197 protein-coding genes, 3 tRNA genes and 39 pseudogenes (1 of these 239 only partly in view) are annotated in these 228,778 nt (G+C 56.6%); 145 read left to right on the top strand and 94 right to left on the bottom strand.

What is annotated here, in order from left to right:
* The 7 genes and pseudogenes from cyoB to AC0L7U_RS13285 all read left to right on the top strand — a co-directional run.
* Positions 1-621 (top strand): annotated as a pseudogene (gene cyoB, locus AC0L7U_RS13255) (cytochrome o ubiquinol oxidase subunit I); it begins 1,390 nt to the left of the window's first position.
* 3 nt (positions 622-624) lie between these two features.
* Positions 625-1,257: a cytochrome o ubiquinol oxidase subunit III gene (gene cyoC / locus AC0L7U_RS13260; RefSeq protein ID WP_473691321.1), complete on the top strand. Its 633-nt coding sequence runs from the start codon at positions 625-627 to the stop codon at positions 1,255-1,257.
* A pseudogene (cyoD, locus tag AC0L7U_RS13265) lies at positions 1,254-1,639 on the top strand (cytochrome o ubiquinol oxidase subunit IV). The gene cyoC and the pseudogene cyoD overlap by 4 nt, the downstream one beginning before the upstream one ends.
* Positions 1,639-2,463: an SURF1 family protein gene (locus AC0L7U_RS13270; protein ID WP_473691323.1), complete on the top strand. Its 825-nt coding sequence runs from the start codon at positions 1,639-1,641 to the stop codon at positions 2,461-2,463. Before cyoD ends, AC0L7U_RS13270 begins: the two are co-directional and overlap by 1 nt.
* Before the next feature lie 295 nt (positions 2,464-2,758).
* Positions 2,759-3,949 carry a sensor histidine kinase gene (locus AC0L7U_RS13275; protein ID WP_473691325.1) on the top strand — a complete coding sequence of 397 codons (1,191 nt, stop codon included), beginning with the start codon at positions 2,759-2,761 and terminating at the stop codon, positions 3,947-3,949.
* Positions 3,939-4,472, top strand: a complete 534-nt coding sequence (locus AC0L7U_RS13280; protein ID WP_473691326.1) for a response regulator transcription factor — start codon at positions 3,939-3,941, stop codon at positions 4,470-4,472. The genes AC0L7U_RS13275 and AC0L7U_RS13280 overlap by 11 nt, the downstream gene beginning before the upstream one ends.
* 84 nt (positions 4,473-4,556) lie before the next feature.
* Positions 4,557-5,513, top strand: a complete 957-nt coding sequence (locus AC0L7U_RS13285; RefSeq protein WP_473691328.1) for a nucleoside hydrolase — start codon at positions 4,557-4,559, stop codon at positions 5,511-5,513.
* 80 nt (positions 5,514-5,593) lie between these two features.
* Here AC0L7U_RS13285 and AC0L7U_RS13290 read toward each other — a convergent pair.
* From AC0L7U_RS13290 to AC0L7U_RS13300, 3 genes and pseudogenes are all read right to left on the bottom strand, one after another.
* Positions 5,594-6,524, bottom strand: a pseudogene (locus AC0L7U_RS13290) (ROK family protein).
* A pseudogene (gene nagA, locus AC0L7U_RS13295) lies at positions 6,521-7,719 on the bottom strand (N-acetylglucosamine-6-phosphate deacetylase). The pseudogenes AC0L7U_RS13290 and nagA overlap by 4 nt, the downstream one beginning before the upstream one ends.
* A 42-nt stretch (positions 7,720-7,761) precedes the next feature.
* Positions 7,762-8,514: a GntR family transcriptional regulator gene (locus tag AC0L7U_RS13300; protein WP_473691330.1), complete on the bottom strand. Its 753-nt coding sequence runs from the start codon at positions 8,512-8,514 to the stop codon at positions 7,762-7,764.
* Positions 8,515-8,941: 427 nt separating this feature from the next.
* Here AC0L7U_RS13300 and AC0L7U_RS13305 point away from each other — a divergent pair, with 427 nt between their 5' ends.
* From AC0L7U_RS13305 to AC0L7U_RS13325, 5 genes and pseudogenes are all read left to right on the top strand, one after another.
* Complete coding sequence (locus AC0L7U_RS13305; RefSeq protein ID WP_473691332.1) at positions 8,942-10,126, top strand: Gfo/Idh/MocA family protein; 1,185 nt, start codon at positions 8,942-8,944, stop codon at positions 10,124-10,126.
* Positions 10,127-10,137: 11 nt separating this feature from the next.
* A pseudogene (locus AC0L7U_RS13310) lies at positions 10,138-11,021 on the top strand (carbohydrate ABC transporter permease).
* A pseudogene (locus AC0L7U_RS13315) lies at positions 11,018-11,876 on the top strand (carbohydrate ABC transporter permease). The pseudogenes AC0L7U_RS13310 and AC0L7U_RS13315 overlap by 4 nt, the downstream one beginning before the upstream one ends.
* 108 nt (positions 11,877-11,984) lie before the next feature.
* Positions 11,985-13,199, top strand: a pseudogene (locus tag AC0L7U_RS13320) (ABC transporter substrate-binding protein).
* Between the two features lie 162 nt (positions 13,200-13,361).
* Positions 13,362-14,499 (top strand): annotated as a pseudogene (locus AC0L7U_RS13325) (ABC transporter ATP-binding protein).
* A 92-nt stretch (positions 14,500-14,591) separates the two neighbouring features.
* On the opposite strand, the gene AC0L7U_RS13330 reads toward AC0L7U_RS13325, so the two are convergent.
* Positions 14,592-15,680, bottom strand: a complete 1,089-nt coding sequence (locus AC0L7U_RS13330) for a D-TA family PLP-dependent enzyme (RefSeq protein WP_473691334.1) — start codon at positions 15,678-15,680, stop codon at positions 14,592-14,594.
* A 1-nt stretch (position 15,681) separates the two neighbouring features.
* Complete coding sequence (locus AC0L7U_RS13335) at positions 15,682-17,154, bottom strand: M81 family metallopeptidase (RefSeq protein WP_473691336.1); 1,473 nt, start codon at positions 17,152-17,154, stop codon at positions 15,682-15,684.
* A gap of 189 nt (positions 17,155-17,343) precedes the next feature.
* Here AC0L7U_RS13335 and AC0L7U_RS13340 point away from each other — a divergent pair, with 189 nt between their 5' ends.
* The 7 genes and pseudogenes from AC0L7U_RS13340 to AC0L7U_RS13370 all read left to right on the top strand — a co-directional run bounded on the left by AC0L7U_RS13340 (position 17,344) and on the right by AC0L7U_RS13370 (position 24,947).
* The gene (locus AC0L7U_RS13340) at positions 17,344-17,730 is read left to right on the top strand and encodes a RidA family protein (protein ID WP_473691338.1); all 387 of its coding nucleotides are present in this window, start codon (positions 17,344-17,346) and stop codon (positions 17,728-17,730) included.
* A gap of 18 nt (positions 17,731-17,748) precedes the next feature.
* The gene (locus AC0L7U_RS13345; protein ID WP_473691340.1) at positions 17,749-18,612 is read left to right on the top strand and encodes a MurR/RpiR family transcriptional regulator; all 864 of its coding nucleotides are present in this window, start codon (positions 17,749-17,751) and stop codon (positions 18,610-18,612) included.
* Positions 18,613-18,684: 72 nt separating this feature from the next.
* The gene (locus tag AC0L7U_RS13350) at positions 18,685-19,464 is read left to right on the top strand and encodes an SDR family oxidoreductase (RefSeq protein ID WP_473691342.1); all 780 of its coding nucleotides are present in this window, start codon (positions 18,685-18,687) and stop codon (positions 19,462-19,464) included.
* A 59-nt stretch (positions 19,465-19,523) separates the two neighbouring features.
* Positions 19,524-21,448: pseudogene (locus AC0L7U_RS13355) on the top strand (beta-N-acetylhexosaminidase).
* An 11-nt stretch (positions 21,449-21,459) separates the two neighbouring features.
* Positions 21,460-22,899, top strand: a complete 1,440-nt coding sequence (locus tag AC0L7U_RS13360; protein WP_473691344.1) for a M81 family metallopeptidase — start codon at positions 21,460-21,462, stop codon at positions 22,897-22,899.
* 43 nt (positions 22,900-22,942) lie between these two features.
* Entirely contained in the window at positions 22,943-24,199 is a 1,257-nt protein-coding gene (locus tag AC0L7U_RS13365) for an MFS transporter (protein WP_473691347.1), read from the top strand.
* A pseudogene (locus AC0L7U_RS13370) lies at positions 24,196-24,947 on the top strand (copper homeostasis protein CutC). The gene AC0L7U_RS13365 and the pseudogene AC0L7U_RS13370 overlap by 4 nt, the downstream one beginning before the upstream one ends.
* A gap of 4 nt (positions 24,948-24,951) precedes the next feature.
* Here AC0L7U_RS13370 and AC0L7U_RS13375 read toward each other — a convergent pair.
* Positions 24,952-25,785 (bottom strand): LysR substrate-binding domain-containing protein, encoded by an 834-nt coding sequence (locus AC0L7U_RS13375; protein WP_473691349.1) that lies wholly within the window; start codon positions 25,783-25,785, stop codon positions 24,952-24,954.
* Positions 25,786-25,940: 155 nt separating this feature from the next.
* Between AC0L7U_RS13375 and AC0L7U_RS13380 the strand changes: the two genes are divergently transcribed.
* Complete coding sequence (locus tag AC0L7U_RS13380; protein WP_473691351.1) at positions 25,941-27,185, top strand: YbfB/YjiJ family MFS transporter; 1,245 nt, start codon at positions 25,941-25,943, stop codon at positions 27,183-27,185.
* A 260-nt stretch (positions 27,186-27,445) separates the two neighbouring features.
* Here the strand turns inward: AC0L7U_RS13380 and AC0L7U_RS13385 are convergent, their stop codons facing one another.
* The 7 genes and pseudogenes from AC0L7U_RS13385 to kdgD all read right to left on the bottom strand — a co-directional run bounded on the left by AC0L7U_RS13385 (position 27,446) and on the right by kdgD (position 35,902).
* The gene (locus AC0L7U_RS13385) at positions 27,446-28,057 is read right to left on the bottom strand and encodes an NAD-dependent epimerase/dehydratase family protein (protein ID WP_473691353.1); all 612 of its coding nucleotides are present in this window, start codon (positions 28,055-28,057) and stop codon (positions 27,446-27,448) included.
* Positions 28,054-28,959, bottom strand: coding sequence for an SMP-30/gluconolactonase/LRE family protein (locus AC0L7U_RS13390; protein WP_473691354.1), 906 nt, complete (start codon positions 28,957-28,959; stop codon positions 28,054-28,056). The genes AC0L7U_RS13385 and AC0L7U_RS13390 overlap by 4 nt, the downstream gene beginning before the upstream one ends.
* Positions 28,956-30,653: an ABC transporter ATP-binding protein gene (locus AC0L7U_RS13395; RefSeq protein ID WP_473691356.1), complete on the bottom strand. Its 1,698-nt coding sequence runs from the start codon at positions 30,651-30,653 to the stop codon at positions 28,956-28,958. Before AC0L7U_RS13395 ends, AC0L7U_RS13390 begins: the two co-directional genes overlap by 4 nt.
* A 9-nt stretch (positions 30,654-30,662) precedes the next feature.
* A pseudogene (locus AC0L7U_RS13400) lies at positions 30,663-31,732 on the bottom strand (ABC transporter permease).
* A 77-nt stretch (positions 31,733-31,809) separates the two neighbouring features.
* Positions 31,810-32,796: an ABC transporter permease gene (locus tag AC0L7U_RS13405; RefSeq protein WP_473691357.1), complete on the bottom strand. Its 987-nt coding sequence runs from the start codon at positions 32,794-32,796 to the stop codon at positions 31,810-31,812.
* Between the two features lie 190 nt (positions 32,797-32,986).
* Positions 32,987-34,900, bottom strand: coding sequence for an ABC transporter substrate-binding protein (locus AC0L7U_RS13410; RefSeq protein WP_473691359.1), 1,914 nt, complete (start codon positions 34,898-34,900; stop codon positions 32,987-32,989).
* A 96-nt stretch (positions 34,901-34,996) separates the two neighbouring features.
* Complete coding sequence (kdgD, locus tag AC0L7U_RS13415; RefSeq protein WP_473691361.1) at positions 34,997-35,902, bottom strand: 5-dehydro-4-deoxyglucarate dehydratase; 906 nt, start codon at positions 35,900-35,902, stop codon at positions 34,997-34,999.
* 189 nt (positions 35,903-36,091) lie between these two features.
* Between kdgD and AC0L7U_RS13420 the strand changes: the two genes are divergently transcribed.
* Together AC0L7U_RS13420 and AC0L7U_RS13425 are read left to right on the top strand one after the other, a co-directional pair.
* Positions 36,092-36,847 carry a FadR/GntR family transcriptional regulator gene (locus AC0L7U_RS13420; RefSeq protein ID WP_473691363.1) on the top strand — a complete coding sequence of 252 codons (756 nt, stop codon included), beginning with the start codon at positions 36,092-36,094 and terminating at the stop codon, positions 36,845-36,847.
* A 60-nt stretch (positions 36,848-36,907) separates the two neighbouring features.
* A pseudogene (locus AC0L7U_RS13425) lies at positions 36,908-37,877 on the top strand (mannonate dehydratase).
* A gap of 125 nt (positions 37,878-38,002) precedes the next feature.
* On the opposite strand, the pseudogene AC0L7U_RS13430 reads toward AC0L7U_RS13425, so the two are convergent.
* The 3 genes and pseudogenes from AC0L7U_RS13430 to AC0L7U_RS13440 form a co-directional block, all read right to left on the bottom strand.
* Positions 38,003-39,161, bottom strand: a pseudogene (locus AC0L7U_RS13430) (Gfo/Idh/MocA family protein).
* Between the two features lie 15 nt (positions 39,162-39,176).
* Complete coding sequence (locus AC0L7U_RS13435; RefSeq protein WP_473695822.1) at positions 39,177-40,223, bottom strand: sugar phosphate isomerase/epimerase family protein; 1,047 nt, start codon at positions 40,221-40,223, stop codon at positions 39,177-39,179.
* Positions 40,224-40,370: 147 nt separating this feature from the next.
* Positions 40,371-41,405 carry a LacI family transcriptional regulator gene (locus AC0L7U_RS13440; protein ID WP_473691365.1) on the bottom strand — a complete coding sequence of 345 codons (1,035 nt, stop codon included), beginning with the start codon at positions 41,403-41,405 and terminating at the stop codon, positions 40,371-40,373.
* Between the two features lie 376 nt (positions 41,406-41,781).
* Here AC0L7U_RS13440 and AC0L7U_RS13445 point away from each other — a divergent pair.
* The 6 genes and pseudogenes from AC0L7U_RS13445 to AC0L7U_RS13470 all read left to right on the top strand — a co-directional run bounded on the left by AC0L7U_RS13445 (position 41,782) and on the right by AC0L7U_RS13470 (position 48,138).
* Positions 41,782-43,019, top strand: a pseudogene (locus AC0L7U_RS13445) (ABC transporter substrate-binding protein).
* Between the two features lie 183 nt (positions 43,020-43,202).
* The gene (locus tag AC0L7U_RS13450; protein ID WP_473695824.1) at positions 43,203-44,048 is read left to right on the top strand and encodes a carbohydrate ABC transporter permease; all 846 of its coding nucleotides are present in this window, start codon (positions 43,203-43,205) and stop codon (positions 44,046-44,048) included.
* Positions 44,041-44,980 (top strand): annotated as a pseudogene (locus AC0L7U_RS13455) (carbohydrate ABC transporter permease). The gene AC0L7U_RS13450 and the pseudogene AC0L7U_RS13455 overlap by 8 nt, the downstream one beginning before the upstream one ends.
* A gap of 6 nt (positions 44,981-44,986) precedes the next feature.
* Positions 44,987-46,078, top strand: coding sequence for an ABC transporter ATP-binding protein (locus AC0L7U_RS13460; RefSeq protein ID WP_473691367.1), 1,092 nt, complete (start codon positions 44,987-44,989; stop codon positions 46,076-46,078).
* A gap of 81 nt (positions 46,079-46,159) precedes the next feature.
* Complete coding sequence (locus AC0L7U_RS13465) at positions 46,160-46,906, top strand: sugar phosphate isomerase/epimerase family protein (RefSeq protein WP_473691368.1); 747 nt, start codon at positions 46,160-46,162, stop codon at positions 46,904-46,906.
* A gap of 98 nt (positions 46,907-47,004) precedes the next feature.
* Entirely contained in the window at positions 47,005-48,138 is a 1,134-nt protein-coding gene (locus tag AC0L7U_RS13470) for a Gfo/Idh/MocA family protein (protein WP_473691370.1), read from the top strand.
* Between the two features lie 92 nt (positions 48,139-48,230).
* Here the strand turns inward: AC0L7U_RS13470 and yicI are convergent, their stop codons facing one another.
* The gene (gene yicI / locus AC0L7U_RS13475; protein ID WP_473691372.1) at positions 48,231-50,063 is read right to left on the bottom strand and encodes an alpha-xylosidase; all 1,833 of its coding nucleotides are present in this window, start codon (positions 50,061-50,063) and stop codon (positions 48,231-48,233) included.
* Here yicI and AC0L7U_RS13480 point away from each other — a divergent pair.
* Entirely contained in the window at positions 50,029-50,379 is a 351-nt protein-coding gene (locus AC0L7U_RS13480; RefSeq protein ID WP_473691374.1) for a hypothetical protein, read from the top strand. The genes yicI and AC0L7U_RS13480 overlap by 35 nt on opposite strands.
* 50 nt (positions 50,380-50,429) lie before the next feature.
* On the opposite strand, the gene AC0L7U_RS13485 is transcribed toward AC0L7U_RS13480, so the two are convergent.
* The 5 genes and pseudogenes from AC0L7U_RS13485 to AC0L7U_RS13505 all read right to left on the bottom strand — a co-directional run bounded on the left by AC0L7U_RS13485 (position 50,430) and on the right by AC0L7U_RS13505 (position 54,858).
* On the bottom strand, positions 50,430-50,555 hold the full coding sequence (locus AC0L7U_RS13485; RefSeq protein ID WP_473691376.1) for a hypothetical protein: 126 nt from the start codon (positions 50,553-50,555) through the stop codon (positions 50,430-50,432).
* Positions 50,556-50,659: 104 nt separating this feature from the next.
* Complete coding sequence (locus AC0L7U_RS13490) at positions 50,660-51,730, bottom strand: ABC transporter ATP-binding protein (RefSeq protein WP_473691378.1); 1,071 nt, start codon at positions 51,728-51,730, stop codon at positions 50,660-50,662.
* Complete coding sequence (locus tag AC0L7U_RS13495) at positions 51,727-52,557, bottom strand: carbohydrate ABC transporter permease (RefSeq protein ID WP_473691380.1); 831 nt, start codon at positions 52,555-52,557, stop codon at positions 51,727-51,729. The genes AC0L7U_RS13490 and AC0L7U_RS13495 overlap by 4 nt, the downstream gene beginning before the upstream one ends.
* Positions 52,554-53,456, bottom strand: a complete 903-nt coding sequence (locus AC0L7U_RS13500) for a carbohydrate ABC transporter permease (RefSeq protein WP_473691382.1) — start codon at positions 53,454-53,456, stop codon at positions 52,554-52,556. The genes AC0L7U_RS13495 and AC0L7U_RS13500 overlap by 4 nt, the downstream gene beginning before the upstream one ends.
* Positions 53,457-53,623: 167 nt before the next feature.
* Positions 53,624-54,858: pseudogene (locus tag AC0L7U_RS13505) on the bottom strand (ABC transporter substrate-binding protein).
* A gap of 434 nt (positions 54,859-55,292) precedes the next feature.
* On the opposite strand from AC0L7U_RS13505, the gene AC0L7U_RS13510 reads away from it, so the two are divergent.
* On the top strand, positions 55,293-56,336 hold the full coding sequence (locus tag AC0L7U_RS13510) for a LacI family DNA-binding transcriptional regulator (RefSeq protein WP_473691383.1): 1,044 nt from the start codon (positions 55,293-55,295) through the stop codon (positions 56,334-56,336).
* Between the two features lie 14 nt (positions 56,337-56,350).
* On the opposite strand, the gene AC0L7U_RS13515 is transcribed toward AC0L7U_RS13510, so the two are convergent.
* The 3 genes from AC0L7U_RS13515 to AC0L7U_RS13525 form a co-directional block, all read right to left on the bottom strand.
* Positions 56,351-57,526: a methyl-accepting chemotaxis protein gene (locus AC0L7U_RS13515; protein WP_473691385.1), complete on the bottom strand. Its 1,176-nt coding sequence runs from the start codon at positions 57,524-57,526 to the stop codon at positions 56,351-56,353.
* A 96-nt stretch (positions 57,527-57,622) separates the two neighbouring features.
* Entirely contained in the window at positions 57,623-57,829 is a 207-nt protein-coding gene (locus AC0L7U_RS13520; protein WP_473691387.1) for a PAS domain S-box protein, read from the bottom strand.
* A 257-nt stretch (positions 57,830-58,086) separates the two neighbouring features.
* On the bottom strand, positions 58,087-59,007 hold the full coding sequence (locus AC0L7U_RS13525) for an AraC family transcriptional regulator (RefSeq protein ID WP_473691389.1): 921 nt from the start codon (positions 59,005-59,007) through the stop codon (positions 58,087-58,089).
* 146 nt (positions 59,008-59,153) lie between these two features.
* Here AC0L7U_RS13525 and AC0L7U_RS13530 point away from each other — a divergent pair, with 146 nt between their 5' ends.
* Positions 59,154-59,933, top strand: coding sequence for an SDR family NAD(P)-dependent oxidoreductase (locus AC0L7U_RS13530; RefSeq protein ID WP_473691391.1), 780 nt, complete (start codon positions 59,154-59,156; stop codon positions 59,931-59,933).
* Between the two features lie 124 nt (positions 59,934-60,057).
* Here AC0L7U_RS13530 and AC0L7U_RS13535 read toward each other — a convergent pair whose 3' ends face one another.
* Positions 60,058-60,519, bottom strand: coding sequence for a CHRD domain-containing protein (locus AC0L7U_RS13535; protein ID WP_473691393.1), 462 nt, complete (start codon positions 60,517-60,519; stop codon positions 60,058-60,060).
* Between the two features lie 224 nt (positions 60,520-60,743).
* A complete protein-coding gene (locus tag AC0L7U_RS13540; RefSeq protein WP_473691395.1) occupies positions 60,744-61,643 on the bottom strand; it encodes an SDR family oxidoreductase in 900 nt (299 codons plus the stop codon).
* Between the two features lie 90 nt (positions 61,644-61,733).
* On the opposite strand from AC0L7U_RS13540, the pseudogene AC0L7U_RS13545 reads away from it, so the two are divergent.
* A pseudogene (locus AC0L7U_RS13545) lies at positions 61,734-62,561 on the top strand (helix-turn-helix transcriptional regulator).
* A 170-nt stretch (positions 62,562-62,731) separates the two neighbouring features.
* On the opposite strand, the gene AC0L7U_RS13550 reads toward AC0L7U_RS13545, so the two are convergent.
* Positions 62,732-62,821: transfer RNA gene (locus AC0L7U_RS13550), tRNA-Ser, on the bottom strand.
* A gap of 749 nt (positions 62,822-63,570) precedes the next feature.
* On the opposite strand from AC0L7U_RS13550, the gene rplU reads away from it, so the two are divergent.
* The 17 genes and pseudogenes from rplU to AC0L7U_RS13635 all read left to right on the top strand — a co-directional run.
* On the top strand, positions 63,571-64,152 hold the full coding sequence (rplU, locus tag AC0L7U_RS13555) for a 50S ribosomal protein L21 (protein WP_473691397.1): 582 nt from the start codon (positions 63,571-63,573) through the stop codon (positions 64,150-64,152).
* Between the two features lie 54 nt (positions 64,153-64,206).
* Complete coding sequence (rpmA, locus tag AC0L7U_RS13560) at positions 64,207-64,476, top strand: 50S ribosomal protein L27 (protein ID WP_473691398.1); 270 nt, start codon at positions 64,207-64,209, stop codon at positions 64,474-64,476.
* Positions 64,477-64,599: 123 nt separating this feature from the next.
* Positions 64,600-65,205, top strand: a complete 606-nt coding sequence (locus tag AC0L7U_RS13565) for a GNAT family N-acetyltransferase (RefSeq protein ID WP_473691400.1) — start codon at positions 64,600-64,602, stop codon at positions 65,203-65,205.
* Positions 65,202-65,333 (top strand): hypothetical protein, encoded by a 132-nt coding sequence (locus AC0L7U_RS13570; RefSeq protein WP_473691402.1) that lies wholly within the window; start codon positions 65,202-65,204, stop codon positions 65,331-65,333. Before AC0L7U_RS13565 ends, AC0L7U_RS13570 begins: the two co-directional genes overlap by 4 nt.
* 21 nt (positions 65,334-65,354) lie before the next feature.
* Positions 65,355-65,735: pseudogene (locus tag AC0L7U_RS13575) on the top strand (GNAT family N-acetyltransferase); the annotation flags it as partial.
* 35 nt (positions 65,736-65,770) lie between these two features.
* Complete coding sequence (locus AC0L7U_RS13580; protein WP_473691404.1) at positions 65,771-66,304, top strand: GNAT family N-acetyltransferase; 534 nt, start codon at positions 65,771-65,773, stop codon at positions 66,302-66,304.
* A gap of 40 nt (positions 66,305-66,344) precedes the next feature.
* Positions 66,345-67,395: pseudogene (gene obgE / locus AC0L7U_RS13585) on the top strand (GTPase ObgE).
* Positions 67,383-68,561 carry a glutamate 5-kinase gene (gene proB / locus AC0L7U_RS13590; protein WP_473691406.1) on the top strand — a complete coding sequence of 393 codons (1,179 nt, stop codon included), beginning with the start codon at positions 67,383-67,385 and terminating at the stop codon, positions 68,559-68,561. The pseudogene obgE and the gene proB overlap by 13 nt, the downstream one beginning before the upstream one ends.
* 45 nt (positions 68,562-68,606) lie before the next feature.
* Positions 68,607-69,890, top strand: a complete 1,284-nt coding sequence (locus AC0L7U_RS13595) for a glutamate-5-semialdehyde dehydrogenase (RefSeq protein ID WP_473691408.1) — start codon at positions 68,607-68,609, stop codon at positions 69,888-69,890.
* Positions 69,887-70,523: pseudogene (locus AC0L7U_RS13600) on the top strand (nicotinate-nucleotide adenylyltransferase). Before AC0L7U_RS13595 ends, AC0L7U_RS13600 begins: the two are co-directional and overlap by 4 nt.
* A gap of 177 nt (positions 70,524-70,700) precedes the next feature.
* Positions 70,701-71,111, top strand: a complete 411-nt coding sequence (gene rsfS / locus AC0L7U_RS13605) for a ribosome silencing factor (RefSeq protein ID WP_473691410.1) — start codon at positions 70,701-70,703, stop codon at positions 71,109-71,111.
* An 83-nt stretch (positions 71,112-71,194) separates the two neighbouring features.
* The gene (locus AC0L7U_RS13610; protein ID WP_473691412.1) at positions 71,195-71,623 is read left to right on the top strand and encodes a 23S rRNA (pseudouridine(1915)-N(3))-methyltransferase RlmH; all 429 of its coding nucleotides are present in this window, start codon (positions 71,195-71,197) and stop codon (positions 71,621-71,623) included.
* Positions 71,613-71,678, top strand: coding sequence for a 23S rRNA (pseudouridine(1915)-N(3))-methyltransferase RlmH (locus tag AC0L7U_RS13615; protein ID WP_473695826.1), 66 nt, complete (start codon positions 71,613-71,615; stop codon positions 71,676-71,678). The genes AC0L7U_RS13610 and AC0L7U_RS13615 overlap by 11 nt, the downstream gene beginning before the upstream one ends.
* Positions 71,679-71,863: 185 nt before the next feature.
* Positions 71,864-73,387, top strand: a complete 1,524-nt coding sequence (locus AC0L7U_RS13620) for a murein hydrolase activator EnvC family protein (protein WP_473691414.1) — start codon at positions 71,864-71,866, stop codon at positions 73,385-73,387.
* Positions 73,384-74,745, top strand: a complete 1,362-nt coding sequence (locus AC0L7U_RS13625) for a S41 family peptidase (protein ID WP_473691416.1) — start codon at positions 73,384-73,386, stop codon at positions 74,743-74,745. The genes AC0L7U_RS13620 and AC0L7U_RS13625 overlap by 4 nt, the downstream gene beginning before the upstream one ends.
* Positions 74,746-74,878: 133 nt before the next feature.
* Positions 74,879-76,027: a divergent polysaccharide deacetylase family protein gene (locus tag AC0L7U_RS13630; RefSeq protein ID WP_473691418.1), complete on the top strand. Its 1,149-nt coding sequence runs from the start codon at positions 74,879-74,881 to the stop codon at positions 76,025-76,027.
* An 82-nt stretch (positions 76,028-76,109) separates the two neighbouring features.
* Positions 76,110-76,548 (top strand): annotated as a pseudogene (locus tag AC0L7U_RS13635) (RNA pyrophosphohydrolase); the annotation flags it as partial.
* A gap of 61 nt (positions 76,549-76,609) precedes the next feature.
* Here AC0L7U_RS13635 and queG read toward each other — a convergent pair.
* From queG to AC0L7U_RS13650, 3 pseudogenes are all read right to left on the bottom strand, one after another.
* Positions 76,610-77,758: pseudogene (gene queG, locus AC0L7U_RS13640) on the bottom strand (tRNA epoxyqueuosine(34) reductase QueG).
* Positions 77,759-77,776: 18 nt separating this feature from the next.
* Positions 77,777-78,470 (bottom strand): annotated as a pseudogene (locus AC0L7U_RS13645) (glutathione S-transferase family protein).
* A gap of 392 nt (positions 78,471-78,862) precedes the next feature.
* Positions 78,863-79,838: pseudogene (locus tag AC0L7U_RS13650) on the bottom strand (complex I NDUFA9 subunit family protein).
* A 185-nt stretch (positions 79,839-80,023) separates the two neighbouring features.
* Here AC0L7U_RS13650 and AC0L7U_RS13655 point away from each other — a divergent pair.
* The 14 genes and pseudogenes from AC0L7U_RS13655 (at position 80,024) to ptsN (ending at position 90,239) form a co-directional block, all read left to right on the top strand.
* Positions 80,024-80,113: transfer RNA gene (locus AC0L7U_RS13655), tRNA-Leu, on the top strand.
* Positions 80,114-80,299: 186 nt separating this feature from the next.
* Complete coding sequence (locus AC0L7U_RS13660; protein ID WP_473691420.1) at positions 80,300-80,698, top strand: O-fucosyltransferase family protein; 399 nt, start codon at positions 80,300-80,302, stop codon at positions 80,696-80,698.
* Between the two features lie 17 nt (positions 80,699-80,715).
* Positions 80,716-81,159 carry an alpha-1,2-fucosyltransferase gene (locus AC0L7U_RS13665; RefSeq protein WP_473691422.1) on the top strand — a complete coding sequence of 148 codons (444 nt, stop codon included), beginning with the start codon at positions 80,716-80,718 and terminating at the stop codon, positions 81,157-81,159.
* A 65-nt stretch (positions 81,160-81,224) separates the two neighbouring features.
* Positions 81,225-82,139, top strand: a complete 915-nt coding sequence (locus AC0L7U_RS13670) for a LysR substrate-binding domain-containing protein (protein WP_473691424.1) — start codon at positions 81,225-81,227, stop codon at positions 82,137-82,139.
* A gap of 316 nt (positions 82,140-82,455) precedes the next feature.
* A complete protein-coding gene (locus tag AC0L7U_RS13675) occupies positions 82,456-83,403 on the top strand; it encodes a TIGR03364 family FAD-dependent oxidoreductase (RefSeq protein ID WP_473691426.1) in 948 nt (315 codons plus the stop codon).
* A gap of 10 nt (positions 83,404-83,413) precedes the next feature.
* Positions 83,414-83,539 (top strand): hypothetical protein, encoded by a 126-nt coding sequence (locus AC0L7U_RS13680; protein WP_473691428.1) that lies wholly within the window; start codon positions 83,414-83,416, stop codon positions 83,537-83,539.
* Between the two features lie 12 nt (positions 83,540-83,551).
* The gene (locus tag AC0L7U_RS13685) at positions 83,552-84,097 is read left to right on the top strand and encodes an HAD family hydrolase (RefSeq protein ID WP_473691430.1); all 546 of its coding nucleotides are present in this window, start codon (positions 83,552-83,554) and stop codon (positions 84,095-84,097) included.
* A gap of 363 nt (positions 84,098-84,460) precedes the next feature.
* Positions 84,461-85,081, top strand: a complete 621-nt coding sequence (locus tag AC0L7U_RS13690) for a ribonuclease D (protein ID WP_473691432.1) — start codon at positions 84,461-84,463, stop codon at positions 85,079-85,081.
* A gap of 42 nt (positions 85,082-85,123) precedes the next feature.
* Entirely contained in the window at positions 85,124-85,777 is a 654-nt protein-coding gene (lptC, locus tag AC0L7U_RS13695) for an LPS export ABC transporter periplasmic protein LptC (RefSeq protein ID WP_473691434.1), read from the top strand.
* Between the two features lie 2 nt (positions 85,778-85,779).
* On the top strand, positions 85,780-86,331 hold the full coding sequence (locus tag AC0L7U_RS13700; protein ID WP_473691436.1) for an LptA/OstA family protein: 552 nt from the start codon (positions 85,780-85,782) through the stop codon (positions 86,329-86,331).
* Between the two features lie 170 nt (positions 86,332-86,501).
* Positions 86,502-87,248 carry an LPS export ABC transporter ATP-binding protein gene (gene lptB, locus AC0L7U_RS13705; RefSeq protein WP_473695828.1) on the top strand — a complete coding sequence of 249 codons (747 nt, stop codon included), beginning with the start codon at positions 86,502-86,504 and terminating at the stop codon, positions 87,246-87,248.
* Between the two features lie 71 nt (positions 87,249-87,319).
* Positions 87,320-88,851 (top strand): annotated as a pseudogene (gene rpoN, locus AC0L7U_RS13710) (RNA polymerase factor sigma-54).
* A gap of 274 nt (positions 88,852-89,125) precedes the next feature.
* Positions 89,126-89,713 carry a ribosome hibernation-promoting factor, HPF/YfiA family gene (gene hpf, locus AC0L7U_RS13715; RefSeq protein ID WP_473691438.1) on the top strand — a complete coding sequence of 196 codons (588 nt, stop codon included), beginning with the start codon at positions 89,126-89,128 and terminating at the stop codon, positions 89,711-89,713.
* Between the two features lie 58 nt (positions 89,714-89,771).
* Positions 89,772-90,239: a PTS IIA-like nitrogen regulatory protein PtsN gene (gene ptsN / locus AC0L7U_RS13720; RefSeq protein ID WP_473691440.1), complete on the top strand. Its 468-nt coding sequence runs from the start codon at positions 89,772-89,774 to the stop codon at positions 90,237-90,239.
* 4 nt (positions 90,240-90,243) lie between these two features.
* Here the strand turns inward: ptsN and AC0L7U_RS13725 are convergent, their stop codons facing one another.
* Positions 90,244-91,047: a cobalt-precorrin-6A reductase gene (locus AC0L7U_RS13725; protein WP_473691442.1), complete on the bottom strand. Its 804-nt coding sequence runs from the start codon at positions 91,045-91,047 to the stop codon at positions 90,244-90,246.
* Positions 91,020-92,111 carry a cobalt-precorrin-5B (C(1))-methyltransferase gene (locus tag AC0L7U_RS13730; RefSeq protein WP_473691444.1) on the bottom strand — a complete coding sequence of 364 codons (1,092 nt, stop codon included), beginning with the start codon at positions 92,109-92,111 and terminating at the stop codon, positions 91,020-91,022. Before AC0L7U_RS13730 ends, AC0L7U_RS13725 begins: the two co-directional genes overlap by 28 nt.
* Positions 92,112-92,314: 203 nt before the next feature.
* On the opposite strand from AC0L7U_RS13730, the gene cobA reads away from it, so the two are divergent.
* Together cobA and AC0L7U_RS13740 are read left to right on the top strand one after the other, a co-directional pair.
* Positions 92,315-93,148: a uroporphyrinogen-III C-methyltransferase gene (gene cobA / locus AC0L7U_RS13735; protein WP_473691446.1), complete on the top strand. Its 834-nt coding sequence runs from the start codon at positions 92,315-92,317 to the stop codon at positions 93,146-93,148.
* Positions 93,145-94,458: a cobyrinate a,c-diamide synthase gene (locus AC0L7U_RS13740; protein WP_473691448.1), complete on the top strand. Its 1,314-nt coding sequence runs from the start codon at positions 93,145-93,147 to the stop codon at positions 94,456-94,458. Before cobA ends, AC0L7U_RS13740 begins: the two co-directional genes overlap by 4 nt.
* Before the next feature lie 37 nt (positions 94,459-94,495).
* Here AC0L7U_RS13740 and cobM read toward each other — a convergent pair whose 3' ends face one another.
* The 9 genes from cobM to AC0L7U_RS13785 form a co-directional block, all read right to left on the bottom strand.
* Complete coding sequence (gene cobM / locus AC0L7U_RS13745; protein WP_473691450.1) at positions 94,496-95,272, bottom strand: precorrin-4 C(11)-methyltransferase; 777 nt, start codon at positions 95,270-95,272, stop codon at positions 94,496-94,498.
* Positions 95,269-96,138, bottom strand: coding sequence for a precorrin-3B C(17)-methyltransferase (gene cobJ / locus AC0L7U_RS13750; RefSeq protein WP_473691452.1), 870 nt, complete (start codon positions 96,136-96,138; stop codon positions 95,269-95,271). Before cobJ ends, cobM begins: the two co-directional genes overlap by 4 nt.
* On the bottom strand, positions 96,131-97,126 hold the full coding sequence (locus AC0L7U_RS13755) for a cobalt-precorrin 5A hydrolase (RefSeq protein WP_473691454.1): 996 nt from the start codon (positions 97,124-97,126) through the stop codon (positions 96,131-96,133). The genes cobJ and AC0L7U_RS13755 overlap by 8 nt, the downstream gene beginning before the upstream one ends.
* Positions 97,096-97,821, bottom strand: coding sequence for a precorrin-2 C(20)-methyltransferase (gene cobI, locus AC0L7U_RS13760; RefSeq protein WP_473695830.1), 726 nt, complete (start codon positions 97,819-97,821; stop codon positions 97,096-97,098). Before cobI ends, AC0L7U_RS13755 begins: the two co-directional genes overlap by 31 nt.
* Positions 97,818-97,982, bottom strand: a complete 165-nt coding sequence (locus tag AC0L7U_RS13765) for a hypothetical protein (RefSeq protein WP_473691456.1) — start codon at positions 97,980-97,982, stop codon at positions 97,818-97,820. The genes cobI and AC0L7U_RS13765 overlap by 4 nt, the downstream gene beginning before the upstream one ends.
* 10 nt (positions 97,983-97,992) lie before the next feature.
* Positions 97,993-99,072, bottom strand: coding sequence for a precorrin-6y C5,15-methyltransferase (decarboxylating) subunit CbiE (cbiE, locus tag AC0L7U_RS13770; protein WP_473691458.1), 1,080 nt, complete (start codon positions 99,070-99,072; stop codon positions 97,993-97,995).
* A 256-nt stretch (positions 99,073-99,328) separates the two neighbouring features.
* Positions 99,329-100,012 carry a precorrin-8X methylmutase gene (locus AC0L7U_RS13775; RefSeq protein WP_473691460.1) on the bottom strand — a complete coding sequence of 228 codons (684 nt, stop codon included), beginning with the start codon at positions 100,010-100,012 and terminating at the stop codon, positions 99,329-99,331.
* A complete protein-coding gene (locus AC0L7U_RS13780) occupies positions 100,012-101,142 on the bottom strand; it encodes a sirohydrochlorin chelatase (RefSeq protein ID WP_473691461.1) in 1,131 nt (376 codons plus the stop codon). Before AC0L7U_RS13780 ends, AC0L7U_RS13775 begins: the two co-directional genes overlap by 1 nt.
* Positions 101,143-102,903: 1,761 nt before the next feature.
* The gene (locus AC0L7U_RS13785) at positions 102,904-104,193 is read right to left on the bottom strand and encodes an Hsp70 family protein (protein WP_473691463.1); all 1,290 of its coding nucleotides are present in this window, start codon (positions 104,191-104,193) and stop codon (positions 102,904-102,906) included.
* 374 nt (positions 104,194-104,567) lie between these two features.
* Here AC0L7U_RS13785 and AC0L7U_RS13790 point away from each other — a divergent pair, with 374 nt between their 5' ends.
* The 9 genes from AC0L7U_RS13790 (at position 104,568) to nrdF (ending at position 112,391) form a co-directional block, all read left to right on the top strand.
* On the top strand, positions 104,568-104,990 hold the full coding sequence (locus AC0L7U_RS13790) for a glycine cleavage system transcriptional repressor (protein ID WP_473691464.1): 423 nt from the start codon (positions 104,568-104,570) through the stop codon (positions 104,988-104,990).
* Between the two features lie 484 nt (positions 104,991-105,474).
* Entirely contained in the window at positions 105,475-106,200 is a 726-nt protein-coding gene (locus AC0L7U_RS13795) for a MotA/TolQ/ExbB proton channel family protein (RefSeq protein ID WP_473691466.1), read from the top strand.
* Complete coding sequence (locus tag AC0L7U_RS13800; protein ID WP_473691468.1) at positions 106,190-106,570, top strand: ExbD/TolR family protein; 381 nt, start codon at positions 106,190-106,192, stop codon at positions 106,568-106,570. The genes AC0L7U_RS13795 and AC0L7U_RS13800 overlap by 11 nt, the downstream gene beginning before the upstream one ends.
* A 23-nt stretch (positions 106,571-106,593) precedes the next feature.
* Positions 106,594-106,992, top strand: coding sequence for an ExbD/TolR family protein (locus AC0L7U_RS13805; RefSeq protein ID WP_473691470.1), 399 nt, complete (start codon positions 106,594-106,596; stop codon positions 106,990-106,992).
* Positions 106,989-108,008 carry an energy transducer TonB family protein gene (locus AC0L7U_RS13810; RefSeq protein ID WP_473691473.1) on the top strand — a complete coding sequence of 340 codons (1,020 nt, stop codon included), beginning with the start codon at positions 106,989-106,991 and terminating at the stop codon, positions 108,006-108,008. The genes AC0L7U_RS13805 and AC0L7U_RS13810 overlap by 4 nt, the downstream gene beginning before the upstream one ends.
* 620 nt (positions 108,009-108,628) lie before the next feature.
* A complete protein-coding gene (gene nrdH, locus AC0L7U_RS13815) occupies positions 108,629-108,850 on the top strand; it encodes a glutaredoxin-like protein NrdH (RefSeq protein WP_473691475.1) in 222 nt (73 codons plus the stop codon).
* 5 nt (positions 108,851-108,855) lie between these two features.
* Entirely contained in the window at positions 108,856-109,260 is a 405-nt protein-coding gene (gene nrdI / locus AC0L7U_RS13820; RefSeq protein WP_473691477.1) for a class Ib ribonucleoside-diphosphate reductase assembly flavoprotein NrdI, read from the top strand.
* Positions 109,242-111,395 carry a class 1b ribonucleoside-diphosphate reductase subunit alpha gene (gene nrdE, locus AC0L7U_RS13825; protein ID WP_473691479.1) on the top strand — a complete coding sequence of 718 codons (2,154 nt, stop codon included), beginning with the start codon at positions 109,242-109,244 and terminating at the stop codon, positions 111,393-111,395. Before nrdI ends, nrdE begins: the two co-directional genes overlap by 19 nt.
* An 18-nt stretch (positions 111,396-111,413) precedes the next feature.
* Entirely contained in the window at positions 111,414-112,391 is a 978-nt protein-coding gene (nrdF, locus tag AC0L7U_RS13830) for a class 1b ribonucleoside-diphosphate reductase subunit beta (protein ID WP_473691481.1), read from the top strand.
* A gap of 107 nt (positions 112,392-112,498) precedes the next feature.
* On the opposite strand, the pseudogene AC0L7U_RS13835 reads toward nrdF, so the two are convergent.
* Positions 112,499-115,895 (bottom strand): annotated as a pseudogene (locus tag AC0L7U_RS13835) (acyl-[ACP]--phospholipid O-acyltransferase).
* Positions 115,896-115,939: 44 nt separating this feature from the next.
* Entirely contained in the window at positions 115,940-116,215 is a 276-nt protein-coding gene (locus AC0L7U_RS13840; protein WP_473691482.1) for a YiaA/YiaB family inner membrane protein, read from the bottom strand.
* A gap of 114 nt (positions 116,216-116,329) precedes the next feature.
* Here AC0L7U_RS13840 and AC0L7U_RS13845 point away from each other — a divergent pair, with 114 nt between their 5' ends.
* On the top strand, positions 116,330-116,935 hold the full coding sequence (locus tag AC0L7U_RS13845) for a TetR/AcrR family transcriptional regulator (protein WP_473691483.1): 606 nt from the start codon (positions 116,330-116,332) through the stop codon (positions 116,933-116,935).
* Between the two features lie 38 nt (positions 116,936-116,973).
* On the opposite strand, the gene AC0L7U_RS13850 is transcribed toward AC0L7U_RS13845, so the two are convergent.
* Both AC0L7U_RS13850 and AC0L7U_RS13855 read right to left on the bottom strand, forming a co-directional pair.
* A complete protein-coding gene (locus AC0L7U_RS13850) occupies positions 116,974-117,372 on the bottom strand; it encodes a hypothetical protein (protein WP_473691486.1) in 399 nt (132 codons plus the stop codon).
* Positions 117,332-117,949 carry a helix-turn-helix domain-containing protein gene (locus AC0L7U_RS13855; protein ID WP_473691488.1) on the bottom strand — a complete coding sequence of 206 codons (618 nt, stop codon included), beginning with the start codon at positions 117,947-117,949 and terminating at the stop codon, positions 117,332-117,334. Before AC0L7U_RS13855 ends, AC0L7U_RS13850 begins: the two co-directional genes overlap by 41 nt.
* A gap of 100 nt (positions 117,950-118,049) precedes the next feature.
* Here AC0L7U_RS13855 and AC0L7U_RS13860 point away from each other — a divergent pair, with 100 nt between their 5' ends.
* From AC0L7U_RS13860 to AC0L7U_RS13920, 13 genes are all read left to right on the top strand, one after another.
* Positions 118,050-118,682, top strand: a complete 633-nt coding sequence (locus AC0L7U_RS13860; protein WP_473691490.1) for a TRAP transporter substrate-binding protein — start codon at positions 118,050-118,052, stop codon at positions 118,680-118,682.
* Complete coding sequence (locus tag AC0L7U_RS13865) at positions 118,630-119,076, top strand: TRAP transporter substrate-binding protein (RefSeq protein WP_473695832.1); 447 nt, start codon at positions 118,630-118,632, stop codon at positions 119,074-119,076. The genes AC0L7U_RS13860 and AC0L7U_RS13865 overlap by 53 nt, the downstream gene beginning before the upstream one ends.
* 100 nt (positions 119,077-119,176) lie before the next feature.
* The gene (locus tag AC0L7U_RS13870; protein WP_473691492.1) at positions 119,177-119,677 is read left to right on the top strand and encodes a TRAP transporter small permease; all 501 of its coding nucleotides are present in this window, start codon (positions 119,177-119,179) and stop codon (positions 119,675-119,677) included.
* The gene (locus AC0L7U_RS13875) at positions 119,677-120,960 is read left to right on the top strand and encodes a TRAP transporter large permease (RefSeq protein WP_473691494.1); all 1,284 of its coding nucleotides are present in this window, start codon (positions 119,677-119,679) and stop codon (positions 120,958-120,960) included. The genes AC0L7U_RS13870 and AC0L7U_RS13875 overlap by 1 nt, the downstream gene beginning before the upstream one ends.
* A gap of 5 nt (positions 120,961-120,965) precedes the next feature.
* A complete protein-coding gene (locus tag AC0L7U_RS13880; protein WP_473691496.1) occupies positions 120,966-121,802 on the top strand; it encodes a dihydroorotate dehydrogenase electron transfer subunit in 837 nt (278 codons plus the stop codon).
* The gene (locus AC0L7U_RS13885; RefSeq protein ID WP_473691498.1) at positions 121,799-122,743 is read left to right on the top strand and encodes a dihydroorotate dehydrogenase; all 945 of its coding nucleotides are present in this window, start codon (positions 121,799-121,801) and stop codon (positions 122,741-122,743) included. The genes AC0L7U_RS13880 and AC0L7U_RS13885 overlap by 4 nt, the downstream gene beginning before the upstream one ends.
* Entirely contained in the window at positions 122,740-123,840 is a 1,101-nt protein-coding gene (locus AC0L7U_RS13890) for a M20/M25/M40 family metallo-hydrolase (protein ID WP_473691500.1), read from the top strand. Before AC0L7U_RS13885 ends, AC0L7U_RS13890 begins: the two co-directional genes overlap by 4 nt.
* Before the next feature lie 10 nt (positions 123,841-123,850).
* Entirely contained in the window at positions 123,851-124,024 is a 174-nt protein-coding gene (locus tag AC0L7U_RS13895) for a M20/M25/M40 family metallo-hydrolase (RefSeq protein WP_473691502.1), read from the top strand.
* Entirely contained in the window at positions 124,021-125,061 is a 1,041-nt protein-coding gene (pyrC, locus tag AC0L7U_RS13900; RefSeq protein WP_473691504.1) for a dihydroorotase, read from the top strand. Before AC0L7U_RS13895 ends, pyrC begins: the two co-directional genes overlap by 4 nt.
* A gap of 64 nt (positions 125,062-125,125) precedes the next feature.
* Positions 125,126-125,821 carry an orotate phosphoribosyltransferase gene (locus AC0L7U_RS13905; protein WP_473691505.1) on the top strand — a complete coding sequence of 232 codons (696 nt, stop codon included), beginning with the start codon at positions 125,126-125,128 and terminating at the stop codon, positions 125,819-125,821.
* Positions 125,822-126,049: 228 nt separating this feature from the next.
* Positions 126,050-126,391, top strand: a complete 342-nt coding sequence (locus tag AC0L7U_RS13910) for a hypothetical protein (RefSeq protein WP_473691507.1) — start codon at positions 126,050-126,052, stop codon at positions 126,389-126,391.
* A 52-nt stretch (positions 126,392-126,443) separates the two neighbouring features.
* Entirely contained in the window at positions 126,444-126,641 is a 198-nt protein-coding gene (locus tag AC0L7U_RS13915; protein WP_473691508.1) for a hypothetical protein, read from the top strand.
* Positions 126,632-127,444, top strand: a complete 813-nt coding sequence (locus tag AC0L7U_RS13920; RefSeq protein ID WP_473691509.1) for a hypothetical protein — start codon at positions 126,632-126,634, stop codon at positions 127,442-127,444. Before AC0L7U_RS13915 ends, AC0L7U_RS13920 begins: the two co-directional genes overlap by 10 nt.
* A gap of 134 nt (positions 127,445-127,578) precedes the next feature.
* Here AC0L7U_RS13920 and AC0L7U_RS13925 read toward each other — a convergent pair.
* Together AC0L7U_RS13925 and AC0L7U_RS13930 are read right to left on the bottom strand one after the other, a co-directional pair.
* A pseudogene (locus AC0L7U_RS13925) lies at positions 127,579-129,032 on the bottom strand (NAD-dependent succinate-semialdehyde dehydrogenase).
* 487 nt (positions 129,033-129,519) lie between these two features.
* On the bottom strand, positions 129,520-130,224 hold the full coding sequence (locus tag AC0L7U_RS13930) for a LysR family transcriptional regulator (RefSeq protein ID WP_473691511.1): 705 nt from the start codon (positions 130,222-130,224) through the stop codon (positions 129,520-129,522).
* A 98-nt stretch (positions 130,225-130,322) separates the two neighbouring features.
* On the opposite strand from AC0L7U_RS13930, the gene AC0L7U_RS13935 reads away from it, so the two are divergent.
* Positions 130,323-130,919, top strand: coding sequence for a LysE family translocator (locus AC0L7U_RS13935; protein WP_473691513.1), 597 nt, complete (start codon positions 130,323-130,325; stop codon positions 130,917-130,919).
* A gap of 23 nt (positions 130,920-130,942) precedes the next feature.
* Here the strand turns inward: AC0L7U_RS13935 and AC0L7U_RS13940 are convergent, their stop codons facing one another.
* Both AC0L7U_RS13940 and AC0L7U_RS13945 read right to left on the bottom strand, forming a co-directional pair.
* Positions 130,943-131,569 carry a glycosyltransferase family 10 domain-containing protein gene (locus AC0L7U_RS13940; protein ID WP_473691515.1) on the bottom strand — a complete coding sequence of 209 codons (627 nt, stop codon included), beginning with the start codon at positions 131,567-131,569 and terminating at the stop codon, positions 130,943-130,945.
* Positions 131,538-131,942, bottom strand: coding sequence for a hypothetical protein (locus AC0L7U_RS13945; RefSeq protein WP_473691516.1), 405 nt, complete (start codon positions 131,940-131,942; stop codon positions 131,538-131,540). The genes AC0L7U_RS13940 and AC0L7U_RS13945 overlap by 32 nt, the downstream gene beginning before the upstream one ends.
* A 359-nt stretch (positions 131,943-132,301) precedes the next feature.
* On the opposite strand from AC0L7U_RS13945, the gene AC0L7U_RS13950 reads away from it, so the two are divergent.
* The 8 genes from AC0L7U_RS13950 (at position 132,302) to AC0L7U_RS13985 (ending at position 138,827) form a co-directional block, all read left to right on the top strand.
* On the top strand, positions 132,302-132,547 hold the full coding sequence (locus tag AC0L7U_RS13950) for an acyl carrier protein (protein ID WP_473691518.1): 246 nt from the start codon (positions 132,302-132,304) through the stop codon (positions 132,545-132,547).
* Positions 132,548-132,551: 4 nt separating this feature from the next.
* The gene (locus tag AC0L7U_RS13955; protein ID WP_473691519.1) at positions 132,552-133,757 is read left to right on the top strand and encodes an acyl-CoA dehydrogenase family protein; all 1,206 of its coding nucleotides are present in this window, start codon (positions 132,552-132,554) and stop codon (positions 133,755-133,757) included.
* Position 133,758: 1 nt separating this feature from the next.
* Positions 133,759-134,679 (top strand): amino acid--[acyl-carrier-protein] ligase, encoded by a 921-nt coding sequence (locus tag AC0L7U_RS13960; protein ID WP_473691521.1) that lies wholly within the window; start codon positions 133,759-133,761, stop codon positions 134,677-134,679.
* Between the two features lie 3 nt (positions 134,680-134,682).
* Entirely contained in the window at positions 134,683-135,690 is a 1,008-nt protein-coding gene (locus tag AC0L7U_RS13965; protein ID WP_473691523.1) for a DUF1839 family protein, read from the top strand.
* Positions 135,691-135,713: 23 nt separating this feature from the next.
* Positions 135,714-135,872, top strand: coding sequence for a hypothetical protein (locus tag AC0L7U_RS13970; protein WP_473691526.1), 159 nt, complete (start codon positions 135,714-135,716; stop codon positions 135,870-135,872).
* Positions 135,856-136,356 (top strand): glycosyl hydrolase 2 galactose-binding domain-containing protein, encoded by a 501-nt coding sequence (locus AC0L7U_RS13975; protein ID WP_473691527.1) that lies wholly within the window; start codon positions 135,856-135,858, stop codon positions 136,354-136,356. Before AC0L7U_RS13970 ends, AC0L7U_RS13975 begins: the two co-directional genes overlap by 17 nt.
* Positions 136,308-138,215, top strand: a complete 1,908-nt coding sequence (locus AC0L7U_RS13980) for a glycoside hydrolase family 2 protein (RefSeq protein WP_473691529.1) — start codon at positions 136,308-136,310, stop codon at positions 138,213-138,215. The genes AC0L7U_RS13975 and AC0L7U_RS13980 overlap by 49 nt, the downstream gene beginning before the upstream one ends.
* A 126-nt stretch (positions 138,216-138,341) precedes the next feature.
* The gene (locus tag AC0L7U_RS13985; RefSeq protein WP_473691530.1) at positions 138,342-138,827 is read left to right on the top strand and encodes a Rid family hydrolase; all 486 of its coding nucleotides are present in this window, start codon (positions 138,342-138,344) and stop codon (positions 138,825-138,827) included.
* Between the two features lie 258 nt (positions 138,828-139,085).
* Here the strand turns inward: AC0L7U_RS13985 and AC0L7U_RS13990 are convergent.
* A tRNA-Ser gene (locus tag AC0L7U_RS13990) sits at positions 139,086-139,175 on the bottom strand.
* Positions 139,176-139,561: 386 nt separating this feature from the next.
* On the opposite strand from AC0L7U_RS13990, the gene AC0L7U_RS13995 reads away from it, so the two are divergent.
* Together AC0L7U_RS13995 and msrA are read left to right on the top strand one after the other, a co-directional pair.
* Positions 139,562-139,825: a hypothetical protein gene (locus AC0L7U_RS13995; protein WP_473691532.1), complete on the top strand. Its 264-nt coding sequence runs from the start codon at positions 139,562-139,564 to the stop codon at positions 139,823-139,825.
* Between the two features lie 259 nt (positions 139,826-140,084).
* Positions 140,085-140,759: a peptide-methionine (S)-S-oxide reductase MsrA gene (gene msrA / locus AC0L7U_RS14000; RefSeq protein WP_473695834.1), complete on the top strand. Its 675-nt coding sequence runs from the start codon at positions 140,085-140,087 to the stop codon at positions 140,757-140,759.
* Between the two features lie 80 nt (positions 140,760-140,839).
* Here msrA and AC0L7U_RS14005 read toward each other — a convergent pair whose 3' ends face one another.
* Positions 140,840-141,343, bottom strand: a complete 504-nt coding sequence (locus AC0L7U_RS14005) for a DUF6622 family protein (RefSeq protein WP_473691534.1) — start codon at positions 141,341-141,343, stop codon at positions 140,840-140,842.
* A gap of 110 nt (positions 141,344-141,453) precedes the next feature.
* Here AC0L7U_RS14005 and AC0L7U_RS14010 point away from each other — a divergent pair, with 110 nt between their 5' ends.
* The 5 genes from AC0L7U_RS14010 (at position 141,454) to AC0L7U_RS14030 (ending at position 146,033) form a co-directional block, all read left to right on the top strand.
* Positions 141,454-142,305, top strand: a complete 852-nt coding sequence (locus tag AC0L7U_RS14010) for a LytTR family DNA-binding domain-containing protein (protein ID WP_473691536.1) — start codon at positions 141,454-141,456, stop codon at positions 142,303-142,305.
* 178 nt (positions 142,306-142,483) lie between these two features.
* On the top strand, positions 142,484-142,732 hold the full coding sequence (locus AC0L7U_RS14015; protein ID WP_473691538.1) for a hypothetical protein: 249 nt from the start codon (positions 142,484-142,486) through the stop codon (positions 142,730-142,732).
* Positions 142,669-144,042, top strand: a complete 1,374-nt coding sequence (locus tag AC0L7U_RS14020; RefSeq protein WP_473691540.1) for a methyl-accepting chemotaxis protein — start codon at positions 142,669-142,671, stop codon at positions 144,040-144,042. Before AC0L7U_RS14015 ends, AC0L7U_RS14020 begins: the two co-directional genes overlap by 64 nt.
* 85 nt (positions 144,043-144,127) lie before the next feature.
* Positions 144,128-144,922, top strand: coding sequence for a chorismate-binding protein (locus tag AC0L7U_RS14025; RefSeq protein ID WP_473691542.1), 795 nt, complete (start codon positions 144,128-144,130; stop codon positions 144,920-144,922).
* Positions 144,923-144,947: 25 nt separating this feature from the next.
* Positions 144,948-146,033, top strand: coding sequence for a chorismate-binding protein (locus AC0L7U_RS14030; protein WP_473691544.1), 1,086 nt, complete (start codon positions 144,948-144,950; stop codon positions 146,031-146,033).
* Between the two features lie 74 nt (positions 146,034-146,107).
* On the opposite strand, the gene AC0L7U_RS14035 is transcribed toward AC0L7U_RS14030, so the two are convergent.
* From AC0L7U_RS14035 to AC0L7U_RS14080, 10 genes and pseudogenes are all read right to left on the bottom strand, one after another.
* The gene (locus AC0L7U_RS14035) at positions 146,108-146,707 is read right to left on the bottom strand and encodes a nucleotidyltransferase family protein (protein ID WP_473691546.1); all 600 of its coding nucleotides are present in this window, start codon (positions 146,705-146,707) and stop codon (positions 146,108-146,110) included.
* Between the two features lie 179 nt (positions 146,708-146,886).
* A pseudogene (pheT, locus tag AC0L7U_RS14040) lies at positions 146,887-149,308 on the bottom strand (phenylalanine--tRNA ligase subunit beta).
* Positions 149,309-149,395: 87 nt separating this feature from the next.
* A pseudogene (pheS, locus tag AC0L7U_RS14045) lies at positions 149,396-150,479 on the bottom strand (phenylalanine--tRNA ligase subunit alpha).
* Positions 150,480-150,969: 490 nt separating this feature from the next.
* A complete protein-coding gene (locus tag AC0L7U_RS14050; protein ID WP_473695836.1) occupies positions 150,970-151,473 on the bottom strand; it encodes a LysR substrate-binding domain-containing protein in 504 nt (167 codons plus the stop codon).
* Entirely contained in the window at positions 151,373-151,777 is a 405-nt protein-coding gene (locus tag AC0L7U_RS14055) for a LysR family transcriptional regulator (RefSeq protein WP_473691548.1), read from the bottom strand. The genes AC0L7U_RS14050 and AC0L7U_RS14055 overlap by 101 nt, the downstream gene beginning before the upstream one ends.
* 310 nt (positions 151,778-152,087) lie before the next feature.
* Entirely contained in the window at positions 152,088-153,164 is a 1,077-nt protein-coding gene (locus AC0L7U_RS14060; RefSeq protein ID WP_473691550.1) for a peptidoglycan-binding domain-containing protein, read from the bottom strand.
* A 179-nt stretch (positions 153,165-153,343) separates the two neighbouring features.
* Positions 153,344-153,922, bottom strand: a complete 579-nt coding sequence (locus tag AC0L7U_RS14065; RefSeq protein WP_473691552.1) for a PhnA domain-containing protein — start codon at positions 153,920-153,922, stop codon at positions 153,344-153,346.
* Between the two features lie 94 nt (positions 153,923-154,016).
* A pseudogene (gene lepA, locus AC0L7U_RS14070) lies at positions 154,017-155,823 on the bottom strand (translation elongation factor 4).
* A gap of 282 nt (positions 155,824-156,105) precedes the next feature.
* Positions 156,106-157,050 (bottom strand): penicillin-insensitive murein endopeptidase, encoded by a 945-nt coding sequence (gene mepA, locus AC0L7U_RS14075; RefSeq protein ID WP_473691554.1) that lies wholly within the window; start codon positions 157,048-157,050, stop codon positions 156,106-156,108.
* Positions 157,051-157,161: 111 nt separating this feature from the next.
* Positions 157,162-158,232, bottom strand: coding sequence for a patatin-like phospholipase family protein (locus AC0L7U_RS14080; protein ID WP_473691556.1), 1,071 nt, complete (start codon positions 158,230-158,232; stop codon positions 157,162-157,164).
* A 286-nt stretch (positions 158,233-158,518) separates the two neighbouring features.
* Between AC0L7U_RS14080 and AC0L7U_RS14085 the strand changes: the two are divergent.
* Positions 158,519-159,566 (top strand): annotated as a pseudogene (locus AC0L7U_RS14085) (M42 family metallopeptidase).
* A gap of 23 nt (positions 159,567-159,589) precedes the next feature.
* Here AC0L7U_RS14085 and AC0L7U_RS14090 read toward each other — a convergent pair.
* The 8 genes and pseudogenes from AC0L7U_RS14090 to AC0L7U_RS14125 form a co-directional block, all read right to left on the bottom strand.
* Positions 159,590-160,183 carry a hypothetical protein gene (locus AC0L7U_RS14090; protein ID WP_473691558.1) on the bottom strand — a complete coding sequence of 198 codons (594 nt, stop codon included), beginning with the start codon at positions 160,181-160,183 and terminating at the stop codon, positions 159,590-159,592.
* A gap of 250 nt (positions 160,184-160,433) precedes the next feature.
* The gene (locus AC0L7U_RS14095; protein WP_473691559.1) at positions 160,434-160,634 is read right to left on the bottom strand and encodes a cold-shock protein; all 201 of its coding nucleotides are present in this window, start codon (positions 160,632-160,634) and stop codon (positions 160,434-160,436) included.
* A gap of 192 nt (positions 160,635-160,826) precedes the next feature.
* Positions 160,827-162,518, bottom strand: a complete 1,692-nt coding sequence (locus tag AC0L7U_RS14100) for a methyl-accepting chemotaxis protein (protein WP_473691561.1) — start codon at positions 162,516-162,518, stop codon at positions 160,827-160,829.
* A 26-nt stretch (positions 162,519-162,544) separates the two neighbouring features.
* Entirely contained in the window at positions 162,545-163,168 is a 624-nt protein-coding gene (locus AC0L7U_RS14105; RefSeq protein WP_473691562.1) for a hypothetical protein, read from the bottom strand.
* A gap of 134 nt (positions 163,169-163,302) precedes the next feature.
* A pseudogene (locus AC0L7U_RS14110) lies at positions 163,303-164,164 on the bottom strand (SDR family oxidoreductase).
* Positions 164,165-164,174: 10 nt separating this feature from the next.
* A complete protein-coding gene (locus AC0L7U_RS14115; protein WP_473691564.1) occupies positions 164,175-165,011 on the bottom strand; it encodes a TrmH family RNA methyltransferase in 837 nt (278 codons plus the stop codon).
* Complete coding sequence (locus tag AC0L7U_RS14120; RefSeq protein ID WP_473691566.1) at positions 165,008-165,397, bottom strand: hypothetical protein; 390 nt, start codon at positions 165,395-165,397, stop codon at positions 165,008-165,010. Before AC0L7U_RS14120 ends, AC0L7U_RS14115 begins: the two co-directional genes overlap by 4 nt.
* Positions 165,384-165,980, bottom strand: a complete 597-nt coding sequence (locus AC0L7U_RS14125; RefSeq protein WP_473691568.1) for a hypothetical protein — start codon at positions 165,978-165,980, stop codon at positions 165,384-165,386. Before AC0L7U_RS14125 ends, AC0L7U_RS14120 begins: the two co-directional genes overlap by 14 nt.
* 182 nt (positions 165,981-166,162) lie before the next feature.
* Between AC0L7U_RS14125 and AC0L7U_RS14130 the strand changes: the two genes are divergently transcribed.
* Positions 166,163-166,297 (top strand): hypothetical protein, encoded by a 135-nt coding sequence (locus AC0L7U_RS14130; RefSeq protein ID WP_473691569.1) that lies wholly within the window; start codon positions 166,163-166,165, stop codon positions 166,295-166,297.
* An 86-nt stretch (positions 166,298-166,383) separates the two neighbouring features.
* Here the strand turns inward: AC0L7U_RS14130 and AC0L7U_RS14135 are convergent, their stop codons facing one another.
* Together AC0L7U_RS14135 and AC0L7U_RS14140 are read right to left on the bottom strand one after the other, a co-directional pair.
* Positions 166,384-168,825, bottom strand: coding sequence for a methyl-accepting chemotaxis protein (locus tag AC0L7U_RS14135; protein ID WP_473691571.1), 2,442 nt, complete (start codon positions 168,823-168,825; stop codon positions 166,384-166,386).
* Positions 168,826-169,139: 314 nt separating this feature from the next.
* Positions 169,140-169,900, bottom strand: a pseudogene (locus AC0L7U_RS14140) (SDR family NAD(P)-dependent oxidoreductase).
* Positions 169,901-170,028: 128 nt separating this feature from the next.
* On the opposite strand from AC0L7U_RS14140, the gene AC0L7U_RS14145 reads away from it, so the two are divergent.
* Both AC0L7U_RS14145 and bfr read left to right on the top strand, forming a co-directional pair.
* Positions 170,029-170,280: a (2Fe-2S)-binding protein gene (locus AC0L7U_RS14145; RefSeq protein WP_473691573.1), complete on the top strand. Its 252-nt coding sequence runs from the start codon at positions 170,029-170,031 to the stop codon at positions 170,278-170,280.
* A 172-nt stretch (positions 170,281-170,452) separates the two neighbouring features.
* Positions 170,453-170,940: pseudogene (gene bfr / locus AC0L7U_RS14150) on the top strand (bacterioferritin).
* A gap of 117 nt (positions 170,941-171,057) precedes the next feature.
* On the opposite strand, the gene AC0L7U_RS14155 reads toward bfr, so the two are convergent.
* The 6 genes from AC0L7U_RS14155 to AC0L7U_RS14180 form a co-directional block, all read right to left on the bottom strand.
* Complete coding sequence (locus AC0L7U_RS14155) at positions 171,058-171,936, bottom strand: hypothetical protein (protein ID WP_473691574.1); 879 nt, start codon at positions 171,934-171,936, stop codon at positions 171,058-171,060.
* Positions 171,937-172,146: 210 nt separating this feature from the next.
* A complete protein-coding gene (gene hrpB, locus AC0L7U_RS14160) occupies positions 172,147-174,627 on the bottom strand; it encodes an ATP-dependent helicase HrpB (protein ID WP_473691576.1) in 2,481 nt (826 codons plus the stop codon).
* Between the two features lie 7 nt (positions 174,628-174,634).
* On the bottom strand, positions 174,635-175,672 hold the full coding sequence (glk, locus tag AC0L7U_RS14165; protein WP_473691578.1) for a glucokinase: 1,038 nt from the start codon (positions 175,670-175,672) through the stop codon (positions 174,635-174,637).
* Positions 175,669-176,100 (bottom strand): methylglyoxal synthase, encoded by a 432-nt coding sequence (locus tag AC0L7U_RS14170; RefSeq protein WP_473691579.1) that lies wholly within the window; start codon positions 176,098-176,100, stop codon positions 175,669-175,671. The genes glk and AC0L7U_RS14170 overlap by 4 nt, the downstream gene beginning before the upstream one ends.
* Positions 176,101-176,449: 349 nt before the next feature.
* Positions 176,450-176,722 (bottom strand): DUF1194 domain-containing protein, encoded by a 273-nt coding sequence (locus AC0L7U_RS14175; protein WP_473691580.1) that lies wholly within the window; start codon positions 176,720-176,722, stop codon positions 176,450-176,452.
* Positions 176,686-177,300 carry a DUF1194 domain-containing protein gene (locus AC0L7U_RS14180; RefSeq protein WP_473691582.1) on the bottom strand — a complete coding sequence of 205 codons (615 nt, stop codon included), beginning with the start codon at positions 177,298-177,300 and terminating at the stop codon, positions 176,686-176,688. The genes AC0L7U_RS14175 and AC0L7U_RS14180 overlap by 37 nt, the downstream gene beginning before the upstream one ends.
* Positions 177,301-177,982: 682 nt before the next feature.
* Between AC0L7U_RS14180 and AC0L7U_RS14185 the strand changes: the two genes are divergently transcribed.
* The 11 genes from AC0L7U_RS14185 (at position 177,983) to AC0L7U_RS14235 (ending at position 189,596) form a co-directional block, all read left to right on the top strand.
* The gene (locus tag AC0L7U_RS14185; protein WP_473691584.1) at positions 177,983-178,966 is read left to right on the top strand and encodes a sugar-binding transcriptional regulator; all 984 of its coding nucleotides are present in this window, start codon (positions 177,983-177,985) and stop codon (positions 178,964-178,966) included.
* A gap of 72 nt (positions 178,967-179,038) precedes the next feature.
* The gene (locus AC0L7U_RS14190) at positions 179,039-180,037 is read left to right on the top strand and encodes a BMP family lipoprotein (protein WP_473691586.1); all 999 of its coding nucleotides are present in this window, start codon (positions 179,039-179,041) and stop codon (positions 180,035-180,037) included.
* Positions 180,038-180,112: 75 nt separating this feature from the next.
* Entirely contained in the window at positions 180,113-181,645 is a 1,533-nt protein-coding gene (locus AC0L7U_RS14195) for an ABC transporter ATP-binding protein (RefSeq protein ID WP_473691588.1), read from the top strand.
* On the top strand, positions 181,642-182,757 hold the full coding sequence (locus AC0L7U_RS14200; RefSeq protein WP_473691589.1) for an ABC transporter permease: 1,116 nt from the start codon (positions 181,642-181,644) through the stop codon (positions 182,755-182,757). Before AC0L7U_RS14195 ends, AC0L7U_RS14200 begins: the two co-directional genes overlap by 4 nt.
* A gap of 9 nt (positions 182,758-182,766) precedes the next feature.
* Positions 182,767-183,735 carry an ABC transporter permease gene (locus tag AC0L7U_RS14205; RefSeq protein WP_473691591.1) on the top strand — a complete coding sequence of 323 codons (969 nt, stop codon included), beginning with the start codon at positions 182,767-182,769 and terminating at the stop codon, positions 183,733-183,735.
* Positions 183,732-184,127 carry a cytidine deaminase gene (gene cdd / locus AC0L7U_RS14210; protein ID WP_473691593.1) on the top strand — a complete coding sequence of 132 codons (396 nt, stop codon included), beginning with the start codon at positions 183,732-183,734 and terminating at the stop codon, positions 184,125-184,127. Before AC0L7U_RS14205 ends, cdd begins: the two co-directional genes overlap by 4 nt.
* Positions 184,128-184,133: 6 nt before the next feature.
* Positions 184,134-184,943 carry a purine-nucleoside phosphorylase gene (locus tag AC0L7U_RS14215; RefSeq protein WP_473691595.1) on the top strand — a complete coding sequence of 270 codons (810 nt, stop codon included), beginning with the start codon at positions 184,134-184,136 and terminating at the stop codon, positions 184,941-184,943.
* A complete protein-coding gene (gene deoC / locus AC0L7U_RS14220; protein ID WP_473691597.1) occupies positions 184,940-185,719 on the top strand; it encodes a deoxyribose-phosphate aldolase in 780 nt (259 codons plus the stop codon). Before AC0L7U_RS14215 ends, deoC begins: the two co-directional genes overlap by 4 nt.
* A gap of 3 nt (positions 185,720-185,722) precedes the next feature.
* Complete coding sequence (deoA, locus tag AC0L7U_RS14225; protein WP_473691599.1) at positions 185,723-187,042, top strand: thymidine phosphorylase; 1,320 nt, start codon at positions 185,723-185,725, stop codon at positions 187,040-187,042.
* A 173-nt stretch (positions 187,043-187,215) separates the two neighbouring features.
* Positions 187,216-188,436, top strand: a complete 1,221-nt coding sequence (locus AC0L7U_RS14230; RefSeq protein WP_473691601.1) for a phosphopentomutase — start codon at positions 187,216-187,218, stop codon at positions 188,434-188,436.
* Positions 188,437-188,600: 164 nt separating this feature from the next.
* Complete coding sequence (locus tag AC0L7U_RS14235; RefSeq protein WP_473691603.1) at positions 188,601-189,596, top strand: adenosine deaminase; 996 nt, start codon at positions 188,601-188,603, stop codon at positions 189,594-189,596.
* Positions 189,597-189,686: 90 nt separating this feature from the next.
* Here the strand turns inward: AC0L7U_RS14235 and AC0L7U_RS14240 are convergent, their stop codons facing one another.
* Positions 189,687-191,117 (bottom strand): MFS transporter, encoded by a 1,431-nt coding sequence (locus tag AC0L7U_RS14240; RefSeq protein WP_473691605.1) that lies wholly within the window; start codon positions 191,115-191,117, stop codon positions 189,687-189,689.
* A gap of 287 nt (positions 191,118-191,404) precedes the next feature.
* On the opposite strand from AC0L7U_RS14240, the gene AC0L7U_RS14245 reads away from it, so the two are divergent.
* The 5 genes and pseudogenes from AC0L7U_RS14245 (at position 191,405) to AC0L7U_RS14265 (ending at position 194,409) form a co-directional block, all read left to right on the top strand.
* Complete coding sequence (locus AC0L7U_RS14245; protein WP_473691607.1) at positions 191,405-191,629, top strand: hypothetical protein; 225 nt, start codon at positions 191,405-191,407, stop codon at positions 191,627-191,629.
* Positions 191,592-192,068, top strand: a pseudogene (locus tag AC0L7U_RS14250) (DUF1688 family protein); the annotation flags it as partial. The gene AC0L7U_RS14245 and the pseudogene AC0L7U_RS14250, both read left to right, overlap by 38 nt.
* Positions 192,069-192,138: 70 nt before the next feature.
* On the top strand, positions 192,139-192,723 hold the full coding sequence (locus AC0L7U_RS14255; RefSeq protein ID WP_473691609.1) for a DUF1688 family protein: 585 nt from the start codon (positions 192,139-192,141) through the stop codon (positions 192,721-192,723).
* Positions 192,724-192,787: 64 nt separating this feature from the next.
* Entirely contained in the window at positions 192,788-193,417 is a 630-nt protein-coding gene (gene upp / locus AC0L7U_RS14260; protein WP_473691610.1) for a uracil phosphoribosyltransferase, read from the top strand.
* Between the two features lie 95 nt (positions 193,418-193,512).
* Positions 193,513-194,409 carry a ribokinase gene (locus AC0L7U_RS14265; protein WP_473695838.1) on the top strand — a complete coding sequence of 299 codons (897 nt, stop codon included), beginning with the start codon at positions 193,513-193,515 and terminating at the stop codon, positions 194,407-194,409.
* A 90-nt stretch (positions 194,410-194,499) separates the two neighbouring features.
* On the opposite strand, the gene efeO (AC0L7U_RS14270) is transcribed toward AC0L7U_RS14265, so the two are convergent.
* From efeO (AC0L7U_RS14270) to efeU, 4 genes are read right to left on the bottom strand one after another with little or no spacing between them, the layout of a single operon-like run.
* Positions 194,500-195,339 (bottom strand): iron uptake system protein EfeO, encoded by an 840-nt coding sequence (gene efeO, locus AC0L7U_RS14270; RefSeq protein WP_473691612.1) that lies wholly within the window; start codon positions 195,337-195,339, stop codon positions 194,500-194,502.
* A gap of 23 nt (positions 195,340-195,362) precedes the next feature.
* Positions 195,363-196,688 (bottom strand): iron uptake transporter deferrochelatase/peroxidase subunit, encoded by a 1,326-nt coding sequence (gene efeB / locus AC0L7U_RS14275; protein WP_473691614.1) that lies wholly within the window; start codon positions 196,686-196,688, stop codon positions 195,363-195,365.
* Positions 196,678-197,880, bottom strand: coding sequence for an iron uptake system protein EfeO (efeO, locus tag AC0L7U_RS14280; RefSeq protein ID WP_473691615.1), 1,203 nt, complete (start codon positions 197,878-197,880; stop codon positions 196,678-196,680). Before efeO (AC0L7U_RS14280) ends, efeB begins: the two co-directional genes overlap by 11 nt.
* Before the next feature lie 4 nt (positions 197,881-197,884).
* The gene (gene efeU, locus AC0L7U_RS14285; protein WP_473691617.1) at positions 197,885-198,733 is read right to left on the bottom strand and encodes an iron uptake transporter permease EfeU; all 849 of its coding nucleotides are present in this window, start codon (positions 198,731-198,733) and stop codon (positions 197,885-197,887) included.
* A 637-nt stretch (positions 198,734-199,370) separates the two neighbouring features.
* On the opposite strand from efeU, the gene AC0L7U_RS14290 reads away from it, so the two are divergent.
* Entirely contained in the window at positions 199,371-200,870 is a 1,500-nt protein-coding gene (locus AC0L7U_RS14290; RefSeq protein ID WP_473691618.1) for a phosphomannomutase/phosphoglucomutase, read from the top strand.
* Positions 200,871-200,968: 98 nt separating this feature from the next.
* Positions 200,969-201,970 carry an aldose epimerase family protein gene (locus tag AC0L7U_RS14295; protein ID WP_473691620.1) on the top strand — a complete coding sequence of 334 codons (1,002 nt, stop codon included), beginning with the start codon at positions 200,969-200,971 and terminating at the stop codon, positions 201,968-201,970.
* Between the two features lie 34 nt (positions 201,971-202,004).
* Here AC0L7U_RS14295 and AC0L7U_RS14300 read toward each other — a convergent pair whose 3' ends face one another.
* The 4 genes from AC0L7U_RS14300 to AC0L7U_RS14315 form a co-directional block, all read right to left on the bottom strand.
* Positions 202,005-202,607 carry a TadE/TadG family type IV pilus assembly protein gene (locus AC0L7U_RS14300; protein ID WP_473691622.1) on the bottom strand — a complete coding sequence of 201 codons (603 nt, stop codon included), beginning with the start codon at positions 202,605-202,607 and terminating at the stop codon, positions 202,005-202,007.
* Positions 202,604-202,858, bottom strand: coding sequence for a hypothetical protein (locus tag AC0L7U_RS14305; RefSeq protein ID WP_473691623.1), 255 nt, complete (start codon positions 202,856-202,858; stop codon positions 202,604-202,606). Before AC0L7U_RS14305 ends, AC0L7U_RS14300 begins: the two co-directional genes overlap by 4 nt.
* An 85-nt stretch (positions 202,859-202,943) precedes the next feature.
* Positions 202,944-203,186 carry a TadE/TadG family type IV pilus assembly protein gene (locus AC0L7U_RS14310; protein WP_473691625.1) on the bottom strand — a complete coding sequence of 81 codons (243 nt, stop codon included), beginning with the start codon at positions 203,184-203,186 and terminating at the stop codon, positions 202,944-202,946.
* 11 nt (positions 203,187-203,197) lie between these two features.
* Positions 203,198-203,701 (bottom strand): pilus assembly protein N-terminal domain-containing protein, encoded by a 504-nt coding sequence (locus AC0L7U_RS14315; protein ID WP_473691626.1) that lies wholly within the window; start codon positions 203,699-203,701, stop codon positions 203,198-203,200.
* Between the two features lie 453 nt (positions 203,702-204,154).
* On the opposite strand from AC0L7U_RS14315, the gene AC0L7U_RS14320 reads away from it, so the two are divergent.
* The 9 genes and pseudogenes from AC0L7U_RS14320 (at position 204,155) to AC0L7U_RS14360 (ending at position 213,068) form a co-directional block, all read left to right on the top strand.
* Positions 204,155-204,331, top strand: coding sequence for a Flp family type IVb pilin (locus tag AC0L7U_RS14320; RefSeq protein ID WP_473691628.1), 177 nt, complete (start codon positions 204,155-204,157; stop codon positions 204,329-204,331).
* Positions 204,332-204,433: 102 nt separating this feature from the next.
* Entirely contained in the window at positions 204,434-204,952 is a 519-nt protein-coding gene (locus AC0L7U_RS14325; protein WP_473691630.1) for an A24 family peptidase, read from the top strand.
* 294 nt (positions 204,953-205,246) lie between these two features.
* Positions 205,247-206,026: a Flp pilus assembly protein CpaB gene (gene cpaB / locus AC0L7U_RS14330; RefSeq protein ID WP_473691632.1), complete on the top strand. Its 780-nt coding sequence runs from the start codon at positions 205,247-205,249 to the stop codon at positions 206,024-206,026.
* A 53-nt stretch (positions 206,027-206,079) separates the two neighbouring features.
* Entirely contained in the window at positions 206,080-207,474 is a 1,395-nt protein-coding gene (locus AC0L7U_RS14335) for a type II and III secretion system protein family protein (RefSeq protein WP_473691634.1), read from the top strand.
* Positions 207,475-207,484: 10 nt separating this feature from the next.
* On the top strand, positions 207,485-208,210 hold the full coding sequence (locus AC0L7U_RS14340; protein WP_473691636.1) for a CpaD family pilus assembly protein: 726 nt from the start codon (positions 207,485-207,487) through the stop codon (positions 208,208-208,210).
* Between the two features lie 10 nt (positions 208,211-208,220).
* Positions 208,221-209,523 (top strand): annotated as a pseudogene (locus tag AC0L7U_RS14345) (CpaE/TadZ family protein).
* A 30-nt stretch (positions 209,524-209,553) separates the two neighbouring features.
* A complete protein-coding gene (locus AC0L7U_RS14350) occupies positions 209,554-211,041 on the top strand; it encodes a CpaF family protein (protein WP_473691637.1) in 1,488 nt (495 codons plus the stop codon).
* Positions 211,042-211,056: 15 nt separating this feature from the next.
* Positions 211,057-212,076 (top strand): type II secretion system F family protein, encoded by a 1,020-nt coding sequence (locus tag AC0L7U_RS14355; RefSeq protein WP_473691639.1) that lies wholly within the window; start codon positions 211,057-211,059, stop codon positions 212,074-212,076.
* Positions 212,077-212,089: 13 nt separating this feature from the next.
* A pseudogene (locus AC0L7U_RS14360) lies at positions 212,090-213,068 on the top strand (type II secretion system F family protein).
* 96 nt (positions 213,069-213,164) lie between these two features.
* Here the strand turns inward: AC0L7U_RS14360 and AC0L7U_RS14365 are convergent.
* Entirely contained in the window at positions 213,165-213,956 is a 792-nt protein-coding gene (locus tag AC0L7U_RS14365) for a tetratricopeptide repeat protein (RefSeq protein ID WP_473691640.1), read from the bottom strand.
* A gap of 236 nt (positions 213,957-214,192) precedes the next feature.
* Between AC0L7U_RS14365 and AC0L7U_RS14370 the strand changes: the two genes are divergently transcribed.
* The 3 genes from AC0L7U_RS14370 (at position 214,193) to AC0L7U_RS14380 (ending at position 216,934) form a co-directional block, all read left to right on the top strand.
* Positions 214,193-215,581: a leucyl aminopeptidase family protein gene (locus AC0L7U_RS14370; protein WP_473691642.1), complete on the top strand. Its 1,389-nt coding sequence runs from the start codon at positions 214,193-214,195 to the stop codon at positions 215,579-215,581.
* Positions 215,582-215,642: 61 nt separating this feature from the next.
* Complete coding sequence (locus AC0L7U_RS14375) at positions 215,643-215,993, top strand: MarR family transcriptional regulator (RefSeq protein WP_473691644.1); 351 nt, start codon at positions 215,643-215,645, stop codon at positions 215,991-215,993.
* Positions 215,994-216,058: 65 nt separating this feature from the next.
* Positions 216,059-216,934: a C40 family peptidase gene (locus AC0L7U_RS14380; RefSeq protein WP_473691646.1), complete on the top strand. Its 876-nt coding sequence runs from the start codon at positions 216,059-216,061 to the stop codon at positions 216,932-216,934.
* A gap of 47 nt (positions 216,935-216,981) precedes the next feature.
* Here the strand turns inward: AC0L7U_RS14380 and AC0L7U_RS14385 are convergent, their stop codons facing one another.
* Positions 216,982-218,160 (bottom strand): DNA recombination protein RmuC, encoded by a 1,179-nt coding sequence (locus AC0L7U_RS14385; protein WP_473691648.1) that lies wholly within the window; start codon positions 218,158-218,160, stop codon positions 216,982-216,984.
* 213 nt (positions 218,161-218,373) lie between these two features.
* Between AC0L7U_RS14385 and def the strand changes: the two genes are divergently transcribed.
* The 6 genes and pseudogenes from def (at position 218,374) to AC0L7U_RS14415 (ending at position 223,171) form a co-directional block, all read left to right on the top strand.
* Positions 218,374-218,886, top strand: a complete 513-nt coding sequence (gene def, locus AC0L7U_RS14390; protein ID WP_473691649.1) for a peptide deformylase — start codon at positions 218,374-218,376, stop codon at positions 218,884-218,886.
* Positions 218,887-218,972: 86 nt separating this feature from the next.
* Entirely contained in the window at positions 218,973-219,914 is a 942-nt protein-coding gene (gene fmt / locus AC0L7U_RS14395; RefSeq protein ID WP_473691651.1) for a methionyl-tRNA formyltransferase, read from the top strand.
* Between the two features lie 54 nt (positions 219,915-219,968).
* On the top strand, positions 219,969-220,775 hold the full coding sequence (gene truA, locus AC0L7U_RS14400) for a tRNA pseudouridine(38-40) synthase TruA (RefSeq protein ID WP_473691652.1): 807 nt from the start codon (positions 219,969-219,971) through the stop codon (positions 220,773-220,775).
* A 118-nt stretch (positions 220,776-220,893) separates the two neighbouring features.
* Positions 220,894-221,328: a DUF805 domain-containing protein gene (locus tag AC0L7U_RS14405; protein ID WP_473691654.1), complete on the top strand. Its 435-nt coding sequence runs from the start codon at positions 220,894-220,896 to the stop codon at positions 221,326-221,328.
* A gap of 60 nt (positions 221,329-221,388) precedes the next feature.
* Positions 221,389-222,568, top strand: a pseudogene (gene dapE, locus AC0L7U_RS14410) (succinyl-diaminopimelate desuccinylase).
* 6 nt (positions 222,569-222,574) lie between these two features.
* Positions 222,575-223,171 (top strand): hypothetical protein, encoded by a 597-nt coding sequence (locus AC0L7U_RS14415; RefSeq protein ID WP_473691656.1) that lies wholly within the window; start codon positions 222,575-222,577, stop codon positions 223,169-223,171.
* 95 nt (positions 223,172-223,266) lie between these two features.
* Here AC0L7U_RS14415 and dapD read toward each other — a convergent pair.
* Positions 223,267-224,116, bottom strand: a pseudogene (dapD, locus tag AC0L7U_RS14420) (2,3,4,5-tetrahydropyridine-2,6-dicarboxylate N-succinyltransferase).
* 292 nt (positions 224,117-224,408) lie between these two features.
* Between dapD and AC0L7U_RS14425 the strand changes: the two are divergent.
* Positions 224,409-225,311, top strand: coding sequence for an EamA family transporter (locus AC0L7U_RS14425; protein ID WP_473691658.1), 903 nt, complete (start codon positions 224,409-224,411; stop codon positions 225,309-225,311).
* On the opposite strand, the gene AC0L7U_RS14430 is transcribed toward AC0L7U_RS14425, so the two are convergent.
* From AC0L7U_RS14430 to yihA, 4 genes are all read right to left on the bottom strand, one after another.
* Positions 225,292-226,212: a LysR substrate-binding domain-containing protein gene (locus AC0L7U_RS14430; protein ID WP_473691660.1), complete on the bottom strand. Its 921-nt coding sequence runs from the start codon at positions 226,210-226,212 to the stop codon at positions 225,292-225,294. The genes AC0L7U_RS14425 and AC0L7U_RS14430 overlap by 20 nt on opposite strands.
* A gap of 128 nt (positions 226,213-226,340) precedes the next feature.
* On the bottom strand, positions 226,341-227,090 hold the full coding sequence (locus AC0L7U_RS14435) for a pyrimidine 5'-nucleotidase (RefSeq protein ID WP_473691662.1): 750 nt from the start codon (positions 227,088-227,090) through the stop codon (positions 226,341-226,343).
* 13 nt (positions 227,091-227,103) lie between these two features.
* Positions 227,104-227,988 (bottom strand): acetylglutamate kinase, encoded by an 885-nt coding sequence (argB, locus tag AC0L7U_RS14440; RefSeq protein WP_473691664.1) that lies wholly within the window; start codon positions 227,986-227,988, stop codon positions 227,104-227,106.
* Between the two features lie 82 nt (positions 227,989-228,070).
* Positions 228,071-228,718: a ribosome biogenesis GTP-binding protein YihA/YsxC gene (gene yihA, locus AC0L7U_RS14445; protein ID WP_473691666.1), complete on the bottom strand. Its 648-nt coding sequence runs from the start codon at positions 228,716-228,718 to the stop codon at positions 228,071-228,073.
* Positions 228,719-228,778: the final 60 nt, after the last annotated feature.

The following is a 228,778-nucleotide window of genomic DNA, read 5'->3' on the forward strand; positions in this document are numbered from 1 at the left end:
ATGCGCTCCTTCTGGTTCTGGCTGATCGGGTTCTACGTGGCTTTCATGCCGCTGTATGTGCTGGGCTTGATGGGTGTGACCCGCCGCGTGCGTGTCTTCCATGACCCGTCGCTGCAGATCTGGTTCCAGATCGCAGCCTTCGGTGCCCTGTTGATTGCTCTCGGAATTGCCTGCTTCCTGATCCAGATCTATGTCTCGATCAAGAATCGCGAAGAGCTGCGCGATCTCACAGGCGATCCCTGGGATGGCCGTACGCTGGAATGGTCGACGTCGTCGCCTGCTCCTGCCTACAACTTCGCCTTCACACCTGTGGTCCATGATACGGATCCTTGGTGGGACATGAAGAAGCGCGGGTACAAGCGTCCGCTTGAAGGTTTCAAGCCGATCCATATGCCCAAGAGCACCGGGACCGGTATCATTCTTGCTGGTTTCTGCCTGATCTTCGGTTTTGCGATGATCTGGTACATCTGGTGGCTTGCCGCCGTCAGCTTTGTGGCAACGATCGGCTACGGTATCTGGCATACCTTCAACTACAATCGCGACTTCCATCTTTCGGCGGAATACGTCGCGACGACGGAAGAAGCTCGAACCCGCGATCTTGCTTCTGCTGCTCAGGAATAAGACATGACAACAACAGTAAACGAAGCCCAGGAGACCGCAGAACCGGTCTTCTACGTGGCAGACGAACACGACCATGGATCCGGTGGCAACACGTTCTTCGGGTTCTGGATCTATCTGATGAGCGATTGCCTCATCTTTGCGATCCTGTTCGGCACATACGCGGTTCTCAGCACCCAATACGCTGCCGGACCGTCGCCGCGTGACATTTTCGAGTTGCCGCTTGTTGCGCTCAACACGACGATGCTGCTGCTGTCATCCATTACCTACGGGTTTGGTATGCTGGCGATGCAAAAGGGGCAGGTCAGCCGGGTTCAACTCTGGCTGATCGTGACGGCTCTCTTTGGGATGGCTTTCGTGGGGATCGAACTTTTCGAATTCTCCGAGTTGTTCCATGACGGGGCGACCCCGCAGCGCAGTGCCTTCCTGTCGGCCTTCTTCACGCTGGTCGGCACCCACGGAACGCACGTTTCCTTCGGGATCATCTGGATCATCACCACGATCATTCAGGTGGCGCGTCACGGCTTGATCGAAGAAAACAAGCGGCGCCTGACATGCCTCAGCATGTTCTGGCACTTCCTGGACGTCGTGTGGATTGGCGTCTTCACCATTGTCTACCTGTTGGGAGTGTTGCGATGAGCGGCTCACACGAACACGGTCACGACGATGACCTCAGCCACGGCTCGTTCTCGAGCTACATGACCGGCTTCATTGCCTCGGTCATCCTGACGGCTATCCCGTTCTGGCTGGTCATGTCCGACTTCTCAAACTCCAAGCAGATGCTGGCGTTCATCGTTGTCGGCTTTGCGGTGGTTCAGATCGTGGTGCACATGGTCTTCTTCCTTCACATGACGCCGAGCGTCGAAGGGGGTGGTCTCTGATGGCCTTGATCTTCACCTTGATCCTGGTGGCCATTGCCATCAGCGGCACCATCTGGGTCATGTACAACATGAACACCAACATGATGCCGATGTCGCATGAGATGACACCGGCCATGTCTCACGACATGAGCAATATGTGATGACCATGAACTCAGCGCGCGAGGGGACTTCTCGCGCGCTTTCTTCTGACGAAGACGATGATTACCATGCCCCTTCATTGCTGCGGCTGGTGATCGTTGGCCTTTTCGGGGTCGTGCTGATCTGCGTTTTCATCGCGCTCGGCAACTGGCAGGTGCATCGCCTCGCCTGGAAAGTCGATCTGATTTCCCGCGTCGATACACGGCTCAAGGCCGATCCCATTCCGGCTCCCGGTCCCGCGACGTGGCCGGATCTGACCGTCAAAGGCATTGAGTATCTCAAAGTCAAAGTGTCCGGCCATTTTGAAAATGACAAGGAAACGCTGGTTCAGGCTGTCACCAAAAAAGGCGCGGGTTATTGGTTGCTGACGCCACTGGCCACGGATCGCGGCTTTACGGTGTTGGTGAACCGTGGTTTTGTCCCGCAGGACAAGAGCAAGCCGACTGAACGACCTGCTAGCGAATATGTATCCAAGGTGAATGTGGTTGGTCTGGTGCGTCTCAGTGAGCCAGACGGGGCCTTTCTGCACTCCAACGATCCTGTCGACGACCGTTGGTATTCTCGTGATGTCGCAGCCATTGCAGACAAGCGCGATTTGACCAACACAGCCCCTTATTTCATTGATGCGAACGGCCAGCCCAATCCGGGAGGCTATCCCATCGGTGGTTTGACGGTGACGAAATTCCGCAACGCCCATCTCATGTATGCAGTAACGTGGTTCGGCATGGCGTTGATGTCGCTGCTCTGGATCAGCTATGTCATCTGGCAGGATGTCAAATGGCGTCGTAAGCAGAAACGCCTCGCTGCGGATGCTGACCAAGGCTAGTCATCAGACAGCAAGGCCCCTTGAGACAAGAGTGCGGGCGGTTTGGCCCTGTTGTCAGACATCGCTGATCAGAACAATCTCAACATGCGTACAGAGCCATGGGGCGGGCTGGGATTTTGTTTATCTTCCGCGAACCCGCTTAGTCGCTCTTTGTCGTGGTTTTCTTGTAAGGACCTTCAAGACCGTGTTGCCGGTGCCCGCGCTCCTTCCAGCAGATGATACCAATCGTCAAAATCTGCATTTGCTGATTACGCTCAGGTGGACGGCAATTGTTGGGCAGCTTTTGACCATTATCATGGTCGAGAGCGTTTTTGGCATCCACCTGCCTGTTCTGGAAATGGGACTGGTCCTGTTCTTCCTGTTCGCGCTCAACCTGTTTGGGCTCGCCCGTTACTACAGCGTCGAGGGGGTAACCCACACCGAGTTGTATTTCGAGTTGGTGCTTGACGTGGGCGCGCTTGCTTATCAGCTTTATCTCAGCGGCGGCGTTACCAATCCTTTCGTCTTTCTGTTCCTGTTACAGGTGTCGCTTGGCGCGATCCTTCTGGAAACCTGGGCTGCGTGGTTTCTTGTCTGCGGGGTTTGCGTCTGTGTCACTGTGCTGACGCAAGTCTACCTGCCGCTTCAGTTTCCGGTCTCGGATGCGGGCGATCTTTTCGATTTGCAGATTCAAGGATTGCTGGTCAGCTTTGTGCTGACGGCCTGCCTTCTTGTCTGGTTCATTTGCCGGATAACAGCCAATTTGCGCGCTCGCGACGCTTATCTTGCCGAGCTTGACCAGCAGCGGGCGGAGGCACACCATATCGTCAGAATGGGCTTGCTTGCGTCCGGCGCGGCCCATGAACTCGGATCACCTCTGGCAACCCTGTCGGTCATCCTGAATGACTGGAGTCGGATGGCATTTCTAAAGGAAACGCCAGACCTGGCAGAAGACTATGCCGAGATGCAACTGCAACTGGACCGCTGCAAGAAGATCGTTTCCGGCATTCTGCTTTCGTCAGGAGCCGTGCGCGGCGAGGGCGCATTACGCACTACGGTTCAGGATTTCATGGGCGATCTGGTCGAGGAGTGGCGAATGCTGAAAGCGCCGCAGCATCTGGAGTATACCGACGACTTCGCGCCTGACTGTGCTATCGTGTCGGATGCTGCGTTGAAGCAGATGATCTTCAACGTTTTTGATAACGCGCTGGAAGCTTCCCCTGCCTGGGTGGGGGTTACTGTACGGCGCCAGGATGATCACCTCGTCATTGAGGTACGCGATGCCGGCCCGGGATTTGACGCAGACATTCTCAATGATTTCGGCCAGCCCTATCGCAGCACAAAGGGGCGTGCAGGCAGCGGCTTGGGGCTGTATCTTGTCGTCAATGTCATGCGGCAGTTGGGCGGTGCAGTTGAGGCCGCCAATCCACCGGGTGGGGGCGCGCGTGTCTGCCTGACCTTGCCATTGAGCGCCATCGATACCGGAGAAACCCGCAATGGAGGCTGAGTGCCAACTGTTGATCGTTGAAGACGATCAATCCTTTGCCAAGGCCCTGAGTCGCTCTTTTGCCCGGCGCGGTTATGATGTGCATCTGGCCGAGAGTCTGGATGGGGTCAAGGCGCTGCTGGAGGTTCTGGACCCAACTCATGCCGTCGTGGATTTGAAGTTGGCGGGCGAATCCGGGCTGGAGTGCGTCAAGCTTCTACACGGCCATGATGACGACATGCGCATTGTCGTTCTGACCGGCTTTGCCAGCATTGTTACCGCTGTTGAGGCCGTGAAACTGGGGGCGTGTCATTATCTCGCCAAGCCTTCAAACACCGATGACATCGAAGAAGCGTTTTCGCGCAACGTTGGCGATACGTCCGTGCCTCTTAGTAATCAGCCGACATCGCTCAAGAACCTGGAGTGGGAGCGCATTCACGAGACGCTGGTCGAGACGGATTTCAACATCTCAGAGACCGCGCGTCGGCTCGGCATGCATCGCCGCACTCTCGCGCGCAAACTGGAAAAGCGGCGCATTCGTTAGGCGGCAACCTTTGGAGGGCAAGCCCTTGGGCTTTTATTGGCTTCCGGTCCATTTTGCCAACTTGAACCTGGAGGTTTTCAGACCGTGACACGTTCCATCATCATAGACACAGACCCCTCTCCGGATGACGCGGTCGCCTTTCTCATGGCGCTTGGCTCCCCGGAATTGGAGGTTCTTGCAATCACCACTGTGGGCGGAAATGTGCCGCTGCATTATACGACACGCAACGCGCTGATGGCGTTGGAACTCGTTAACCGGACGCAGGATGTGCCGGTTTATGCAGGGGCCGTGCGACCTTTGTTGATGCCGCTGGAAACCGCGGAATATGTCCACGGCCAGACGGGGTTTGACGGCTACGATCTGCCGGATCCTGTCGCGATGGCCGCAGATGGCTTTGCGCCGGATCGGATCGTTGAGTTGATCATGCAGCGGCCGGAAAAGTCGGTCACCCTGTGCTGTCTCGCACCGCTGACGAACATCGCTCTTGCTCTGGCGCGTGAACCGAGAATTGCCGAGCGCATTCGAGAGATCGTGCTGATGGGCGGAGCCCGTTCAGAAGGTGGCAATGTCACGCCGACGGCAGAATATAACATCTATGTTGATCCGGAAGCCGCGCACCGGGTGATCACCTGCGGGGCTCCCATCATCATGATCCCGCTGGATTGCACGCATAAGGCTCTGACCTCTGAGGCACGGTTGACCGCGATGCGGCAGATCGACAAGCCGCACATGGAAGCCTTTTATCACCTGCTCGCCTTCAACAAGATCTTCGATATGGAGCAGGATGGCACCGATGGCGGTCCCCTTCACGATCCCACAGTGACGTCCTATTTGTTGCAGCCTGAGTTGTTCTCGGGACGCAAGGTCAATGTTGAGATCAGCCGCGAGGGACTGACACGAGGCATGACAATCGTCGATTGGCGCAGCGTAACCGGACGTCCTGCCAATGTGTTGTACTTGCCGGACATTGATGCAGATGGATATTTTGCCCTGGTCTGGGAGAGGTTGGCTGCGGCCTACCGTTCACCAAGGACCTCATAATGGACGGCCATAGGCGGCACAACAGTCGCTGTTAGATCTTTGGCTCGACTTTTATTATGGGTTCTCAGCCTAAACACTACTCAGAAAGTTGCGGTTGCTTCCAGGGTATCCTGTGTCTTGAGGCCCAGAATAGCTGCACCGATGAGGCCGGGTTCAACACGGCACTCTGCTGGAACAACCAGGGCGCTGCTGAATTTGCGCAGGGTCTTGCCGCGCACCGCGGCGTCCAGGGCAGTGATCAGGGCGGTCACATTCGACAAGCCCCCGCCGACCGGGGCAATGGTCGCGCCGGTGAAGTTGATCAGCAAGGCAAGTGGACTTGATAGAATGTCGATGAAGACGTTCATTGTTCTGGTGGCATGCGGGCGTCCTGTTTGCCACTCGGCAAGGATTTCTTCCGCCGTCTGGGTTTCTCCGTGCAGATGCAAGTGCAGACGCTCAAGGCCGCGGGCGCTACAGGTGGCGTCAAGACAGCCCTTTTGGCCGCAGCCACACTGAAAGCTGGGTATTTCCGCGGGCGGTGTGCCGGCGCGCGTTGCAGAGATTGGTCCATGGCCCCATTCGCCTGCGTAGCCACCATCGGTGTTGATCAACTGGCCGTCGATGACAAGTCCGCCACCAACACCCGTTCCGAGGATAATGCCAAACATGACGCGGTGCCCCTGGCCTGCGCCAATTGCGGCTTCTGCAAGCGCCATGCAATCGGCATCATTGCCGATGAGGACCGGTAGGCCGAGGGCTGTTTCCAGATCTGCTTGCATGTGACGACCATCCAAGCATTTGATGTTGGCGACGGTGGCAGCAGCGGTCACTGGGTCAATTACCCCGGCAATCGAGATCGAGACGCAGGAGGGGGATGTCTGCCTGCGCGATGACGCTTTTGAGCGCTGCGACAAACGCATCGAAATCCTGCGTTGGCGTGGGAATGTTCGGCACACGTGCAATATCGGTGGCTGAGCGCGCGATGGCCCCCTTGATAGAGGTGCCGCCGATGTCGAAGCAGACGATCATGCTGAAAGCTCGTTTTGTGGAGTGGTTTGCGGCAATTCCGCATGGAAGACGCAATCGCCTGCGATCCAGGTACGAGTGCAGATCGAGTTCATTGGACAGAAGCACCAGATCGGCGTCACTGCCAAGGTGTCAGTTTACCCTTATGGGAGAGGCCGAGCGTCTGTGCAGGATAAAGACTGGCCATGCGCAAGGCTTCGCTTTTCGGCAGGCCGATCTTTTGAATGAGATTGCGCAGGCTTGACAGCATGTCGATGTCGGCCCCCGCCAATGTGCCGTCTGCCAGCGTCAAGCGACCGTCCCGGCGCAGAATCGTGCGGCCGTTCAGTTCGAAACTATCCTGATCCGTTCCGGTGCAGGACATTGCATCGGACACCAGAAAGATGTGTCCGGGGCCAGCCTTGGCGCGCAGGGCGAGCGTCATTGTGGTGAAATCGACATGATAGCCATCGCAGATCAGGCCGCAGGACAGTGCGCCAGTGGCCAGCGCAGCGCCCACCAATCCGGGTTCGCGACTCCCCAGCGCGCTCATGGCGTTGAACAGATGCGTCACCTGCGACGCACCGGCCTCAACGTAGGCTGGAACCTCGGCGGCCGAACAATTGCTGTGCCCTAGGCTGACATGATACCCGGCGCCCACCAGCGTTTTTACCTGTTCGGCAGTGGTGCTTTCTGGCGCGACGGTCGTCATGGCAACGCCAAACGAGCCGGACGCAACAACAAGCGCTTGCAGATCCTCCTCAGTCATGGCCCGGATCAGCGCCGGATCGTGTGTGCCTTTCTTGGCTAGCGACAGATGGGGGCCTTCCAGATGCAGCCCCAGATAGCCGGGGACCTCGGCCTCCTGAGCCTGATGTCCGGCAAGCAGTGCTGCATCGCGCGCCGCCGGAGTGTCCGTGATGAGGGTTGCCATCAGTCCGGTTGTACCGAAGCGCGCGTGGGCTGCACAAATTTTGCGCAAGGCATCCATGCTCAGATCATTGTTGAACAGGACGCCACCACCGCCATTGACTTGCAGATCGACAAATCCGGGGGCGATCAGGTCGGCGATGTGGTCGTGCACGCGGGCGCTGCTGGGAATGTCGGACAGGCCGACATGGCCTTCGATCTGGCCATCGCGGATCAAGAGGGCCGTGTCCGGGTGAAATGTCTCTCCATCGAAGAGGGAGCGTGTCCGGATCGCAAGAGATTGGGGCATGGGGTCTCAGTGATTGGTCATGAAGGAACGGGCCCGTGAGGCTCAGTCGGTCTCGATTGTCAGTTCGGCAACGAGATCATAGGCGTCGCTGCGATATAATGCATGCGACATTTCCATTACCCGGCCGCTGGCAAGATAGGAAATACGCTGCACCGACAGGGCAGGTGAGCCGGATGGCACGCCCAGCAGGCGGCATTCGCTTTCCTTCAACAAAACGGCGGAAATGCGCTGATTGGCCCGGACCGGGCGGAAGCCATGCTTGCGCAGGCAGTCATAGAGGGAATCGGCCACTTCCGCGGGCGCGGGTAGAATATCTTCGGGCAGACTGGTGCGCTCCAGAGCGATGATCGCATCATCGGCGGTGCGTAATCTGACAAGACGCGCAGCGCGTGCATCCGCCGTGAGGCCCAGGGTCATGGTTTCTTCCGGCTTTGGAAAATAGAGGCCGCGTTCCAGCCATTCCGAGCCAGCGGTGATGCCGCGGCGTTGCATGTCTTCACTAAAGGAGGTGAGCTGTTCCAGTGGTTGGATCATGCGCGGGACTGCGCGCTGCACGTAGGTGCCAGAGCCGCGCCGGCGCACGAGAAGGCCCTTTGAGACCAGTTCATCAACGGCCTTGCGAACGGTTACACGGCTGATCCCCGCGCGATCAGCGATCTCGCGTTCCGCCGGTAATGCGTCGCCATCCTGCAACTGGCCCTGAGACATTGCGGTCTCGATCACCTTTTGCAGTTGCACATAAAGTGGACCACTATCGTCGAGTTGCAGCTTGTCAAAGGGAAGACTCTCGTTCATTGCCGGATCAATCTGCCTCCTGTTGAATACCTTTTCGCTTGCAACTTATTACAGAAAAAATACCAAATAAGACTTTGAGAAAATTAGAGTATATTTCTGCATTTGATTGGTCTCTTATTTTTGCATGTTATAGTTTATTATCAGTTCTTTTCACAACCGAATATAATAAATTTTATGCATTCGTAGGCCAAATTGGCTTTGTTTTGGTCTTTTGATTATTTATATGCCGTAATATATGTTAAACAAAGACGTTGGTGCTGTTGTTTGAGGCATCTGCCACGGTCTTGTGCTAATGTTGATTATATACGGATCACTCTGCTGTGAAAATAAATTTCATGATTAAATTTGCAACAGTGTTTGTTTATTGACGTCTTAAAAAAAATGAAGCAGCCTACGAAAAATAATTACCAACAGGGGAACGTTTTTCATGAAGGTCGCTATGATCGGGCTGGGATTTCGCCTCGGCTATCTTGCGCGAGTCTTTCATCAGATCGATCCGGATTTCGAGATTGTCGGCTATGTCGATCCCGAGCCGGCCGGGCTGCCGTCCTTGCAGGAAAAGGGCATTTCCCCCGGTAGGGCTTACGAAACTCCGAAGGAACTGATCAGCAACGAGCAGTTCGACCTTCTGATGATTGGTTCGCCCAACCACATGCACCTCGATCATATTCGGGAGGGGCTTGAGGCTGGTCTGACGGTCTTTACCGAAAAGCCGATCGTTATTTCACTTGAAGAATCCTATGCGCTGGCTGCCTTGCTGAACACTTATGGTCAGGAGCGCCTGCTCGTTGGTCTGGTGTTGCGCTATTCGCCACTTTATCGCGACTTGCGGGCGGCGCAGAAGGCCGGACGTCTGGGCGATATCGTTTCCATTGAGGCGTCCGAGCATATTCAGCCCTACCATGGCGCGTTTTTCATGCGCGACTGGCGGCGCTATGGCCACTACACCGGTGGTTTCATGTTGGAAAAATGTTGTCATGATCTGGATCTTTACAACGGCGTGGTCGGTGCCCGCCCGCGTTATGTATCCAGCTTTGGTGGGCGAAAGAGTTTCATTCCCGCCAATGCGCCGGAAGGCGCGGGTGCCAATGACTTGGAAGTCTACCACCGCAAGCCAAGTGGCTGGAAAGGGTCTGACAAGGTCTTTGATAGCGATGCGGATATTGTCGATTATCAGACCGCAAACATTGAGTATGAGAACGGCGTCGCCATGACGTTTCATACCAATTTGAACGTGCCTGATGAATTCCGCCGGTTTTGCGTCATCGGTGCCAAGGGGATGGCGGAAGGCGACTTCGTTCGCGGCTTCCTGACTGTTCACGATGCCCGGACCACCTACAAGGTGGTTGAGAATGTCTATAAGGCACCCTCGGAAGAATCCCAGCATTATGGCGCGGATGAGCAGATGGCCGAAGACGTTTTGGCCTTTGTCCAGAAAGGGGTGCCGCAGCCGGTGTCTGCCATAAACGCTCTGGAAGCCGGAATTCTGGCGCTGGCGCTGGATGAAGCTCGCGCGGACCGCAAGGTGATCGACCTTGCGCCCGTCTGGCAGCGATTTGATGCCTGCTTGAGTGGGGCCGAGACGGTCATGCTCGATGCAAAGTCAGCGTGAAGGGGGCGAAGATGGATTCCAGAAAAGGCGCGATGATCTTTGTTTGGGCGCTGCTGTTGCCTGCCTTGATCTACCTTTGCGCGATTGTCGCCTATCCGTTGATCGACACGATCAAACTGTCTTTCACCAACGCCTCCTTGATGCGGACATATCGCTATATCGGCTTCGACAATTACATCAAGATCTTCCACCGCGGCTTTGGCGATGTGATCATCCGCACCTTCGTGTGGACGTTCTTTTCAGTCACCACCAAGATGGTGATCGGCACCTGCGGCGCAGTGTTGCTCAATGCCGCCGTTCCGGGGCGCACTCTGTTTCGCATTCTTGCCATGCCACCCTGGATTGTTCCCATGGCCATCGGCATCTTCATGTGGGGCTGGATGTACAATGGCGAGTTCGGCATGATTTCCGGGCTTTTGCAGCGCTTTGGCATCATCAGCGAGCCGTATCCCATCCTTGCGCAGGGCACATCTGCCTTCTGGGCTACGATCGTCACGGATGTCTGGATTGGTGTTCCTATGGTGACGATCTACATGCTGGCGGCCATTCAATCGGTGCCAAGCGACCTGTACGAGGCCGCATGGACCGACGGCGCTGGCCGTCTGTATCGCTTTCGCCGCATCACCTTGCCGCTGATTGTCCCCGCTCTTGTCACCATGTCGATGTTGTCGCTGATCTCCACGTTCAACTCGTTTGATATCATCTGGATTCTGACACAGGGGGGCCGAGTGGCTCAACCACCACGATGATCATTGACACCTACAAGACAGCGATCGGGGCCTTCAAATTCGGGGAAGGGTCAGCGCGAACCGTGATGATCGCTATCTTCCTGTCCTTGTTTTGCTGGCTCTATTTCCGCATGGTCAGCCGCTTTTCCGGGGAGATGGCACGATGAAAAGCAGTGCTCTTGTCAACCGCTATCGCTGGTACGAAGTCATCGGCATCTACTTGGGAATCCTGCTGTTTCTATCGTTCGTGCTCGCACCGTTCATCGAAGGTTTCTTTGTTTCGTTGAAGCCCTTGTCGCACCTGTTTTCCTCCCCTTATCGCTTCTGGCCGGATGATGGGTCGTGGAAGGCGTATCACACGATGTGGACGCATGTTCCGCTGTTAGGGCGCTACATCTTCAACTCAATCCTCATTTCAGGGGTGGGGACATGTCTGGCGCTACTGATGATCGTTCCGGCCTCCTATGCCTTTGCCCGGTTTGACTTCTGGGCACGCGGGCCGCTGATGGGGGCGTTCCTGGCCGTGAATATGTTCTCAGGTGCAGTTCTGCTCATTCCGTTGTTCCGGCTGATGCGCTCGTTTGGCATCCTGAACACCTATTGGGCGATGATCATTCACAGGCACGGCATTTGTCATTCCCACCGGGATCTGGTTGTTGCGGACGTATATGCTGCGCATTCCGCGTGAACTGGAAGAGGCTGCTCTCGTTGATGGGGCCAGCCGGCTCTACACCATGCGTCGGGTCATTATCCCGCTGGCAATGCCAGGCATCGCAGTGGCCGCATTGGCCTCGTTCCTGACGATCTATGCCCAACAATTTATTTTTGCACTGACGTTCAACTCGAAGTCGGAATTTATGCCCTTGTCGGTTGGTCTTTATGCGTTTTTCGGACGTCAGTCCGTGGCATGGAACGAGCTGATGGCGGCAAGCTTCGTCGGCATTCTGCCAGTGTTCGTCGTGTTCATCTTCCTCCAGCGGTTCTTTATCGCTGGCATGACCGCGGGAGCGGTCAAAACCTGAGGAAATTCTGCGCGGCCGACGGCTGCGCAGATCCCGCGCATCGGTTCCCGTAAGCTATGGAAGGTGGCCCTGGAACCAGCTTTGCGACACAAAAAGAGGGGAATAAAGATGAAAAAGCTTAGAAATTTCGTCGGGGCAGCGTCTCTTGCGCTAATCGCCTCAACCCAATTGGCGTCTGCCGCCGACACCACCGTGTCGATGATCCAGTGCGGCGACAAGCTGGCTGAAGGCTATGACAAGTTCATCAAGCAGTGGGAAGACAATAATCCCGGCTATAAGGTGCATGTGGAAGTTGTCGGCTGGACCCAGTGTCAGGACAAGATCACGACACTGGCGGCTGCCGGCACGCCGGTTGGCCTTGCCTATGTTGGATCGCGCACCCTGAAGCAGTTTGCTGGTGCCGACCTGATCGTGCCGATCCCGATGACGGACGATGAAAAGTCCGCCTATTATCCGCATATCGTGTCCACGGTTACCTTTGATGGCAAGCAGTGGGGCGTTCCGGTCGCATTCTCGACCAAGGCTCTCTACTACAACAAGGACCTGTTCAAGAAGGCCGGTCTTGATCCCAACAAGCCGCCGAAGACCTAGCAGGAACTGTATGACATGGCCAAGACCATCAAGGACAAGACCGGTGTTCCCGGTTACGGCCTGACGGCAAAGACCATGGACAATACAATGCACCAGTACCTGCATTGGGTTTATACCAACAATGGTCAGGTCATTGATGACAGCGGCAAGATCGTTCTCGACAGCCCGCAGAACCTTGCTGCTCTCAAGTGGTACGGCAAGATGGTCGATGTTTCCGAAAACGGTCCGACGGCCTATGAACAGGAAGACATGACGGCTCTGTTCAACGATACCAAAGTTGCCATGCTGGAAAACGGCCCTTGGGTCCGCGTCCGCATCAACGATGGAATCAACTGGGGTGTTGCACCGCTGCCGTTGGGGCCGGATGCAAAGGGCCCGGGCACGCTGCTGATCACCGACAGTCTGGCGGTGTTCAAGGGGACAGGCTACGAGGATAAGGCCATCTCGTTGGCCAAGGACCTGACCAGTCCGGAGCATCAGATCTTCTATGAGAAGACCCATGGTTTGACACCGTTGCGTCCGCTGCCAGAAGTTCAGGAAATGGTCAAGAAGGATCCGACCTGGAAGCCGTTCCTCGATGGCATCAAGTTTGGTGGTCCTGAGCCGCTCTTCACCGATTACAAGGCATTCCAGAATGCCATGATCGACATGGTGCAGTCGGTGGTGACCAAGCAGGCCAAGCCTGCCGATGCCCTGAAGAAGGCCGCTTCGGAAATCGAAGACTACAAATAAGGCGATCTGAATTGTCCGGGGTGCTGGTCGTCCGCTGCCCCGGGCAATTCTTCAAACAAGCCGGAGACAGGGCAAGAATGCCGTGCCGTGCATCCTGTCTCTCCGGCTTTCAGAAGGGAAGTGACCGTTTCCGAGGCGAGTGAAGCGGCAGGAGTGAATGTCTTGGGACAGTTGAACCTTACCAACATCAAAAAGAACTATGGCACCTTCGACGTCATCAAGGGGATCAACCTTGATGTGCATGATGGCGAGTTCATTGTCTTTGTCGGACCGTCCGGATGCGGCAAGTCGACGCTTTTGCGCATGATTGCTGGCCTGGAGGAAATCACTGCGGGCGATATTGTTATTGACGGAACGCGGGTCAACAACCTGCCACCGGTCAAGCGCGGCATTTCCATGGTGTTCCAGTCTTATGCGCTCTATCCGCATATGTCGGTTTTCGAAAACATCGCCTTTCCGTTGCGTGTTGAAGGATTGCCGCAGGCTCAGATCACGGAAAAGGTCGAGGCCGTCGCTCGTATTCTTCAACTCGAACATCGTTTGAAGGAAAAGCCGGGCATGCTGTCTGGCGGACAGCGCCAGCGTGTCGCTATTGGCCGGTCTATCGTGCGAGCACCAGAGATTTTCCTGTTCGATGAGCCTTTGTCCAACCTCGATGCAGCCTTGCGTTCGGAAATGCGTATCGAGTTGACCAAGCTGCATCATGATCTCAAGGCGACGATGATCTATGTGACGCATGATCAGGTGGAAGCCATGACCATGGCCGACCGCATTGTCGTTCTGAATGCCGGAGACATTGCCCAGAGTCGGTGCACCGCTTGAGCTTTATCACAAGCCGCAGAATCTGTTTGTTGCTGGCTTCATCGGCAACCCGAAAATGAATTTCCTGACTGTGACGTGTACAGCCGTCTCCGAGACCGGAGTGACGGTGCAGTATGGCGATCAGACACTGACTGTCGATGTGACGGGGTCGCAGTCGAACGTCGGTGAAACGCTGACACTGGGTATTCGCCCTGAACACGCGCGTCTTGGCGGCGGTGAATTATCCCTCAGCATCACACCAACAGTTATTGAGCGACTTGGCATCAACACGGTTGCCTATGCCGACATTGATATTGCCAAAGAAAGCGCCTTCTGCGCCTTGCTGCCAGGCTCCGCGCCTGTTGAAGCAGATGTGCCGGTGAACATCAGTTTCCGGGCACAGGATTGCCACTTGTTCACAGCAGATGGCAATGCGCTTGAGAGGCGGCTTGACTGGTCCCAGATGGACCTGCCGGAGACGATGGCAGCCATTGGTTGAGTGAATTATCATCTGTCAGGAGGCGCTGACTTTTCGCCTCCTGACAGATAATGCCGCGTGACCTGCCATGGCTGCACGGTATCTGCGGGCGGTTACCAGACCAGCCCGCGGGCTGCGACCTCTTCCAAACGCGTGATAACGCCATCGCGATGAAACACCATCGTGTCGTACATATTGCTGATGACGCAAGTGTGGTTTGGCACGATGCGAACGCGCTCACCAATTTCGGGACCGTTTCCCGCGTTCTTTGACAGGTCTATCGTACCGTGCTCTTCGGACAGACTGGCAATGATTGCCTCTGGATAGTCGAGCAGCAAGCCGAAGTCCGAAAAGCCAAAGAGGTCAGACGTCAGCGCCTTGGAGCCGGCATCAATGATCGCCCGGTTTTTGGTCGGCCGCGAAACCACGGTTGCCAGTAGATACATGGCACAATCGTCCAGCGTGGCATGGCCAGAGCGGACCATGGCCCGATCGTTGTAAACGTAGGTGCCTGCCCGATATTCCGTGGCTGAGGGGACGAGATGCGCGTTGAAGAAGCTCGGAGTGCCGGCATTGCTGACGATCGCGCAATCGAGACCGGCCTCAGCCAGCAACGCCTGTGTAGTGACAAAGAAGGCTTCAACGTCGGGTTCGCTGAAAGGCTTTGGATAGGTCATGATTCCGGCAAATGTCAGGCCGGGGCTGTTGGTGATGATCCGGGCCAGTGCCAGTGCACTGTCCGGCGACTGAACTCCGCATCGCCCGCCGCCCGTGTCACATTCCACCAGAACTCGCAGTGGCTTGCGGTTGGCAAACTGCGTGGATAATCCGCTGACCGTAACAGCGTTGTCTGCGGTAACTTTCAGATCGACGATCTCATCGTTGAGGCTGGCCAGCCGATCTAGTTTCGCCTGTCCCAGAATATTGTAGGTGATTAGAATATCCTGGAATCCTGCGGCGGCGAACACCTCCGCTTCCGTGATTTTCTGGCAATTGATGCCGGTTGCTCCCGCGTCGCGCTGTGCGTGGGCAATAGTTGGTATCTTATGCGTCTTGATGTGTGGTCGAAAGGCAAGCCCATGCTGGCTCAGGTAGGCTTGAGCCCGCGTGATGTTGGCGGCCATGCGATCTTCGTCGACAACCGGAACCGGTGTCGACAGAGCATCAATCGTCATACCGATCTGGGCGTTGGGGTGAGACATGTCAGGCTTTCGGTTCGGCAAAGGGGTTGTCGATGATCGGCCAGATATTCTTGCGCACCCGGCGATAGGGATTGGTCGCAGGTGTGTTGGGGTAGGGGGATCCGGCTGAACAATAGAGGATCTCGGAAGCTATTTTCGAGAAGGCCGCGTAAAAATGGTTCGTCGATTTGATGACCAGAATATCCTTGCTCAACGGGTCGACGCCCAAGGCTGTAAACAAAGAGGGATCATAGCTCTGCACCCGTACGGAACTCAAGATGACGTCGATGCCGTTGAGGTGAATGAGCGCTGCGTCCCCAAAGGGCGCGATGCTCTCGCCGAAGCGCATTTCCGCATCCCGCACGGTCTTTACCACTTTAACGATGCCATCGACGGGAGCGCCGGTGCCGGGGGCCGATTTGGCACCGAAACGCAGCGGAATCTCAGCACCCTCTCCGGCTGCATGGCAAAGTTGCACAGCAATCGGATCCCAGATCATGCCGATAGCAACATTCTGGATGCCGCGCGTCAGGAGTTCTTCCAGAATGACGGTTGAATCGCCCGCAGTGCCGCCGCCTGGATTGTCCCAGATGTCAGTGACGACCACGGGGCGCGGGCCGCCAAAGGCAACCGCTTGAGACAGGGCATCGTCGACGCCCATTTGCTCCATCATGAAAGTGCCGCGTTTTTCGAACAGCTCCATGCCGAGCTTTTCGGCAAGAGCGTCACCTTTTTCCTGCGCATTGTTGGTCATTGCCAGAACCTTGGTTCCCATCTCCGGCACGTCCCCTGCCATGAAGCCATGGATTGCGGATAAAGAAAGAATGTCCGGATCTTGTCTTTCGAGCGCCATCATCTTGTCGACGAAGGAGCGCATCGGTTCGCGCGAGGTCGGATAGACGTCAATCATGCGACAGTCGAAGATCGACATGACCGGCTTGACCCGGCCTTCAAGCGTATCGACGACGATCTGCCATAGATCTTCGGCTCGGTCGACAAAGTCGGTATGGGGAAATTCCTTGAAGTAGACGAAAACGTCGGCCGCTTCGGCACGTTTTTCCGTCAGATGGCTATGGGGATCCAGCTCGCAGGCCAGCAGGACATCTGGACCTATGATGGCGCGGATACGGGTGAGAAGATCCCCTTCCGGATCCAGATAGCCGCTGGCGACCATGGCTCCATGCAGCCCCATGACAACGGCATCCACCGGCATGGCGGCCTCAAGTTGCCCCAGAATTTCATCTCGCAACTCCTCATAGGTTTCACGGTTGACCAGCCCGGCAGGGTCTGCCCAGGTCGCAGTTCCCTCGATCAGCGTCCACGCTTTCTGCGCACAGACCTTGCGGCCGACCGTTAGAGGTGCGGTGCACAACGTTGGCGTCTCCGGATGCTGACCATGGGCGGCATAGAGTGATTCCTCGAAAGCGCGGCGGTCAACGCACATGGGGGAAAAGGTGTTGGTCTCGGTGGCGAGAGCTGCGGTAAAAATGCGCAAGGTCTTTGCTTTCTGTGCAAACGGGGCGAGGGACAAGCGGAGTCAATCGAGATTGAAAAGATCAATCGACGGACTGTGAGCGTCACTCGATTTAAATTCTTTTCATAAACGGCGATTTTTACTGGTCAAAATCCGGTTTTTATGGTCGCCTGTCAATGAGAGACGAAAATAATTTGCACGAGGGCAACAATGACGATCAAACGCTATGGAGTAACAAAAGCCGGGGCTGGTGGTCAGACTTTGCCTTTCGCGCGCGCTGTTGAGGCGGACGGCTGGCTGCATGTCTCCGGACAGGTGGCAATGGAAAACGGCGAGATCATCAATGGTGGCATCGTTGAGCAGACCCACAAGGCGATCAGCCATGTGCTTGCGATCCTTGAAGAGGCCGGGTACGGGGTAGAAGATGTTGTGCGCTGCGGCGTGTGGTTGGATGATCCGCGTGATTTCTGGAGCTTCAACAGGGTTTACCAGAGCTATTTCGGCGAGCATCCTCCTGCACGCGCATGTGTTCAGTCTTCCATGATGGTGGATTGCAAGGTCGAGGTCGACTGCATCGCCTGGAAGGCAAAGAGCTAGATCAGGGAAAGGTTGAGCATGGATATTTTCGCGCGCCTTCAAGAAGCGCAGGACCAGTTTTCTGCGTCTGAACAGCGTATCGCCGATATCCTGCTCAATGACTTCGACTTTGCCGTCAACGCCACGATCATTGAACTGGCGGAGAGGGCGGAGGTGTCTCCGCCCACGGTCACGCGGTTCTGTCGGCGTCTTGGCTGCAATGGCTTTGCTGATTTCAAGGTTGGGTTGGCACGAACCTCTTATGCCGGGGTGCGCTATCTGAACCCGGAGCCAAAAAGCTCGGCGCCTGCCGATGTGGCGGGCGATATCATCACCAAAGCCCAGAACGCACTTTATCTGGTGCACAAGGACTTGGATCTCGTGGCCATCGACAAGGCTTCTGATCTGTTGGCCCGTGCCGAAATGATCTACGCCTTCGGTTCGGGGGGCAATTCAGCGATGATCGCGATGGAGCTGCAAAACAGGTTTTTCCGGTTGGGCAACCGCATCACGGTCAGCCACGATCAGGGCATGCAACTCATGCTGTCTTCCGCAGTGCGTCCGGGAGATGTTGTGATCGGGTCGTCCTTCTCCGGGCGCAACGCCGATTTGGCGAAAGCTTTTCGTCTGGCGCGCGAACAGGGAGCTGAGACGATTGCCCTGACGCAAAGCGACACGCCGGTGGCTCGCACGGCCTCCGTGTCGATCACCCTTGATCTGCAAGAGGGCCAGAATATCTTTCGGCCAACATCCTCACGCTTCGCCTATCTCGCGGTTGTCGACATTCTGGCCAATCTCGTGGCCTATCGAAACACCAAACAGGCGCAGGTTTCTCTGCGCCAGATCAAGCAAAATCTCGTTGAGCATAGAGACGGAAACGACAAGCAGGTGCTCGGGGACTGAGCTGCCGGAGGACCCTTCTGGCAATCTCCTTGTCCTGTATTTGTCTCGGCGCATCGTTACAGGGAGAGAAGGATGCAGAACGCAGACCTTGCAGTCGTGACCGGGGCCGCCGGAGATATTGGGCGCGCCATTGCGGTGAAGCTGGCCGAGACGCATAGCGTTGTGGCCTTGCTGGATATTGACGCTGAAGCGCTGATCGCAGTGGCAGGAACGCTTGGTGATGAAGCCCGGTTCTTGCCGATTGCCTGTGATGTTACCAGCGAAACAGAGCTGGCGGATGCCGCAAGCCGTCTTGCGGGTCTCGGGCGTGTGCGCACTCTCGTCAACAATGCCGGTGCTGCCCGTGCATTGAGCTTGCAATCGACAACTGGTGCGGTCTGGCGTCAGGACAATGCCCTCAATCTGGAAGCGGCTTTCCTGTGCTTCAAGGCGTTTGAAGATCCTTTGAAAGCCGCTCATGGCGCCGTGGTGAATATTGCTTCAGTCAATGGCATGGGTGTGTTCGGCCATCCCGCCTACAGTGCAGCCAAGGCCGGACTGATCCAACTGACAAAACTCATCGCGGTTGAATACGGCAAGTTTGGCATTCGCGCCAATGCCGTTGCGCCGGGAACCGTGCGCACACAGGCATGGGAAGCGAGAGCGCAAGCCAATCCAAATGTCTTTGAGGATGCCAGCCGATGCTATCCACTCGGACGTATCGTTCTGCCGGACGATGTTGCGGCCGCGGTGTCGTTTCTGGCCGGTGACCAGGCCGCCGCGATTTCCGGGATTTGTCTGCCGGTTGATTGTGGCCTGACCGCAGGGTCGGCCGAGCTTGCGGGCACCTTTTCACAGTCGGCTGACTACTGAGTTTACGCGCATTCGCAAATCAAAAAGATGGCAGCAAAAGCTGCAAGGGGAACAAGATCATGACAGCACTATCCTTGCGTCTGGAAAACGCGTGGCATCCGGTTGAAGGTGATGCCGCCGGCGGCTTGACGTTCGCGCTCATCAACCTGTCGGACGTGTCCTTGTCCGGCTTCAAGCTGGTCTTCACGTCTTTGACACGGGTTTTGGAGGATCCACGCTGCGATAACGCAGTGTTTCTGCGTCGCAATGCCAATTTTCATGAAGTTGCTCCATTGGATGGCTTTACGCTTGAACCGGGAGCAAGCTGGACTTTCGGGCTTGAAAAATTGTGGCGATCTGCAAAGCACCGTACGGACGGTGCGAAGTCTGCCTATGTCACGCTGTCTGACGGCACTCATCATGATGTGACTGTCGCTGACCTGATGCTGCAAGGGGCGACGCCGGAGGTGCCTGCGCCTCTTTTGCCCGACGTGGACCCGCCGCAGCCCTTTGCAATTTTGCCTTGGCCCAACGATGTGGAATTGGAAGCCGGGGAATTTTGCCCGGTCGCCTTGTTTCCCGCAGATAATGTTGCCGCACATGAAAAACAGGCGATGGATTGTGTGTCGAACCTGGCGCGTCGTCTGTTTTCCTGCGCACAAGCTCCTTTTGTTCTGACCCCTGTCGAAAGCGGATGGCCAGTTCATTTCACGCAAGACAAGGCGCTGGGCAAGTCCGCATACGCCGTGTCGTTTGGCGATGAGGTAGTGCATCTGGCCTATGGCGATACAGCGGCACTGCAATACGGGCTGACCGTGCTTGCGCAGCTCTTGCAAGGGGCACAGGACCAGCCGCAGCATCTGCGGTTTCCCGCCTCGGGAACGATCAACGACAGTCCGCGCTATGGTTGGCGCGGTTGCCATCTGGACGTGTCACGGCAATTTTCAGAGCCGGAGGATGTTGCCCGGCTGATTGACATTCTCATGCCTGGCACAGGATGAATATTTTTCATTGGCACCTGAGTGACGATGAGGCGTGGCGTCTTGAGATCAAGGCCTACCCGGAGTTGACGGATGTTGGGGCCCTGCGCGGTCCGGACGGGCCGTTGTTGCCTCAGTTGGGCAATGGTGCGGAGCCGGTTGGCGGCTATTACACACAGGACGAGGTTCGTGAGATCGTCGCGCATGCCAGTGCATTGCATGTCGACATCATGCCGGAGATCGATATTCCCGGTCATAGCACCGCAATGCTTGTTGCCTTGCCGGATCTGATTGACGGGCAGGAAGCTCCGGACAGCTATCACTCGGTGCAGGGGTTCCCCAACAATGCCTTGAACCCGGCCGTGGACCTGACCTACGAAGTGCTCGGCAAAGTGTTTGACGAGATGGTGGAGTTGTTTCCATTTTCGCTCATTCATGTCGGCGGTGACGAAGTGGCGGATACCACCTGGATGGCGTCGCCAATGGCCAAGAAACTGATGGACGAAGAGGGGCTTGAGGGCACCTTCGCGCTTCAGAGCTATTTCATGAAGCGGATGCAAACCATGCTGGCACAGCGGGGCCGCAAGCTTGCCGGTTGGGACGAGGTATCCCACGGTGGCGGTGTCGATCCGGACGGCACGTTGCTGGTGGCGTGGCAGAAGCCCGAGGTCGGTTTGGAGCTTGCGCGCCAGGGGTATGATGTCGTGATGGCACCGGGACAGGCCTATTATCTTGATATGGTGCAGGATGAGGCCTGGCTGGAGCCGGGTGCAAGTTGGGCAGGCACTGTGCCGCCTCATCATAGTTACACTTATGAGGCTGTGGGGGAATTCCCGGAAGATCTGAAGGTGCGGATGCGAGGCGTGCAGGCCTGTATCTGGACAGAGCATTTCCTGAACCGGGATTATTACAATCACCTGATGTTTCCGCGTTTGCGGGCAGTGGCAGAGGCTGCGTGGACGGCCAGTGAACATAAAGACTGGAACCGCTTCGCGTCTCTCACCGGTCTCGGGCCGGTGCTGTAAAGGGGGATCACATGACTTATCGTATTGCAATTGGTGGCATTCATACGGAATGCAGCACCTATTCGCCCGTTTTGATGCAGCCAGAAGACTTTCGCGTTTTGCGTGGTGAAGAGCTGCTGGCCGCAGATTATTTCAGCTTCGTGAAGCTTGATGATGTCGAGCACAAGCCGTTGTTTCATGCCCGTGCGGTGCCGGGCGGGGCACTGGCGCGCGACACATACGAGGCCTTCAAGGCTGAATTTCTGGAACGTCTCTCAACTGAACTGCCCCTGGACGGGCTTTATCTGGCGATGCATGGTGCCATGAAGGTTGACGGGATGGACGATGCCGAGGGCGACTGGATTGCGGCCGCCCGCCAGGTGGTTGGAGATGAGTGCATCATTGCGACAAGTTATGATCTTCATGGCAATGTGACGCAAAAGATCGTCGACCAGATCGACATTTTTGCAGCCTATCGCACCGCCCCGCATATTGATGTGCGTGAAACGATGACACGCGCCTGGACCATGCTTCTCAAGGCGCTGCAAAGTGGGGCAAAACCGGGAGTGGCATGGGTGCCTGTGCCCGTGCTTTTGCCGGGCGAGCGAACCTCGACGGAAGATGCGCCCGCAAACGCGCTTTATCAGGTGCTGGCCGAGTATGATCATCGCCCCGGTGTGTGGGATGCCAATCTGATGGTGGGGTACGTCTGGGCCGATGAACCTCGGGCGACGGCCTGCGCCGTGGTGACGGGTAGCGACAAGGAGAGCGCCCAGGAGGTTGCGACCGCCATTGCACAATCCTGGTGGGAGGCGCGACGGGACTTCGCCTTCGGCCCGGTGACCGGGCCTTTGGACGATATGCTGGATCTGGCAGAGGCGACAGACACCCGCCCGGTCATTTTGGCGGATTCCGGAGATAATCCGACGGGCGGTGGGGTCGGGGATCGGGCTGATGTGCTCAAAGCCCTGTTGGAACGCAATTTTCACGGCGCTGTTATTGGGGGGCTGACCGATCGTTCCGCCGTCGAGGCCTGCTTTGAGGCAGGTGCCGAAGCGCAGATTTTCCTGAAAATCGGGGCGTCGCTGGATCCTGCGGGGGCTTGTATTGAAGGGATGGCCCACGTGGTGATGCTCAAGGATGCCGGGGAGGTCGCCGACCGTCAGGCCGTGGTGCGCATCCATGATGTGACGATTGTGCTCGCAGCCCGACGGCGCCCCTATCACACTATTGCCGATTTCACGCAGTTGGGGATTGATCCGAAGACACTGCGTCTCCTGGTGGTAAAATCGGGGTATCTTTCTCCGGAACTTGCGCCGATTGCCAATCCCAATCTGATGGCATTGACGGATGGATCGATCAATCAGGACATTGAAGCGTTAAGCAGTGAACGCCGTGTCCAGCCGATCTATCCCTTTGTGAAAGACTTCGACTATTCACCTCAGGTGTGTTTTTCCGCACGCTGGGCCTGATGCGACGGCCCTGCCTTGGCAGGGCCGCAACCCGGACAGTCCAATGTCATCGTCCTTATCGTTGATTATCGAAAACCGGCGGTTTCGCGTGGCCGCCGTCGGCGTGTTCTTGTTCGGTTTTTGCAGTGCCGCCATTGCCCCCTACAAGTCTTTGATCGGCATCGACGAACTGGGGATGTCGGATACTGCTTTTTCTGTTTTGATCTTCCTGTCTTCGCTGGTCAATGTGCTCGCGGCGATTACAGCGGGCACGATCGCCGATCAGTTGGGTCAATTTCGCTTGCCCATGACGATCCTGTCGGTGTTCGGTGTCATCGGTTACGGGATGGTTTATCTCTTTCCCTCGGCGATGAGTTTCAGTCTGGCAATGCTGATCTTCATCCCGGTGTTCAATGCGCTGAATGCGCTGCTGTTTGCCAGCGTTCGGGCGGAAGCAGGCCATTTGACACCACGGGAACTTCTGTCGGTCAATTCGACTGTTCGCTCGCTGTTATCGTTTGCCTGGATCCTGGTGCCCGGACTGATTGGTGTGCTGCTGGCCGGGCGTGGCAGCATGGTCCCGGCCTTTGTTTTTTCTGCCGGTGCAGCGGGGTGCTGTCTTGCCCTCTTCTGGGTCGGGCTGCCTGGGCAACGCAGACGATTGCGCACCAGCGGATTTACCTCACACAGCTTTTGGGTGTCTTTGCGCCAGATCTGCGATATTGCCGTTTGGCCAAAGGTTGTCGCGATCGCCTTGATCACGGCAATGCTGCAAATCAACACGGTGGTTCTGCCCTTGTTGCTCACGGGGAAGGCGCATGGGTCATCGGGGGATGTCGGGGTCATCGTGGCGATCGTGGCAGCTCTTGAGATCGTGTTCATCATCGCTTGGGGGCGGATTGAGGCCATGCGCTCGGCCTTGTTCTCAATTGTCGCTAGCGCGCTGATTTATTGCGTTTACATGCTGCTTTTGTCAGGTATCACGTCAACGACACAAGCCTATGCTCTGACGCTGATCTCAGGATTGGGCGCGGCGGGTATCATTTCCATTCCCATTACCTACTTGCAAAACCTGATTGCGCGACAGGCCGGTCTTGGAAGCTCGCTCATCTCGGTCAATATGTTTCTGAGTGGTGGGTTTGGATCCTTGTTCTTTGCGCTGGGCACATGGGTCAGCGATTACGCCGGGGTGGCGCTGCCTGGGCGCACTTGCCGGGTTGGTGGGCGTGGTGCTGCTTGTGTGGCTGGAAACGGTAGGCTCTCGCTCCAATGCGGAGGCGTGAAACAGATGATCTTGCGCAGAAAGGCAAGTTTGAAATGACATCAGAACCGTTGCTGGAAGTCTGCGTCGACAGACCAGAAGGACTTGCAGCCGCAATCGCGGGTGGTGCGGATCGCATTGAGTTATGCGCGGCGCTGGAACTTGGGGGGCTGACACCAACGGTTGGTTTCATGCAGCTTGCAGCGCAAAGCCCGATCCCCGTGCACGCTCTGATCCGACCTCATGCCGGCGATTTTTGCTATGACGAGGCGACGATCGCCTGCATGGAGGAAGATATCCGCACAGCCCGGCGCATCGGTCTGGCTGGGGTTGTTTTGGGGGCGAGCCAGAAAAACGGTAAGCTTGACCACATCGCGCTGGCGCGTCTTGTGGCGGCGGCGGATGGCCTGTCTCTGACCTTGCACCGGGCGTTTGATCTGGTGCCGGATCTGGCCGCAGCGCTCGAAGGCGCCATTGAACTCGGATTTAGCCGCATTCTGACCTCCGGCGGCAAGCGAACGGCCCTCGAAGGTGTGGACGTCTTGCGCTCTCTCGCACTTCAGGCGGGGGGCGGATCCGGATTTTGCCTGGAAGTGGCGTTCATGTTGACGCGGTGAGCTGCCTTTTGTCCTTGCCTGAAATTGACGAGCTGCATGCCTCATGCCGCTCGCACCGCCCGCTTGCGGACAGCCGTGCGGTGGAGTTCGGTTTCGCCGATGCCACCGTGCAGGTCAATGATGCTGAAAAGGTGCGGGCGTTGAAAGCGGCCATGCGCGAGGCTGTCCGGCAATCGCTTGTGAATGGGTGACTGCTCAACCGGTCAGGAGTGCCTTGGGACCATTGCCGAGAAGGTCTTGAAAGGCGGCGATACCTGGTGTTTCGGCACCGTCTTTCCAGACCATGAAGGTGATGGCTTTGGTGGTTTCCAGCGGTGTTATGGAGATATTGTCTGCCATCAGCATGGCAAGCACCGAGCGTGGTAACAGTGAGACACCAACTCCGCTGGACACGCAAGCCAGAATGGCGTGATACGAGCCAACCTCAATCACGTCAGGCACTTGTACGTCTTGTGTGCGATACCAGATTTCCAACCTGTGGCGATAAGCACATCCCTTGGTGAAGCCGACAATTGGCAAGCGCTGCAAGTCCTCTGGCGAGGGTGTTGGCCCGAGAGAAGCCGGGCTGATGACCATCAACTCTTCCTGAAAGGCTTCGACGCCGCGCAGTCCATTCTGAGGTGCGTCAAGGTCGATGGCATAAGCGTCAATGAAAACGGCATCCAGTTCATCGTGCTTGAGCCGCTCAATCAATGTGGTGCTGGGAGCTGTGACAAAGGACCGGAGCCGTCCCGGCCAGCGCCGGTGAAAACTGGCAAGATACGGTGGCAATCGGCTGGCGGCGCAGGCTTCCATAGCCCCGATCCGCAAAGTGCAATCTGGCTGACGGTTGGTCACGACGCCCGACGCCTCGTCTGTCAGCTTGAGGATCTGGCGGGCATAAGGCAGCAGCCGCAGTCCTGCCTCGGAGATATGCAGACGCCGCTTGTGGCGCAAAAAGAGCTGTTCTCCCAGCGCTTCTTCCAGATTTTTCAACCGTGTTGAGACGTTGGAGGGCACACGACCCATCCGTTCAGCGGCGGCGGTCACGCTGCCTTCCTGTACGATTGCGCAGAATGTCTTGAGGTCGTTCAGGTCCATTGTTCTCTATTTTATACAAAATATTCTTATATATTCATTTTTATTGAAAACAAATCTGTGTCAAGCCCTCCCTTGAATGAACACCAATCAAACGGGAATACGAGATGGGCAAGGCATTCGCGCCTGAAGATAAAATCGCACGCGGCAGGGTCACGGGTCTCGGTATGGCCGCAGTTGGTATGCTGTCGCTAGCCATTGCCATGGGCATCGGGCGATTTGCCTATACGCCGATCCTGCCTTTGATGCTGAAAGAGGATCACCTCAGTTTCTCAACCGGGTCTCTGATCGCCAGCCTCAACCTGGCCGGGTATCTGATTGGCGCTCTTTTGGCGATCTGGCTGCGGCACCGTTATCGATTGATGATGCTGTTGGGGCTGGGTTTGATTGCAGCCAGCTTGCTTGCCATGGCTTTTACCAAGAGCATTCTGATCTGGGGCATCGTGCGGACAATTGCCGGGATTGCCAGTGCATTCGGACTTGTCGGGTCGTCCAACTGGTGCATGCAGCACCTCATTGCGATCCGCTCTGAAGGCATGCGAGGGGTGCTTTTCTCCGGCCCCGGTGTGGGCATTGTGATCTCGGGTGTCATGGTCACCTGGTTGAACAGTGCTGCGGTCGGCGTCGATGGCATCTGGATCACATTGGGTGTGGTAAGTGCCGCCCTCACGGTGTTGATTGCGTTTTACGTGCAAGCGCATAGCCGGAAGCAGGCTGACCAACGTCCTGCGACAAAGACCCCAGAGGCTGTCGTGACCTCTAAGAGCGTGTCACACAGTGACTCGAGCCTTGGAAAATGGCTTCTGGTAATAGCCTACGGCTTTGCCGGATATGGCTATATCACCACGGCCACCTTTCTTCCGTTGATCGCGCAATCCGCGGGTTTGCCGCAGTGGGAGCAGACATTGATCTGGCCGTTGTTTGGTTTGGCGGGGGCTCTGGCGGTCGTTGTCCTTGGCCTCGTGCCAACCCACCATAACATTCGCCTGCTGGTGGGCGTCTATGCGGCCCAGATGGTGGGGGTTCTGCTGCCTGCCGTGCTGCCAGCTCTTATCGCTTTGGTTCTGAGCAGCGTGCTGGTCGGCTCAACCTTCATTGCCATTGTCATGTTTACGATGCATGAGGCCAAGGTTCGTTACAACGACCCGAGCCTTGTCGCATCGCTGACCGCCTCTTACGCGCTGGGGCAGATGGTCGGGCCTTATACGTCTGGTCTGCTCTACGATGTGACGCAGTCCTTTGCCCCGGGGCTGCTGATTTCTGCGGCGGGGTTGGCTGCCGCCATCGTCCTGACGGTGCTGGAATATCGTATCTGGCACAGGAAGCAGCTATCGGTCGCGGCTGCCGCCTGACTTCAGATCAAGAGTCCGGATCACAGGCGTGCTTGAGAAACGCCTGTGATCCGGACATTTTCTCGCCGTCTCAATCAGGGCTGCGGTCAGACGGACGAGAATTCGGGGTGTGCTCTGGCAACGGGTTTTCCGCAAAGGGCCCGCCGAGCAACGGGCCGATGATTTCATTGGGATCTTCAGGGTCGCGCGGACCGTCTTCGGAATGGTCCAGTGCTTTCCAGTCGATTGCGGCGCCTGCTGTTCCGGAAAGGCACCCCGCCTTATTGTCCGAGACGCCATGGATGACCAAGGCAACCCAGAGTGTCAGCCTTGTAAGCCCGGTCAATCATGCGTGCGAGGTCCGCCGCACTGAGCCATGTGGTTAACATGCGGCGGCTGCGGACGGTCTCGAAACACGAGCCGATGCGGATCGACAATGATTCCAACCCGCATTTGGCGTGGTAGGTTTTGGCCAGCAGTTCGCCGTAGCATTTCGATAAGCCATAGAAACTGTCGGGCTGCATTTCGGCTGTTTCGTCTAGGTGCGCTCCGAAGGGGTGCATGCCCAGTACGTGATAGGAACTCGCCAGAACAACGCGTTGAACGTTGGCTTGGCGGGCGGCTTCCAAAATGTGGTATGTGCCGCGAATGTTGCTGTCCAGGATATCCTCGAAACTTGCCTCCATGGACCGGCCACCCAGATGCACCACACCATCGACAGTTTGCATCAACGCGTAGATCTCGTCGAACTTGCCAAGATCGGCGGCGACAACACCAGCATCCGGGTCAGCGCGGCGGTTGGTCAGCACCAAGTCATAGTTCATCTTGCGCAACAAGGGCACGAGCAGCTTGGCAACATTGCCGGTCGCTCCGGTCACAAGAAGGCGTGTCATTCGATCAGGCTCCCGCTGGTCAACTGTTGATCTGGCTGCGCACGATAGCTGTGTGCGGCCACACCCTTGATGGGCAATTCTGCGGCAAAGAGGCATCCGGCCTGCGCGTCACCGGCGCCGCCGGGACGAAGGCTGGTGACAAAGGCGGTCTTCATGTCCGCTCCGCCAAAGGTGATATTGGTTGGATTGCTGGTCGGCACATGCAGGACACTGTCGAGGCGTGCCGTCTGCGGATGCAGGCGCAGCACCCGCCCGGCATCGGAGGCGGCAATCCAGTAGAAACCGTCCTCGTCGAGAGCTGCCCCATCCGGGCGTCCGTCCATTGCGGAAAAATCGGCGAAGACGCTGAGCGGGCTGGCCAGCGTGCCATCCGGAAACAACGTCGCCGTCCAGACCGTTTGAACGCTCGGATGGCTGTCTGACACGTAGAGCCGTGCCCCATCAGCGGATATGGCCAGCCCGTTGGGAACAAGAAATCCTTCCGCAATCTCGCGTACCGTGCCTTGCTCCAGGCAGAAAAGCCGCCCTTTGCCCGGGCGCTCAGGCTCGATGCTCGCACACCAGAACCGGCCCTGCGCATCGGTGACGCCATCGTTCATTCGGTGGCCATTTCCCTCACTCAAGGGTGTGGCAATCAACTTTCTTTCCAGCGTGTCACCATTGATTTTCAACTGCTCGAAACCATAGGAGGTGCCTGCCAGAAAATGGCTCCCGAAGGGCACGATACAGCCCAGGGACCCCTCGAGATCATAACGCCGGGTTGAGCCTGTCTGGGGATCAAAGCGGAGAAGCCCGCCCGCCATGATGTCGCAATACCACAAGGCCCCGTTCAGCCATTGCGGGCTCTCGGCCAGATCAACTCGCGGCACACTTATAGGCGTGGCGTGGAAAACGGCGGTCATGCCAACTCCGTGTGCGAGAGTGGCTTGCGGCGGCGGGACATGTCCGGCACGGGCACGGATTCGATCAGCTTTTGCGTATAAGGATGCTGAGGGTTGGTGCAAATCTGTTCGGCATCGCCAATCTCGACGATCTTGCCTTTTTGCATCACGGCCACCCGGTCGCAGAAATAGCGTACCACGGTCATGTCGTGGCTGATGAACACAAAGGAGATGCCGAGTTCCTCGCGCAGATCGGCCAGAAGATCCAGCACCTGATGGCGCAGGGATACATCAAGCGCCGAGGTTGGCTCATCGGCGATAATGAGGCGCGGGTTGGGAGCCAGGGCCCGGGCAACGGCGATACGCTGGCGCTGTCCGCCCGAAAAGGCGTGCGGATAGCGGTTGGCGGTGTTGGCGGGCAGTCCGACACGATCCAAAAGATAGGCGACCCTGTCGTGCATTTCCTTGCGGCTCATGTTCATCATGCGCAGGGGTTCGGCGATGGTTTCGAACACGGTCATGCGCGGGTTCAACGATGAATGCGGATCCTGAAAAACCATGCGCATTTCGGTGTAAAGCTCCCGCATCTTCGCGCCACTTGCGTCGGCAATGTCAATGACGTCGCCGGTCCGTGGCGTGTATTGAATCGTACCGCCATGGGGGCGATAGATTTGCAGCATTGCCCGCCCCAGGGTCGTCTTGCCGGAGCCACTTTCGCCGACAATTCCAAGGGTTTCACCAATGTTGACGTGCAGACTGACGTCATCAATGGCCTTGAAACCATAGGCAACCTTGCCGCGCTTGCGCTTTGAGCCGAAGTACAGCTCCAGATTTTTGACAGCCATCAGAGGTTTGGCTTGCGTTGAGCCAATGCTGCGGGGAAGGGGAGTTTCGAGCTTCAAAACGGAGCCAAGCAAAGCGGCGGTATAGGGGGCTGTCGGCCGCTTGAGCACTTGCTCTGCCAGACCTTCCTCAACCTTTTCGCCGCGGTACATGACCATGACGCGGTCAGCGATTTCAGCAACCACACCAATGTCGTGGGTGATGAACAGCACCGCCATGTTGCGTTCTTTCTGCAAGGCCACGATCAGGTCGAGGATTTCGGCCTGAGTGGTCACGTCGAGCGCAGTCGTTGGTTCATCGGCAATCAGCAGGCGCGGGTTGCAGGACAGGGCCATGGCGATCATGGCGCGCTGACGCATGCCGCCGGAATACTCGAAGGCATAGCGGTCAACGGCGGTTTCCGGATCCGGGATCTTGACCTGTCGCAACAACTCAATCGCTTTGGCTCGGGCGGCTTTGCGGTCAATTTTTTCATGCAGTCGAATGGCTTCAATGATCTGGTCGCCGATGCGATGAACCGGCGACAACGATGTCATCGGCTCCTGAAAGATCATGGAGATCTGACTGCCGCGGATGCGGAGCATGTCCGGGCTGCTGGTGCCAGCCTTGGCAATGTCGACATCCGGACGACCCTTGGCACCCGACAGAACGATTTCACCACCGGTAAGGCGCCCCGGTTCGGCCAGAAGTTTCAGGATGGCGCGGGCCGTCACACTTTTGCCGGAACCACTTTCGCCCAGAACACAGAGTGTCTCGCCCTCATAAACATCAAAGGAAACGTCGCGTACGGCTTGAACAACCTGCTTGTGAACCGGAAACTCGATGCTGAGATTGCGCACTTGCAGCAGGGGAGTAAGAGCTGGTGTCGTCATATCGAAACCTCACGCATAAGGGTCGGCTGCATCGCGCAGACCATCACCAAGAAAATTGAGCGCCAGAACGGCAATGATCACGGCTGCACCGGGGGCCAGAAGCCAGGGGCCTGTGTCAGAGCGCGCAGGTTTTGCGCATCCTGAAGCAGCACACCCCAACTGACGATGGGGGGCTGAAGCCCGAGACCCAGGAACGACAGCGAGGTTTCGGCGAGGATCATATTGGGAATGGCCAGCGTGACGGCGGCAATGATGTGGCTGGTGAAGGAGGGCAGCATGTGGCGACTGATGACGCGCATCTGACTGGCGCCATCCAACCTTGCGGCGATGACGAAGTCTTCTGTGCGAAGCGAAAGGAAGCGGCCGCGAACCACGCGGGCAATCTCTGTCCAGCCGATCAGGGACAGAATGATCAGGATGACGAAATACACCGTCAGTGAGGACCAGTCCTTGGGCATGGCAGCTGCCAGCCCCAACCACAGCGGAATGGTGGGGATTGAGCGGATGAACTCGATCGTGCGCTGGATCGCACTGTCGACAATGCCGCCGACATAGCCGGAAATACCGCCCAGAATGACACCGATGATCAGACTCAGTCCAACGCCGACCAGTCCGATGGACATGGAAATGCGGGTTCCGTAAATCAGTCGGGTCAGCAAGTCACGTCCCAGTCGGTCCGCGCCCAGCAGATAAAAGGGCTGAGAGGGATCGGCAGGACCAAACACATGAATGTCGGTGTTGAAGAGTCCCCAGAAACTGTAGGTTTCGCCATGGGCAAAGAACGTGATCGGAATGATTTTGTCCGGATCGACCTTGAAGACGCGGGTGTAGGTCGCCGGGTCGACGACACTCTTGTAACCTTCGACATGCGGCAGGAACGACCCGTCATAAAACAGACTGATCGGCTGTGGCGGCGCAAAAGTATATTGCGGCTTGAAGGTGCCGGGCAGCGAGGGCGACAGGATCTCAGCGAACAATGCGATCAAATAGATCAGGCTGGTCGCGATCAGGCCAATCATCGCCAGTTTGTGACGACGGAATTTGTACCAGATCAGCGCCCATTGCGAGGCGACGACCATCCGGTCGGTCGTGGTCTGATTGTCGAGCAGCTCTTCGCCGCCGGTCGTCTGTGGTTGGGTCGAATTGGATGCAGAACTCATGACAGACGAATCCTCGGGTCGATAATGGCCAGGAGAATGTCGGACAGCAATGTCCCGACAAGAACGAGCGCACCGGTCATCAGCAGGAAGGCACCGGCCAGATACATGTCCTGCGATTTGAGAGCTTGCAGCAGTAGGGGCCCGGCGGTCGGCAGGTTCATCACGGTGGAAACGATCAGTTCGCCAGAAATCAGTGTCGGCAGAACCCAGCCTACTGTCGAGATGAACGGGTTAATGGCCACACGCACCGGATACCGCAAGATGGCGCGGCGTGGCGGCAGGCCTTTGGCCAGCGCGGATTCCACATAAGGCTTGCGCAGCTCGTCCAGAAGATTGGCGCGCATGATGCGAATGAGGGAGGCGGTCCCGGCTGTTCCCAGAATGATTACCGGTATCCATGCGTGCTTGAGAAAGTCCCATGCTCGGCCAAATGACCAGGGAGCGTTTGCAAACTCGGGAGAGAACAGTCCGCCGACGCTCTGGCCAAAGTGAATGGTGGCCACATACATCAGCAGGATCGCGAGCAGGAAGTTTGGCGTCGCCATGCCGATGAAGCCGAGAAAGGTAAAACTGTAGTCGCCAAAGGAGTATTTGCGCACCGCCGAGTAAATACCGATGGGCAGAGCGGTGATCCAGACGAACGCAAGCGTCATTAGTGCCATCAGGCAGGTCATGCCCATCCGGTCGACGACAAGTGTGCTGACCGGCTGGTTCCATTCAAAGGAATAGCCGAAGTCGCCATGCAGTACGATGCCCCCGATCCAATGGACATATTGTTCCGGCAAGGGTTCGCCGATGCCATATCGGTCACGCAGGGTTTCAAGCTGTTCGGGGGTCATCGTGTTGCCGTTTTCGGATGCCTGAGCGGCCAGCGTCGACACGAAGTCACCGGGCGGAAGCTGGATCACCACGAAGGTCAGCAGCGAGATTGCGAACATGGCCGGGATCATCCCGAGAACGCGAAGAGTGATAAAGCGCAACATCTGCCGAGCCTTTCCTGAACCTTGCAAAGCGCTTTGCGCCCTGATGCCCTGTCGGCGTAAGGACAAAAGCCGTGTCTGTGTTCCTGTCAGACGCGTTGCGCGCGCAGACAGTTCGGCAGGCAAGGTTTGATCGAATGCATTGGGAAGGACAGTCGGCACTGGGCCGACCGTCTGGTGTTTTAAAGCTGCATCACTTCTGGATGAACCACTGCTCGGTGTTTTCCGGAGCCGGGCTTGGATAGATCCAGGAGTCAGGCGAGTTTTTCATCACGTTATGCAAGTCATTTGCCTTGACGGCGAAGCTTGTAGGGGGCGAGGAAATGCCCATCACGTAGAACTGGTCGGCCGCAATATCGAGGATCTGGTTGAACAGTTTGGTCTGCTTCTGCTCGTCGCTCGTCTGCTTGATCTCGTTGTAAAGCGACCATTGCTTCTTGACATAAGCTGGCGGCTGCTCACCGCCGGGCAGACCCTGGTATTCCTTACCCCAGGCGACAGCGAAGTTGGATTCCGTCGAAAACGGCATATAGAGACGCGGGTCAAGCAGCGCATCGACGCCGAAGCCTTCGCCTGCCCAAACGGCGACATCGTGATCATTGTTGGTCTTGACCTGATAGTAGCGGGTGCGGTCCATTGACTGGAACCGTGCATCCACCCCGACCGCTTGCCAGTAGCGCACCACGAGTTCAGCAATATCACCAAAGTTCACCAACGCTGCCGGAGCAATGACGGTGAAGGTCAGGCGTTTGCCATCCGGGCGCAAACGGAACCCCTTGGAATCGCGCTTGTCGAGACCGATGGAGTCCAACATCTTGTTGGCCGCCTTGGGATCATACTTGAGGTACTGATGTGCCAGCTTGTCATTGGCATAGTCGGTGTTCTTGTTTGGCGACACTTGCTTGGGCTTGGTCAGTCCCAGATAAGCGGCATCAATGATGGCGTGGCGGTCGATTGCCTCGCTCATGGCGATACGGAATGTCTTGTTGTCGAAAATCTTGCGGATGGCCGGATCTTTATGCGTCAGATTGAACGAGAAGGATGTATCGGATGCATGCGTGTCTGTTTTCGCAACAAAGCCAAATCCGCCTTTTTCCTGTCCCTGTGCGAGCACTGGCCGATACTTGTTCTGACCGATATGACGTTCCTGATAGTTGATCTTGCCAGCAATGGCCGACAGAAGCACCGTCTGCACGTCGGAGTTGACGGTAAAGCGTGCGCCATCAAGGTACGGCAACTGATTGCCGTCTGGATCGACCTTGAAGTAATAGGGATTGCGAACCATCGTCACCTGGGTCGCGCCTGACACATAGGGGTGCTGGATCATCCAGGGGCTGAGAGTCGGCATGTCCGGATTGCGCCAGCGCTGTACGTTCTCGATTTCCAGACCGCACATGTTGGTCAAATGCTCAACCCAGTCGCTGTCACCGGCTGCCTTTGCCAGTTTGTCTGCATTCGGGTTGAATTTCGGCATGAACTGGCTGCAATACTGCTTTGACATCAGCGTGAGTTGTGTGCCGAAAACCCCGGCAACGTTCTTGATGAAAAGCCCGTTTGGTCCGGCGAACTTGATGGTGATGCTCGTCGGGCTGTTGACAGTTGCTGTCGGCAGCTTGTCATTGACCAGAAGCCAGCTTGGTTTGGCTGGGAACAGTTTGTTGTTCGGCAGCACATCGTTGATCATGAAAGCAATATCGTCTGCAGTGAACGGCGTACCGTTCGACCATTTCATGCCTTTGCGCAATTCGAACGTGAAGGTGGTGGCGTCCTCACTGGCTTTGTAGGACTTGGCGACGTTGGGAACGATCTTGCCGGTGAAGGACCTGTCCCAGGCCATCAGGGGTTCATAACCTGCGAACTTCAGCAGCATGTTGCGGTCGTTGCCGCCAACCAGCCCACCGGTTCGGTCGCCGCCATAAACTCCAACGCGGTCGACCATTTTTTCGACGCGTGGATCGGCTGGCAAACGCTTCGCCACGGGCGGCAGCTTGCCGTTTTTTACCAGTTTGTCCAGTTGTGGCGCTTCGTGATAGGTCATCGCCGCCATGGCGGTGTTTGCAAGCAGGGCGCTCGCGGCGACACCACCTGCCAATACGAGATACTTCATTCCCAAATCCTCCCAGATTCCTCCCCCGCATGACGCGGGACGTTCCTGTGCTGCCAGGCTCACCACGAGCCAGAGCCTTCCCTTTCACTTCCCTTGTTATCGTTTCCAGGGTTTGATGAGCTGTGCCAGCATGTCGATCTCTTCCTCCTCGAGATCGGTCAGTGGCGCGCGGACGGGGCCCGCATCGAAACCTTGCAGCCGCACACCGGCTTTGATGGCCGACACGGCATAGCCCTTCTGGCGACTGCGAATATCAAGGAAGGGAAAGAAGAAGGACTTCAGGATCCCTTCGCAGGTTGTCCGGTCGCCGCTGCGCAAAGCCTTGTAAAAAGAGCAGGCGAGTTCCGGTACAAAGTTGAAAACGGCCGAGGAGTAGGTTGAAAACCCGGCACCCAGATAGGCTTCGGCGAACAATTCGGCCGTCGGCATACCACCGACATAGGTCAGACGGTCACCCAACAGCGCTGTGATGCGCCGGACAAGGCCCAGTTCGCCTGTGCCATCCTTGAAACCGATCAGGTTGGGACAGTCTTCAGCAAGGCGGCTCAGAGTATCGTCCTGGATAATGCAATTGTCGCGATTGTAGACTGTCACGCCGAATGAGACGGCATCGCAGACCGCTTTGACGTGAGCATACAGACCTGCCTGCGGTGCATCGACCAGATAGGGCGGCAGCAACAGAATGCCGTCGCCTCCTGCTGCCTCGATAGCCTTGGCCAGTTCAATGGCCTGCACCGTGCCACCTCCGCAGCCAGATACAATGGGAATGCCGTTGGAGGCGGCTTTTGCGGCCTTGACGATTACCGGAATCTCGCGTGGTAACAGCGAGAACATTTCGCCTGTCCCGCCGGCTGCAAACAGCACCGAGGCGTCATACTGCGACAACCAGTCAATATGGTCGCGATACGCAGTGGCGTTAAAAGATCCATCCGGTCCGAAAGGAGTGACTGGAAACGATAGCAAGCCTGCCCCGAGGGCGTGTTTCAACTCGTCGGTTTGCATCAGGATTTATACTCCTCCCTGAAAAATCTCGGATGCCCGTGTCGAAAGCGTGTCAATGCTTCCAGTCTCCCTTGCACGGTCATTGTGCATCCTATTATTATTGTCATAGGAACATAGTATGTCTCTTGTCAATGTCATATTATCACTTTAATGACGACGTCGATCTTTATGAAAGGGACCCGGAGAGAGATGGCCAGTGGACTGAAGCAGGAAATGGTGAAACCCAAGAGGCGGTTGGCGGAACGCATCATCGAGCAGTTGCGCTCTGAAATCGTGTCTGGGCAACTGTCTCTGGGGTCCCAGTTGCCCACCGAGCCGGGCCTCATCGAACAGTTCTCGGTCAGCCGAACTGTTATTCGCGAGGCGATTGCCGAACTGCGGGCGGAGGGCTTGGTGGAGGCGCGTCACGGACGGGGTGTTTTCGTGGTCGATACGCTGCCGACCAATGAACTGTCTTTAAGCACTGAGGAGCAGCGGATTGTTCCTAAAGCTTTGGAGATGCTTGAGTTTAGAATAGCTGTAGAGGCGGAGGCAGCGGCCTTGGCGGCTGTTCGGAGGACCTCGGTACAGGATTTTGAGATCCGCGCCGCCAATGATGAAATGGCTGGGCTGGTTGCCCTCCAGACCCCAACAGCGGTGGCGGATTTCAATTTTCATCTGCTGATCGCGCAGGCCACTAACAATGGCTATTATCTCAGTGCTTTGCAGGCATTCGGGCAGGGTGTGATTCCGCGCTCCAATTTGCCCAGTTTGGCCTCTTCCCGGTCCGAGAGTTATCTGTTGCAGGTGCTGGATGAACATGCGGTGATTGCAGATGCGATTTCGGATCAGAATCCTGAGGCCGCCCGTGCGGCGATGCGGTCGCATCTCGAAAATTCTCAGAAACGCTACCGTGCGTTGGCGCGGACGCTGCGATCCCAAGGTGTGCTGACCGACGACAAATGATGCCTTGCATAAGTCATCATATGACAGTATCAATTCCTCATAAGAATTGGGAGGAACCACATGTATATCGGGACCCAGTTGCGGGCGCGCGACGACGATGATTTCCGGGTGATGAAGCAGCTTGGCGTGGACAATGTCTGTGCTGATCCCTCAGGACTTTGGACCGAGTGGACGCTCGATCATCTGATTGCACACCGTAAGCGCATAGAGAGTTTCGGTCTAACGCTTGATATGATCGAGCTTCCCTTGCCCTCGGTTCCTGCCGACAAGGCTTTGTGCTTAGGATATTCTCAGTGCCGGACCTTTGCGTGATGAACAGATCGCGGGCATTTGCGAGTTGATCCGCAATTGCGCCAAGGCTGGTATCCCTGCGGTGAAGTACAACTTCAACTACATCGGTATTCCACGCAGCGAAGACGAGCCGGGCCGCGGTGGTTCGCGCAATGCATCGTTCTTTTGGGACAAGGTGGATCAGGCCAAGCCGGGCCCGCTTGGAGTCGTCGCCGAGAGCGATATGTGGGAGCGGGTCGACTATTTCCTCACCCGTGTTGTCCCTGTTGCCGAAGAGGTTCAGGTGCGTCTCGCCTGCCATCCGCATGATCCCTATACACCGGACGGATATATGGGCGTTAGCCGGATCCTCGGAACGGTTGAAGGTTTGAAACGCTTCGTGCAGATCAGTGAAAGCCCCTTCCATGGGCTTAATTTCTGCATCGGTACTGTTGCCGAGATGCTGGATGATCCCGATGCGGAAATCGACGAGGTTGTGCGCTGGTTTGGTGAGCGTAACAAGATCTTCAACATCCATTTCCGCAATATCCGGGGGCATAAACTTGCCTTTTCGGAGGTGTTTCCTGACGAGGGGAGCGTTGACATGCTGCGTGTGATCAGGGTGCTGAACGAAGTCGACTACAAGTATATGGTTATGCCGGATCATGTGCCGACGATTGACGGGCGTGATCCCGAAGGTGTGGCCTTTGCCTTCTGCTATGGCTATATCGCTGCTGCGTTGCAGGCTTTCGCCGGATGACCGTGTGGGTCTGACCATGGTCCAGAAGTGACCAAAATCGAAAAAGCCCCGCCGAACTGTTCGGCGGGGCTTTTTGATGTTTGAGCAGGAGGCTCTCGGCCTTTTGCTGGATGACGCTGCTCAGATCAGATTTTCGGTGCCGTCCAACTGCCACCTTCCTTGGAGGAGCGCAGGCAAGCCTCAATGAAAGCCATGCCAGTCAGGCCATCGTGAATGTCCGGATAGGTGGCAAGGGGGCGGCCGCCGGTCTGGTCAAAGGCCCGGATGGCCGCGGCCGCCTCCAGATAGATATTGGCAAAGCCCTCAAGATAGCCTTCGGGGTGTCCGCCCGGAACGCGGGACAGTCGGGCGGCCGCCTCTGTTGCTCCCGCGCCGCCGCGTGTCAGCAGGCGCTTGGGTTCACCAAAGGGGGTGAACCAGAGTTCGTTCGGCTGTTCCTGATGCCACTCAAGCCCTCCCTTGTCGCCATATACGCGCAGGGTGAGGGCGTTTTCGTTGCTAAGGGCTACCTGACTGGCCCATAGCATTCCCTTGGCCCCTTGCGAAAATCGCAGGAGTACCGAAACATTGTCATCGACGCGCCGGCCCTCGACGAAATGCGTCAGGTCCGCCAGGATACTTTCCGTTTGAAGGCCGGACACGAACAGGCCCAACTGATAGGCGTGGGTACCAATATCGCCGATGCAACCGCCTGCGCCGGATTTGGCTGGATCGGTGCGCGCAGGCGGCTTGCTTGTTGCCATCTGCTTCGGTGGGCAGGGTCAGCCAGTCCTGAGCATATTCCATCTGCACCAGACGCAATGTTCCCAGATCTCCTGCTTGCACCATTTCGCGGGCCTGTCGGATCATCGGATAGGCCGAGTAATTATGCGTCAGAATGAAGAGTTTGCCAGTGGATTTGACCAAGTGAGCCAGCTCGATTGCATCTTCAAGATTTGACGTCATCGGCTTGTCGCAGATCACGTGAAACCCGGCCTCCAGAAAGGTTTTTGCAATCGGGTAGTGCAGATGATTGGGTGTCACGATGGCGACCGCGTCGATCTTGTCGTCACGTTGTGCTTCGCCTGCGGCCATGTCTTCATAGCTGGTGTAATTTCGGTCGGTCCTGATCCCAAGTTCTTCGCCGGAAGCGCGCGCTTTTTCAGGATCTGCCGAGAAAGCGCCCGCCACAAGGTCGAACGCATTATCCAGCCGGGCCGCCATGCGGTGAACGCCGCCGATGAAGGCGCCTTGTCCGCCGCCAACCATGCCCAGACGCAAGTTCCTTTTGTGCTGGTGTGTCATGGAGTTGCTTCCCCTCTAGTCGAGTCCCAGAATGCGTCTGTTGACGCTCTCGTCGGCCCCCGTACCGGCGAAGTCGTCGAAGGCATGTTCAGTAACGCGAATGATATGGTCGCGGATGAAAGGTGCGCCCTCCGCAGCCCCGTCTTCCGGGTGCTTGAGAGCACATTCCCATTCCAGAACGGCCCAACTGTCGTAGTCGTAGGCGGCGAGCTTGGAGAAGATACCGGCGAAATCGACTTGCCCGTCGCCCAGAGACCGGAACCGGCCTGCACGGTCGACCCACGACTGATAGCCGGAATACACACCCTGCCGTCCATCCGGGTTGAACTCCGCGTCCTTGACGTGAAAGGCCTTGATCCGCTCGTGATAGATGTCGATGAACGCCAGATAATCGAGCTGTTGCAGCACGAAATGCGAGGGGTCGTAATTGATGTTGCAGCGCGGATGGCCGTCGAGCGCGTCAAGAAACATCTCAAATGTCGCGCCATCGAAAACGTCTTCACCGGGATGGATTTCGTAGCACATGTCCACGCCAACACTATCGTAGGCATCAAGAATGGGCTTCCAGCGGGTGGCAAGTTCCGTGAAAGCTTGCTCGATCAGACCGGCAGGACGCTGCGGCCAAGGGTAGACATAAGGCCACGCCAGCGCACCGGGAAATCCGACGCAGGCGTCGAGGCCGAGGTTGCGACTGGCTTGTCCGGTCTTCTTGACCTGATCCACAGCCCACTCTGTGCGAGCTGCCGGATTGCCGCGCACCGGTTCCGGGGCGAAGGCATCAAACATCAAATCGAAGGCTGGATTAACGGCAACGAGCTGGCCTTGCAGATGGGCCGAAAGTTCGGTCACCTCCAGTCCCTTGTCTGCCAACATACCTTTCAGGTCGTCGCAATACCCTTTGGAGGATGCTGCTTTTTCGAGATCGATCAGGCGCGCGTCGATGGTCGGGATCTGCAATCCCTTGTAGCCGAGATCCGCCGCCCAATCGGCGATGGTTTCCAGCGAGTTGAACGGCGCTGTGTCGCTTGCAAATTGAGCCAGAAACAGGCCTGGTCCCTTCATGGTCTTCATTCTGTCCTCCCTTTGAACATTGTCTGAAACCGGGTGTATGCAGGGTCGGTCGTGGCGCTTTTTTAGCGGAGATTTTATCCGCCCAGGTTCCGTTGGCCCGGGGGGCATTCTGACCGCCGCCTGCGGGGTGTGTCGGTGTTAGTCGTCCTCTTCGGCATAGACGATGCTTTGCAGATCTTTCGGTGCAACTCCGTTGATCAGACCGAGAACCTGTTCGGTCAACTTGCGGCCGGCACGACTGAAATCTTCGTCAATGACGGTGATGGCCGGTCGAAACCACGGCAGCACAGCGCCTTTCCCTTGCTTGGCGACCATGTCGACATCCTGTCCGATCACCAGCCCGCACCGCTCCAATCCGATAGCTGCGCCAAGCGCTGATCCTGCGCTGGAGCAGATCAGGCCGTCGGGGCGTGGGCCTCTGCGAAACAGCTCTTCGACGCTTTGGGCGATCTGCTGCACTGGCTGATCGACATCAATGTTGCCGATGGGGATTTGCTGAAGGTTCTTCGCGCTCATCGTCTCCAGAAACCCGGTCATTAGGTGCTGGGCGTAGGTCATGTGGCCGGGTGGTCCGATCATGGCGAGATGCCTGCGGCCCTTGTCTGCCAGCGTTGTCACAGCCTCACGGGCAAAGCGGGTGTTGTCGAAATCGTAATAGGAATGTTCCACCGTCAGGCGGCTGCGGCCATGGGTGGAAAACGGCATGCGGTTATCCTGAAGATAGCGAATGCGCGGATCTTCAGGCTCGATTCGTGAGATCAGGACGCCGTCGGCTGACCCGGTTTCAACGACATACCGCACCGGCGTCAAAGGGTCATCGAGTGATGAATAAGGCGTTACGACCAGATGATAGCTGGTGTCGCGTAGCGCAATGGTGATGCCGTGGATGAGCTGATTCGTCATCGGCGACACTTCATCCTCCGTGTTCAAGATCAGGCTGATGACGTTGGTCTTGCCCGTCCGCAGACGCACACCGGCTCGGTTGGGTCGATAACCGATCTGGTCTGCAATCAGCCGCACACGCTCTTTGGTAGCCTTGCCAATGTCGGGTGCGTCCTTGAGCGCGCGCGACACGGTGGTCACGCCCAAACCGGTCATGAAAGCGATTGTCTTCAGTGTCGGGCGTTCGCTTGTCGGCAGCGGATTTTTAGGTGTCTGGTGGGGCGCCTTCACGCGAGAAGTCCTGAAAATGCAGAGATACTGGAACGGCAAGTGAGAACAAAATCATCACTTTTGCGATGCCTATAACGTTTCAGTAAAATTGCAATTCAGCAAGTGGAAACTTGATAATTTTTTTGGACTGGTAATTTCAGCCTTAAGTTGTGCGCTGCATGAAAACTCACGCTGCCTTGCGAAAACTAACTGAAATATATCATTAAATGCGTAAATTCTGCACTGTGAATTCACGCTTTTGTGTTTAATTCACAGTGGCTTTAGCGAGGTTGGATTTGCAACCTCAACGGGATTTTGTTGAACGGGTCGCTTGATTTGAGACAAATTATCTTCTACCGTTTTGAACTGTAACGTTTCAGTTCTTTGGGAGGAGAACATGAGTTTTAAAGTAAGTGGGATTGCCCTGGCGCTGCTCGCAAGCGTGTCGGTGCCGATGGCAGCACATGCAACGGATCTTGAGGTCACCCATTGGTGGACCTCAGGTGGTGAAGCGGCTGCCGTGAAAGTTTTTGCCCAGGCATTTGATGCTACGGGCAACCATTGGATTGATGGCGCGATCGCCGGATCTGGCGGCACTGCCCGTCCTGTCATGATCAGCCGCATCATGGGGGAGATCCCATGGGTGCGACACAATTCAACCATGGTCTTCAGGCCCAGGAACTTGTCGAATCCGGTTTGATGCGCAACCTCGACGATGTTGCCAAGGCCGAAGGGTGGGCCAAGGTCATTCGACCGAAGTCCTTGTTGGAAGGCTGCACCTACAAGGGGCACATCTATTGTGTGCCGGTGAACATTCACTCCAACCAGTGGATCTGGCTGCACAATGATGCCTTCAAGAAGGCTGGTGTCGATGTGCCGACAAGCTGGACCGATTTCGTCAAGACAGCACCGGCGCTTCGCAAGGCCGGTATTGTGCCGCTTGCGGTGGGCCAGCAGCCTTGGCAGACTGCCATTTTCCTTGCCAATTTCACGCTGGACCTTGGTGGTAAGCAGCTCTATCTCGACGTCTATCGTGACAAGAAGGCGGATGCGGTGAAGAGCAAGGCCTTCGATCCGATCCTCCAGGCCATGGTCGATGCGCGCAAGATGTCCAAGGGCATCAACGTGCAGAACTGGAATGATGCCACCAACGCCGTGATTACCGGCAAGGCTGCCGGTCAGATGATGGGTGACTGGGCGCAGGCAGAGTTCCATGTGGCAGGTCAGACCGCTGGCACGGACTATTCCTGTCTGGCCGGGATTGGCGAAAAGCAGATCCTGACCACAGGCGGGGATTCCTTCTACTTTCCCAAGTTGAAGGACGCGGCAAAGTCAAAGGCTCAGGAGGTGTTGGCCAAGGTCATGCTGAGCCCGAAAACTCAGGTTGCCTTCAATCTCAAGAAGGGGTCTCTGCCGGTGCGCTCTGACGTGGACATCAATGCCACCAACGACTGCATGAAAAAGGGTCTCGCCATCCTCGACAAGGGCAACTTGCAGCCCAGCACCGATGAGTTGCTGACGCCTGATCTGCAAAACCAGATCAACGATCTGACGGTGCAGTTCTTCTCCAACTCATCAATGTCGGCAGAAGACCTGCGTGACAGCCTGGTTCAGCTTCTGCAAAGCGCAGGCTGATCCACGTTTCATCAAACAAGGCGCAGACAATCGTCAAGCCGATCCGATGCTCTGTTGTATCGGGTCGGTTGTCTGCCCCGCCAAGTTTTCCTTTGCCGTTGTTGATCGAGTGAGGTGAGCCATGGATTTGGCACCAGTCGCCAAACCCCCTGCTAGAGGTGGCACCGTAATGCCAGTGCAAAGATCGCGGCCTTGCCGATGATCGCCACGGCATTGGTCGTTTTCCTTGGAGGAACAATCTGGAGTATCGTGTATTCCTTCACGAACTCCCGCTTGCTGCCCCGAGCCCATTTTGTCGGGTTGTATCAGTATGAACGCCTTTGGCGCACGCCAAAATGGATCATTTCCGTCGAGAACATCGCCATTTACGGCGTGTTTGCACTGGTGTTTACGCTGGTTGTCGGCTTCTTTCTGGCAGCGCTGTTGGATCGCAAAATTCGCTTTGAAGATACCTTCCGAACGATCTTTCTATATCCGTTCGCTCTCAGCTTCATCGTCACCGGTCTGGCCTGGCAGTGGATCTTGAATCCTGATTTCGGTGTTCAACACATCCTGCGTGAAATCGGTTTCACCGGCCTTTCCTTTGACCCGCTCTACAACAGCCACATCGTTATCGTCGGCGTGTTGATTGCCGGTCTTTGGCATGAGACCGGGTTGATCATGTGCCTCATGCTTGCAGGATTGCGCGGCATCGACGAAGAGATCTGGAAGGCCGCGCGCGTTGACGGCATCCCGGTTTGGAAAACCTATATTTTCGTCATCATTCCGATGATGCGCGGGATCTTCATCACCGCGCTGGTGTTGATCGCCTCCGGCATCATCAAGCTCTACGATCTGATCGTTGCGCTGACGGGCGGTGGCCCCGGGATTTCGTCCGAAGTGCCCGCCAAATACGTTTATGACGCCATGTTTGCCTCGCAGAATCTGGGGCAGGGACTGGCAGCATCCGCGATGATGCTGCTGTCGGTGGTCATTGTTCTCATCCCTTGGGCGTACCTGCAATTCGGAGGCAAGAAGCGCAATGGCTGATACTGACAGTCTTTCCAGAAGCTTTTCCGCATCCGCTGCCGGTCCGGAAATCGTTGATGCGCGGGGGCGTCGTCCCCGCAAGGTGATGACACGTCGTAACATCATGCTCTACGGCACGCTGATCATTGTGGCACTCTACTACTTGTTGCCGCTGTATGTGATGGTGGTCACAAGCCTCAAGGGGATGCCCGAAGTACGGCTGGGGAATATTTTCTCCCCGCCGGTCAGCATCACCTTCGAGCCCTGGGTCAAGGCGTGGGCGCATGCCTGTACGGGTCTGAACTGTGATGGCCTGTCGCGCGGGTTCTTCAACTCCGTGCGCATCCTCATTCCCTCGGTGATCCTGTCGATCCTGATTGCCTCGGTCAACGGCTATGCCCTGGCAAACTGGCGCTTCAAGGGAGCGGAGATTTTCTTCACCATCCTCATTATAGGAGCTTTCATCCCCTACTAAGGTGATGCTCTATCCGATGGTGATCATCCTGCGCGACATCGGTCTTTATGGCTCTTTGAGCGGATTGGTTCTTGTACATACCATCTTCGGGATGCCGATCCTGACCTTGTTGTTCCGCAACTACTTTTCGTCGATGCCGGAAGAGCTGTTCAAGGCGGCGCGGGTCGATGGCGCAGGGTTCTGGACGATCTATCTGCGCATCATGTTGCCGATGAGCCTGCCAATCTTTGTCGTCGCCATCATCTTGCAGGTGACGGGCATCTGGAATGACTTCCTCTTTGGGGTCGTCTTCACCAGACCGGACACCTATCCGATGACGGTTCAGCTCAACAACATCGTCAATTCCACGCAAGGGGTGAAGGAATACAACGTCAACATGGCGGCTACTATCCTCACGGCTCTTGTTCCTCTTTGCATCTATTTCATATCCGGCAAGCTCTTCGTCCGCGGCATCGCGGCCGGGGCCGTGAAAGGGTAAGTGACCATGACCAGCGTTTCTGTCCGTGATCTGTCGCTGCGGTTCGGCGCGATGACCGTTCTGAAATCCATGAATCTGGAAATCGAGGACGGCGAGTTCCTCGTACTGCTCGGCCCATCTGGCTGTGGCAAGTCCACACTATTGAACTGCATTGCCGGCCTGCTGGATATTTCCGATGGTCAGGTGTTCATCTCCGGGCGCAATGTCACATGGGATGAGCCTAAGGATCGGGGCATCGGCATGGTGTTTCAGTCTTATGCGCTCTATCCGCAGATGAGTGTCGAGAAGAACCTGTCATTCGGCCTGAAGATTGCCGGATTGCCGAAGGAGGAGATCGCTGCTCGTATCGAGCGGACTTCGGAGATGCTGCAGATCCAGCCGCTTCTGCATCGTAAGCCGGGACAGCTCTCGGGTGGTCAACGTCAGCGCGTCGCCATTGGCCGTGCGCTTGTGCGCGATGTCGATGTGTTCCTGTTCGATGAACCTTTGTCCAATCTGGATGCCAAGCTGCGCTCGGAGCTGCGCGTTGAAATCAAGCGTCTGCACCAGACCCTGCGCAACACCATGGTCTATGTGACCCATGACCAGATTGAAGCCCTGACATTGGCGGACCGGATTGCCGTCATGAAGGACGGTATCATCCAGCAGCTTGATACGCCGCTTGAGATCTACAATCGACCGGCCAGTCTGTTTGTGGCTGGGTTCATTGGTTCTCCGTCGATGAATTTCCTGCCAAGCAAAGTGGAGTTTCAAGGCGCCAAGCCGACCTTGCGCCTGGGCGACAAGACCCGGCTTTCGGTTGGCGACTACGAGCATGCCGACGAGTTACGCGACGGTCAGGATGTGATCCTTGGCCTGCGCCCTGAACATTCCGGCCTTGTTGACGGGCCAGAGGCGGAAGCCTGCTCGTTGCAGGCGACCATCGAACTGATTGAACCAATGGGAGCGGACAGTCTCGTCTGGCTCGCCATGGATGGTCATAGCCTCTCGGTCCGGGTTGAATCGGGCAGGAACTATCATCTCGGTCAGGCCGTGGGCATCACCTACGACCGGCAGTATCTGTCGATCTTCGACAGCAGTACAGAACAACGCATCTGACATTTGTGGCCCGAACAAAAGCCTCTCCGTCCTGGAGAGGTTTGCCGGGGCACGCGCAAAATCCAGTAAGGAGGAGTTCCCATGACTGATTTTTCCTATCAGCTTTATTCATCGCGCAATTTTCAGTCTTTCGAAGACACTTGCCGCATGTTGGCGGATGCCGGTTACGCGCAGGTCGAGGGTTTTGGCCCCGTCTATGAAGATCCGGAAGGTACGCGCAAGGTTCTGGACAGTAATGGCCTGACCATGCCGACGGGCCATTTTTCTCTCGATATGCTGGAAAACGAGCATGATCGTGTCGTGACGATTGCCAAGACGCTTGGCCTCAAAATTCTGTTCTGTCCGCATCTGAAGCCAGATGAACGACCGGCAGACGTTGCGGGTTGGACCGCGATTGCCAAGCGCTTGCAGACTCTTAGCGAGACCTACAAGGCGGATGGCTTCGGCTTTGGGTGGCACAACCATGATTTCGAGTTCAAGACGCTCGAAGATGGCTCCACACCGATGCAGGTGTTGCTGGACGCAGCGCCGGGCATTTCCTGGGAAGCTGACATCGCATGGATTGTGCGCGGTGGCGGCGATCCGAAGGCGTGGATCACCAAATATGGCGACCGCATTTCATCCGTTCACGTCAAGGATATTGCTGCGGATGGCGAATGCGCCGACGAAGATGGATGGGCTGACGTTGGTCACGGCGTTATGGACTGGAAGGGCCTGATGACCTTGATCAAGAAAACCAATGTCCAGGTTTATGTGATGGAACATGACAATCCGTCTGATCACAGCCGGTTCGCCAATCGCTCCATTGAAACGGTCAAGACGCTTTGAGGCGTTGGGCTTCTGAAGTCGTGCCGATTTAGCAGAAAACCGGATGACAACAGGGCCGCAAACAGCGGCCTTGTTCATGCTCGAAAAGGATCATTCAAATGAGCAAAGAATTGGGTGTCGGCATCATCGGATGCGGCAACATTTCGACGTCCTATCTGTCGTTAGCCCCGTTGTTCAAGGGGATCAAGATCAAGGCCGTTGCCGATATCAATGCAGAGGCGTCAAAGGCACGGGCGCAGGAATATGGCGTTCGTGCGGAAACTGTTGAAGGGCTGCTGGCGGCGGACGATATTGGTCTTGTGGTCAATCTCACGGTGCCTGCGGCGCATCTGGCGGTCTCGACGCAGGTGCTTCAAGCAGGCAAACACGTGTATTCTGAAAAGCCTGCGGTTCTGTCATTGGCCGAAGGGCTGGAACTGAAAAAACTTGCAGATGCCAAGGGCCTGAAGATTGGCTCAGCCCCGGACACGTTCCTGGGTGGGGCTCATCAGCTTGCCCGCAGTGTGCTGGATGAAGGCACCGTCGGGCAGATCATGTCCGGGACCTGTCACGTCATGAGCCATGGCATGGAAGCTTGGCATCCGAACCCGGATTTCTTCTTTCAGCCGGGTGGTGGACCGATCTTTGATCTGGGGCCTTATTATATCACCAATCTGGTCAATCTGATCGGCCCGGTCAAGCGCGTGGCCGCGTTGGGCGGCAAGGCCACCCCGACCCGTACCATTGGCAATGGTGCGCGTAAGGGGGAAGAGGTGCCCGTGGATGTGGACACAACGGTTCATGCGCTGCTGGAATTTGAAACCGGCGCTTTGATCACCTTGTCTGCAAGTTGGGATGTGTGGGCGCACCGCCATGCCAACATGGAACTTTACGGCACAAACGGCTCACTTTACGTACCGGATCCGAACTTTTTCGGCGGTGATGTAACGCTGATTTCGGGAGGGGGAGATCCTGAGAAGGTTGCCGAGCGGCATCATCCGTTTGGCATTCCCAATCAGGAGCACAAGCAGGGCATGATGGCCAACTACCGGACCGCAGGTCTGGCAGATATGGCGGTCGGCCTGATTGAGGGGCGTGATTATCGGTGTTCCTTCGACCGTGCTCTCCATGTCGTCGAGGTGATGGATAGCATTCTCAAGTCCGGCGAAACCGGTCAGTTCATCGACATCACGACGCCATGTACCCGCCCTGAGGCCTTGAGCCCAGAGGAAGCCAAAAACTTGCTGCTTTAAGGCTCGGCGACTTTATTGGCTCTGAAGGAACAAAAAAGGCCCGCGACCATGAAAGTCGCGGGCCTTTTGCATGTTACCTGACGGGCCTTTGCTCAGAGAGACACGCTGACTGGGCCACGCCCTGACAGGATGACACCTTCATCCGTTGTCTTGATGGCGAGATCGCTTCCAGCGAGTTCAACCGAGGTGATGTTCTGCAATCGCACCTGCCAGGGGCGAGCGGTGTCCGTCACGTCGATCTTGAAGGTGCCGCCTTGCCGTTCAATGGTCATGCACTGCTGTGGCACACCTTTTTCGGCAAAAATGGTGGCTGTGGCACTCTTGCCATCTTCCAGCTCATAGAGGGCAAACAGGGCGCCGTCTGCGTAGTCGTAGTCTGGCTTGTCGTCGACCGCGCCCCAGACGATGAGGCTGTTGGGTCGTACATAAAGCGGCAGGCTCATGAAATCGTGGGTTTCCTGACGCCAGGTTCCACCACTGACGATGTCGTTGGACAGAAGGTGCGTCCAGCGTCCTTGCGGCAGATAGAAGTCGACCGCGTTAGAGGAATCCAGAACCGGAGCCACCAGCAGCTTTTCCCCAAGCATGTACTGCATTTCCAACGTGTCACAGGCGCGGTCCTCGGGGAATTCCAGCATCATGGCGCGCATGACCGGCAGGCCCGTTTTCGGTGCCTCACAAGAGGCTTCGTAAATCGTTGGCATCAGCTGGCACTTCAATTTGACGAAATGGCGCAAGACATCGACCGCTTCATCGTCATAAAGCCACGGCACACGGTAGGACTTGGAGCCATGCAGGCGACTGTGACTGGACAGCAGGCCGAAGGCGCACCAGCGCTTGTAGACATCCGCATCAGCGGTCGCCTCGAAGCCACCGATGTCGTGTGACCAGAAACCGAAGCCGCAAAGCCCAAGCGATAGTCCGCTGCGCAGCGTTTCGGCCATAGCCCCAAAGTCAGAGAAGCAATCCCCACCCCAATGAACCGGGAACTGCTGCCCGCCGGTGGTGGCAGAGCGCGCAAAGAGAACAGCTTCACCCTTGCCCTTCACCTCTTCAAGCGCTTCGTAGACGACCTTATTGTAGAGGAAGGTGTAATAGTTGTGCATGGCATCCGGGTCGGCGCCATTGTGATAGGCCACCTCGGTAGGGATGCGTTCGCCGAAGTCGGTTTTGAAGGCATCAACTCCCTGACGGGCAAGGTCTTTCAGATAGCCTGCATACCAGGCGCAGGCGTCCGGATTGGTGAAGTCAACCACACCTTGCCCCGGTTGCCATTTATCCCATTGCCAGGTCGAGCCATCGGGTCGTTTCAGCAGATAGCCGTTTTTCATGCCTTCATCGAAAAGGCGCGACTCCTGCGCAATGTAAGGATTGATCCAAAGACAGATGTTCAGCCCACGGGCCTTATAGCGCTTGAGCATGTCTTCCGGGTCAGGGAAGGTCTCCGGATCCCATTCGAAATCACACCAATGCAGACCACGCATCCAGAAGCAGTCAAAATGGAAGACATGCAGCGGAATATCGCGCTCGGCCATGCCATCAAGAAAGCCTGTGACCGTCTTCTCATCATATTCGGTGGTGAAGGAGGTGGTCAGCCATAGACCGAAGGACCATGTCGCAGGCAGGGCAGGGCGCCCTGTCAGTTGGGTGTAGCGATCAATGACGCCTTTCGGGTCGGGACCGTCGATGACGTAATATTCAAGAGCTTCGCCGGGCACGGAAAACTGAGCCTTGGAGACCTTTTCCGAGCCGATCTCAAATTCGACTTTCCCCGGATTGTTGACGAAAACGCCCCAGCCGCGGTTGGTCAGGAAAAAGGGAATATTCTTGTAGGCCTGATCTGTGTTGGCACCGCCATCGCGGTTCCAGATCTCAACACTCTGGCCGTTCTTGACCAGGCTTGGTGAAGCGCTCACCAAGACCATAGACAAGCCCGCCGACACCAAGGTCAAGCCGCTCGAACATATGTTTGCGATCATTGGCGTCCCGGTCATTGGCGTATCCCGCAGACTTGTAGCCGCTGGCGGTGATCATCTTGCCGTCTCGCAGGAATTCCATGCCCCACGGGCCAGTCAGCGGCACGCGCGCGGTCAGATTGCCACTTGTGATCTCGGCGTACTCCGTGCCGATCTGGATGTCTGGCGTTGCTGTGTCATCGGTGAAGAGTTCGAAGTGGGGCCCTGTATCAAGGACGCCACGGAAATGCTCGATGCGTACACCGATGATGCCGGTGCGTGGTGAAAACAGGCGAACGGTAAACAGTCTGGCGTTGATCTGATCGGCGCGATCGTTCAGTTCGCTAAGGCCGACACCTTGACCACAAGCGTGTCTCCGTCGGCTCGGGCCGTGTGAGGCTCTACGGGGTGCATCAGGTCAAGATTGTCCGGGACCTGCCAGTTGCCATCGGAAAATTTCATGTCTCTGTCCTCGAAAATGAAGGCCGACCTGCGAAAATGTTCAGGCAGGCGCTGATGGGTCAAAAAGGCACTGTCGAGAGGCCGACAGTGCCGAAGGGCGCGTTCTAGAGACGCAGCCCCGTGTCCTTGTCGAAGAGGTGGATGTGAGCCGGGTCTATCCGCAGATTGAGCATGTCGCCCCGGCGCAGCGTCGCCCGGTCGTTGATGATGACCGTGATCTCGGGATCGCCATTCGCAAACAGGTAGGTGCTGGCGCCGGTCGCCTCGGTAATCCGCAAGGGAACGCGAAGCTGGGCGTCAGCCTCATTGACCACCAGCAGATGCTCTGGCCGAAGCCCCACAGTGACCTCCCGGCCCGCCTCAAGACGACCGGGATAGGATAGCGCCTGAGTGTCTTTGCCGAGTTGCAGGTTCAGGGTCTGGCCATCCGGGCCGACGACCGCTGGAATGAAATTCATCGCTGGTGACCCAATGAACCCGGCCACGAACTTGTTGACCGGCCTGTCATAAAGCTCAAGCGGCGCGCCTTGTTGCTCAATACAGCCTGCCCGCATCAGTACCACGCGATCGGCCATGGTCATGGCTTCGATCTGGTCATGCGTTACATAGACGGAGGTGGCACCAAGGCGATCATGCAACGTGCGGATTTCCTTGCGCATGTGAACGCGCAAGGCGGCATCCAGATTGGACAGGGGTTCGTCAAACAGGAAGGCCTTGGGGTTGCGGATAATCGCCCGGCTCATGGCGACACGCTGTCGTTGACCGCCGGAAAGCTCACGCGGGTAGCGCTTCAGGAGAGGGGTCAGGCCGGTCGTCTCGGCAACTTCTTCAGCCTTACGGTTGGCTTCTGGCTTTTTCATGCCATGGACGCGCAGGCTGTAGGTCAGGTTCTGTTGCACGGTCATATGTGGGTAAAGCGCATAGGACTGGAACACCATGGCGATGTCACGCTTGCGTGGTGGCATCTCGTTCACGCGCTCGCCGGTGATCCGAAGTTCGCCATGTGAGATCTTCTCCAATCCGGCAAGGGATCGCAGCAGTGTGGACTTGCCGCAGCCCGAAGGGCCGACAAGGGCGACGAACTCGCCGTTCTGGATTTCCAGATTGATGTTCTTCAGCGCGTGAAAGTGGCCGTAGTATTTGTCGACCGCATCGCATTCGATCTGGGCTGTCATTTCAGGGCTCCCGATGTCAGGCCGGAGACAATTCTGCGTTGAAGCAGGACGAAGGCACCCAGGATCGGCGTCACATAGATCGAGGCATAGGCCATGATCATGTTCCACTCGACAGTATTGGGGCCCATGAAGGTGTTCAGGCCGACACTGGCGGGCTGAAACTCGGCATCATTGATGAAGGTCTTGGAGTAGACGAATTCGCCAAAGGCCTGCATGTAGATTAGGATGGCGCTGACCAGAATGCCGTTGCGGGCAAGGGGCAGCACGATGTTGAAGAAGGCACCGATGCGCGAGTTGCCATCGACCAGGGCGGCTTCTTCGAGTTCCATTGGCACGCTCATGAAGGTTGCGCGCACCAACACCACGAAGAAGGGCATGCTCTTGGCCGTGATGCCAAGAATGGTGGCAAACCGCGGATAATCCAGAATGCCAAGCTGTGAGAAGCCAACAAAGATAGGTGTGACCATCAATGAGGGCGGTAGCACCTGCAACATGAGGATCAGGAACAGGCCAATATCGATCCACACGTTGCGGTAGCGCGCCAGAACATAGGCACAGCCCGACCCGAGCCCGGCAATCAGGATCACTGACCAGGTTGCAATGTAGAACGAGTTCCACAGGTAGGTGCCCATGTGGCGCTGGGTCCAGACATGGGAAAAATTGGCCCATTGCGCATCTGAGGGCACGAACACCGGCGGCACTGCAAAGGCTTCGCTCGATGTCTTGATGGAGGTGACATACATCCAGTACAGCGGAAACAGATAGGCGGCGGCCAGGGCAAGAGCGGCCACGATCAACACGGTATTGCGAAGCGATTGATTGGTCATCCGCGGACCTCCTGTCGCGTCGAGCGGACGTAGAAGACGGCTGCGACGATCACGACAATGATCATCATCACCGACACGGTCGCGCCGCGGGCAAAATCAAACTGCTTGAAGGAGAGTTGCCAGGCCCAGTATTGCGCCACGTTTGACGCATTGTTCGGCCCGCCATCGGTGATCGAGGCGAAGAGGTCGAATTGTTGCAGCGTGAAGATCAGACCCAGCGACAACAGGGCGCCAATGGTCGCCCGCATCATCGGCAAGGTGATGGTGAAGAAGCGGCGGAAGGGGCCAGCTCCATCCAGATCGGCAGCCTCGTAGAGATCCTTCGGGATGGCGGCAAGACCGACCGACAGCAAGATCATGTTGAAAGAGGTGCCGAACCAGACGTTGGCAATGATCACGCTCCACAGGGCATAATTTGCATTTGATCGCCAGAAGATCGGGTCCTGAATGATGCCAAGGCTTTCCAGAAAATAATTGATGACGCCGTAGTCGCCGGACAGAAGCCAGTTCCAGATGGCCCCCGTGACCAGTCCCGGCATGACCCAGGACACCAGAAACAGCCCGCGGATGTAGCTTGCACCGGGAAAGCGCTGCTGAAAGAACACAGCCAGCAGAAAACCGATGATGAACTGACCCAGAATGGACCCGACCACGAAGATCAGCGTGTTACCGAAGATTGGCCAGCTTTGCGGGTCGGTGAGAATGTCTGTGTAATTCTTGAAGCCGACAAAGGGTCGAACCAGAGTGCCGAGCGAGAACATGTCGACGCTCTGGAAGCTCATCAGCACGTTGTAAAGGATGGCGGACCCGGAGATCGCGATCAGAAAGAGCAGCGGAATGCCGATCAGAATGATGTCGAACCCGTGTCCGTCCCAGAGTGTGGAGATGCGGTTTCGCATGAGATTTGTTCCTGTGCCATTGCCCGGAGGGTCGTGGATCAAGCAACTTGCGCGGTCAGTTCGTTAAACCGTGCGTCTTGAAGGTGCGTGAGGGCAGACAAGAGGCCTCCGAACCCGCCCTCCACATTGGAAGGGCGGGCGATGGTCTTTGAAAGACGCGAAGACAATCAGATCAGTTGACGACCCGGTCGATCTTGGCCTGCGCTCTGGTCAAGCGCTTGCTGCGGCGTTTTCGATCCGGTCAGAGCTGCCTGCATGGCATCCTGAATGGCCTGCGAGATCTTCGGCCATTCAGCTGAGGGACCACGCGGCTTGGCATATTTGAGCTGCTCCTGAAATGTCTTCAGAGCCTCATCCTTGTTGGCATTACCGGTGGAAGGGATCTTGACGTCTTCCTCTGGTGGCAGTTGTCCGAACTTCTGGAACATCGTCTTGTCCTGGCTGGCAAAATATTCCAGCACCTTGAAGGCGGCTTTCGGATGCTTTGTCGACTTGAAGACCACCCAGTTGTAATCGCCCATGGCGGAAGAGCGGGGCCCACCTTCCTTGACGGTTGGTAACAACGCGACTTTCCAGTCGAACTTGGCTTCTTTGGCCATGCGGTCCAGTTCCCACGGTCCCGAGATCGCCATGGCCGTGTTGCCCGCGATGAAGGTTGAGGTGGAATCCCACTGGCTGCGGCTGATCGTATCCGGCGAGGCCAGCTTGTCATCAAGAATGGTTTTGAACAATGTCAATGCCTTGACGCCGCCCGGTCCATTGACCTTCTTCCAGCTTCCTCCAGCCATTTGTAGCCACGGCAGGAACTGGAAGGTCCCTTCTTCTGTGGCGATAGCGGAGAACGCTAAGTGCCATAAACGTCTTTTTTCTTGTCCGTCAGCTTTTTGGCGTCGCTCAGAAGTTCATCCCAGGTTTTGGGCGGTCCCTGAATGCCTGCTTTCTTGAACATGTCGGCATTGTAGTAGAGCGCAATCGTGTTGGTGGCCTTTGGAACACCATACAGCTTGCCCTTCCAGGTGGCTGATTCCACCGGACCCGGATAGTAATCCTTGAGATTGATCGTGTCGGACGCTTTGACCATGGAGGTCAGGTCCAGAAGCGTATTATGCGAAGCGAGCATTGCATTGAAAGGCACGTCGACAGCATAGATGTCGGGGGCCTTGCCAATGGAATAGGCGCGCATGACCGCGCTCATCAGATCCGCAAATTGGATCTGACGGTACTGGATCTGAATGTCCTTGTGCGACTTGTTAAAGTCGTCAACGAGGGCCGGAGCGGGCTGTCCCGGCTTGTCCACCGCCCAGACCTTGATGGTCACAGGGTCTGCTGTTGCAGCGCTCGCGGCAAATCCGGCTCCCAGCAATGCCGCAGAGGCGCACGCCAGCTTAAAGACTTTTCTCATGAAATTCCTCCCAGTTTGAGGCCCTGCGTCGTGACACGCCGCAGGACTGGTCCGCGCAGTTTCCATTCAGACTTTCCGCTTTATCCGAAAAACTCCCATTTTCGGGTTCAAGCGTTATGAAAGCCTTGGAAACTGTCTCCGTAAACGTTTACGATAATAGACGCAAAATTTTAAGATCGTCAACATCAATGGTTGCGTGGACGGGGAGGTAAGCGTCAAGCGGGCGGCAAGGAAAAAGCATAATGGATGCTGCCGGAGCGTTGAAAATTTGCGAATTTTCAAATGCTTGCAACGCTGGTTACAGGTGAGTTTTACACTACCAAAATAAGGTTGAAATCTTGGTATTCCGCGCAACCAAGGAGCACGTCTCGGTTTTCTTGACAGGATTTCGAATTCGGTTTTGTGGCCATACTTCGTTGGCCAAGGGGGAATGAATGAAGGGCATTCGTCAGCTTGCCAAGCATCTGCAAATTTCGATAGGTACCGTATCGCGGGCCTTGAACGGCAAGGCGGATGTCAGTGCCGAAACCCGGCGTCGGGTGCTGGAGGCAGCGGAAGAACTGGGGTATGTGCCGAACCAGGCTGGACGCAGTTTGCGGCAAGGCACGACGCGCACCGTTGGACTGCTCCTGGAACAAGGATTTTCCGTTGGTAGTGTTGGCGAGAATTTCTTTCCTAGCGTGATTGACGGGTTGCAGGGTGTGCTTTCACGCCATCATCTTGATCTGGTGTTGCTTCTCTGTCCGAGAGGAGAGGATCCGGATGAGTTCCTCAAAGGCATGGTGGCACGACGCATCGTCGATGGGCTTATCATTACGAATACCCGTGTCACAGATCCCCGGTTTGCCTTTCTGTCGCGAGCGAAGATGCCGTTCGTGGCGTTGGGGCGCAGCGATGCGGCCAGTCCGACCTGTCGCTGGATTGATCTCGACTTCGAGGGGATTGCGGAAAAGGCTGTCCAGCGCTTGTTCAGTCGTGGCCATCGGCGCATTGCGGTGGCTGCGCCAAACACGGCCGTCAATCTCGGCAAGCTTTTCCTGAATGGCTATCGCAAGGGTCTCGCTGCGTGCGGTCTCAATTTCGATCCGGATCTGGTGTTCCGGGCGGATACCCATGAGCAGGGTGGCTATGAAGTCGCGAGCGAACTGTTGACGCGGAAAGACCGACCGACGGCAATCCTGCTGAATGCGGAAATGATGTCTGTCGGGCTGTACAGACGACTGGGAGAGGCGGGGCTTCAGCCGGGCAAGGATCTTGCGATCATCGCCGAGCGGGAGAGTGCCGTTGGTCGCTTCCTGTTGCCGCGGCTGACTTGTTTTGGACTGGACCCGTCAGCCCTTGGCGAGATGTTGGGCCAAATGCTGCTGGCAGAATTCCCGGGGTTTGCCCTCAAATACAAGGACATTCCTCACCAGCAAGTCTGGCCGTTGGATCTCGTTGAAGGCGAGAGCGATCTGCCACTTCATTCCGGAGGCTGATCGCTCGTGCTGCCTCACACGATGGAGCGAGAGGCTTCCTTCACCTTCATCGTCGCGTGTTCGACTTTGTCGGTCAGCTCCGCCAGTTGTTTCATATTGTACGTGATGGAGGTTACGCCGGTGGAGGCCTGGTGCATGTTGTTGGAAATATCGCGCGTCACGGCGGACTGTTGCTCGACCGCAGACGAAATACTCGTCGAAATTTCACTGACATTGCCAATGATTTCCATGATCGAAGTGATCGCATTTTCTGCCAGAGATGTCGAACTTTGCACCGACACAATCTGGTTGCGGATGTCTTCGGTGGCACTGGATGTTTGTGCTGCAAGACTTTTCACTTCCGATGCCACAACTGCAAAGCCCTTGCCGGCTTCTCCGGCGCGTGCAGCTTCAATGGTGGCATTCAAGGCCAACAGATTGGTCTGATTGGCGATGTTTTCGATCAACTCGATGACTTCACCGATTTTCTGCGCGTCATGCGACAGACCACTCATGACAGAGGCCGACTGATCAGCTTCCGAGACGGCCTGCTTGGAAATTTCCAGAGAGCGACTGACCTGCCGGGTGATTTCTTCGATGGAGGCGACCAACTCTTCTGCTGCGGCTGCAACTGCCTGCACACTGCTGGCCGTCTCCTGAGAGGACGCACTGGCACCGCTTGCCTGCTGATTGGCCATGGCAATGGAATCTGCCACATCGGTCAGATCAGCATCAATCTGCAATTGAACCCTTTCGCGGTGCATCCGTCGGGACACCTGCGTCGTCCGGTTGGTTGCGAACTTGACCACCTTGAATGGCTTGCCGTCTGCATCAAGGATCGGGTTATAGGTCGCCTGAATCCAGACCTCCTTGCCGCCTTTTCCGACACGACGAAACTCTCCTTCTTTAAAGATCCCCTTACGCAAGTCATCCCAAAATGCCTTGTATTCGGCGCTCTCAGCCTGTTCCTTTTCGACAAAAACCTTGTGCTCTTTGCCTTTGACCTCTTCGAGAGAATAGCCCATCGTTTTCAGGAAGTTTTCGTTGGCATCCAGGATCTTTGCATCCAGATCAAACTGGATGATGGCCTGTGATCGGGAAATTGCGGCCAGTTCACCTGCATATTCGAGAGCCTTGCGTTTTTGCTCGGTGACTGCTGATGCGACCTTGACGATCTTCTCAACACGACCCGACCTGCTGCGCACCGGCATGTAGCTCGCCTGGAGCCAGATATCCGTGCCATCCTTGTGGACGCGGCGGAACTCTCCAGATTGAGCGACGCCATTCGCAAGCTTTGTCCAGAAGTCCTAGTAATGTGGGTCGTCATGGTCACTTTTGCGTAGCAGCAGACTGTGATGCTTTCCCTCGAGCTCAGGCAGACTGTATCCCACGGCGGCGCAAAAATTCTCGTTCGCGGTCAGAATGGTACCATCGACCGTGAACTCGATCATGGCAAAGGAATCGCTGATCGCAGCAAGGGTAGGGTTCTTCTTTGAACCAAAAAACAACGCCATCGCAGGAACGCCTCTCTCATTAACTGGCGAGCATTGTCCGGTTAAAACACTTCTCAATCATTAAATTCATCAAGTATAACGGGCATTACGTATGAATTAAAAATAATTTATCTGGCCGGGAAAGGCGCCTTCCGCAATCGAACGGGGTTATATTTATGTTTCTTTCTGTAGTCATTTTTCATATGAGGCTTGAAGGTAAGTATTGTTTCCTGTGTAGGTATTGTAAATGTCGCAGTTGTCGAAATTGATTATGTTTGTCATGCGTCTGAAGTGACTTTCATTTCCATCTGTCGTCTGGAAATTCTGGATGCTTCTCTATCTCTCTTGGGCGGAATGCCAAACAGTCTGGAATATTCTCGACTGAACTGTGAGGCACTTTCATAGCCGACCTCGAAGGCGGCCGCTTCAACAGACTGGATCTGAGACAGCATCAAGTGGCGTGCTTCCAGAAGCCGCAACTGCTTTTGATACTGTAACGGCGTCATGCAGGTAAGGGCTTTGAAGTGGCGATGAAAGGCTGATGGACTCATTTGAGCAATTTTGGCCAGATCCTCGATGCGGATCACCTGTCTGAAATGCTGTCGCAGGTGATGAATTGTTTTGACGATCCGATGCGCCCGCGTACCGGGCAAGGCAAGACGTGCAATTTCTTTGCCCTGTGGCCCGCTCAACAACCAGTAACAGATTTCCCGCATGATGATCGGGGACAGGGTCGAAATGGCCTTCGGTGTCTCCAGCAATCGGACCATTCGCAGGGCGCAGTCGCTGATAGGGCCATCGAAATTGCGAACGAAAACACCGCGTGTAACGTGCTCGCTCGCCACAGCCGATGCGTCCAACTCCTCCAGTACATCCTGCATGATAGCCATGTCGAATTCGATAATCAGACAGAGAAAAGGCACATCGGCACTGGCTTCAATCACACGCCCTGCCGAGGGAACATCTACGCTGACCACGAGCGCCTGACCGCTGGCATATTCGTAGTGATTGCCACCGACAGTGGTGCGTTTTGTGCCCTGGGCAACAATGCAAAGAGCAGGACGATGGATCATGAACGAGGCCGGCTTCTCGTGATTGGACCGCAGGATCGTCAGACCGTCGATTGATGTGAAGTAAGGACTCTCGTCGTCTTGCCCGTCTGTGTATCGAAGAAGAGCGGTGAGCAGTGGTTCAATCATGCTGCATGTCCATCGTCGGTGCTGGTCTTTCCTGAATATGGGAGTGTGACAGGAATAGGCAAGAAACAGGAGGGTTCCGGCATTCAGTTTGCCGTCTGACACACCTCATAATGCGGCCTTGCAATGACCCTGAACTGGAGAATGAAATGTCAACTGAGCCTCATGATACATCTTCGCGCAAGATCGCACTCGTCACGGGCGGCAGCCGCGGGCTGGGTCGAAACACCGTGCTGAATTTGGCAAAGCGGGGAGTTTCCTCAATCCTGACCTACAACAACAGCCGGGAAGATGCGGACGAGGTAGTCAAGCTGGTGACGGAAGCCGGCGCGCATGCGATCGCCCTCAAGCTGAACACTGGTGTTGTGTCTGGTTTTCCGGGCTTTATCGCTCAGCTGTCGCAAGCGTTGACGTCACTAGGCGCAGAGCGGATAGACTATCTGGTCAACAATGCGGGCACCTCGCACCACAATGCCATTGCACAGACCACTGAAGACGAGCTGGACGCCCTTTACAATGTTCATTTCAAAGGTGTTTTCTTTCTGACGCAAGCGCTTTTGCCGCTGATCAATGAGGGAGGCCGGATCATCAATATATCCTCCGGGCTGACGCGGTTTGCTGTGCCGGGCAGTGCGGCCTACGCATCTATGAAAGGCGCTGTCGAAGTGCTGACACGCTATCTTGCCAAGGAATTGGGAGAGCGTGAAATTACGGCCAATGTGGTGGCCCCTGGCGCCATTCAGACAGATTTCAGTGGAGGTATGGTGCGAGACAATCCGCAGGTCAACAAGCAGGTGGCGAGCATGACAGCACTCGGCCGTGCAGGGCTGCCGGATGACATCGGGCCAATGATTGCAGCGCTTCTTTCGGATGACAATCGTTGGGTCAATGCGCAGCGTATCGAAGTGTCTGGTGGCATGGTGGTCTAGGCCAGCCGACCGGCTCTCGCGCATCGCGCGTTGCGTCAACCTGTAAGCTGTCGACCAAGGGCCCGGATTACGAAAACACATGCGGCGCTTGATGTGCGCCGCATGGTTGTTGTTCAAGCAGAGATCAGTTGCTCTTCATCGTGGAGCTATGGTCCATCTTCTTGACCATGACCTGCGCCCGGATTTCGCCTTTCGGGTATTTTTTCGTGTGCAGGTTCACGTAGGTCATGCCGCCGAGCAGGGCCTTTTTGGTCTTGTCGTTGGCTTTCAGTGTGCCGTGCATGCCAGACTTGTAAGGTCCGGGAATGGGCAACATGACGCCCGCATTCTCCCCTTTTTTGGCAGGGCCGTGGAAATGCGCCGCTGTCAGAGGGCCCGTCATGCCGGAATAGGTGATCTTGTAAGTGACCTTGTCGGTCTTCGTGTCAAGCGTGCCCAGAACCTTGCCATGGCCTTTCGACATTGATTGCCCTTCGGGGGCAAATGTGCCCCAGAACTTGACGGTTTCGGCGTGTGCCAGCGTGGATGCCGAGAGCATGGCAGCCGCTGCTGCAAAAGGAATGAGACTGCGAATGGACGTTTTCATAAGAAAGCCTTTCGGTGTGTATTACCCGAGGTCAACGCATCAGCAATTCATCCTTTCCATCACGTTTTGTGTAAATAAAGGCAAGCGCGATAAAATCATCGACCTTTCGAGAAAAACCAGAATATGCGGCTCTCTCCTCCTGCTTTGTCGGCGGAAGAGGCCATGTTGATGAAACCTTATTGGCCGATGGGGGAGGACAAGTCGTCATGCTCCTGCGAAAACGATCAGACCGTTTCAAGCTCCAGGTTTTGCAGGTCGCTGATCAGATCTGGATGGCCTGCGGGAGACCAGTTCAGTTGCTTGCGAGTTTGCTCGCTTGAGGCGGGCGCATCGAAGCTGGCAAACATTGCCATCCAGCCAAAATGGGTCTCGGCCTGCTCTGGCGAGATCGTTTCAACCGGTAGATCCAGGCGCTTGCCGATCGTGCTTGCAATGTCCAGCAGACGGACGCCGTCTTCCTCGACGGCATGATAGACCGCCCCGGGTTTCGCGTGTTCAATGGCGCGCTTGTAGAGTTCGGCGACATCAAGAACATGTGCTGCCGGCCAGCGGTTGGCACCGTCTCCGACATAGGCCGAGACGCCCTTTTCCTGCGCGAGTTGGATCAGGATGCTGACGAACCCCTGTCGATGCGTATCATGGACTTGCGGCAAGCGCATGATCGAGACATTTACGCCGTCTGCAACCAAGGCTTTTGCCGCCTCCTCGGAGGCACCGCGTGGAATAATATCGGCGGAGATCGCTGGATCGGTTTCCACGGCGTGTGTGCTCGGGGTGGTCTGGGCCATTCCCGTGCCCGAGGTCACAAGCAGCGGTCGATTTGTGCCCGCAAGGGCCGATCCCAGCGTCTTGATCACCTTGCGGTCGTCTTCACAATTGGCGGCAAAGGTCGAGAAATCGTGGTTGAAGGCAAGGTGAATGACGCCATCGGCCTGGATCGCGCCTGCCTTCAAGCTGTCGAGGTCCCTGAGGTCGCCATGGTGTGGCGTGGCTCCCGCCGCGACAAGACGTTCGGCACCCTCATCCGAGCGGGTCAGGCCGATGACGTGGTGTCCTGATGCAATCAGGGTTTTAACGAGTGGTGTGCCGATAAAGCCCGTAGCGCCGGTAACGAACAGTTTCATGTCGATGCTCCTTGTTTGCTGGAGACAGACATAGGTGGATCAATTATCCTGTTAAAGTAGTGACTTTATACAGGTATAATGGCTAACCGAATGACAGACGACAGGACTGGCGAAAGCCGCCTTGGGACATATTTGAAGGATCGCCGTGCCAAGCTTGATCCGGCAGTTCTTGGTTTTTCGACGGGGCGACGCCGAACACCCGGGTTGCGACGTGAGGAAGTGGCGCAGCGCGCCAACATCAGTGCTACCTGCAGTACACCTGGCTTGAGCAGGGGCGGGGCGGAGCGCCGTCAGCAGACGTCCTGAGTCGTATTGCATCGGCTCTGATGCTGACTGATATCGAGCGTGAGCACTTGTTCCTGATCGGCCTGGGTCGACCACCTGAAGCACATTATCAAACTGTGGAGGGTGTGACACCGCGGCTGCAACGAGTGCTTGATGCTCTGCATCCCAGTCCCGCCTTCATCCGGACCGCAACCTGGGATGTGCTTGCCTGGAACAGGGCTGCTACGGTTATGTTGACGGACTATGGCCTGTTGGCTCCCGATCAGCGGAACATTCTGCGGTCGTTTTTTCTCGATAAGCGTCTCCAGACGTTTCATGATGAATGGAAGACGATGGCCCGCTTTGTGCTTGGTGCATTCAAGCTTGATACCGCGCGGGCTGGCGCAGAAACCGAAGCGAAACCGCTTGTCGAAGATCTCCTCGCGCGCAGTCCTGAGTTCGCGGCCCTATGGCAGGAGAACGACGTTTACAGGCCTCGGCGACGGCATCAAACACATAGACCATCCCGAGTTGGGACCCTTGGCGTTTGAAAACTCTGTTTTTTCCGTCGACGGCCGGCTGGACGTCAGCATGGTTGTCTACAATCCGATTACCGAAGAAGTGCGGGAAAAGATAAGAGCTAAGAGTGTGTAACAGGATGCCCACAGGTGGAAATTAGGGCTGGCGACCGTTATCAGGGGAAGTATTTGAAGAGAGGAATTGCAGAAAGTTAGGAACCCATTTTATTTTCGGGTCACATTCCGGGTCACACGAAAAATAAAACTCTTTAAAATCAGTAACTTAAAGAAGTCAAAAAGAAAATCTGGCGGAGAGGGAGGGATTCGAACCCTCGGAACCCGTGAAGGCTCAACGGTTTTCGAGACCGCCCCGTTCGACCACTCCGGCACCTCTCCGCGGTACTTGTGCAAACGGGCTCAAGTGGCGCGGAACATAGCCAAGGGGCTGGAGGGCCGCAAGGGGCATTCGGTGTTTTATTCGGTTTTTTTCCAGCGGGGATGAAAAGCCGCAGAAATGCACCATTACCTGTATGTCTTGAAGGGGATGGCTCAGTGCAGGCGCGTCTGAGACTGATCAACCTGCGGCAGGCGTTGGGTGGGCAAGGCCGATATGTGTCGTCGTTGTATCTGGCATCGCGATCTCGCTCACTCAAGTCTTGTCAGGACAGAAAAAGACTGGGCTGGAATGTGCAACGACTGATCCTCTGTGCTGTGCTCGGACAAAAGCAAGCGATAAGAGAAGCCAAATCACTGGCTTTCGTTGCGTTCTGGGTGAAAGACGCCACGTTCAGCCGCAGAAAAGGCAGCTTGAGGCGGTTTTACAATTGACAGAAGGTGGAGGCTGCCTATAGTGCGCGGGCTTGAAGGACCTCGTCACTGGTGTGACAGGGGCTTTCTGCCGTGTTCCAGTACCAGACGTGCTGTCCGTCATGAGCGTTGATCTTCAGATCAGCATTTTCCATGCCTCAGCGACTGTCTTCAGATGTCAATTCGAATTGATGTCGAAGTGCAAACGTCCCAAAGTTCCGGATGGTCGAAACTCTGATGACCAGAGTTTGACGTCACTCGGGCGCCGATGAACCATCGAACGGCTTGATCCCAAAATGGGCAGGTCAGGTAAAAATGAAAAGAAGGACGTGCGAGACATGTTCGCAGTAATCAAGACAGGCGGCAAGCAGTACACTGTCGCTCAGGATGACCTTTTGAAGGTCGAAAAGCTGGACGCCGAGGCAGGCAGCACCGTAACCTTTGATGAGGTTCTGGTCGTTGGTAATGGCGCTGACACCACTATTGGTGCGCCGCTCGTTGAAGGTGCCAGCGTTGTAGCGGAAGTGGTCGATCAGGGCCGTCACCGCAAAATCATCATTTTCAAGAAGCGTCGTCGCCAGAACTCGCGTCGCCGCAACGGCCATCGTCAGACCTACACGCTGATCAAGGTCACGGACATCCTGACTGCTGGCGCAAAGCCTGCTGCCAAGAAGGCTGCTCCGAAGAAGGAAGACGCACCGGCTGCTGAAAAGGCTGCTGAAGGCGACGACCTGAAGAAGCTTGACGGCCTCGGCCCTGCAATCGAAAAGAAGCTGAACGCTGCTGGCGTTACGAGCTTCGCACAGATTGCGGCTTTCACGGCTGACGACATCGCTCGCGTTGAAGAAGAAACGGCCCTCAAGGGTCGCTTTGAGCGCGGTAACTGGGTTGAGCAGGCCAAGGAACTGGCTGGCGCGTAAGCGGCCGCAGTTCTTTAGTCCTCACATTAATTACGAGAGACGAGGAGTTACCTCATGGCACATAAAAAGGCAGGCGGTTCATCCCGTAACGGTCGCGATACAGCTGGTCGCCGTCTCGGTATCAAGAAGTTTGGTGGCGAAGCCGTCATTCCGGGCAACATCATTGCACGCCAGCGTGGCACGCAGTGGCATCCGGGGACCGGCGTAGGTATTGGCAAGGATCACACCATCTTCGCAGTTGTCGAAGGCAAGGTGACATTCCAAGCTAAAGCCAACGGCCGAACCTTTATTAACGTGCTTCCGGTAGCGGAAGCAGCGGAGTAAAGCCGACGTGTCATTCAAAACCGCCGGCGCCTCATAGCCCCGGCGGTTGGACACAACAGTCAAAGAACAAAGGGGAGATGGGTCGCCATCTCCCCCTTTTTTCAACTTTGACTGGAGTGACCCATGGTAATCGAGCACGAGAGATATTTAGACGAGAGTTGTCGTGGTGCGGCCCCTTTGCCGCTGGAAGCCCGGGATGTGCGGCTCGACCTGCCGCGAACCGATGATCTGGCGGATATCGTCTATCTTGCCAATAATCCGCGCATCGCTGTCAATCTTGCCTCAATGCCCCATCCTTTTGGACTGGACGATGCCAAGGCAATCGTGCGGCGCGCGGAAGTGGAACAGGAAAATAGCGGGCTCTTCGCTGTGCGCCTGCGGCTGACGGGACGTTTCGTTGGCATTGCCCGGTATCACCAGATGGAAGCGAACGGGTCGGCAACCGTTGGCTACTGGATCGGTGAGCCATTCTGGGGGCAGGGCTATGCGACCCAGGCGCTGCATGTTCTGGTTGATCATGCTTTCATGCATGGGTCGATGATGGATCTGCACGGATCGTGTCGGGTCACCAACCCCGGGTCGCGTCGGGTGTTGGTGAAATCCGGGTTTCAGTATTGTGATCAGTCGATGATCCGGTCGCTTGGTGCTGGTGGTGCCGTTCCGGTTGAGCGCTTCATTCTTGAGCGGACCGTCTGGGATTCGTTGAAGGCCTGGAGACTGGACCAATGATGACGCTGCCCGATTTGATGACGCGCCGTCTTGTCCTGCGCCCCTTGCGCGCCTCTGACGCGGATGTCATCGAGACGATCGGCAACCGGGATTACGAGATCGTGCGGTGGCTGACCAGTTGCTCCTGACCTTATCAGAACGGCGAGGCGCAACAGTATGTGTTTCATGTGATGAGTGTCGACCCTATGATCGACGAGGCGGCATTTGGGATTACTCTGGGCGGGGTTCTGATTGGCGTTGTGGCTGTTGCCGCGCTAGGAGACCTGACAGAATTGTCGGAGTGTCCGACGCTCGGGTACTGGATCGGGCGGCCGTTTCAAGGCTTCGGTTATGCCAGAGAGGCGGCAATCGCTGCGCTGCAATGGGCTTTTGCCGAACATGCTGGAGACCGCATTGCAGCGCGTGCTTTTGAAACGAACACGGCCTCGCTGGCTCTCTTGAAAAAGCTGGGGTTTCAGGCCGTTGGTACCACAGTGCGGCGGTCCAGTGCCTTTGGCAGCGGATGTCACATGCGTGTTGCATGTTCTTGAGCGTGATCAGTTTGAAGTGCTCTTGGAAGGCCGCGATGCGACAGGTCATTGAGACATACAGACTGCGGTTGCGAGGAGCGGTGGACGCAGATCTGGAACCAATCGCCTGCTGGCTGAGTAATTTCAATGTCGCTAGTGCTCTTGCACGGGTTCCGCATCCATACGATATGGATGCGGGTCGTGTCTGGATTACGTCGACACAGGCGGCTTGGGCCGTCTGGCCAGAGTGTGAAGAGGTAAGCTTCGTTATTGACCATGATGATGGTCTGATCGGGGCTTTGTCATTTAAGAAATTGCAGACCACCCCTGAGATCGGGTATTGGCTTGCAGAACCCTATTGGGGCCGGGGACTCATGAGCGAGGCTGTGACTGGCGCTCTGGGCTGGCTGTGGCGGGAAACAAACCACCAGGATGTTTTTGGAAGAGCTTTCAAGAATAATCCGGCCTCTATCAATGTGATGCAGAAGCAGGGCTTTCGCCTGATTGGCGAAGGGCGTTCCATGTCTGCGGCCACGGGCATGGACTATGACGACTGTATCTTGAGATTGTCACGCCCAAAGGTGGCTTAAGCGCCTGCGTGACCGCAAACGAAAAGAAAGCAAGTAAGAGATGAAATTCCTCGATCAGGCGAAGATCTATGTACGGTCCGGCAACGGCGGTGCCGGCTGTGTGTCGTTTCGCCGTGAGAAATACATCGAATACGGTGGCCCTGATGGGGGCGACGGTGGTCGCGGTGGCGACGTGATCGTCGAGTGCGTTGATGGTCTGAACACGCTGATTGATTATCGCTATCAGCAGCATTTCAAGGCCGGTACGGGTATCCACGGCATGGGTAAGAACCGGACTGGCGCAGACGGCGAGCACACCTATCTGAAGGTGCCGGTAGGCACGCAGATTTTTGAAGAAGACAACGAGACGCCGATTGCGGATTTGACGGAAGTGGGCCAGTGCGTCCATTTGCTCAAAGGTGGTAACGGTGGCTTCGGCAACGCGCATTTCAAGTCGTCGGTCAATCAGGCGCCGCGGCGTGCCAACCCGGGTCTCGTGGGCGAGGAAAAATGGATCTGGCTGCGATTGAAGCTGATTGCGGACGCGGGTCTCGTCGGGTTGCCCAATGCGGGCAAATCGACGTTCCTGTCCACCGTCTCGGCTGCCAAACCGAAGATCGCCGACTATCCTTTCACGACGTTGCACCCCAATCTCGGCATTGCCCAGATTGATGGCAACAGTTTTGCTCTCGCCGATATTCCGGGTCTGATCGAAGGCGCGCATGAAGGCACTGGTCTTGGTGACCGCTTTCTGGGTCATGTCGAGCGGACAAGGGTTCTGCTGCATCTGGTGGATGGATCGTCTATTGATACGGAACCAGGCTGAAGCGTACCGCATCATTCGTGGTGAACTCGCGGCATATGGCCACGGGCTGGATACGAAACCGGAAATCGTTGCGTTGTCCAAGTGCGATGCTTTGACCGAAGAGCTGATTCAGGAGCAGGCCGCCAATCTGGAAGCGGTTTGCGGGCAAAAGCCACTTATCCTGTCGTCGGCCAGTGGTCATAACGTTGACCGTGCATTGCGCATGATCATGCGCGCAATCGATAAGGACAAGGAAGACGCGGCCAATCAGGTCCCGTCCGAGGAAGAAGAAGGGTGGCATCCTTGACAGGTGAAGCTAATCGCAAACTGACGGACTATGAACGCATTGTGGTCAAGGTGGGATCGGCGCTGCTCGTCAAAGACGGCGCGCTCAACCACGAGTGGCTGCAAGCCCTCATCGACGATGTGGTCTTTCTGACAAAGAGCGGCTGCGACGTGTTGCTGGTGTCCTCTGGATCGGTTGCCCTTGGCCGCAGCTTGCTGCAATTGCCCAAAGGCTCGCTCAAGCTTGAGGAAAGTCAGGCGGCGGCGGCTGTGGGGCAGGTGCATCTGGCGCAAGCTTATGTCAAGGCGCTGGAAAAGCACGGAATGCGTCCGGGTCAAATCCTGCTGACGATCGGCGATACGGAGTTGCGCCGCCGGTATCTCAATGCGCGCGCAACGATTTCCACGCTGCTCAAGTTGGGTGCAGTGCCGATCATCAACGAAAATGATTCCGTTGCTGCAAGCGAAATTCGTTATGGCGACAACGACCGTCTGGCTGCCCGTGTGGCAACCATGGCGAGTGCGGATTGTCTGGTGCTGTTGTCGGACATCGACGGGCTGTATACTGCCCCGCCAGCGAAAGATCCGACAGCCAAGCTCATTCCGGTCGTTGATCACATTACGCCGGATATTGAAGCGATGGCGGGCGATCCGGCTTCAGAACTGTCACGCGGCGGCATGAAGACCAAGATCGACGCTGCCAAGATTGCGACGGCGGCTGGAACGTCAATGGCGATTACCAGTGGCAAGCATCTGCATCCCTTGCAGCGTCTTGAAGATGGCGCCCGCGCCACCTGGTTTCCGGCGGCATCTTCGCCAGCCAGCGCACGAAAGGCTTGGATCGGTGGCCATCTGGTGCCGATGGGCGACATCTGGATTGACGCAGGGGCCTTGAAGGCGCTGTTGCAGGGCAAGAGCCTGCTGCCGGCAGGTATCACCAAGGTGGAAGGGTCCTTCAGCCGCGGCGATGCCGTGCGGGTTCTTGGGCCGGACGGGCGTGATATTGCCCGTGGCATCGTGGCTTACGACTTCGAGGAAGCCGTAAAAATCCAGGGCCACAACAGCAATGACATTGAATCTTTGGTTGGTCATCGCGGACGCGATGAGATGGTTCATCGTGACCATCTCGTGCTTGATGACGGACTTGTATTTGAGGCCGGACAAAAAGAAGAAACTTCCGCGTCGTGAGACGCTTGTTCGGGTTCCGAAAACGAATGACATAAGGATGGCGTGATGCTGGATCAGATCCAGAAGAGTGATGTGCATGAAATGATGCTCGAAATCGGGCGGCAGGCCCGTGAGGTCAGTCGGCTGCTCTCGGTCACTCCAGAAAAAGACAAGAACCTGGCGCTTCAGGAAATGGCCAATGCCATGCGGGCTGCGACGCCCGTTATTCTGGCGGCCAATGCGCGTGATGTGGAAACCATGCGCACCAATGGTCAGGCTGCATCTTTTCTGGATCGCGGGACGCTGACGGAAGAGCGCATCGAAGCCATTGCAGTGGCTCTGGAAGACATCATGAAGCTGGCCGATCCGGTTGGCGCCGTTCTAGCCTCCTGGACGCGCCCGAATGGCCTGACCATCGAGCGCGTGCGCACCCCGCTGGGGGTCGTCGGTGTCATCTATGAAAGCCGTCCGAATGTCACTGCCGATGCTGGCGCGCTCTGCCTCAAGGCCGGCAATGCGGTGGTGTTGCGGGGCGGCTCCGATACGATCCACTCCAACATCGCAATCCATGAAGCGTTGAAGCAGGGACTTCTGGCGGCTGGACTGCCTGCGACTGCCATTCAGATGGTGCCTGTGACGGATCGCGCAGCCGTCGGCGAAATGCTGACCGGCCTCAATGGCAATCTGGATGTTATCGTGCCGCGCGGTGGCAAGAGCCTTGTTGCGCGTGTTCAGTCTGATGCACGCGTTCCGGTATTCGCGCATCTCGAAGGTCTGGTGCATGTCTACCTTGATGAAAAAGCGGATGCGGATAAGGCGCGCGAGATCGTGGTCAACTCCAAGCTGCGCCGCACCGGTATTTGCGGTGCGCTCGAAACCTTGCTCGTCCATGAAAGCGTAGCAGCCAGTTTCTTGCCGGTTATCGTCACCGAACTGCAGTCGCAGGGCTGCGAAGTGCGCGGCGATGAGGACGTGCGGATGTTGTGTGGAGAGACGGTGCGCCCGGCCAATGACGAAGACTGGACGACCGAGTATCTCGACAAGATCCTTGCGGTGAAGATCGTGCATGATCTCGACGATGCCATCGACCATATCGAGACCTATGGTTCGCATCACACGGATTGCATTGTCACGGAAGATCAGGCAACGGCAGAACGCTTCTTCCAATGTGTTGATTCCGCCATTGTGCTGCACAATGCGTCAACCCAGTTTGCTGATGGCGGTGAGTTTGGCATGGGCGCTGAAATCGGCATTGCCACGGGCCGGATGCATGCGCGTGGGCCGGTCGGCGTCGAGCAGCTCACGAGCTTCAAATATCGCGTGCGTGGAACGGGGCAGACGCGCGGATGAAAAGTGACAAGCGTCTGAATCGGGGGATGCCCGATTGGCTGAGGGTTCCACATGCGGAACCCGGAAACCGGATCGGACTGTTCGGCGGATCTTTCAATCCGCCGCATTCGGGTCACCGCATGGTGGCCGAAACGGCGCTCAAGCGGCTTGGACTGGATCAAGTGTGGTGGCTGGTAACGCCTGACAACCCGCTCAAGAGCAACCATGAATTGCCGTCTCTGGAAGATCGCATCCTGGTGACCTGATGCCTTGTCGAATCATCCACGCATGAAAGTTTGTGGCTTCGAAGAGGTTTGGGGCACGCCCTACACCGCAAAGACGCTGTCGCATTTGCAGGAAATCATGCCCAAAGTGAACTTCGTCTGGATTATGGGCGCAGACAATTTGGCAAATTTCCACCGCTGGCAGGACTGGAAGTCGATCGTATCGCGGGTCCCGATCGCGGTGATTAACCGACCGGGAGCTTCCCTGTCGGCACTCTCGTCTCATTTTGCACAAACCTTTGCCCGGCAAAGGCTTTCGGAAAATGAGGCGAAACTTTTAAAAACTGCAAGCGCGCCAATCTGGACGTTCTTGCATTCTCCACTCGACGGCACATCGTCGACGGCTATTCGGGAGCGGCGCAAAGCGTAACGCAAAGTGAGCGCGGCACTGCCGCTCCTGTCTTGAAACTGCAAGCTATAGCGGGTTACTCTCCATCTGATCGCTACATATGCGATCTGGGAAGGGTCACCCGTTCGTTTGGCAACGTCCGGAAGCGGGCGTGCCAGCGTAATGAAACACATTAGGCGAAAGGCTATAAATCTGACCATGACCATTGAACGTGAGGGGATTGTTTCGTCCACTCCGCCCAGCTCTCTCCAGAACAAAGAGTTCTCGGGAGAACCCATCTCGTCCGTCTTGAGTTCGCTTGAGGACTCCATGGCCGAGGAAGTTGTCACTCTGGAAATTTCAGGGAAGAGTTCGCTTGCCGATCAGATGGTGATCGTGTCGGGCCGTTCGCATCGCCATGTCGGCGCAATCGCGGACAACCTTCTTCGGGATCTTAAAAATGCAGGCACCGCCACGTCTCACGTGGAAGGCATGCCGACCTGTGATTGGGTGCTTGTCGATTTCGGTGATGTTATTGTTCACATCTTCCGCCCGGAAGTTCGGGTCTTCTACAACTTGGAAAAGATGTGGTCTGCCGATGTGGACGATGAGCCGCATATCGTAAGCTGATGTCCGATCCCTGCGTCTGATTGCGCAGGGAGACGTCAGGATGAGACAAGTGGCGGCCGGTCTTTGACCGGCCGGAAGAATTTATGCGTTTTATCATTGCGTGCGTCGGGCGGATGAAAGCCGGGGCCGATAAGGAACTGGTCGACCGATATGTCGAGCGGTCTCGCAAGGCAGGGCGCCCATTGGGCGTCACATCCGTCGAGTTTCACGAATTGCCGGAAAGCCGTGCGCAACGTCCCGCTGATCGCAAGTCAGAGGAAGCGCGTGCCTTGCTGGCTGTGTGTCCCGATAATGCCCACCTGATTGTGCTGGACGAGCATGGCAAGTCTCTGACCAGTGTTCAGTTCAGCGCTCTGCTCGAAAGGTGGAAAGACGATAGCGTGTCTGCTGTCGTTTTCGTCATTGGAGGGGCCGACGGGTTGGGCGACGCCGTTCTTGAAAAAGCGGATCGCAAGATCGCCTTTGGGGCGATGACCTGTACCACACCAGATTGTACGTATCTTGCTCGCTGAACAGATCTACCGCGCTCTGACGATCCAGTCGGGCCATCCCTACCACCGTGAATAGTGCCGTCGGCTGGCGATTTTGTTACACGGCAAAACTGCCAATACAGCCGCGGTGTGTTTTCTTGTACGCAGAGATCGAAAATTCGAGCGGTGTGGAGAGGTGATCGCGGGAAAGATGCATCTTGGTAAACGCGTCTTTAACACGATGTCGGGTAGTTGAACCTGATGGACAGTGTGGCGGGTGATATGAGGCAGGCGCAGCGCGACGGCGCTGTCAAACAGCGGGCAGGCGGTAGCGCGCACCTTGTCATGCGTCCTCATCTGCGTGTTGCTGTTGTCAAGAGTGTGGCCTCGACGCTTATTTTATGCGTGGGACTGACCGCGTTTCCGGTGGTCCATCCGGCCGTGGCTGCGCCGCAAAAGGGGGCGCCTGCGCAGACACCGTCCTCTGGCAAATCAGGTGGAGTTTCCAGCAAGGCTGCCTCCGTCAAAGCGCCCGCAGCCAAGGCGGATCCGGATGACAAGCCAAAATCCCCACAGGATGACGTGATCGCCGAGGCCTTGAAACGCAAGGAAGAGCGGGAACAACAGCTCAATCAGATCACTGAAAACATCAAGCTTTCTGCCGATCGGCAAAAACAGATCCAGCGCGAGATCGACGCCATTGACCGCGACCGAAAAGCCCTGAATGAACAACTCATTTCGACAGGTGAGCGGATCAAGTCGCTTGAGGGACAGGTGTCGACAACGGAAGACAAGCTGCGCGACCTTGGCGACAAGGAGGATGCAGTACGTTTGTCGTTGAAGAAGCGACGGGGAACGCTGTCTCAGGTTCTGGCGTCGTTGCAGCGACTGGGGCGCCGCCCGCCGCCTGCTCTCGTGGTGACGCCTGATGATGCGCTCAAGGCAGTGCGCAGTGCCATTCTGTTGAATGCGGTTATGCCGGAGCTGCGTCAGGAAACCAAGAAACTGGCGGATGATCTGCATGAGCTGAACCGCCTCAACAAGGCGACAACCGTACAGAAAACGGCGCTGACTGGAGATGCTACGCGACTGGCGGAAGAAAAATCCAAACTACAGAAGTTGCTGGTTGCAAAGCGCCAGGAACGCCAACAGAATGAAGCCACTTTGGCGGACGAAAAACAGAAGTCGGAGGAGCTTGCGAGCAAGGCGACCTCGTTGCACGAGTTGATCGGTCAACTGGAAAGCAACATCAAGTCGGCCCGCGAAGCTGCCGTTAAGTCCAGACAGGCAGAGGCCAAAGCGGAAGCCACACGAAAGCGGGAACATCCGTTTTCAGATCCAAGCCGCCTTGCTCCTGCCATTCCTTTCGTGCAAGCAAAAGGAAAGCTGCCTCTTCCGGTTGCCGGCAAGATGGTGCGAGACTTCGGTCAGGAAGATGATTTCGGGAGTACCTCGAAGGGGCAATCGTTTGAGACCCGTGCGGGTTCTCCCGTGGTTTCCCCAGCTGATGGCTGGGTTGTCTATGCAGGACGGTTCCGTTCGTTCGGTCAGCTCTTGATCCTGAACGTGGGGGACGGTTACCATGTCGTTCTTGCCGGCATGGATCGAATCGACGTCGAACTCGGGCAATTTGTGCTCGCTGGCGAACCTGTCGGAGCGATGGGGGCCACCAAATGGGCAAGTGCATCGACGGTTGGTCTGGGTGCAAACCAACCGGTTCTGTACGTTGAATTTAGAAATGACGAAAGTGCAATAGACCCGACACCTTGGTGGTCGCACGATGAAGAGGAAAAGGCTCGCGGATGATTCGGAAAGCTTCACTGCTGCTCATAGGTGCCTTGATGGGGGCGACAGCCGTCTCCAGTTGGTCCCATCTGCCGGAACTGTTCAGCGATCCGGCCTACGCTGATACGTCTGATACCTATCGCCAGCTTAACCTGTTTGGCGATGTTTTTGAACGTATTCGGTCGGACTACGTGGAAGTGCCGGATGACAAGAAGCTGGTCGAGGCTGCCATCAATGGCATGCTGAGTTCGCTTGATCCGCATTCCAGCTATATGTCGCCCAAGTCCTTCAAGGACATGCAGGTCCAGACACGCGGTGAGTTCGGCGGTCTCGGGATCGAAGTGACGATGGAAGACGGCCTGATCAAGGTTGTTTCTCCGATCGACGATACGCCCGCTGCCAAGGCAGGTGTGCTTGCAGGCGATCTGATCACTGCCATTGACGGCGACCCGGTGCAGGGGCTGACCTTGGCGCAGGCCGTTGAAAAGATGCGCGGGCCGGTCAAGAGCGCGATCAAAGTGACGATCCGGCGTAAGGGTGTCGACAAGCCGATCCAGATGTCAATCACGCGCGACATCATCCGCATTCGGTCCGTTCGCTGGAAAGAAGACAAGGATGTCGGATATATCCGCATCACCCAGTTCAACGAACAGACGTTCGATGGTCTCAAAGAAGCTATCAGCACCATCAAGAAGGACATCGGCGAGAAAAAGCTGAAGGGCTATATTCTTGATCTGCGGAACAATCCGGGCGGTTTGCTGGATCAGGCAATTGCGGTGTCGGATTCCTTCCTGAACCAGGGCGAAATCGTTTCGACACGTGGCCGCAAGGCAGAAGAAAGTCGTCGTTATAATGCTCGCAAGGGCGATCTGACCGATGGCAAGCCACTGATTGTGCTGGTCAATGGTGGCTCGGCTTCGGCATCAGAAATTGTATCTGGCGCCTTGCAGGATCACCGCCGTGCGACGTTGCTCGGGACACGGACGTTCGGCAAGGGCTCGGTCCAGACGATCATTCCGCTGGGAGCCAACGGTGCCATCCGTCTGACAACCGCTCGCTACTACACGCCGTCAGGTACGTCGATCCAGGCCAAGGGCATTACACCGGATATTCTGGAATTGCAGAAATTGCCGGATGATCTCAAGGGCAAGGCTTCCACCAAGGGTGAGGCCGGTTTGCGCGGTCACCTTGCACCGGAAGGTCAGGGCCCGGAAGGCAAGAAAGAAGAGTTCGGCAGTCAGGCTTATGTGCCACCGGAAGCCAAGGACGATCTGCAGTTGAATATGGCTCTTGACCTCCTGCGTGGAGACAAGACAAACGCTGCCTTCCCGCCACACGGCGAGGACAAGACTGATGCCAACAAGAAGGCGTCGAAGTAAGACGTGAACGGTTGGCCCTGCGCGCATTGTGTGCAGGGCCAATATATGATCGGCTCGGGCACGGCCTTCGTGCCCTGCGCCGGCAGACCTTGAGTGATTGCGTAGACTGCCGCGAACTGCCCAAAGGGTGAAAATGGCGAATGATGATCTGACGGCTCCCCTGAGGCTAGGCAAACGGCGGTTGTTTCGACTGCCTTTCGGTCTGATCGGTGTTGGCCTTCTGACGGTTGTCGGCGCCACCATCGCCATTTGGGTAAACGTGGTCGACGATCCTCTGGGCGGTGAACCTGTGGCTGTTATCCCATTGGAACGCAACGTCGAGGGTGTTTCCAATCACGACGTCAAGGTCGTCGAGATTAAGCCGGAAAACGCAGACAGCGATCTCGGTCCGGGTCTTCGCAAGCCTGGTCAGGCGATGGCCGATCTGGGACCTCAGTACAAGGCACAGCAGGGCGCCGTGTCGGTTTCAGGCAAGCCTTTGCAGCCGTGGCAACCCGACCCGCGTGTGAGCGAGAAGACCGCGGATGGTATCTTGCCCAAGATCAGTCCTGATGGTGTTCGTCCGCTGGATGTGTATTCCCGACCGTTTACATCTGCCTATAACTCCATTCCCAAGATTGCCATTGTCCTGAAAGGACTCGGCTTAAGTGATATTGGCACGCAGAACGCCATTCAGTCTCTGCCGCCTGACGTCACGATGGCGTTTTCGCCGTATGGCTCTGCGCTGGGCACATGGGTGCAGAAGGCCCGAACGCGCGGCCATGAGCTCTTGCTCGAGCTGCCGATGGAACCCTTCGACTATCCGGACAATGATCCATGTCCGAAAGCCCTCCTGATGAATCTGCCATCTCAAACCACGACGGCACGGCTGTATTGGTTGCTCGGCCGCATGACCAACTATGTTGGGGTCATCAATGAAATGGGCGAACGCTATTCGACTTCCTCTCCGGAAATGCAGAGCCTGCTGCAACGACTGAACAAGCGCGGGATCATGTATGTCGATGGCGGCACGGCATCCGGCAGTGTTGCCAAGAAGGTGGCGTCCAGTGACAAGATGCCATTCAGCGCCGTCGATGTGGTTCTGGATTCCGTCCCCAAAAAACAAGCGATTGAAAGCCGGTTGCTGCAACTTGAAAGCCTTGCTCGTGATCGTGGCTATGCCGTAGCCTCTGCGACGGCCTTGCCGATCACTGTGCGCGAGTTGAAGGCATGGTCGGCGGATCTGGCAAAACGGGGTCTGCAACTGGTCCCTGTCAGTGCGACAATCAACGATCAGAAGTGAGGGTAGTGTGCCTAAGAGTACCGGGCTGCAAGGGTTTCCTGAGGTCGCGGAAGGTTTGCCCTTTCGACCTTGCGTTGGCGTTATGCTGGTAAATGCACAAGGGCGTGTCTGGGTCGGCAAACGCGATGATGGCAGTGGGGCCTCTTATTATAAATTTGCCTTAGCAGATGCCTCAGGGCGGTATTGATGACGGTGAGGACGCCGCGACAGCTGCCAGACGCGAGCTCTATGAAGAGACCTCTGTAAAAAGGGCAAGTTTGCTGGCTGAAACGGAGAGTTGGCTTTCCTACGAATTTCCCGCTGGTGTGCTCGCAAGTTCCCGCATGAATACCTATCGCGGTCAGGCGCAGAAATGGTTTCTGTTCCGCTTTGACGGCGACGATGACGAGGTCAATATTCTGACGCCCCCTGATGGTCATCCAGCTGAATTTTCACAGTGGAAGTGGGAGGATCCGGCGCGACTTGCCGAACTGGTGGTGCCATTCAAGCGGCCTGTCTATGAAGCTGTCGTCGGCGAGTTTCTCCCCTATTTCCGTCTCCGGCTTGATCCAGCGTCAAACAGTCACAGAGTGCGGTGTGTCGTCAGGGTGTTTCGGCATTCCATTCGGCTCGAACATCGGCGTCGTGCTCTGCGGGGAGCAGGGCGTTTCGTGTCTCGCGTAGGTCGTCACCAAATGCCAGTTGACGAAACGCCCAGACGGCGGTTGCCCGTACAAGCGGGCTTTCGTCTTTCAACAGCGGCCGAATCTCGCGCAGGAGTGCAGGATCGCCCGCGTTGCCGGTGGCAATCAGTACGTTGCGCAGGAATTTATTGCGGCCAATGCGCTTGATAGGCGAGCCGGAGAACAATTTGCGGAAGGCCATATCATCCAGGTGCAGCAGGGTCGTCAGCGGCGGACCTTTGAGGTCTTCGCGGGCCATCAGCTTGGCCTCATGTGCAGCCACGGCAAATTTGTTCCGAGGCAGGCCGCCAGGCAATCATCACAGCCATAGATGCGGTTGCCCATGGCTTTGCGAAACTCATGCGGGATCAGGCCGCTATGCTCGATTGTCAGATAGGAAATGCACCGTCGTGCATCCAGTTGATAGGGGGCGGGAAAAGCCTTTGTCGGGCAACTGTCAAGACAGGCGCGGCATTTACCGCAATGATCCGCTTCAGGCGTCCCCAGCGGCAGCTCCAGCGTTGTGAAAATGGAGCCGAGAAAAAACCACGATCCGAGATCGCGAGACACCAGATTGGTGTGCTTGCCCTGCCAGCCAAGACCGGCGGCCTCGGCAAGAGGCTTTTCCATCACCGGAGCTGTGTCGACAAAAACCTTGACGTCGCCCTTGCCCGCCCGCGAGACAAGAAATGCGGCGAGTTCCTTCAGCCGCCCTTTGATAACGTCGTGATAGTCGCGATTGCGGGCGTAGACGGAAATGGAGCCATGGTCGGTTTTTTTGAGCCAAGGCAAGTGGGTGGTCCTGCTCGCTATTGGACGGACCGTAGTTCATCGCCAGCATGATGACGGATTTGACCTCAGACCAAAGGGCGCGCGGATCAGATCTGCGGTCCGCTGTTTCTTCCATCCACGCCATTTCCCCGTGAAAACCGGCCTGAAGGAAGGCCCCAAGCCGTTCTGGCGCTTGCGGTATCGAATCGGCAGAGGTGATCTCTAACCCGTCAAAGCTCAGGTCACGCGCCTTTTGACGCAATCCATTGAGAAGACGTTCGGTTTTCTTGTCCGTCAAAGGGGCCGTAGCTCGCCGTTAGAAGTCCAGATCGGCATAGGTCTTGGAAGGTGGCATGCCCAATAGTTTTTCGCCCAGGAGCGGACGCATGCAGGGGCGCGATTTCACCTTGGAATACCATGCCTTGATGTTGGTATCGTCCCGCCAGGGAGATCTCTCCGAGATAATCGGCGCAGGACAATTCAGCCGCAAGTGCGAAATCGGCGAAACTGAGTTTGTCGCCCGCCAGCCAGCGCCGGGAGGCGACCAGATATTCAAAATACTTCAGGTGATGTTGAATATTGGCACGTGCCACGCGCAGCGCACCAGAATCCGGTTCGCCGCCACCATAGGCACGCGGCATCGTCTGCTTGTAGATGCGCTCGCGGACAAAATGACCGATGGACTCTGTGTCGAGTTTGCCCAGCGACCATTCGACCAGACGGCGAACTTCGGCGCGCGCGTAAGGGTGCTCAGGCATCAATCGTCGTTCGCTCATGGCATAGCCACGCGTTTCGTCAAGATATTCCATAATCGGCAGTGGGCCGCAAATCGGCGGGCCATCATTTTCCACCAGTACGGGAACCGTTCCCGCAGGGTTCAGGACAAGAAGTTCTTCAGGCCGTTCCCACGGATTGACGATCTGCTCGGAAAATTCCGTTCCATACTCATTCAATATCAATCGAATGAAGCGGGAGGAGGGGGAAAACGGATGATGATAAAGCGTGAACATGAACGACCGCGCGTGACAAGTCTTTGAACAAGACCAGTGGAAATTCAGGGAAGACCTGCGATAGCGTCCAATTATGTCTTAAGGGTGGTAACCAGAAGCTTGATAACAAAAGCTTGGAACGTGTTTAATTTCAACACTCCACATCAAAACATGGATGCTGTGATAAAAAACTCGGTGGCTTTCGTGTTTATGTATCGCTCTTTCAAAGCTACATGCGTAGCCGCACTATAGTCCTCGATTTGCTCTTTAGCTGCTCGCCGTTGCTGTTGGCTTGAAGAGACGTGCCGACACAATGTCGCGCGCAAAATTTGGGACAGGCACATGCTTGAAAGATGCAAAAAAGGCGACCTGTTGGTCGCCCTTTGCATTCTTGTTGTGAACCTCGGCAGATGTCAGGCGTAGCGGTGTGCGTCGTATTGGCCTGCCTTGCGAAAGCGGAACAGATACGTTGGCAACACGGCCTCCATCGTCCGGCCCTCAATGCCGATGCCGCTGAGCGTTCGACCCTGTTCGGTCGCCGTACCGGAAACCACATTGTCCTGCTTGAGCAGCTTGACCTGGTCTGGTGTGAGTGGCGCGCCCTGGCATGAGCTGCATGACCGATGCGAGTGCACCTGCAACCGGAAAGGGCAATGGCAGGAAAGACCGGCGCCGTTTGGTGATTTCGAGAACCAGTTCGAGGCAGCCACGGAAGCTGACAACTTCAGGCCCGCCAAGTTCATAAATCGCACCGGCTGTCAGGTCGCCCTCGACTGCGCGCGCCGCTGCTTCGGCCACGTCGCATACGTAAATCGGCTGGAACAGGGTCTTGCCGCCGCCAATCAGCGGAAGCAGTGGCGAGAAGCGCGCCATGTCTGCGAACTGGTTGAAGAAAGCATCTTCTGGCCCGAAAACGATGGACGGACGCAGGATTACGCTGTCCGGCAAGGCTTGAAGGACACCTGCTTCACCTTTGGCTTTTGACGAGGCATAAGCGGAATTGGAATTTGCATCTGCACCGATGGCCGAGATGTGGGTAATCGCTGAAAGGCCACACGCCTTGGCCGCTTCTGCAATAATGCGTGCGCCATCAGCCTGAACGGCTTCGAAAGATTGCTTACCGCTTGGCGCCAGAATGCCAACGGCATTGAGGACAGCATCCGCCCCCGCGATGGCGCGTTCAACAGAATCGCGATAGCGCAGGTTTGCCTGAATTGGCATGATCTGCCCCGGCAAGCCCAGCGGAAGAAGATGTGTCGCCAGATCAGGACGGCGTACGGCCACACGCACACGATATCCGCGCTGGGCGAGAGCCTGTACAACATGACGACCAATAAAACCGGATCCGCCGAAAACGGTGACCAGCTTCTGAGTGAGAGCCTTGGACATCTGTATGCCCCCTATCGTGTCCATTGGAATGCGTATGCCCATGACAGGCTACACGCTTTGATATTTTATTAGACCTTTGCACACTCGCTGTGAAGTGTCGAAACAGTGTGGCTGTGAATGAATAAAAAAATCTTTGCGAATGATGATTGACAGGCCCACTCGTGACCCGTAAAAGCCCCTTCACAGCCCATAGGTGGCGGAACTGGTAGACGCGCTAGCTTCAGGTGCTAGTGCCCTTATGGGCGTGGAGGTTCGAGTCCTCTCCCTGGGCACCAGATTCCTTTCTGGATCTTACTCAAGATCTTGAAAACACTTTAAAAAAGGTCCGGATTTTCCGGGCCTTTTTTGTTTTCTCCCTGTGCATTTGGACGCTCAGCAGCCTTTGCATGTGTGCAAAGGCTTGAATGCAGCGCTGGTCGGCTTTACTGAGAAGGCCTAGGCAGCGCAGGGAGAGTTTTCCGTTGATCATTACGCATATTGTCGGTGGCTTGGGCAATCAGATGTTTCAATATGCGGTCGGTCGCGCTCTTGCGCTCGAAACGCAGCAGGATCTCAAGCTCGATCTGACGGGAATGGCCTCATACGATCGCCGCACATTTGCATTGGATCAGTTCTGTATCACGCATAGTATTGCCACGGCGGAGGATCTTCCGCCGAAGCGCCGTCGGGGTCTTCTGGGCAAATTTCTTGGTCAACCGCGCTCCCACATTCGGCAGCTCACTGAAGATGCGATGACATTCAATCCTGATCTTCTGGATCTGAAGGGACCAGTCTTCTTGCGTGGATATTGGCAGTGCGAGAAATACTTCGCTGCACATGAGGCGGTGATCCGGGGGACTTTCGACTGCGTGCGCCTCTAACACCCATTCGTCAGGATATGTTGACCCGGATCCGGGCCGTCGATGTGCCCGTCTCGGTTCATGTCCGGCGGGGCGACTATGTCTCCAATGCGTCTGCAAATGCCTTTCACGGAACCTGCGAGCCGGACTGGTATCAGCGGGCTTGCGCTTTGTTGGAAGCCTCTCATCCGGCGGCCGATTTCTTCGTGTTTTCCGATGATCCCCAGTGGGCGCGTGACAATCTGCCCTGGCTCTCGAATGCGACCTTTGTTGAGCCGCAAGACGATGGGCAAGACAGTCAGGACATGCATCTGATGGCAGCCTGCAGGCACCATATCATTGCCAACAGCTCATTCAGTTGGTGGGGCGCGTGGCTGAACCCGGATAACGACAAGCAGGTGATTGCCCCGGCCCAGTGGTTCAAGGCGAAGGACGTTGACTTCAGCGATATTGTTCCTGAGCGCTGGACGCGTCTCGATTAGCCACGCAGACTGTAGCCGGTGTTGACGCTGATCTTGGTATTGGCTGGTGTAAGAAGGAGAGCAGCATGGTGCAGAAGTCGATCAGCAAACTCTCCCTGAGCCAATTGCGAGCGCTTGAAGCTGTCGCGCGGACGGGCAGCTTTTCAGCTGCTGCGAAAGAATTGGGGATCACGCAGCCTTCGGTCTCGAATCATGTGCAGGCGGTGGAAGCCCGGTTCGCGGTGCGCCTGTTGACCCGGTCGGGCTATACGGTTTCCTCAGCGCCTGTTCTCACAAGCCTTTTGCCGCGCGTGCGGGCCTTGCTGGCCCTGCATGATGATATTGAGGCTGGTCTCGACCAACAGAAAACGCTGGGCTCGGGGCGGCTGCGTGTTGGCTATTCGACCTCACAACTGGCTGTGCCCTATCTGTCTCGCTACATGATGCGGCATCCGTCCGTGTCGGTGGAGGCGCGAACTGCTGCGTCGCTGGATCTTCTGACGCAGATGGAGACAGGGCAGATTGACGTGTGTTTCATCACGGCGCGCGAAATTCCGGCCCATCTTGAGGGACTGCTGTTGTCTCAGGCGCGTATTGTCCTTGTCGCGCCGGAAGGGCACCCACTCGCATCCGGGGAGAATTTGTCCTGGGCGGATGTGGCTCATTTGCCCCTCATCCAGCGCGAAGCAAGTTCCGGCACACGACGTATCTTCGAAGGTGCTGCAACTGTTGCGGGGGTCGAATTGAACACGTTGCTGTCCTTGGGAGCCTGGGATTCGATTGCTTCCCTTGTGCGGGCGGGTACAGGTTTTGGCGTTTGCATGGACGCTGAAGTCTCGGAGCGAGACGGAGTGGATCTGATTGGCGTGGACGACCCAGCGCTGGTGGCGTCACATTTTATCGTCTATCAACCCGAAATGGCCAAGGTGGCGGCCCTTCAGGCATTTCTGAAGATGGTGCAACAAAGTGACCACCTCTGCGCACCGCTGGATATTTCATAGCCTTAAGCTATTAAAGTGCACATTCAATTTTATTTACCTTGAGATGCTTGTAGGCTCGGCGAAACAGTGAGGTCACCTGGGCGGTGTGCGCCTGTGCTGATCGGTAATGGCTTGGAACTTCTGAGGTCTCTCTGACATGCAAGACAAACCCTATGACGTGGCTGTGGTCGGTGCTGGCATCGTCGGCTTGGCGCATGCGCTGGCGGCACTGGCGACGTGGCAAACGCGTAGTGGTCATTGACCGGGATGCCGCTGCCAACGGCGCATCGATCCGCAATTTCGGCTTCCTGACCGTTACTGGGCAGGAAGCGGGGGATTGCTGGGAAAAAGCGTCACGCAGCCGTGTCGTCTGGGGGAGGTCGCTGCTGCCGCAGGCATTCCAGTCGTACACGAAGGTCTTCTGGTGACGGCGCGACTACCGGAATCTGAAGCGGTGATTGATGCCTTTCTGCAAACGGAAATGGGGCGCGGATGCCAGAAGTTGACGCCGGACGAGGCGACTCGGCACGCACCCGCAGTGCGCAAGGACGTGATCTTGTCGGCTCTCTATTCCCCCGTGGAAGCGCGGGTGGAATCGAAGGACGCGCTGTCGCAGATCGCGACCTGGCTGCAAGATGCACAAGGTGTCGATTTTCTGTGGCAGACCAGTGTGCTTGAGGTGAGCGCGCCGCATGTTGAGACGTCGCGGGGACGGCTTCAGGCCGAGACAGTGATTGTCTGTCCGGGGGATGATGGAACGGGGCTCTTCGCGGACCGCTTGGCGGCCTATGGCATTACCCGGTGCAAGTTGCAGATGATGCGCGTGCGCCCAGAGGTAAGGATGTCTCTTGGCCCCGCCATAATGTCCGACCTGGGCTTGGCGCGCTATCTTGGGTATGCGCGTCTGCCAGAAGCAATGCCGTTGAAGCAGCGTTTGGATCGTGAGATGCGGGGGCATCGTGAAAACGGCATTCATCTCATCGTTGTACAATCCGCAGATGGCAGCCTGGTTGTCGGCGACAGTCATCATTATGGCTCAACGCCAGACCCATTTCTGTCCAAGTCCGTGAACGATCTCATTTTGCAGGAAATGGAGACGGTTCTTGATCTGGGACCCTATCAGATTTCTGAAACCTGGATGGGCACTTATGCGTCGGCTCCAGATCGCTGGCGTTTGTGCGACGAACCAGACGATGCGACCCGTATCGTCGTTGTGACCGCAGGGTGCGGGGCCTCCACCGCCTTTGCTATTGGCGAAGAAACCATCGCCTCGCTTTTCGATTGAGGACATCATCATGAGCAAGTTCAAGGCAGTCGTCTTCGACTGGGCTGGTACGACCATCGATTTCGGTTCATTTGCGCCGATGGGGGTTTTCGTCAAGGCCTTCGAGACATTCGGTATCAAAGTCAGTATCGACTAGGCCCGCGCCCCGATGGGTAAGCCGAAATGGGATCATATCGACACCATGATGCGGGATCCCGATATTGCGGCACAGTGGCAGGCGAAACATGGACGTCTTCCACAAAGCGCCGACGTCGACCGGGTTTATGAGGTCTTCGTGCCGATGAATGAAGAAGTCGTTGCGGATTTCGCGGATCTGGTTCCGGGCACGGCAGAGGTCATCGCAGCACTGCGTGCACAAGGCATGAAGATTGGCTCGACCACAGGCTACACACGGTCGATCATGGAACGCGTCCTGCCGAAAGCCGCAGCACAGGGCTATGCACCGGACAATCTGGTGTGCGCGGATGATCTTCCGGAGGGGCGTCCGGGACCATTGGGAATGTACAAGTGCTTCATTGATCTGGTGGCCTATCCGCCTCAGACAGTCATCAAGGTCGATGATACCGAGCTACAGGTATTGCCGAAGGCGTTGCCGCAGGCTGTGTCACCGTGGGTGTTGCGCTGTCGGGCAACTATGCGGGCAAGTCTTTCGCCGAAATGGAAGCATTGTCCGATGCGGAAAAAGATGGATTGAGGCAAACGGCGACAGCCGCGCTCAAAGCGGCTGGAGCAGATCATGTCATTGATACGGTGGCTGATTTGCCTGCTTTGATCGCAACCCTGCGCTGAGTTGATCTGGACGGACCACAAGGCTTGCGCGCACTGTCCCGCAAGCTGGTTTTGCTGGCGCACGGCAACTTGATTGCCGCTTCAGGCGCTCTGCGGTGGCGCATGCCTGCCATTCGGACGTGATTTGTACCTGCTTTCAGAAAAGGTCTTTTGCGCACTGCCGCATCTTGCAGGAACTCTTTCCATGCTCTACGTGATCACCTAACGGAGTTGCCTGGGATAAGGTGACTTCCTTTGCTGGCGCTCACCGGAAGGAGTTTCTCCGCCCATGACAATTCGTTCCCACAAGCACGATCTGCCCGATCTCACGGCCTATGAGTATGCCGATGCCATTGCTGTGGACACGGAAACGCTGGGGCTTAATCCTCATCGTGATCGGCTGTGTGTCGTGCAATTGTCGAGCGGTGACGGAACTGCAGATGTTGTTCAAATCGCCCGGGGACAGACAAGCGCCCCCAATCTTGAGAAACTTTTTACCGATCCGTCAAAACCGAAGATTTTTCACTTCGCCCGGTTTGATGTTGCGGTGCTGAAGCACTATCTCGGGATAACCGTCAATCCGGTGTGGTGCACGAAAATCGCCTCGAAATTGGTGCGCACCTATACGGATCGGCATGGCTTGAAAGATATAACACGTGAGTTGGTTGGTGTTGAACTGTCCAAGCAGCAGCAGAGTTCTGATTGGGCCGCAGACCACTTGTCGGATGCGCAGTTGGCTTATGCTGCATCCGATGTTCTGCATCTTCACAAGTTGAAGACGCGTCTTGAGGTCATGTTGCAGCGCGAAGAGCGAGTGCATCTGGCGCAGGCGTGTTTTGACTTTTTGCCCGTGCGTGCCGAGCTTGATCTCAAGGGCTGGGAAGACTCGGATATTTTTGCCCATTCCTGAGGCTTCGCCGGAAGCCTGATCGGGATTTGAACGGACGGACGCATGGAACAACAAGGTGTGCTGCAAGGATCTGGACGAAGCGCCAAGCGACCTTTGTCGCGCGTGCAAAAGGCCGCACGCCGACATAGCATTCTGGTCAAATGTCTCAAGGTTCTTTTGCCGCTTGCTGGAGTGTTGATCTGTGCAGGCATGGTGGTGACCATCGTGCTGTATGACTATCTCAACAATCTCGGTATCGGTACGGTCAAATTGACCAGCGACGGCATTGTGATGGAACATCCGCAGTTGTCGGGGAATGATGGCGATCGATCCTATCAGGTCACGGCCACCCGCGCGATCCAGCGGATCAGCAACCCGAACATTATTGATCTCGAAGGAATTTCTGCCGATATCCATGTCAGCGCATCGCAGAAACTTGAACTGACTGCCAACAACGGTACGTTCAACAATAAGGCGCAGACGCTAAAGCTTTACAAGGGCCTGAAAGTCGAATCGAGCGATGGTTACACGGTCGATTTGGTCGAAGCCCTTATTGATCTCAGCACCGGCGAAATGAAGAGTGATGATCCGATCACCCTGTCCTCCCAGAAGGGAACTCTTCGATCCGGGAAAATGACATATGATCAGGATCATGACTCAATTGTCTTCAGTGATGGGGTCAAGATGATTATCAATCCTAGGGCAAAAGGAATTTGAGCATGAAAAAACTCCTTGGGCGGACTGGCGTTCTTGTACTGGGCTTGATGATGGCCGCAGGTACGGCACAGGCACAGCAGGCCTTCTCCGACGCCTTCGCGGGCTTCGGCTCCAATGACAAGCAACCGATCCAGATCGAAGCCAGCAAGCTGGAAGTTCATGACAAGGCCAACAGCGCCACGTTCACGGGCGATGTGGTCGTGTCTCAGGGCGGGTCTCGCCTCAAGTCGCAGAACCTCGAAGTGTTTTATGCAGGCAGCGGTGGCAAAGCCTCCGTGCCGACAACGCAGCAAAAGATCTCTCGACTGCATGCGTCCGGACATGTCTTCGTGTCGTCCAAGGGACAGACGGCGACTGGCGACGACGCCACCTTTGACATGGACAAGCAGCTCATGGTCATGACCGGCAAGCAGGTCGTGCTGTCGCAGGGCAAGAATGTGGTCGTCGGCAACCGTCTTGTGGTGAACCTGAACACCGGCAAGGCCGATTTGCAGGCCAAGCAGTCCGGGCGCGTCAAGGTTCTCATTCAGCCGAGTACGGTGAAGGGGAAATAATTTCCCCAGTTATCCTGGTCTTTCGGCCGATCACTGAGAGGCCGGAAGGAAATATCAAGATTTTGCAGAGAAGTTCCGCGTTTCTCTGACCAACCGACCACGGAATGGACCGCCCGGTGAGATTGTTTTCGTTTTCGTCCAATACTGATGCCGAGCTCGGCAAGGGAAGCCTGCAGGCAGAAGCGTATGATGAACCGGGGGCGTTGGTTGTCGATGGTATCGGCAAGACCTATGGACGTCGGCAGGTGGTCAAATCCGTCAGCCTGACAGTGAGGCCGGGCGAATCGGTTGGTCTGCTGGGGCCGAATGGGGCGGGTAAAACCACCACCTTTTACATGATCACGGGCTTGATCCGTCCGGACCATGGCAAGATCCTGCTCGATAATTTCGACATGACGAAAATGCCGATGTATCGTCGTGCGCGCCTTGGCATTGGGTATCTGCCACAGGAAGCGTCTATTTTTCGCGGGTTGAGCGTTGAAGCCAACATTCGTGCTGTCCTGGAAGTCATCGAGCCGAACCGCAAGAAGCGTTCGCAGGAACTGGACGAACTGCTGGAAGAGTTTGGCCTGACACATTTGCGTAAGTCTCCGGCCATCGCCCTGTCGGGTGGTGAAAGGCGGCGTGTGGAAATCGCCCGCGCATTGGCCAGCCGTCCGACTTTCATGCTGCTCGATGAACCTTTCGCCGGGATTGACCCGATTGCCGTTGGGGACATTCAACAACTTGTGCGTCACTTGACGCAGCGTGGAATTGGTGTGCTGATCACCGACCACAACGTCCGCGAAACCCTTGGTCTGATTGACCGCGCCTATATCATTGCCTCCGGAGATGTGCTGACTGAGGGCCTTCCGCACGAGATTGTTGCGGATCCCGATGTGCGCCGTCTTTACCTCGGAGAACAATTTACGCTTTGAAGAAGCATGCCGAATTGGGTTAAAAGCAAAAAGCGGACCAAATGAAACCCTAGAGGCACGTTCAAGGCGAAATGGCAATTTCACCCAAGCTGGAGATGCGACAAAGCCAGTCGCTGATCATGACGCCGCAGTTGATGCAGGCGATCAAGCTGTTGCAATTGTCCAACATGGATCTCGTCGCCTACGTCGAGGGTGAACTCGAACGCAATCCCTTGTTGGAAAAAAGCGAACAGTCCTCCGACGATGGTGCGGGAGACGGTGGCAACGATGACGCAGACGTTCGAGCGAGCAGCTCTGATGCTGTTGACGGAGACTGGGCTGCCAGCAGTTTTTCCGGCACAGAGACGGACGTTGGCGACCACCTCGATACAGACGTTTCTAATGTTTATCCGGATGAGCAGCAGGTCAGCCGAACGCAGGACAGTGGATCGACATCAGGTGGTCTGGACCCTTTTGGTGGCACATCCTACTCAGGCGGTGATGATTACAATCTGGAAGCCTTCGTGTCAGAGCAGAAAACTCTGACCCAGCTTCTGGAGGATCAGGTTCATCTGGCGTTGACCGATGCAGCGGATAAGCTGATTGCCGGCTATCTGGTCAACTCACTTGACGAGAATGGCTATCTCTTCGCAGATTTGGGTCTGGCAGCCGACACGCTTGGTGTCGATCTGGCACGGGTTGAGGCGGTTCTTTCTGTTGTGCAGACGTTTGAGCCAGCGGGAGTTTTTGCCCGTAATCTTGCAGAATGCCTCAAATTACAGTTGGAAGACCGTAATCATTACGATCCGGCTATGGCTGCGTTGATCGAAAATATCCACCTTCTTGCCCGACACGATTATGTCAGCCTCAGGAAGCTTTGCGGCGTCGACGATGCGGACTTGAGGGATATGGTGGCCGAACTGAAGGCACTTGATCCCAAGCACTGGCAGTGCGTTCAGTTCATCGCCGGTGCAGACCCTGGTGCCTGATGTGTTTGTGCGCTCGGCGTCTGACGGTGGGTGGCAGATCGAGTTGAATTCCGACACGCTGCCGCGTTTGCTGGTCAATCAGTCGTATTACGCCACGGTCAACAAATCGGTTCGCGATGAAAAAGAAAAGGAATATCTGACCGAGTGTCTCCAGACCGCCAACTGGCTGGTCAAGAGCGCTGGATCAGCGGGCCAAGACCATTTTGAAGGTGTCCAGTGAGATCGTACGTCAGCAGGATGCATTCCTGACCTACGGCGTCGAGCATCTGCGCCCTCTCAATCTCAAAACGATTGCCGAAGCCATCGGCATGCATGAATCCACTGTCAGCCGGGTGACCTCCAACAAGTTTATGGCAACGGACCGGGGAATTTTCGAACTCAAGTATTTCTTCTCCTCAGCAATTTCCGCGACAGTCAGCGGCGAGGATGCACATTCCGCAGAGGCAGTGCGCCACAGAATCCGCCAAATGATTGATGCAGAAAGCGTTGAGGCGATCCTGTCCGATGATACGATCGTCAAGAACCTGAAAATGGATGGCATCGATATCGCGCGCCGCACGGTGGCAAAATACCGTGAGGCGATGAATATTGAATCGTCCGTTCAGCGCCGCAGAGAAAAACGCGCGAAGGGTTAATCAATTGAAATAATTAACTTTTATGGTTTTGTGTGACCGTATTCGCTGGAATGTCAAACAGTTGTCGCGTGGGCAAATGTGAACTCGAAATCGCACCGGCGATCATTGACAAGGGCCAGAGGGGTCCGTATAGCACCGCTCGCAAGATAACTTTACCGAAGGGGATGGCGTCTCGACGCCGACTGGTTCATTCTATTGGATTGAAACCTGCTGGTTTCAAACGTCGGCCTTTCAGGTCGGCGACCTTTGGTCCAAAAGAGAATAAGAGGTCCCCATGACTTTGCGGATTTCGGGAAAAAACGTTGACGTTGGTGATGCGCTGCGCACACACGTGAATGACCGGATTGAGGAAGCGCTGTCGAAATACTTCACCGGAGGTTATACGGGTCGTGTGACCCTCAGTCGTGAAGGGTCGGGTTTCAAGTCAGAGTGCATGCTGCATCTCGATACAGGTATCGTCTTGCAGGTTTCGGCACAGGATCAGGAACCGCGACAAAGTTTTGATCAATCTGCGGACAAGATCGAAAAGAGATTGCGTCGTTACAAGCGCAAGCTCAAGGATCATTACGCAGGCGCGGGGGCCGATAAGGAAGATATCGAAGCGTCCTCTTATGTTCTGGCGTCGACCGACGAGGAAGAAGAATTGCCAGAGGATTACAAGCCTCTGGTCATCGCGGAAACCGCATCGAAGATCAAGACGCTGACGGTCGGTATGGCCGTCATGCAGCTTGATTTTGCCGAAGCGCCCGTGATCATGTTCAAGAACGCGGCCAACGGCGAAATGAACGTTGTGTACCGTCGTTCTGATGGAAACGTGGGCTGGATTGATCCGGCCTTGATGGCCCAGCAGGCGGCCGAGTAGAGCGAGAAGATTGGCGTCGGTTCATATGGGCCGACGCCGAGCATTTGTAGGCGGTAAAATGGATCTTGATGATCTTTTGACGAAAAAGGCGGTAATCGCCGGGCTGAAGGCCAAGAGCAAGAAGCAGGTGATTCAGGAAATGTCGGCCAAGGCTGCCGATCTTACAGGGCTCTCCGAACGCGAAATTTTCGATACTCTTCTGCAGCGTGAAAAACTGGGATCCACCGGTGTTGGCAATGGTGTTGCCATTCCGCACGGCAAGCTGACGCGTCTCGACCATCTCGTTGGCCTGTTTGCCCGCCTGGATACTCCCATTGATTTTGATTCACTTGATGATCAGCCGGTTGATCTGGTGTTCTTGTTGCTGGCGCCAGAAGGGGCTGGAGCGGATCATCTGAAGGCGCTTGCCCGTATTGCGCGACAGTTGCGTGATTCGTCCGTCGTGAAGGGCCTGCGCTCGACCAGCGACAGTGAGCGTGCCTATGAACTTCTGACAGAAGCGAGCCCTTCGTCCAGCGCAGCCTGAACTGTCAGTTTTTCCTTTTCGCTAGAAGTCCAAGGCTTTCCATTGCGCATAGCAAAGCCTGAGCCGACGTATAACTTGGAAAAGTGTCTGCCGGCTGCGGCTGTTGGATCATCAGCACTGGCAGTTGCAACAGGCGTGCGGCTTCAATCTTGTAATAAGCTGCGGCGCTACCGCTGTTTTTCGAGACGACGTGCGTTGCCGCGTGGGTTTTGAACTGTTGTATTTCTGCTACGAGACTTTGCTCAGGCTTTGCCAGAATGAGTTGCCAATGCGCGGGCAGTGGTGTTTTGGGCGGCTCGATCATGCGGGCCAAGGCCACCAAATCTTGCCGATGCGTAAAAGCGCTGATGCCCTGACGCCCCACCGCCAGAAACGGGCGGGCATTTTCCGGCAGTTTGCTTGCTGCGTCCTCCAATGAGGCGCAGGAGATCCAGTGATCGCCATCGCGTTTCTTCCAAGGTGCGCGGGCCAAGCGAAAAAGCGGAATTCCGGCAAGGCGCGTCGCCTCGACCGCATTGCGCGAGATTACTTCCGCAAAAGGGTGTGTCGCGTCGATGACCACATCTATGGCTCCGTCTTCAAGAGCGGCCTGCAAACCGGACGCGCCCCCAAATCCGCCGAAACGTAGTGTGCAGCCCATGTCGACTGGAGACTGAGTGATGCCTGCAAGGCTGGCGATCACCTCAAGCTCCGGATAGTCGTTGATCAGCCGCGTGATGAGCTGTCGCGCATCTTGCGTTCCGGCCAGAACAAGCAGGCGTTTGGCAAGCCGGTGATCTGTCATGCCCAGGACGCTCTGCCAAGGCATGTACCTGTGCGGTTCACGATCAGCACTTCCACCTCAATTGGAGCGTTGCGCAAAATTTTTTTCACTGCAGCATGGGCTTTTTCTGCAAGTGGTTGCGCCAGGTTGAACCCTTCCTCCTGCGCCAGATCAAGCACTTCCTTTGCCGTGTTGGCCTGCATGCAACGGGCGCACAAGCTGTCCGGCGCACCGAGATGCCGCAGTTCGTCTGCCAGAAAGGCAAGATCGACCTGACTTCGGGCTGAGTGCAGGTCAAGTGCCCCTTGTGCCAGCTTGGTGAACTTGGCAAAGCCACCACACAGGGTGAGCCGGGGCAGGGGGTGGGCTCTCAGATACTTCAACAATCCACCTGCAAAATCACCCATGTCGAGATAGGCCGCATCTTCCAGAGTGTAGCGTGCCCGAATGGCATCCTCCGATGACGCGCCGGTGGCAGCGGCAACATGAGTTAACCCGACCGCTCGGGCCACATCAATGCCGCGATGGATCGACGCGATCCAGGCCGCACAGGAGAATGGCCGCACGATGCCGGTGGTGCCCAGGACGGACAATCCGCCAACAATACCAAGGCGCGGGTTGAGTGTCTTCAAGGCCAACGTTTCGCCGTCTTCGATGCAAATTGTGATCTCTGCATCTGCCGTCACGCCCATGGCCTGTGCGACCTCCTGCAGTGCATTGCGCATCATCTGACGGGGAACGGGATTGATCGCAGGTTCTCCGGGGGGAATGGGTAACCCCGGTCGAGTGACTGTGCCGACGCCATTGCCGGCCTTGAAAACGATGCCCTTGCCGACGGGCAGACGGCGCAGGACGGCAGACACAAGCGCACCGTGCGTGACATCCGGGTCGTCGCCTGCATCCTTGATGACGCTGGCACTTGCGGTGTTCCCGGTTATATCGTGGTGAGCGAGACAGAAGTGGGTTGTCCCGCCACGCGGCAGGGTGATTTCTACGGGGTCGGGGAATTCTCCCGTGAGTAGCGCCTGAAATGCCGCCTTGGTCGCCGCCGTGGCACAGGCCCCGGTCGTCCATCCGCGTCGCAGCTCTTTGGTCCCGTCCATCGTCATGAGGCAGTTATAGCTGGAACTCTGTCGGAAGGGACCCTTAAAACATATGAAATTCGGCTTCTGCATCCTCCTGTTGTGGGCATGGGCCACTGCCTCAGAAAATCGATGCAAGACAAGGCTTCTCGCAGGAACTCTGCTTGGCGAGATCTCTTCGCGGCGTTACAACAGCCCTATGAAAAACGACGCGACCACGACAGAGCTCCTTGCCGATCTACCCGCCCTTGAACCAAGGCACGGTCTGGTTGACAGGAGCTGGTCCTGGAGATCCGGGACTTTTGACACTGCATGCTCTCAATGGCTTGCGGCAAGCGGATGTCGTTGTTTATGACGCCCTCGTCGATCAGACGATCCTGACCTGGGCGCGTGAGGATGCATTACTTGATTTTGCCGGAAAACGCGGTGGCAAACCTAGCCCTCAGCAACGCGACATCACGCTTAAGCTGATTGATTATGCAAGGTCGGGCAAGCGCGTTCTGAGGCTCAAAGGCGGAGATCCCTTCGTCTTCGGACGTGGTGGAGAGGAAGCGTTGGGGCTGGTTGCCGCCAACGTGCCGTTTCGTGTTGTCCCGGGCGTGACTGCCGGGATCGGCGGTTTGAGTTACGCGGGCATCCCGGCGACGCATCGTGACACCAATCAGGTCGTGACATTTTTGACCGGCCATGATCAGAGCGGCCTCACGCCCGGGTCAATTGACTGGCGGGCTGTTGCCAGCGGATCTCCGGTCATCATCATGTACATGGCGATGAAACATCTGGAAAAAATCGCTGACGAATTGATCGCCGGTGGACGTCATACGGATGAGCCGGTGGCGATTGTTTGTGAAGCATCGCTGCCGCAGCAGAAAGTTTTCGAGACAACGCTTGGACGCTGTGCCAAGGATAGCGCCGACATGCAACTTCGCCCGCCAGCCATCGTCTGTGTCGGGCCGGTTGTCCGATTGCGGGCGGGTCTTGATTGGCTGGGCGCGTTGCAAGGCAAACATCTCGATCCGGACCCACTTGGGCTGGGCGCGTCTGAGAAGGCAAACCATCAATGAAAGCAAACAACCGTGGTCTCCTGATCGCCGCTCCTCATTCCGGGTCCGGCAAGACCACAGTGACTTTGGGGCTGCTGCGCGCTCTGAAGGAAAAAGGTGTCTCGGTCGTTCCGGCAAAGTCGGGACCGGATTATATTGATCCGGCCTTCCATGAGGCAGCTTGCTTTCGTCGCAGTTACAATCTTGACGCATGGGCGATGCCCTCCGACAGTCTGCGTGAAAAGGCGTTCGAGCATACACAGTCTTACGGCGACGGTATGCTGATCGTCGAAGGGGCTATGGGGCTTTTCGACGGCGCTGCAAATGGCAAGGGCTCGGCGGCAGATCTTGCAGCCTTGTTGAAGATCCCGGTGGTACTGGTGGTGGATTGTGCCAAGCAGGCGCAGTCCGTGGCTGCTCTGGTGCATGGTTTTCGGACCTATCGCAAGGATGTCGCCCTTGTTGGCGTGATCTTGAACCGCGTTGGCAGTCAGCGCCATGAAAAGATGCTGCGTGAGGCGCTCAAGCCATCGAAGATCGAGGTTTTGGGGGCTGTTCCCAAGCTGGCGGAGTTGCGGTTGCCTGAGCGTCATCTCGGTCTGGTGCAGGCGGGTGAGCATACCGGTCTGGAAGAGTTTATCGCCCGCGCCGGTGAAGTCTGTGCCGAACGTCTGGACCTTGATGCCATTGTACGTCTCGGTGCACGTTTGTCGCGCCCCCTGACGAAAACAGGAAAGCGTTTGCCGCCACTTGGACAGCGTATCGCGATTGCCCGTGATGTGGCCTTCAATTTTTCTTATCCGCATGTTCTTGACGATTGGCATAGGCAAGGCGCCGAATTGACGTTCTTTTCGCCTTTGCGCGATGAAGCGCCGGACGAAAGTGCCGATGCAATCTACGTACCCGGCGGCTACCCGGAACTGCATGCGGGCAAATTGTCCGAGGCAGGGATCTTCAGGGAGGCCATGCGGTCAGCGGCGCAGCGCGGCGTTCTGATTTACGGCGAATGCGGTGGCTATATGACATTGGGCGAGGCGATTGTGGATGCGGAAGGGAAGCCGCACCGGATGCTTGGCTTGCTGCCGTTGATGACAAGCTTCGCGGAAAAGAGCCGCCGTCTGGGCTACCGCAAGTTGACCCCAATTCTGGGGATGCCGTGGAGCAAACCACTGGCCGCGCATGAATTTCATTATAGCCGCGTCAAGCAGTCCGGCCCGGGCGAAAGCCTGTTCAAGGTTGAGGACGCAGCAGGCACCGCATTACCAGACACTGGTTTGCGGCGCGGGTCTGTGATGGGGTCTTACGTCCATGTCATTGCTCCTGCCATCTGAAGCAGAGCAGGGCTTGCGACCTGAAATCCCAAGGACTTCAAGCCGCCGGGGTTTTCTTTTTGGGCCGCAGGACATGAACATGATCTGCGTCATAAAGTGCTGAATCCCTGAAGTCCTTGTTGGGGTCTAGAGCATGGCCGACAAAGATCAGTGCTGTACGGGTGATCTTGGAACTGCGCACTTTGCCTGCAATGTCCGACAGGGTGCCATGGATGAAGGCCTGATCCGGCCAGCCGACGCGATAGGCGATGATAACCGGACAGTCTTCTCCATAAAGCGGTGTCAATTGCCGCTCGATATGGCGCAGATTGCGCACTGACAGGTGGATCGCCAGTGTGGCGCCGCTGCGTCCCAGCGTTTCCAGATCCTCGTTGTTGGGCATGGCTGAACTTTGCATCGCCGTGCGGGTGACGATAATGGTCTGGGCCACTTCCGGAATTGTCAGTTCCATTTTCAGTGCGGCTGCGGCCGCGGCGAAGGCAGGTACACCGGGGGTGATCTCATAATCGATCCCCAGTGCATCGAGACGGCGCATTTGTTCTGCCGTGGCACCATAGATGGAGGGATCGCCGGAATGCACCCGCGCAACGTTCTGTCCCTTGGCATGAGCAGCCTCGATCTCGACCAGAATTTCGTCCAACGTCAGCGAGGCTGTGTCGATGACCCGGGCGCCGTCAGGGGCTGCACGCACGATCTCTTCCGGCACCAGCGATCCGGCATACAGACAGACGGGGCAGGACTGAATGAGCTTCAGGCCGCGCACGGTGATCAGGTCCGGGTCGCCGGGACCAGCGCCAATGAAGTGAACGGTCATGCCTGTTCCTTGTGGTTATCCGGGGTTTCCGCCTCATCGACGGCATCAATGCGTTTGGCGTAGCCGCGTGGTGTGTAGACAAAGGTGGAGCCGTCGCCGCGTGTGACCGCCCGGCTTTGTGAAGAGCCGACAAGAACGGTGGTCAGCATATCAACCTCGTCCACTGTGAGAGCGTCCAGCGTGGTGACGCGCAGTGTTTCTCCCGGTCGACCCAGATTGACTCCAAGAACCACAGGCGTGTCGGCGGGGCGATGCGCAAGCAGAATGCCACGGGCTGCGGCCAATTGAGAGCGACGTCGTTTTGACACCGGGTTGTAGAAGGCGATGACGAAATCGCCTTCCGCAGCGGCCTTGAGACGTTTTTCGATTGTGTCCCAGGGCGTCAGAAGATCCGAGAGCGAGATGGCGCAGAAATCGTGTCCCAATGGAGCACCGATGCGTGCAGAAGCGGCTTGCAGCGCCGATATACCGGGTGCATTCGTCACGCTGACCCGGCGCGCTGCTTCGGAAACACCACCTTCCATCGGTCCTCGGTCCAGCAACTCGTAAACGAGGGCCCCCATGGCATAGATGCCAGAGTCGCCCGAGCAAACCAAAGCAACCGTGTGACCTTCGCCCGCCCGCTCCAGTGCAAAGCGGACGCGATCCTCTTCGCCCCCGAGCGGAAAGTCATGGCGTGTCTTGCCGCGAATATGGGAGGCAACAATGTCCAGATAAAGCGAATAGCCGACAACATCGTCTGCTTCGGCCAGCAGGCGGGTTGCCTCCGGAGTGCGCCAGTCGTTTTGGCCCGGTCCCAGGCCAATGACCGACAGATGTCCACGGGCTCGACCTGCTTTTTGCGGCAGAACGGGCGCATCAGCCATGGCAAGAGCCATGGTCGCATTGGCGGTTTTCTGCTTTGTGATCACCAAGGTGACCCGAGGGACCGGTGGCCGCGAGACAAGCCCCTTCGCTGACACCGTGACAGCCGACTTCCTTGAAAACAACTTCGGACGGGGTTCTCAGTCGGGGCGTTTCTTCTTCCAGCCGCCTTGCGGTGAAGACACGTAGCGGTACGCCAAGATGGGCTGCGAGCGCGTTGACAGCGTGTTCGTCGGCCTTGAGGTCCAGACTTGCGACGCAGGCAATGGCACCGGGGGCAATGTTGGCGGTCTGCAATTGGCTGTCGACCAGCGTGATCAATTCGTCCGCCGGACAATTGCGCGCGCAGCCGACGCCAAGGACGTGGCGCTGTGGGTGATACACCAGACGGGTGGGGCTGCCGGTCTCCGGTTGTGCGGTCGCACGCAGGGAAATGGCGGCACTGTCGGAGATGTTGGGCAGTGCACGACTGAGCCATGGGGCGTCGCCGTCAATGCGGACAGGCGCGCCGGAAAGAAGTTCCGCCATGATTGGCTTGGCATCTTCCGGGTTGGCCAGCGTCCAGCCCGCAGGGGGCGCGTCCAGCGCAACACCAAGGGCAATGTCGCCCGCGGTGGTGATGGCTGCATGGGCAAACAACCGGTCAGAGAGATCGTGAGCCAACTGATTTGCGCCACGATGACCACCAAGCAGCGGCACGACACTCTTGCCATCTTCGGAGACGGCAAGCACGGGTGGTTCGTTGTGTTTGTCGTTCAACAGCGGGCCGATTGCCCGGATCAGAATGCCGCTGGCGCAGACCCCGATGATCGGGTGCCCACTCTCAAACAGTTGCTGGAGATGAGCAATCGTTTCGTTGAACAACGTGTCGGCATCGCGCACACGCCCGGCAAGCCCGTGGATGACAGCATCAGGCAGAGCGTCTTCAAGACGCCGTGCTGTGTCGAGACCTGCCGGGTTCAGCAGAATGATGATGGGGGAAGCGGCCAAGCCTCGGCTCCCTTGTAAATCAGGATCATGGAAAAATAAGGTGCACTTTCGTCTGACATGTCAGCAAGAGGGCGCACGATTTGGGTGGGCAGGCTGGCACGTTCGACGTAGCCGGCCTTGTCGGTCAGGCCCATGCGATCCAGCAACGCGCGCAGGCGTGGCAGATGACGGCCAACCTTCATGATGGCGATTGCCTGCGCGTGTTCGATGCGCTCTTGCAGAGCTTCATCCGACAGCGGTCCGGGGAGCACCGTCAGGATGTCGCCGCGGCTGGTCAATGGGCGGCCCAACACGCTGGCACAGGCGGTTAGCGAGGTAACCCCTGGCACGATTTCGCATGGGAACCGGCCGGAAAGGCGCTCGAACAGATACATGAAGGAGCCATAGAAGAACGGATCTCCTTCGCACAAAGTGACGACGTCATGTCCGGCGGAGAGTTCTTCAGCAATCCGCGCTGCCCCATCATCGTAAATCTGCTTCGCAGGAAACCGGTCAACGCGCATCGGCACAGTGATCTCGATCTCGCGCGTTCCCGGTGCAATGGCCGCCGCCGCGATGGATCTGGCAAAGCTCGGGCCCGTGTCTGGTGCCGGATAGGCCACGACAGAGGCCGCAGAGATAAGCCGGTGCGCCTTGAGCGTCATCAATTCGGGATCGCCGGGACCAAGCCCGACGCCATAAAGAGTGCCGGTCATGGTGTGTGTGATGCCTCCGCTGTCGGCCACGGCTTTTCATAGCGCCACTGTGTGACGGGCATCATCGGACGCCAGCCATGAAAGTCTCCCACGGGACTGGCGCGTTGGATGGCAATGCGGATCAGGTCGCCACCATAGGTCTGATGGGCGTGCAGCAGCATTTGCTCTCCTTCAAGAGTGACTGCATTGGCAACAAGCCGCCCGCCAGAGCATCAGCCGGGTCACGCAGGTGGATACCATGCCCGGGGTGCTTAGCCCTCCGCCGATGAAGATTGCATCGGGGTCTGGCAGGGCTGTGAGACAATCCGGAGCGGTTTCATCGCGCAGATCGAAACCCGGAACGCCCAGATCCTGCGCGTTCCGGTGTGCAAGAGCCCGTCGGCCTGCGTGAGGCTCAAGGCCGATGGCACGGGCATGGCGTGCGGCACGCATCCATTCGATGCCGACAGAACCGCATCCAGCGCCAATATCCCAAAGCAACGCGGATGGCACAGGAGCGAGGGCTGCCAGCGTGACGGCACGCACCTCGCTCTTGGTCATTTTTCCGTCGTGCTGAAAGGCTTCGTCCGGCAGGCCCGGCACGGTCGGACGCAAGGGGGTGCCGGTATCCCGCACCAGATCGACGGCGAGCGTGTTCAAGACATCGCAATCAGGCGCAAAGGTGCAGGCCAGCCCGTCTGTCCGTGTTTCGTTCACACCGCCCATGCGCGACAGCACAGTCATGTGGCTCTGACCATAGCCAGCCGCAGTCAGGAGGCGGGCGATCTCGGCCGGAGACCCGGCATTGCTGGTCAGGGCCAGGATCCTGCGTCCCGGAGAAAGATTCGCGCGTAGGGTCTCAAGGGGACGGCCATGCAAGGACAGTGTGTCGACGTCCTGCAAGGCCCAGCCCATGCGGCTTGCCGCAAGCTGAAAAGCGGAGGGTGCTGGCAGGAAACACAGATCCGCAGGGTCGAAATGCGCGAGCAGTGAAGAGCCAATGCCGAACCACAAGGGATCGCCACTGGCCAGCACTGCGACGCGTGAGCCCGCAGCGATCAAGGTCTTCAGATCGTCGAAGACACTGGAAAAAGGGCTTGGCCAGAGACGTGTTTCAATGGTGGAACCGGCCAAAATGGCACGGGCCAATTCAAGGTGACGTGCGCCTCCATAGACGACAAGAGCATTGCGTAACACATCCTGAGCGGCGGTCGTCAGCAGGCCATCTTCGCCAAGGCCGACCACTGTCAGGCGGGGCTGGGCGCGCGTCATTTCTTATCCCTCAACGAAAACCGGCCCCGTCTGATTGTGGGCTCAAGCTGTGAGGCTGAGCCGGTGTTAATCTCCTCGTGAGACAACATGCCTTTTGATTTTTTCGGCAGAGCGTTGCCGTCGGCGTTCGGGCTGGCCGGCGACCCATGCGACAGAAACCCGTAGGACCGCATCCCTTTGTTGGCGCCGGAAGACCGCTGTGTCGATTTGGCTAGCTTCGGCTTGTCAGGAGACGGGGCGTCCGTCGGCTTATGGGTCATGATGCAGGCTGGCCTTCTTCTTCGGGCAATCCGGCTGCCAGAGCATTGATGGCAGCAGCGGCCAATGCAGACCCGCCGCGTCGCCCGAGCAGCGTGACATAAGGAATGTCCAGCGCATTGGTTGCCAGTGCAAGCTTGGATTCGGCCGCCCCTACAAAGCCGACCGGAAAGCCGAGAACTGCGGCGGGACGGGGTACAGTTCCATCCGCGATCAACTCCATAAGATGAAACAATGCGGTTGGCGCATTGCCGATGGCAACCACTGCCCCTTCCAGATGCTCCGCTGCAAGTTCCAGAGCAGCAGCCGAGCGTGTGTTGCCGATGGAGCGTGCCCGCGCGGGAACGCTTTCCTCATTCAGGAAACACCGCACGGCATTGTCCGCAGGCAGTCGCGTGCGAATGATGCCATGCGCCACCATTTCCACATCGGTGATGATGTTTGCCCCGGCCACCAAAGCCGCATTTGCGGTCTCAACCAGCCTCTCCGAGAGGCTCAGGTCGGCGACAATGTCCGTCATGCCACAGGCATGGATCAGCCGAATGGCAAGTGGCACGGCAGACGCTGGAAGCGCCGACAGATCGGCTTCCCGGCGCACTGTTGCAAAGGATTGGCGATAGATCTCCAGGGGATCGCGAATATACGCGCGAAAGGAGGGCTCAGAGGCGTCGGGTGCAGACATCACTTGGTTTCATTCAGTGATCGAGGTCCCAGCGGATGGTCCGCATGCGGGTAAGGGTGATGATGATGGTCATGGTCGTCATGAGAATGGCTGTGCCCATGATCATGGGCATGTTCATGAGTGTGCTCATGTGATGGCCCATGGTGATCGTGGTGATGTACGTGATCATGATCATGGGAATGGTGTGCATTCTTGCGCACTTGAGCCTCGCAAGCCCCGGTGCAGATCTCGTCGCACAGTTTGCACTCCGCGTCTGCCCCCAGACCTTCGACGTGATGATGATGACTTTCCTGTGCCAGACCGATTTCCGCCTCGAAGCCGAGCACCTGTTCGCGGTACTTGCACATCTGGCAGTTCATCAGGTTTTCACCTTCAAGGATCTCTCGCACCCGGTCTGCCATCGTGTCGATGACTTGCGGATGATCGTTGAGATAACCGGCCTTGACGAAGTCGATGTCCGGATAGCGCTGGGCTGCCTCGTCGACGGCGGAATAGATCCGCTGGACCAAGACGCCTGTGAAAAGAAAATACGGAAACACGACGATGCGCTTGTAGCCAAGTTTGGCGGCATGGTCGAGACCGGGGCCAACCAGCGGAAAGGTCACGCCGGAGTAGCTGGTTTCTGCCCAGCCGAAACCCATACCTTCCCAGAGAAGGCGCATGATCTTGGTGACGTTGGAATTAGCGTCCGGATCCGAGGCACCGCGTCCAACCACCATCAGCAACGTTTCGTGTGGATCGACAGTGCCGGGCGCCGCTTCGATGGCTTCGCGGATGCGGTCGCCGGCGGCACGCACCATGCGCGTGTCGACAGCCAGTTCGCGACCATAGGTGATCGTCATATCCGGATGTTGCGCCTGATAGGTGTTCAGCACCGACGGGATGTCGTTCTTGGCATGACCTGCTGCAAACAGCATTCCCGGTACGGCCAGAACGCGGGTGCAGCCTTGTTCACGCAACTTGTTGAGGCCGTCATGGATGACCGGATTGGCAAATTCCAGATAGCCATATTCAACCGGCCAGTCTGGAAAGCGGCTCTTGAGACCTTCTGCGAGTTGGGCAAACTGCTGCACGGCACCGCGGTTGCGGCTGCCATGGCCACAGATCATGAGACCAAGTTTTTCAGCCATCAGACGGCCTTTTGAATTGGGTGGGAGGCCGAAAGCCGACCTCTTGCCGGGGAAAGGAAAGTGAACGGGGGCGTTTGATCGCCCCACATCGGGGGTGCGCCAACGCATAGCGGTCGGGAAAGCATCTTGTGTCCGGCGGTTGCCCGCTCGTCATGAACCGACATGACATGTTTCCCTCAACGAGGGCCGCGCCTGTCACCGCAGGTCGGCCTGTCCGATACGTTACAGTTGGGGAAAGCGGTGCGACACACGAACACCCGTCAGTCGATCGACTGCGGGGGGTCAAATGACAGCTCCGGAATGGGTCCCCGACTTGGGTCGACCACCACCGGATTCGCTTTCAGTCCCTCTGGGGACGCTGCCCGATTGCCGCCAACTTAATGCAGCGCGCTGTCAGGATCAATCCCTCAGAAAAGCGCGCAAGCATCTATCGAGATGCGGTCTTTCGTCATAAGACTATGCCACACGTCAGTTTTTCGAGTTTGGAAACATCAGGTGATCCTGGATATAGCGATTTTGCTTGCTGTGCTTTTGACAGCAAGCCTTTTCCTCTGGCCCCGTTTACGACAAGCGCCGTATTGGCGGGCCATGATTACACCGCTGGCCTCTATCATTGGCAGCGGTTTTTTGATCATCGGACCGATCCTGGATCGCTCATATGGAGCCTTCGCACCGCTGGTGATGCTTGGGTTATGTGGCGCGGCTTTCCTGTACGGGTCTGCAATCCGCTTCAACATCAAGTGTCGCGAAGAGCCGCAAGGCGAGAGCCATCATACGCTGTATCTGGAGACAATCTCCTCTTGGGCACTGGCCTTTGCCTATGTGATTTCGGTGTCCTACTACCTTAATCTGTTCGGCGCATTTGGCGTCAGCCTTGTTTCCGGCGCGACCACCTTTGATGCGCGTCTCGTCACAAGTGGGGTGCTGCTGGTCATTCTGTTGGTTGGCTGGACAAAAGGGTTTCGCTCTCTGGAACGAGTGGAATATCTGACCGTGACGGCAAACCTGTCGGTGATTGTCGGCCTGTTGGTGGGGCTGGCAATCTACATGGCACACCAGGCGCAGAGGGAGGCGCTGGTTGCAACACCGGTCTCCGTTCATGGGGCGCAGTCTGTCTGGCTGGCCTTCGGGTTGCTGATTATCGTGCAGGGATTTGAGACGACGCGGTATCTGGGCAACGAGTATTCCGCAGCGCTGCGCATCAAGGCGATGCGGTTGGCGCAATTCGTCTCATCCGGCGTCTATCTGATCTATATTGCGTTGATCGCCTACGTCTTCACACCTGACCAACTGCCCAACAGTGATACGGCCATCATCGATATTATCCGCATTGTCTCACCGACTCTGCCGGTCATCATGATCATCGGTGCGCTGGCTGCACAATTCAGCGCTGCCGTTGCCGACACAGGCGGTTGCGGTGGTTTGATCGAGGAACTGACGGGCCGCCGTGTTTCGCAGAATATGGCCTATGCCATTCTCGGTGCGTTGGGCCTTGTGATTACCTTGGTCAGTCGATGTCTATCAGATCGTCAATTACGCCTCACGCGCCTTTGCCCTGTATTACATGGTTCAGGCTGTGATTGCCTTTGCCAATGCACGCCACCGAAATGCGCCTATGCAGCAGGTGGGGCTGTACGGCGGGCTGGCGCTGCTGGGCGCGCTGATCGTGCTCTTTGGCCAGACCGTGGAAGGCTGACGCTAGTGGGTCGCTCTGGTCTGGCGAGAGTGCCGCATCGCAGCGCGGCATCTCCTGGCGTCAGGTTAGGCGCATGCCCAGTCGGTGACGTCATCACGGGCACCGATCAAGGCCAGGCCGTTGGCGATGGAGGACAGTTCTTCACCGCCTGCCAGCTTGGCCGCGCCGAAGCGGCTTTCAAACATGGCGCGCACCGCAGGCACAAAGGATGTGCCGCCAGTCAGGAACACCTGGTCAATATCTGTTTCAGCCAGATTTGAGCGCTCCAGCGTCTCATCCAGAGCTTTGTCCATGCGGTCCAGATCCGGCTGGATCCAGTGTTCAAAGTCCTTGCGGTGAACCGTGACGGAAAAATCACTGCCGATGCCGGAAAACCGAAGATCGGCCTGCTCCTGAGAGGACAGCCGGGCCTTGGTATCCGACACGGCCTTGTAAAGCGGATAGCCCTGATCTTCTTCGACCAGTTCGATGAAAAGTTCGATCTTCTCTTCTTCAGTGCAATAGCGCAGCAGCTTTTTCAGTTCGCGGAAATCCTGCGAGGTTTTGAAAAAGGACAGCTGGTGCCAGCGAGCGAAGTTGGAGAACAGGTTGCGGGGCACTTCCAGTGTCTTGCCCATGCTGCGATAGGTCGACCCTTTGCCAAGTTCGGGCAGAATGACGTTGTCGATGATACGATAGTCGAAGGTGTCTCCGGCAATGCCGACGCCGCCACGGCCGAGCGGCGTGGCCTGTAGCTTGCCGTCGGACTTTGAAAATCGCATCAGCGAATAATCGCTCGTACCGCCGCCAAAGTCGGCGACAAGCACGTTGGCATCCGCTTGCAACCGTTGTGCAAAGGAAAAGGCCGCTCCAACTGGCTCATAGACAAAATGCACATCGGTGAAGCCGAGCCGCTCTACCGCTGTGCGATACCGGTTCATCGCCAGCTCTTCGTCTGCATTGGTGCCGACAAAAAGCACCGGACGGCCGACAATCAGCCGACAATCAGCCGGGTGGATGCCCTGTTGCAGATGGTCCAGGCCACGCGAAAGAAATCGGGCCATGAGACTTTCGAAGTCATAACGCTTGCCGAAAACGCCAGTGCCGTTGAACTGACGGCTTGCCACGAAGCTCTTGAGCGACTGGATGAAGCGTACATCGCCAATATGCTCCAGAAACTGCTGGATGGCCCAGGGACCGACTTCTGCAACCGGCTCTTTGGAGGGGCCGTCGTCGAGAAAGCTGAGGATTGAGGCGATGGCCTTGTGTGGGTCGTTCTCATTGCCGAAAATGAGCTGCTCTGCTTTGCCAGCCCCATTAGCCCGCGCCAGAACAGTGTTGGAAGTCCCGAAGTCGAGTCCATAGGTGATCGGCATGTCAGTCTCACAGGTTGTCTGTCCGGCGATGGTGGCCGGGACGAGGTGCGGGCAAAGAGCAAGGGCGCGCTTTCTACGGTTTATTGAGCTCTGGATCAACCGGTCATGTCCAAAAGTCTGTCGTAAATGTCAGGCGGCGATCCGGAATGGTTCTGGTACAGTGACGTATCTGACTGTGCTGGACCACCTGCTTGCAGAGGCCGGCAAAACGTGAGTGCGCTGCATCAAAGGCGCCGAAGCAAAAGGGAGAAGGTGCATGACCTCCAAACCGGCAGAAGTTGTCTTCACGGTGATCGCGCAGGATCGCTCAGGTCTCGTTGGTGACCTGCGCGGCTGTGGTGGCCGATGCAGGCGGGAACTGGGTCAATAGTTCCATGGCGCGTCTTGGCGGAGAATTCGCAGGCATTGTCAGCATTCACATCGGGCCGGATGCTGTCGAGGATCTGAAAAGCCGACTGGATGTGCTCCAGGCGGAAAAGAGCATGTCCATTATCCTGCGCCCTCAATCGCACAGGGATGAACCGGCTGCCATGGAACAGGTGGTGCTGGACTTGGTGTCGCAGGACCATCCCGGGATCTTGCGTCAGGTCACCTCGCTGCTGGCCGGGCTTGGCGTGTCCATCGACAACCTGGAAACAGGGCTCGAAACCGGAGCAATGTCGGGCGAGCATCTTTTCAAGGCAACTGCGGTGCTGCGCTTGCCTGATGGTTTGTCGCAGACCCAGGCTCGGGAGCGGTTGCAGACCACGGCGGCCGATCTGATGGTCGAGTTACGCGCCATCGACGAAGACGCCTGACACATCGCGCCCGGAGAAATTCTCATCTGGGACCGCGCCGAATGACAACGCCTTGGTTCACTCTTTTCATCTTGTGACAAAAGGGAAAAGAGCGAACCAAGGCGTTTTGTCTTGGCCTGCCTCAGGGGGATCGAGAGGCGCTTTGGCATGCCTCGACAGGCATCTTTTTCTGCTTCTGGCAGGGAGAACAGTTGCATCGAATAATATTATGAGGCAAAAGCTCATAATAAACATGTTGCTGGTGATCTCGCCCCGAGACGAGGCACTTTGGCTGTCTTTCTTGGGGGCTTCAAGAATGCCAAATGGCGGCCTTTGGGAGATGACCTGCACCATGTTCAGTCTTTTTGATGTGGCGTGATGCAGCGGGTTTCTCTGAACCTTTTGGGTGTTGCGCCAAGACCCGCACACTGCGATCGCTTGCGCAAGCTTCCCCTTGCTGCCCTTGCGTGTGCGTTTCCATCAGCAACCAGTGACGGATCGTGCCATGTTCTCTGACTTTCTTGATAGCCTGCCTGCTTTTGCCCAGCCAATTACGGATCTGGTCCGGTCTGGCGGGCCGGTGGTGGCCATTCTTCTTGTGCTCTCGGTTGTCTCACTGGCGTTGATAATCGCCAAGATCTTGCAATTTCAGATGCTGCATGTCGGGCGGTTCGGGGCGGCGCGCAAAGGGCTGCGCCTGTGGCTTGATGGCCGCACGAGTGACGGACTGGAGGTGGTCGCCACGCGCCAGACCGGCTTGCCCGATGTGTTGCGTCGTCTGATGCAGGGCGCGTGTGAAGATCCGCAGCGCATGGCTTTGCTGAAGGAAGACATTGAACGGGTGTGCGCTGAGCGGATCCAGCGGTTGCGGGCTTATCTGCGTCCGTTGGACATGATTGCGCAGACATCACCTTTGATCGGTCTGTTGGGGACGGTTATCGGCATGATCGAGGCGTTTCAGGCCATGCAGGGGGCGGGGGCTGCTGTTGACCCTTCTGTTCTGGCAGGCGGGATCTGGGTCGCCCTGCTGACAACCGCCGTTGGCCTGGCCATCGCCATCCCCGTGTCGGCCGTCGTGGGGTGGTTTGATAGTCAGATTGAGGCCGAGCAGGCTGAAATGGAAGCCATCGTCACGGCCTTCTTCACGGGCGCAGTCGCAGATCGCGGCAGATCGCGGGTCGTGACGTTTGGTCATTCAGGTGCGGATGCGGAGCCGCGGTATGCATCTTAAGCCAAGGGCGCGACGCAAGTCGGTTGGCCTGACGTCGCTGATTGATGTGATCTTTCTGCTGCTGCTGTTCTTCATGCTTGCCTCCAGCTTTTCGCGCTACCAGCAATTGCCCCTCACCAGTGGTGGAGAGGGCGGCGGTGCGCAGATCAAGCCGGCCTATTTTCGCATTCATTCGACCGGGCAGATGGATCTCAACGGCACACCGGTCGACAAAGCTCATCTGGCCGCGCGCTTCGCGCAGCTTGTGTCACAGGATGGCAAACTGGTGGCGATCTGGTCTGGGCCTCAGGCGACAACGCAAGATCTCGTTACTGTCATGACGCGTGCGCGCGCTGCCGGTCTCAAGACTGTCATCGTCACCGGTCAGTAACCTCGGGAGTGTTTTTCAAGATCATGCGTTTGAACCGTCCCGTCCGTCCGGCTCCGCCCGACAACACAATTCCGCTGATCAATGTCGTTTTTCTGATGCTGATCTTCTTTCTCTTTGCGGGGTCTCTGGCTCGCGACGACGCCCGCCAGGTAACGCCGCCGGTCGATATTACTCAGGATGAAAACATCCGATCCACCGGAGCACTGATCGTCAATGACAAGGGCGCGACGATTGCTCAGGACAAGCCTGTGTCCGTGACCGACTGGATCGCACAACACAAGGCGTCCGATCTGGCCGATGAGCCGCTGAAGGTGGCCGCCGATGGTACGTTGCCGGCTGACAAGCTGGAGACAGTGCTCAAGGCGATTTCCGACGCGGGTGAGAAGAATGTGGTTCTGATTACAAGGAAGGCGCAGGAGTGAAGTTCTCCCGGTTCCTCATCGCAGGCTTTTGTTTGTCGCTTGCCGCCCATGCGGCAGGCTCGGCCTATCTGTCGGCAACGGAAGAGCCGGAAGCTATGGCCTCCTCCAAGGGCGGGGAGGTGAGTGTCGTCGGAACCTTACAGGATCTGGTCGAAGGCACGGATGCGCCCGAAACCGACATGGCAGACATGAGTGAGCCTGTTGAAGAGCCGGTGCCGGAGACGGTACAGCCTGTCGAGAGCGAAGAGAAAGCCGTTGAGACGCAACCAACGCCTGTGGAGCAACCTGTCGCAGAAGGGGTGACGCGGACCGATGCCGTGACCACCCGGGACGTGCCCGCAGAACCCGCGCCTGCACTTGAGCAGCCAACGTCCGTTGCCGTGGCAGACGTGCAGCCTGAAGACGTCAAGCCCGAGAAGCCTGTCGATCAGGCCAGCACCATTAGCGCAGTGACGCCAGAGACCGTCAAGGACACGCCAGTAGAGAAGGCAGTCACTCCCGTCACGCCGACCACGGAAGAGGTGGAGGCAATGGATGTTGTGAGTGCTGTGCCGATGACAAAACCGGCGCCGCCGAAACGGACAGAGCAGCCCAGGCGCAAGACGAAGGTAACGAAACGCCGGGGCACCACTCAATCAAGCCGTAAAGGGGGCGAGCAGGCAAGTTCGTCTCAAAGCACCAATGCGCGAGAAGGTCGCCAAAGTGCTGCTGATGTCGCGGCGGGCCGCAGGGCCTTCACCACTTACACGGGGCATGTGCGCAGCCGTATCGTGCGCTCACGCCGCAGACTTCGGTTTTCGCAAGGCAATGTGCACAAGGCAGTGCCGACGGTCAGTTTTGATGTGTTCAAAAATGGTCAGGTGAGCGGGATTCGCCTTGTACGCTCGTCAGGTGTGCCCGAAGCGGACCGTGCGGCGGTGGCTCTGATCCGTCGTGCCTCGCCCATGCCACCCATACCAGATGCAGTAGGTAAGCAGAAACTGCATTTCACGATCCCGGTCGGTTTCAGCGATTAGGGCCTTGGTTAAGCATAAGTAAAAATATCACCATAAAAATTCGGTGCTCGGCAGTGATCTGACGGCTCGCTTTTTACGTGTATTGTGCTCACATTCACGTGAAGAGTGTTAATGGCGTCGGAGCCAAATTTGCTTGTTAACCGATTCAGGCGACTCTCTTTTTGGGGGTAACTCCGCACAAGTGTGGATTGTTTTACCGCTTATTAATCTCCTCCCTTTCGGTCCACAGCAATTTGCCGGATGATCGGCATCGGGAGTTCAAGATTCTTAACGGTTGTCGACGAATCGGAGCTTGGATGGGCCCTGTCAATATCTGCAGCGCAAAAAACAATACGTTGACACTCAGGCTGGCTAACATACCTTATGTAGTGTTCTTAGTTTCTCCGAATCGCAAGTTTTGCTTATCTGAAATTGAAGTCGAATAGCCCATTTGGGGCTGGACAGGGTCTTCGCTTGGATGGTGTCCGATTGACCGGGAAAACGGGCTGGTCGGCATTGCAATAGGGAAACGGGACATTGTGTTGTCTGGCGGCAGTTCGCGGGGCAGCTCCTAACAGAAGAATTCTGCGGGAGGAACGGCGAACTGATGCAATTGGAGAAGTCCTCGGGGCGTTAAGAAAATGACAGTGACCGTTTACAGCAAACCAGCTTGTGTACAGTGTAATGCAACCTATCGCGCGCTTGATCAGCGCGGTGTTGTATATAATATCATTGATCTGACTGAAGATGATGATGCCATGGAGCGCGTTCAGTCTCTCGGCTATCGTCAGGTGCCAGTTGTTGTCGCAGGCGACGACCATTGGGCGGGCTTTCGCCCGGACAAGATCGGCTCCCTGAGCTGAAGCCGATGGGACCGCTCGTCTATTATTCGAGCGCTTCCGGGAATACGCACCGGCTAGTGGAGCGGTTGGACCTCGTTGCCCACCGCATACCAAGATCAGTAGACGCCCCGGTGTTGATGATGGACCAACCCTTTGTGCTTATGCTCCCGACGTTCGCGGATGGAGAAGGCAAGGGAGCTGTCAACAAGCAGATTATCCGCTTTCTGAATGTGGCGGAGAACCGGGCTCTGATCAGAGGCGTTATCGCCTCGGGAAACAGGAATTTCGGACAGTTTTTCGCCTGTGCAGGCGATGTCATATCGGCCAAGTGCAACGTTCCGCTTTTGTACAGGTTCGAGCTGTCTGGCACGCAAACAGATGTCACCCGCATCCAACACGGATTGGAAGAATTTTGGAAACGGCAACAGTAGAACGCCCCAGCGCCGGGGCTGCGGAAGCGCTTGACTATCACGCGCTGAATGCAATGCTGAATCTGTACGACGCTGATGGGCACATCCAGTTTGATGCTGACCGACAGGCTGCGCGACAGTACTTCCTGCAACATGTGAACCAGAATACCGTCTTCTTCCATTCGCTGGACGAGAAGCTCGGCTATCTGGTGCGTGAAGGATATTACGAGCAGAAGGTTCTTGATCAGTATGAGCCTGCGTTCGTCAAGTCGATCTTCGACGCAGCGTTTGCCCGCAAGTTCCGTTTTCCGACCTTCCTGGGCGCATTCAAATATTACACGAGCTATACGCTGAAGACCTTTGACGGCAAGCGTTACCTTGAACGCTTCGAGGACCGTGTGGTCATGGTGGCTCTCACTCTGGCGCAGGGAGATGAGAATCTCGCCATGCGACTGATGGACGAGATTATTTCCGGTCGCTTTCAGCCGGCGACGCCGACGTTCCTCAATGCCGGTAAACAGCAGCGCGGTGAGCTGATTTCCTGCTTCCTGCTGCGCATCGAAGACAACATGGAATCGATCGGGCGTTCGATCAATTCTGCTCTGCAACTGTCCAAGCGCGGTGGTGGTGTGGCTCTTGCCCTGACGAACCTGCGCGAGACGGGGGCTCCGATCAAGGGTATCGAAAACCAGTCATCCGGCGTCATTCCGGTGATGAAGCTGCTTGAAGACAGCTTCTCCTATGCCAACCAGCTTGGTGCGCGTCAGGGGGCTGGAGCCGTTTACCTGAATGCTCATCACCCGGACATCATGCGTTTCCTCGACACCAAGCGTGAAAATGCGGATGAAAAGATCCGGATCAAGACGTTGTCGCTGGGTGTCGTCGTGCCGGACATCACCTTCGAACTCGCCAAGCGCAATGAGGAAATGTACCTGTTCTCGCCGCATGATGTGCAGAAGGTCTACGGCAAGCCGATGGCCGACATCTCGATCTCCGAGAAATACCGTGAGATGGTCGACGACCCGCGCATTGCCAAGAAGAAGATCAAGGCGCGCGAATTCTTCCAGACGATTGCCGAAATCCAGTTCGAGAGCGGCTATCCTTACATTCTGTTTGAAGATACCGCCAACCGTGCCAACCCGATTGCCGGTCGCATCAACATGTCGAACCTGTGCTCGGAAATCCTTCAGGTCAACGAAGCTTCAGAATTTGAGGATGATCTGTCCTACAGCCATGTCGGCAAGGATATTTCGTGCAACCTGTGGTCGCTCAACATTGCCAAGGCGATGGACGGTGGCGATCTGGGCAACACGGTTGAAGCGGCTATCCGGGCTCTGACGGCTGTGTCTTGCATGAGCGCGATTGATTCTGTTCCTTCGGTGCGCAAGGGCAACGACGAAAGCCATGCCATCGGTCTTGGTCAGATGAACCTGCATGGCTATCTGTCGCGTGAACACATCTTCTACGGTTCGGAAGAAGGCGTCGACTTCACCAACATGTACTTCTACACGGTGCTGTTCCACTGCATCCGTGCGTCGAACCTGATTGCCCGCGAGCGTAAGGAAACCTTCAAGGGATTTGCTGACAGCACCTATGCAAGTGGCACCTTCTTCGACAAGTACACGGATCAGACGTGGGTTCCGGCCACGGATCGGGTGCGACAGCTTTTCGCCAACAGCGGCATCCAGATTCCGACTCAGGAAGAATGGGCTGCGCTGAAAGCGGATGTGATGGAGCATGGGCTTTATAACCGCAATCTTCAGGCGGTTCCGCCCACCGGATCCATCAGCTACATCAACAACTCGACCTCTTCGATCCATCCGATCGTCTCGAAAATCGAGATCCGCAAGGAAGGTAAGATTGGTCGCGTTTATTACCCGGCGCCTTTCATGGCGAATGATAATCTTGAATATTATCAGGACGCCTATGAGATCGGGCCGGAAAAAATCATCGACACCTACGCTGCCGCAACGCAACATGTCGACCAGGGTTTGTCCCTGACACTTTTCTTCCGTGATACGGCAACCACCCGTGACATCAACAAGGCGCAGATCTATGCGTGGAAGAAGGGTATCAAGACGGTCTATTATATTCGTCTGCGCCAGATGGCCCTTGAGGGGACCGAGGTTCAGGGTTGTGTTTCCTGCTCATTGTAGGGGCTGGAGGGTAGAGTTATGACGATACACCAATCACTTCGCAAAGTGCCGCGCGCGGTCAACTGGAACCGGGTTCAGGACGATAAGGATCTGGAGATCTGGAACCGCCTGACGGTGAACTTCTGGCTGCCGGAAAAGGTACCGTTGTCCAACGACATTCAGAGTTGGGCCACGCTGACGCCGCAGGAACAGCAACTGACGATCCGTGTGTTCACGGGTCTGACGCTGCTGGACACCATCCAGAACACGATTGGCGCTCCGTCGCTGATGCCGGATGCCCTGACGCCTCATGAAGAAGCCGTTCTGACGAATGTCTGCTTCATGGAAGCCGTTCATGCCCGCAGCTATTCTTCGGTCTTCTCGACTTTGTGTGGCACGGCGGAAGTGGACGAGGCTTTTCGCTGGTCGGAAGAAAACCCGTTCCTGCAAGCCAAGTCACGGCTGATTCTGGATGAATATGATTCCGCATCGACACCATTGAAGAAGAAGGTCGCCAGCGTTTTCCTGGAGAGCTTCCTGTTCTACTCCGGCTTCTATCTGCCGATGCATTGGTCCAGCCGCGCAAAGCTGACCAACACGGCTGACCTGATCCGTTTGATCATTCGTGACGAAGCGGTGCATGGCTATTACATCGGCTATAAGTTCCAGCGCGGTCTGGAACGGCTGACACAGGCTGAACAGCAGGAACTGAAGGATTTCGCCTTCTCGCTGTTGCTGGATCTCTATGACATTGAGGGCAAGTACACCGAAAGCCTTTATGACGGCGTCGGGTTGACCGAAGATGTGAAGCACTTCCTGCATTACAACGCCAACAAGGCACTGATGAACCTTGGTTTTGAGCCTTTGTTCCCGGATCAGGTCTGTCAGGTCAATCCAGCGATCATGGCGTCTCTGTCGCCAAATGCCGATGAGAACCACGACTTCTTCTCCGGCTCCGGCTCGTCATATGTCATCGGCAAGGCCGTTGCGACGGAAGACGACGACTGGGATTTCTAAGGGTCCACACCCTAGACCCAGCCTCTGGGTTAGACATTGAAAAGCCCCGGCCAGATCAACTGTCCGGGGCTTTTTGTTGGCAAAAACAGCGGATGAGTGAAGAAGCGCTATGCTGCCTCGGTTGCGTCTTCCACCAGACGGGTCACACCGGCGAAATCCAGCTTTCCGGTGCCCAGAACCGGCACCTTTTCGACCCAGCGTACCTCTGACGGTAGCATGAGATCCTGAGCGCCCATGGCTTTTGCCTGCGCGATGAAAGACGCACGGTCAGCATCGGGCTGTTCCGTGATCAGTATGAGCCGCTCGCCCTTGCGTTCGTCCTTCACGGCGGCAACGGCGCTGATGTGGTCCGGCCAGATTTGCCCGGCCAGCTCTTCGACTGCTGCGAGCGACACCATTTCACCGGCGATTTTGGCAAAGCGCTTGGCGCGGCCCTTGATCGAGACGAAGCCTTGCGCATCGATCTCGACGATGTCGCCTGTGTCGTGCCAGCCATCCTGCGGTGGCAGGATCACCCAGGCTGATCGGCAAGCAGGTAGCCCTCCATGATGTTGGGGCCGGAGATGAAAAGGCGCCCGCCTTTGGTCACTCCCTAGCACTGGCTCGATCCGCGGCGTGATGCCGGGCATCAACTTGCCAACAGTGCCCGCACGATTGAAGATCGGCGTGTTCAGCGCGACCACAGGAGAGGCTTCCGTCACGCCGTAACCTTCGAGAATGCGCACACCGAAACGCTCCATATAAAGTTCGCGTGTCGCAAGCTTGACCGGTTCGGCTCCGGCGAAGCAATACCGTAGAGATCGGAAGTCATAGGCGTGCGCCGTCTTGGCATAGCCGCGCAGGAATGTGTCGGTGCCAAACAGGATGGTGGCGTTTGATCCATAGATCAATTCCGGGATCGCCCGGTAGTGCAGGGGCGAGGGGTACAGGTATGTCGGCACGCCTGAGACCAGCGGCAGGATGGTGCCTGCCGTCAGACCAAAGGAGTGGAACATTGGCAGGACGTTGAACAGTTTATCCTTGGAGGTGAAATCGATGCTGGCCGCGGCCTGAATGGCATTGGCCAGAATATTGCGGTGGGTCAGGGCAACCCCTTTGGGCACACCTTCTGATCCGGAGGTGAAGAGGATGACAGCCAGATCATCCGCCGTGCGCGTGGCCACAAGCGCCCGCTTGTGGTTCAGAAGACCTTTGACCTTGTCGCGCAGTGTGATCTCCCGGCGAATATCGTCCAGCCAGACGAATTCAACTTCTTCTTCAATCGCGCTGACCAGATCTTGCAACTTGGCCTGATTGACGAACTGGCGAGAAGACAGGATGCGTTGCACGCCCGCCGTCTTGCAGGCGGAGATGATGTTGCGGGCACCTGCGGTAAAATTGATCATCGCGGGAACCTTGCCGGCGGACATGGTTGCCAGCAACGTTACGGCGGTGCCGTTGGAGTTGGGCAACATGATCCCGACCGTGCTGTCAGTCGTGACCCGTTCAACCAGTTTGCGTGAAAGAACAGCCGCGGCGATCAAAAGCTTCCGGTAGGACATGGCACCGCTGAGGGGATCTTCGACGGCTGGCTTGGACATGCCTATCGCGCTTGCCTTGTCGACCACGCATTCAAAGACGGTCCGGTCATTTTTGAGGTCGGTCTGTACCATCAGGTTGGCCAATATTTCCTGCAAGCGTGCGCCTGCCGCCATACGGCGCATACGGCCTTTGAGCGTTTTATTAACATGCAGGGTTTGCGGCGCTTCAATGCTGACGATGACCTTCGGAAACAGTCGTTTGCGTGTCTGGTCCGCCTTCAGATAGGAAAACGGTGTTTTCTCCAATCCCTCGATGCGGATCGGCAGAACCTTGGCCGTAGGTTCGGTCAGCGACCATGGCGGCGCCATCGTAGACTTTCATCAGGCTGCCCGTCACCGTAATGCGGCCCTCTGGAAAGATGACCATCGGTTCGCCCGAGTTGACCACCTTGATCAGCGACCGCGTTGCCATGGGCTTTGTCGGGTTGATTGGCAGGGCGTTGGCCAGTTTCAGAAACGGCCTGATCCACCATCGCTTTGCGATTTCCGCATCAATAGCGAAGGTCGGCGTTTTCTCTGTCAGCGACAATGCAAGGGCCGCATCCAGAAAGCTGATATGGTTTAGCGCCAGAATAGGGGCGTCTCCAGCCGCCTTGAGGTTTTCCATGCCACGCACTTCCAGACGGAAGACGCAGCGATAGATCATCGTGACCAGATCTCGCAACGGATTGCTGGGCGTGATCTTGAACATGACCAGCGCGACGATTCCGTTGATGGCGGCCAGCGCAAACAGGATATACGTTGTGTCCAATCCTGCCTTTTGCACCACTGCCAGCAGTATGCCGCCAAGGGTCATGAAGGCTGCGCCCATGGAATTGGCACCTGCGATGGTTCTGGCGCGGTTTCTGGGGTTGGCCCAGGTCTGAAGGGCGGAAAAAGTGGGAACGACGAGTAATGCGCCGGCAATGGCGAGGCCCGCCATGTCCAGCGCCACATGGACAACGCCGGGAGCCATGACAAACCCTGCGATCAGAGTTCCGGGGGCAACTTTCTGGAAGTCTTGCAGGGCGAACCCCAGGTCGACGCAGAAACCGGTGATGGCAATTGTGCCCAAAATGGCGGGCAACAGTACAACGCGGCCCGCACACAACCAAGAGGCCAGCGCCGACCCGATGCCGATGGAGACCGCAAAGACCGTCAGGAAAAAAGTCACGGCACCTTCCGTGCCGCCCATGATGTCTTTGACGATGATTGGCAGCAACGCCATGACGACCGCCCCGGCAAACCAGAACCAGGATGTCATGAGGGCAGCGCGGAACAGGCGGCTTTGCGAATGCAAATCCTTCAGGATGTCGCCTGTCGATGCAAAAATATTCCAGTTGATCTTGAGATCCGGGGCTGCCACCTCGGTTGAGGGAATGTAACGGCTGATCAGGTAGCAGCTCACCGCCAGCGCAATCATGAGCGGCGCAAACAACAGGTGTGCCTGATCACTGAGGAAGAGCAGGCCTGCTGCAATGGTGCCGGTCAGGATAGCCATGAAGGTGCCACCCTCCACCCAGGCATTGGCCTTGGGCAATTGCTCTGGCGGAAGATGATCCGGCAACAGACCGTATTTGACCGGTCCGAACAAGGCCGACACCGTGCCAAAAAAGAACAATGCAACAAACAGAATGGAGACAGACTGCAACGCCATGCCGAGGACTGCGACGAGGGCGCCAGCCATCTCTGCCATTTTCAGGCGACGGGCAACCATCGCCTTGTCGTGCTTGTCCGCAATTTGCCCGCCGAGCGCGGAAAACAGCAGGAAAGGTGCAATCAGAATGGCACCGGACAGGGAAATCAGCGCGGCAGAGCCATCGGCCAGATCGAACAGGATCAGTAGAACCAGCGCATTTTTCAGCAGGTTGTCATTGAACGCAGACAAAAACTGGGTCCAGAACAGCGGCGCGAAGCGTGGAGACGTCATCAGGGAAGCGGTCATGTCAGTCTTTCCTTGTCACAAGGCGGGACGTTGATGTCTCCGGCTCAAAGTTCCCCATCGGGTGTCTTGTTAAATGTCTTACGCGGTGTTCGTGACACTTGATCATGATTCTTGCGCGTATCTTCCTTGTCCCGCAAAGTTTTCGTCAGCGAGACAGAGGTTTGGACCAGCATGATGGAGGCCATGGCGTAGAAGCCTTTTGCGGAAAAGCTGGCCTCCATATTGTAAATGCCCAGTGCCATCATGGTTGCTGCGACACAAAAACTCAGTACGGAAAAGCTGGTCCAATATTCTGAGGGTTGAGCGTTGTCATCCTGCATCGGCTTTCCTTTCGAGGATATATAAATGAACTATGTTCACTTTTTGACAAATGACTCGACCTCAGGCAAAGGTCAAGATAAAAGTGAACTTCGTTCAATTTTATCGGAAGGCCAATGGCAGGAATTCAGCAAGCAAAACGCGAAGAAACCGGACGTCGTATCCTGGAGGCGGCCATCGCTTTGATGAGCGACGGGGGGCTCCATGCCGTTCAAAGTCGGGCGGTCGCCAGTCGGGCCGGCTGTTCTGTCGGCTCGATTTACAAACACTATACGGACATCGACTGGCTGATCGTGGCGGTCAATTCGAGCACATTGGACCTGATCGCGGGGGAGGTGATACAGGCGATTGCTGCAGAAACGGCCCCCTTGGCCCGTCTGCGCATTCTGGCGCAGTGTTATCTTGGATTTGCCCGCCAGCATGGCAATCGCTGGCGCGGATTGTTCGAGCATCGCATGTCCGGCGACGACGCCATTCCCGAAGAACACCTGAGCCGCAATACGGCGTTATTGGAACTCATTGCACGGGAGATTGGCCGACTGGACCCGGAAATGGATGTGAGCACGTTGGCGCGTCGCAGTCGCACCTGTTTTGCGGCTGTTCACGGTCTGGTGCTTATCCACGTCGAGAACCGCTTTATTGGCTTGTCCGACGAGGCGCTCAGCCAAGAGTTGGATTTTCTGGTCGAGCGTTTGGTGAAGCCCGTGTCCGCTTCTCTATAAAGCGGTTGCCGGACGGAGGCGCGAGCAAGATCGGGCCCTCAATCCTTGATGGCGTATTTCTCGATCATGATTTCGAGAAAGGCTTCGGCCTCTGCGCCTTTCAGCGATTTGTCCCAAAGGTCCTGCGCGATATTTTCATGCAGCGACATGGCCTCGGGGGCAGAGGTGATCAGGGCAACGCCAATCTGAATGTTGGGCTGCTCGCCAAGCCGGAAGGGGCTGATGGCCAGCACCGCGCGATCTTTCTGGCGGAAGATCTGGAAACTGGTGGCTGGAACGGAATCGCGCACGAGCCCGATTTGAATGCCCATCGGCTGCTCTCGCACCATTGCAAGAATGTGTTGTGCCTCTGTGCGGGCCTGCCGCCGCCGCTCGGCAACTGTCGTCTCGGACAGATCATAACGCCCCACCAGACCATGCAGCAGAAACCGTTCCATATCGGCAGAGGCGACCAGGCTGACGATTAGCGGTCGTTGCAGACGAAAGGTTTCCTTGCGCTGTCTCAGAATGTGCAGAAGGCGGGAGATCGTGTCCTTTGCCCTTAGCATCGCCCGGTGCGTCATGCAGCACTTCTTCCAGAACCGCATCATAGGTGTCGGAGGTCAGCAGGTAGGAAATGGGACTGAACAGACCGATCACCTGTTCGCAGTCCTCCTCGAGTTGTCGCATCCTTTCGAAGAAGGCCAATGCATTGTCGATATATTCAACACCGACGCCCATTAAACTGGGCAGGGAGACGTTCAATTCGTCTGCAATGCTGGTCAACGTCTCAATTTTGCGAATTTCGCCTTTCTCCGCCCGGTAAAGGGCTGCACGGGAAATGCCGAGTTTTTCGGCGAGTGTTTCCGGTGTCAGACCCTTTCCAATCCTGTAAGCTCTTAATCTTGCACCAATATCGTTAAAGCTGATGGGGTTTTTATAGGACAAGACACGTTCCGGAGTTGAGGGGTTTTGACAGGAGTTTATAGGGCGTTCCTGCGCCGCGGCAATGCCTTTAAAATTTGCATTTTGCAAGGTTTTTAATCAATATTGAGAATTGTCTATTTTTTGAGATTTTATTTGACTCGTTTGGAGAACGTTTCTAGTCTTTCCGTTCCACATCAGAGGCGGAAACATGAAAAAATTTCTTAAGCAGTTTACCGCTACGGCGGCTATCTCCCTCGTCAGCATGACCTACGCATCGGGTGCCTTCGCTGCCCAGTATGTTGCAAAGATCGGTCATCTGGAATCTCCGAAGCAGTCCCGTAACGTTTATCTTGAAAAAGTTGCAGCGCTCGTCAAGAAGCGCACCAACGGTGAAGTCGAATTCAAGATTTTCCCGCAAGGTCAGCTCGGCTCTCAGCGTGAAATGAATGAAGGCGTTCAGCTCGGTACGCTTGAAGCAACCGTTGCTCCGGCAGCTTTCCTCGGTGGTTTCAATCCGGCTGTCTCCGTTCTTGATATTCCTTTCCTGTACCCGAATGACGACAAGAAGGCTGAAGAGCTGCGCAGTGGTCCGTTCGGACAGGCGGTCTGTGACACCTTCTCCTCCCATGGTGTTACCTGTATTGGCCTGTGGCCGAATGGTCGCAAGGATCTGACATCCAACAAGCCGATCGCCAACATCGATGACTTCAAGGGTCAGAAATTCCGCGTCATGGATCTCGAAAATCCTTCAGGCGCAATTCAAAAGCCTTGGTGCAAGTGCCATTCCGCTGGCTTTCAGCGAGCTGTACACGGCATTGCAGACCGGCGTTGTCGACGCTGAAGAAAACCCGCTCGATACCATTCAGCGCATGAAATACTACGAAGTTCAGAAGAACCTCGTTGTGTCCAATCATGGTGCAATGGAAGACGTGATCCTGTTCAATCCGGCATGGTGGCAGAGCCTGCCGAAGAAGGATCAGAAGATCATCACCGATGCTTTCCAGGAAGTTGTTCCGGGTCTCATCGAGCACAAGGCTGCCGCTGTCAAGGCTGCGCTTGAGGAAGTCAAGTCGCATGGCATGAACGTCAGCGTCATGTCGGACACCGAGAAGAAGCAGTTCCGTGGCGACATGTATCCTGCAGCACGCGCCGCATACCTGCGTCAGGCTGGCGATGAAGGTCAGAACCTCATCGACATCTATGAATCGCAGTACAAGAAGGTCATGGCAGAATAACAAGGGGTGATCACACCTCGCGCCAGACATTTACCTGAAAGATAAGCCGAATCCCGGGGAGAAGGGGTTCGGAAGGGCCTCCTTTTTCCGGAGATCGGCTTTGATCTTACTGACCTTGCTCAGAAAAGCTGAGCGTTTCGCAGCCATCACGATTTTTCTCCTGATGGTTGCGCTCTTTTTCCTCAATGTCGTCTCCCGAGAGATCGGGGGCGACTTTGCCACCAACATGAGCTGGATCGAAGAAGTCGTCCGGCTGCTGGGATTGTTCCTGGTTTTCTTCAGTGTTGGATTGGCTATGGATCAGGGCCGCCATGTTGGTGTCTTCTCGTGGCGTGATCGTATCGCAGCGAAGACCAGGATTCCGCTGCGCCGGATCATTGACATCATCGGCTTTCTGTTCTGCGTCTATCTGGCTTTCCTCGGCTGGAAAATGACGGCGTTCATCCATCAGATGGGTCAGCGCAGCCCGACTCTGGGCATTCCGATTTTCTGGATCTATCTGGCACCTACTATTGGCTTTGCGCTCATGGGGTTGCGGTATTTCCTCAGTATTTTCAGTGTGATTGACCGCTACAATGGTCAGGAAACGGGAGACGAATAATGCTTCTGCTTCTTGCGATCGCCGTTGCCGTCATCATGTTGGTGGTCGGTTTCGAGATGTTCCTGGTGCTCGGTGTGCCGGTGATCATCATCAAGGAATCCTTTTACGGTCTTCTGCGCAGCGAAGTTCTGCCGCAGAAAATTCTCGGTGGCATCGACCATACAACGTTGCTGGCCATTCCCTTCTTTATCTTCGCTGCCTGTCTGATGGGCGAGGGGCAGATCGCCCGCCGTCTCATCGCGTTGGTGAAGGCCTTCGTTGGCCATCTGCGCGGGGGTATGGGCTACACCACCATTGGCGGGTCGATGGTCTTTGGCTCGGTGTCCGGCTCTGCTCCGGCCACCGTGGCGGCCATTGCCAAAATGGTTTTTCCTGAAATGCAGGCGAGCCGCTTTCGGGAGAAATTCTCGCTTGGCCTGATTATTTCGAGCGCGGAGACCTCGCTGCTTATCCCGCCTTCGATCACGCTGATCATCTACGGCTGGATCACGGGAACCTCGGTCGCCAAGCTGTTCGTCGGTGGGCTTGCTGTTGGCGTCGTGTTGGGACTTGCCTTTGCTGTCATCACGGCCATCGAAGCGCGTCGTACAGGGGTCGTTCGTGGCGAGCGCACCAGTTGGAAAGATCGCGCACTTGCGATCCGACGTGCTGGCTGGGCCTTGGGGATGCCCGTCATCATTCTGGGCGGAATTTATTCCGGCTTCTTCACGCCGACAGAGGCCGCAGCGGTGGCCGTGGTCTATTCGATCTTCGTCGAAGGCCTCATCTACCGGGAGCTGACCTTTAGTAAATTGTTCGCCATCACCGAGAAGGCGGCCGTCGCAACCGCTATCATCTTCATCCTGTTGGCGATGGGCTCGCTGTTGTCTTACTTCATCACGCTGGCGCAGGTGCCGACCTATATCATCAGCTTCCTGCATTCGGTGGACGCGGGGCCGATCCTGTTCCTGCTGATCGTCAACGTCTGCTTCCTGATTGCCGGCATGTTCATCGACCCCAATTCGGCGCAGCTTATTCTGGTGACACCGCTGTTTCCTGTGGCGCAGGCCCTAGGGATCGATCCTGTTCACTTCGGCATGATCGTGACGCTGAACATCTCCATCGGCATGATTACGCCGCCATTCGGGCTCGATATTTTCGTGGCCTCATCGACCCTGCAAAAACCTGTCATGACGATCATTTCCGGTCTCTGGCCCTTCATTGTGACCAACCTGGTTGTGCTCGCCATCATTACCTATGTGCCGGGGATCTCGACGTTCCTGCCGCATCTTGTCTTTGGGTGAGTTTCATGCAAAAGCACGTCACGGTGGACCGTATTCCAACCGGTTTCCGCTCTTTCGAAATTGCACTGGATGTGATCTCCAACACGCCGGTCAACGCAGAGTATCGCCAGCTCGTGCTGCGGGCTCCGCGTGATCTGCTGGAGCAATGTCACGCAGGCCAGTTCTTTCACTTGCTATGCCCGGATGTGACTGGCGAAGAGCCTTTCTTGCGGCGTCCGATGAGCATCTACGGCTTTTATCCGGAAGCGGAAGAACTGCACTTCCTCTACAAGGTGACGGGGGCTGGAACCCGTGCGCTGTCAACGCTTGAACCCGGCAAAACCCTCAATGTTTTCGGCCCTCTCGGCAAGCCTTTCGAAATCGCCCCGGACTGGAAGGATCTTGTTCTGGTGGCACGCGGTGTTGGTCTGGCAACGCTGGCCCCTTTGGCTCTTGAAGCCAACCGTCTCGGCCGTCGACTGGTAGCGGTCTGTAGTGCTCGCCATCCTGATTACCTGATGTCGCTCGACTATTTCGAAGCTCTTGGAGCAAAGATCATTACCCTGACAGATCACGAGGGCACATCTGGTCCTGAAAACCTGATTAGTGTGCTTGAGGATCTGATCGCCATTGGTCAGGTTGACTCACTCTACACCTGCGGCTCCAAGCGCATGTTGCGGGTGTTGCAGGAAGTGGGCAAGCGCCACGGCATTCCAGGTCAGGTGGCTTTGGAACAGCAAATGGCCTGTGGCATCGGCTTGTGCCACTGCTGCGTTCGCCCGTTCAATCGCGACAACGAAGTCGTCAACCTGCGGGTGTGTCGTGAAGGCCCCGTGTTCGACATGATGGAGGCCATTGCATGATCGACCTGTCTGTTGACGTTGGCAGCTTGACACTGAAAAATCCGATCATGCCGGCTTCAGGCACCTTTGCCGAGGATTTGGAGGATGTGTTCGACCTGGACCGTCTCGGCGCGCATGTGACCAAGACGATCACGCAGGGTTTGCGTACCGGCAACCCGACGCCACGGGTCTGTGAAGTACGCAATGCCATGCTGAACTCCATCGGCATTCCCTCGAAGGGCGCATCGTATTTTCTCGAAAACGTGGTGCCATTTTATCAGAAGTACAACACGCCTCTGGTGGTGAGCATTTCCGGCAGTACGGTTGAGGAATTTTCCTCCCTGTGCAAGCAGGTGAGTGTCGATGGCGTGGCCGCCATCGAGGTCAATATTTCCTGTCCCAATATCGAGGATGATGGCAAGGCTTTCGCCATCCGTCCGTCATCGACCCATGACGTGATGAGCGCGCTGCGCAAGGCAACCGACCTGCCGTTGTGGGCCAAGCTGACGCCGAATACGGGCGAGGTGCCAGATGTCGCGCGCGCTGCGGAAGAGGCGGGGGCTGATGCTCTGGTGGTGACCAATACCGTTCTGGCAATGGCAATCGACGTTTACAGCCGCAAGCCGAAGCTGGGCAATCTCATGGGAGGGCTGTCAGGGCCAGCCCTGAAGCCGATCGCTCTGCGCATGGCTTACCAGTGTGCAAATGCGACCAAGATCCCGGTGATCGGCTGTGGGGGCATTTCCACGGTCGAGGATGTTGTTGAATTCCTCATTGCCGGGGCTTCTGCGGTGCAGGTGGGAACGGCAACCTTTCTGCATCCGACCGCGATGATCACGTTGATCGAAGGACTTGAAGTGTGGCTGCAGGAGCAGGGCATTTCATCGGCCCGCGAATTGATCGGCTCTCTGATCGGCGCAGGCGCCAGCGAAGATCCGGAAATGGCGAGGGCCGCATCATGAATGTTCATGCAGGAGCGTCTGACGTGAATTTTGAGCTGGACCATGCTTTCGTCGCAAAGATCTTCGATGATATTCGCAATATGACCGTTGACGTGGAAGGCGTCAGCCGTCCTGCTTTTTCCGACCTTGAAACAAAGACGCTGAAGTATCTTGAAGAGCTAGCGTGCGCGGAAGGTCTGGCTGTCTGGTATGACGCTGGCTGCAATGCGGTTTTTTCTCTGCCAGATGATCGAGAGGCGGAGGAGTTTGTTGTTGTCGGGTCGCATGCAGACAGCGTGCCCCATGGTGGCAACTTTGATGGTCTCGCTGGTATCGTGACGGGTCTTTTGTGCCTTGTGCGCGCTCGACGCGCCGGTCTCCGGTTCCCTGTTCCGGTCCATGTTCTGGCCATGCGGGGCGAGGAAAGTTCGTGGTTCGGGCCGTGTTACATCGGCTCCAAGGTGCTGACAGGCACGTTGCAGGAGAGTGAATTTACAGCGCTGAACAAGGGCGACCAGCGGACTCTTGGTGATCATATGGCAGACATCGGCCTGCCGGTTGATGATATTCGTACGGGCAAGCCGTTGATGGATGTCTCGCGGATCAAGGCTTACATCGAATTGCATATCGAGCAGGGGCCGCTGTTAATCGGCAAGAACCTGCCCGCCGCCGTTGTCTCGGGAATCCGTGGCAACATCCGTTATAGAGGTGTCAAATGTACAGGTGAGGCCGGGCACTCGGGTGCCGTGCCCAAGGCTTTCCGTAAGGACCCTGTTTTGGCAACGGCGGACCTACTCGTGCGACTGGACGAAAGCTGGACGACGATCCTGAACATGGGGGATGATCTGGTGCTCACCAGTGGCATTCTCTACACGGATCCGGCCAAGCACGGCTTGTCGCGCATCCCCGATGACGTAACTTTCTCACTGGATATTCGCTCGCAGTCGGCACGCACGCTGGATGCCATGCGGGAACTGCTCAAGAGTGAAATCCGCCAGGTGGAAAAAGACCGCAAGGTGCATTTCGAGTTGGGTCAGGAAATGCGCGTTGAGCCTGCCATCTGTGATGCGGGCCTTGTCGAGCAATTGAGCGAGGCAATGGCGGCGGCCGGCCAGTGAGCCTTTCATCATGCCGAGTGGTGCTGGCCATGACGCCGCCGTTTTTGCAGGTGCAGGGGTGCCCTCTGCCATGGTATTCGTGCGAAACCGCAACGGGTCGCACAATCCAGCCGAGGCAATGGAACTGGATGATTTCCTTGCGGCTTCCGATATTGTCTACGAGTACCTCAAGAAAGCATCATGACACAGCTGACACTCAGAAAACCGGACGACTGGCATCTGCATCTGCGCGATGGGGATATGCTCAAGGGCGTCCTGCCGTACACGGCCGAGCATTTTGCCCGCGCCATCATCATGCCCAATCTGGTGCCGCCGGTTGTCACCACACAGGATGCCACAGCTTACCGTGATCGTATCATGGCAGCCCTTGCCCCGGACGCTAGCTTCACGCCACTGATGACGCTGTATCTGACGGAGACCACCGATGCTGATGATGTGGAGGAGGGGTTTCGCTCTGGCCTGATCAAGGCTGTGAAACTGTATCCCGCAGGAGCTACGACCAATTCGCAAAGTGGTGTGCGCGATTTTGACAAGGTGCAGCCGGTGCTGGAGCGTATGGCCGAAATCGGTCTCCCGCTTTGTGTCCATGGCGAAGTCACCGATGCGGACGTTGATATTTTCGACCGGGAAGCCGTCTTCATCGAGACTGTTCTTGATCCATTGCGCCGTCGGGTGCCGGGCCTGAAAGTGGTGATGGAGCATATCACCACGGAAGAAGGGGTCGCCTATGCCCGTTCCGGTGGCGACACTCTGGCGGCGACGATCACGACACACCACCTGATGATCAACCGCAACCATATTCTGGTTGGTGGCATCAAGCCGCATTTTTACTGCCTTCCAGTGGCCAAGCGTGAAAAGCATCGTCTTGCGCTTCGGGACGCCGCGACGTCTGGCGACAAGACCTTCTTCCTTGGCACGGACTCTGCGCCGCATGTGGATCCCAAGAAAGAATGCGGCTGCGGCTGCGCGGGTATCTTCAGTGCTCCGAACACAATGGCCTGCCTGGCTCATGTCTTTGAGGAGGATGCGGCGCTGGACAAGCTGGAAGCGTTTACCTCTTTGAATGGACCTGCTTTCTACGGCTTGTCGGTGAATGAGGAAACGCTGACGCTTGAAAAACATGAGGCGCCACAGTTTTTCCCGGCTCGTATTGAAACGGGTGACGGACCGGTGACGGTGTTTGATCCTGGTGTCAAGATTCACTGGACTGTCAAACTTTAGAGTGGCTATGTCCTGCGAAAGTTGATAGCGAAGGGCAATTTGAATTTACGCAGGACGCACTCCCATGTTCTCCAATACTTATCCGGACCGCAAACTGATTTCCGAAATGGTGGCCAAGATGCTGCTGGAAATCAATGCGGTCCATTTTCGCTCCGATCAGCCTTATACATTCACCTCTGGTCTTTCCAGCCCGGTGTATATTGATTGCCGCAAGCTGATTTCCTATCCGCGTATTCGTTCATCGGTGATGGACTTTGCAGCCTCGGTGATTTTCCGGGAGATCGGCTTCGAGCAGTTTGATGCGGTTATTGGTGGTGAAACAGCCGGTATTCCGTTTGCTGCATGGCTGTCGGAACGTCTTGGCCTGCCAATGCAGTATGTTCGCAAAAAGCCGAAGGGCTTTGGCCGCGATGCGCAGATCGAAGGCAATCTGGCTGAGAATGCACGCGTGTTGCTGGTGGAAGATCTGACGACCGATGGCGGCAGCAAGATCAAGTTCGCCGAAGCAATCCGCAAGACCGGCGCAACGGTCACCGATACGTTTGCCGTCTTCTACTACGACATCTTCGACTACGCGCCCAAGAAGCTGCAAGACGCCGGGATGCGTCTGCACTATCTGGCAACCTGGCGGGATGTTCTCGAGGTGGCCAAGGCCCAGAACGCCTTTGCGCCGAACGTGCTGTCGGAAGTTGAAAAGTTCCTGCATGAGCCGGTCAAGTGGTCTGCTGACAACGGCGGGATTTCCGAACTTCCGGTTTGATCTTTTTCGGCGGTTGATCTCGATTGTCATGGCTTTGCTGTGCCAGGGGCTTGCAAGGCTGCGTGACGCAGTTGCCTTTGGGCTTTCAGGCAAGGGGCAACCCGATGTTGATGGGAGGCATCGGCGAACCAGCGTTCTGCCAAGAGATTCTGTGGCCCGGGTGCTTTGTTGCATCCGGGCCGTTCGTTATGATGATGTGTGACACCGTGAAATGTGGAGTGGCAGGTCTTGGAAAACCCCGTAGAAACTGCGCCGGAAAACCCTGCCGCAAATGTCTGGGAAGCACGTCAGGGAGACTGGCGTAAAAGTCCGAAGGATGCGCGCAGCAATTGGGATACCGACTATGGTCGGATCATCCATTCTGCGTCCTTCCGCAGGCTTCAGGGCAAGACTCAGATCCTCAACATTGGCGACAGTGATTTCTACCGTACACGGTTGACGCATTCTCTTGAGGTGGCACAGGTCGCCTCCAGCGTGACCCGTCAGCTTCGGGCCGATAACCCGGATCATCCGGCGACCACTTGGCTGCCGGACCTGCCGCTGATCCAGCGCCATTGGTTCCACCCATGACCTTGGCCACCCACCGTTCGGGCATGGTGGCGAAGTGGCGCTGAACTATTGCATGAGAACGGCGACGGGCGGCTTTGAGGGCAATGGCCAAACCCTGCGCATTCTGTCGCGGCTGGAGAAGTTTTCACCACAAGAGGGGTCCCAGCTTACCCGGCGCACTCTGCTCGGCACGTTGAAATATCCGGTCAGCTACAGCAAGCTTGTGGGGCCGCTGCTGGGCTGGAGCATGGTCCATCTGTCGTGTCGCTGATTGATCGCAAGGCATCCCGTCCGCCCAAGTGTTTCATGGATTGTGAGCAGGATGTGGTCGACTGGATCCTGTCGCCTCTCAGTGAGGCGGACCGGAGCAGGTTCACCGAGTTCGTACCGCCGCTTGATGGCGAGGCCGGCATGCTCAAGCACGGCAAGACATGTCATAAGTCGCTCGACTGTTCGATCATGGATGTTGCTGATGATATTTCGTATGGCGTGCATGACTTTGAGGACATGCTCGCGCTGGATCTGATCGGGCGCAAGGATTTCGAGCGCCACGTGTCACCGGAGAGCTGCAAGCATTATCTGGATTATCTCACCGACCGCTTTTCGAAAGACTATGGCAACAATGTCTATTCGCGTTTGGTGGACCAGCTGTTTGGCGATGGGGCCGCCCGCAAATATGCGATAAACCGCCTGATTGGTTATTTCGTCATGCATTGCCGCCTCGAAGAGGATGCAGCATTCGAGGAGCCATTATTGCGCTACCGGATCCGACTGGACCAAGGAGCTCTTCAGGTGGTGGACGCGCTAAAGGATCTTGTCTTTGCCGAGGTGATCCAGAGCCCATCCGTGCAGCATCTCGAATTCAAGGGCCAGCAGATGGTGGTCTCGGTGTTCGAAGTCTTTCAGACCAACCCGCGGTTTCTTCCCAAGGAGACCTACGTCACCTACGAGCAGGCCGACGACAAGTTGCGGATCATCTGCGATTATGTCGCGGGCATGACCGACAGTTTTCTGCTGAAGACCTACGAACGCTTTTTCAGCCCGCGCATGGGCTCTGTTTTCGACAAGCTTTAAGACGTTCCGATAAGGTCTGGTATTTGAAAGCCGTACCAAGACCTTCGGTGTTGAGGTCGACGAAAAAGATCGGCGGGTCTTTTGGGAGCCGCCGATCTTCTTGATGTGTGGGAGTATGGCCCTATCAGCCTCGATTAGCCGATATGGGAGCAGAGATATTTGATCTCCAGGTATTCGTCGATGCCGTAGTGAGATCCCTCGCGGCCAAGACCCGACTGTTTGACCCCGCCGAACGGAGCAACCTCATTGGAGATCAGGCCGGTGTTGTGACCGACAATGCCGTAGTCGAGACCCTCGGCAACGCGCCAGGTGCGACGTACATCTTCGGTATAAAAGTAGGATGCCTAGGCCGAACTCAGTGTCATTTGCCATGGCAATGACCTCGTCTTCCGTCTCGAAGCGGAAGAGCCCGGCCACTGGCCCAAAGGTCTCTTCACGCGCCATCTTCATGTCTTGTGTCACTTCCGTGAGAACGGTTGGCTGGAAGAATGTCGGTCCCTTGTCGGATCGCTCACCGCCAAGAATGATCTTTGCGCCCTGGGCGATGGCGTCCTTGACGTGATCTTCAACCTTTTCAATAGCAGCGTCGTCAATCAATGGACCAATGAGAACGCCATCTTCGGTGCCTTCCCCAATGGGCAGATCTTTGACCTTGGCTGCAAGCTTTTCCGCAAAGGCATCGTAGACAGCGGACTGCACATAAATCCGGTTCGCGCAGACACAAGTCTGCCCGGCATTGCGGTACTTGGAAGCGATGGCCCCCTCAACGGCGGCGTCCAGATCGGCATCGTCAAAGACGATGAAGGGAGCATTGCCGCCCAATTCCAGGCTCGAGTTTCTTGATCGTCGGAGCGGACTGTTCCATCAGCAGACGGCCGACTTTGGTCGATCCCGTGAAGGACAGTTTGCGCACTGTGTCGGAGGCCGTCATCGCGCCGCCGATGTCGCTGGCTTTACCCGTCAGGATCTGCAAGACACCGGCCGGCACGCCGGCCCGTTGCGCCAATTCGCCAAGGGCCAGGGCTGTCAGGGGTGTTTGCTGCGCGGGTTTGACGATCATGGTACATCCGGCTGCAAGAGCTGGAGCGGCTTTACGGGTGATCATTGCCGCTGGAAAGTTCCAGGGCGTAATTGCAGCGCAAACGCCAATCGGTTGCTTGAGCACGAGGATGCGTTTGTCGGTGGTGGGAGCCGGTATCGTATCGCCATAGGTGCGCTTGGCTTCTTCGGCAAACCATTCCACAAAAGATGCGGCGTAAAGGGCTTCTCCCTTGGCTTCCGCAAGCGGTTTGCCCTGTTCAGCGGTCATCAGGGCGGCCAGATCATCCGCGTTTTCGACAATCAGATCAAACCAGCGGCGCAGGATCTTGGTGCGATCTTTTGCGGCCAGTTTCGACCAGCTTTTGAAGGCTGTTTCAGCGTGTTTGATGGCTTCGTCGGTTTCTGACTTACCGAACGCAGGCACATTGGCCAGATGGCTCTTGTCAAAAGGGTTGATGACTTCGGTGATGTCGCCGGAGGCCCCTCGCCAGTCACCATTGATCAGGCAGGCCTCCTTGAAAAGGCTGGGATCTTTCAAATCAGGCATTTCCGTCTCCTATTGAGTTCAAAATTCCGAACTCCACTCCAGATTAGGGCGTGGCCTTATAAAATGCATTTATGGGCGCGCACCTAGTACATCGTCCATTGCATTCTCTACGGCCTGACACAGTCTTCAAGCCGGGTAGAACGCGGTCTCAGGAGAAGAACAATTCAGATGCGATAAGCGTTCCTGCCATGCGGATTTTGAGTGAGGAAGCCTTTGGCAAAAGAGCCGGACGACTGGTCACGCAGCTCTCAGTATTCAATGTATTGCTTGGAATTTTCAGACAGGGCTTGTGCGAGAGTGGTTTGCGGCTCTCGTGTGCTTACTGATGGGCCATCGCCATCGCGTCGTAAGCCTTGTCGAAGTTGGCGGGAAAGCTCTCGCTGCGCTGGTGATGCGGCTCCTTTGGCTTCCTGCAAGATGATGCTGAAGATGGGAAGTTCCGGCAAGCCGCAGGCATCGTGCTGCAAAGGCAAGAGATCAGGAGGGATCATGGATTGTAGGGCGACCATGACGGCAAGATCAGCACGCACGGTTGCATGGGTCGCATCCTGACTTCCGCTTTCGAACTGGCTGCGCCAATCACGATGGGCGGCGGCCAACGCTGCCAAAACAACGGGACGAAATGCGCAGGTTCTGTCGACAAGCGACACCGGAAGTGGCGTTCTTGTATGAGCGGTGCCCCCTGGGTTCCGACCCAGACCAGTTTCTCATACCGCAAGCAGCCTGGCCCCTGTGCTCGCCCTCCTTGTTCGAACACCGCAAGATCAATCGAGCCTTTGGCGAGCGCGTCCTGTAACTGACCTGACGATAGGCATGTCAGCGCCACATCCACATGCGGGTGCTCTTGATTGAAGCGTTTGAGGATCGGAACGAGCAACGTCCCTGCAAGGTCGGGTGGTGCCCCCAGTCTGATCTGACCACTGGCGGTTGGGCCGGTGATCTCACTCCAGAGATCGTCATGGGCGGCAATCAGGTTTCTTGCTCCCAACAGCAGTTTTTCGCCTCTGTTGGTCAGGCGCAACCTACGTTTCTCGCGCAAAAACAAGGCATCTGAGTGGGCTTCAAGCCGAGCGATCTGCTGTGAGATAGCACTTTGTGTGAGGTTCAAGGCATTGGCTGCGGCGGTCATGCTGCCATGGTCAGCAGTCGCAACGAAGGCGCGTAGTAAAGCGATGTCGAGGTTACTGCTCATCGGGTCATTATAGATGCTTATGTGTGGCTTGCACAATATGCGCTTTTGCAAACAAGTTGGCGTTGTTATCGTCGCGCTAGCTGTTAAAGGTAACTGATATGTCTGCACAAATTGGTTTGCTTGTCGTCTTTATCGTGGTGGCAACGATCACGCCGGGCGGGGCGACCACAATGGCGCTCGCTTCGGGCGCACATTTCGGTTATCGCCGATCGCTGCCGTTGATCGTCGGTATTGCCTGTGGTCTGGCGATTATGGCTGCGGCGGTTGCTCTGGGATTGGGAAGCTTGTTGCTGGCCCAACCGACATTGCTCCTAGCAATGAAAGCCTTAGGGTCCGCTTACCTTTTGTGGCTGGCGTGGAAAATCGGCCATAGTGGATCTCCGCATCTGTCGACACATATGGCACGGCCAACACGCTTCGTTGCCGGATGTGGTCTGGCGATGTCCAACCCAAAGGGGTGGGCGATGACCTTGGGAGCTGTTGCTCTTTTTGCGACACTGGCCAGAGCGCCTTTGCATCTGGCCGTCCTGCTCGCCGTTTTTTTTGTCGCTGGAGCGTGTTTCTCGCTCTCCGTCTGGAGTCTGGCTGGTCAGACACTGGCTCAACGCTTGCGCAAAGAAAAGCATTGGCGTCTGCTCAATATTTCCCTCGCGCTGTTGCTTGCTCTGTCTATCGTACCGATGTGGTTTGAATAAACCGGCAAGTGTCAGACTTTGGTCTAAAGGTTTAGCCCGGCTTTCAGCAACTGGAAGAACCCACTGGTCCGGTAGCGGTCATAGGCACTGTTTTGCAGATAGGCTTGTCCTGCAGCATGATAGGCTTCCCAGAGCGATTTTGGCATTGCCTTGAGATGCTGCACAAGCGCCTCATTGGAGGCGAATTGGGTGCGGTCGATGAAGGTTTCAGGTGGAATGCGCTCTGCGATGTCAGGTGTGCCCCAATAAATCGGCACAGCGCCCGCATGAAAGGTATCGAAGAGCTTTTCCGTCAGATATCCGCGCGCGCCTTGCATATTCTCGTAGCATAGATTGAAGCGATACCCGGCCATCGTGCTCTTCTTGTCGTCGACCGCGCCGCACCATGACGGGTAAGCGTCGCTCCATCCGGGGCCGTAATGATCGAAGTCATCAGGATGATGTGCTTCCATATAGCGGATCATATCAACGCGGGCGGAATATAGTTCTTGCGGGTGCGTGGACGTTTTGTTGCCTGAAAAATTGCACAGGAATTTCCGGGTTTCGAAAGGCTCGGGATTTTGGATCGGATCAAACTCTGCCTGTGGGTAGACGATTTCTCGATATTTGCCGCCCTGCTCAAGAAGGTCGTCGCTCCATAGTGAAGACAATTGAGAAAGGCTCATGCAGCGCTGTGTCGTAATTTTCGGGAGACACCACAGCGGGCTCCAGCAAGATCAGAGCACGTTGGGAACACAGTTTTTCTTTCAAGCTGCGCTCGTAGAATTTGGGTGTCTTGAGCAACCGTTTCAGCCGGCGAACAAGGCGCTGGTTCTTTGGCGCGAGCGATGCTGGCAGATTTTGAAAAATGATCCAGGAGACTTCGCCGCCCTGAAAATGAGCCGGAGTCTTGATGTCATAGCCTGCTTCAAGGCACAGATCTCGCAGTAAATGCCAATAGCTTTTCGGTTGCTCGGATGCTTCATCATGAACGAAGACGTTTTCACCGCCACGTTGCTGCGTATCGTAAATAATCTGGTGCATCAGGACGCTCAATAATTGACAGGAAAGGCGAGTGAAAGGGCCGTAATAAAGCTCTTGATCTTCAAAAAAGCGCGATAAGTAAAGGTGAAACCACCGGCAGTGACATTTTTTCAAGCGTTGCCTCTTAAGAGGACCGGCGCAAGTGAGTGCTGCTATGGTCTTGAAACACCAATCGAACCTGAAAACTGCGCCGCCTCTGTCAAATTGTACAGGGTGATTTTCACGATCCTGACTTCGCGTGAATTTCATTTCATAAGGTTAGATTAACCTGACCTTGGCATATTTGCTCTCGTTAAAGTTGAGCCCGAAACGGGCGGATGACGTGTCTTCGACGCTATTGACAAGAAATGGTTTTACTCATGATTGAGCGTATTCGTACATTGCTTGCTCAGAACAATCTGATTCCGATCGATATCGCAAAGCTTTCCGATGACGAGAACCTTTATGATGCCGGGCTGACGTCTTTTGCATCTGTTCAGATGATGCTGGCAATCGAAGAGGAATTCGACATTGAATTCCCTGAAACAATGTTGACGCGGCGAACTTTCGCCTCGATCAATAATATCTCTTCAGCTGTCACGCAGCTGACAGACGCAGCGGCGTGATGCGATGAGCACCTTGGAAACACAAGAAATTGCTCAGTCCATCACCAGCACAGTGGATGCCAAGTCGCGGATGGCGCTGGTCACGGCCGTTGCGCAGGCTCATGCCGATGACGTTGACCATTCCGGCCGTTTTCCGCATGAGACCATTGATGCGCTGAAGCAGCAACGCTTGATGCACGTTGGCCTTCCTGTCGAGTTTGGCGGTGAGGGGCTGACAACAGGCGAGATCGCCGAGCTGATTGTTCTGCTCGCTCAGGCCTGCGGGTCGAGCGCCATGATCTATGGCATGCATCAGATTCAGATTTCCAGTCTTTCTACAGACGGTGGTCGCACGGACTGGCTGTGCAGTTACATGCGCGAGATTTCGGCGCGGCAGTTGCTGCTGGCCTCGGCCACGTCTGAGGCGGGGATTGGCGGTAACCTGCGCAACAGTATCTGCGCGGTTGAGGTTGCCGACGGGCGGTTCACGCTCACCAAGGAAGCAACGGTCATCTCTTATGGCGGTTATGCCGATGCCATTCTTGCGACGGCCCGACGCAATGCCGATGCCGCGCTGTCTGATCAGGTGATTTTGCTGCTGCCGCATGATGACAGCATGGAACTGGAGCGCCGGAGCAACTGGGACACGCTGGGAATGCGTGGCACCTGCTCCGATGGGTTTCTGCTAAAGGCTTCCGGGTCGGTGGATCAGATATTCACCAAGTCGTTTTCCGAGATCGCGGCGCAGTCCATGCTGGCCACGTCGCATATCTATTGGGCGGCGACCCGGTTTGGCATCGCCGCCGAGGCCTTCGCCCGTGCCCGCAATTTCGTCAAGCAGGCCGCGCGCAAGCAGCCAAATATCACACCGCCAGGTGCCTTGCGCCTGTCAGAGGCCGCAGCAAAGCTGCAAGAAATGAAAGGGCATCTTGTCGCGGCTATCCGCCGTTTTGAGATAGCCCAACGTGACGATGACGATCTGTCATCGATGGGGTTTGCTGCGGAAATCAATGCCCTCAAAGTGGCGTCCAGCGAGAAGGCTCGCGACGTCGTGCAATTGACCATGCTGATCACTGGCATCCTTGGCTACAAGAACGGCACGCCGTTCAGCGTCGGGCGTCACTTGCGTGATGTCACGTCGGCCGCCGTCATGATTTCCAATGATCGGATCCATTCGAATACCTCGACACTGCTTTTGATGAGCCAGTTCGACACCAGCCTCGGGATGTAACATGAGCACCGATATTGACACCAAGAGCCTTCTCGACACGTTGTTCGATGATGGCATTCTGTTCGAAAGCGGTGTGGATGGACTGTACGGCCGTTCGGGTCTTTTTGAAGACGTGATCGAGCGTTTTGAGAAGATTGTGCTGAAGGTGGGCGGTGCCGAAAAAGCAACCCGTGTGCATTTCCCGCCGGGCATGGCGCGCGCCATGCTCGAAACCAGCGGCTACATGCAGAACTTTCCGCAGTTGGCCGGGTGTGTGCACTCCTTTATGGGCAACGAGCGTGACCACATGGAAATGCTTGGCCTGATGGCTGAGGGAGAGGATTGGACACAGAAACAACAGGCAACGGCTGTCGCGCTGACGCCGGCTGCTTGCTATCCGCTGTATCCGACCGTCGCCAAGCAAGGCGACGTACCGGAAGGCGGACTTCTTTACGAGCTGTCGTCCTATTGTTTCCGACATGAGCCCTCAAAAGACCCGGCGCGTATGCAGCTTTTTCGTCAGCGCGAATATGTGCGTATCGGTACGGCAGAGCAGGTCATCGCCTTCCAGAACCTCTGGAAAGAGCGCGGCAAGGCGATCATCGAGTCCTTGGGTCTGCCATGTGACGTTATCGTTGCCAACGATCCGTTTTTCGGGCGCAGTGGCAAAATGATGGCCAACAGTCAGTTGGATCAGGCGCTGAAATTCGAACTTGTTATTCCGGTGACGTCGGAAGAAAAACCGACGGCGTGTCTGTCCTTCAACAACCATCAGGATCACTTCGGTCATACCTGGGGCATTCATTTTGCCGATGGCAGTACATGTCATACCGGTTGTGTCGGTTTTGGATTGGAGCGCATCGCGCTGGCCCTCTTCAGTCACTACGGAACGGATGCCGAGACCTTACCACAGAACGTGCGCGACGTTTTGTGGGGAGACTGAACCATGCAAAAGGTCATTTCCGGGGTGGAGCCTGCAGGCTACCAATCGAGTGCTCTGCATGAGGGGGAGCGGTTCTGGCCGGAGACCAATTGCTATGTTGACCTGTTGATCGAAGTTCTGCATGCGAAAGGCTTTGAGTCTCAGGCGGCTCTCGGATTTACGCTGGCGCAGGATTTCGAAGGTGATCATTTTACCTTCTTCAAATTTCAGACGGCGGATCTCCAGACCTTGTTTGGCGTCGAGATTGAAGAACTGGCGGTATTTGATCGGCTGGATGCCCGCATCCTGACGCAGATTGGGCGTGGCCGATTGCCGATGGTGGAAGTGGATTCCTTTTATCTGCCCGATACCCGTGGCGTTGGTTATAGACTGACACACGGTAAATCCTCCATTGGTATCAACGCGCTCGACCCGGCTGCCCGGCGGATGGAATACTTCCACAATGCTGGATATTTCATGCTTGAGGGCGAGGATTATGATGCCTTGTTCGCACCGCAGGACGCAGGTCCGGGCTTGCCGCTGTTTCCTTATTCCGAATTCATGAAATTCGATCATGCTGTCGATCAGGCTGACCTTGCCGAAAAGGCGATTGGCTTGTTGTCAAAGCACCTTGCGCGCCGTCCGGTCCGCAATCCGATCGCCTGCTATCAGGATGTTTTTACCGATCAGATCATCGCCCTGACAGATCGCGCGCCTGAATATTTTCATACCTATGCCTTCAATACACTGCGTCAGCTTGGAGCTAATTTCGAGCTTCTGGCCAGTCATATCGCATGGCTTGGAAGTCAGGGATTTGGTAACGTTGACACTGCCTGCTCTGCCGCCAGACAGATTGCGGAAACTGCAAAGGTGATGCAGTTCAAGCTTGCCAGAGCGATGGCGCGCAAGCGTTTCGAAGGCTTGCAAGACATGCTGACACCTATGGTCGAAGCCTATGATGTTATCGTGGTGGAATTGGAAAACCTGAGTTCAGCGAGATCGCGCGGCATTCCCGCAGCGCTCGTGTCGTGACCCCGACAGGGGACAGGAAAAGCATGCACGACACACTTACATTTGAGATTGCCGACCACCTTCATGGCGGTTGGGAGCTGAATATCACGCCCGCGCAGGCTATTGACCGTCCTCCAACGCATCTGCTCGATGATCATTGGCTTTCTGCACGCTGTCCAGGCGACGGTGGCGGCAAGTCTTGAAGACCATGGCTTATGGTCGCGCGAGACACCCACGCCTTTGCATGACAAAGATGTCTGGTATCGCCTGAGGCTTCAGCAGAGCGGCGCGTTTCGGTTGCGCTTCGATGGGCTTGCGGGCATTGCCGAGATTTATCTGAATGATGATCTTCTGGCGACATCAACGTCGATGTTTACGCCCTGCGACGTGGATTTGAATCTGGATGGCGACGATACGCTGTTCGTCGTCTTTCGCAGTCTCACACGGTATCTTGAAACCCTGAAAGGGCCTCGGGCACGATGGCGCCCGCGCATGATGGATGATCAGCGGTTGCGCTTGCTGCGCACGACGCTGATTGGTCATATGCCCGGTTGGTGTCCGCCGGTCGATGTGATCGGCTTGTGGCGTCCGGTCCGCTTGCTTCGCAAGGGGGAGCCTGCGCCATCGTGGATACGCGCTTGCGAACAGACGTGCAAGGCACACGGGGTACGCTGTTCGTTGACCTGACATTGAATAGTCCTTTGCCTGAAGGTGTGCAGGCGCACGTCCATTGCGCTGGCGTTGAGGCCTTGCTTGCCGGCAAGGGGATGCATCTCGCCGCTCAGGTTCATATCGATGACGTGGCTCTCTGGTGGCCACACACGCATGGAACGCCGGTGCTGCATGATGTGCATGTGGTTATGGAGGATCAGCCGGCCCAACGTCTCGGGCGTGTTGGCTTTCGCAGTCTGGGGCTGGATCGCGGCGCGAACGGACGCGCATTTCGCCTGCTGATCAATGGTATGCCGATTTTCTGCCGAGGCTCGGTCTGGACCCCAGGTGATCTGGTGCGCTTGCCGGATCAACGCGATGCCGTCGAACCTGATCTGCGGTTGGCGCGTGAGGCTGGCGTCAACATGCTGCGTGTCGCGGGCACCTTTGTGTATGAAAGCGATGCGTTTCATCAACTGTGTGACGAGCTTGGAATCTTGGTGTGGCAGGATCTCATGCTTGCCAATTTTGATTATCCTGTCCGCGATGCGACGTGGTGTGCCGAACTGGATGCAGAAGTCGCGTCCCTGCTGACGCGCCTGCAAGGCTCCCCGTCGCTGGTGGTGCTGTGTGGCGGGAGCGAAATCGCCCAACAGGCCGCCATGATGGGGGTGCCGCAGACACTCGATCCGACAGCATGGTTCGAGAAGATTGTGGTGCCGGTTGCTGATAAAATTCGCCCGGATCTGGTACAGATCGCTTCGTCGCCGTGTGGGGGCAGCCTGCCGTTTACCGCAGAGGGTGGGCCGACACATTACTACGGTGTGGGTGCTTATTGTCGCCCGTTGGAAGATGCCCGCCGCGCGGATGTCGGCTTTGCCAGCGAGTGCCTTGCCTTTGCCAATATCCCGGAACCGGTCACGCTGGATCAGACCTTGCCCGGTGTTTCTCTGCACTCTCCCGACTGGAAGGCGCGGACCCCGCGCGATGCCGGATCGCCCTGGGATTTCGAAGATGTTCGGGATCATTATCTCGAGCTTTTGTTCGATGTGTCTGCCCGTGCGCTCAGGCTGGAGAACCCGCAGCGTTACCTTGATCTGTCGCGCGCGGCCATCGCGGAGGTTTTCGAGCGTACGCTTGATGAATGGCGTCGTCCGGGATCGATCAATTCCGGCGCATTGACGTTGTTCTGGAGAGATTTTGTCGTCGGGGCCGGGTGGGGGGCGGTGGACGCAACCGGTCGCCCCAAATCGGTCTGGTATGCCATGAAGCGGGCTTTCCGGCCCTTGCGTCTCTGCATAACGGATGAGGGCGTTAACGGACTTGGGGTCAATCTGATCAATGATACGGACAAGCCGCTTTCGGGCGCATTGATGCTGAGTTGCCTGCGCGATGGCGCGACGCCGGTTGTTACAGGTCGTAAGCCGGTGGAGGTTCCCGCACATGGTGCTCTTGCTTTGTCGGCCTTTGATCTGATCGGCGCCTTCTTTGATCTTACCCACGCCTACAAGTTTGGCCCTGCTGCGCATGAAGTGACCGCACTGCGGTTCGAGGGCGATGATGGCGCCGTTCTGGCGCGCGCTTTTCATGTGTTGTCCGATGTGGTGGCGCAGCGACGCCAAACGGGACTCACTGTCTGTCTCGAAGGGGAGGCGACAACGGGCTGGTCTCTGGTCATCCGCACGGAGGTTGCCGCCTACCATGTGCATGTCGACGATCCTGCATTCCGCTCCGTGGATAATTATTTTCATCTGATGCCGGGAGACGAGCGCCGACTTGCTCTTCTGCCCATAAGACCGGATCTTGCTCTGCGTCCTGAAGGAACCGTGTCGGCCCTGAACAGCCTGCGCAGCGTGGAGTATCGCGCTCAGGAACATGAACCTGCGCAGGAATAACACTGTCCCGCAGCTTGAAGGCACCTGTTGACTGGAAAATCCGTGACTCTTTGCTTGGTGCGGGCTGTAAGCCTTGCGGAGCAATGAGCAGAGATTGGCATGGCGGTCTTCCGACTTGGAATTATAATGAAAGGTGAACTCGTGACGTCTGAAATTCTCCAGATACCGCAAGGGAATGAAATGTTTGAAGGCTATCGCGCGGCCTTTGAAAAATACGGGTTCTCACCAGCGGTCAAGTCGCGGGGACTTCTCTTTATATCCGGACAGATCGGAGCGCGTCCGGACGGAAGCGCTCCTGACGCGGTCGCGGATCAGACGGAGTGGGCATTAAAGCGCATTGAGGAATTGCTGAAAATCGCAGGCTTGGATTTTACCGACCTTGTTGATGTCACCAGTTATCATGTGGACATCGAAAATACGCTTCCGGACTTCATGGAGGCCAAACAGAGGTTCATAAAAAGCCCTTTTCCTGCCTTAGTCGATCATTGGAATTTCCGGATTGAGCCGACCGGAGCTCAAGGTCGAAATTCGCGCAGTGGCTGCCTTACGCGACTGACAGCCTCCGGGGCTTGTCGGTTTGCCAAAATGCCCTCGGTGGTCGCACCGCCTTAAGTGGCGCGACTGCAAGCAGTAACTCGGTTGCGTGGGTTCACTGCGTGACGGATGCACGTCAGTTGTCGATGACATCGCGACTGATAATAAAGCGTGAGACGCTGCTGCGCTGTTAAGCCAACCAAATATCAGGGGTCGTACGTGGAGATGGGGTTTTCCGGAACTCGGGATTCCGTTTTATTTTCGGGTCACATTCCGGGTCACACGAAAAATAAAACTCTTTAAAATCAGTAACTTAAGGAAGTCAAAAAGGAAATCTGGCGGACAGAGAGGGATTCGAACCCTCGATACGGTTGCCCGTATACACGCGTTCCGAGCGTGCGCCTTCAGCCACTCGGCCACCTGTCCGTACCGGCGAAATGCTCGCCTAATGGAGGCGCAATATACGCAGGCATGAGCGAAGTGCAAGATGTCTTTTATCTTTTCTCGTTCAAGTCCTCCGCCTGTGGATGAAGCCGTCGGGCAAGCCGGGCAACAACCGACGCGCCCTCAAATTTTTCGCTTCAGAAATGCTTCATTTTTGATCTGTTATGATGTGGCGAAAATGTGGTAGTGCTCTGCACGAATGTGGCGAACTGCCGTAGGGTGCCGTTTGGTAAATCTGCTCCGGCCTTTTGAAGTCGTTTATGACGCCACAGTCTGGCGGTGCTCAAAGGCGGTGGAAATGGTCCGTTGCTAACGGTGGCCGTTGCATGGGTCATGGGCCAATCAGTTGAGTTGTTTGGAGAAGCGTTGTGTTTGCATTTTTCCGATTTCTCCTGCGCGGTGCAGGGTTCCTGCTGCTTGGTCTGGCAATCATCGTTGCTGTTTCCGACGGCAGCACCATGATTGGACAATCGCGGATTGTTTTTCTGAATGTGGAAGAACTTTGGCAGGCGGTGTCGCCAGGCTCACTTGCACAGGCGCATGACTGGCTTTTACAGCAACATGGCCGGCTTGGTGCTCTGTTGCAGCATGCGCTGCTTGTGCCAGTGTGGGCCTTGGCGTTTTGCCTGTAGGGGCTTTGTGTCTCTGGATTGGCCACGCCCGGCGCCAGCGCCACGTTTCTTTCGTCTGAGAAATTCCCGCCGCAAAAAAGGGGCGCGGTCGGGCGCGTGCGCCGTGGCGTGTAAAGCCTGCCCACATGGTGGACAGCGTCTCACCTTGTTCTATCTGCTGTGACGCCCCATCTTTGACCATAAGATGAATGCCGTTCAGGGCTGCACGCAATGTGATGAGTGCGCCTTATCCTGCGAAAGGGAGTACACCATGTCGATCATGAGCCTTTTGACCAAGAAATTGTCACTACCAGATGCGGGTGAGGCTTTGCCGGGTCGTGACACGGCCTTGCCTCTGTCGCCAACACATTTCGTCAACGGCAACCGGATGACACAGCCATACCCGGACGGCCTCGAGATGGTTGTTGTGGGGATGGGGTGCTTTTGGGGGGCTGAACGGATATTCTGGCAGATGCCGGGCGTTTATGTCACCGCTGTCGGTTATTCTGGAGGGCAGACGCCAAACCCGACCTATGAGGAAACCTGCAGCGGCCGCACGGGTCATACCGAAGTGGTGCTGGTGGTCTATGATCCCAAGGTCGTGTCATTGGAAGCCATCCTCGGAGCCTTCTGGGAGAACCATGATCCCACGCAGGGCATGCGGCAGGGCAATGATGTGGGCACGCAATATCGGTCGGCGCTCTATGTGGCCGATGATGCTGATCTGGCGCGGGCGGAAGCCTCGCAGACAGCCTATCAGGCTGCTCTTGCCGATGCAGGCATCAAGGATCCCATCACGACAGATGTTCGCAAGCTTGAGACGTTCTATTTTGCCGAGGATTATCATCAGCAATATCTTGCAAAGAATCCAAATGGCTATTGCGGCATTGGCGGTACGGGTGTCTCTTGCCCGATCGGGGTGCTGAACCCCCGCATCCTGATGCGACTGTATTGATTGCTCTTATATGGAAAGAGGCGGCCGGAAGCCGCCTTTTTCTTTGGCATCTCCCGGTCGCTCGGGAAGGCATCAGCTTCTCACGCAAGGTGCTGTTGGTGGTGAAGCTTTCGGATATGGGCGAGAGTGCGAACCACGAGAATGCTGATGGACAGGCCGTTGATTAGCGAATAGCCAAAACCCAGTCCAGCGGATGGGCCGATCTGCGGTGCAACGATAACCAGCACGTGACTGACATAATTGACCCAGAACACCAGCATGAAAAGGCCGAATGACAGCCACTCGCCCTCCAGGCGGAGTTTGCCCTCCGGCGTGACAGTTGAGGCGCACAGCTGGGGCAAAGAATGCACAAGTCCAGACCCTGCAAGCACACCGATGAGAAGTCCGCTGACTTGTGGCAGGGCGAAATGTGCTTCGATCAGCCGGTAGAGCGCCAGCAGGCTGAACGCGATGGCCGGGATTGTCAGCCTCAGCGGGGGAACTGTCCGGGATCGTGTTGCGCTCACGCCTCGGAAAACGAGGTAGGCCAGAATGAGCCAGACCCAGAAGGGTGTGCCGAGGAGGATTTTCGGAAGCATTTGCATGGTCGTGTCCGTTTCGCTAGTGACGTGTTTCAGGCGTCGGCTTCAGGCCGCAATTTCAGGCATCAGCAATACCAAGCAAGGTGCCTTGACCATGTTGGGCGGACATCGCCATGAACGAGGAAAACGGGCAAGTGTCGGTGAAGGAACCGCAGAGAAACTTCGTGAATGACACGGCGTTGCAATTGGCGCTTCGTGAATTGCAGGCTGATTTCCGTAGTCCCAGAATCTGGCTGGGGTTATGCGGCATCGTGTTCCTGTTGGCATTGTCCGGCCCGTTTCGCACCTATGCAAGCATGGGGTTTGTCATGCGATTGGTGTATTGGGGAGCCGTGGCGGTGTGCGGGTTCTGTGCGGCCTCGATTGCCGCGCATTGGTGCCGAACCGTGATACAGCGTCGCGGTGGGACCAGAGTTTTGCAGATCACTCTGTCCTGCCTCAGCGCGGCGCTGCTGAATTCCATTGTCGTGCTGGGGCTGGATCGGTTGATGCAGACTGTGCAAGGGACGGGCCATGCGCCATCGATGTTGCTCATGAGCTATGCGTTCAGCGTGACAATGGTCATTGTGGCGGTGATTGCCTTTTGGAATGGCCCTTTGGCGGAGCGCGCTGTGTCGCCGGAGCGGTCGTCGGATGAGCCGGAGACCTCTATGCCGCGTCTGATCACACGCCTGCCGATAGAAAAGCGAGGCCGATTGGTCTGTCTCTCTGTGACCGACCATTACGTCGAGGTGACAACAGATCAGGGACGGCATTTGCTGTTGTTGCGCTTCAAGGATGCTATCGGCGAAACGGAGCCTGCCGCGGGCTTCCAGGTGCACCGGTCGTATTGGGTGGCGCAATCGGCGATCCGCAAGGTCGAGCGTCGTGCGGGCAGAGTTGTGGTGCTGCTCGAAAATGAAGTCGAAGTCCCTGTCAGCCGGTCGTTCCAGCCTGCCCTGAAAGACAGGGGACTTTTGAGTTGACGCGCAAATGGTCTATGTGTCTGCCGCCAAATGGCGTGGATCGTTACACTGCGTTAATCATCCTCTTCCATTGTAGATCGGGAAATGTGTGCCGCTTTACGGGCTCATTGCTGGCAAGTCCTGGCAATTGAGGCATGTGGGCATCATTCAGATCTCGAATTTTGCAGGAAATCGCAGGATGGCAGCAGAGGGCGTGCGGGGCGTTTCGCAGATGGAACGGGAGACCAGTTTTGCCGTCTGGTTCATGGTCGTTCTTTGGGCGCAGGTCGGCGGCTCCGGGGGGCTGGCCGTCTGGGCGGATCAGCCAGCGGTCTTGCTGCTTGCAGGTTTCTCGCTGCTCATTGGTGCTGGCGCTACGATGGCATGGTTGCGTCCTGTTGCTGCGCCGAGGCGACCGCCTCTCTTCTGTCTCTCGCATTGGCGTTGATCGCTGTGTTGCTCGGTCTGTCTCTCAACACAGCGGGTCTAACGAGTTTTGTGCCTTTGAGCGGTGTCAGTTTTTTATTGGTGCCGGGTGTCGTTGCGCTGGTTTCCCTGCCTCTCGTACTGGGGTGGGTAGATGGCCGAGCGCTCGCCACCTATAGCGGTGTGGTCCTCTTGGCGCTTGCCGTTGCTCTGGTCATCGCACCGAGTGCGCAAGAAACGGTTGCTGCAGTCTGGTCGGTGTCGGAGGCTGGTATTTTCGGTGCCATCGCAGTGGCTGGCCTCGTGGCCTCCAGAGCGCTTGCCATGTTGCAGGGCTATGCTCAACTGAGCGAACAGCAAGAGGCTTCTATCTTGCTGGGGCAAGGCGCTGATCATCAAGCACAATCATCGGCAGAGACCAGACCCACACCGACGGAGGACGCGCAGCTTGCGCATCTCAGGCAGCGCCTTCAGGCGGAGGAAGACAAGGTGCGCGCCTTGCAGGAAGAGCTCGCCGCGCAAAAGACTTTCGCTGTGCAGTCAGGCCAGCGCTCTGTGACGTCTGGAGAGCCTCAGGAGCGCGATACGAAAACACAGGTGGCGCTGGTGCCGTCTACTGGTGTTGCTGCGTCGCCGGCCGGTTTCATGGCAGCCAAAGCCCCTTCTCTTGCGGACATCACCAGAGTGCTGCACGAGCCTTTGCAGGACATCGACGTTGAGCTTCAGGAGACCGCCACCTCCTTTGAGAATGTGCACCGCGAAGCCGAACGGTTGATCGAAATGCTGGTGCAGGTGTCTTCCCGAAATGCGACGGCGCAGGATGTCACACATCGGGCGGCAGAAACATCGCGTCTCAGCAATGAAAAAATCGCTGTGCTGTCTCAGGCAGCGGGCAAGATTGGCGAGGTCATCATGCTGATCAAGGCGATCGCCGATCAAACGAACTTACTGGCGCTGAACGCCACCATCGAGGCGGCGCGGGCCGGAGACGCGGGACGCGGATTTGCGGTTGTTGCAGGCGAGGTCAAGGCTCTCTCTGCGCAAACCTCAAAGGCGACGGAAGACATTACACGACAAATCAGTGACATTCAGGCTCAAACGACTGCTGCATTGGATGTCATTCAGACGGTGGTTGGTGATGTTGAGCATGTCAGTGTCGACAGTCATGCGATTGCCGACGTGCTGGCAACCCGCGATGAGGTCACCATAATCCTACGTCAAACCCTTCAGGATGCCGGGCGGCATGCCAGCGGAGCGAGGGCCGCCATGAACCGGTTGCGACAATTACGCGAAGCGCCAGACCAAAACACGGTCGCTGCCAGGGTCTCCTGAGCAGGTTGCCTGTCATTAGCTGCTGGCACTGCGACGCGCGATGTGAGGTGGCCGATCATATTCTCGACATCAAGGACGTCTGCTCTTGTCATTTGGGCGCGAGGGTGTCATCAGCGCTGCGCTTGGATCTTTCGGATCAGCAAAGCGACTGACCTTTACAACAACGGATGGCATGACCTCTCCAGGGCTTCCAATTGGATCTGTGATGGTGCTCGATGTTCTGAACGGGCAGAGGGCACTGCTTTTTGAAGAGCCAGTCGAGGAACTCTGCTGCCGTCGTCTTGATGAGGTTGATGCCTTTCTTGAAGCCATCGAGATTCGTCGTCGTTCAGGTGCTCATCTGGCGGGCTTTCTGGCTTATGAGTTGGGATATGCTTTCGAGCCGAAACTGCACGCCTTGTTCCAGTCCCGACCCTACAGTGAGGACGATCTGCTCGGGTGGTTCGGTGTCTATCGTAATCCACCGCGCCAGCTTGACATTCCCGCTGCCAAACAGATTTTGCAGGCTGCAGCGGGTTCTTTTGAAAGTTACTTGTCGGCAGCCGATTTCGACATGTCATGTGCGGCGTATGAAGCCGCTTTCGATCGCGCGCAGCACCATCTGGCTGCTGGCGATATCTATCAGGTCAATCTGACAATGCGAGCCCGGTTTGCACATGAAGGACCACCCGAAGCGCGCTTCCTCAAGCTTCTTTCCGCCCAGCCGGTGGCTCATGCCGCTTTCCTGAAGGTGCAGGATCGCGCGGTGCTCTCACTGTCGCCGGAATTGTTCGTTGAGCGTCAGGGGGAGAGACTTCGCGCCCGCCCGATGAAAGGTACAGCCCCGCGTGGCAAAACGGCGCAGGAAGATTCTCGCGTGCCTGAGCACACTGTCTCGTGATGCCAAGCAGCGGTCGGAAAACATCATGATCCTTGATCTGATGCGCAATGACCTGTCTCGGATCGCTCAGACAGGCTCGGTCAAAGTCACCGGCCTGTGCGAGGTCGAGCGCTACAAAAGTCTCTATACGATGACCTCTACGGTTGAAGCCGATCTTCAAAGCGATGTTAGCTTTCCGCAGGTGATCCGACACCTCTTTCCGTGTGGGTCGATCACGGGAGCGCCCAAACTCAGCGCCATGCAGATTGCACATGCTTTGGAAACCAGTCCACGGGGCATTTACACCGGATCCATCGGCCACATTGAGCCGTCCGGTGATTTCCGCTTCAACGTGGCAATCCGGACGCTGGTGTTAAAGAATGATGGCACGGGATGTGCCGGTACAGGCTCGGGTGTTGTGCATGATTCAGGCGCAACGGCCGAGTATGACGAATGCAAACTGAAACTTGCCTTCCTGGGGCTGGACGAAAAACCGTTCCAGTTGCTTGAGACAATGGCGTTTCTACCGGGCGAGGGTGTGCTTTTGCGTGAGCGCCACATGAGACGGCTTCTGGCGAGTGCGTGCTATTTCGATTTTGAGTTGAAGCGATCCGAGATTGACAGACGGTTGGATGAGGTGGTCGCTGGTTTGATGGCCCCCCATCGCTTGCGGCTCCTGACGAGCGACGACGGCGCGCTTGAAATAACGGCGACACCTTATGAGCCGACATCTCCTGACACGATATGGCGGGTTCTGATCGCCGCTCCCAAGATCGATGCAGCCAATAGATTTATATATCACAAGACGACCAACAGAACGCTTTATGACGATACGCGGACAGCCTGCGCCACAGCTCATGATGTTCAGGAGGTCCTTTTTGAAAATACAGAAGGGTTCTTGACGGAAGGCAGCTTTACCAACCTCTTTGTCGAGACAGGCGGGCAACTGCTGACCCCGGCGTTGCGGCATGGTCTGCTGCCGGGGACGCTCCGTGAAGGGTTGCTGGAGCGCGATCTGGTGGCTGAAGCGGATCTGACCCGCGACGACCTTGCCAAGGCAGATGCGCTCTATCTGGGCAATTCCGTGCGCGGTCTTGTGCGGTTTCACCTGGTGTCTCCATCAGACCCTTAAAAGTCCGCGACAAGCAGGGGCAGAGTGCGGGGCCACACGTGTCGCGCTTGCCTTGGTGCAAGGGGTCAGGTTGGCTAGGGCACCACAGTCAACTCAGGCCAGAGCGCCTTCATCCGGGTGCCTTTCTCGCTGTAGGTCTTTGAGTTGTCGAGTGTCGAATTAGGCTCCAGCCGCAAAGCGAAAATAGCCTCAAGTCCAAAGGGGGCATAGATTTCAAAGGTGTCTTCGTCCAGCAGACGGATCGCCACTGCATGGGTTTTTGCGGCATAGTTCAGCAGCGATTGCGTCGCGTGCGCCAACTGCGGATAAGGATGACCAAACCGCTTTTCGAACCACAGGTGAACCCGAGCCTGATTGCGCAACTCGATCCGCTCCGAAAGCTCTGGCAGTGCAGATGCCAGCCGTTGGATGACTGCGTCCTCAGCCTCGTAACTTGCATCGTCGGCGTCAAAATAGATCGCGTCGTAGTCCTTGATGCCATGGCTGCGATGGCGCCCGGTCAAAGTGTTCCAGACGGTCTGATACAATGCTCCAGATACCACCCAGGCATCGGGCAGCCCCAGATCGCGCAGAGCCGTTAGCAGAGACATGACTTCCGGAGTTTCGCGAATGATCGCCGTCAACTCTGCTTCATGCAGATGCTCACTTTTCTCGGCTGCGGGGACGTCATGCATGGCGGACCTCGTATGAACAGCAAGACAACGTGGCGGAGTCCACGACGGCAGCGCCAGATCTTGCGAAACAGAGGTTCAGATTAAGCGATTCTTATGTCGTGAGGAGGCGCGATACATAAAAAAGCTCTCCGGACAGCCTGTGCCCGGAGAGCAGAATTTCAGTTACGCATGCGTCTGGATCAGCCGCGCAAGGTGCCGTTGGTTGCTTTTTCAACGGTGGCAATGATCCTCTTTGCCACGGCGTCGATTTCCTCATCCGTCAAGGTCTTCTTGAGGGGCTGCAACGTCACGTCGATGGCGAGAGACTTCTCGTCCTCGCCGATGCCTTTGCCCTCATAGACGTCAAAGAGCGTCACGTCGGTGATCAGCGCCTTGTCGGCCCCACGTGCGGCCTTCAGAAGTGTTTCTGCCGAAACATCCTTCTTGACGACGAAAGCGAAGTCGCGTCGCACGGGCATCAGGTCAGAGACGTTGCGCGCTCCCTTGGACTTGCCGCCTTTGCCCTTTGGCTGAGGAATGGCATCGAGGAAGATCTCGAAGGCCACCAGCGGACCGGAAATGTCCAACTGCGCCAGAATGCGTGGGTGGATTTCACCGAAAATGGCCAGAGTGTTCTTCGGGCCAAGCTTCAGTGTGCCAGAGCGGCCCGGGTGGAAATAGCCGGGAGCATCGGTGAAGACCTGTAGCTTGTCGACAGGAGCGCCAACCGCAGCAAGAGCGGATAGCGCATCCGCCTTCACGTCGAAGACATCAACAGAGCCTGCGCTTTGTGACCAATGGCGGCCAGACCCGGACAGCTTTGCCGTTCCACGACGAACGCCGGTGGCCACATTGTGCTGGTCACCTGTACTGATCGCCTGCAAACACCTGCCCGATTTCAAAAAGGGCAACATCCGAATAGCCGCGATCTGCATTGCGCTGGGCGGCGGTCAACAGGCCGGGCAGAAGGCTTGGCCGCATGTCCGACATTTCAACGGAGATCGGATTGGCAAGTTTCAGGCTGGGGTGGCCGCCGCCGAAGGTCTCTGCCAACGTTTTGGAAACAAAGGACCATAGGTCACGGCTTCGTTCATGCCACGCGATGCCAGCGCCCGCCGTGCCTTGTTGCGGCGCAACTGTGTCGTCGTGAGCACCTTGTGCGCAACGCTGCCCAGTCGTGGTAACGGAGTTGAAACAACACGGTCAAGACCGATGATGCGGACGACTTCTTCCACAATATCAGCTTTGCCATGCACATCAGGTCGCCAGCTTGGCGGCGCCACCTTGACCACATCGCCAGAGCCGGACAGCCAAAAGCCAAGGGCGCGCAGCGTCACGTTGATTTCTGCGGGTGTGACATTGACGCCAGCCAACCGCTTCACTTCCGCATAGGGGAAGTCGATGGTCGTGCTGGTGTCCGGAACTTCGCCGGCCAGGGTGAGCTGAGACGCTTCCCCGCCGCAGATGTCCAGCACCAGACGGGTTGCCTCTTCAAGTCCCGGCAGCATGTAGGTTGGATCGACTCCGCGTTCGAACCGGTAGCGTGCATCGGTGCTCACACCCAACTTGCGGCCGGTGGACGCGATGTTGTTTTCGTCCCACAGGGCGGATTCGATCAGCACATCGGTTGTGGCTTCATCACAGCCGCTGGCCTCGCCACCAAGGATCCCTGCGAGGCTCTCGACGCCGTTTTCGTCGGCGATGACACACATGCTGTCATCCAGCGTGTAGCTCTTGCCGTTCAGGCCTGCGATTTCTTCGCCGGTCCTGGCGACGGCGCACGACAAGATTGCCAGAAACCTTGGCGGCATCGAAAACATGTAGTGGGCGACCCTGGTCAAACGTCATGTAGTTGGTCATGTCGACCAGCGCGTTGATCGGACGCAGGCCAATGGCGCGCAGGCGGTCCTGCATCCACTTGGGGGCAGGGCCGTTCTTGACGCCTTTGACGAGCCGCAGGCCAAACGCCTTGCACAGCGGATCCGTGTCGCCGAAGTCCAGCGTAACGGACGTTGGGCAAGGGAAGGAAGCAGGCGCGGGTGTGTGGTCGCGCTCCTTCAGTTTGCCAAGTCCGGCGGCCGCCAGATCACGGGCGATACCATAGACGCCGGTGCAATCCGGGCGGTTCGGTGTCAGGCCGATTTCGATGACAACATCATCAACGCCTGCGTATGTGGCGAAACTCTCGCCGACCGGTGCGTCTGCGGGGAGATCAATGATGCCATTGTGTTCGTCGGACAGTTCCAGTTCGCGCTCTGAACACATCATGCCGAAGCTTTCGACATCGCGGATCTTGCCGATGGACAAGGTGATGTCGAGGCCCGGCACATAATCGCCCGGACGGCCCAGAACGCCAACCAATCCAGCGCGCGCATTAGGTGCGCCGCAAACGATCTGAACGGGTTCACCGTCGCCGGTGTCGACTTTCAGAACCTGAAGGCGGTCGGCATTCGGATGCTGTTCGGCGCTGATGACCTTGGCAATGCGGAAGGGCGCAAGCTTGGCGGCAGGATCTGTGACCTCTTCCACCTCAAGGCCGATCAGTGTCAGCTTTTCAAGGATCTCGTCGAGGCTGGCCTCAGTCTCCAGATGGTCCTTCAACCAGGATAGGGTGAATTTCATCGTGATGCTCTTTGTGTTTCAGCGGTGTCGCAGGACACCAAAATCTTCAAGACATGGGTGGGAGTTTGAAGCCCATCCGTTGAGGCGTCAGTTCGACAGGCCACCGAACAGCGTCGGCAGGTCGAGGGGACGGAAGCCGTAATGCTGGATCCAGCGCAGGTCTGCATCGAAGAAGTCGCGCAGGTCCGACATGCCGTATTTCAGCATGGCAATACGGTCGATGCCCATGCCCTGGCGCAAATCCCTGATAGACATCCGGGTCGAGGCCGCAATTGCGGATCACATTGGGATGGACCATGCCGCAGCCTAGGATTTCCAGCCAGTCGTTGCCTTCACCGATCTTCAATTCAGCCCCGGAACGGTCGCACTGAATGTCGACCTCCATGGAGGGCTCAGTGAAGGGAAAGAAGCTCGGACGGAAGCGCATCTTCACGTCTTTGACTTCGAAGAACGCCTTGCAGAACTCTTCCAGAACCCATTTCAGGTGGCCGAAGTGGGCTTCCTTGTCGATGACCAGACCTTCAACCTGGTGGAACATCGGCGTATGCGTCTGATCGCTGTCGCAGCGGTATGTGCGGCCCGGACAGATGACACGAACAGGGGGCGGCGTGTCGCGTAACGTGCGGATCTGGACCGGAGAGGTATGGGTGCGCAACAGCAGACGATTGCCGTCTTCTTTTTCGTCGAAGAAGAATGTGTCGTGCATTTCACGCGCCGGGTGGCCTTCCGGGAAGTTCAACGCGGTGAAGTTCAGCTCATCGGTTTCGATGTCCGGCCCTTCCGCAATGGAAAAGCCCATGTCGGAGAAGATAGCCGTCAGTTCGTCAACCACCTGGCTGACCGGGTGAATGCGTCCGGTTTCCAGCGGCGAGGGGCGCAACGGCAGCGTCACGTCGACGCTTTCGCTGGCAAGACGCGCTTCAAGAGCCGCCTCGGCCAGAACATCCTTTCGGGCGGACAAGGCATCACCGATGCGTACCTTGAGGCCGTTCAACAGCGGGCCCATGGTCTGGCGCTCTTCGGGGCTCATCTTGCCGAGCGTTTTCATCTGCTCCGAGATGCTGCCCTTTTTGCCGAGAGCGGACACGCGGATCTCTTCCAGAGCCGTTTCATCGGAGGCGGCATCAATCGCCGCCAGAAGGTCGTTTTCGAGGTTTGTCAGGTCGGACATTTGAGCTCAATAGGTCATGCAGCGCGCAAGGCGCGAGTGAAGATCAGAAGAATTCGAAGGGTCTTTTAGCAGAAATGCTCTGCAAGGGAACGGTTGGAAGCCAAAACTTGCGGTTTCATTGCAAAACCTGAGGGTGAGGCTTCAGCCGTCCAGCCCGATAAATCGTCCGCAGGCGGGGCCCTGACGGGTCAGAAAGCGGCAAAAGGTCAATGTCATGCGGACAGAGCGCCTGCTCTGCGGTGCACGTGGCCATGGCTGGCTCTTGTCCATTGGTTGCTGCATCTGGATCATCATGGCCGGAACCATACAAGGGACTGGCGGAATGGCAAGCGCTTGTTCGCGCAAACCTGTGCCATGACTGTCTGTTGTTTGACTTGCAGGCGCATCAATCGGTCCATGCGATATTGGTGATCAGCGTTTTGGGGAGTTCTTCTTTCAACCAGGCTGGCGAAAAGCTTTTGCGCTCGTGAGGGGACCGCCAACTGGCTGGTCAGCATCCAGTAGAACTGACCGGTCTTTGAGCGAATGGGAAAAGGGCAGACGATCTGTCCCGCGTTGAGGGCGTGCTGCGCCAAAGTATCCTGCATGCCAGAAATACGCCCTGACCAGCGATTGCCGCGTCCAGACACAAAGCGGCATCGGAAAAGCTGATATCGCTCGTGATCGGAATATGTGTCAGTCGGGCTCGTTGGAGCCACGGCGTCCAGTGGTCCGGCTGGCCGTCGTCGATAATGATGGGAACGCTGCTCAGGTCTGCTGGTTTCCGCAATGTCGTTGCGACGGCCGGACTGCACACGGGAAACAGATATTGCGGGATAAGCCTGACAGCTTTCGCAGCCGGATAAGGCCCTTTGCCGACCCGAATGCAGACATCGACATCGGAGGTGTTGGGGTCAACCAGTCGTGCATTCGAGTCCAGCCGAACACGAATGCCGGGGTTTGCCCGTGAAAATCGTTTCAGGTTCCAGACCAGCCACTTGCCTGCCAGGGACAGGGGCTGCTGAGACGATCAACGTGTCATCCCGCCCACGCTGGCTCATGGCGACAGCCTCGGAGAGGGCCGTCATGCCGACACTCAACCGCTCTTGAACCAGGCGACCGGCGGGTGTCAGCATCAGGCCTTTCGGGTGGCGCTCGAACAGGGCGAGTCCCAATTGGTGCTCGGTTTTCTGAATCTGCTGGCTCACAGCGCCGGAGGTAACACCCAGTTCTTCCGCCGCAGCCTTCAAGGTGCCGAGCCGACCAACGGTCTCAGCAGCCCGCAATCCGCTCAAATGGATTCGGTTGAGGTTTTTCATATAGAAAAGCTAAATTAGAATGGAGGCAATGTCGATTTCATTTTCTTTTGAAAAAACTATGTTACGAACATGGAAAACACTGTTCTAGACTTTAGAAAAACAATAGTTCGACTCTGGGGCCGGTTGATGCAAAAGAGTATTGAGGCAGATTGGCAGTCCGACGATCAGGACCCTTTCGCAGTGCCCGAGGTGCGCAACATGGATCTACGGGCGCTGGGCGATCTGCCTTTCCCGCGTAAGTGAGATTGCGTTGATCTGCGAGGGGCCGTCCAGAACGACCTCGCCCGCAATCGCCTCGACTGTGCAGACCTCAGCTTTGTGGCACTGCCTTCTCGCTGTCCACCGTGATGCGGTGGATCTGAGAGATCGACAGATAACCATTCGGCGCAAGACCAACGGTTTTCTGCCAGTCACGGATGGCCGCGCGAGTGTGTCGTCCGAAGACCCCATCAATGCCGTGGGTGTTGAAGCCCATCTTTGTCAGTCGACGTTGCAGATCACGACGCAGCATGGGGGCAAGGACAACGCCTTCTGTGGCGGGTGAGCCGTCCTGAAGTGCGGTTTCAGGCGCCGTGGGTGTCGTCGTCGAAGTCCGTGCGGTGGCCAGCACGAGATTGGCGTCAGTTGATGTTGTTGTTATTCTCATGGGCCCCGGTGAAACGGCAAGCGTCGGCATAGCGGAGGCTGGCGTCGAGGGGGAGGTGACAAGGGTGGCGATCTCAGTAGCCTTGATGTGTTGCAGGCGAGCCTTCGCAACACCTGAAAATGTGCCTTCCGGGAATTTCTCAAGATAGGCGCGATATTCATCGGCCGAGCCGCCGGTCTGCACGGCGGTCCAAAGCGTCACTTCCTGTTCCCAGGCGAGTTTGGGATCCTTGACGAGTATCTTATGCGCCACAGTCTTTGATGTTGTTGCTACCTGTCCCTCGGCAGCGAAACTTCCATCCCGTGTCGTCAGCGTGGCAGACTGCGGCTGGATCATGGGATCGCCGGTCACCGGCAAGGCTTTTGTCAGCGGCGATCCATCCGTAAATCCGTTCTTGATGGCTGCCAGAATGCTGTCGTTCGGATGACCCGCGCAACCGTTCCAGATCAACTGGTCCAGACTGTCAATGAATGTCGGGTCAAAACGATAGGACGTGCCTTCTTCAGAGGACAGGTAGCCGTTGACCCATAGCGCAATGAGATGTGCCGACGTGCGCGCTTCGTCTGAGTAAGAGCTTTTGATTTCTTTGTACTCAGCGCAAGACAGATGGTCGACACCTGTCGCAATGCCGTGCTGGCTGGAATAAAACAGAAGATCTGCCCCAGCATGGGTCGAAGATCCCGCTTGGAAATAGAAAAAGAACGTTGAAAGCGCCAAAAACAGGCGGAATACGTGCCTCATAATTGTCAGACCCCCAGTCTATCTAACAAGAACGGCTAAAAATAAATGTCTTAACGAAACGTTAACGTCAAATGTCCAAGGGGGTCAAGGCGCACAAATACATATAACCTTAGCGATGACATCACCTCTTGGTGTGGCTAGGTTGCCTCGCCATCTTTCTGGAGGCGGCAGCGAAGGCGTCAGGCTTTCTTGACGTATTCCGTCAGGATGACAATTCGCTGGCCTTCAACACGGCCCTCAATATGCGCGGGATTGTCGGCAACCAGCGAAATATTGCGCACGGCTGTACCGCGTTTGGCGGTGAAATTCGCTCCCTTGACCTTCAAGTCCTTGATCAGCGTTACCGTGTCGCCAGCCGCCAAAATCGCTCCATACGTATCGGTGTGCTGGACGGCGTCCGAAACAGTCTCGGGTGTATCTGCCTGAGCCCAGGCGAGAGTCTCCTCGTCCAGATAGATCATGTCGAAAAGATCTTGCGCCCACGTCTCTTGTGTCTTGAGCCGGGTCAACATGCGCCATGCCATCACTTGCACCGCAGGCACCTGGCTCCAGGCGCTTTCTTGCAGACCATGCCAGTCGTGGGGCTGAAGGTCGGACTCTCCTGAAATCTGGGCACGACAGGTGGCACAGGCCAGCACGGCCATCTCAGCCGCGCCGTCGGCGTTTGGCCCAACGGGCAGGGGTGCCAGATCCGTCTGGCTGCCACAGAGTTCGCAAACGGTGCCGGCGCGGCCGATCAGATCAGTTTCAAGGCTCATGCGATCATGTCTCGGAAAGGTTGGTCATAGTGGATTGGCAGGCGTGACGTCATGGGCAAAGGAAAAGGGACAGGAGTTTTCCTGTCCCTTTGTCTCAATCATCCATCTTGAGCGCCTGGATGAAGGCTTCCTGCGGAATCTCCACCTTGCCGAACTGGCGCATTTTCTTTTTACCGGCCTTCTGTTTTTCCAGAAGCTTGCGCTTTCGGGTTGCATCGCCGCCATAACATTTGGCGGTGACGTCCTTGCGCAGCGCGGCAATCGTTTCACGGGCAATTACACGTCCGCCAAGAGCAGCCTGAATCGGGATCTTGAACATGTGCCGCGGGATCAGATCCTTCAGCTTTTCACACATGGCACGACCACGACGCTCGGCCTGCGAGCGGTGAACCAGCACGGATAGCGCGTCAACAGGCTCATCGTTCACAAGGATCGACATCTTGACGAGATCGCCCGCCCGGTAGTCGGATATTTGATAGTCGAAGGAGGCATATCCCTTTGAAATCGACTTGAGGCGGTCGTAAAAATCGAACACCACTTCATTGAGCGGCAAATCATAAGACACCATGGCGCGTGAGCCGACGTAGGATAGATCAACCTGAATGCCACGACGTTCCTGAGCACAGTTTCAGGATGCTGCCCAGATAGTCATCCGGTGTCATGATGTTGGCGCGGATCCAGTGTTCCCGGATTTCATCGATCTTGACGATGTCCGGCATGTCAGCCGGATTGTGCAGTTCGATGTCGGTTCCATCGGTCATGGACATTTCATAGACCACCGAAGGGGCGGTCGCGATGAGGTCCAGATTGAATTCGCGGGAAAGGCGTTCCTGAATGATTTCCAGATGCAGCAGGCCCAGTAAACCACAGCGGAAGCCGAAGCCCAGAGCTGCCGATGTTTCCATTTCATAAGAGAAACTGGCGTCGTTCAGGCGCAGCTTGCCCATCGCTGCACGGAGATCTTCAAAATCATTGGCATCGACCGGGAACAACCCGCAGAACACGACCGGCTGTGCAGGTTTGAAGCCTGGAAGGGCCTGCGCACAGGGCTTCTTGTCATGGGTGATGGTATCCCCGACACGTGTGTCGGCAACTTCCTTGATCGACCCGGTAATGACGCCGATCTCGCCGGTGGAGATTTCGTCCACTTGCAGGAATTTCGGCGTCATGACGCCGACCCGATCAACTTCATAGGCAGCACCTGTGCCCATCATCTTGATCTTGTCACCCTTCTTGAGGGAACCGTCGATGATGCGAACCATCACCATGACGCCCAGATAGGTGTCGTACCAACTGTCGACGAGCATCGCTTTTAACGGTGCATCCGGATCTCCGACCGGAGCGGGAAGCTTTTCAACAATGGCTTCGAGCACAGTGTCGACGCCGAAACCGGTCTTGGCCGAGATCATGCAGGCTTCGGAAGCGTCAATGCCGATGACGTCTTCGATCTGTTCCTTGATGCGCTCAGGCTCTGCGGCAGGCAGGTCGACCTTGTTGAGAACGGTAACGATCTCATGGTCCTTGTCGATGGCCTGATAGACGTTGGCCAGGGTCTGCGCTTCCACGCCCTGACTGGCGTCGACCACCAGCAGCGATCCTTCGCAGGCGGCGAGCGAACGGGAGACCTCATAGGCGAAGTCGACGTGGCCCGGGGTGTCGATCAGATTCAGCCGATACTGCTGACCGTCTTTGGCATTGTAGATCAGGCGCACGGTTTGCGCTTTGATCGTGATGCCACGCTCGCGCTCGATATCCATGGAATCGAGGAGCTGTTCGGTCATTTCCCGGTCTGTCACCGTGCCGGTCATCTGGATCAACCGATCGGCAAGAGTGGACTTGCCGTGGTCGATGTGCGCCACGATGGAGAAGTTGCGTATGGTGGAGAGGCTCTTGGTCGTCATTCCGCCCGTTTACCACTGAACCAGCAAAACTCAAAGACGCCAGGACAGGCAAAATCTCGTCTTTCTTGCTTGCGGCAGTCTTTTTCAGAATAAAACTCCGCTTTCCCGTGCTGGCCCGGAGAAGCGGAGCCTGTTCTGCGTTATTCCAGTGGTTCAGTTTGCCTTGAGCACCTGTGTGCAAGCCCTTGGTAGAGCGGACAAGGGCATTGGCTTTTTCTTGACCGGTGGCTTGGTTGGATCCTTGGGCACCCAGGCTCGTCGGAGAGCCACCAGGTCAAAGCCTTAGCCACATCCGTCGCCCGGAGGTGGGGGCGCCTGAGGCTTGCAACTTGTGCTGCCGACCGGACAATTGAGGCGGACGTGAAAGTGGCTGGTGTGACCCCACCATGGGCGGATCTTGCGCAACCAGTCACGGTTGCCGCCGCGCTGCCAGGAGCACAGCTCCTTTTTGATTGCCGGATTGACGAAGATGCGGGCAACGCGCTTGTCCTGCGCGGCTCGACGCACGAGACGTGCGGCTGCCGGGGTCCATTTGGAAGGATCGACCGAGCGGTCGGCGCCCTTCACATCCAGAGGCAGCTTGACCAGTGACACGGCGGACAGTTTCTCACGCTCCTCGTAGCTCATGCGATTTTTCGGCATGGGCGTGAACCAGATGTCTGCATCCAGTCCGATTTGGTGGCTGGCATGGCCGGAGGTCATGGGGCCGCCACGCGGTTGGGACATATCGCCAATCAACAGGCCGTTCCAGCCAAGGGCAGGGGCATCATGCGCCAATGCTTCGATGTAGTTGATCAATACCGGATTACCCCAGTTGCGATTGCGCGACAATCGCATGACTTGCCATGTTGGGCCATCTGCGGGCAGAGCCTCGGCACCGGCCATACAGCCCTTGGCATAAGAGCCGATGGGGCGAGCCGATGCCTTTGTCGGCAGCAGGGCGGCACCAAAATAGTCCTTGGCGGGACGGGTGTAATCTAGATGTGTCAGCGATACCTTGGGAGCTCTTATGCGGCTTGCCGGCTGGTCCTGTTTGTCCTGCGGTACGGGAACAGGCCCGTTTACCGAGCCCGCAGCAGATACGGTTGTCGTCTGATCACCCGGCTTGGCAGAGGGAACAGGGGCTTGCGCCCAGGTCGCGGAGGCGGACAGAAAGGCGCTGGATGCGAATACGGCGCATACAAGGCCAAGACGTCGTCTCGGGTGGTGGTCGATGAGTGTCATCATGAAAGCTACCAAATGTAGGCCTTGTTCTGCAGCGCTGCAGTGCTCGCCATTTCATGGATCACGGCGACACGCTTTCTCTGTCGTGCAGGTGCTGCAGGCACCGTTCGTACCTTACGCCGCCTGAGAGATGCTGGTCAGGTTGTCCGCCACCAGTTCGGCGATTGTATCGAGCGTTCTGGTTTCGGTGCGAATGATTCGGTCTGCGGCATTGTTCAGGTCCATGATATTGCCCGGGCGCGCATTGTCCATGGCTTCGCAATGACCCGGGATTACTCCATCCACTCTGAAATAGTCCACATTACCCAGATCAGCGAACATCAGCTCGGCTTGCCTGCTTGTCGTTTGAGCCTGAGCGTCTGTGACAATTGACAGAAGCGGTGATTGTTTTGACGGCTGGATCCAGCCGAGGGCGCCCCATCCGGTCGTCAGCTCATAGCTGAAGGTGCGGTCGCTTGCATGCCCCGTTCCCAACGACAGGATCACCAGGTCCTCGGTGGCCCACCCAAGACGCCGAGCTTCGGCATAAGCTGTCAATGTCGGGTTATTGTTGAAGATGCTGCCATCGACCAGCAAGTGTTCGTTGTGCCGGGCCAGATTTTCAACGCGGGCCGGTTCGAAGAAGGACGGCATGGCGGTCGTGCCTCTGACGGCTTGCCAGAGATAGTAATTATTGTCGATTTGCCCGGCATCCGCATGCCCGTTGGTCATGACAACCGAGCGCCGCGCTTCAATGTCATAGGCGGTCAGGACAAGCTGGGTCATGGCACTGCTCATCGCTGTCCAGCCGAATTGCGCCTTGAGAATGCGTTCCAGTGCGCGCGCATTATACGTTTCGTCAAAACGCCCGAACGGATTGGAGACCATGCGCACCAGTCGACGTTTGATTGACGGGTCAAAGACTTCACGGGCCTGTTCTTCGTAAAAACGACGCAGGTCGGCGAGGGGCGTGGACGGAATGCCCGTCTTGCCTTTCAGCCTTGGTGGGATCTGTGGCGCCGCCAATGCAGCGGCCGTGAAGCCGCCCGTCGAGGAGCCGCAGATCATGTCGAAACAATCATGCAATGGCATCTGGATGCCTTGCCGGTTGAGACGGCTCACAAGACTTTCAAGGATGCGAACGGGGATGAGGCCGCGAACACCGCCTCCATCGATGGAAAGGATCAAACGCTTTTGTCGAGCCATGGAACTCTCGTTAGTCTGGAACGCACGAACACCTGCGCAGGAAAATACCGAGCAGATCCTCATCCTGTCGGGGAATTGCGACACGCCCGGGGCAGGTGCATTCAGTCTCCTGTGAAGCTGTGGGGAAAACGGGTCGAGAGGGGCTGTCAGAAAATGCAACTTGCGACGCACACGGGCTTTGCTGTGATCACGGGACGAGACAAACCGAGTTCAGCAAAGGGCCTTTTCCAAACCGGATACAATCGCTAGGCTGGAGACCATCAGTCATTAAGGTAATGGACACGTCATGAATATCGATCTGCTTCGCCGCCTTTGCGAAACTCCGGGGGTTCCCGGCCATGAGCACCGCATTCGCAATCTGATCCGCTCGGAAGTTGAAGGTCTGTTTGACGAAGTGACAGTCGATGCCATGGGCTCGTTGTTGTGTCGCCGTGACGCGCGCAAGGAGACCAAAGATGGTGCTCCCGCCAAGAAAGTCATGTTGCTGTGTCACATGGATGAGATCGGCTTCATGGTGTCGCATGTCACCGACAAGGGCTTTCTCTATGTTCAGCCGGTTGGTGGCTTTGATCCGCGCAACCTGTTTTCGCGTCGCGTGCTCGTCTCCACAGATGACGGCGACTACAAGGGGGTGATGAACCCCGGTGGCCGTCCGATTCACATTTCATCGCCCGAAGAACGCAAGAAAATTCCGGAGCCGACGGAATTTATCGTCGATACGGGGCTGGGGGAAGACGCCAAGGACAAGATCCAGGTACGGCGATATGGTCACCATGGATGAGCCGCTGATCGAGATTGGCGAGAAGATCGTGTCCAAGGCTCTTGATAACCGCATTGCCTGCTGGCTTGGTATTGAAGTGATCCGGGCGCTGGGCAAGACCAAGCACACATGCGAAATCCACGTTGCCTTCACCTGTCAGGAAGAGGTCGGTCTGCGCGGTGCGCGTACGGCGGCTTTTGCCATCCAGCCTGACATCGGTTTTGGCGTGGATACGACCCTGTCTTGCGACACGCCGGGTGTACCTGAACAAGATCGCACCACCGAGCAGGGGGAGGGCTTTGGCCTGCACGTCAAGGACAGCAGTTTCATTGCCGATCGTGAGTTGGTCAAGGAAATCGAAGCGCTGGCGAAAAAGGAAAGCATTCCCTTCCAGCGGACTATGCTCAAGGCTGGCGGTCAGGACGGGGCTGCAGCCCAGCAGGCCGCGGCAGGTGCGCGAGCTGTCGGTATTGTCGTGGGCACGCGCTACATTCACACAGTAACGGAAATGATTCATCGCAAGGATCTGAAGGCCGCAAAGGACATCCTTGCTGCCTATCTGAAAAAAGCCTGATTACGCTTTGCCTGCGTGAATGATCAAGCGGTGCCGGCGATCAGATTTCCGATTTGGTTGCCGGTGCCCGCATAAAGCGAGCTGACAGATGCGCTCTGATAGCTCAGGCTGCTGTGGTCGTTGGCCGCCGAAATATTCGAAAGATCGGCCGTGCGCACCGAAAGGCCGGTGTTGCTGTTGTAAGAGGCGCGTTCGATCGAGACGAATTGCGCCGAGATGTCGGTGCCGTTGATTTCACCCTCAATCGTTGTGGTCGAGATGCTGGCGCTCTCATAAGAGACGTTCGCGGCCGTGCTGCTTGTGTCGCTCTGGTCGGTTTGGCCCAGCGCCGACTTCAGCTTCTTGGCGGTGTCCTGATAATCCGAGACACTGGCCAGATCGTCGTCGTCCCCGTCAGTGTCTTCACTGTCGGCCTTGCCTTTTTCGACAGCTTCCTGCAACGCTTTGATGACCACTGCATCATCCTCGGCTTTCTTGGAGGCTGCCTCCAAAACATCACCAGCGGGCGAGCTGCTTGCGTTCGCGTCACTCTCATCTGGGTTGCTCTGACTGGATTGCGCCAGCGACGCAGTCAGAATGCTACTGTTTTGCGTTGTCGTCTGGATGCTCAAGTCCATGGCCTGTGCCTTTCGTCCTGAAACGGTCGTTTGACGCAGGGTCAGAAGTTCGCCTTAACGAAAGGTGAATTTGGCCGGTCAATGGCATGCCGTCCTGTTAGAAAGGCAGCGTGTCAGCTTGTTAGCATCGGCAAAAGCATCAGGACTTGAGACTTGTCCTATGGAGACTATTCCGTAGAGAAGCGCGACACTGCGGCGTGACAACTTTTGCGTTACAGGAGCCGCTTTGAGGCTATGCGCTTCAATAAGACTAGAGGATTTTTAGCTCAGTAATGACGAGACGACCATCTTCCAGTCCCGTCTCATAGGCAACGTGCTGGCCTTCGCGCAGCCGAGGGTGATGTGTGGGACCTGCTTGCATTTCAAACCGGATGATGTGGTCGCCGTCTTCCGGCTCAATGGCACCGATCCCGCTGGTATCGTCGAACCATTTGATATTTCCATGCTCCATGGGGCGTGTGACCTGTTTTATATCATGACGTCTTTTGTTGGCGAAAATGCCGGAATTTCAATGCGGTTTCATGACAGATCGCACAAGTTGGCCTCCGTCTGATCATGCAATCAGACGGAAAACCCCGCGCGATCTCATCGGGCGGGGTTTTGTCTACCATCGCTCTGCATTGCGCTCTGGCGCGGGCCGGGGTTATCCGGCGCGGCGCACCTTTTGCAGGAAGTCGCTCATGGCCTCTTGCAGATGCATGGAGCGGCCATGCAACTGTTCGACAGAGGTTTTCATCTCGGAGCTGAGGACGCCGGTCTTGCTAGCGCCGCTGCTGACTTCCGATATGGCCATGGAAACTGATTTCGTGCCTGTCGCTGCTTCCGAGACATTGGAAGCGATTTCGCTTGTTGCGGCGTTCTGCTGCTCTGTCGACAAGGCCATTTCGGTACTGCGTTCGGCAATGGAACGCACCATTTCTGCAACGCTTGCCGTTGCCGAAATGCTGTCATCGGCGGCAGACCGCATTTCCGAGATGGAAGTCTCGATATCGCTGGTTGCCTTTGACGTTTGTTCTGCCAGGGCCTTCACTTCCGAGGCGACAACCGCAAAGCCCTTGCCTGCTTCGCCCGCGCGCGCAGCCTCGATCGTGGCGTTCAACGCCAGCAGGTTCGTCTGTTCGGCAATGTCATTGATGAGGTTTGTCACATCGCCGATCTTGGCAACCACCTTCTGCAAGGTCGCGACCGCCTGATTGGAGCGCTCCACCTCGTTGGAAGCTTCAGACGCCAGATTGGACGACGCGCCGACCTGAGCATTGATCTCACGAATAGAGGCCGACAGTTCCTCGGTTGCGCTGGCGACGGTATTGACGTTGCTGGTTGCCTGATTAGCCGCTTCACTGACCGACACAGCTTGATGATTGGTGCTGTCCGCAATTTCAAACAAGTTGTCAGATTTTGTCTGCAACTCATCGAGCGCTGCACTCATTTCATTGCTGATGCTCATCACTGTTGCTTCGAATTCGCTCGCAACCTTTTCCAGCTCGGCTTTCTTGTCTACTTCAAGCCGCAGTTGCTGTTCTTTTGTCTCACTCTCAAGGCGGCGGGTCTTGATAAGGTTATCACGGAAAATGGCGAGCGCTGCGGCCACGGCGCCGATCTCATCATTGCGTTTGGCGAATTCGTCTCTGGGGCTGGTATCTCCCTTGGTCAGGTTCTGCGTCATGTCTCGCAGGGTGCTCAACGGACGCGAGATAAGCCGGAAGTTCAGGAAGCCCATGAGTGCGGCGAGACTGACGATGATCAAGGAGCTGACAATCGCTGTCCATTGAATGTTCCGCAGTTCGCGCGTGGCTCTTTCAGTCGCATCAAGACTGTATTTATCGAGCGTCGCCACGAGTGATGATGTCTTTTCCAGAACATCACTCAGGAGGGCTGTCGCGTTCGGGGACAGTTCCATTGCCCGGGCCAGATCAACGGTCTTGGGGTCGCGCATGTTTTCAAATTGCGGGTTGACCAAAACATCCAGCCATTTGTTCCAGGCAATCTCGATCTCTGCAAGACCTGCGGCCGCATCCGTGTCGGCGACATTGTCCATCCGGCTCTTCAAGGTGTTGAGTTCAGCATTGACCTGCTTGCTCAGGTCGATCGAACGGTTCAATTCGTCCCGTTCGCCCGTCAACATGAATTTCTTCGATGTTAGTGCCTGCAAGAAGATATTTTGTTTGAGGTCTTCAGCCTCGGTCGTCAATTTCTTGATCTCGGCGTTTGCCTGCGTCTCGGAGATGACCCCTGCAACGTTGACGATCGAGAGACCTCCTGCGAGCGCTGCGATCAGGGCAAGGCTGAGAAAGGCAAGGGCACCTTTGCGTGTAACGGACCAATTGTTCAACATTCGGATTTTCCTCGTATTCCCTTGCGTTAACTCTGCCCAGCGAAGGCCTTGCGGCGCTGCAGCTCTGTCAGGTTGATTTCAACGGTGGCTGAACCGATTGCCTTGCCACTATCTGGGTCGGCGACCGTCATGTTGAGCTGCGCACGCCAGATCTTGAAATCTTCATCCCACTCGGGCTCATCGATGAAAATCGCATCAGGGGCGACCGAAAAAGTCTTTTGAAACTTGGCTTCGTCTCCCTGCCAATAATCGGAGGTGGGAGCACTTTGGCCCACATTGAGGCCATTCTTGTCCATGACGAAGATTTCGAAATAAAGGCCGACGCTCTTGGCTTGTTCACGGACCAGATAGAGTGACAAGGGAGCGGACAGCGTGGCCGCAATCAGCGGCTTATCCGTGCTTTCGCGCTCGGCCCGCCATTGCTTGTCCAAGGCGTCGATGGTGGCTGAATCCAGTTCACCACGGCGCTGGTTCTGGGTGTCGATCGACAGTTTGACGATGGGGTTAGTCAGCCAATCCTTGACGTGGGCGATCACTGCATCGTCGATCAATTGCTTTGCATCCGGCGCGGGAGGGGCGTCCTGTGCGTTGACGACGGGTGCGAAGCCGATCGCCAACAGCGCGGCCAGACAAGTCAAGAATTTTTTCATGGTCTTCAGCCTTCTCGATATTTGGCTGAAGGATGGCTTGAAATTGATAAAAAACCTTCAATTTATTTGAAATTTTGAATATATATCGATAGTATAGGCATTATTACATAACAATTACACGAAAATACTCGATTTCAAATGTATGAAATTGACAATTCTTTGAGGGCAATTACGTAATTCGGGTAGGTGAACTTATATCCGAGCTGCGTCTTTACCCACTGATTTGAAACACGTTTGTTTTCGCCATAGAAAGAACGGGCCATCGGGCTGAGGTCTGCTGTTTCGAAATCAACAGGGTCTGGCGGCGCTATTCCAAGTAACTCGGCAGCATGTGTCACGAGGTCTTGAGGTGGTGCTGGCAGATCATCCGTGACGTTATAAATACAGGTCTGCGGATCTTGCAGTGTCGCGTCCAGCACACCAGCAATATCAGCGACATGGATACGGTTGAACACTTGGCCGGGTTTGATCAGACGGCGGGCCTTGCCCTTTTTGAAATTCTCGAATGTGTTGCGACCCGGGCCATAGATGCCGGACAAACGCAGGATCGCGACCGGGGCCAGCGTTTGCTGCGCAAATGTTATCCAGGCTGTTTTCTGCGGCGACGCGTTGGATGGAGCGCTTCGAAACGGGCTTGCAGGGTGTCGTCTCATCGACCCAGTCCCCATCGTGATTGCCGTAAACGCCAACGGTCGAAAGATAGGCGACCCATTGCAATGGTAAGGCGGCGAGTGTGTCACCATAGACATTGAGAACGGGATCGCCGCTCTCGTTTGGAGCAATGGAGACAAGGATATGCGTTGCCTGCTGCAAGGCGGTTGCGATGTCGGCGGAATAGGTCTCTCCGTCAAAGAGAAACGCGTCCACGCCGTCTTGGCGTAATTGATCCTGCTTGTCCTGAGAGCGGGTCGTGCCGCCGATCCACTCGAAATGATGACGCGCCTGCTCAATGAAGGCGCGTGAAGAGTACCCGACACCGAAGACGAAAAGACGCATTTGCAACCTGTCAGAGTTCGAGGTGAGGGCGACGGATCTCATAAAGGGCGATGCCGGTGGCAACGGCCAGATTGAGGCTGTCAGCCTGTCCAACTTGCGGAATACGGATCAGTGTTTTGCACACATCGGCTGTCTCTTGCTCAAGCCCCTGCTGCTCGTTGCCCATCACCAGCAAGCATGGTTGCCGATAGGTTGGTGCGCGATAGTCGACGGACCCCTTCAGATGAGTGCCGACCACCGTACCGGGCCATTTGGCGGCAAGTTTCAGGAAGTCATCCTTGCTCATCTTGATGATCGGCACATGGAACAGCGACCCCATGGTGGCGCGCACGGTTTCCACGGCGAAAGGGTCGGTGCAATCGCCCACCAGAATGATACCGGTGGCGCCCGCGGCATCCGCTGTGCGGATGATCGTACCCAGATTGCCCGGATCACGAACCCGGTCCAATGCAATCCAGACGGTGCTGTCCGGCCTGTGCAGATCGGCAGGCGTGCCAAGCTTCTGCTCGTAGACCCCCACAACCATTTGCGGGTTGTCCTTGCGCGTCATCGCGGCCAGAACGGCCGTGTTGACTTCCAGGATCAGAGCTCCGCGAGCCTTGGCAGTGGCCGCGGCCTTCTGGGCGGTGGGATTGTCGCGCGCGTCCGGGCCAACAGCGAGATAGCGCACAGTCCAGCCGGCATTGATCGCGTCGGTTGCCAGTTTCAGTCCCTCGGCCACAAAGAGCCCGGATTGGGCGCGGTGCTTGCGCTGGGCGACCAGCCCTTTGATTTCCTTGACGATCGGGTTCGAATGGCTGGTGACCTGCTTGACCGAGCCGGTACGAGGGGAGGACTGCGTGTTCATCGGCTGCTCCAGCGCGAAAACAGGGACGTAGAGAGGAACCGTGGGCTGGCCTCTTCACTGATGACGAGTTCGCCCGACTCCAGCAGCCCGCCTTGCTTGGACAAGGTCTCTGCCATCAATTCGTGAATGGAGACAAAGCTGGAGCGAATGGCATAGGCCGTCAGGATCATGAATAGAGCATCGTCGGAGAGAAGCTGCCGCAAGTTATCGAGCATTTCCGGCAGGCTCTCATAGATGTCCCAAACCTCGCCCTTTGGGCCACGGCCATACTTTGGCGGGTCGAGAATGATGCCGTCATATTTACTTCCCCGGCGCACTTCACGGGCAACGAATTTTGACGCATCCTCGCAGATCCAGCGGATCGGCTTGTCTTCAAGACCCGACAATTCCTGATTTTCCCGCGCGTAAGTGATGGCTTTTTTGGATGCATCGACATGGGTGACATGTGCGCCGTCGGCGGCGGGCAGCAAAGAGGCCAGTGCCGGTGTAGCCGAACAGGTTGAGGATCTTGAGCTGGCGGCTCTCGGGCTGTGCGTGGTGGGTACGCACCTTTTCGCTGACCCAGTCCCAATGGGCGGCCTGCTCGGGGAAGACGCCGACATGGCGGAAGGACATGAAACGACCAACGTATTTGGCTGCGCCATAGCCCATTTCCCAGGCTTCAGGCGTGTTGCCTTTGAATTTCCACCGGCCCGGGCCTTCTTCATCGGTATCGCCGGTGAAGATCGCGTCGACACGGTTCCACTGCTTGTCGCTCAGGCGGCGTTGCCCCATGGCCTGTGGTTCGGGGCGGTCCACAGTGAAGCGCCCATAGCGTTCCAGCTTGCGGCCCGCGCCCATATCGAGCAGGCGGTAATCCTCCCAGCCCTCTGTTTTCAGAATGACCGGCCACTGCGAGAGGGGGGCTTTTCCGCGAACTGGAAGATCTTTTGAGGGGCCGAGGAATTCGACAAGGGTCTGCTTTCTCATTAAACGGAGGGATGTTGCTGTTCGCATTAATCTGAGTGACGCAATGGGTCAACACAAGACACAGTCTTTCTTGAGGCTTGGCAAAGCGCAAGAGGCTGAGGAGAGAGTTGTTTGGCCCCGCTTTGGGAACGATCTTCCCGCCATGCCGTTTCACACTCAAGAGTGACGGAAGGAGATCCGTAATGGTTGACGACGAAATCGAAAAAACGGAACAGGAAATCGAGGTGGCAGCCGGACGCGGGTTCTTGGGTGGGCCTTATATGTGGGGCTTGATTGTTCTCGCCATCATTATCGTAGTGCTGGCTGTTCTGCGCTGAAACCGGCGACCATGATGCCCAACCAAACAAGGCGCGGACATTGATTGTCCGCGCCTTGTTTGGTTTTTGAAAGCGACCTGCGTTGATCAGGCGGCGGTCACGCCATTCAGGAAACGCTCGACTTCGGACTTGAGCAGTTCTGTCTGTGAGGTCAGGTCGTTGGAGGCTGTCAGAACCATGCTGGCCGACTGGCTCGTCTGATTGACCGCATTGGACAGGTTGCCCATGTTGGCGCTCACTTCATTGGTGCTTCGCGCCGTCATCTGAACGTTTTCCGAAATTTCGTTGGTTGAGGCGCCCTGCTGTTCCACTGCGGCGGCAATGCCGGAGGCGTAGTCATTGACCTCCTCGATGACGCTGGTGATCTCGGAAATCGCATCCACCGAGCCCTTTGTCGCCTGCTGGATCGCAGTGATCTGGCTGGAAATTTCCTCAGTGGCCTTGGCTGTCTGTGCGGCCAGTTCTTTCACTTCTGCTGCAACAACTGCGAAGCCACGACCGGCATCGCCTGCACGCGCTGCCTCAATGGTGGCGTTCAGGGCCAGAAGGTTGGTCTGTTCGGCGATCGCCTGAATGAGGCTGACCACTTCACCGATCTTGGTGGCCGCATCGGCAAGGCCTGTGACCTTTTCGTTGGTCGCATGCATACCGCTTGTGGCTCTGCCTATGACGTCGCTTGTCTGGCTCACACGGCGAGAAATTTCACCGATGGAACTCGCCAATTCTTCCGTCGCACCGGCAACCGATTGCACACTTTGTGCCGCTGTGTTGGTGGCTTCCAGCGTCTGCGAGGAGTGGGAGGAACTCTGCTTGGCAATTTCCGTCAGCGAGTGAGCGGTCTCGTCAAGGCTGTGCGCAGTGGCATCGACCGTCGAGAAGGCACTGGCGGATGCCTCGCGGAAAGTGTTGATCAGCATTTCAATCTGCTGCTGACGCTTCTGCTGGCGCTGATGATCTTCATCGGCCGCCGCCTGAAGCTCACGGCGTTCAATGGCATTGTCCTTGAACACCTGAACCGTTCGGCTCATGGCACCGATTTCATCCTTGCGATCCTGACCGATGACGTCGACTTCCGTGTCGCCGGCAGCGAGGCGGTCCATGATTGCGGTGATCCGGGTTACCGGATGCGAGATCAGCAGGGTCAGGCCGAAACAGACCAGAACGCCGACCAGCAGTGCACCAAGTGTGGCGATCGAGATGGCCCAGAAAGCGGTCTGCGAAACAGTCCGTGTTGCGGCCCCTTGTGCAAAGACGATGTTGGAGATCTGATGCTTCAGGGTCTGAAGCGCGGTATCGTTCTGCGCGATCTTGGCCTTTACCGCTTCGCGGGATGCGGCGAGCTTCTTGAACACGTCACCGAAATTGGTGATCAGCGCCGGCATGGCCTGGATGTCTTTGGTCAGGTCCTGCGGCAAGTTCGGTGTGTTGGACAGTGCGGTTGCTGCATCCGACAGGTTGGATGTCAGTTTTTCGATACCTGCAATGTCCGCGCCGTTCGGGGAATAAAGGAACGAGATCATGTCGGCACGGATTGCCGCAGTGTAGCGCGCGGCCAAGCCTGCCTGATGATCAAGCGAGGACATCAGGGTCAATTGCTTTTCGGCACCGACAGCCTTGGTCAACTCGCTGTTGATCTTCTCAAAAGCGATCAGACGTGCTGCATTGGTTTCCGTCTTCACCATGGTGATGAAGGTGCCGATCTGGCGCTGCTTGGTCTTCTTCTGAAAGAAGTTATGTTCGGTCAACATGTCTGGCAGGGTTGTTGCCAGCTTAGCCAGATTGTCTGCAATGCCCTTGAAGTTGATGGACTTCAACAGGTCGAGGTGTTCACCGTTCAAAGTCTTGACGGTGTCCTGCATCGACTTGATGTCCGCCATGATTTTCTTTTGAACGTCAGCCGTCATGTCGGCTTCGTTGTAGCTGCCAAATGTTCCGAAGCGCTTGTCGAGGCCGACGATGGTTTTCTGAATATGCGACAGGTTCTGTTCAGCCGCTTGGGCGACCTTCTGCAATTCCTGCGCGCCCTTGGCTTCGGAGACAGCCTCTTCTTGTTTTTTGGCTGCCGTATCGCTGACCATTGCGGTGAGCTTGCTGAGTTGCGAGGCCGAATCGAGCAATTCGCTCAAGCTGGCACGCTGGTCGATGACGGTCTTGCTCAAGCTTTCAAAATTATTTTCAAGCTGGGTCGCCAGGTCGCGGGTCGTAGCGAGTTCAGCCTGTGCGCTCTTGTCGATGTTGAGACGCAAGGTGCTCAGGGTCTTGCCCAGCTTTTCAAGCGCTGCGGTGGTCGTTGCAGATGTGTCTTGGCAAGGCTGGCTTAGAAATGCGCTTTGCGCGGCCATCGCCGATTGCAGGTCCACAAGCGATTGGGTCGCCATTTCCGAGGTGTTGGTGCGTTTGGACACACCTGACATGGCAAAGAGACCAACGCCGCCGACAACGGCCAAAAGAAGCAGAATTGCGCCGAAACCTCCGCAAACTTTTAGAACAATTCGCAGGTTCGTGAAAAACCGTTTTACCGACAACATGAATGAGCTCCGACCAAAGAGTGCCTGACTGTTATGAGTAAAAGTGTCGATCACGAGTGAATCTGAGATTAACTTCAGTCACTTCTGTTCTCTAAAGTTTTCATGATCATCGGAAAACCCTCTTGGAATCACTAAGGTGGGTCGGTGCCCGGCTTCGTGAGTCTAATGCCTCCGCTTGACTTGTTGAGTGCTGGAAGGGTGAAAGATATGTTTGATTTTTAAAGAGTATTGGTGAGATTTACAGTAAAAAGCCGACGTCTGGAGACCAGCGTCGGCTTGAAAACGTTTAGGTGGTTTGTAGGTTTTCCACAGGCCTAGACGTGTTGGCCGCCATTGATGTGGATTTCGGACCCGGTGACATAGGACGACGAGGCCGTGCAAAGGAAATAGATTGTTTCTGCGACCTCATCGGGCCGGCCCATACGGCGCAGGGGGATGCCTTCGACGATTTTTTCTGTGCCTTGACGATAAGATCGACGTGTCAATCTCTCCCGGAGCAATGGCGTTCACACGAATGCCGTGCGGTCCGAAATCGGCTGCCATTTCGCGGGTCAACGACGAGAGTGCTGCCTTCGAGGTGGCATAGGCCGTCCCGGCAAATGGATGGACGCGTGATCCGGCGATTGACGTGACGTTGACGATAGAGCCCTGGGTGTTTTTCAATTCCTGAAACAGGCCGCGACCCAGCATGATGGGCGCGAAGAAATTGACCTGAAACACGTCATGCCACATGGACATCTCAGTGGTCAGCGAGATCGGGACGCTCGCCCTTGGGGCCCTTGGGGCTGATGCCCGCATTGTTGATCAGCGCATCCAGTCGACCGCCGTGCGGTTCCAGGCGCTCCTTGATGTCTTCGATCGCGGACAGAAGGCTGTCCGGGTCTGACAGGTCCACTTGAATGTGGTCCTCGGGGCCCATCGGCCATGGGCATTTGTCTGAGAAAGGATGACGAGAGCACGTAATCACGCGCCAGCCCCCGGCGGAGAAGCGCTTGACGGTGGCGTGACCGATGCCACGGCTCGCTCCGGTCAGGACCAGAGTGCGTCGTTCGTCGGCAGAAGATGTGCTTTTCATCGGTTTGGGCCTTGATTGGGAACGTCTTGAGTCATAAAAAGTTGACTCTTGGATGGCACTTTAATTATGCATAGCTGAATTGATTATGCCAGAGTGCTGATCACCGTGAAACAAACAGGTCTCTTTTCATGATTGTTTGCTCTTGTAATGTGCTGTCGGACCGGCAATTGCGCAAGACTGCTGAAGAGATGCGTCAGGACCCGGATGGCAAAGTGCCAACGCCGGGAGCTGTTTTCCGGAAGCTTGGCTGTCGTCCTCGGTGCGGCAATTGTTTTCCGGGCGTTATTCAGCAGATCCACGACGATACGACGCACCAGTCCGCAGACGAGGCAATGCCGTGCTGCCAGATCAAGCAGAAGCTTGCCGCAGCGGTGCGTTGAGGCCGGGTGGTGTTGCCGCTACCTGCCTGCCCGCGACTTCAGGGTCCGGTTTATTTGATCTTCGCTCTCCTGGAAAATTCAGCTTAGTTTAGAACTATTCTATTTTGTGCTTGTGTGCAGGTGTGGAATATGGTCTTCAAGATGCAATGAATTTTAGATGGAGATCACGTCCATGAAGGGCGACACGCGTGTCATCGACTATTTGAACAAGTCGCTACAGCACGAGTTGGCGGTGGTGAACCAGTTCTGGCTTCATTCGCGCCTGTTTGCTGACTGGGGCCATGGGCGTCTTGCCGCCAAGGAAATGGAAGAAAGTCAGGAAGAGCGTGATCATGCCGATCGCCTGATCGACCGGATTATCTTTCTCGGTGGTTCGCCTGAAATGCAAACACTCTCTGAATTGCGGATCGGAACAAGCCTGAAAGATTGCATCGAGTGCGATCTGGCCGCCGAATATGCAGCACAGGCGCTCTACGCAGAGGCCTATAAGGTGTGCGTAGAGGCTGGAGATTATGTCTCCAAGAAGTTGTTTGAAGAACTTCTGGCTGACGAGGAAGGCCATATCGACTTCCCAAAACCCAGTTGGAACTGATCGAACGCATCGGCCTTGATCACTATGCAGAGCTTCAATCTTTGGCTGCTGACTCTGTCGAAGCCTAAGTCAGGCTTTTGTATCACCCATATGGGTGAGGTGCAGAATGTTGAAATGCGCTCCGCCTTTGGGCGAGCGCATTTTTTATTGGGAAGCGCGAGGCGAGGCCTCGGTGTCAGCTCTGATCAGGATCTGGCGGCTTGCGGATAAAACTGAGCGGCAGGCGATCTGGTGTGTAGTCTTGGCTGTCCTCGGCGGCCTGTGTCCAATGGAACTCCGTGATCGACAGCACGCACCGGCGCGTAGCGTGCAGCAAGGGTGAAATCCGCTTGCGTTGCTGCAAAGGCGATATAGCCCTTCTCGCGTCTCCATTCCCTTTTGTCTTCCGGGGCTGCCTCCAGCTTTTCCGAAGCTTCAGCCATGTCTTCGCGGAATTCATCGAGATCGCTTTGCAGAAATCCGAAACCAGACGTATCGAGCTTGCTATGTTTGAACATCTCCCGAACCAGTGGCTCCAGTGATTTCAGCCCGAGATCCGCGATGGCCGTGAGCCAGGTTCCCCAGATCATTGGCTCATCATTCTCAGATACAAGCACCGGAAACTGCCGCAACTTGTCCGCAGCACGGAACATCTGAAACCGCCCCTCTATGACTTCATGGATCCAGGCGCGCATGAAGGCATCGCGGATGATCCAGTCGGTGTGTGGGTCGATGATCTGCGACCAGAGGGCATCGGCCTTGAAGGCAGAAAGCCCCATCAAGGCGCGGGGAAGCGTATCGCCGATGGCGTCGCCAAAAATTGACGCAGCACGCCGTTCATCGCCCGTCAGCAACGTAATCAGCGGGTCGAAAGCGTCAGCCACTTTGAGCGCCCCCAACAGGTGTACGCTGTAGAAAAGTGCCAGCGGTTCGTTGAGGCTGATCGGTAAACCCCGAGCGGCACGGCCCAGCAATTCAAGTGCTGGGGGAATGCTGATTTCGGGCTTTTCCAGATGGCGCTGCAAAGAGTGCCACGGAAGAGTGGATCGGTCCGCCAACGATCTGACAAAGAATTCGCGGTCCATTTTCCCGGCCCCATGGCAAAATAAAAGATCTTAGAACGTCACGACCAGTGCGTTTGATCTGCACCAAGCGTGGCTTTGCGGTTCGTGCCCCCAATAAAAGCGGATATGTTCGCTCTCACCCTAACGACTATGAGCCGAAATATCTTAAGGACCAGTTTTTCCATCTTCAATGGATATACGATATTGGCCTTATTTCCAGCGCTTCGGCTTTTACTTGTCCTTGCGTGCCTTGGTGCGGCGGGTCGCTTCGGCTTCTGTCGGATCATCCGGCCAGTTGTGGCGTGGGTAACGGCCTTTCATGTCGGCTTTGACGTCGCGCCACGACCCGGCCCAGAAACCGGGCAGATCACGTGTGATCTGGATGGGGCGATGCGCCGGAGACAAGAGTTCAAGCGTCAGTGGCAATCGGCCATTGCAGACTGAAGGGTGCGTCGTCAGGCCAAACAGCTCCTGCACCCTGACCGAAATGGTTGGACCGCCTGCACTGCTATAGTCGATAGCAAGGCGTGATCCCGTCGGCGCGGTGAAATGCGAGGGAGCGAGCGCATCAATGCGAGCCGCGGCGTCATAGGGAAGAAGCATTTGCAGCGCCTGACCAAGGCAGTCTGCATCAATCTGCGACACCTGCGTCTTACCGACAAGAAAAGGCGCAAGCCAGTGGTCCAGATCGGCCGCAAGGGTTTCAGCAGCAAGGTCCGGCAAATCGTCTTCGCCAAGATTCCGCACATAGGCGACGCGGCGCATCAGGCGTTGCTGGTCGCGGCTCCATGGCAATCGGTCAATTCCCTTGCGTCGAACCTCGCGCACCAAAGCGGCAACCACGGCTTCCGGATCTGGCGACTGAATGATCTGGTTGTCCAGATCAACGGCCAGATAGCGCCGTATGCGATTGGCTCTCAATGTTCCGTTGCGATCCAGTGTGACGTCATCGACAGACGCAATCTGATCGGCAAAAAGGGTTTCGATGTCTCGCTTGGTGATTGGAGCTGCAAGCCGGATGCGTCCGTTCGCGGCCTTGCCTTGAATATCGGCGACCACCAGAAAGGCTTCATCGGCTAGAGGGTGTTCCTGCGGCAGTTCTGCACCGCGCCCGTTTGCTAGCCGGTAGCGGCCACGCTGCCCTCGGGCCTGAGCCACCCGGTCTGGATAGGCAAGGGCCAGCAAGCGCCCAGCGTCCTCCGGGTCAATATGCGAGGCGGGGGGCGTCGCACCGGCGAGTTTTGCCCAGCGTGTTGCCAAAGCTCGGGCTTCACGAGCACGCGGCGTCTTGTCATTGCGCAGATGGTTAAGCCGCACGCGAATATCCTGATCACGTCCACCGATGCCGGGATCAGACAACAGCGCGGCCAGTGTCGCCGCAGTGGTCAGTGTGTCAGCCTCCACCGCCCGGTGCAGCATATGTCCCAGCCTTGGCGGCAAGGGCAGGCGGGCCAGTGCTTTGCCTTCGCGGGTAAGCAGATGTGATGTATCCAGCGCACCCAATGCTTGCAGCAAGGCGATAGCCTCCTGCCAGGCCCCGCTTGGTGGTCTGTCAAGAAATGCCAGCTGTTCAGGGTCGAGTGTACCCCACGCGGCCAGATCCAGTGCCAGCCTGGACAGGTCAGCTTCAAGGATTTCAGGTGGTTCTTGTGCGGGCAGGCTGGAGGTCTGCGGTTCATGCCAAAGCCTGTAGCAAACGCCGGCCTCGGTTCGGCCCGCACGGCCCCGGCGCTGGTCGGCGGCGGCACGTGAACTGCGAATGGTCTCCAGCCGTGTCAGGCCGGTTTGCGGTTCATAGCGTGGCACCCGGCTGAGGCCGCTGTCGATGACGACACGAATACCCTGAAGGGTCAGCGACGTCTGGGCGATGGACGTGGCCAGCACGATCTTGCGGTGGCCCGGCTCAGGCGGATGAATGGCTGCATCCTGCATCTTGCCCTCCAGAGCGCCATAAAGCGGGGTGATGTGGCAATGGGCGGGCAGGTGACGGTCGAGCAGTCGAGCCGTGCGCAGGATTTCCGCTTGTCCGGGCAAGAAAACCAGCAACGAACCGGTCTGTTCTTGAAGGGCTTGGCGGATAGCGGCAGCAACCTGATCTTCGATTCTTTGCTCGCTCTGACGTCCCAGATAGATTGTCTCTACGGGGTAACTGCGGCCCTTGCTCTCGATAACCGGACAATCACCCAGCAGGGTCGAGAGGGCTTTCGTGTCCATGGTCGCCGACATTGGCACAATGCGCAGGTCCGGTCGCAGGGCGGCCTGTACGTCCAGCGCAAGCGCCAGACCCAGATCGCCGTCGAGCGAGCGTTCGTGAAACTCATCAAACAGGACCGCGCCGATGCCGCTCAGTTCGGGATCGTCGAGAACAAGCCGGGTGAAGACCCCTTCGGTGACCACCTCAATGCGTGTGCGTTTGCTGACACGGCTGTCCATGCGGACACGGTAGCCGACGGTCTCTCCAACCGGTTCTCCCAGCTCCCCGGCCATGCGGTGTGCGGCGGCACGGGCAGCCAGACGACGAGGTTCCAACACGAGGATCCGGGACTGACCGATCCAGTCTGCTGACAGAAGCGCCAAGGGCACACGGGTCGTCTTGCCCGCGCCGGGGTCTGCCAGCAAGATAGCGCAGGCATGCATCTTCAGCGCCGACAACAAATCGGCCAGCACCGCATCAATAGGCAGTGCAGTTGTGAAGGGCGGGATACAAACCATGAGCGGCTCAGTCAGATGCCGCGTCAAAGGCCTTCCAGGAACGGTGCTCGGTATCCATGGCGAAATTCGTTGGATGCCGCGCAAAGGCTGTCAGCCCTTCCAAGGCCGGATTGTCATGAGTAATGATGAAAGTCGGTATGGTTTTCATCAATTTGTCATGCGGTGCCTTGGCCTCGAAGGCTTCCCGAAACGAGCCATTCATCAAAAAGGGTTCGATCTTTGTCGTGACCCCGCCCGTCAGATACACCCCGCCGCGCGCCAGCACCGTCAGGGCGAAGTCGCCGGCCAGCCGACCGAGGGCACGTGAGAAAATCGTCAAGGCTTTGGCCGCGATTTCATCGCCGTCCATGGCGGCCTTGGTGATCTCGGCAGAGGTCTTGTCGTAATCGTTGACGCCAGCGGCCTTTGCAACTCCTGCCGCAAGACGAGGCAGGCCGGTGCCGCTGACCAATTGCTCGGCGCCAAGGCGTCCGCCAACAGGCGTGATCTGCTCCCAGATGCGATATTCGTCTGCACCGACGGGCCCCAATTCCACGTGACCGCCTTCGCCGGGTACTGGAACCCATGTTCCGGTAACGTGGATCAGCGCCGCGGCTCCAAGGCCCGTCCCCGGCCCCAGAACAAACTTGGTCGCGTCTTCAATCAGTTCACCACCGCCGACCTGAGTGATGGCGCTTTCATCAAGCACGGGCAGCGCAAGCGCCTGTGCTTCAAAATCATTGAGAATGACCACTTCCACAAGATCGTCGAGCGCTGCGATCATTTTGCGCGGTTCGATGACCCAGTCTGCATTCGTCAGGGAGATCTTGTCCCCGGTCACCGGACCCGCAACGGCGGCGATGATGGTCTTCGGACTGGGGGCATCTTCATTCTTGAAGGCCGCCTGAATGGCTTCAACGATGCTCGGGAAATCTGACGTGGTGACAGAATCCGGCGTCACTGCATCTGAAGACTGATCCAGAATCAGGGAGAAGCGCGCATTCGTACCGCCAATGTCGGCAACAAGAACGGGAAAGGCGTAGCTGGAAGGGGTTGAAAAATTCATGTTCTGGAAATTTCGACTTCAGGAGTGTTTGACGTGCTTTTGAGACCCTTGAGGCGGGCAGAGCGGAGAAGAATATCGGCCGTAGAGCGGTTGAGCGCCATTGGCAGCTCATAAACAACGGCGAGGCGCATCAGTGCTTTTACATCAACATCATGCGGCATGGCACTGAGAGGATCGATAAAGAAAACAAGGCCGGTGAGTTCGCCTTGAGCAATCATTGCGCCAATCTGCTGGTCGCCTCCCAAAGGGCCGCTTTTCAACGGCGTCACATCAAGTTGCGGACATGCCTCCAGAATGCGGCTGCCAGTGGTGCCGGTCGCGAAGATCTTGAATTCGACAAGCTTGTCGAAATGCCGGATGGCAAATTCGACCATGGCATCCTTTTTCGCGTCATGAGCGACAAGCGCGAGTTGGGGACGTGAAGGCATTCAGACGTTTCCTCTCCAAGATGCGTCCGGTCCGCTGGGATGCTGCGACGCCCCTCCTGACATGAGCCATGCCGACGCGCGCTGATCAGAAAGCGGATGCCGATCGCAAGATCTGATGGAAACTACATCCCTTTTTCGTGAAACGGAAGCAACCGCTTTTGCAGATGCGGTGATAAAAACCGACGAGCTTTGCCGTCCTCGGCGGGAGGACTGACAGCGGACGACGTATTTTGCCCAAGTCTGCCCCTGGGGGCAGAGACATTCAAAGAGGGAGCGGTCCCCTTGGTTTGATACGCTAAATCAAGGGGCTAACGGATCTTTCGGGCAAAGCTGAATGGGCCGGACGTTGTCAATCATACGCGGCGCACATGACCCGCTTGGTCCTGCTGCTGGCTTTTCGCACAAGCGGGTCCTGAAAGGTCAATCCGGCTATTTCCATGACGAGTTTCATGCGCACGGCATTCGCAAAGCCCCGTTTGGAACGGACGGGAATGGCAAATGCGCCCGGGCCGCCGATCACACAGTCCTTATAATATTGATCGAGATCCAGCATAGACTGCCAGCGCGCTTCCTCGGATTTCAGCATCAAGGGCAGACCGTTGATGGTGATGCCAGCGCGCACCAGGCATGATCGCGTTCCTTGGTGACGGAGCCTCCCTGATTGTTCGGGCCATCTCCGGAAATATCGATAACACGGCGCAATCCTTCGTATTGATTGGTCTCGATCAACTCGACCGCTTTGCTGAGGGCTGCTGCAATCGAAGTTCTTTGAACTTGCCTTAAGGGAGCCTCTGCGATTTGCGTGGCGAAAGCACTGGCGGTTTCCGCGTCCTTGATCACGGTCCAGTCGGCAACCGTATATTGCTCGTAGGCTCCACCCCATTCCATGTAAGTGATGGCGATCCGGCCGATCGGTCCATATTTGACGGCCTTCAGAACTTCTTCCGACGTCAGAGCGGCGACATATCCGGCGCGCTGGACCTTTTGTTCGTCGGGATCCATTGATTGAGAGATGTCGACCGCGAGGATCAACTCCACATCGACTTCGGTTTCCGGATCATACGCTTGCAAGAGCGGCGATTTGACTTGCAGAGCGGCGGGCTGGGCAATTGAAAGGGAGGGCTGCAAGAGGCTCGAGAGCGCGATAACCAACAGCGCGCCGAAAGGCGTGAGGGCACGGGTGTTCCAATCCAGACGCATGACAGGGTCTCCTTTTCCAGGTTTTGAAACTCTGTTTTCCACACCTCCCGGAAACGATTAGAATAGGAAGTTCTTATTGCTTCGTTTCTCTGTATTTTAAATAATGCCGATTATATCCTTGTGATAAATGCAGAATTCATCTGGGTCTTAAGATTTTTATAGTCATAAAGAATAGCTGATTCGTTTTATTTCGAGTTCATTTACTTGTTACTTTCCAAAAAGCGCTTCAAAAACGTCATCTGATCGCCTTGGTTTGGGGTTTGGGGTTTGGGGTTTGGGGTTTGGGGTTTGGGGTTTGGGGTTTGGGGTTTGGGGTGAAGTGGCAAGTTGACGGGATGTGTATTGCGATGCTTTCCGTCAGGGAGGATGTGTCATGAAGAAGAGTCGTCGCCTAGTTCATGGGCAATTCATTCAAGTCTCTGCCTGACGGATCATCACCCTGCTGCGAACGACGCCATTGACATAAAAACATTAGAAAGACTCGGTAAATTACTCGGTTTTCGTCTTGACGGATGGGTCAGGGACAGGCACTTCTTGCAAGAATTCTCAGGCCGTGAAGAAATTTTCGCTTGTTGTTCGTGCCGAATGATAAGTCCCCATGAGGCCTGAGAGTGTCTGTGGGTGACGTTGGATCCGCTGGGGTGGAGAGGGCGTCGGGTTGCTGTGGAGAACCTGAAAGCACATGCAGGGACGCGCCGAAGACCTGACCGATCACATGGCAATACGGGCCGCGTGGCTCTCCTTTGTAGGGGGGCAAACGCAGGGCGCGATTGCTGGTCGTCTCGGAATCTCTCCCGCCAAGGTTCATCGCCTGATCGCCCACGCCCAGAAAACTGGTCTGGTCAAATTCCAGGTGGAAATGCGACCCCGTGAATGTCTCGAAATGGAAGATGCGATTGTACAGCAATTCGGCTTGCGCAGTTGCTTTGTTGCGCCCGACTTGGGGAGTGGCGATCAGATAACCGCTTCGCGAGCGGTGGCTGCTACAGCTGCTCCGGTGCTGGCTGGCATCTTCGCTGATCCGGCGGTGCGTCAGGTTGGCGTCGGTATGGGGCGGACCTTGAAAGATGCATTCGAGGCCATGCCACGACAGGCGCGCAAGGACTTGCAGATCGTCTCTATTTGTGGATCGCTGACAGGAACATTGTCGGCCAACCCTTTTGATGTTGTGCAGCTTTTGCAAGAGCGCACCGGTGGTGAAGGCTATTATCTGCCCGTACCTTATTTTGCCGAAGATCTTCAGGAAAAAACGGTTTTTCTTCAGCAGCGCAGCGTCCAGACGTTGCTTGATCAGGCGCGCCGGTCGGATGTGTTCGTCATCGGGATCGGCTCGTTAGGTGCCGAGGCGCATCTGGTTGAGCGCGGTATGATCACACCGGCCGAACGGCAGGAGCTGGACACTCGCGGAGCAGTCAGCGACGTCACCGGTCGCTTTCTGACGATTGATGGAAAATTGGCACAGACTTCGCTTGGAGAGCGTGCCGTAGGTTTGCACTTCGAAGAACTTCGGGGAGCAAGAGTAATTGCGCTGGCTGGAGGCGCCGGGAAGGTCGATGCGACCCTGGCGGCCTTGCGCTCAGGCGTAATAACCGACCTGATCATCGATGAAACGCTCGCACGCGGGGTTTTTGAGGGGATTGGAGCGGATTTAGCACGTTCGGCCTGAACGCCGGACGGTGGTCGAGGGAAATGGAACAGGGTCGATCAGACGCGGCCCGGTATGTCGGAGGACACGATAATGAAAAAGCTCCTGACGTTGGGGGTAGCCCTTGCTGGGCTGGTGTATTCGGCGGGCGCTATGGCGGCCGACTTTAAACCGGCGATCGTTTATGACATCGGCGGTAAGTTTGATAAGTCTTTCAACGAAGCTGCGTACAAGGGCGCCGAGCGCTTTGCCAAGGATACAGGCACCAAGTTCCGCGATTTCGAAATCCAGAATGACAGCCAGCGCGAGCAGGCCCTGCGCAATTTCGCACGTCGTGGCATGAGCCCGATCATTGGCGTGGGCTTCTCGCAGGCGAATGCCATCGAGGCGGTCGCCAAGGATTATCCGAAGATCCAGTTTGCCATTATTGATTCTGTGGTGGATCTGCCGAACGTTCGCTCGATCGTTTTCCGCGAAGGTCAGGGGTCCTATTTGGTCGGTGTGGCTGCCGCACTTGCCTCCAAGACTCACAAGGTTGGCTTTGTCGGTGGTATGGACATTCCGCTGATCCGCAAGTTCGCCTGTGGCTACAAGCAGGGTGTCAAGGCAACTGATCCGAAGGCCGTTGTGTTTGAAAACATGGCTGGCACCACCGGTGCGGCTTTTGCTAACCCGGTCAAGGGCAGTGAGTTGGCCAAGTCGCAGATGGATCGTGGCGCGGACGTGATCTATCACGCAGCAGGCGGCACGGGCATCGGTGTTCTTCAGGCTGTCGCAGATGCGGGCAAGCTTGGCATCGGTGTCGACAGCAACCAGAACAGCCTGCACCCGGGGAATGTGCTGACCTCCATGGTCAAGCGCGTCGACAACGCTGTGTACACCACGTTCATGGCTGCCAAGGACGGCAAGTGGACCTCTGGCACGGTTGTCATGGGCCTCAAGGACAACGGTGTGGATTGGGCGTATGACAAATACAACAAGGATCTGATCACACCGAAGATGAAGTCTGCCATCGAACAGGCGAAGGCCGACATCATTTCCGGCAAGATCAAGGTGCATGACTATCTCTCTGATGAGAAGTGCCCCTTCTAAGACTTGCAAGATCTGCCCCACGGGTCTGGTGATCCGTGGGGTTTTCGGGAGGAAACCGGATATGCGGAGGGCAGCATGAACGATGCGCCTGCAATCGAGTTGCGCGGGATCAACAAGAGCTTCGGCCCGGTTCACGCCAACAAGGACATCAACATGGTGGTGTCCAAAGGCTCCATTCACGGGGTCATTGGCGAAAACGGGGCGGGCAAATCGACACTGATGTCGATCTTGTATGGCTTCTATCAAGCTGACAGTGGCGATATTCTGGTCAATGACAAGAAGGTTGCCATCAGCGATTCCAAAACGGCAATCTCCCTTGGCATCGGCATGGTGCACCAGCATTTTATGCTGGTCGATACGTTCACAGTCGTCGAAAATGTCATCATGGGGGCCGAAGGTGGTGCCATGCTTGGCAAGTCGATCTCCAAGGCGCGCAAGGAATTGCGGCGACTGGAAGACGACTATGAATTGAAGGTCAATCCGGACGAGATTGTCGAAAAACTGCCAGTCGGGTTGCAGCAGCGCGTTGAAATTCTCAAGGCCCTCTACCGCGAGGCCGAGATCCTCATTCTGGACGAGCCGACCGGTGTGCTGACGCCTGCTGAGGCCGATCATCTGTTCAAGATTCTCGAAGTTCTCAAGAACGAGGGCAAGACGGTACTGTTGATCACGCACAAGTTGCGTGAGATCATGGCCGTCACGGATACAGTTTCAGTCATGCGGCGCGGCGAAATGGTTGCCACCCGCAAGACCGCTGACACCAGCATGGAAGAACTCGCCGAGCTGATGGTGGGCCGCAGTGTTATCCTACGCGTCGACAAGGTGCCTGCAAGACCGCGTGAAAACGTGCTGTCGGTTGACGGCCTCAATGTGACCGATGAGCGTGGCGTCAACGTGGTCAAAGACGTGTCGCTGGAGGTTCGGGCCGGGGAAATCGTTGGCATTGCCGGGGTGTCTGGCAATGGCCAGTCGGAGCTTCTGGAAGCGCTGTCCGGCATTCGATCCGCTGACAGCGGTATTCTCAAGATCAACGGCGAAACGATTGATCTGTCGCAAGGCACGCCAACGCCGGATGTGATGCGCCAGAAGCATATGGCGCATGTGCCGGAAGATCGTCATCGTATGGGGCTGATCAACCGCTTCGCAGAATATGAAAACTCCATTCTTGGCTATCACACGCTGCCCAAATATTCCAAGGGCTGGTTGCTCGATATTGATGCCATCAAGGCCACGGCACGTGCCGAAATTGAACGCTATGACATTCGCCCGCCCAATCCGCTGCTCAAGACCGCCAATTTTTCCGGCGGCAACCAGCAGAAAGTGGTGTTGGCGCGCGAACTTGAGTCCGACCCCAATGTTCTGCTGGTTGGTCAGCCAACGCGAGGCGTCGATATTGGGGCGATCGAATTTATCCATCGACGCTTGATCGAGATGCGAGACGCAGGCAAAGGCGTGCTGCTCGTCTCGGTCGAACTGGACGAAATTCGCGCCTTGGCGGACCGGGTTCTTGTCATGTTCGATGGACGGATTGTTGGCGAGCGCCGCCCGGATGCCGATGAAAGCGAATTGGGTCTGCTGATGGCCGGTGTAGATGGAGAGACAGTATGAACGGCGGTCAATTGCCGCGTTGGGTGGACTTCGGTCTCATTCCATTGCTGAACCTCGCAGCAGCCTTCCTGATTTCCGGGCTGGTTGTTTTGCTGATTGGCGAAAATCCCTTTGAAGCGGTGAAGGTGCTGGTCTGGGGGGCGCTGGGCTATGGTGAGGGCATCGGCTTTACGCTGTTTTATGCCACCAATTTCATCTTTACCGGACTGGCAGTGGCGGTCGCCTTCCATGCTGGTCTGTTCAACATCGGCGGCGAGGGGCAGGCCTATGTCGGCGGTCTCGGCGTTGCCATTCCCTGCTTGCTGCTGGATCGCATCGTGCCATGGTATGTGACGATGCCATTCGCAGTGGCAGGCGCAGCACTGATGGGTGCAGCCTGGGCGTTTATTCCCGCCTGGTTGCAGGCCAAGCGTGGTAGTCACATCGTCATCACGACGATCATGTTCAACTGGATCTCTTATTCATTAATGATCTATCTGCTCGTCAATGTGATGCACAAAAAGGGCTCCATGTCGCCGCAGACGCGCGATTTCGAAGCGGGGGGGCATTTGCCTTATCTGCGAGACATGTTCCCATGGGCGGACCTTGGGTCCTCCTCGGTCAATCTGTCGCTGTTCATCGCACTCGTCATGTGTTTCGTGGTCTGGCTGGTGATCTGGCGTACAAAGCTCGGCTATGAGATCCGCTCCTTTGGCGCCAACCCGACGGCTGCCGCTTACGCCGGCATCAACACCTCGAAAATCATCATCATTACCATGCTGATCTCGGGTGGTCTGGCGGGCATGATGGCCGTCAATGAAATCATGGGGTCGCAACACCGTCTTCTGACCGAGTTCGTCGGCGGATATGGCTTCGTCGGGATTGCTGTCGCACTGATGGGACGGGGGCACCCGGTTGGCGTCATTCTGGCCTCGATCCTGTTCGGTGTGCTCTATCAGGGAGGCGCGGAGCTTTCCTTTGAAATTCCCGCCATCACCCGCGACATGATCGTTGTCATTCAAGCATTGGTGATCCTGTTTGCCGGGGCGCTGGAACACATGTTCCGCCCAGCCCTGATGCGTCTGTTCGCACAGCGCGGTGCCGCTGCTGCGGCCAAGGCAAAAGCAGCTTAGGAGAGCGGCATGCTGGATACTTTGACATTCGTGCTTGAGGCAACCGTTCGCCTGTCCGCTCCCTTGTTGCTCGCATGTCTGGCGGGGCTTTATTCGGAGCGGTCCGGCATCGTCGACATTGGTCTGGAAGGCAAGATGCTGGGTGCAGCCTTTGCGTCTGCTGCGGTGGCGTCTTTGTCGGGCAGTGCCTGGGTTGGCCTGGGTGCGGGCATTCTGGTTGGTGTGGCCATTGCCCTGCTGCATGGCTTTGCCGCCATCACCAACAGAGGCAATCAGGTTGTCTCCGGGGTTGCGATTAATTTTCTCGCTGCAGGCCTGACGGCTTTGTTGGGGCAAGCCTGGTTTCATCAGGGCGGCCGCACGCCGTCTCTCAGCCGTGGCGAACGTTTCATGCCGTTGAAATTACCCTTCGCGGACCAGTTGCATGATGTGCCAGGCGTTGGTCAGATCTATTCCGGTATTCTGTCGGGGCACAGCATTCTGGTCTATGTGGCCTTTTTGGCTGTGCCGTTGACGTGGTGGGTGCTGTTTCGCACCCGCTTCGGTCTGCGCCTGCGTGCCGTTGGTGAAAATCCGGCTGCGGTTGATACGGCTGGCATTTCCGTCACGTGGCTGCGCTACCGTGCGGTCATCATCTGTGGTGTGTTGACCGGGATCGCTGGCACTTATTTGTCGACTTCGCAGTCGGCGGGGTTCATCCGTGACATGACTGCCGGGCAGGGCTATATCGCGCTCGCCGCCTTGATCTTTGCCAAATGGCGACCGGTCAATGCGATGTTCGCTTGTTTGTTGTTCGGCTTCCTGGAGGCCATGGCGATCTTCTTGCAAGGCAAGGAACTGCCATTCATTGGCAAGATCCCGGTAGAAGTGTTTCAGGCGCTGCCTTATGTGCTGACGCTTATTCTGCTGGCAGGCTTCATCGGCAAGGCCATTCCGCCCAAGGCATCCGGTATTCCTTATTCGAAAGAACGCACATGAGCGAGCTTCAGACACTTTTCGAGGCTGCGCGGTCTGCCCGCGAGAAAGCCTATACGCCCTATTCCAAATTCAAGGTCGGCGCTGCTTTCCGCACGGAAAACGGCGAGATCTATTCCGGCTGCAACGTCGAGAATGCCAGCTATCCGGAAGGCACATGCGCCGAGGCGGGGGCGGTTGCTGCCATGATTTTGGCGGGCCAGACCCGCATTTGCGAAGCTGTTGTGATTGGAGACGCTGCGTTGTGCACGCCCTGCGGTGGGTGTCGACAAAAGCTCAAGGAGTTTGCGAAGGGCGATGTGAAGGTCCACATAGGGGATCTTGACGGCATCGTCCGTAGCTTCACGGTGGCAGAGCTTTTGCCTGCCGGTTTTGAACTCGAATCACAAGGGTAGGCAATCATGAGTGGCTTTGGCCCCGAATGCGCAGAAATCATCCGCGCTGCACGACCCGGCGACTATCGCGTCGGCATGATCCTGGGATCCGGTCTTGGCTCTCTGGCCGATGAAGTTGAAGATGCGGTTCGCATCCCCTACGCCAAACTGTCCGGCTTTCCAGTATCCACTGTCTCTGCCCATGCAAGCGAGTTGGTCGCAGGCATACTCTGTGGTGTTCCGGTGGTTATTCTGGCCGGTCGGGCGCACTATTATGAAGATGGCGATGCGCAGGTGATGCGCACACCAATGGAAACGTTGAAGGCGCTTGGCTGCGACATCGTGCTGGCAACCAATGCTTCCGGCTCATTGCGAGAGGATGTCGGTCCCGGCGAACCGATGCTGATCACCGATCATATCAATTATTCCGGTCTCAACCCGCTGATTGGCGAACCGAGCGAAGCGCGTTTCGTGGATCTGTCTGCAGCCTATGACCGTGATCTTCAAGCGGTGCTGACAACGGCTGCCAAAGCGAACGGCGAGACATTGGGTGAGGGGGTCTATATGTGGTTTTCAGGCCCGTCCTTCGAGACGCCCGCCGAAATCCGCATGGCAAAGACCCTTGGGGCGGATGCGGTTGGCATGTCGACTGTTCCTGAAGTTATTCTCGCGCGGTTTCTTGGTCTGCGCGTTGCGGCCTTGTCGTTGGTCACCAATTATGCGGCCGGCATGGTTGAGCAGACCCTGTCCCACGACCAGACCAAAGCTGTTGCGGCCCAGGGCATGGAACGGATGAAGCGACTTGTGCGCGCCTTCGTGAAGGAGTTGGCTGAATGACATCGGAAACTCAGGTGGATATCGCACGCCGTGCAATCGGCTTGCTGGATTTGACCAATCTGAATGACGGCTGCACCGAGGCGGACATCGACGCCTTGTGCAAGCGAGCAGTGACGCCCTATGGCCATGTTGCCGCTGTTTGCGTGTTTCCTCAGTTCGTGGCGCAATCCGCAGCCGCCTTGCGGGGCACGGGCGTCAAGGTTGCAACTGTGGTCAACTTTCCGCATGGCGGTACGGACACCTTTGCCGTTCTTGCAGAAACCAGACAGGCTATTGCCGATGGCGCGGACGAGATCGATCTTGTGATGGCTTATCAGGCTTTCATGGACGGCAGCAAAGGCTTTGCCGAAGAACAGATCATCCGAGTCCGCAACGCTATTCCCGTCCCGACATTGCTGAAGGTCATTCTGGAGACCGGCGAATTGCAACAGCCGATGCTCATTCATATGGCTAGTGAAATTGCCATTCACGCTGGAGCTGATTTCATCAAGACATCGACTGGCAAGGTCGAGGTCAATGCGACGTTGGACGCAGCGGAGGTCATGTTGACAGTAATTGAGGAAACGCGGCGCGACACGCTGTCCGATATCGGCTTCAAAGCGGCGGGTGGTATTCGCACGACCGATGATGCAACGGCATATCTCGCTCTCGCAGAGCGTTTATTGGGCGCAAACTGGGTATCGGCGGCAACCTTCCGCTTTGGGGCAAGCGGCTTGTTGGATGCGCTGGTTGCCACCATCGAAGGTTCGGACGCTACAGTGGTTCAGGGATACTAAGTCATGCTGCCACAGGAAATTGTTCGCAAGAAACGAGACGGCGGAACGCTGGGACGCGATGAGATTGCTTTTTTCGTCAAGGGATTGGCGAATGAAAGTGTAACCGAAGGACAGGTCGCGGCACTTGCAATGGCGATCTTCTTTCGTGGTTTGACCATTGAGGAGCGTGTTGCCCTGACGCTGGAAATGCGTGACAGCGGCGATGTTCTCGACTGGTCTGATCTGGATGCCCCCGTCCTGGACAAGCATTCGACCGGCGGTGTCGGAGACAATGTCTCGTTGATGCTGGCTCCGGCGCTGGCGGCTTGTGGGGCGGCGGTGCCGATGATTTCCGGGCGGGGCCTTGGTCACACAGGTGGCACGCTCGACAAGTTTGATAGTATTCCCGGCTACCAGACCCAGCCGGACAATGCGTTGTTCCGCAAGGTGGTGAAAGAGGTGGGCTGCGCCGTGATTGGCCAGACCAGTAATCTGGCACCTGCGGACAAGCGGTTCTATGCCATTCGTGACGTCACCGGCACAGTGGAAAGTCTGGACCTGATCACAGCCTCGATTCTGTCGAAGAAGCTTGCTGCTGGATTGCAAGGGCTTGTATTGGACGTGAAATGGGGCACGGGAGCCTTCATGGACACGCTGGAAAAGGCGCGTGGTCTTGCGGAAAGTCTCGTCAAGGTCGCCAATGGAGCAGGGCTTAAGACAACAGCACTTCTGACCGACATGAATGAGCCATTGGCATCGGCGGCGGGCAATGCGCTGGAAGTTCAAAATGCCGTCGATTTTCTGAAGGGCACCTCCATCGATAATCGCTTGTGGGACGTGACTGTTGCGCAGGGCGGGGAACTTCTGGTCACCGGCGGCCTGGCGGCCAACGCTGAGGAAGGCTGCGCCCGTATGCGGCAGGCCTTTGAAAGTGGCCGTGCGGCAGAGGTGTTCGGCAAGATGGTGTCCGCCCTTGGTGGACCCGCTGATTTCATGGAAAAGGCCGAAGCCTATCTGCCGTCAGCGCCCTTGACAGAACCGGTCTACGCTCGGGACGCTGGCAGTGTCATTGCGGTCGACGCACGCGGTGTCGGGCTGGCGGTTGTTGAATTGGGCGGCGGTCGCAAGGCGGCGGGCGATACCATCGACCCCACTGTCGGCTTGAGTGAACTGGCTGGTATCGGCCACCGGGTCGACAGTGAAACGCCCATTGCACTTGTCCACGCGCAGACACCGGAGCAGATCGCTGTCGCCTCGGCTGCGGTGCAGGCGGCCTACACGATCGGCGAGGCACGTCAGGTGCCGGACAATCTGGCTGTCGTGGAGCGCATTGGCGCGGATTAAATGAAAACCCGGATGGTAGGATGATTGTAGCAGGCGTGGTTACGTCTGTCGCAATTATCCGTTGTCAGCGCCAGTCTGATCTTGCAGCAAAGGCACGGGTGGATGTGTCATCGTCCGCCTAACATCTCGGCCGCACCTGCCGCCAAAAGGCAGGGCTCTATAGGGAAAACGTCATGGCAAAAGCAGTTCTGTGTGTGCTGGACAGCTTTGGAATTGGAGGCGCTGCCGATGCCGCGCGCTTCGGAGATGCCGGGTCTGACACTCTCGGGCATATCGCAGACGCTTGCGCGCGAGGAGAGGGGGATCGTGAGGGTCTTCGTTCCGGTCCGTTGCTGCTGCCGAATATGGACAGACTCGGCCTCGGACGGGCCGCGCGCGCCTCGACCGGCAAGGAATTGCCGGATCTCGGTGGCGGTGGAACATTGACCGGGCGTTATGCCTATGCGGCTGAAGTGTCGAACGGTAAGGATACGCCGTCGGGACACTGGGAGATTGCTGGTGTGCCGGTGCTCTTCGATTGGGGCTATTTCCCGCAGTCGGTTCCAACATTCCCGGCGGAACTGACTGACGCCATCGTGGCGAAGGCCGAGATTCCCGGCGTTCTTGGCAATAAACATGCCTCGGGCACGGAGATTATCGCTGAACTTGGCGCAGAACACATCCGTACCGGGCAGCCGATTTTCTACACATCGGCAGATTCCGTCATTCAGATTGCCGCACATGAGGATCATTTCGGTCTGGAACGTCTCTATGCGCTATGTGAAGCGACACGCGAACTGGCTGACCCTTACAATATTGGTCGTGTCATTGCGCGGCCTTTCAACGGCAAAACGCCAGAGACGTTCAAGCGCACAGCCAACCGGCGTGACTATTCCGTGTTGCCGCCCGAACAGACATTGCTGGATCGATTGGCAGACGCCGGGCGTCAGGTGATTGGGATTGGAAAGATTTCCGATATTTTTGCGCATCAGGGCGTCAGCTCGGTGTTGAAGGGCGATGGCAACGACGATCTCTTCAACAAGACGTTGGAGGGAATTTTGCAGGCCCGGTCAGGCGATCTCGTCTTTGCCAACTTCATTGATTTCGATTCTTTGTGGGGGCATCGCCGAGACGTGCCAGGCTATGCCGCAGCGCTGGAGCATTTTGACAGGCGCTTGCCTGAACTGATGGCAGCTCTTGACGACGACGACCTGTTGATTTTGACAGCGGATCACGGGTGTGATCCGACGTGGCGCGGCACAGACCACACCCGTGAGCATGTGCCGGTGCTCGTGTACCAGCGCAGTGCAGCAACCGGAGATCTCGGAGGGTTGGAAACATACGCCGACATTGGTGCAAGTGTCGCGCAGTATCTGGGCGTCGTGTCTGGCGCTCACGGCAAAAGCTTCCTTTGAAATCCTGTTGATGGTGAAGGGGATCTTTCGTTCCTGACGCTTCTGGAGGCATTGAGGGTGGCTTTCACGTTTCCCTCGGCTGTGTTCTGTGGCAGGCTTGAAGGACGCTAGCCTGTTCAGCGCAATGGGCTTTTTCACGTCTGAATGAATGGTTAGACCTTCGCATGAATGTGACACACACGGTCCCCAAGGCTGAACTTCATTGTCATATCGAAGGGGCTGCTCCGGCATCTTTGGTGAAGCGGCTGGCACAGGAGCAAGGCGTTGATGTATCAGGGATTATTGACGCACGCGGACGCTATGTCTGGTCCGATTTCACCAGTTTTCTGGAGGCTTATGATGTCGCCAGCAGTGTCTTCAAGACGCCCGAACATTACGCCCTTTTGAGTGAGGCCTATTTCCGGATGCTGGCCGCCGAAGGGGCCATTTACGGCGAGGTTTTTATCTCACCAGATCATGCCCAGGCAGCGGGGCTGTCCTATTCATCCTATGTGCAGGGTCTTGCCGCCGGCATTGAGAAAGCCAAGGCAGATACTGGCATCGAAGGACGCATGATTGCAATCGGCGTACGCCATTTTGGCGGCGCTGCCGTGGAGCGTGTGGCACGCGAGGTTGTCGCTAATCCGCATCCGTTGGTAACGGGCTTTGGTCTGGCGGGCGACGAGCGAGACGGTCATCCAGCCAATTTCGCGCGGGCCTTTCGCATTGCAGCGGACGCGGAGCTTGGTCTGACAGCCCATGCGGGAGAGTTTGGCGGCCCTGAAAGCATTGTTGCCGCGCTGGACTTTCTCCAGGTCAAGCGTCTTGGACATGGCGTGCAAGCTATTCAGGATGAAGTGCTGCTGGACCGGTTGGCACGTGAGAAAATCGTGCTGGAAGTCTGCCCTGGATCGAATATTGCGTTGGGCCTGTTCTCGCACCTGCGGTTCCATCCTTTCCGTCGCTTGCAAAAAGCAGGCGTGCGGATGACGCTGAATTCCGATGATCCGCCGTTCTTCCGCACCACCCTGAGCAAGGAATATGACGCAGTTGCGCAGGCCTTTGACCTGACCTTTGAAGATCAGATGGCGATCACACGAACCGCCATCGAGGCGGCATTTTGTGATGCGAGTACGCGGCAGCGTTTGTTGGTGCGTTTGGACAGCGCCCGGATAACCTGATTGTGTCGTCAGACTGTCGCGTTTGTCACATGCCCCGCGCACGGCCAAAATTCTGGATGCGCGGGGTTTTCGTGGGCGGAAACACTTCACTCAAGATTTGTGAGGCGGTTCATTCGGCAACGGCGTGTCTTCGTTCTCAGATGCAGCCTGTGTGCTGACATCTTCCGGACCATCGCCATTCGGTTCGCTCGCAGCCAGTGCGTCGTCGTGCAGTGTTTCAGCATCAGGTTCATCTGCTGCCGAGTGTGCCGCTGCTTCGGCTTCCGCTTCTGCAAGGTCTTCAATATCCTGCTCTGCGCGCGGATCCAGCATTGCCGTCTCAGGTGTGTTGAGGCGTGCAGTGCCAACAGAGAGGACAAAGTCAGACTTGTCCTCGCTCTCAAGCGCTGCACGGCGGGTGATGCGCCAGATGGCAAACAGGATGATGCACAGATGCGCCAGCGCTGTGACCTGAAACAGAGCGCCGGGAGCGACATAGGTCATCAACGGAGCCGCGGCCAGCGGACCGACCATTGTACCGGTGCCGAAGATCAGCAGCAGACCGCCGCTGGTTTTCAAGAAGGTGCCGGGTTCTGCATGGTCATTGGCATGTGCGGCCAACACCGGTTGCATCGAATAGATGACCCCGCCAAACAGCGATACGATGATGATGCGGTGAAAAGTGGACATGCCGGTCATGAAGCTCAGGGTAAAGCCCAGAGCCATCGCCAATATAGCCATGGCAATCAGCACCAGACGTCGATCGGTTCTGTCGGAAATAAAGCCGACGGGAACCTGCACGGCGGCGCCGATGAGCAGGGCAAGAGACATCATCACGGCAATATCCGACACATCGAGGCCGATGCGCCTTGCGTAAACCGCGCCCAAGGTGCCGAAGGCTCCATTGGAGATGCCGACAAGGAACATCCCCACCACGGCAATGGGCGAGTTTCGCCACAGCGCACGTGGGTCGAGCTTTACCTGTGTCAGAGGTGTTGGTGCTCTTGCGGTGGACAGAGCTGTTGGCAGCAGAGCCATGGAATAGATGATTGAGCCGATGACGAAAAATGTGTAGCCGCGTGCATCCCCTGTGGTCAGGAGCAACTGGCCGGCGGTCGTCGCGCCCAGGTTGATCATCGTGTAGAAGCCGAAGATCGTGCCGCGGCTCTCGTTCGTGGCTCGTTCGTTAAGCCAGCTTTCCACGATCATCGCAGCGCCCGCGAAACAGAAGCCTGAAAACGACCGTAGAATGATCCATGCAACCGGATGGATCAGAAGTAAGTTGAGAAGCAGTGTGACGCCGCCAAGGGAGGCCAGAACGCCAAAGCAGCGGGTGTGGCCGACGCGGCGAACGATGATCGGCACAACAACGCAGCCGATCATGTAACCGAGCGCCCAACCGGCGCCAAGAAGGCCAAGAGAGGAATCTGAAAATCCTTCATCCAACCCGCGCAGGGGTAGAAGAAGGCCGTGAAGTCCGCCCGCAAGAAGCAGCAGTGCGGAACCCGCCAGCAAGGCGGCAATAGAGAAAACAGTCGACATGGCATCTCAAATATCGGGCTGATCACGTCAAATATGATCGGCAGGATGAAAGACCGGCGCGATGCACTCAAGGAAAAGGCTCAGTCTGTCCTTGAACGCGCACACCATGTGAGCTGACCAAAAAAAGGTCATGCCTCAAATTAATGCTCGCTCGTTCTCAATGTTCCAGAATTATTTGGTCTCTTTTGGTTAAAAGACCGTCTACGAGCATCGGGGCTCTTGAGCAGAGGGCGTCTCCAGCCTAGGGCTAACCGCAAGAAAATCGCAAAAAAGGCACTGCGACCGATATGAACGAACAGGATACTCCCTCGCTGGCCATCGGCCTGCTGGCTGCCGCACCGGTCATGCCTTGCGCACGTAGCTATCTGGAAGCAGCGAAAGCAGGCACATTGCCTGAGTATCTCGGTGGATCTGACACACCTGTAAGCTTGCGCCGCACATGTGTGGACCGTCATGACGGAGAGTTATCCGGACATGCAGTTTCCGCCTTTTGGCTGTTGGCGGGCGTTTGAAGTTGATGGCAGTGACCGTTGGACAACATTGGTGGCCGCACGACAGTTTGAAACCGCCGACGAGATGCTCGCCGCCGCTGGCGATCTGGCAATTGTCGCCAGCACCATGAATGGCACCTTCCCGAAGGGCTGGGTGTTTGTCGATCCGGTCGACAGGGCGCGCCTGTCGGGACGTGACGGACGTGCCATGGCTGCCTTGTCGATGTTTGCGTCGGGGGCATTTTCAGCTGATCCCTCTGATCCACTGCGGGTCGACGCAGATGCGCTTGTGAGGCTTGAAGAGGCCGAGGTGGCCGCAGGATGTCAAATTGATCTGGCCACCAATGCGCCGCTCCTGCATCGGTTGACAGCACAGTTGCGCCGGTTGGGAGAGGTCATTTCCACCCGCTCTGATCTTTTTGAACAAAATGACGAAGTACGCCCAGGTCACTTGCTGTACACGATCTGGTCTGATGCCGCCGGTGAAGCCGTCGATGCACGGCTGATGCTTGATCGGGTGCTTGAAGGCCTTGGCAGCGCTTTGGTCCGGTGGGGCAGTCATCAACGACGTTCTGGTCGGGGATGTCTGGCGGGCTGCTGTATCCGCAAGCGAAACGACGCTAGACCCCGTTGGACACACGCAAGCACAGCCAGAGACAGCGCCGGAAGCCAAACCGGAACTCGAGCAAGCGGACTTTATTCCCTTGCACGAACCTGCTCTTGAAATTGCTTTGTCCTGCGTCGAGCCACTGGCTTGGGCCGGTGTGCCGGTCAGCAATCTGGACGCCTTGCCTGGCTTGGCGTCGGCCGATCATGTGGCACTGTTTCTTGAAACGGGAGTCCTGACGGTTGACGATATGCTCGCAGGCATCTCCCATATAGATCGTGCTGCCGTGCTGAGGGCCGTGACGCTGGCCTTGCTGGAGCAACTCGCGCTTCATCTGCGCCAGAAACTCGACATCACATCGGATGAGCTGCCTTTGACCTGCCTGATGGGCGGGGGAAGCGTGCCGTGCGGTCAGGCCATCCTGAAGGCCGAGCACAGCGAGAGGATCGAGAAAGGCCAGAAAATTCTCCGGGAAAGGGGTGTTTTTTGGCTTCCATTCGAGGCATAGCAGGGGTCAAACTGACCCGCGTCATAAATTGCCCTGCAAGGGCCAACCATCAAGAGGCAAGCCCATGTCCGGAGCGACTGTTATTGACCACCCGCTGGTGCAGCATAAACTGACAATCATGCGCGATAAGGATACCTCCACCCAGGGGTTCCGACGTTTGCTGCGCGAAATTTCGCTTCTGCTTTGTTACGAAGTGACCCGCGATCTGCCGGTGACGCTTCAGACTATCGAAACACCGATCCAGGAAATGGAAGCTCCGGTTCTGGCTGGCAAGAAGCTTGTCTTTGCCTCGGTTCTGCGTGCAGGCAATGGCCTTCTGGAAGGCATGCTGGATCTGGTGCCCTCAGCGCGGGTCGCTCATGTCGGGCTGTACCGGGACCCGGAAACCCTGCAGCCGGTCGAATATTACTTCAAGGCACCGGAAGACCTGCACGAGCGTCTGGTGATCGTCGTCGATCCGATGCTGGCGACGGCAAACTCAGCCATCGCAGCCGTTCAAAAGCTGAAGGATCGCGGTGCTACCAATCTTCGCTTCCTGTGCCTGCTGGCTGCTCCTGAAGGCATCGAGAAGTTCATCAAGGCGCACCCGGATGTGCCGATCTACACGGCAGCGGTCGATAAGGGCCTGAACGAGAAAAGCTATATCGTTCCTGGTCTTGGCGATGCTGGCGACCGTATGTACGGCACCAAGTAAAAACCGGCTGTGTCCGGCGGTGCTATTTCTGGGTCGCCGGACGCGATCTGCGGGGGAATGTCTGGGGAAGGGTCGGGAGGTCTTCTTTGATTACTGTGTTCGGATCTATCAATCTGGATCTCGTGGTGTCTGTGCCGCGACTTCCTGTGCGCGGTGAAACGGTGCTTGGCTCCGATCATCAGTCATTTTCAGGCGGCAAGGGAGCTAATCAGGCGCTGGCAGCACGTCGTGCGGGCGGTCAGGTTCGCATGATCGCGGCCGTGGGACGGGACACTTTCGCCGACCCCGCCTTGACCAATTTGTCCAAGGATGGCGTGGATCTGGCTGGGGTCCACACCCTTGATTGCAGCACGGGTCTTGCCTTCATCGGTGTTGAAGAGGCTGGAGAAAATCAGATTATCGTTGCCAGTGGCGCTAATGCGCGCGTCAAGGCAGACTGGCTGAACGACAGTCTCTCAGGAGACGATCTCCTGCTGATGCAAGGCGAGCTTTTGGCCGATGAGACCGCATTGGCCTTCAAGATGGCACGCGACAAGGGCACGCGCGTTGTCTGGAATCCGGCACCAATGCCGGCTCGCGATCTGGCCGAACAGGCTCGTGATGTTGCTGTGCTTATCGTCAACGAAGGCGAAGCTCGTGAACTGGCGGAGTTGCTGGATCTGCCCTCAAGCCCGGAGCTTTTCGTTGGGGCTCTGGCGCGCGAGGGACACTTGATCGTCGTGACCCTTGGGGGGGACGGTGTGCTTGCTGGAGATGGGACAACGATATGGCGTTTGCTGCCTCCCCATATACAGGTGCGCGATACGACCGGGGCAGGAGATGCCTTTTGCGGCGCATTGACGGCGGCACTTGATCGTAAGGAAGAGACGTTGACAGCGTTGCGTCAGGCGGTGGCCGCTGGAAGTCTTGCCTGCACACAAACGGGGGCACAATCGAGTGCTCCGGATCTGGCCGACATTCTCGCGCTGGTGGAGAGCGTGAAAATCGCCTGAAAGACGGTGTTCGCGCTGATCGGGGAAACAAAAAGGCGGGATGTCAAACATCCCGCCTTTCGTATATCGGTCGTGTACTGGCTGTGCCTCTTAGTTGAGACCTAGCTTGCCGCGCAGCGTCGACAGATCTTCTGCCAAAGTATTGACCTTGGCAGAGAGCAGATCGCGGTCCTTCTTCGTCAGCTTCTCATAGGTTTCAAAGCCGTTGTTTTCGGTCCGATACTTATCAAGGGTTGTGCTGACAGTATCGAAATTGGCATTCACCTTTTCCACGAACTTCGGATCAGACTTCTTGATCAGCGGACGCACCAGATCATAGATCTTCTCTGATCCTTTGAAGTTGGCTTCGAAGTCCCACAGATCCGTATGGCTGTAGCGGTCTTCTTCGCCAGAGATCTTGGTGGCAGCAACTTCTTCCATCAAGGCTGCGGCGCCACCGACAACCGTTTCGGGCGGGAAAGTCAGGCCCATGATGCGCTTGTTGAGGTCTTTCACATCGGCCAGCAGCTTGTCGGCGTAGGGGGCAAGACCTTCGGTCGAGTTTTTGGCCCAAAGGCCGTATTCGATGCGGTGGAACCCCGTGAATTTGGGATCCTCCGTGCCTTTTTCATAATCATCGACGCGAGAGTCGATTGAAGCATCGAGATCGGCGAACAATTCGGCGATGGGCTCAATGGCTTCATAGTCCACACGAGTGGGAGCGAACAGCGACTTGGCCTTCTCGAGCTTACCGTCCTTCACCGCTTTGGTGAAAGCTTCGGTATTTTTCACGAGCCTGGCTGTGTGCTTGGCAACGTAGATTTTGTACTGAGAAAGCGGGCCGACGAGTTCCAGGGTCATGTCATTGGATGGTGCAGCTATGGCGATCGGCGATACTGCACTCATCGCAGTTGCGACGACACTGGCCATCATCAGATGCTTCAGTTTCATTTCTCGTTCCTTTTGTTATGGGCTTATGCCCGGACGTTCGCGGCCTCTAGCATGGACTGGCCGAGATATTCACCAGGCGTTTCCACGCCCGGTAAAACGAAGAAATAGCCGCCGCCAACGGGTTTGATGTATTCTTCCAGCGGCTCTCCGTTCAAACGGTTCTGGACGGTGATGAAGCCGTTTTTCAGATCCGCCTGATAGACAATAAACAGCAAGCCCTGATCGAGCTGGCCGTTCTTTGCGACGCCGTTTGAATAGTTGAACGGACGGCGCAGAATGAGATTTTTTTGAGTGTCTGCCGTGCGCGGATTGGCGAGGCGAATATGGCTGTCCAGTGGCGTGATCTTGCCTTTGGGGTCCGCAGCGTAATCTGGGACGTCGCTCTCCTTGTGGCCATCCATCGGAGCGCCGCTGACTTTTTGGCGGCCGAAAATGGTCTGCTGTTCCTGCAAGGGAGTGCGGTCCCAGCGCTCAACGAAATTGCGGATGATCCGCACTACCTGATAGCTGCCGCCGCGCGCCCATTCAGGTTCCTGATGGTCCTGGCGGATCCAGACCAGCTCATTCATAAGCTTGGTATTATGGGTATCCGGATTGGCGGTGCCATCACGGAACCCCAGCAGATTGCGCGCACTTTCCTTCACATGATCCGGCTTGGGAGTAACCATGGGCACCGAGCCTTGCTGCATCCAGCGGACCACCAGATAGGGCGACATGTGTTTCACGATATCGCGCAGGGCGTGCAGGTTGGTGTCCGTCAGGTTGGAACAGATCTGTACCGAGATGTCGCCGTGACATTGATCTGAGTCCAGCGCATCGTTTGGAAACTGGTCCATGCGGTGCAATTGCTTCGGCTTTAGCGATTTCAGCCAGGGACGGTCGTCGAAGAAGGAGGCGCCAAGCCCGACGGTGATTGTCAGATTATCTGGAGCAATTTCAGGGCCGAGGATGCCGGAATCAAGTGGAGGCAGTTTGGGGTCGATCTCCTTGGAGGGGCCGCCCTTGGTCAGGAAGGCCGCGCGTTCTGTAAGTTTGCGCAGCATGGCCTTCACATCATCCTTGCTGGTGGCAACGGCATCGAACGCGACAACCATTCCGGTGGCAGGGCGTGGCGTCACAATGCCGGCCTGATGGCGACCGTGAAAGGGAACGCGCTCGTTCTGCTCGGCCATGTTGCCTTCGGGCGCGTCGGTAACCTGCGTTGGACCATTGCCCTCGGCGAAAGCCGGGCAGGTCGCTGCCCCCATTGCAAGTGTTCCGCCTGCCAAAAGTCCCATGCCGGTCAGCAACTGTCGACGATTGGTAGACACTGGGCATGTCAGATCGGATTTCTTGTCTTCACGCGCCATTTTGGGCCACTCCGATTTTGTCCTTCAAAGCCTCGTAGGTGGTCGCAAGGTCTCTGAAATCTTTCGCCAGGGTTTCGCGGTCTGCCTTGTCGATGGTCTCATACGACGGGAAGCTGTTTCCCTGCTTCAGCTTGGTAAAATACGCATTGAGCGTGTCGCTGCGGTCTTTGAGCTGTTTGGCCAGGTCGGGCGCAACTGGCTTGGCAATGACTTCAAGAAGCCCCGAAATCTTGGTGATGCCTTGCGCATTGGCCTGAAGATCGGCCAGATCCGTGTGGGCGTAATGTTCTTCGCCCTTGGCGATACGGCCCGATGCCAGTTGCGTTGCCAGACCCGCAGGAGAAGTCAGCAACAGGTCTGGAGTGATCTGGAGGGCATTCAGTCGATCCGCCAGCGTTTGCACATCTTTGGTCAGGGCGTCTGCGATGGGCTTCAGCCCCTCCAGGGAGTGCTGCTTGAAAAGGGCGTATTCAATGCGGTGGAAGCCGATGAAAGCAGGATCTTCCTCGCGTGCTTCAAGGTAGTCTGCAGTCGGTTCAATCTTGTTGGACAGATCCGAAAAGCGATAGGCGATTGGTTCCAGACGCTTGTAGGGCAGTCGGGCTGGCTCGTAGAGCGCTTGCGCCTTTTCAAGATCGCCTGCCTTAATGGCATCGGCCAAGGATTGTACAGCGGTTGTCAGCTCATCGCCCTGCTGGAAGGCATAGACCTTGTATTCAGACAAAGCCCCAAGGAACTGACGTACGCCAATGGTCGACGCAGCGTTCTTGTATTCGTCGGACTGCGTGACATGCAGGGTGCCATGAGGATTGGACAAAAGACCGCAAGTGATTTCGTAATCGCCCGGAGCCAGATCGACTGACAGCGTGGAGTGAAAGCCGGGCACGATGTTTTCGCGTTCCGCGACCACCATCACGCCCTTGACGATCTCCCATTCCAGCGTTCGCTCAGAAGCGTTGTGGATAGTGAATTTACGTTTTCCTGCAGGCACGGTCAGCGCGTTCGGCTGGCAAACCTTGGCGGTGATGGTCACTTTTGTACCATCGTCCGGCGTCTTGGAAGACTGCTTGAACTCGGTTGCATAGAAGAAGGCAAAAGCGCCACCTGCAACCAGAACCAGCGAGAGCCCGAGACCTGTAAACATTAGCCCCTTGGACGGACCGTTTTGTTGTGGGGATTTCTTGTCGGTCATTGTGTTATCGGCTCTCGGTTGGGGCGGAAAGGGCGTCTGCCTTTGTCGGGCGCGGCACGGGTTTCAGGAACAACCCCAGCGCCACTACAAGGAAGACGACGTAGACGATGACCTGACCCTCGGAGGGTGTTTCCTGATAGCTGAAGACGCCCGATAGAATGGTGCCCAGAACGCTGGAGGTCGGTAGAACGTTGCTGGCGTCATAGGCACGGGCCTGCAAGAGGTTCCACACGCCTGCTTCATGCAGGTTGCCAAGCGCACTGGCGAGGATGCCGCCAGCCACGAACAGGATGAATATACCGGTCCACTTGAAGAAACGCCTCAGGTCGATGCGTACGCCAAGTCCGTAAATGGCCAGACCGACCAGGACCGCGACAAAGATCCCGCCAAGAGCACCAAGAGGCGCCGACGGGCCGGGGCTCTGCTGAAAAATCGCCAGCAGAAAGAAAACCGATTCAAGTCCTTCGCGAGCGACAGCAAAAAACACCATGCCGATCAATGCCCAGCTTGCGCCACTCTTGTGTGCGAGAGCTTCATCAATGGAGGCTTGCATGTTCTGTTTGATCGACTTGGAGGCTTTGCGCATCCAGAAGACCATGGACAGCAGCACTCCAACAGCGATGAAGCCGACGATTGCCTCGAACAACTCCTGAGCCTTTTGCGGAAATTCCGCGCTGGCGAACTGAAGGGCAGCTCCGACGAACAGCGATAGCGCGACGGCAAGAAAAACACCAAGCCAGACAGCAGGTAACCATTGGGTCCTGTTGGTTTGCCGCAGGTAGGTGGCGATGATCCCGGTGATCAGAGCCGCCTCGATCCCCTCGCGAAGCATGATCAGAAATGGAGCTATCATTCTCGTACTCAGTATTCAGGCCGTAGCCGGTCAATGCTTGTTCTAAAGGGCTGTCGTGACGCGATCAGTCCAGATTGGCTGTGCGGTGCTCACGCAATGTGGAAGCGGCCGCTCAGGTAAACCGGGAAAACCCCGGATCATGGACACTTCGCAAAGCGGTCATTGGCACAATCCGTTGAATGACAGGCAATAAGGCAACCAGGGCGAACCCATGTGATCGGAGTAAATAATATGACTATGTGTGTCAAGTTTGTGAGGAGAATAAAATGGCACCGAAAACGAGGTGTTTCTTCAGTTTTCCAAGGGTGCGGGAACATTATCGTTATAAAAGCGTTGCTTATGCGCGGTTGGAGAGGCCTTGCGGGTGTTGGATCAATGTGTCCTGCGTGTGCAGCGCTTTTTAACCCTTGGCAATTTAAAGGATGATTCCTTGCCCGAAACGGGTGTTCAAGTGGCACAGAAAGTCTGATTTGCGCAGCTTCTTCGCTGTGTTTCTCGGGATGGCATAATTCTGTTGCGCTTGGACGTGATTATAGAGCAAGGCAATAGTCGGGTTCGCATCAGTATATCCGGAGATCGACATACGGTATCCGGCGGTTCTGACAGCATTGTCGTTAAAGATGGTAATGAGGTGAAAATGTTTCCTAAGCCCCAAGCTTCCTTGAAGCCCAATACATATGCGTACGAATCGCAGCCAATGGTCAAAGCCACGGGTTTCCGCGAATACGACGCTCGCTGGTTGTTTGAAAAAGAGATCAACCTGATGGGCATGCAGGCCTTGGGTATGGGCATTGGCACGCTGATGCATGAGCGAGACATTCGCCCGGACATTGTCACTGGCCATGATTTCCGCAGTTATTCCTCCACCATCAAGATGGCACTGGTCAACGGCCTGATGGCCTCTGGCATCAATGTGCATGATATTGGTCTGGCCATGTCGCCGATGGCCTATTTCGCGCAATTCGAGCTTGATATTCCTGCGGTTGCGATGGTGACTGCATCGCACAACGACAACGGCTGGACCGGCGTCAAAATGGGGATTGATCGCCCGCTGACCTTCGGGCCGGATGAGATGGGACGCCTGCGCGAAATCGTTCTTGAAGCTCAATTCAACATCAAGGGTGGCGGCAGCTACAATTTCATCAATGGGTTTGATGAAGTTTACATCAAGGACCTGACAAATCGGGCGAAACTCAAGCGCCCGATCAAGGCGGTTGCAGCTTGCGGCAATGGTACAGCCGGTGCTTTTGCACCGCGTATTCTGGAAGCGCTGGGGGCCGAGATCATTCCGTTGGATACCGAGCTGGATCATACCTTCCCGCGCTATAATCCCAATCCGGAAGACATGAAGATGCTTCATGCTCTGCGTGACAAGGTGTTGGAAACCGGTGCCGAGGTCGGTCTGGGCTTTGATGGTGACGGCGATCGCTGCGGCGTGGTCGACAATGAAGGTGAAGAGATCTTTGCCGACAAGGTGGGCGTTATGCTTGCGCGCGATATTTCCGCCCGCTATCCCAACAGCAAGTTTGTCGTCGACGTCAAATCGACCGGATTGTTCAACACGGACCCGGTGCTGAAGGCAAACGGCGTGGAGACCGATTATTACAAGACCGGTCATTCCTACATCAAGCGCCGCGTAACGGATCTGGGTGCGATTGCTGGGTTCGAAAAATCCGGCCACTATTTCTTCAATCCGCCGATCGGTCGTGGCTACGATGATGGTGTTATCTCGGCGCTCGCCATTCTCGACATGCTGGACCACAACCCGGACAAGACCATGGCCGACCTGCGCCGCGATCTGCCGATGACCTACGGGTCTCCAACCATGGCACCGCATTGCGAAGACGAGGTCAAATACGAGGTTGTCGATCGTGTCGTGAAGCGCTTTCAGGAGATGAAAGAAAAGGGTGAGACCGTTGCCGGGTCCAGGATCGAAGAGCTGATCACCGTCAATGGTGTGCGCGTTGTCAGCGAAGATGGCACCTGGGGTCTGGTACGTGCCTCCTCAAACAAGCCCGAACTTGTTGTCGTGGTGGAAAGCCCTGTCTCCAAGGACCGTCTGCACGCCATGTTCAAGGCAGTCGATACGGTTCTGCGCGAGAACCCCGAAGTCGGTGATTACAATCAGACCCTTTGATTTTTCTGGGAAACATCAAGATAGTGGGCGACAGGGAGACCTGTCGCCCTTTTTCGTTGTGAAGGCTCGGCGGTAAACGCGTGAAGGTGAGAAACAAAATGTCTGTTCAAGAATTCGGGGTCCTGGAGAATGGCTCCACGGTGGAGGAAATCACGATCAGGAAAGGCCCGCTCGAGGCCAGCATCCTGACTTATGGCGCCATCATTCGCGATTTAAAGGTCAATGGTCAGTCGGTGGTGCTCGGGTTCGATACTCTTGAGGGCTATCTGTACCATTCGCCGTATTTCGGCGCGGTGCCGGGGCGGTGTGCCAACCGCATCGGCAATGCGCGGTTCGAGATAGATGGCACGACTTACACGCTGGATGCCAATCAGGACGGCAAGCATCAGCTTCACGGCGGATCGGATGGGTTTGCTCACCGGCTCTGGACACTGGAACAGCATGACAAGGCAAGCGTCCTGCTGAAGCTGGTGTCTGAAGACGGCGACCAAGGCTATCCTGGACGGGTTGAGGTTCTTGTGCGCTATACGCTGACGGGAACAGGGGCGCTAAGGGTCAAATATACGGCAACAACCGACAAGACGACGCCTCTCAATGTTACGCAGCACAGTTATTTCAATCTGGATGGCAGCGATACGGTTCTGGATCACACATTGGAAGTGGCGGCAGAAGGTTATCTGGCCGTCGATGAAGATCTGATCCCGACTGGTGAGATCCGTCAGGTTGCCTGGACACCTTATGACTTCCGTGAGGGCAAAAAATTGCGTCGCAAGGCGGGCGAGGAAGATGTGGTGTATGACCATAACTTCTGTCTTGCGGACGCAGCTCACGAGGACGTCACATTCGCTGCCGCTCTTGAAGCGCCGGATGGGGATCTGCGTATGGAAGTCTGGACGACAGAGCCGGGCGTTCAGGTCTATGACGGTGGCAAGGTCTCAATCGACATGCCGGGGCTGAATGGCAAGCATTACGGCAATCACGCCGGACTTTGTCTTGAGACGCAATGTTGGCCCGATGCGGTCAACAAACCGTCTTTCCCGAATGTTCTGCTACATCCCGGAGAAGCCTATAATCACGTCACCGAATTCCGCTTTGCCTGATCGGTACAGTCTGCAAAATCTGAGCGGCATGAAATCACGATGTGACCAGTGTGACCTTGTCGCTCAGTCTTGGTTGCAGGAAATAGACGTGATGCAGGTGGATCTTGGTCAGTCGTGGGAAAATATTTTGAGCCAGCGACGCGAACAGTGGTGTGTATGTGTAGCTCGCATCGCCGACAATGAGCGACAATCCGGGACTAATCATGGATTTCGGCACATTGACCGGCGGTGTTGATCCGGGTGACCAAGGCTGCGCGCCATCCTGGTTGCGGCTCCAGTCGACCTGCGGCTTGCCTTGTGATGTGAAGGTGATGCTGGCGACGGTGATTTGCAAAGCCGGATTCGTATAAGGCACCATGATGGCATCGGCGGCTTGCTTGATTTCATAAAGATCAAGCAAGGTAATGGTTTGTGACTGTGCAACCAGATCCGCGACGGAACTTGCCGCCTGACCGACCTTGCGGTCGCAATTGAGTGCAAAGGTCGTCTCTGAAATGCCGATGAGCATGATCAGCAGGATGGGCAGAATCAGCGCGAATTCAACGGCAGCCACGCCTTCTGTATTTCGGAACAGATGGCTTAGTCGTCCGTTGGATAACAGCTTCGATAGCCCCGATTTGCCTCTTTTTTCGCTCATTTATACGGCTCATTTCTGAAAACGACAGTCGAGAACAGCAGGCGTTGCATGTCGCCGGTGTCGCCTTTGTCCATGCCGAGCACGGACGTCATCATCGGCCATTTGTAGACTGTGCGGACGATTACAATGCTATTCGGGAGGCCGGGCTCAAAAGAGACGGACTTGCCCAGGAGCTTGCCCGTTGCTGTATTGACGAGTGCTTGAAGCGTTGAGAGTTGCGAAAACAGCGAAAAACTTTCTACGTCGACCACGAGGCGGTCCTGCGAGCATAAAATGGTCATGCGTTTGCAGACTTCAGCCTTGAACTGCGCCTGATTTATGCTTCCGTTCTGAACCTTAGCCAGTCCGGATAAGGCGCGCGGATTGTAGTGTCGCGTAGTCCAGAACTCGATTGACCGTAAATGCCAGACCGATTTCCATAATGCCGTAAATCAGCATGAAAAAGGGGATACCTACGGCGGCAAATTCGATTGCGGTGACGCCACTTTCATCCCGCAAGAACTGCCCGAGCCCCGTCGTCAGAGGTCTGGCTCGTTGCGCCAGCGAGGGCCAATACGTGAAAAATCGAAGCTGCGGCATGTTCCTCAAGACTACTGTTGGATTTCACCGCTCGCAATCGGCGACTGACCACTGGCGGCGCCCGTGGCGAGTGACTTCAATTGAGATGCCTGAGAGGCGACTTCAGAGAAGGCCTCTTTCGAATCTCCCAATCGCAACGTGGGCTGACAATCGGGATTGCAGGAGAGTGTCGTCCGTTGAGAGCCGCGCGTCACGGAGACTGTCATATCCTCTGCCGCTTTCACTACGATCAACTCGTCCACCACTGGCTCGTTCTGCTTGTTCAGTACGATCAGGTTGGTGGTGCCATAAGCCTTGCCTGTCACAACCATCGTGCGCTTGTCTTGCATCGTGACGTCCGCAATGAATGGATTTCCGACGATCACTGTGGCTGCCGGGCTTTCGATGCGGAACACTTTGGCGCGGTCAATCGTCACCGTGACCGAGCCTTTTTGAGCATCACCGTCAGCCAGGCACATCTGCGGCACTGCCATCAGGCTAAAGCACAGCATCATCAGTCTGGGCAGGATCGTCATTGCGGATACTCTTTTGGCAGATGAACTTTCGCCCATTTTCAGCGGTTAGCGTGAACGAAGCCCTAACATTGCTGCATTAATACTCAAAAAGGCCAAATTTCTTTCCCGAAGGTAGTTTTTGTTGACTTTTCACGAGGCTCGCCGCGACCCCGAGCTGCTATATTGCTCCGCGTTACAAGCAGCTGAAGTTCAACAAGCTTGATTTTGCAATGACATCTAGTTTAGTCGATTATTCAATATTTCTAAATATATCTGTATATTGCGGCATGTGGTACTTATAGCAATGTCTTAGACTTTAGATGGCTCGTCAAAATATAGGATATGCTGAAAACTCGATACTTCGGATTAACTGAATCGCAAGAAGAGCGCCTTATGGTCGCTTCAGCCGAAGGTCAGAACCGATGACGATCCGACGGCCTAACTTTGTTTGTCTAATGGTCTTGGAGCATGAACATGAAAAATCTGATGACCCGTTTTGCCAAGGACGACTCCGGTGCCACGGCAATCGAGTACGGTCTTATCGCAGGTCTTATTGCAGTTGCACTGATTGGTATTCTCGGAACTGTTTCCGGTAGCATTCAGGGCCTCTTTTCGAACATCAGTGATGCGCTGGATTCTGCTGGCGGTTAAGTCTGCAAAGCAGTTCGAAATACGTTTCAGAAAGCGGGCAGTCTCTGTCCGCTTTTCTTTTTGTGATGTACTTTGCAAGATGTTTAAAACCGGTTGCCTGACATGATCCTTGAATTGGTGCTGCTTGTTTTTGTTTTCCTCGTCGTTTTTGCCGGGATCTCCGACTTCTTCACGATGAAGATTCCGAATTGGCTCAACCTGAGTTTGCTGGTGCTGTTTTTCCTGACCGCCGGGCTATCAGGTTTCGGGCTGGCGGAGTGGGGCTGGCATCTTCTGGCTGGTTTGATCGTGATCTCGGTCGGCTTGACCTTCTTTTCATTCGGTTGGATTGGTGGTGGCGACGCAAAACTGATCAGCGTGCTGGCAATCTGGTTCGGGTTCAACAGTGATCTTCTGGTCTTTCTGCTTCTGACCGCCGTTTATGGCATGGTCCTGACCTTGTTGTTGCTGGGTTTTCGTATTTTCTTCGTCGTGCCATCGTTCTTGTGGAAGCAGGAATGGCTGATGCGTCTGCATCGTAAGGAAACTCAGATCCCTTATGGTGTTGCCATGTGCGTGGCGACAGTGCAGGCGTTTGCGGGGTCTCCGTGGATGGATGGTGTGACACGGCTGACATTTTGAGGCAGCATTTGCTGGGTGCATAGCGCGCGACAAAACTCAAGCCAAAGCCATCCAGGTTGCTCTCAATGTAAGATGTTATCTTTTATCTCTTCCGAATAATTCTGAAATTCTCATCAGTTTTCTAAAGAGGCACATAGGTAATACTGACGAATGCTACATAGTTTTGACCGTGATATAGTTAACAGATGTTAACTTTGTCTTGTCAGTTATTATTAACTATGTTTTGACCAATTGCATGCAAACTCCCTGACAGTACAGCCCTCTAAGTGGCGAAGCGAGTGTCTGGGTAAGATCATGAACTATGCAAGACTGGTGATTTTGAGTGTCGCGCTGGGCGCGGGAATTCTCGCGGCGCGCATGGTTATGGTCAGTGGCGATTCAAACGATGCGCAGAAGACAGCTCAAGCCCCCGTCGACATAAAAACCGACAAGGTTTTGGTCGCAACGCGAGACTTGCAGTTGGGCAGCAAGCTCACCCCCAAAGACATTCAGTGGAGCGACTGGCCAAAAGACGCCATTCCCAAAGGTTCCATCCGTCAGTCTCAGGCGCCTGGAGAAAGCAAGACCCTCATCGGCCAGATCACTCGCGCCGCGATTTTTGAGGGGGAGCCGATTCGCAAGCAGCGTCTCGTGAAAACGGACAAGGGGTATATGGCTGCGATCCTGCCGAAGGGAAAACGCGCCATTGCCGTCTCGGTCGAAGACCGCACCACCGCAGGCGGGTTTATCTTGCCGGGGGATCGCGTCGATCTCATCTTGACGCAGTCAGAAAGCCGGACCAAGGCAACCAGCCGCACGATTTTGGAAAACGTCAAGGTTCTCGCAATCGACACCAACACGGTGGGCGATGACGATCAGCGCAAATCCTTACCCCCAAAGAAAACCGCCACACTGGAGCTGAGCCTGGAGCAAGCCGAGGTGGTCGCCCGCTCACAGCAGGTCGGCACAATTTCTCTGGCTCTGCGCAGCGCGCAGGATTCTGGTTCCGATGAGGTCTCTGACGGCGCTGGAAATCGAGGCGATGGCGTGAACTTCGTCAAGTTTGGCATCTCAACTCAGGCAACGACGCAATGATTGAATTCCTGACACGTTTCAAGCAAATCAGGATGCTTAACCGGAGGACGCCAATGATGCGGACCGCCGGGGCAGCATTGTTTGCCCTCGGACTTGTCATCTCGGGTCAGGCCATGGCACAGGGCGACTTTCCCAAGCAGGTCAACATTGCGTCCCATCAACGCGTGAAGAACCAAACGTTGAATGTTGGCACGGGCCGCTCGGTTGTGATCAATCTGGGCGGCGAGGCGGCAGATGTTCTGGTCTCCAACCCGGACGTGGCGGATGCGGTCGTCAAGACCAAGCATCGCGTCATCGTGCTGGGCAACAAGGCCGGGCAGGCGAGCCTGGTGATTTTTGACAGTCGCGGCGCGGAACTGGCCAGTTTCAACTTGCGGGTCGAGACAGACACGTCTGATCTGACTGCCATTCTCAATCGCTTTTTGCCAGATACGCATATCAAGGCGGAATCCATCAACGGCAATATCGTTCTTTCCGGCTCGGTTGCCAATGCATCTGACAGTCAACACGCGGCAGATCTTGCGGCACGCTTTGCTGGAGAGGGTGTGACGGCTGATCAGATCCTCAACATGATCACGGTCGATGGCAAGGAGCAGGTTTACCTCAAAGTGACCGTTGCCGAAGTGGATCGCTCGGTGATCAAGCAGCTCGGGCTGTCGCTTTCAGGGTCCTTCACATTCGGCAATTTCGGGGCCTCTTACAATCAGACGTCGTCCTTTGACACGAATTCGTCGATTGTGAATCAGCCCGCAGTTGGTGGCTCTTTTGCCTCTGGCGGCGCCTCTGGTAGTGCCACGCTTCAAGCCCTTCGCCGGAACGGCATTGTGCGCACGCTGGCTGAACCAACTCTGACAGCTGTGTCAGGCGAAAACGCAAGCTTTCTGGCAGGTGGTGAGTTCCCGGTGCCTGTATCGTCCTCCAACGACACGGTGACGGTCGACTACAAGAAGTTTGGTGTCGGGCTCGATTTTACGCCCATTGTCTTGTCAGGCGGGCGCATCAGTTTGCACGTCAAGACGGAAGTCAGCGATCTGAGCAGCGACGGGTCGGTCACGGCCAACAACATCACCATTTCTGCCTTGAAAGTGCGACGGGCAGAATCGACGCTTGAGTTGCCTTCGGGAGGAACTCTTGTCCTGGCTGGCTTGCTGAAGAAGTCTTACGAACAGACCATTCGCGGTGTGCCCGGACTTATGAATCTGCCGGTGCTGGGTCCGCTGTTCAAGAGCCGCGATTTCCTGAACAAGGAAAGCGAACTGGTGATCTTCGTCACGCCGTACACGGTCAAGCCTGTTGCACGGAACGATCTGCATGGTCCGGGTGAGAACCTGATGCCTGCCTCCGACTCTGAATCCATTTTCATGAACCGCCTGAACAAGATTTATCGCAAGGCTGGTCAAAGCGCGCCCGGGACCTATCAGGGTCAGGTCGGCTTTATTTACAAGTGAGGGTTGGCAGATGATTGCATTGAAGACCATTTCGCTCTGCCAGCTTCGCAACGGCCTGATGGCAATGGGTGCTGTGGCAATGCTTGCGGGATGTCAAACCACCGATACGACGTCGGGTGACCCCGCCGCCCTGCTGATGGCGAATGACTACCATTACCGCCATCCGATTGTGTACGAGGAAAGCCCGGAAACGCTGGATCTGCCCATCGGCTACAGTCCACGTTCGCTGGATCGCGGATTGAGCGAGACCGTCACTGCCTTTGCGCGCAAGGCACGCAGGGATGGCGGGGGCCGCGTTGCCGTTCTGGTGCCCTCGGGTGCGGGAAATGAAGTGGCAATTCATGATGTCCTGCCGGATATTCGCCGTGCGTTGGCAAAAGGTGGCATCGGGCGAGGGCGCGTCAGTGTCCGCTCTTTCCCGGTTAGCGATGCGACCCGCCCCGCTCCCATCCGGCTGGCGTATAATGCGATGAAAGCGACGGTGAAGGGCTGTGGTCAATGGCCGGCAGATATCGCTGCGAACCCAGGCACCAATGGTGATTACTACAACTTTGGCTGTGCGCAGCAGGCAAACCTTGCAGCCATGGTCGAACGACCGGAAGATTTGATGACACCTCGCGCCCAAACGCCTGCGGATCGTATGCGCCGAGCGACTGTCTTCAAGAACTATCGCGCTGGCACGACGCCTTCGGGGAGTTATGCCGAAAGCTCCGATTCCACCACGTCTGGCAACTAGGACGGAAGCCATGGACTTCGATTTGAACACACCTAAGGGGGCTGTCTCCGAGTCGAATGGAGAGGACGGGCTCGATCGTCGCGGCGAGGCCCAAGGCTTCATCGCGCCAATTCCCCGGATCTCGATCCAGGCCTTTTGTCTGCGCGAGGAAACCATCGCTCTGCTCGATACCGTGAGCCAGGACCGGCGCATGGAGAAAGCGCACGTCAAAGTCCACCCCGGTGGCGTACCCGCTGCGATCGATCTTTATGGCACGGCGCCGACGCCCAACCTGATCATCGTCGAGGTGAACGGTAAGCATCAGCAGATCCTTGATGAACTGGACGGGTTGGCGGAGTTCTGTGATTCCGGGACAAAGGTCGTGGTGCTTGGGGCCCTGAACGATATTGTCTTGTACCGCGAACTGATCCAGCGCGGCGTCAGTGAATATCTGGTCGATCCCTTGTCGATCTACGACGTCATCGCGGCCATTGGCTCGCTTTACACCGACAACACCACTGCTCCGCTGGGACGAACGATTGCATTTTTCGGCGTTAAGGGTGGCAGTGGGGCCTCGACGGTTGCACATAACGTCAGCCTGGGCATTGTCTCAGAAATACTCGTCTGAAGTGACTATTGCAGATCTGGATCTGCCGTTCGGGACAGCCGGGCTTGATTTCAACCAGGACCCTATTCAGGGGGTTTTCGAAGCGGTGTCGTCGCCGGATCGTCTGGATGAGACCTTCCTCGACCGCATCATGGTCAAATGTGATGATCGGCTCAATCTTCTGGCTGCACCTGCCACACTTGATCGCGCCTATGACAATGGCGAGGCCGATTTCGAGGGGCTGCTGGACCTGATGCGGGCCACGACGCCGGTCGTGGTGCTTGATGTGCCACATACCTGGAATGGCTGGACCAAAAAGGTGCTGGTGTCGGCAGACGAGATCGTTCTGGTGGCGGAGCCGGATCTTGCCAGTTTGCGCAATGCCAAGAATGTGGTCGATACGCTGAAAAGCTTGCGCCCCAATGATGGCATGCCGCACCTTGTTCTCAACAAGGTTAATGTGCCCAAGCGGCCGGAAATCAAATCATCCGAATTTGCTTCGGCACTCGGATTGAAGGACAAATTCGAGATCCCGTTTGAACCGCAGATCTTTGGAACGGCGTCTAACAACGGGCAGATGATTGCGGAGGTCGATTCAAAAAGCGTCCTCGCGGGTCTATTTACACAAATGGCAACGACGCTCTCGGGGCGTCGCGAAAATGCAAAAGGAGGGCGAAAGCCCTTCACGGGACTACTGACAAAGCTGAAGCGTAAGAAAGCCAGCTAATCTCGTTCAGGTACGGAGTATTTCGACGACATGTTCGGAAGACGAGGCACATCAACGAATGGACCAGGGGCCGAGGCCGCAGGCGCTCCTGCGCCGCGCGAGCCTTCGCACGTTCCAGCAGACGCGGGCAATGCCGCCCAAAAGCTCGTTGACCCGGCAACTCCTGCGCCTCAGCCCGCCGAGCGGGTCAAGGAGGCCCCTGTCGCGGCACATCAGGAACCCCAGAAGAACCGTCGAGACGACGCTTATTACGACACGAAAAGCCAGATTTTCAGCGCTCTTGTCGAGGCGATTGATCTGTCGCAGCTCAGTCGTCTGGATCCGGATGAAGCTCGCGATGAAATTCGGGATGTCGTCAACGACATCATCTCTCTCAAAAATGTTGTCATGTCGATTTCCGAGCAGGAATACATGCTCGATGACATTTGTAACGACGTTTTGGGATATGGCCCATTGGAGCCGCTTCTGGCGCGCGACGATATTGCCGATATCATGGTCAACGGGGCTGGCACGATCTATATCGAAACTGCGGGCCGCATGGAGCAGACGGGCATTCAATTCCGTGACAATGCGCAGTTGATGAACATTTGTCAGCGCATTGTGAGTCAGGTTGGACGACGTGTTGATGATGCCAGTCCGATCTGTGATGCGCGCTTGCCGGATGGATCTCGTGTCAACGTGATCGCGCCGCCTTTGGCCATCGACGGCCCGGCACTGACCATTCGTAAGTTCAAGAAAGACAAGCTGACGCTGGACCAGCTTGTGCGCTATGGCACGATCACACCGGAAGGCGGCACGATCCTGCAAATCATTGGCAGATCTCGCTGTAATGTCCTGATTTCCGGCGGTACGGGGTCTGGTAAGACGACCCTGCTGAATTGTCTGACCGCTTATATCGATTCGACTGAACGCATCATCACCTGCGAAGATTCTGCGGAATTGCAATTGCAGCAGCCCCACGTTGTGCGCCTTGAAACCCGCCCGCCGAACCTAGAAGGCGAAGGTGAGATCACCATGCGCGATCTGGTGAAAAACTGTCTGCGTATGCGACCAGAGCGGATCATCGTCGGCGAAGTGCGTGGACCTGAGGCCTTTGATTTGCTTCAGGCCATGAACACAGGTCACGATGGCTCCATGGGCACGTTGCATGCCAACTCTCCACGCGAAGCCCTGTCTCGCCTGGAATCGATGATCACGATGGGCGGTTTTTCGCTTCCCTCCCGCACCTTGCGTGAGATGATCGTATCGTCGATTGACGTTGTCGTGCAGGCGGCGCGTCTGCGTGATGGATCACGCCGAATTACCCATGTGACAGAAATTGTCGGCATGGAAGGCGACGTGATCACCACGCAGGACATCTTTCTTTACGATATTCTGGGCGAGGATGCGGATGGTCGCATCTTGGGTCAGCACCGGTCGACGGGTATCGGGCGACCGAAGTTCTGGGAGCGTGCGCGCTACTTTGGTGAAGAAGGTCGTCTGGCTGAGGCATTGGATGCCTCAGATGTTTCAGTTTAGTGAGTAGCTGGTCGCATGAATGCACTTCAATCGTTTATGAGCCCCACTGTGACGGCCATTGCCGTGGCCTTTCTGGTCACGTTGTGTATTGGCGGGGCAATTTACGCGTTGTTTCAACCGCGACTGTCTGGCGCCAAGCGTCGAGACGAGCGCATGCAGACCATGGCTGTGCGCCCTCAGTCGATCGAGAAGCGCCGCCAGATCCGCGATGGAGAGCGACGCAAACGCTCCGTCCAGGATCAGCTCAAGGATTTTGAAGAGCGCCAGAAGAAGAAGCAAGCCAAGCTCAATTCTGTCCCGCTGGAGGTCCGTATGGAACAGGCCGGGATGACGTGGGGGATGAAGGGCTTCATCTATTTCTCGATCATCTGCGCGGTTGTGTTCTTTCTAGCCGGGCTGATCTTCGTCAAGAGCCTGCCGATTTCGCTGGCATTCGGCTTCGTTGGAGGCCTTGGGCTGCCGCGCTGGTATGTCAATTTCAAGCGCAAGCGCCGTTTCAACAAGTTCCTCGATGAGTTGCCGAATGCGGTCGATATCATCGTGCGTGGGGTTAAAGCGGGTCTTCCGTTGGGCGAATGCATACAGGTGGTGGCCAAGGAAGCGAGCCAGCCGGTTGCCGGCGAGTTTGCCAAGCTGGTCGAGGCCCAGGTGCTTGGAATTTCGCTGGCTGAGGCGGTGGGGCGTTTGCCGCGGCGTGTGCCTTTGCCGGAGGCCAACTTCTTCGCCATTGTTATTGCTATTCAGCAAAAGTCTGGTGGTGGTCTGGCCGAAGCACTCGCCAACCTCTCAAACGTTCTGCGTGGCCGCAAGGCACTCAAGCGCAAGATCTCGGCGCTCAGTTCCGAGGCCAAATCCTCTGCCGGCATCATCGGATCTCTGCCGTTTGTTGTGACCAGCCTGATCGCCTTTATCGCTCCCGATTACATCAGCGTGCTGTTTACGACGACGACCGGGAACCTGATTATTGCGGGCGGTCTGTTCTGGATGTTCTGTGGCATCATGGTGATGCGCCAAATGATCAACTTCGATTTCTAGGGAGGAAACGCGAATGGATCCCTCCGCTTTCTTGAACACACAGACACTGGCTGGAATGTTGGCCGCCGTGGCCGTTGTGGGAACTCTGGTCTCGTTGGTCTGGCCGATGTTGAGCCAGGACAAACTCAAGAGCCGCATGAAAACCGTTGCTGTCGAGCGCAACAAGATCCGCGCCCGTGAGCGCGAACGCATGGCTCGTGAAAAGGCGGCGCCCCGTGCAACGCTGCGCCATCAGCCTAAAGCCAACGTCAAGAATATCGTTGATCGATTGAATTTGATTGAGCGGCTGTCGGATGACGGTACGCGTACCAAGCTGAAGATGGCTGGTTTCCGCGGCGGCGGGGCACTTTACACTTTTCTGCTGGCGCGTTTGATCGTGCCGGTCGTGCTGATGACGGTTGCCTTGCTCTACGCCTTTCTGGTGTTGCCGCCAACGCTTCCCGGGATCACCAAACTCAGCGGGTGTATCTGTTTCGGCATCCTCGGAGTTTTTGGCCCCAACGTCTATTTGCAGAACGCGATCAAGAAGCGTCAGCTGTCGATCCGTCGGGCACTGGCCGGATGCATTGGATCTGATGCTGATTTGTGTGGAATCCGGCATGTCCATCGAGGCGGCTTTCGGGCGTGTTGCAGAAGAAATTGGCAGCCAGTCCATTCCTCTGGCTGAGGAGCTGACTCTTACCAACGCCGAGCTGTCTTATCTGGGCGAGCGCCGCAAGGCTTATGAAAACATGAGCGAGCGCACCGGTGTGGACGGCGTTAAGAATGTGATGATGGCATTGGTTCAGGCCGAGCGTTACGGAACGCCGGTCGGGCAGGCTATCCGCGTCATGTCTAACGACACGCGTGATCAGCGTATGCAGGAAGCTGAAAAGAAAGCCATGTCATTGCCGCCAAAATTGACGGTGCCAATGATTGTGTTTTTCCTGCCGGTATTGTTCTTCGTTATCCTTGGACCCGCCGTCATGCAAGTGACCGCAGCGTTCAAGTGACGAGAAATCCATAAGCATTTACACCCTAAAATAAAAAAAGGCCCCGCACGCGCAGGGCCTTTTCTGTGATCAAATCAGCGGGGCCGTGCCAAGGCTTCAGCCTTTCTGGTGACCCAACATCTGCTGTAGGTAGGCGACATTTCGTTGCGCCTGCTGCGGATCCAGATCGGCGCTGGCGACTTGCTTTGCTTCCTTGTAGCGTCCCTGGAGGCCTAGAACGAGCGCCAGATTCTGCCGCACCCGTGGATCGGCGCCGGGCAGAGCCACGGCCTTGCGAAGGGTTTGTTCGGCCAGCGAAAGCTTGTTGGAAAGCAGATAGGACAGACCAAGATTGTTCAGAATGTCGGGATCGTTCGGCTGGATTTGCAGCGCCTGCTTGTAAAGCATCTGGGCGCGCTCCGAATTGCCGGTCTGATCGTTGATCGCGCCTTCTGCCGAGAGCAACATGGGGTCCGGCATTTGCGGTGTCTGAGCCCGTTCGATGACGTTCAGCGCTTCCTCGAAGTTGCCGTTCACCGCTAGAATCTTGCCATAGGCCGCAGCGATCTCGTGGTTCTTCGGAAACGCCAGAACGCCATTGCGCAGTACGGCCTTTGCCTGCTGGTTCTGCTCATTGTCCTTGAGCACATGCGCATAGCCCAGCACGATTTTCGGGTTCTTGGGGTCCTTGCCGTAAGCGCGTTCCCATTTGGCGACCAATTGCCGGGCTTCAGGGGTTCCGGCCGCAGGTGGCGTCGCACTCTGGTGCATTTGTGCAGAGGAGTTGGGGATAGAACCTGTTGTCGTGTTGGTCGCACAGCCTGCAAGCAGAGCAGCGCTGGAAAGCAGGGCGACCCTCGGCCAGCCCTTCAGTCGGGTGGCAAGTCTTGAAAAGGATACGAAAGACATTCGGGCGGTCCCTCATTCTGAAGGTTATGCGTGAGCGTTCGGCTCTTGATCTGATTATCCTTCATAAATTGTTATGCTTAACGCACCCTTAAACCTCGCAAATTGCGAAGGCCGACAATGCGTTGCAGCCAGTTGTCATCCCTTGCGGAAAAGCTTACCTCTTAAGGCAACCTGTCGTGCCGGGCCGTGGCTGCCGTGCGTACGACATCCGCGTTGAAAATCGTCAGGAGTATACCGTGCGAGAGACCATTGTCCGCCTGAGTGAGGCCAAAAGCACAATCGCCATCCATGCCGTCACCCCCGAGATACTTGGTGAGGTTGTCGCATCCCTTGGCAAACCCGCCGCAGATTGGGTTGCGTTCAACGGCTTCAAGGGCGATGCGCAGAGCCATATTGTACTGCCTGAAACGACGGGTGGAACGCCTGCGGTGCTGTTTGGTTGTGATGACACAACCGATCCTTTTGCACTTGGCGCTTTGGTTGGGTCATTGCCTGGTGGGACCTATCATCTCGCAGATGGCTTTCCCGGCCCGGAGCAGGCGGTTCTCGGGTTTGCCCTGTCGTCCTATCGCTTCACCACCTACAAGGCGTCGTCCAGGGATCTGCCGAAACTGGCTGTGCCGGACGACTTTGATCTCGCAGATCTGATTATCCTGCTGGACGGTGTGCAACTCGCACGCGATCTGATCAATATTCCGGCGAATGATCTGGGGCCGGAAGAGCTGGCGAATGCGGTCAAGGCGCTGTTTGATAAGCATGATGGCAACGGCCGGATCATCGTTGGCGATGATCTGCTTTCTGAAAATTTTCCCATGGTGCATGCCGTCGGCCGGGCCAGCAGCCGGGCGCCGCGGCTGGCTGACTTCACTTGGGGCAATGCAGACCATCCAAAGATCACGCTGGTGGGCAAGGGCGTCATTTTCGACACGGGCGGTCTCGACATCAAACCGCCAAGTTCCATGCTGCTGATGAAAAAAGATATGGGTGGCGCAGCCAATGTTCTGGGTCTTGCATCCATGATCATGGATGCTGGATTGCCGGTGCGGTTGCGGGTGATCGTTCCTTGCGTCGAGAACTCCATTGATGGGTCCGCCTTCCGCCCGAGCGATATTCTGCCGAGCCGCAAGGGATTGAGTGTCGAAATTGGCAATACGGATGCCGAAGGCCGCCTTGTGTTGGGCGATGCTCTTGCGCTGGCTGATGAGGAGCAGACGGATCTGATTGTTGACATGGCGACATTGACTGGCGCCGCCCGCGTGGCGTTGGGGCCGGATGTGCCCCCGTTTTATACCGATGATGAGGCTTTTGCCGATGATCTGGCGCTGGCCAGCGAGGCGAGCGCCGATCCTCTTTGGCGGATGCCGCTTTATCGGCCCTACATGAAATATCTCGACAGCAAGGTGGCTGATATCAGTCACATCAACACGTCTGGAGCAGGCATGGCCGGATCTGTCACCGCTGCGCTGTTCCTGTCCCGTTTTGTCGAGAACGCCAACACTTGGGCGCATTTCGACATCTTTGGCTGGACGCCAGCAGACAAGCCCGGAAAGACCTATGGCGGCGAAGCGCAAGCCATTCGGGCGCTCTTTGAGGTAATCCGTACGCAATATGGCGTAAAAAAATAACGCCTCCGAAACAAATTTATGCCTCAATGGCCGCACTATTCGAGGAAGTGGGGCACGCCTTATGGCGGTTGAAATACGCGCCTCCCAGGCGCTGAAATTGATGCATGATGTCAATCTTGAGTTGGTGCGCGGTGAACAGCCGGACTTGTCCGCGCGCCAACTGACGATTTTGCTGACGGTCTATCTTGAGCCACCGCCCCATACGGTGCGGGGACTGGCTTCGAAATTGGACGTCACGAAACCGGCAATCACCCGTGCGCTGGATACGCTGGGCGCCATGCGTCTGCTGTCGCGCCGCCGCGACGAGGCGGATCGCCGCAATGTGATCATTTCCCGAACCGTCGAGGGAGCTCTCTTTCTCGACAGGCTCGGAGATCTGGTGATTGACAAGGCGGCGGCGCTGCCGCGCTGACCCATGCGCAGGCCAGTGCTATGTCATCACTGCCGCAAACCAACCTTTGATTGAAGAGTTTTGTCATGTCTGAACATCTGGACCGTCGTTTGCATCCTGCGAGACCCGATCTCGCTGCTGCGTCCTATGAGGGACGCTATGCTGCCGAGCGCTATGTGTCGGGCGAGGTCAGGCAGGTTGTGGCTGATTTTGCTGACCTGCATCCCGTGCCTGACGCGAGCCAGTCTATTGATACGCAGGTCTTGTTCGGCGAACGCGTGACAATTTTCGAAGACACTGCAGATGGCTGGGCCTGGGGCCAGCTTGAACGGGATGGTTATGTCGGCTGGTTGCCCGCCAGCACTCTGGCGACACCTGTCGAAACGACACATCGTGTTCAGGCGCTGCGATCTTATCGATACCCCGGTCCGGACTTGCGGTTTCCACCAGTCGGTCTCGTGTCTTTAGGGTCAGAAGTACGGGTCGTCGGAATGGCAGAAACCCGTGGTCTTGAGTATGCGCTTCTGGAAGATGGCTCGGCGATGGTCGCCAAGCATCTCGTGCCGAAAACTTATGTTGATCCGGATTGGGTGGCGGTGGCCGAGCAATTTGTCGGCTCGCCCTATCTGTGGGGGGGCAAGACCAGTCTGGGTCTGGATTGTTCCGGGTTGGTGCAGGTTGCGGCTGCCGCTGGCGGTTACAGGGTGCCACGCGATGCGGACATGCAGGAAGACAAGGCCGGAGAGCCGCTGGACGGCGTAGACCTGGCTGACCTGGTGCGTGGAGATCTGGTGTTCTGGAAAGGGCATGTTGGCATCGCACTTGGCGAAAACCGTTTTCTTCACGCCAACGGTTATTCCATGACGACGTTTGTTGAGCCCCTGGACGCCGCCGTTGCCCGCATTGCGCAAAAGGAATGGGGCGAAGTAACCTCATTCCGACGCTTGCCGGACAGTTTCTGAGATACGCCAACCGCGTTTCACAGGGCGCGCGATAGTCGAAGCCAGCCCTATGGGATCAGTGCGTCCACCTGCGTCATCTTCGATGTGTCCGTGGTCTCATTTGGACCACCGAGATCCAATTCGCCAATGCGTGTGCCACGACGGTTGATCTTGTCGGCCGACACCGCAATCTGATCGATGTCCTTGTTGGCCTGAGCAAAATGCGATTGCAGCTTGCCGACACGGTCGGTCAGTCGACCGACATCATTAAGAATATGTCCGACCTCAGCCTGAATGAGATGGGCTTGTTCGCGCATCCGTGTGTCTCGCAGAACCGCCTGAATGACTTGGATCGACAACATCAGCAGGGTTGGTGAGACGATGACCACCCGCGCCCGGTGTGCCTTCTGGATCAGGTCCTCGAAGCTTTCATTGAGTTCGGCAAAGATGCTTTCCGACGGCACGAACAGGAAAGCTGTGTCCTGAGTTTCGCCGGGGATGAGATATTTTTCGCTGATGTCCTGAATGTGCTTGCCGAAGTCGCGGCGCAACTGCGCTTGTGCCTGCTTGTATTGCTCGTCGGATTTCGCGGCCTTGAGCATGTTGTAGGCTTCCAGCGGAAACTTGGCATCGATGGCAAGGGCGGGCGCACCATTGGGCATATGCACCAGACAATCCGGCCGCGAGCGGTTCGAAAGCGTTGCCTGAAAGCTGTAAGCCGACGGTGAGAGCTGATCCTGAATGATCGCTTCCATGCGACCCTGCCCGAAGGCGCCACGGGTCTGCTTGTTACTCAGGATTGATTGCAATTCCACCACTTGTGTCGAGAGGTCGGTGATCGTGCGTTGCGCCCGGTCAATCACGGCCATGCGCTCGTGCAATTGCCGTAAGCCGTCATTGGTCTGTTTGCTGGTGTTGGCCATGGACACGCCCAGCTTGTGTCCCATGCCGTCTAGTCGGTCATTGACTGATCGCATCATATCCGACTGCCGTGAACCGAAAACCTCGGCCATGGTCTGCATGCGGCCGGTGATCTCGTTCTGGGCTTTCAGCACAAGCCCGAGATGGCTTTCCAATTCCCGAATCCGTTCTGCCGATTCTGTATCGGGGCCAAGGTTGCGGCTGATCTGGCTTTTCGCGCTGTAGACCAGCCAGAGAATGAGAAGCAGAACAAGTCCGGCCGCAGCCAGCGAGGCTTCAAGCAGGGTGACGGGCCGCGAGCCCAGATAAAAGACAACGTGTTGCATGAAACAAACATAGAACGATTCGGGTTGATGTGGGCGTAACACTTGCGCCTCTTCCCAGCTAAGTCCCGCACTCGTGTGTTGCATTGTGATAGATAAGGCTGGCATTGCCGTCGAGTTGACAGGAGGGTTGGAACTGGGGCTTTACGGCCTTTTCTGATCGATTTGTCAGGGATTTTCGTTGACCGGAAAGTCGGTCTTGCCTATGTGGATGTCATGACAATACGCGACATCAATATCATTCCCGACGCCGTCTTGCGGGAAATGTGTGAGCCGATCACAGAAGTCAACGGCGACATTCGTACTCTGGCAGACGACATGCTTGAAACCATGTATGCGGCGCCGGGTATCGGTCTTGCTGCCAGCCAGATCGGCATTCTCAAACGCATGTTCGTTCTGGATGTTTCCAAGGATGAAGATGAAAAGGAACCGTTGGTCTTCATCAATCCGGAAATCATCTGGTCCAGTGAAGAGCTGTCGGTGTATCAGGAAGGCTGCCTGTCAATCCCTGAGTTTTATGCAGATGTTGAGCGTCCGGCGCAAATCAAGGTCAACTACATCGACCGGGATGGCGACGAACAGCAGATGGACGCCGACGGCCTGATGGCCACTTGCATTCAGCACGAGCTGGACCATCTGAATGGACGACTGTTCATTGATTACCTGTCGCGTCTCAAGCGTGACCGGGTGATGAGAAAGTTCAACAAGCTGGCAAAACAGAACGGCTGACGCCGCTCCTGTCGTTCAATGTGGTCTGTCGGTGACGCGACCAGAACCCATTGCCTTTTGAAATTCGCTGAAAGTCTGGAAGCGTTATGTCTCTTCGCATCGTCTTCATGGGAACGCCGCAATTTTCCGTGCCCACCCTGATGGAAATCGTCGGGCAGGGACACGACGTGATTGCCTGCTACACCCAGCCACCGCGTCCCGCTGGTCGTGGAATGGATCTGAAGAAATCACCGGTGCATGAAGCGGCAGAATCCTTCGGTATTCCCGTCTTTACACCGCAGTCGCTCAAGAGCGTGGAAGAGCAAGCAACGTTCGAGGCACTGGATGCAGACGTCGCGGTTGTCGTCGCCTATGGCCTGTTGTTGCCCAAGGCCGTGCTCGATGCCCCACAGGAAGGTTGCCTCAATCTGCATGCCAGCCTGTTGCCGCGCTGGCGTGGGGCGGCGCCCATCAACCGGGCCATCATGGCTGGGGATGCGGAAACCGGAATTCAGGTGATGCGCATGGAAGAGGGCCTTGATACCGGGCCTGTCTGCATGTCGGAAACACTGCCCATTGGGAATACCATGACGGCTGGAGAGCTGCATGATCGTCTGTCCGCGCTGGGCGGAGATCTGATGGCACGCGCTTTGGCCGCCTTGTCGCGGGGGGCTTTGACGCAGGTTACGCAGCCCGAGGACGGCGCGACCTACGCCCGCAAGCTTTCCAAGGACGAGACCCGTATTGACTGGACCCAGCCGGCGCATGTCGTGCACAATCATATTCGCGGTCTGTCACCGTTTCCCGGTGCCTGGTGTGAAATGGCACAAGGCGACAAGACAGAACGCCTCAAGGTGATCCGCAGTGCAAGCGCTGAGGGGAACGGGGAGCCGGGAACGATTGTCTCGCTTGATGGCAATGGGCCAGTGATTGCCTGCACTGAGGGTGCGGTGCGACTGACGCAGGTGCAGCGGGCAGGCAAGAAAACGGTCACTGGCGAAGAATTCATTCGCGGCACCAAATTAGAAATTGGCCAGCGCCTGAAGTGACAGGCGCCGACGCCCTCTCGGGGGTCTGTCGGTCCAGCGTGAACAGGGCATCGCATGCCAAGATACAAGCTGACGGTTGAATATGACGGCCGCCCTTTCAGTGGCTGGCAGCGTCAGGAAAACGCGCCTTCGGTTCAGGCTGTCCTTGAGCGGGCGGTGAAGTTATTCTCAGGCGAGGATGTGCCGATTGGTGGTGCAGGGCGTACTGACACAGGTGTCCATGCGACCGGGCAGGTCGCGCATCTTGACTTGAGCAAAAGCTGGCCGGTGCGCACCATCATCGGCGCCCTCAATCATCATTGTCTGCCTGAACCGATTGTGATCCTCGACTGCGAGGAAATGCACGACGGGTTTGATGCGCGCTTCTCGGCCATTCGTCGGGCTTATTGCTATCGGATCCACAACCGTGTGCCGCCGCTCACCCACCACCGTGGTCTGGCCTGGCACGTCAAACCGGAGCTTGATGCCGAAGCCATGAATGCGGCTGCTCAAGAGTTCGTCGGCCATCACGACTTCACGACGTTCCGTCATACACGCTGTCAGGCGAAAAGCCCGGTTAAGACGCTGGAGCAATTCTCCGTGCGGCGCGAGGGCGAGTTTGTCATCGCGGAGTGTTCGTCACGCTCGTTCCTGCACAATCAGGTGCGCTCGATGGTTGGCACCCTGCGTCTTGTCGGCGAAGGCAAATGGGGTCCGGGGGATGTGACACGAGCGCTGGAAGCGCTGGACCGCAAGGCGTGCGGCCCTGTTGCCCCCTCTGATGGCCTGTATCTGACACGCGTGGATTATCGTCCGAAAGAACTTGATCTCGAAGAATTTGCGATCTGGGGCGACAAGCGGTCCAGATCTACGAAAGCGTGATCGACGGTTTGAGGGCTGCCATGCTTGCAGGGACGAGGCGTTCGGGCTACGACCTTTTGTAATATCCAAAACGCGCGGCGGCCCTGTTCCAGGAACCGGGTCAGCAAACGGGAAATACATGTCTCAATACGAAAACGCACCGGCCAATTTCAATCCGGGTCTGGGATGGCTGTTCTTCAGTCCGTTCGGGCGTGTCTCGCGTCAGGTTTACTGGCTGGGTTTCGTCTTGAGCTGGGTTGTCATCGGGTTAGCCGCGAATATGTGGGTCAACTCGCTTGATCCGGACAAGCTGCAATCAATGACGTTCAACCTTGGCCAGTTCATGTCCTCCAATCCGCTGTTTCCGCTGCTCTTCCTTTTGTTGCAATGGTTTGAGTTGGCGCTGGTCATCAAACGGTTTCAGGACCTGAATTTGAGCGGTTTCTTCGCGCTGCTGATCTTCGTGCCGGTGTTGAACCTGATTGTCGTGCTGATTGTCGGCCTGATGCCGGGCGTTAAGACAGCCAACCGCTACGGGCCTGTCGCCAACAGCTATTTTCGCGGGAAGGTTTGATCCGTCCGTCGATCATCCTCACCCGTTCATACCATCTGCTGCCAACGTTCTGAGTGTTTCATGTCTGATACAATGTCCCCCGTCGTCGAGATTACCCGTGATCTGATCCGTTGTCCGTCGGTGACACCGGAAGAAGGCGGCGCCCATGCCTATCTGGAGCGTGTTCTTGGCGCGGCAGGTTTCACCGTGGACCGGGTGACATTCAGTGACGACGATACGCCGGACGTTGCGAATTTCTTTGCAACGATCGGAGAGGGACGACCACATTTCGTCTTTGCCGGACATACCGATGTGGTGCCTGCTGGCGACGAAGCTGCCTTAGTCGAGCGGCCCGTTCGATGGTGAAATCAAGGGCGAAATGCTTTACGGTCGCGGCGCGGTCGATATGAAGGGTGGCGTTGCCGCCTCTGTCGCTGCTGCGCTGACCTTCGTTGAGCAGCACGGACGTGATTTCGGCGGTACAATCTCTTTCCTGATCACGGGAGATGAAGAAGGCCCTGCCATCAATGGCACGCCGAAGCTGCTTGCCTGGGCCGAACAGCAGGGCCATTACTTCGATGCCTGCATTCTGGGGGAGCCGACTAACCCGAACCTGATGGGCGAAGCCATCAAGATTGGGCGACGCGGGTCTCTATCCGGCATTGTCAGTGTCAAAGGCACACAAGGTCATGTCGCCTATCCGCATCTGGCTGCCAATCCGGTGCCGCCGCTGATGCAGATGATGCAGGCGCTGGATGCTGTCGAATTCGACCGTGGCAACGAGCGTTTTCAACCAACCAATCTGGAAGTCGTCACCTTTGATGTGGCCAATCCGTCCTACAATGTCATTCCGGCTCAGGCCGAGGCCCGTTTCAATATCCGATTCAACGATGAGTGGACGCTTGAGACACTGACAGCCAAGGTCGAAGAAACTTTGCAGGCCGCGGCTCCGGACGGCGCCGACTGGTCTCTGACGCTTCGTCGGGAAGGCAGTGAATCCTTCCTGACGAAGGATGAGGCTCTGATCAACACGCTGACCGACGCGGTTGAAACTGTTGCGGGTCGGCACCCCGAATTGTCGACTGGGGGAGGCACATCGGATGCCCGTTTCATCAAATCCTATTGTCCGGTTGTTGAATTTGGCCTTGTTGGCCAGACAATGCACAAGGTTGATGAGTGTACGCCGTTGACGGATCTTGAAACGCTTGAAAAAGTCTATCGACAGTTTCTCGATGTTTATTTTGCTGGTGTGGAGGCATAGACGGACATGCTCTTGTCCGCTGATGAGATCAGTCGCAACGTAAAAGGTGTCTGGCGGCTGTTTCTCGGGGATGCCGGTGGCATGGCGGCTTTCGACGTTTCGGTCGAAGGGTTTTGGCGCTCGTTTCGCGTCATTCTGCTGCTGCTGCCGTTGTTTTTCATCTCCACCCTCTCGGAGCGCAAGTTGCTGATCGACGAGGCCGGAGCGTCCGTTGAGTCTCTTGCTGCTGGCGGGTTCTGGCTGGTGCAGATCCTCAGCTTTTTGGTCGACTGGATCAGTCTGCCGCTTGTGCTGGCGGCGATCGCCGGGCCATTGGGCGTTGAGGGGACCTATCCTCGCTTCATTGTTGCCCGCAATTGGGCCAGTTGCCTGTTGGCTGTGCCGCACACATTCGTGGCCTTGCTGTATCTGATTGGAGTGCTGAATGCGTCGATATTGGTGCTGTTTTCGCTCGTCATCATGTTGGGTCTGCTGTGGGCGCGGTTCACGGTCACCCGTATCGCGTTGCAGGCCAACATGACGCAAACCATTGGCGTTGTGGCGCTGGATATTCTCTTGTCGCTTTTTCTGGGCGAACTGATCGGTCGTTTCTGGAGCTTCTAGAGGGCTTTGAGTCCACACCCTAGCCCAACGCTTGATCCACTAAAAAAGCCCGCCGAGATGGCGGGCTTTTGTGTTTCTGGTCTGCGGCGGTGGGCTTAGTCGCGCAGCAGATCGTTGACGGATGTTTTGGAGCGGGTCTGCGCATCGACGCGCTTGACGATGACTGCGCAATAAAGGCTTGGGCCGGGTGTGCCATCGGGCAGCGGCTTGCCTCGGCAGGTTGCCCGGCACCACGACGGAGTAGGCTGGCACTTCGCCAATGAACACTTCACCGGTGTTGCGGTCGATAATCTTGGTCGAGGCGCTAATGAAGACCCCCATGGAAAGCACGGAGCCTTCCCGAACGATCACGCCTTCCACGACTTCCGACCGTGCGCCAATGAAGCAGTTGTCTTCGATGATCACAGGGCCAGCCTGCAAGGGTTCGAGAACACCGCCGATGCCAACGCCGCCGGACAGATGCACATTCTTGCCGATCTGCGCACAGGAGCCGACGGTGGCCCAGGTGTCGACCATTGAGCCTTCGTCAACATAGGCGCCGAGGTTGACGAAAGACGGCATCAGGACAACGCTTTTGCCGATAAAGGCGGAGCGACGCACGGTGCAATTCGGCACGGCACGGAAACCGGCAGCGCCAAACTGCTCTGCGCCCCAGCCTTCGAATTTCGACGGCACCTTGTCCCACCAGGTTGCGCCATTCGGCCCGCCAGAGATCACATCCATGTCGTTCAGGCGGAACGACAGGAGCACGGCTTTCTTGGCCCACTGGTTGACGACCCAGTCCTTGTCGGTTTTCTCGGCAACGCGCAGTTCGCCGCTGTCCAGCAGCAGAAGGGTCTTTTCAACGGCATCGCGGACATCACCGGTTGTCGCGGTCGAGATATTCGCTCGGTCGTCGAAGGCTGCGTCGATAGTTGCGGCAAGTTTGACAAGATCGGTCGTCATGGGAAGGCACATCTCCAGTGCAGAGTTTCAAACGGTCGAGCGGACCTAATAGCGCCTTTGCGCTCCTGTCAAGTTCTCGCAGGTTCGGGCACTGCGGAACACACTCACAGTACAGGCAAACGGGGCCCGAAAGCGAGGTGCACAGGCCGTCTGTCTCAAGGAAACTTGAGATAATCTAAGCTTTCCTGGGCGTGAAAACATGGCATTCAAGGACGATAGGGAAACAGGAAAGGGGTGAGGTCGTCGCAAAGCGGCGACGTGTCATGCTTTCCGAGCGAGAGAAGATACCACTATGCCGGCCTGGGCAATCATCACCATTTGCGCGGCTTTCAGCCAGAATATTCGCTCTGCCTTGCAAAAGAATCTGAAAGGCGTACTCGGCACCACTGGGGCGACCTTCGTGCGGTTTGGATATGGGTTTCCCTTCGCCATCTTGTATGTTTTGGCCTTGCATGTTCTGGCCGATGAACCTTTCCCGCATATTGGGGCAGGCTTTCTGCTCAAGGCTGCTCTGGGTGGACTTTTCCAGATCACGGCGACGTTCTTGTTCGTCTATCTGTTTTCCCTGCGCAGCTTTGTTGTCGGAACACTCTACACCAAAACGGAACCGGTCATCGCGGTTGTTCTGGGATTTGTTATCCTCGGTGATGGCATCAGTCTTGCCGGCGCCTTCGCCATCTTCATCGGGTTGCTTGGGGTCATTGCCATTTCACTCAAGAAGAGTGACCCTTCAGCTGATACGGTGCCCGCAGCCCCAGCGAGTAAACCCGCACTGATTGGTCTTGCCGCTGCCTTTTTCTTCGGCCTGTCGTCGATTATGTACCGGGATGCCTCCCTGACACTGCAAGGCACGGGTGTGCCGATGCAGGCAGGGTTCTCATTGGCTTGCGTGACAGTGTTTCAGACAGTTCTCATGGTCGCCTGGATGCTCTGGAAAGATCCGCGACAATTGCGTTTGTCGTTTAGGCACTGGCGCACAGCGGTTTGGGTAGGCGTTGCGGGTGTTGGTGGCTCTATCGGCTGGTTCACAGCCATGACGCTACAACACGTGGCCTATGTCCGGGCTTTGGCGCAGGTCGAGCTGATCTTCACCTTTGCCTCCTCGTGGTTCATCTTCAAGGAGACCATTCGGCTGAAAGATGTGCTCGGCTGTGTGTTGATCCTGACAAGCGCGTTTATTCTGATCCTGGGATAGTTGGCTCATCCGTTGCGGTGGTTGCAGGCGCTGCAAGTGCTGCCTCCTGCAGCCACGCCCGAAAGGCCGACACGGGTCGTGACAGGGGGCGATTGGGTGACCGAACGAACCAATACCCCGTGTCCAGTTCAAGAACCGGCCAATCGGGCAGGACCAGATGCCCCGCCTCGACTTCTCGCTCCACGAAACGGCGATCAATGACGATGGCGCCCATTCCGGCGATTGCCGCCTGAATGGCAAAGTCACGGCTTTCCACCAGAGTGCCAGAGATCGTCTCCGGATGCGGCAACCCCATGTGATCCAGCCATTTGGCCCAGTCATGGCGGCGACTGGAACTGTGTAACAAGCGCAGACCGGAAAGTGTTTTTGCTGTGGGGGGCGTGTCTGCAGCAGGCAACAAACGCGGAGCGACGGCAACAGCCAGGTGTTCGCGCCACAACAGATGGTTTTCGCTGCCTTGCCAATTTCCTTCGCCCAGCCGGATCGTGCAATCGTAGTTTTCCCGCTCCAGGTCAATGACCCGCGTTGAGGCAGACAGCAAGATCTCGACGTCGGATTGTGCGGTTTGAAACAACGGCAGGCGAGGAATGAGCCAGCGGGTTGCAAAGGTGGACACTGTGCTGATGCGCAGTTCGGTGCGACCGCGCCGCTTGAAGCCGTCAACGGCTTCGTCAATGCGGCTGAAGGCGTCGCCAATGCCAAGGGCCAGCTTTTGACCTTCTTCCGTCAGCGTCAGTCCACGGCCATCGCGCAGCACAAGCTGCGCGCCCAATTCGCTTTCCAGTTTGCGCATCAGATGCGACAGCGCAGACGGCGACACACCAAGTTCTGCGGCCGCCTGTGACGCACGGCCATAGCGTGCCAGCAGAGAGAAGGCATGGAGAGCACGCAAAGAAGCCATTGGGTCATCCGCAAACGGTTGAGTTTAGCTCAAGAGAATACAAGAGCTTTCGGATGAATGCCAGCGTGGCAACCGTGTATGGCCTGCTATCTGTCTGGCTGGTTAACACGACGGCTGTCGGTCCGTGCTCAGAAACTGGAGAGGGAAGCTCCAACGACCTTGAGAAAGCTCGCCAGATCGTCCGTGACGAAATCGACCGGGCTGTCGTCGCGCGCTTCCAGGTCCCATGACCCTTGAAACAGATCGCGCTCACGCGGTGGCACAATCAAGACGGTGCGCATTCCGAGCGTGCGGGGGACATCGAGGTTTTTCTGAAGGTCTTCAAACATGGCAGCCCGGACGGGTGAAACCCCGGTGGCCTGCATGAAACGATCATAGGTTTCGCGGTTGGGCTTGGGCGTCAGGTCGGCAGCAAGAATGTCGAAGATGTCATCGAAATGATCGGTGATGCCGAGGGCTGACGCCGTACGTTCGGCGTGGGGGCGGTCACCGTTGGTGAAGATGAACTTGCGTCCAGGCAAGGCCTGAATAGCACTGCCCAGCGCGGGGTTCGGTACCAGTGTCGAATAGTCGATGTCATGGACATGGCGCAAATAATCTTCCGGGTCGACGGAATGTTCTTCCATCAGCCCCCGCAAGGTGGTGCCATATTTATGATAGTAGCCTTTTTGAAGGCGTTGTGCTTCGTCGAGCGGCAAATCCAGCAGATTGGCAACATAGTGGCCAATCTGTTCATTGATCTGCGGAAACAGAGCCTCATTGGCAGGATAAAGCGTATTGTCGAGATCGAAGACCCAAGCTTCAACGCCTTTAAAGACGCGCAGATCCTGATGGTGAGCCTGCGTGCCCTCGTGTGTCACATCCTTGTCCAATGTCATTGTCCAATACGCCTTAAGGTACGATCAGTGTTCCGGCACCCCGATCGGTGAACAGTTCCAGCAGAACGCAATGCGGAACCTTGCCGTTCAAAATGACAACCCCCTCGACGCCACGCTGGATGGCCTCGATACAGGTCTCAACCTTGGGGATCATGCCGCCGGAAATGGTGCCATCCGAAATGAGTGCTTTCGCATGATCAACCGTCAGCTTCTTCATTAGGTTCCCGTGTTTATCAAGAACGCCGGGAACATCCGTGAGGAAAAGCAGTCGCTTGGCATTCAGGGATCCTGCAATCGCACCGGCAAATGTGTCGGCATTGATGTTGTAGGTGTCGCCATCACGTCCCGGGGCAACCGGTGCGACAACGGGGATGATCTCTTCTTTGAGGACGAGCTCCAGCACGGCCGGGTTCACTTCGCGCGGTTCTCCAACGAAGCCGAGATCAATGAGGCTTTCGATATGCGAATCCGGGTCAACGATGGTTCGGCGCAGCTTTTCGGCAATCACCATGTTGCCGTCCTTGCCGCATAAGCCGATGGCGCGACCGCCCTCGGCATTGATCGTCTGGACGATCTCCTTGTTGATAGAGCCAGCCAGCACCATTTCCACCACTTCAACGGTTGCCTTGTCGGTGACACGCAGGCCTGCCCGGAATTCACTGACAATACCAAGACGCTCCAGCATCTTGCCGATCTGAGGTCCACCGCCATGGACCACCACCGGATGCACGCCCGACTGGCGCAGCAGCGTGATGTCACGGGCGAAGGCGCGGCCCAGCTCAGGGTCTCCCATGGCGTGACCACCGTATTTCACCACAACGGTGCGGTCGTCATATCGCTGCATGTAGGGCAGAGCCTGTGCAATGGTATGGGCGTCGGTAATCGTGTTGCTGGTCATGGCGCGTCTGTCAGGTTGTTTCGGCTGAAAGATGGAGGGCAGTGATAGCGGATTTACGCCGCTATCACAAACGACTGATGGATCAGCTCAGGAGCAACTGATGGATTTCGGCCTTCAGTTCATCCAGTCCCTTACCCTTTTCGCTCGATGTTGCGATCAGGCGCGGAAAGGCGGCAGGGCGCTTGACAAGCTGCTGTTCTGTTTCTTCGATCAGGCGGCCCAACTGGCCGGGCTTGATCTTGTCGCTCTTGGTCAGCACAACCTGATAGATCACCGCTGCCTTGTCCAGAAGCTTCATGGCTTCCAGGTCATTGGCTTTGATGCCATGGCGGCTGTCGATCAGTAGGAAGACACGGCGTAAAGTCGGTCTACCGCGCAGGTATGCAAAAACCAGTGCGGTCCATGCGTCGACAAGCTGCTTGGGCGCTTGCGCATAGCCGTAGCCCGGCATATCGACAATGGTCAGCGGGCTGGTTTCGGCAGCAAAGAAGTTCAGCATCTGGGTTCGGCCCGGTGTGCTGGACGTGCGGGCCATGCCCTTGCGCCCCGTGAGGGCGTTGATCAGACTGGATTTGCCAACGTTGGAGCGGCCGGCAAACGCAATTTCAGTGCCGCCGATCTGCGGCAGGTCAGCCATGTCCGTGACGCTGGTCATGAAGTCCCAGGGCTTGGCGAACAGCAGTCGCCCGGCCTCAAGCTGGTCTTCGGAGAAAATATCATCTTCACTCATGGCGTTCTTCTAGCTGGCAAACGGACGGGCGTCGAGTGGGATTGTGCGGCTTTCTGCCTT

It is taken from the genome of Roseibium sp. 10G30-5, from assembly GCF_055809635.1.

Excerpts from the sequence above, each read along its gene's own strand:
- AC0L7U_RS14100 (WP_473691561.1), bottom strand. The coding sequence starts at position 162,518 with ATGTTGAACAATTGGTCCGTTACACGCAAAGGTGCCCTTGCCTTTCTC.
- AC0L7U_RS13535 (WP_473691393.1), bottom strand. The coding sequence starts at position 60,519 with ATGAAAACGTCCATTCGCAGTCTCATTCCTTTTGCAGCAGCGGCTGCC.
- AC0L7U_RS13885 (WP_473691498.1), top strand. The coding sequence starts at position 121,799 with ATGATCGACCTGTCTGTTGACGTTGGCAGCTTGACACTGAAAAATCCG.
- AC0L7U_RS13540 (WP_473691395.1), bottom strand. The coding sequence starts at position 61,643 with ATGAAACTGTTCGTTACCGGCGCTACGGGCTTTATCGGCACACCACTC.
- AC0L7U_RS13565 (WP_473691400.1), top strand. The coding sequence starts at position 64,600 with ATGGTAATCGAGCACGAGAGATATTTAGACGAGAGTTGTCGTGGTGCG.
- hrpB (WP_473691576.1), bottom strand. The coding sequence starts at position 174,627 with ATGGTTTGTATCCCGCCCTTCACAACTGCACTGCCTATTGATGCGGTG.
- cpaB (WP_473691632.1), top strand. The coding sequence starts at position 205,247 with ATGAACTATGCAAGACTGGTGATTTTGAGTGTCGCGCTGGGCGCGGGA.
- AC0L7U_RS13685 (WP_473691430.1), top strand. The coding sequence starts at position 83,552 with ATGGGTAAGCCGAAATGGGATCATATCGACACCATGATGCGGGATCCC.
- AC0L7U_RS13955 (WP_473691519.1), top strand. The coding sequence starts at position 132,552 with ATGAGCACCTTGGAAACACAAGAAATTGCTCAGTCCATCACCAGCACA.
- AC0L7U_RS13950 (WP_473691518.1), top strand. The coding sequence starts at position 132,302 with ATGATTGAGCGTATTCGTACATTGCTTGCTCAGAACAATCTGATTCCG.
- nrdF (WP_473691481.1), top strand. The coding sequence starts at position 111,414 with ATGACGATACACCAATCACTTCGCAAAGTGCCGCGCGCGGTCAACTGG.
- cbiE (WP_473691458.1), bottom strand. The coding sequence starts at position 99,072 with ATGACGCGCGCCCAGCCCCGCCTGACAGTGGTCGGCCTTGGCGAAGAT.
- AC0L7U_RS14215 (WP_473691595.1), top strand. The coding sequence starts at position 184,134 with ATGAGTGGCTTTGGCCCCGAATGCGCAGAAATCATCCGCGCTGCACGA.
- deoC (WP_473691597.1), top strand. The coding sequence starts at position 184,940 with ATGACATCGGAAACTCAGGTGGATATCGCACGCCGTGCAATCGGCTTG.
- ptsN (WP_473691440.1), top strand. The coding sequence starts at position 89,772 with ATGGATCTTGATGATCTTTTGACGAAAAAGGCGGTAATCGCCGGGCTG.
- lptC (WP_473691434.1), top strand. The coding sequence starts at position 85,124 with ATGGAACAACAAGGTGTGCTGCAAGGATCTGGACGAAGCGCCAAGCGA.
- truA (WP_473691652.1), top strand. The coding sequence starts at position 219,969 with ATGCCAAGATACAAGCTGACGGTTGAATATGACGGCCGCCCTTTCAGT.
- cdd (WP_473691593.1), top strand. The coding sequence starts at position 183,732 with ATGAGCGAGCTTCAGACACTTTTCGAGGCTGCGCGGTCTGCCCGCGAG.
- AC0L7U_RS13945 (WP_473691516.1), bottom strand. The coding sequence starts at position 131,942 with ATGCACCAGATTATTTACGATACGCAGCAACGTGGCGGTGAAAACGTC.
- AC0L7U_RS13410 (WP_473691359.1), bottom strand. The coding sequence starts at position 34,900 with ATGAAGTATCTCGTATTGGCAGGTGGTGTCGCCGCGAGCGCCCTGCTT.
- AC0L7U_RS13915 (WP_473691508.1), top strand. The coding sequence starts at position 126,444 with ATGAGAACGGCGACGGGCGGCTTTGAGGGCAATGGCCAAACCCTGCGC.
- cobJ (WP_473691452.1), bottom strand. The coding sequence starts at position 96,138 with ATGGCTGATGCGCCCGTTCTGCCGCAAAAAGCAGGTCGAGCCCGTGGA.
- AC0L7U_RS13490 (WP_473691378.1), bottom strand. The coding sequence starts at position 51,730 with ATGACAGCCCAGATCGAATGCGATGCGGTCGACAAATACTACGGCCAC.
- AC0L7U_RS14155 (WP_473691574.1), bottom strand. The coding sequence starts at position 171,936 with ATGGACCGCGAATTCTTTGTCAGATCGTTGGCGGACCGATCCACTCTT.
- AC0L7U_RS13485 (WP_473691376.1), bottom strand. The coding sequence starts at position 50,555 with ATGAAATTTTCCGATGGCAACTGGCAGGTCCCGGACAATCTTGACCTG.
- AC0L7U_RS13970 (WP_473691526.1), top strand. The coding sequence starts at position 135,714 with ATGCACGACACACTTACATTTGAGATTGCCGACCACCTTCATGGCGGT.
- AC0L7U_RS13515 (WP_473691385.1), bottom strand. The coding sequence starts at position 57,526 with ATGCCGGTGCGCAGCAGGTCGGGTCGTGTTGAGAAGATCGTCAAGGTC.
- AC0L7U_RS14350 (WP_473691637.1), top strand. The coding sequence starts at position 209,554 with ATGTTCGGAAGACGAGGCACATCAACGAATGGACCAGGGGCCGAGGCC.
- AC0L7U_RS14310 (WP_473691625.1), bottom strand. The coding sequence starts at position 203,186 with ATGCCGCAGCTTCGATTTTTCACGTATTGGCCCTCGCTGGCGCAACGA.
- AC0L7U_RS13420 (WP_473691363.1), top strand. The coding sequence starts at position 36,092 with ATGGCCAGTGGACTGAAGCAGGAAATGGTGAAACCCAAGAGGCGGTTG.
- AC0L7U_RS13620 (WP_473691414.1), top strand. The coding sequence starts at position 71,864 with ATGAGGCAGGCGCAGCGCGACGGCGCTGTCAAACAGCGGGCAGGCGGT.
- AC0L7U_RS13875 (WP_473691494.1), top strand. The coding sequence starts at position 119,677 with ATGCTTCTGCTTCTTGCGATCGCCGTTGCCGTCATCATGTTGGTGGTC.
- AC0L7U_RS14115 (WP_473691564.1), bottom strand. The coding sequence starts at position 165,011 with ATGAACACGCAGTCCTCCCCTCGTACCGGCTCGGTCAAGCAGGTCACC.
- rplU (WP_473691397.1), top strand. The coding sequence starts at position 63,571 with ATGTTCGCAGTAATCAAGACAGGCGGCAAGCAGTACACTGTCGCTCAG.
- AC0L7U_RS14030 (WP_473691544.1), top strand. The coding sequence starts at position 144,948 with ATGATCCTTGATCTGATGCGCAATGACCTGTCTCGGATCGCTCAGACA.
- AC0L7U_RS14405 (WP_473691654.1), top strand. The coding sequence starts at position 220,894 with ATGTCTCAATACGAAAACGCACCGGCCAATTTCAATCCGGGTCTGGGA.
- AC0L7U_RS14080 (WP_473691556.1), bottom strand. The coding sequence starts at position 158,232 with ATGGCTCGACAAAAGCGTTTGATCCTTTCCATCGATGGAGGCGGTGTT.
- AC0L7U_RS14200 (WP_473691589.1), top strand. The coding sequence starts at position 181,642 with ATGAACGGCGGTCAATTGCCGCGTTGGGTGGACTTCGGTCTCATTCCA.
- AC0L7U_RS14060 (WP_473691550.1), bottom strand. The coding sequence starts at position 153,164 with ATGAGGCACGTATTCCGCCTGTTTTTGGCGCTTTCAACGTTCTTTTTC.
- AC0L7U_RS14320 (WP_473691628.1), top strand. The coding sequence starts at position 204,155 with ATGAAAAATCTGATGACCCGTTTTGCCAAGGACGACTCCGGTGCCACG.
- AC0L7U_RS13435 (WP_473695822.1), bottom strand. The coding sequence starts at position 40,223 with ATGAAGGGACCAGGCCTGTTTCTGGCTCAATTTGCAAGCGACACAGCG.
- efeU (WP_473691617.1), bottom strand. The coding sequence starts at position 198,733 with ATGATAGCTCCATTTCTGATCATGCTTCGCGAGGGGATCGAGGCGGCT.
- AC0L7U_RS14135 (WP_473691571.1), bottom strand. The coding sequence starts at position 168,825 with ATGTTGTCGGTAAAACGGTTTTTCACGAACCTGCGAATTGTTCTAAAA.
- AC0L7U_RS13405 (WP_473691357.1), bottom strand. The coding sequence starts at position 32,796 with ATGTTGCGCTTTATCACTCTTCGCGTTCTCGGGATGATCCCGGCCATG.
- AC0L7U_RS14055 (WP_473691548.1), bottom strand. The coding sequence starts at position 151,777 with ATGAAAAACCTCAACCGAATCCATTTGAGCGGATTGCGGGCTGCTGAG.
- AC0L7U_RS13800 (WP_473691468.1), top strand. The coding sequence starts at position 106,190 with ATGCATCTTAAGCCAAGGGCGCGACGCAAGTCGGTTGGCCTGACGTCG.
- AC0L7U_RS13840 (WP_473691482.1), bottom strand. The coding sequence starts at position 116,215 with ATGCAGGATGACAACGCTCAACCCTCAGAATATTGGACCAGCTTTTCC.
- AC0L7U_RS13960 (WP_473691521.1), top strand. The coding sequence starts at position 133,759 with ATGAGCACCGATATTGACACCAAGAGCCTTCTCGACACGTTGTTCGAT.
- AC0L7U_RS14170 (WP_473691579.1), bottom strand. The coding sequence starts at position 176,100 with ATGCCTTCACGTCCCCAACTCGCGCTTGTCGCTCATGACGCGAAAAAG.
- AC0L7U_RS13580 (WP_473691404.1), top strand. The coding sequence starts at position 65,771 with ATGCGACAGGTCATTGAGACATACAGACTGCGGTTGCGAGGAGCGGTG.
- AC0L7U_RS14435 (WP_473691662.1), bottom strand. The coding sequence starts at position 227,090 with ATGACATTGGACAAGGATGTGACACACGAGGGCACGCAGGCTCACCAT.
- AC0L7U_RS14145 (WP_473691573.1), top strand. The coding sequence starts at position 170,029 with ATGATTGTTTGCTCTTGTAATGTGCTGTCGGACCGGCAATTGCGCAAG.
- AC0L7U_RS13595 (WP_473691408.1), top strand. The coding sequence starts at position 68,607 with ATGCTGGATCAGATCCAGAAGAGTGATGTGCATGAAATGATGCTCGAA.
- AC0L7U_RS14380 (WP_473691646.1), top strand. The coding sequence starts at position 216,059 with ATGTCTGAACATCTGGACCGTCGTTTGCATCCTGCGAGACCCGATCTC.
- AC0L7U_RS13680 (WP_473691428.1), top strand. The coding sequence starts at position 83,414 with ATGAGCAAGTTCAAGGCAGTCGTCTTCGACTGGGCTGGTACGACCATC.
- AC0L7U_RS13365 (WP_473691347.1), top strand. The coding sequence starts at position 22,943 with ATGTCATCGTCCTTATCGTTGATTATCGAAAACCGGCGGTTTCGCGTG.
- AC0L7U_RS13765 (WP_473691456.1), bottom strand. The coding sequence starts at position 97,982 with ATGCTGCTGCACGCCCATCAGACCTATGGTGGCGACCTGATCCGCATT.
- AC0L7U_RS14385 (WP_473691648.1), bottom strand. The coding sequence starts at position 218,160 with ATGCAACACGTTGTCTTTTATCTGGGCTCGCGGCCCGTCACCCTGCTT.
- AC0L7U_RS13385 (WP_473691353.1), bottom strand. The coding sequence starts at position 28,057 with ATGACACGCCTTCTTGTGACCGGAGCGACCGGCAATGTTGCCAAGCTG.
- AC0L7U_RS14185 (WP_473691584.1), top strand. The coding sequence starts at position 177,983 with ATGCAGGGACGCGCCGAAGACCTGACCGATCACATGGCAATACGGGCC.
- AC0L7U_RS13690 (WP_473691432.1), top strand. The coding sequence starts at position 84,461 with ATGACAATTCGTTCCCACAAGCACGATCTGCCCGATCTCACGGCCTAT.
- AC0L7U_RS13340 (WP_473691338.1), top strand. The coding sequence starts at position 17,344 with ATGACGATCAAACGCTATGGAGTAACAAAAGCCGGGGCTGGTGGTCAG.
- AC0L7U_RS14205 (WP_473691591.1), top strand. The coding sequence starts at position 182,767 with ATGCTGGATACTTTGACATTCGTGCTTGAGGCAACCGTTCGCCTGTCC.
- AC0L7U_RS14300 (WP_473691622.1), bottom strand. The coding sequence starts at position 202,607 with ATGAGCGAAAAAAGAGGCAAATCGGGGCTATCGAAGCTGTTATCCAAC.
- efeO (WP_473691615.1), bottom strand. The coding sequence starts at position 197,880 with ATGACCGACAAGAAATCCCCACAACAAAACGGTCCGTCCAAGGGGCTA.
- AC0L7U_RS13300 (WP_473691330.1), bottom strand. The coding sequence starts at position 8,514 with ATGAACGAGAGTCTTCCCTTTGACAAGCTGCAACTCGACGATAGTGGT.
- fmt (WP_473691651.1), top strand. The coding sequence starts at position 218,973 with ATGTCTCTTCGCATCGTCTTCATGGGAACGCCGCAATTTTCCGTGCCC.
- AC0L7U_RS13895 (WP_473691502.1), top strand. The coding sequence starts at position 123,851 with ATGCCGAGTGGTGCTGGCCATGACGCCGCCGTTTTTGCAGGTGCAGGG.
- AC0L7U_RS13985 (WP_473691530.1), top strand. The coding sequence starts at position 138,342 with ATGAAAGGTGAACTCGTGACGTCTGAAATTCTCCAGATACCGCAAGGG.
- AC0L7U_RS14290 (WP_473691618.1), top strand. The coding sequence starts at position 199,371 with ATGTTTCCTAAGCCCCAAGCTTCCTTGAAGCCCAATACATATGCGTAC.
- AC0L7U_RS14065 (WP_473691552.1), bottom strand. The coding sequence starts at position 153,922 with ATGAGCCTTGAAACTGATCTGATCGGCCGCGCCGGCACCGTTTGCGAA.
- AC0L7U_RS13460 (WP_473691367.1), top strand. The coding sequence starts at position 44,987 with ATGACCAGCGTTTCTGTCCGTGATCTGTCGCTGCGGTTCGGCGCGATG.
- glk (WP_473691578.1), bottom strand. The coding sequence starts at position 175,672 with ATGAATTTTTCAACCCCTTCCAGCTACGCCTTTCCCGTTCTTGTTGCC.
- upp (WP_473691610.1), top strand. The coding sequence starts at position 192,788 with ATGTCCGGAGCGACTGTTATTGACCACCCGCTGGTGCAGCATAAACTG.
- AC0L7U_RS13730 (WP_473691444.1), bottom strand. The coding sequence starts at position 92,111 with ATGACGATGGACGGGACCAAAGAGCTGCGACGCGGATGGACGACCGGG.
- AC0L7U_RS13510 (WP_473691383.1), top strand. The coding sequence starts at position 55,293 with ATGAAGGGCATTCGTCAGCTTGCCAAGCATCTGCAAATTTCGATAGGT.
- AC0L7U_RS14090 (WP_473691558.1), bottom strand. The coding sequence starts at position 160,183 with ATGGACTTGAGCATCCAGACGACAACGCAAAACAGTAGCATTCTGACT.
- AC0L7U_RS13630 (WP_473691418.1), top strand. The coding sequence starts at position 74,879 with ATGGCGAATGATGATCTGACGGCTCCCCTGAGGCTAGGCAAACGGCGG.
- efeB (WP_473691614.1), bottom strand. The coding sequence starts at position 196,688 with ATGGCGCGTGAAGACAAGAAATCCGATCTGACATGCCCAGTGTCTACC.
- AC0L7U_RS14020 (WP_473691540.1), top strand. The coding sequence starts at position 142,669 with ATGGTTGCGTCCTGTTGCTGCGCCGAGGCGACCGCCTCTCTTCTGTCT.
- AC0L7U_RS13805 (WP_473691470.1), top strand. The coding sequence starts at position 106,594 with ATGCGTTTGAACCGTCCCGTCCGTCCGGCTCCGCCCGACAACACAATT.
- yihA (WP_473691666.1), bottom strand. The coding sequence starts at position 228,718 with ATGAGTGAAGATGATATTTTCTCCGAAGACCAGCTTGAGGCCGGGCGA.
- nrdI (WP_473691477.1), top strand. The coding sequence starts at position 108,856 with ATGGGACCGCTCGTCTATTATTCGAGCGCTTCCGGGAATACGCACCGG.
- cyoC (WP_473691321.1), top strand. The coding sequence starts at position 625 with ATGACAACAACAGTAAACGAAGCCCAGGAGACCGCAGAACCGGTCTTC.
- efeO (WP_473691612.1), bottom strand. The coding sequence starts at position 195,339 with ATGAAACTGAAGCATCTGATGATGGCCAGTGTCGTCGCAACTGCGATG.
- AC0L7U_RS13930 (WP_473691511.1), bottom strand. The coding sequence starts at position 130,224 with ATGAGCAGTAACCTCGACATCGCTTTACTACGCGCCTTCGTTGCGACT.
- AC0L7U_RS13790 (WP_473691464.1), top strand. The coding sequence starts at position 104,568 with ATGGCGCGTCTTGGCGGAGAATTCGCAGGCATTGTCAGCATTCACATC.
- AC0L7U_RS14365 (WP_473691640.1), bottom strand. The coding sequence starts at position 213,956 with ATGTCTTTCGTATCCTTTTCAAGACTTGCCACCCGACTGAAGGGCTGG.
- AC0L7U_RS13845 (WP_473691483.1), top strand. The coding sequence starts at position 116,330 with ATGGCAGGAATTCAGCAAGCAAAACGCGAAGAAACCGGACGTCGTATC.
- cobM (WP_473691450.1), bottom strand. The coding sequence starts at position 95,272 with ATGACCGTTCACTTCATTGGCGCTGGTCCCGGCGACCCGGACCTGATC.
- AC0L7U_RS14425 (WP_473691658.1), top strand. The coding sequence starts at position 224,409 with ATGCCGGCCTGGGCAATCATCACCATTTGCGCGGCTTTCAGCCAGAAT.
- AC0L7U_RS13880 (WP_473691496.1), top strand. The coding sequence starts at position 120,966 with ATGCAAAAGCACGTCACGGTGGACCGTATTCCAACCGGTTTCCGCTCT.
- AC0L7U_RS13665 (WP_473691422.1), top strand. The coding sequence starts at position 80,716 with ATGTTGACCCGGATCCGGGCCGTCGATGTGCCCGTCTCGGTTCATGTC.
- AC0L7U_RS13305 (WP_473691332.1), top strand. The coding sequence starts at position 8,942 with ATGAAGGTCGCTATGATCGGGCTGGGATTTCGCCTCGGCTATCTTGCG.
- AC0L7U_RS14355 (WP_473691639.1), top strand. The coding sequence starts at position 211,057 with ATGAATGCACTTCAATCGTTTATGAGCCCCACTGTGACGGCCATTGCC.
- pyrC (WP_473691504.1), top strand. The coding sequence starts at position 124,021 with ATGACACAGCTGACACTCAGAAAACCGGACGACTGGCATCTGCATCTG.
- AC0L7U_RS14035 (WP_473691546.1), bottom strand. The coding sequence starts at position 146,707 with ATGCATGACGTCCCCGCAGCCGAGAAAAGTGAGCATCTGCATGAAGCA.
- AC0L7U_RS13360 (WP_473691344.1), top strand. The coding sequence starts at position 21,460 with ATGACTTATCGTATTGCAATTGGTGGCATTCATACGGAATGCAGCACC.
- AC0L7U_RS13520 (WP_473691387.1), bottom strand. The coding sequence starts at position 57,829 with ATGGCGTTGTTTTTTGGTTCAAAGAAGAACCCTACCCTTGCTGCGATC.
- nrdH (WP_473691475.1), top strand. The coding sequence starts at position 108,629 with ATGACAGTGACCGTTTACAGCAAACCAGCTTGTGTACAGTGTAATGCA.
- mepA (WP_473691554.1), bottom strand. The coding sequence starts at position 157,050 with ATGATGACACTCATCGACCACCACCCGAGACGACGTCTTGGCCTTGTA.
- AC0L7U_RS13465 (WP_473691368.1), top strand. The coding sequence starts at position 46,160 with ATGACTGATTTTTCCTATCAGCTTTATTCATCGCGCAATTTTCAGTCT.
- AC0L7U_RS14180 (WP_473691582.1), bottom strand. The coding sequence starts at position 177,300 with ATGCGTCTGGATTGGAACACCCGTGCCCTCACGCCTTTCGGCGCGCTG.
- cobI (WP_473695830.1), bottom strand. The coding sequence starts at position 97,821 with ATGACCGGCACTCTTTATGGCGTCGGGCTTGGTCCCGGCGATCCCGAA.
- AC0L7U_RS13500 (WP_473691382.1), bottom strand. The coding sequence starts at position 53,456 with ATGCGAAACCGCATCTCCACACTCTGGGACGGACACGGGTTCGACATC.
- deoA (WP_473691599.1), top strand. The coding sequence starts at position 185,723 with ATGCTGCCACAGGAAATTGTTCGCAAGAAACGAGACGGCGGAACGCTG.
- AC0L7U_RS13890 (WP_473691500.1), top strand. The coding sequence starts at position 122,740 with ATGAATGTTCATGCAGGAGCGTCTGACGTGAATTTTGAGCTGGACCAT.
- AC0L7U_RS13935 (WP_473691513.1), top strand. The coding sequence starts at position 130,323 with ATGTCTGCACAAATTGGTTTGCTTGTCGTCTTTATCGTGGTGGCAACG.
- AC0L7U_RS13700 (WP_473691436.1), top strand. The coding sequence starts at position 85,780 with ATGAAAAAACTCCTTGGGCGGACTGGCGTTCTTGTACTGGGCTTGATG.
- AC0L7U_RS13270 (WP_473691323.1), top strand. The coding sequence starts at position 1,639 with ATGACCATGAACTCAGCGCGCGAGGGGACTTCTCGCGCGCTTTCTTCT.
- def (WP_473691649.1), top strand. The coding sequence starts at position 218,374 with ATGACAATACGCGACATCAATATCATTCCCGACGCCGTCTTGCGGGAA.
- AC0L7U_RS13785 (WP_473691463.1), bottom strand. The coding sequence starts at position 104,193 with ATGCCGATCACCTATGGACTCGACTTCGGGACTTCCAACACTGTTCTG.
- AC0L7U_RS13905 (WP_473691505.1), top strand. The coding sequence starts at position 125,126 with ATGTTCTCCAATACTTATCCGGACCGCAAACTGATTTCCGAAATGGTG.
- AC0L7U_RS14335 (WP_473691634.1), top strand. The coding sequence starts at position 206,080 with ATGATGCGGACCGCCGGGGCAGCATTGTTTGCCCTCGGACTTGTCATC.
- AC0L7U_RS14235 (WP_473691603.1), top strand. The coding sequence starts at position 188,601 with ATGAATGTGACACACACGGTCCCCAAGGCTGAACTTCATTGTCATATC.
- AC0L7U_RS13275 (WP_473691325.1), top strand. The coding sequence starts at position 2,759 with ATGGTCGAGAGCGTTTTTGGCATCCACCTGCCTGTTCTGGAAATGGGA.
- hpf (WP_473691438.1), top strand. The coding sequence starts at position 89,126 with ATGACTTTGCGGATTTCGGGAAAAAACGTTGACGTTGGTGATGCGCTG.
- argB (WP_473691664.1), bottom strand. The coding sequence starts at position 227,988 with ATGACCAGCAACACGATTACCGACGCCCATACCATTGCACAGGCTCTG.
- AC0L7U_RS13390 (WP_473691354.1), bottom strand. The coding sequence starts at position 28,959 with ATGACCGCCGTTTTCCACGCCACGCCTATAAGTGTGCCGCGAGTTGAT.
- AC0L7U_RS14015 (WP_473691538.1), top strand. The coding sequence starts at position 142,484 with ATGGCAGCAGAGGGCGTGCGGGGCGTTTCGCAGATGGAACGGGAGACC.
- AC0L7U_RS14195 (WP_473691588.1), top strand. The coding sequence starts at position 180,113 with ATGAACGATGCGCCTGCAATCGAGTTGCGCGGGATCAACAAGAGCTTC.
- AC0L7U_RS14095 (WP_473691559.1), bottom strand. The coding sequence starts at position 160,634 with ATGGAGCATGGAAATATCAAATGGTTCGACGATACCAGCGGGATCGGT.
- AC0L7U_RS13530 (WP_473691391.1), top strand. The coding sequence starts at position 59,154 with ATGTCAACTGAGCCTCATGATACATCTTCGCGCAAGATCGCACTCGTC.
- AC0L7U_RS13350 (WP_473691342.1), top strand. The coding sequence starts at position 18,685 with ATGCAGAACGCAGACCTTGCAGTCGTGACCGGGGCCGCCGGAGATATT.
- AC0L7U_RS14130 (WP_473691569.1), top strand. The coding sequence starts at position 166,163 with ATGGTTGACGACGAAATCGAAAAAACGGAACAGGAAATCGAGGTGGCA.
- kdgD (WP_473691361.1), bottom strand. The coding sequence starts at position 35,902 with ATGCAAACCGACGAGTTGAAACACGCCCTCGGGGCAGGCTTGCTATCG.
- AC0L7U_RS13670 (WP_473691424.1), top strand. The coding sequence starts at position 81,225 with ATGGTGCAGAAGTCGATCAGCAAACTCTCCCTGAGCCAATTGCGAGCG.
- AC0L7U_RS13470 (WP_473691370.1), top strand. The coding sequence starts at position 47,005 with ATGAGCAAAGAATTGGGTGTCGGCATCATCGGATGCGGCAACATTTCG.
- AC0L7U_RS14295 (WP_473691620.1), top strand. The coding sequence starts at position 200,969 with ATGTCTGTTCAAGAATTCGGGGTCCTGGAGAATGGCTCCACGGTGGAG.
- AC0L7U_RS14340 (WP_473691636.1), top strand. The coding sequence starts at position 207,485 with ATGATTGCATTGAAGACCATTTCGCTCTGCCAGCTTCGCAACGGCCTG.
- AC0L7U_RS13345 (WP_473691340.1), top strand. The coding sequence starts at position 17,749 with ATGGATATTTTCGCGCGCCTTCAAGAAGCGCAGGACCAGTTTTCTGCG.
- AC0L7U_RS13965 (WP_473691523.1), top strand. The coding sequence starts at position 134,683 with ATGCAAAAGGTCATTTCCGGGGTGGAGCCTGCAGGCTACCAATCGAGT.
- AC0L7U_RS13610 (WP_473691412.1), top strand. The coding sequence starts at position 71,195 with ATGCGTTTTATCATTGCGTGCGTCGGGCGGATGAAAGCCGGGGCCGAT.
- AC0L7U_RS14240 (WP_473691605.1), bottom strand. The coding sequence starts at position 191,117 with ATGTCGACTGTTTTCTCTATTGCCGCCTTGCTGGCGGGTTCCGCACTG.
- AC0L7U_RS13280 (WP_473691326.1), top strand. The coding sequence starts at position 3,939 with ATGGAGGCTGAGTGCCAACTGTTGATCGTTGAAGACGATCAATCCTTT.
- AC0L7U_RS13625 (WP_473691416.1), top strand. The coding sequence starts at position 73,384 with ATGATTCGGAAAGCTTCACTGCTGCTCATAGGTGCCTTGATGGGGGCG.
- AC0L7U_RS14245 (WP_473691607.1), top strand. The coding sequence starts at position 191,405 with ATGAACGAACAGGATACTCCCTCGCTGGCCATCGGCCTGCTGGCTGCC.
- AC0L7U_RS13860 (WP_473691490.1), top strand. The coding sequence starts at position 118,050 with ATGAAAAAATTTCTTAAGCAGTTTACCGCTACGGCGGCTATCTCCCTC.
- AC0L7U_RS14415 (WP_473691656.1), top strand. The coding sequence starts at position 222,575 with ATGCTCTTGTCCGCTGATGAGATCAGTCGCAACGTAAAAGGTGTCTGG.
- AC0L7U_RS14230 (WP_473691601.1), top strand. The coding sequence starts at position 187,216 with ATGGCAAAAGCAGTTCTGTGTGTGCTGGACAGCTTTGGAATTGGAGGC.
- AC0L7U_RS13525 (WP_473691389.1), bottom strand. The coding sequence starts at position 59,007 with ATGATTGAACCACTGCTCACCGCTCTTCTTCGATACACAGACGGGCAA.
- AC0L7U_RS13330 (WP_473691334.1), bottom strand. The coding sequence starts at position 15,680 with ATGTCTCACCCCAACGCCCAGATCGGTATGACGATTGATGCTCTGTCG.
- AC0L7U_RS13775 (WP_473691460.1), bottom strand. The coding sequence starts at position 100,012 with ATGTCTGCACCCGACGCCTCTGAGCCCTCCTTTCGCGCGTATATTCGC.
- AC0L7U_RS14325 (WP_473691630.1), top strand. The coding sequence starts at position 204,434 with ATGATCCTTGAATTGGTGCTGCTTGTTTTTGTTTTCCTCGTCGTTTTT.
- rpmA (WP_473691398.1), top strand. The coding sequence starts at position 64,207 with ATGGCACATAAAAAGGCAGGCGGTTCATCCCGTAACGGTCGCGATACA.
- AC0L7U_RS14190 (WP_473691586.1), top strand. The coding sequence starts at position 179,039 with ATGAAAAAGCTCCTGACGTTGGGGGTAGCCCTTGCTGGGCTGGTGTAT.
- AC0L7U_RS14125 (WP_473691568.1), bottom strand. The coding sequence starts at position 165,980 with ATGAGAAAGCAGACCCTTGTCGAATTCCTCGGCCCCTCAAAAGATCTT.
- AC0L7U_RS14105 (WP_473691562.1), bottom strand. The coding sequence starts at position 163,168 with ATGAAAAAATTCTTGACTTGTCTGGCCGCGCTGTTGGCGATCGGCTTC.
- AC0L7U_RS14010 (WP_473691536.1), top strand. The coding sequence starts at position 141,454 with ATGAACGAGGAAAACGGGCAAGTGTCGGTGAAGGAACCGCAGAGAAAC.
- AC0L7U_RS13740 (WP_473691448.1), top strand. The coding sequence starts at position 93,145 with ATGAAAGCAAACAACCGTGGTCTCCTGATCGCCGCTCCTCATTCCGGG.
- rsfS (WP_473691410.1), top strand. The coding sequence starts at position 70,701 with ATGACCATTGAACGTGAGGGGATTGTTTCGTCCACTCCGCCCAGCTCT.
- AC0L7U_RS14005 (WP_473691534.1), bottom strand. The coding sequence starts at position 141,343 with ATGCAAATGCTTCCGAAAATCCTCCTCGGCACACCCTTCTGGGTCTGG.
- AC0L7U_RS13395 (WP_473691356.1), bottom strand. The coding sequence starts at position 30,653 with ATGACGACACCAGCTCTTACTCCCCTGCTGCAAGTGCGCAATCTCAGC.
- yicI (WP_473691372.1), bottom strand. The coding sequence starts at position 50,063 with ATGGTCTTGGTGAGCGCTTCACCAAGCCTGGTCAAGAACGGCCAGAGT.
- AC0L7U_RS13780 (WP_473691461.1), bottom strand. The coding sequence starts at position 101,142 with ATGGCTGAAAAACTTGGTCTCATGATCTGTGGCCATGGCAGCCGCAAC.
- AC0L7U_RS14430 (WP_473691660.1), bottom strand. The coding sequence starts at position 226,212 with ATGGCTTCTTTGCGTGCTCTCCATGCCTTCTCTCTGCTGGCACGCTAT.
- AC0L7U_RS13570 (WP_473691402.1), top strand. The coding sequence starts at position 65,202 with ATGATGACGCTGCCCGATTTGATGACGCGCCGTCTTGTCCTGCGCCCC.
- AC0L7U_RS13725 (WP_473691442.1), bottom strand. The coding sequence starts at position 91,047 with ATGCCTTGGCAGAGCGTCCTGGGCATGACAGATCACCGGCTTGCCAAA.
- AC0L7U_RS14375 (WP_473691644.1), top strand. The coding sequence starts at position 215,643 with ATGGCGGTTGAAATACGCGCCTCCCAGGCGCTGAAATTGATGCATGAT.
- AC0L7U_RS13380 (WP_473691351.1), top strand. The coding sequence starts at position 25,941 with ATGGGCAAGGCATTCGCGCCTGAAGATAAAATCGCACGCGGCAGGGTC.
- AC0L7U_RS14315 (WP_473691626.1), bottom strand. The coding sequence starts at position 203,701 with ATGACGATCCTGCCCAGACTGATGATGCTGTGCTTTAGCCTGATGGCA.
- AC0L7U_RS13795 (WP_473691466.1), top strand. The coding sequence starts at position 105,475 with ATGTTCTCTGACTTTCTTGATAGCCTGCCTGCTTTTGCCCAGCCAATT.
- msrA (WP_473695834.1), top strand. The coding sequence starts at position 140,085 with ATGAGCCTTTTGACCAAGAAATTGTCACTACCAGATGCGGGTGAGGCT.
- AC0L7U_RS13495 (WP_473691380.1), bottom strand. The coding sequence starts at position 52,557 with ATGACCAATCAATCGCTTCGCAATACCGTGTTGATCGTGGCCGCTCTT.
- AC0L7U_RS13850 (WP_473691486.1), bottom strand. The coding sequence starts at position 117,372 with ATGGAACGGTTTCTGCTGCATGGTCTGGTGGGGCGTTATGATCTGTCC.